Source organism: Catenuloplanes japonicus, assembly GCF_000717135.1.
In the GTDB taxonomy this organism is placed as follows: Bacteria; Actinomycetota; Actinomycetes; order Mycobacteriales; family Micromonosporaceae; genus Catenuloplanes; species Catenuloplanes japonicus.
This window is the reverse complement of the sequence record NZ_JNXY01000005.1, coordinates 1-228,858: the sequence shown is the minus strand read 5'-3', so window position 1 is coordinate 228,858 and position 228,858 is coordinate 1. Positions and strand designations below refer to the sequence as shown.

General features: G+C 71.4%; 198 protein-coding genes, 2 tRNA genes, 8 pseudogenes and 2 riboswitches (1 of these 210 only partly in view). Of the genes and pseudogenes, 128 read left to right on the top strand and 80 right to left on the bottom strand.

Translation table 11 applies throughout. The features are described from left to right. On the bottom strand, window positions 1-785 hold the beginning of the coding sequence (locus OP04_RS56420) for a C40 family peptidase (RefSeq protein WP_033339269.1). The gene continues 787 nt to the left of window position 1, outside the view; the window shows 785 of its 1,572 coding nt (coding positions 1-785); its start codon is at window positions 783-785; its stop codon lies off the left edge, out of view. A 241-nt stretch (window positions 786-1,026) separates the two neighbouring features. Between OP04_RS56420 and OP04_RS55505 the strand changes: the two are divergent. The 6 genes and pseudogenes from OP04_RS55505 to OP04_RS10080 form a co-directional block, all read left to right on the top strand. Further along, a pseudogene (locus tag OP04_RS55505) lies at window positions 1,027-1,209 on the top strand (aminofutalosine synthase MqnE); the annotation flags it as partial. A gap of 593 nt (window positions 1,210-1,802) precedes the next feature. Continuing rightward, window positions 1,803-2,114 carry a DUF4229 domain-containing protein gene (locus tag OP04_RS10100; RefSeq protein WP_051797390.1) on the top strand — a complete coding sequence of 104 codons (312 nt, stop codon included), beginning with the start codon at window positions 1,803-1,805 and terminating at the stop codon, window positions 2,112-2,114. A gap of 162 nt (window positions 2,115-2,276) precedes the next feature. Next, a pseudogene (locus OP04_RS10095) lies at window positions 2,277-3,530 on the top strand (M14 family metallopeptidase); the annotation flags it as partial. Between the two features lie 260 nt (window positions 3,531-3,790). Next, window positions 3,791-4,681: an ABC transporter substrate-binding protein gene (locus OP04_RS10090; RefSeq protein ID WP_051797389.1), complete on the top strand. Its 891-nt coding sequence runs from the start codon at window positions 3,791-3,793 to the stop codon at window positions 4,679-4,681. After that, window positions 4,678-5,691, top strand: a complete 1,014-nt coding sequence (locus OP04_RS10085) for a FecCD family ABC transporter permease (RefSeq protein ID WP_051797386.1) — start codon at window positions 4,678-4,680, stop codon at window positions 5,689-5,691. The genes OP04_RS10090 and OP04_RS10085 overlap by 4 nt, the downstream gene beginning before the upstream one ends. Next, the gene (locus OP04_RS10080; protein WP_051797485.1) at window positions 5,691-6,449 is read left to right on the top strand and encodes an ABC transporter ATP-binding protein; all 759 of its coding nucleotides are present in this window, start codon (window positions 5,691-5,693) and stop codon (window positions 6,447-6,449) included. Before OP04_RS10085 ends, OP04_RS10080 begins: the two co-directional genes overlap by 1 nt. A 4-nt stretch (window positions 6,450-6,453) precedes the next feature. On the opposite strand, the gene OP04_RS10075 is transcribed toward OP04_RS10080, so the two are convergent. Both OP04_RS10075 and OP04_RS10070 read right to left on the bottom strand, forming a co-directional pair. Next, on the bottom strand, window positions 6,454-7,161 hold the full coding sequence (locus OP04_RS10075) for a VOC family protein (protein WP_033339265.1): 708 nt from the start codon (window positions 7,159-7,161) through the stop codon (window positions 6,454-6,456). A gap of 46 nt (window positions 7,162-7,207) precedes the next feature. Further along, window positions 7,208-8,464 carry a hypothetical protein gene (locus tag OP04_RS10070; RefSeq protein ID WP_033339264.1) on the bottom strand — a complete coding sequence of 419 codons (1,257 nt, stop codon included), beginning with the start codon at window positions 8,462-8,464 and terminating at the stop codon, window positions 7,208-7,210. 86 nt (window positions 8,465-8,550) lie between these two features. On the opposite strand from OP04_RS10070, the gene OP04_RS10065 reads away from it, so the two are divergent. Next, window positions 8,551-9,729: an NAD(P)/FAD-dependent oxidoreductase gene (locus tag OP04_RS10065; RefSeq protein ID WP_033339263.1), complete on the top strand. Its 1,179-nt coding sequence runs from the start codon at window positions 8,551-8,553 to the stop codon at window positions 9,727-9,729. Between the two features lie 48 nt (window positions 9,730-9,777). Here OP04_RS10065 and OP04_RS10060 read toward each other — a convergent pair whose 3' ends face one another. The 3 genes from OP04_RS10060 to OP04_RS10050 all read right to left on the bottom strand — a co-directional run bounded on the left by OP04_RS10060 (window position 9,778) and on the right by OP04_RS10050 (window position 14,543). Continuing rightward, window positions 9,778-10,614: a CPBP family intramembrane glutamic endopeptidase gene (locus OP04_RS10060; protein WP_063746573.1), complete on the bottom strand. Its 837-nt coding sequence runs from the start codon at window positions 10,612-10,614 to the stop codon at window positions 9,778-9,780. A 112-nt stretch (window positions 10,615-10,726) separates the two neighbouring features. Continuing rightward, complete coding sequence (locus OP04_RS10055; protein ID WP_033339262.1) at window positions 10,727-12,523, bottom strand: glycoside hydrolase family 15 protein; 1,797 nt, start codon at window positions 12,521-12,523, stop codon at window positions 10,727-10,729. A 40-nt stretch (window positions 12,524-12,563) separates the two neighbouring features. Further along, window positions 12,564-14,543: a HelD family protein gene (locus OP04_RS10050; RefSeq protein WP_033339261.1), complete on the bottom strand. Its 1,980-nt coding sequence runs from the start codon at window positions 14,541-14,543 to the stop codon at window positions 12,564-12,566. 272 nt (window positions 14,544-14,815) lie between these two features. On the opposite strand from OP04_RS10050, the pseudogene OP04_RS56775 reads away from it, so the two are divergent. Together OP04_RS56775 and OP04_RS10040 are read left to right on the top strand one after the other, a co-directional pair. After that, a pseudogene (locus OP04_RS56775) lies at window positions 14,816-15,182 on the top strand (type II toxin-antitoxin system RelE/ParE family toxin). After that, the gene (locus OP04_RS10040; protein WP_033339260.1) at window positions 15,169-15,489 is read left to right on the top strand and encodes a helix-turn-helix domain-containing protein; all 321 of its coding nucleotides are present in this window, start codon (window positions 15,169-15,171) and stop codon (window positions 15,487-15,489) included. The pseudogene OP04_RS56775 and the gene OP04_RS10040 overlap by 14 nt, the downstream one beginning before the upstream one ends. Before the next feature lie 121 nt (window positions 15,490-15,610). On the opposite strand, the gene OP04_RS10035 is transcribed toward OP04_RS10040, so the two are convergent. Further along, the gene (locus OP04_RS10035; protein WP_033339259.1) at window positions 15,611-16,729 is read right to left on the bottom strand and encodes a glycosyltransferase; all 1,119 of its coding nucleotides are present in this window, start codon (window positions 16,727-16,729) and stop codon (window positions 15,611-15,613) included. A 71-nt stretch (window positions 16,730-16,800) separates the two neighbouring features. Here OP04_RS10035 and OP04_RS10030 point away from each other — a divergent pair, with 71 nt between their 5' ends. Both OP04_RS10030 and OP04_RS10025 read left to right on the top strand, forming a co-directional pair. Beyond that, window positions 16,801-17,451: a TetR/AcrR family transcriptional regulator gene (locus OP04_RS10030; protein WP_051797383.1), complete on the top strand. Its 651-nt coding sequence runs from the start codon at window positions 16,801-16,803 to the stop codon at window positions 17,449-17,451. Between the two features lie 27 nt (window positions 17,452-17,478). Next, complete coding sequence (locus tag OP04_RS10025; RefSeq protein WP_033339428.1) at window positions 17,479-18,072, top strand: ArsR/SmtB family transcription factor; 594 nt, start codon at window positions 17,479-17,481, stop codon at window positions 18,070-18,072. Between the two features lie 15 nt (window positions 18,073-18,087). On the opposite strand, the pseudogene OP04_RS53165 reads toward OP04_RS10025, so the two are convergent. Further along, window positions 18,088-18,222, bottom strand: a pseudogene (locus OP04_RS53165) (helix-turn-helix domain-containing protein); the annotation flags it as partial. Between the two features lie 57 nt (window positions 18,223-18,279). Between OP04_RS53165 and OP04_RS10015 the strand changes: the two are divergent. From OP04_RS10015 to OP04_RS10005, 3 genes are all read left to right on the top strand, one after another. Then, complete coding sequence (locus tag OP04_RS10015) at window positions 18,280-19,506, top strand: MFS transporter (RefSeq protein WP_033339258.1); 1,227 nt, start codon at window positions 18,280-18,282, stop codon at window positions 19,504-19,506. 109 nt (window positions 19,507-19,615) lie between these two features. Next, on the top strand, window positions 19,616-20,689 hold the full coding sequence (locus OP04_RS49445; RefSeq protein WP_051797381.1) for a hypothetical protein: 1,074 nt from the start codon (window positions 19,616-19,618) through the stop codon (window positions 20,687-20,689). Between the two features lie 114 nt (window positions 20,690-20,803). Beyond that, window positions 20,804-21,262: a GNAT family N-acetyltransferase gene (locus tag OP04_RS10005; protein ID WP_051797482.1), complete on the top strand. Its 459-nt coding sequence runs from the start codon at window positions 20,804-20,806 to the stop codon at window positions 21,260-21,262. A gap of 1 nt (window position 21,263) precedes the next feature. Here the strand turns inward: OP04_RS10005 and OP04_RS10000 are convergent, their stop codons facing one another. Both OP04_RS10000 and OP04_RS09995 read right to left on the bottom strand, forming a co-directional pair. After that, window positions 21,264-22,112 (bottom strand): menaquinone biosynthetic enzyme MqnA/MqnD family protein, encoded by an 849-nt coding sequence (locus OP04_RS10000; RefSeq protein ID WP_033339256.1) that lies wholly within the window; start codon window positions 22,110-22,112, stop codon window positions 21,264-21,266. 74 nt (window positions 22,113-22,186) lie between these two features. Next, window positions 22,187-23,092: a hypothetical protein gene (locus tag OP04_RS09995; protein WP_033339255.1), complete on the bottom strand. Its 906-nt coding sequence runs from the start codon at window positions 23,090-23,092 to the stop codon at window positions 22,187-22,189. Between the two features lie 112 nt (window positions 23,093-23,204). On the opposite strand from OP04_RS09995, the gene paaA reads away from it, so the two are divergent. The 5 genes from paaA (at window position 23,205) to OP04_RS09970 (ending at window position 27,166) form a co-directional block, all read left to right on the top strand. Then, window positions 23,205-24,161 carry a 1,2-phenylacetyl-CoA epoxidase subunit PaaA gene (paaA, locus tag OP04_RS09990; RefSeq protein ID WP_051797379.1) on the top strand — a complete coding sequence of 319 codons (957 nt, stop codon included), beginning with the start codon at window positions 23,205-23,207 and terminating at the stop codon, window positions 24,159-24,161. A 142-nt stretch (window positions 24,162-24,303) separates the two neighbouring features. Next, on the top strand, window positions 24,304-24,576 hold the full coding sequence (paaB, locus tag OP04_RS09985; RefSeq protein ID WP_033339254.1) for a 1,2-phenylacetyl-CoA epoxidase subunit PaaB: 273 nt from the start codon (window positions 24,304-24,306) through the stop codon (window positions 24,574-24,576). Beyond that, window positions 24,573-25,304, top strand: coding sequence for a 1,2-phenylacetyl-CoA epoxidase subunit PaaC (gene paaC, locus OP04_RS09980; RefSeq protein WP_085066345.1), 732 nt, complete (start codon window positions 24,573-24,575; stop codon window positions 25,302-25,304). The genes paaB and paaC overlap by 4 nt, the downstream gene beginning before the upstream one ends. Before the next feature lie 89 nt (window positions 25,305-25,393). Beyond that, window positions 25,394-25,855 carry a 1,2-phenylacetyl-CoA epoxidase subunit PaaD gene (paaD, locus tag OP04_RS53160; protein ID WP_033339423.1) on the top strand — a complete coding sequence of 154 codons (462 nt, stop codon included), beginning with the start codon at window positions 25,394-25,396 and terminating at the stop codon, window positions 25,853-25,855. Between the two features lie 3 nt (window positions 25,856-25,858). Further along, complete coding sequence (locus tag OP04_RS09970) at window positions 25,859-27,166, top strand: 2Fe-2S iron-sulfur cluster-binding protein (protein WP_033339253.1); 1,308 nt, start codon at window positions 25,859-25,861, stop codon at window positions 27,164-27,166. Here the strand turns inward: OP04_RS09970 and OP04_RS09965 are convergent. Genes OP04_RS09965 through OP04_RS09955 form a run of 3 tightly spaced genes read right to left on the bottom strand, consistent with a single transcriptional unit; the run spans window position 27,163 to window position 31,916 of the window. Continuing rightward, window positions 27,163-28,104, bottom strand: a complete 942-nt coding sequence (locus tag OP04_RS09965) for an aldo/keto reductase (RefSeq protein WP_033339422.1) — start codon at window positions 28,102-28,104, stop codon at window positions 27,163-27,165. The two genes, OP04_RS09970 and OP04_RS09965, sit on opposite strands and share 4 nt — an antisense overlap. A 24-nt stretch (window positions 28,105-28,128) precedes the next feature. Further along, window positions 28,129-28,965 carry an SWIM zinc finger family protein gene (locus OP04_RS09960; protein ID WP_033339252.1) on the bottom strand — a complete coding sequence of 279 codons (837 nt, stop codon included), beginning with the start codon at window positions 28,963-28,965 and terminating at the stop codon, window positions 28,129-28,131. Further along, a complete protein-coding gene (locus OP04_RS09955; RefSeq protein WP_033339251.1) occupies window positions 28,965-31,916 on the bottom strand; it encodes a DEAD/DEAH box helicase in 2,952 nt (983 codons plus the stop codon). The genes OP04_RS09960 and OP04_RS09955 overlap by 1 nt, the downstream gene beginning before the upstream one ends. A 97-nt stretch (window positions 31,917-32,013) precedes the next feature. Here OP04_RS09955 and mqnC point away from each other — a divergent pair, with 97 nt between their 5' ends. From mqnC to lysS, 20 genes are all read left to right on the top strand, one after another. Then, window positions 32,014-33,204: a cyclic dehypoxanthinyl futalosine synthase gene (mqnC, locus tag OP04_RS09950; RefSeq protein WP_033339250.1), complete on the top strand. Its 1,191-nt coding sequence runs from the start codon at window positions 32,014-32,016 to the stop codon at window positions 33,202-33,204. A gap of 708 nt (window positions 33,205-33,912) precedes the next feature. Beyond that, complete coding sequence (locus tag OP04_RS54565) at window positions 33,913-35,001, top strand: hypothetical protein (protein ID WP_033339249.1); 1,089 nt, start codon at window positions 33,913-33,915, stop codon at window positions 34,999-35,001. Window positions 35,002-35,350: 349 nt separating this feature from the next. After that, complete coding sequence (locus OP04_RS09940) at window positions 35,351-36,043, top strand: demethylmenaquinone methyltransferase (RefSeq protein ID WP_269746675.1); 693 nt, start codon at window positions 35,351-35,353, stop codon at window positions 36,041-36,043. Window positions 36,044-36,521: 478 nt separating this feature from the next. After that, window positions 36,522-37,802, top strand: a complete 1,281-nt coding sequence (locus OP04_RS09935) for a geranylgeranyl reductase family protein (RefSeq protein WP_033339421.1) — start codon at window positions 36,522-36,524, stop codon at window positions 37,800-37,802. Between the two features lie 111 nt (window positions 37,803-37,913). Then, window positions 37,914-38,279, top strand: a complete 366-nt coding sequence (locus tag OP04_RS09930; RefSeq protein ID WP_033339247.1) for an NADH-quinone oxidoreductase subunit A — start codon at window positions 37,914-37,916, stop codon at window positions 38,277-38,279. Window positions 38,280-38,348: 69 nt separating this feature from the next. Next, window positions 38,349-39,020: a NuoB/complex I 20 kDa subunit family protein gene (locus tag OP04_RS09925; RefSeq protein ID WP_033339420.1), complete on the top strand. Its 672-nt coding sequence runs from the start codon at window positions 38,349-38,351 to the stop codon at window positions 39,018-39,020. Beyond that, a complete protein-coding gene (locus tag OP04_RS09920; RefSeq protein WP_033339246.1) occupies window positions 39,017-39,721 on the top strand; it encodes an NADH-quinone oxidoreductase subunit C in 705 nt (234 codons plus the stop codon). The genes OP04_RS09925 and OP04_RS09920 overlap by 4 nt, the downstream gene beginning before the upstream one ends. Then, a complete protein-coding gene (locus OP04_RS09915; protein WP_033339245.1) occupies window positions 39,718-41,040 on the top strand; it encodes an NADH-quinone oxidoreductase subunit D in 1,323 nt (440 codons plus the stop codon). Before OP04_RS09920 ends, OP04_RS09915 begins: the two co-directional genes overlap by 4 nt. Further along, window positions 41,041-41,841 carry an NADH-quinone oxidoreductase subunit NuoE gene (gene nuoE, locus OP04_RS09910; RefSeq protein ID WP_033339244.1) on the top strand — a complete coding sequence of 267 codons (801 nt, stop codon included), beginning with the start codon at window positions 41,041-41,043 and terminating at the stop codon, window positions 41,839-41,841. A gap of 22 nt (window positions 41,842-41,863) precedes the next feature. Then, the gene (gene nuoF / locus OP04_RS09905; protein ID WP_033339419.1) at window positions 41,864-43,180 is read left to right on the top strand and encodes an NADH-quinone oxidoreductase subunit NuoF; all 1,317 of its coding nucleotides are present in this window, start codon (window positions 41,864-41,866) and stop codon (window positions 43,178-43,180) included. A gap of 97 nt (window positions 43,181-43,277) precedes the next feature. Further along, entirely contained in the window at window positions 43,278-45,761 is a 2,484-nt protein-coding gene (locus tag OP04_RS09900) for an NADH-quinone oxidoreductase subunit G (RefSeq protein ID WP_033339243.1), read from the top strand. Then, window positions 45,761-47,095, top strand: coding sequence for an NADH-quinone oxidoreductase subunit NuoH (nuoH, locus tag OP04_RS09895; RefSeq protein WP_033339242.1), 1,335 nt, complete (start codon window positions 45,761-45,763; stop codon window positions 47,093-47,095). Before OP04_RS09900 ends, nuoH begins: the two co-directional genes overlap by 1 nt. Window positions 47,096-47,105: 10 nt before the next feature. Next, window positions 47,106-47,666 carry an NADH-quinone oxidoreductase subunit NuoI gene (nuoI, locus tag OP04_RS48430; RefSeq protein WP_157239590.1) on the top strand — a complete coding sequence of 187 codons (561 nt, stop codon included), beginning with the start codon at window positions 47,106-47,108 and terminating at the stop codon, window positions 47,664-47,666. Between the two features lie 40 nt (window positions 47,667-47,706). Then, window positions 47,707-48,474 carry an NADH-quinone oxidoreductase subunit J gene (locus tag OP04_RS09885; protein WP_033339241.1) on the top strand — a complete coding sequence of 256 codons (768 nt, stop codon included), beginning with the start codon at window positions 47,707-47,709 and terminating at the stop codon, window positions 48,472-48,474. Continuing rightward, window positions 48,475-48,774: an NADH-quinone oxidoreductase subunit NuoK gene (gene nuoK / locus OP04_RS09880; RefSeq protein WP_033339240.1), complete on the top strand. Its 300-nt coding sequence runs from the start codon at window positions 48,475-48,477 to the stop codon at window positions 48,772-48,774. Between the two features lie 10 nt (window positions 48,775-48,784). Continuing rightward, a complete protein-coding gene (gene nuoL, locus OP04_RS09875) occupies window positions 48,785-50,707 on the top strand; it encodes an NADH-quinone oxidoreductase subunit L (RefSeq protein ID WP_033339239.1) in 1,923 nt (640 codons plus the stop codon). Further along, complete coding sequence (locus OP04_RS09870; protein WP_033339238.1) at window positions 50,704-52,230, top strand: NADH-quinone oxidoreductase subunit M; 1,527 nt, start codon at window positions 50,704-50,706, stop codon at window positions 52,228-52,230. Before nuoL ends, OP04_RS09870 begins: the two co-directional genes overlap by 4 nt. A 2-nt stretch (window positions 52,231-52,232) precedes the next feature. Beyond that, on the top strand, window positions 52,233-53,765 hold the full coding sequence (nuoN, locus tag OP04_RS09865) for an NADH-quinone oxidoreductase subunit NuoN (RefSeq protein ID WP_033339237.1): 1,533 nt from the start codon (window positions 52,233-52,235) through the stop codon (window positions 53,763-53,765). Between the two features lie 91 nt (window positions 53,766-53,856). Continuing rightward, window positions 53,857-54,837, top strand: coding sequence for a polyprenyl synthetase family protein (locus OP04_RS09860; protein WP_232323540.1), 981 nt, complete (start codon window positions 53,857-53,859; stop codon window positions 54,835-54,837). A gap of 223 nt (window positions 54,838-55,060) precedes the next feature. Further along, window positions 55,061-56,797 (top strand): lysine--tRNA ligase, encoded by a 1,737-nt coding sequence (lysS, locus tag OP04_RS09855; protein WP_033339235.1) that lies wholly within the window; start codon window positions 55,061-55,063, stop codon window positions 56,795-56,797. Between the two features lie 144 nt (window positions 56,798-56,941). Here lysS and OP04_RS09850 read toward each other — a convergent pair whose 3' ends face one another. Further along, a complete protein-coding gene (locus OP04_RS09850; RefSeq protein WP_033339234.1) occupies window positions 56,942-58,093 on the bottom strand; it encodes an MFS transporter in 1,152 nt (383 codons plus the stop codon). 152 nt (window positions 58,094-58,245) lie between these two features. On the opposite strand from OP04_RS09850, the gene OP04_RS09845 reads away from it, so the two are divergent. Together OP04_RS09845 and OP04_RS09840 are read left to right on the top strand one after the other, a co-directional pair. Then, window positions 58,246-59,043: an IclR family transcriptional regulator gene (locus OP04_RS09845; protein ID WP_033339418.1), complete on the top strand. Its 798-nt coding sequence runs from the start codon at window positions 58,246-58,248 to the stop codon at window positions 59,041-59,043. Window positions 59,044-59,118: 75 nt separating this feature from the next. After that, complete coding sequence (locus tag OP04_RS09840) at window positions 59,119-60,423, top strand: alpha/beta hydrolase (protein ID WP_063746577.1); 1,305 nt, start codon at window positions 59,119-59,121, stop codon at window positions 60,421-60,423. A 54-nt stretch (window positions 60,424-60,477) separates the two neighbouring features. On the opposite strand, the gene OP04_RS09835 is transcribed toward OP04_RS09840, so the two are convergent. Next, the gene (locus OP04_RS09835; protein ID WP_033339233.1) at window positions 60,478-62,583 is read right to left on the bottom strand and encodes a PhoX family protein; all 2,106 of its coding nucleotides are present in this window, start codon (window positions 62,581-62,583) and stop codon (window positions 60,478-60,480) included. A gap of 196 nt (window positions 62,584-62,779) precedes the next feature. Between OP04_RS09835 and OP04_RS09830 the strand changes: the two genes are divergently transcribed. Both OP04_RS09830 and OP04_RS09825 read left to right on the top strand, forming a co-directional pair. Then, window positions 62,780-63,274: a sigma-70 family RNA polymerase sigma factor gene (locus tag OP04_RS09830; RefSeq protein WP_033339416.1), complete on the top strand. Its 495-nt coding sequence runs from the start codon at window positions 62,780-62,782 to the stop codon at window positions 63,272-63,274. Further along, window positions 63,271-63,999 carry an anti-sigma factor family protein gene (locus OP04_RS09825; protein WP_033339232.1) on the top strand — a complete coding sequence of 243 codons (729 nt, stop codon included), beginning with the start codon at window positions 63,271-63,273 and terminating at the stop codon, window positions 63,997-63,999. Before OP04_RS09830 ends, OP04_RS09825 begins: the two co-directional genes overlap by 4 nt. Here OP04_RS09825 and rarD read toward each other — a convergent pair. From rarD to OP04_RS09810, 3 genes are read right to left on the bottom strand one after another with little or no spacing between them, the layout of a single operon-like run. Next, window positions 63,996-64,895, bottom strand: a complete 900-nt coding sequence (gene rarD / locus OP04_RS09820) for an EamA family transporter RarD (RefSeq protein ID WP_033339231.1) — start codon at window positions 64,893-64,895, stop codon at window positions 63,996-63,998. The genes OP04_RS09825 and rarD overlap by 4 nt on opposite strands. Window positions 64,896-64,951: 56 nt before the next feature. After that, window positions 64,952-65,332 carry a phage holin family protein gene (locus OP04_RS09815; protein ID WP_033339230.1) on the bottom strand — a complete coding sequence of 127 codons (381 nt, stop codon included), beginning with the start codon at window positions 65,330-65,332 and terminating at the stop codon, window positions 64,952-64,954. 30 nt (window positions 65,333-65,362) lie between these two features. Next, on the bottom strand, window positions 65,363-66,841 hold the full coding sequence (locus OP04_RS09810; RefSeq protein ID WP_033339229.1) for a hypothetical protein: 1,479 nt from the start codon (window positions 66,839-66,841) through the stop codon (window positions 65,363-65,365). Window positions 66,842-66,927: 86 nt separating this feature from the next. Here OP04_RS09810 and eccB point away from each other — a divergent pair, with 86 nt between their 5' ends. The 3 genes from eccB to OP04_RS09795 all read left to right on the top strand — a co-directional run bounded on the left by eccB (window position 66,928) and on the right by OP04_RS09795 (window position 69,257). Further along, a complete protein-coding gene (gene eccB, locus OP04_RS09805; RefSeq protein WP_033339228.1) occupies window positions 66,928-68,226 on the top strand; it encodes a type VII secretion protein EccB in 1,299 nt (432 codons plus the stop codon). Between the two features lie 429 nt (window positions 68,227-68,655). Further along, window positions 68,656-68,970: a WXG100 family type VII secretion target gene (locus tag OP04_RS09800; RefSeq protein WP_198153782.1), complete on the top strand. Its 315-nt coding sequence runs from the start codon at window positions 68,656-68,658 to the stop codon at window positions 68,968-68,970. 5 nt (window positions 68,971-68,975) lie between these two features. Then, window positions 68,976-69,257: a WXG100 family type VII secretion target gene (locus tag OP04_RS09795; protein ID WP_033339414.1), complete on the top strand. Its 282-nt coding sequence runs from the start codon at window positions 68,976-68,978 to the stop codon at window positions 69,255-69,257. Between the two features lie 178 nt (window positions 69,258-69,435). Here the strand turns inward: OP04_RS09795 and mycP are convergent, their stop codons facing one another. Further along, on the bottom strand, window positions 69,436-70,680 hold the full coding sequence (mycP, locus tag OP04_RS09790) for a type VII secretion-associated serine protease mycosin (protein ID WP_033339227.1): 1,245 nt from the start codon (window positions 70,678-70,680) through the stop codon (window positions 69,436-69,438). Between the two features lie 214 nt (window positions 70,681-70,894). On the opposite strand from mycP, the gene OP04_RS09785 reads away from it, so the two are divergent. Beyond that, window positions 70,895-74,200 carry an SseB family protein gene (locus OP04_RS09785; protein ID WP_033339413.1) on the top strand — a complete coding sequence of 1,102 codons (3,306 nt, stop codon included), beginning with the start codon at window positions 70,895-70,897 and terminating at the stop codon, window positions 74,198-74,200. Further along, window positions 74,197-74,562 carry a hypothetical protein gene (locus OP04_RS09780; protein WP_033339412.1) on the top strand — a complete coding sequence of 122 codons (366 nt, stop codon included), beginning with the start codon at window positions 74,197-74,199 and terminating at the stop codon, window positions 74,560-74,562. Before OP04_RS09785 ends, OP04_RS09780 begins: the two co-directional genes overlap by 4 nt. A 3-nt stretch (window positions 74,563-74,565) precedes the next feature. Here OP04_RS09780 and OP04_RS09775 read toward each other — a convergent pair whose 3' ends face one another. Both OP04_RS09775 and acs read right to left on the bottom strand, forming a co-directional pair. Beyond that, window positions 74,566-75,474: an alpha/beta fold hydrolase gene (locus OP04_RS09775; RefSeq protein WP_033339226.1), complete on the bottom strand. Its 909-nt coding sequence runs from the start codon at window positions 75,472-75,474 to the stop codon at window positions 74,566-74,568. Between the two features lie 179 nt (window positions 75,475-75,653). Further along, window positions 75,654-77,615, bottom strand: coding sequence for an acetate--CoA ligase (gene acs / locus OP04_RS09770; RefSeq protein WP_033339225.1), 1,962 nt, complete (start codon window positions 77,613-77,615; stop codon window positions 75,654-75,656). Window positions 77,616-77,863: 248 nt separating this feature from the next. On the opposite strand from acs, the gene OP04_RS09765 reads away from it, so the two are divergent. Further along, a complete protein-coding gene (locus tag OP04_RS09765) occupies window positions 77,864-78,583 on the top strand; it encodes a Fic family protein (protein WP_033339224.1) in 720 nt (239 codons plus the stop codon). Between the two features lie 137 nt (window positions 78,584-78,720). Here OP04_RS09765 and OP04_RS09760 read toward each other — a convergent pair whose 3' ends face one another. From OP04_RS09760 to OP04_RS09750, 3 genes are all read right to left on the bottom strand, one after another. Then, entirely contained in the window at window positions 78,721-79,206 is a 486-nt protein-coding gene (locus OP04_RS09760) for a hypothetical protein (RefSeq protein ID WP_033339223.1), read from the bottom strand. A 326-nt stretch (window positions 79,207-79,532) separates the two neighbouring features. Then, window positions 79,533-80,333, bottom strand: coding sequence for an HAD family hydrolase (locus OP04_RS09755; RefSeq protein ID WP_033339222.1), 801 nt, complete (start codon window positions 80,331-80,333; stop codon window positions 79,533-79,535). 294 nt (window positions 80,334-80,627) lie between these two features. After that, a complete protein-coding gene (locus tag OP04_RS09750; protein WP_232323527.1) occupies window positions 80,628-81,140 on the bottom strand; it encodes an STAS domain-containing protein in 513 nt (170 codons plus the stop codon). Between the two features lie 82 nt (window positions 81,141-81,222). Here OP04_RS09750 and OP04_RS09745 point away from each other — a divergent pair, with 82 nt between their 5' ends. The 8 genes and pseudogenes from OP04_RS09745 to OP04_RS53150 form a co-directional block, all read left to right on the top strand. Beyond that, a complete protein-coding gene (locus OP04_RS09745) occupies window positions 81,223-82,230 on the top strand; it encodes a P-loop NTPase (protein WP_033339221.1) in 1,008 nt (335 codons plus the stop codon). After that, on the top strand, window positions 82,227-83,459 hold the full coding sequence (locus OP04_RS09740; protein WP_051797370.1) for a TadA family conjugal transfer-associated ATPase: 1,233 nt from the start codon (window positions 82,227-82,229) through the stop codon (window positions 83,457-83,459). Before OP04_RS09745 ends, OP04_RS09740 begins: the two co-directional genes overlap by 4 nt. Further along, entirely contained in the window at window positions 83,456-84,037 is a 582-nt protein-coding gene (locus tag OP04_RS09735) for a type II secretion system F family protein (RefSeq protein WP_085066341.1), read from the top strand. Before OP04_RS09740 ends, OP04_RS09735 begins: the two co-directional genes overlap by 4 nt. Next, a complete protein-coding gene (locus tag OP04_RS09730) occupies window positions 84,034-84,237 on the top strand; it encodes a hypothetical protein (protein WP_033339220.1) in 204 nt (67 codons plus the stop codon). Before OP04_RS09735 ends, OP04_RS09730 begins: the two co-directional genes overlap by 4 nt. A gap of 365 nt (window positions 84,238-84,602) precedes the next feature. Then, on the top strand, window positions 84,603-85,277 hold the full coding sequence (locus OP04_RS09725) for a type II secretion system F family protein (protein ID WP_408606739.1): 675 nt from the start codon (window positions 84,603-84,605) through the stop codon (window positions 85,275-85,277). Window positions 85,278-85,320: 43 nt separating this feature from the next. Beyond that, window positions 85,321-85,512, top strand: coding sequence for a DUF4244 domain-containing protein (locus tag OP04_RS09720; protein ID WP_033339407.1), 192 nt, complete (start codon window positions 85,321-85,323; stop codon window positions 85,510-85,512). Further along, window positions 85,509-86,429, top strand: coding sequence for a TadE family type IV pilus minor pilin (locus OP04_RS55500; RefSeq protein ID WP_232323526.1), 921 nt, complete (start codon window positions 85,509-85,511; stop codon window positions 86,427-86,429). The genes OP04_RS09720 and OP04_RS55500 overlap by 4 nt, the downstream gene beginning before the upstream one ends. Continuing rightward, window positions 86,426-87,055: pseudogene (locus tag OP04_RS53150) on the top strand (Rv3654c family TadE-like protein); the annotation flags it as partial. The gene OP04_RS55500 and the pseudogene OP04_RS53150, both read left to right, overlap by 4 nt. A gap of 441 nt (window positions 87,056-87,496) precedes the next feature. Here the strand turns inward: OP04_RS53150 and OP04_RS09705 are convergent. Together OP04_RS09705 and OP04_RS09700 are read right to left on the bottom strand one after the other, a co-directional pair. Next, the gene (locus OP04_RS09705; protein WP_033339218.1) at window positions 87,497-87,715 is read right to left on the bottom strand and encodes a hypothetical protein; all 219 of its coding nucleotides are present in this window, start codon (window positions 87,713-87,715) and stop codon (window positions 87,497-87,499) included. 150 nt (window positions 87,716-87,865) lie between these two features. Further along, window positions 87,866-90,505 (bottom strand): DEAD/DEAH box helicase, encoded by a 2,640-nt coding sequence (locus OP04_RS09700; RefSeq protein ID WP_456297619.1) that lies wholly within the window; start codon window positions 90,503-90,505, stop codon window positions 87,866-87,868. Between the two features lie 107 nt (window positions 90,506-90,612). Between OP04_RS09700 and OP04_RS09695 the strand changes: the two genes are divergently transcribed. From OP04_RS09695 to OP04_RS09660, 8 genes are all read left to right on the top strand, one after another. Then, on the top strand, window positions 90,613-90,984 hold the full coding sequence (locus tag OP04_RS09695) for an STAS domain-containing protein (protein ID WP_033339217.1): 372 nt from the start codon (window positions 90,613-90,615) through the stop codon (window positions 90,982-90,984). Next, the gene (locus tag OP04_RS09690; RefSeq protein WP_033339216.1) at window positions 90,981-91,421 is read left to right on the top strand and encodes an ATP-binding protein; all 441 of its coding nucleotides are present in this window, start codon (window positions 90,981-90,983) and stop codon (window positions 91,419-91,421) included. Before OP04_RS09695 ends, OP04_RS09690 begins: the two co-directional genes overlap by 4 nt. A gap of 724 nt (window positions 91,422-92,145) precedes the next feature. Then, window positions 92,146-94,503, top strand: a complete 2,358-nt coding sequence (locus OP04_RS09685; RefSeq protein ID WP_033339215.1) for a sodium-translocating pyrophosphatase — start codon at window positions 92,146-92,148, stop codon at window positions 94,501-94,503. 82 nt (window positions 94,504-94,585) lie between these two features. Next, window positions 94,586-95,119 carry a hypothetical protein gene (locus OP04_RS09680; protein ID WP_033339214.1) on the top strand — a complete coding sequence of 178 codons (534 nt, stop codon included), beginning with the start codon at window positions 94,586-94,588 and terminating at the stop codon, window positions 95,117-95,119. Window positions 95,120-95,284: 165 nt separating this feature from the next. Beyond that, window positions 95,285-95,818 (top strand): hypothetical protein, encoded by a 534-nt coding sequence (locus tag OP04_RS09675; protein ID WP_232323525.1) that lies wholly within the window; start codon window positions 95,285-95,287, stop codon window positions 95,816-95,818. A 356-nt stretch (window positions 95,819-96,174) separates the two neighbouring features. Next, a complete protein-coding gene (gene topA / locus OP04_RS09670) occupies window positions 96,175-99,033 on the top strand; it encodes a type I DNA topoisomerase (RefSeq protein WP_033339212.1) in 2,859 nt (952 codons plus the stop codon). A gap of 47 nt (window positions 99,034-99,080) precedes the next feature. Further along, complete coding sequence (locus OP04_RS09665) at window positions 99,081-99,464, top strand: hypothetical protein (protein WP_051797365.1); 384 nt, start codon at window positions 99,081-99,083, stop codon at window positions 99,462-99,464. Further along, entirely contained in the window at window positions 99,461-100,123 is a 663-nt protein-coding gene (locus OP04_RS09660; RefSeq protein WP_033339211.1) for a nucleotidyl transferase AbiEii/AbiGii toxin family protein, read from the top strand. The genes OP04_RS09665 and OP04_RS09660 overlap by 4 nt, the downstream gene beginning before the upstream one ends. A 6-nt stretch (window positions 100,124-100,129) precedes the next feature. On the opposite strand, the gene OP04_RS09655 is transcribed toward OP04_RS09660, so the two are convergent. Then, window positions 100,130-101,449 (bottom strand): D-arabinono-1,4-lactone oxidase, encoded by a 1,320-nt coding sequence (locus tag OP04_RS09655; RefSeq protein ID WP_033339210.1) that lies wholly within the window; start codon window positions 101,447-101,449, stop codon window positions 100,130-100,132. Between the two features lie 136 nt (window positions 101,450-101,585). Here OP04_RS09655 and OP04_RS09650 point away from each other — a divergent pair, with 136 nt between their 5' ends. Next, window positions 101,586-102,215: a TetR/AcrR family transcriptional regulator gene (locus tag OP04_RS09650; RefSeq protein ID WP_198153781.1), complete on the top strand. Its 630-nt coding sequence runs from the start codon at window positions 101,586-101,588 to the stop codon at window positions 102,213-102,215. A gap of 61 nt (window positions 102,216-102,276) precedes the next feature. Here OP04_RS09650 and OP04_RS09645 read toward each other — a convergent pair whose 3' ends face one another. Next, window positions 102,277-103,491: an amino acid deaminase/aldolase gene (locus tag OP04_RS09645; RefSeq protein WP_033339208.1), complete on the bottom strand. Its 1,215-nt coding sequence runs from the start codon at window positions 103,489-103,491 to the stop codon at window positions 102,277-102,279. Between the two features lie 206 nt (window positions 103,492-103,697). Between OP04_RS09645 and tmk the strand changes: the two genes are divergently transcribed. The 7 genes from tmk to OP04_RS09610 all read left to right on the top strand — a co-directional run bounded on the left by tmk (window position 103,698) and on the right by OP04_RS09610 (window position 110,874). Then, window positions 103,698-105,734, top strand: coding sequence for a dTMP kinase (gene tmk, locus OP04_RS09640; RefSeq protein ID WP_085066337.1), 2,037 nt, complete (start codon window positions 103,698-103,700; stop codon window positions 105,732-105,734). Then, window positions 105,731-106,954: a DNA polymerase III subunit delta' gene (locus OP04_RS09635; RefSeq protein ID WP_033339207.1), complete on the top strand. Its 1,224-nt coding sequence runs from the start codon at window positions 105,731-105,733 to the stop codon at window positions 106,952-106,954. The genes tmk and OP04_RS09635 overlap by 4 nt, the downstream gene beginning before the upstream one ends. Window positions 106,955-107,089: 135 nt before the next feature. After that, window positions 107,090-107,413 (top strand): YbaB/EbfC family nucleoid-associated protein, encoded by a 324-nt coding sequence (locus tag OP04_RS09630; RefSeq protein ID WP_033339206.1) that lies wholly within the window; start codon window positions 107,090-107,092, stop codon window positions 107,411-107,413. A 10-nt stretch (window positions 107,414-107,423) separates the two neighbouring features. Beyond that, window positions 107,424-107,723 (top strand): hypothetical protein, encoded by a 300-nt coding sequence (locus tag OP04_RS09625; RefSeq protein WP_033339205.1) that lies wholly within the window; start codon window positions 107,424-107,426, stop codon window positions 107,721-107,723. A 1-nt stretch (window position 107,724) separates the two neighbouring features. Further along, window positions 107,725-108,393, top strand: coding sequence for a hypothetical protein (locus OP04_RS09620; RefSeq protein ID WP_051797359.1), 669 nt, complete (start codon window positions 107,725-107,727; stop codon window positions 108,391-108,393). A 50-nt stretch (window positions 108,394-108,443) separates the two neighbouring features. Continuing rightward, window positions 108,444-108,869, top strand: a complete 426-nt coding sequence (locus OP04_RS09615; RefSeq protein ID WP_033339204.1) for a DUF1801 domain-containing protein — start codon at window positions 108,444-108,446, stop codon at window positions 108,867-108,869. Window positions 108,870-110,028: 1,159 nt separating this feature from the next. After that, window positions 110,029-110,874 carry a PSP1 domain-containing protein gene (locus OP04_RS09610; RefSeq protein WP_033339203.1) on the top strand — a complete coding sequence of 282 codons (846 nt, stop codon included), beginning with the start codon at window positions 110,029-110,031 and terminating at the stop codon, window positions 110,872-110,874. Here the strand turns inward: OP04_RS09610 and OP04_RS09605 are convergent. The 4 genes from OP04_RS09605 to OP04_RS09590 all read right to left on the bottom strand — a co-directional run bounded on the left by OP04_RS09605 (window position 110,871) and on the right by OP04_RS09590 (window position 114,776). Next, on the bottom strand, window positions 110,871-112,592 hold the full coding sequence (locus tag OP04_RS09605) for a metallophosphoesterase family protein (protein ID WP_033339202.1): 1,722 nt from the start codon (window positions 112,590-112,592) through the stop codon (window positions 110,871-110,873). The genes OP04_RS09610 and OP04_RS09605 overlap by 4 nt on opposite strands. A 55-nt stretch (window positions 112,593-112,647) precedes the next feature. Next, complete coding sequence (locus OP04_RS09600) at window positions 112,648-113,154, bottom strand: DUF2231 domain-containing protein (protein WP_051797357.1); 507 nt, start codon at window positions 113,152-113,154, stop codon at window positions 112,648-112,650. A 339-nt stretch (window positions 113,155-113,493) separates the two neighbouring features. Continuing rightward, complete coding sequence (locus OP04_RS09595) at window positions 113,494-114,045, bottom strand: GNAT family N-acetyltransferase (protein WP_033339201.1); 552 nt, start codon at window positions 114,043-114,045, stop codon at window positions 113,494-113,496. Then, complete coding sequence (locus tag OP04_RS09590) at window positions 114,042-114,776, bottom strand: GntR family transcriptional regulator (protein WP_033339200.1); 735 nt, start codon at window positions 114,774-114,776, stop codon at window positions 114,042-114,044. Before OP04_RS09590 ends, OP04_RS09595 begins: the two co-directional genes overlap by 4 nt. Before the next feature lie 277 nt (window positions 114,777-115,053). Here OP04_RS09590 and OP04_RS09585 point away from each other — a divergent pair, with 277 nt between their 5' ends. Next, window positions 115,054-115,839, top strand: a complete 786-nt coding sequence (locus OP04_RS09585; protein WP_033339199.1) for a phosphotransferase — start codon at window positions 115,054-115,056, stop codon at window positions 115,837-115,839. A 52-nt stretch (window positions 115,840-115,891) separates the two neighbouring features. Here the strand turns inward: OP04_RS09585 and OP04_RS09580 are convergent. Beyond that, window positions 115,892-115,964 (bottom strand) — tRNA-Thr (locus OP04_RS09580). A gap of 157 nt (window positions 115,965-116,121) precedes the next feature. On the opposite strand from OP04_RS09580, the gene OP04_RS09575 reads away from it, so the two are divergent. Beyond that, window positions 116,122-116,685: a type 1 glutamine amidotransferase domain-containing protein gene (locus OP04_RS09575; RefSeq protein WP_033339198.1), complete on the top strand. Its 564-nt coding sequence runs from the start codon at window positions 116,122-116,124 to the stop codon at window positions 116,683-116,685. Here OP04_RS09575 and OP04_RS09570 read toward each other — a convergent pair. Beyond that, window positions 116,682-118,310, bottom strand: coding sequence for a fatty acid--CoA ligase (locus tag OP04_RS09570; RefSeq protein ID WP_033339197.1), 1,629 nt, complete (start codon window positions 118,308-118,310; stop codon window positions 116,682-116,684). The two genes, OP04_RS09575 and OP04_RS09570, sit on opposite strands and share 4 nt — an antisense overlap. A 66-nt stretch (window positions 118,311-118,376) precedes the next feature. Between OP04_RS09570 and OP04_RS09565 the strand changes: the two genes are divergently transcribed. The 3 genes from OP04_RS09565 to OP04_RS09555 all read left to right on the top strand — a co-directional run bounded on the left by OP04_RS09565 (window position 118,377) and on the right by OP04_RS09555 (window position 121,652). Then, entirely contained in the window at window positions 118,377-118,871 is a 495-nt protein-coding gene (locus OP04_RS09565) for an NUDIX domain-containing protein (RefSeq protein WP_033339196.1), read from the top strand. A 42-nt stretch (window positions 118,872-118,913) separates the two neighbouring features. Next, the gene (locus tag OP04_RS09560; protein WP_051797355.1) at window positions 118,914-120,173 is read left to right on the top strand and encodes an MFS transporter; all 1,260 of its coding nucleotides are present in this window, start codon (window positions 118,914-118,916) and stop codon (window positions 120,171-120,173) included. Between the two features lie 237 nt (window positions 120,174-120,410). Further along, window positions 120,411-121,652 (top strand): GAF domain-containing sensor histidine kinase, encoded by a 1,242-nt coding sequence (locus tag OP04_RS09555; protein WP_033339195.1) that lies wholly within the window; start codon window positions 120,411-120,413, stop codon window positions 121,650-121,652. A 30-nt stretch (window positions 121,653-121,682) separates the two neighbouring features. On the opposite strand, the gene ku is transcribed toward OP04_RS09555, so the two are convergent. Beyond that, window positions 121,683-122,738, bottom strand: a complete 1,056-nt coding sequence (gene ku / locus OP04_RS09550) for a non-homologous end joining protein Ku (RefSeq protein WP_033339194.1) — start codon at window positions 122,736-122,738, stop codon at window positions 121,683-121,685. Window positions 122,739-122,879: 141 nt separating this feature from the next. On the opposite strand from ku, the gene ligD (OP04_RS09545) reads away from it, so the two are divergent. After that, window positions 122,880-123,812, top strand: a complete 933-nt coding sequence (gene ligD, locus OP04_RS09545) for a non-homologous end-joining DNA ligase (protein WP_033339193.1) — start codon at window positions 122,880-122,882, stop codon at window positions 123,810-123,812. After that, window positions 123,805-124,710: a non-homologous end-joining DNA ligase gene (ligD, locus tag OP04_RS09540; RefSeq protein ID WP_033339192.1), complete on the top strand. Its 906-nt coding sequence runs from the start codon at window positions 123,805-123,807 to the stop codon at window positions 124,708-124,710. Before ligD (OP04_RS09545) ends, ligD (OP04_RS09540) begins: the two co-directional genes overlap by 8 nt. Here ligD (OP04_RS09540) and OP04_RS09535 read toward each other — a convergent pair. After that, window positions 124,707-126,365 (bottom strand): DNA repair helicase XPB, encoded by a 1,659-nt coding sequence (locus tag OP04_RS09535; RefSeq protein ID WP_033339191.1) that lies wholly within the window; start codon window positions 126,363-126,365, stop codon window positions 124,707-124,709. The two genes, ligD (OP04_RS09540) and OP04_RS09535, sit on opposite strands and share 4 nt — an antisense overlap. 131 nt (window positions 126,366-126,496) lie before the next feature. Here OP04_RS09535 and OP04_RS09530 point away from each other — a divergent pair, with 131 nt between their 5' ends. Then, entirely contained in the window at window positions 126,497-126,700 is a 204-nt protein-coding gene (locus OP04_RS09530) for a hypothetical protein (RefSeq protein ID WP_033339190.1), read from the top strand. A gap of 3 nt (window positions 126,701-126,703) precedes the next feature. Here OP04_RS09530 and OP04_RS09525 read toward each other — a convergent pair whose 3' ends face one another. Further along, window positions 126,704-129,157 carry a helicase-associated domain-containing protein gene (locus OP04_RS09525; protein ID WP_033339189.1) on the bottom strand — a complete coding sequence of 818 codons (2,454 nt, stop codon included), beginning with the start codon at window positions 129,155-129,157 and terminating at the stop codon, window positions 126,704-126,706. 118 nt (window positions 129,158-129,275) lie between these two features. Between OP04_RS09525 and OP04_RS09520 the strand changes: the two genes are divergently transcribed. From OP04_RS09520 to OP04_RS09510, 3 genes are all read left to right on the top strand, one after another. Next, the gene (locus tag OP04_RS09520) at window positions 129,276-129,464 is read left to right on the top strand and encodes a hypothetical protein (RefSeq protein WP_033339188.1); all 189 of its coding nucleotides are present in this window, start codon (window positions 129,276-129,278) and stop codon (window positions 129,462-129,464) included. A gap of 1 nt (window position 129,465) precedes the next feature. Next, a complete protein-coding gene (locus OP04_RS09515; protein WP_269746673.1) occupies window positions 129,466-130,068 on the top strand; it encodes an HAD family hydrolase in 603 nt (200 codons plus the stop codon). Between the two features lie 114 nt (window positions 130,069-130,182). Further along, a complete protein-coding gene (locus OP04_RS09510; RefSeq protein ID WP_033339187.1) occupies window positions 130,183-130,569 on the top strand; it encodes a cold-shock protein in 387 nt (128 codons plus the stop codon). A gap of 43 nt (window positions 130,570-130,612) precedes the next feature. Here OP04_RS09510 and OP04_RS09505 read toward each other — a convergent pair whose 3' ends face one another. The 3 genes and pseudogenes from OP04_RS09505 to OP04_RS53145 all read right to left on the bottom strand — a co-directional run. Continuing rightward, the gene (locus tag OP04_RS09505; RefSeq protein WP_033339186.1) at window positions 130,613-131,440 is read right to left on the bottom strand and encodes a 1,4-dihydroxy-6-naphthoate synthase; all 828 of its coding nucleotides are present in this window, start codon (window positions 131,438-131,440) and stop codon (window positions 130,613-130,615) included. 379 nt (window positions 131,441-131,819) lie between these two features. Beyond that, entirely contained in the window at window positions 131,820-132,539 is a 720-nt protein-coding gene (locus OP04_RS51535; RefSeq protein WP_408606738.1) for a futalosine hydrolase, read from the bottom strand. A 902-nt stretch (window positions 132,540-133,441) separates the two neighbouring features. Next, window positions 133,442-135,030 (bottom strand): annotated as a pseudogene (locus tag OP04_RS53145) (MFS transporter); the annotation flags it as partial. A 92-nt stretch (window positions 135,031-135,122) separates the two neighbouring features. Between OP04_RS53145 and OP04_RS09490 the strand changes: the two are divergent. After that, entirely contained in the window at window positions 135,123-135,938 is an 816-nt protein-coding gene (locus tag OP04_RS09490; protein ID WP_033339185.1) for a DUF3027 domain-containing protein, read from the top strand. 11 nt (window positions 135,939-135,949) lie between these two features. On the opposite strand, the gene OP04_RS09485 is transcribed toward OP04_RS09490, so the two are convergent. Further along, a complete protein-coding gene (locus tag OP04_RS09485; protein WP_033339184.1) occupies window positions 135,950-136,222 on the bottom strand; it encodes a DUF2530 domain-containing protein in 273 nt (90 codons plus the stop codon). 169 nt (window positions 136,223-136,391) lie between these two features. Here OP04_RS09485 and OP04_RS09480 point away from each other — a divergent pair, with 169 nt between their 5' ends. The 5 genes from OP04_RS09480 to thpR all read left to right on the top strand — a co-directional run bounded on the left by OP04_RS09480 (window position 136,392) and on the right by thpR (window position 140,946). Continuing rightward, the gene (locus tag OP04_RS09480) at window positions 136,392-137,837 is read left to right on the top strand and encodes an NCS2 family permease (protein ID WP_051797350.1); all 1,446 of its coding nucleotides are present in this window, start codon (window positions 136,392-136,394) and stop codon (window positions 137,835-137,837) included. Between the two features lie 138 nt (window positions 137,838-137,975). Beyond that, window positions 137,976-138,410, top strand: coding sequence for a MarR family winged helix-turn-helix transcriptional regulator (locus OP04_RS09475; protein ID WP_033339182.1), 435 nt, complete (start codon window positions 137,976-137,978; stop codon window positions 138,408-138,410). Between the two features lie 63 nt (window positions 138,411-138,473). Further along, the gene (locus OP04_RS09470) at window positions 138,474-139,772 is read left to right on the top strand and encodes an MFS transporter (RefSeq protein ID WP_033339181.1); all 1,299 of its coding nucleotides are present in this window, start codon (window positions 138,474-138,476) and stop codon (window positions 139,770-139,772) included. A gap of 137 nt (window positions 139,773-139,909) precedes the next feature. Further along, window positions 139,910-140,377: a hypothetical protein gene (locus OP04_RS53140; RefSeq protein ID WP_157239587.1), complete on the top strand. Its 468-nt coding sequence runs from the start codon at window positions 139,910-139,912 to the stop codon at window positions 140,375-140,377. An 8-nt stretch (window positions 140,378-140,385) separates the two neighbouring features. Continuing rightward, window positions 140,386-140,946, top strand: a complete 561-nt coding sequence (gene thpR, locus OP04_RS09460; RefSeq protein WP_033339180.1) for an RNA 2',3'-cyclic phosphodiesterase — start codon at window positions 140,386-140,388, stop codon at window positions 140,944-140,946. A gap of 756 nt (window positions 140,947-141,702) precedes the next feature. Here thpR and sepH read toward each other — a convergent pair. Next, complete coding sequence (gene sepH / locus OP04_RS09455) at window positions 141,703-142,788, bottom strand: septation protein SepH (protein ID WP_033339395.1); 1,086 nt, start codon at window positions 142,786-142,788, stop codon at window positions 141,703-141,705. 203 nt (window positions 142,789-142,991) lie between these two features. Beyond that, window positions 142,992-144,119: a phosphoserine transaminase gene (serC, locus tag OP04_RS09450; RefSeq protein ID WP_033339394.1), complete on the bottom strand. Its 1,128-nt coding sequence runs from the start codon at window positions 144,117-144,119 to the stop codon at window positions 142,992-142,994. Between the two features lie 101 nt (window positions 144,120-144,220). On the opposite strand from serC, the gene pdxH reads away from it, so the two are divergent. From pdxH to OP04_RS09430, 4 genes are all read left to right on the top strand, one after another. After that, window positions 144,221-144,865 carry a pyridoxamine 5'-phosphate oxidase gene (gene pdxH, locus OP04_RS09445; RefSeq protein ID WP_033339393.1) on the top strand — a complete coding sequence of 215 codons (645 nt, stop codon included), beginning with the start codon at window positions 144,221-144,223 and terminating at the stop codon, window positions 144,863-144,865. Between the two features lie 35 nt (window positions 144,866-144,900). Further along, on the top strand, window positions 144,901-145,848 hold the full coding sequence (locus tag OP04_RS09440) for an aldose 1-epimerase family protein (RefSeq protein ID WP_033339179.1): 948 nt from the start codon (window positions 144,901-144,903) through the stop codon (window positions 145,846-145,848). Window positions 145,849-145,857: 9 nt separating this feature from the next. Beyond that, window positions 145,858-146,463, top strand: coding sequence for a nitroreductase family protein (locus tag OP04_RS09435; protein ID WP_033339178.1), 606 nt, complete (start codon window positions 145,858-145,860; stop codon window positions 146,461-146,463). Between the two features lie 112 nt (window positions 146,464-146,575). Continuing rightward, entirely contained in the window at window positions 146,576-146,893 is a 318-nt protein-coding gene (locus tag OP04_RS09430; protein ID WP_033339392.1) for a type II toxin-antitoxin system VapB family antitoxin, read from the top strand. Window positions 146,894-146,908: 15 nt separating this feature from the next. Here the strand turns inward: OP04_RS09430 and OP04_RS09425 are convergent, their stop codons facing one another. After that, window positions 146,909-147,790, bottom strand: coding sequence for a CDP-alcohol phosphatidyltransferase family protein (locus OP04_RS09425; protein WP_033339177.1), 882 nt, complete (start codon window positions 147,788-147,790; stop codon window positions 146,909-146,911). Between the two features lie 215 nt (window positions 147,791-148,005). Between OP04_RS09425 and OP04_RS09420 the strand changes: the two genes are divergently transcribed. Beyond that, window positions 148,006-148,674 (top strand): DUF4230 domain-containing protein, encoded by a 669-nt coding sequence (locus OP04_RS09420; RefSeq protein WP_033339176.1) that lies wholly within the window; start codon window positions 148,006-148,008, stop codon window positions 148,672-148,674. Window positions 148,675-148,724: 50 nt separating this feature from the next. Here OP04_RS09420 and OP04_RS09415 read toward each other — a convergent pair whose 3' ends face one another. Beyond that, window positions 148,725-148,937, bottom strand: coding sequence for a PspC domain-containing protein (locus tag OP04_RS09415; protein WP_033339175.1), 213 nt, complete (start codon window positions 148,935-148,937; stop codon window positions 148,725-148,727). Between the two features lie 154 nt (window positions 148,938-149,091). Between OP04_RS09415 and OP04_RS09410 the strand changes: the two genes are divergently transcribed. The 7 genes from OP04_RS09410 to OP04_RS49440 all read left to right on the top strand — a co-directional run bounded on the left by OP04_RS09410 (window position 149,092) and on the right by OP04_RS49440 (window position 159,800). Then, on the top strand, window positions 149,092-150,933 hold the full coding sequence (locus tag OP04_RS09410; protein ID WP_051797348.1) for a CDP-alcohol phosphatidyltransferase family protein: 1,842 nt from the start codon (window positions 149,092-149,094) through the stop codon (window positions 150,931-150,933). 11 nt (window positions 150,934-150,944) lie between these two features. Continuing rightward, window positions 150,945-152,120, top strand: a complete 1,176-nt coding sequence (locus tag OP04_RS09405) for a glycosyltransferase family 2 protein (RefSeq protein ID WP_232323524.1) — start codon at window positions 150,945-150,947, stop codon at window positions 152,118-152,120. Window positions 152,121-152,279: 159 nt separating this feature from the next. Then, window positions 152,280-153,587: an ABC transporter ATP-binding protein gene (locus OP04_RS09400; protein ID WP_033339390.1), complete on the top strand. Its 1,308-nt coding sequence runs from the start codon at window positions 152,280-152,282 to the stop codon at window positions 153,585-153,587. A 220-nt stretch (window positions 153,588-153,807) separates the two neighbouring features. After that, window positions 153,808-154,563, top strand: coding sequence for an HAD family hydrolase (locus OP04_RS09395; RefSeq protein ID WP_033339173.1), 756 nt, complete (start codon window positions 153,808-153,810; stop codon window positions 154,561-154,563). A 57-nt stretch (window positions 154,564-154,620) separates the two neighbouring features. Further along, on the top strand, window positions 154,621-156,987 hold the full coding sequence (locus OP04_RS09390) for a glycoside hydrolase family 65 protein (protein ID WP_033339172.1): 2,367 nt from the start codon (window positions 154,621-154,623) through the stop codon (window positions 156,985-156,987). A 219-nt stretch (window positions 156,988-157,206) separates the two neighbouring features. After that, window positions 157,207-157,338: riboswitch (cyclic di-AMP (ydaO/yuaA leader) on the top strand. Continuing rightward, window positions 157,338-158,339: a coiled-coil domain-containing protein gene (locus OP04_RS09385; protein WP_232323523.1), complete on the top strand. Its 1,002-nt coding sequence runs from the start codon at window positions 157,338-157,340 to the stop codon at window positions 158,337-158,339. It overlaps the preceding riboswitch by 1 nt. A gap of 213 nt (window positions 158,340-158,552) precedes the next feature. Then, window positions 158,553-159,800: a hypothetical protein gene (locus OP04_RS49440; protein WP_051797347.1), complete on the top strand. Its 1,248-nt coding sequence runs from the start codon at window positions 158,553-158,555 to the stop codon at window positions 159,798-159,800. Window positions 159,801-159,849: 49 nt separating this feature from the next. Here the strand turns inward: OP04_RS49440 and OP04_RS09375 are convergent, their stop codons facing one another. Continuing rightward, the gene (locus tag OP04_RS09375) at window positions 159,850-162,747 is read right to left on the bottom strand and encodes a glycosyl hydrolase (RefSeq protein ID WP_033339171.1); all 2,898 of its coding nucleotides are present in this window, start codon (window positions 162,745-162,747) and stop codon (window positions 159,850-159,852) included. A gap of 124 nt (window positions 162,748-162,871) precedes the next feature. Between OP04_RS09375 and OP04_RS09370 the strand changes: the two genes are divergently transcribed. After that, the gene (locus OP04_RS09370) at window positions 162,872-163,552 is read left to right on the top strand and encodes an HAD family hydrolase (RefSeq protein WP_033339170.1); all 681 of its coding nucleotides are present in this window, start codon (window positions 162,872-162,874) and stop codon (window positions 163,550-163,552) included. Here the strand turns inward: OP04_RS09370 and rpmJ are convergent. Next, complete coding sequence (rpmJ, locus tag OP04_RS09365) at window positions 163,549-163,671, bottom strand: 50S ribosomal protein L36 (RefSeq protein WP_033339169.1); 123 nt, start codon at window positions 163,669-163,671, stop codon at window positions 163,549-163,551. The genes OP04_RS09370 and rpmJ overlap by 4 nt on opposite strands. Before the next feature lie 59 nt (window positions 163,672-163,730). Between rpmJ and OP04_RS09360 the strand changes: the two genes are divergently transcribed. Further along, window positions 163,731-164,510 carry an SDR family NAD(P)-dependent oxidoreductase gene (locus OP04_RS09360; RefSeq protein WP_033339168.1) on the top strand — a complete coding sequence of 260 codons (780 nt, stop codon included), beginning with the start codon at window positions 163,731-163,733 and terminating at the stop codon, window positions 164,508-164,510. A gap of 15 nt (window positions 164,511-164,525) precedes the next feature. Here OP04_RS09360 and OP04_RS09355 read toward each other — a convergent pair whose 3' ends face one another. From OP04_RS09355 to OP04_RS09345, 3 genes are all read right to left on the bottom strand, one after another. Then, window positions 164,526-166,325 carry an immune inhibitor A domain-containing protein gene (locus tag OP04_RS09355; protein ID WP_198153780.1) on the bottom strand — a complete coding sequence of 600 codons (1,800 nt, stop codon included), beginning with the start codon at window positions 166,323-166,325 and terminating at the stop codon, window positions 164,526-164,528. A 101-nt stretch (window positions 166,326-166,426) separates the two neighbouring features. Continuing rightward, window positions 166,427-167,992, bottom strand: coding sequence for a sulfatase-like hydrolase/transferase (locus OP04_RS09350; protein WP_232323522.1), 1,566 nt, complete (start codon window positions 167,990-167,992; stop codon window positions 166,427-166,429). 141 nt (window positions 167,993-168,133) lie between these two features. Further along, window positions 168,134-168,796, bottom strand: coding sequence for an RlpA-like double-psi beta-barrel domain-containing protein (locus OP04_RS09345; RefSeq protein ID WP_033339385.1), 663 nt, complete (start codon window positions 168,794-168,796; stop codon window positions 168,134-168,136). A 447-nt stretch (window positions 168,797-169,243) separates the two neighbouring features. On the opposite strand from OP04_RS09345, the gene OP04_RS49435 reads away from it, so the two are divergent. The 10 genes from OP04_RS49435 to OP04_RS09295 all read left to right on the top strand — a co-directional run bounded on the left by OP04_RS49435 (window position 169,244) and on the right by OP04_RS09295 (window position 182,501). Then, window positions 169,244-171,028: a protein kinase domain-containing protein gene (locus OP04_RS49435; protein ID WP_051797342.1), complete on the top strand. Its 1,785-nt coding sequence runs from the start codon at window positions 169,244-169,246 to the stop codon at window positions 171,026-171,028. 202 nt (window positions 171,029-171,230) lie between these two features. Then, window positions 171,231-172,517: a hypothetical protein gene (locus OP04_RS49430; RefSeq protein WP_051797340.1), complete on the top strand. Its 1,287-nt coding sequence runs from the start codon at window positions 171,231-171,233 to the stop codon at window positions 172,515-172,517. Between the two features lie 64 nt (window positions 172,518-172,581). Beyond that, window positions 172,582-174,234 carry an O-antigen ligase family protein gene (locus tag OP04_RS09330; protein ID WP_033339167.1) on the top strand — a complete coding sequence of 551 codons (1,653 nt, stop codon included), beginning with the start codon at window positions 172,582-172,584 and terminating at the stop codon, window positions 174,232-174,234. After that, a complete protein-coding gene (locus OP04_RS09325) occupies window positions 174,218-175,642 on the top strand; it encodes a lipopolysaccharide biosynthesis protein (RefSeq protein ID WP_033339166.1) in 1,425 nt (474 codons plus the stop codon). Before OP04_RS09330 ends, OP04_RS09325 begins: the two co-directional genes overlap by 17 nt. A 22-nt stretch (window positions 175,643-175,664) precedes the next feature. Then, on the top strand, window positions 175,665-176,783 hold the full coding sequence (locus OP04_RS09320) for a polysaccharide pyruvyl transferase family protein (protein ID WP_033339165.1): 1,119 nt from the start codon (window positions 175,665-175,667) through the stop codon (window positions 176,781-176,783). After that, the gene (locus OP04_RS49425) at window positions 176,780-177,925 is read left to right on the top strand and encodes a glycosyltransferase (RefSeq protein ID WP_051797337.1); all 1,146 of its coding nucleotides are present in this window, start codon (window positions 176,780-176,782) and stop codon (window positions 177,923-177,925) included. The genes OP04_RS09320 and OP04_RS49425 overlap by 4 nt, the downstream gene beginning before the upstream one ends. Continuing rightward, entirely contained in the window at window positions 177,922-178,752 is an 831-nt protein-coding gene (locus OP04_RS09310; protein ID WP_051797335.1) for a glycosyltransferase family 2 protein, read from the top strand. Before OP04_RS49425 ends, OP04_RS09310 begins: the two co-directional genes overlap by 4 nt. Continuing rightward, window positions 178,749-179,891 carry a glycosyltransferase family 4 protein gene (locus tag OP04_RS09305; RefSeq protein ID WP_033339164.1) on the top strand — a complete coding sequence of 381 codons (1,143 nt, stop codon included), beginning with the start codon at window positions 178,749-178,751 and terminating at the stop codon, window positions 179,889-179,891. The genes OP04_RS09310 and OP04_RS09305 overlap by 4 nt, the downstream gene beginning before the upstream one ends. Window positions 179,892-179,943: 52 nt before the next feature. Continuing rightward, on the top strand, window positions 179,944-181,215 hold the full coding sequence (locus tag OP04_RS09300) for a DUF1800 domain-containing protein (protein WP_033339163.1): 1,272 nt from the start codon (window positions 179,944-179,946) through the stop codon (window positions 181,213-181,215). After that, window positions 181,215-182,501 carry a DUF1501 domain-containing protein gene (locus tag OP04_RS09295; protein WP_051797334.1) on the top strand — a complete coding sequence of 429 codons (1,287 nt, stop codon included), beginning with the start codon at window positions 181,215-181,217 and terminating at the stop codon, window positions 182,499-182,501. Before OP04_RS09300 ends, OP04_RS09295 begins: the two co-directional genes overlap by 1 nt. Here OP04_RS09295 and OP04_RS09290 read toward each other — a convergent pair. The 5 genes from OP04_RS09290 to OP04_RS09270 form a co-directional block, all read right to left on the bottom strand. Beyond that, window positions 182,481-183,986, bottom strand: a complete 1,506-nt coding sequence (locus OP04_RS09290) for a sugar transferase (protein ID WP_232323521.1) — start codon at window positions 183,984-183,986, stop codon at window positions 182,481-182,483. The genes OP04_RS09295 and OP04_RS09290 overlap by 21 nt on opposite strands. A gap of 53 nt (window positions 183,987-184,039) precedes the next feature. Then, complete coding sequence (locus OP04_RS09285) at window positions 184,040-185,113, bottom strand: LCP family protein (protein WP_085066332.1); 1,074 nt, start codon at window positions 185,111-185,113, stop codon at window positions 184,040-184,042. A gap of 377 nt (window positions 185,114-185,490) precedes the next feature. After that, window positions 185,491-187,167, bottom strand: a complete 1,677-nt coding sequence (locus tag OP04_RS09280; protein WP_033339162.1) for an ABC transporter ATP-binding protein — start codon at window positions 187,165-187,167, stop codon at window positions 185,491-185,493. Further along, window positions 187,164-188,777 carry an ABC transporter transmembrane domain-containing protein gene (locus OP04_RS09275; RefSeq protein WP_033339161.1) on the bottom strand — a complete coding sequence of 538 codons (1,614 nt, stop codon included), beginning with the start codon at window positions 188,775-188,777 and terminating at the stop codon, window positions 187,164-187,166. Before OP04_RS09275 ends, OP04_RS09280 begins: the two co-directional genes overlap by 4 nt. 11 nt (window positions 188,778-188,788) lie before the next feature. Beyond that, on the bottom strand, window positions 188,789-189,841 hold the full coding sequence (locus OP04_RS09270; protein ID WP_157239583.1) for a helix-turn-helix domain-containing protein: 1,053 nt from the start codon (window positions 189,839-189,841) through the stop codon (window positions 188,789-188,791). A gap of 174 nt (window positions 189,842-190,015) precedes the next feature. Here OP04_RS09270 and OP04_RS09265 point away from each other — a divergent pair, with 174 nt between their 5' ends. After that, window positions 190,016-192,166, top strand: a complete 2,151-nt coding sequence (locus OP04_RS09265) for a S8 family serine peptidase (RefSeq protein ID WP_232323520.1) — start codon at window positions 190,016-190,018, stop codon at window positions 192,164-192,166. 43 nt (window positions 192,167-192,209) lie between these two features. Here OP04_RS09265 and OP04_RS09260 read toward each other — a convergent pair whose 3' ends face one another. From OP04_RS09260 to OP04_RS09185, 16 genes are all read right to left on the bottom strand, one after another. After that, window positions 192,210-193,649, bottom strand: coding sequence for a glycosyltransferase family 39 protein (locus tag OP04_RS09260; RefSeq protein WP_198153779.1), 1,440 nt, complete (start codon window positions 193,647-193,649; stop codon window positions 192,210-192,212). Between the two features lie 670 nt (window positions 193,650-194,319). Continuing rightward, a complete protein-coding gene (locus OP04_RS09255) occupies window positions 194,320-194,715 on the bottom strand; it encodes a hypothetical protein (protein ID WP_033339160.1) in 396 nt (131 codons plus the stop codon). 454 nt (window positions 194,716-195,169) lie between these two features. Next, window positions 195,170-196,750, bottom strand: coding sequence for a YfjI family protein (locus OP04_RS09250; protein WP_033339159.1), 1,581 nt, complete (start codon window positions 196,748-196,750; stop codon window positions 195,170-195,172). Then, the gene (locus tag OP04_RS09245; RefSeq protein WP_033339158.1) at window positions 196,747-197,631 is read right to left on the bottom strand and encodes a bifunctional DNA primase/polymerase; all 885 of its coding nucleotides are present in this window, start codon (window positions 197,629-197,631) and stop codon (window positions 196,747-196,749) included. The genes OP04_RS09250 and OP04_RS09245 overlap by 4 nt, the downstream gene beginning before the upstream one ends. A gap of 29 nt (window positions 197,632-197,660) precedes the next feature. Next, window positions 197,661-198,020, bottom strand: a complete 360-nt coding sequence (locus tag OP04_RS09240; RefSeq protein WP_033339157.1) for an RRQRL motif-containing zinc-binding protein — start codon at window positions 198,018-198,020, stop codon at window positions 197,661-197,663. After that, window positions 198,020-198,301: a hypothetical protein gene (locus OP04_RS09235; RefSeq protein WP_051797326.1), complete on the bottom strand. Its 282-nt coding sequence runs from the start codon at window positions 198,299-198,301 to the stop codon at window positions 198,020-198,022. Before OP04_RS09235 ends, OP04_RS09240 begins: the two co-directional genes overlap by 1 nt. 13 nt (window positions 198,302-198,314) lie before the next feature. Further along, on the bottom strand, window positions 198,315-198,989 hold the full coding sequence (locus OP04_RS09230) for a hypothetical protein (RefSeq protein ID WP_033339156.1): 675 nt from the start codon (window positions 198,987-198,989) through the stop codon (window positions 198,315-198,317). A gap of 16 nt (window positions 198,990-199,005) precedes the next feature. Continuing rightward, window positions 199,006-199,353 (bottom strand): hypothetical protein, encoded by a 348-nt coding sequence (locus OP04_RS09225; protein WP_033339155.1) that lies wholly within the window; start codon window positions 199,351-199,353, stop codon window positions 199,006-199,008. Window positions 199,354-199,512: 159 nt separating this feature from the next. Beyond that, a complete protein-coding gene (locus OP04_RS09220; protein WP_085066330.1) occupies window positions 199,513-201,501 on the bottom strand; it encodes a P-loop NTPase family protein in 1,989 nt (662 codons plus the stop codon). Between the two features lie 14 nt (window positions 201,502-201,515). Further along, complete coding sequence (locus OP04_RS09215) at window positions 201,516-201,884, bottom strand: hypothetical protein (protein WP_232323519.1); 369 nt, start codon at window positions 201,882-201,884, stop codon at window positions 201,516-201,518. A gap of 22 nt (window positions 201,885-201,906) precedes the next feature. Next, complete coding sequence (locus OP04_RS09210) at window positions 201,907-202,488, bottom strand: hypothetical protein (protein ID WP_033339152.1); 582 nt, start codon at window positions 202,486-202,488, stop codon at window positions 201,907-201,909. Further along, window positions 202,481-202,789 carry a hypothetical protein gene (locus OP04_RS09205; protein WP_157239581.1) on the bottom strand — a complete coding sequence of 103 codons (309 nt, stop codon included), beginning with the start codon at window positions 202,787-202,789 and terminating at the stop codon, window positions 202,481-202,483. The genes OP04_RS09210 and OP04_RS09205 overlap by 8 nt, the downstream gene beginning before the upstream one ends. Before the next feature lie 139 nt (window positions 202,790-202,928). Beyond that, on the bottom strand, window positions 202,929-204,035 hold the full coding sequence (locus OP04_RS56770; protein WP_408606718.1) for an ABC transporter permease: 1,107 nt from the start codon (window positions 204,033-204,035) through the stop codon (window positions 202,929-202,931). After that, a complete protein-coding gene (locus tag OP04_RS09195; RefSeq protein ID WP_157239579.1) occupies window positions 204,032-204,385 on the bottom strand; it encodes a hypothetical protein in 354 nt (117 codons plus the stop codon). The genes OP04_RS56770 and OP04_RS09195 overlap by 4 nt, the downstream gene beginning before the upstream one ends. Further along, a complete protein-coding gene (locus tag OP04_RS09190; protein ID WP_157239578.1) occupies window positions 204,385-204,801 on the bottom strand; it encodes a hypothetical protein in 417 nt (138 codons plus the stop codon). The genes OP04_RS09195 and OP04_RS09190 overlap by 1 nt, the downstream gene beginning before the upstream one ends. Further along, the gene (locus OP04_RS09185; RefSeq protein WP_033339148.1) at window positions 204,801-205,016 is read right to left on the bottom strand and encodes a helix-turn-helix domain-containing protein; all 216 of its coding nucleotides are present in this window, start codon (window positions 205,014-205,016) and stop codon (window positions 204,801-204,803) included. Before OP04_RS09185 ends, OP04_RS09190 begins: the two co-directional genes overlap by 1 nt. Window positions 205,017-205,198: 182 nt before the next feature. Between OP04_RS09185 and OP04_RS09180 the strand changes: the two genes are divergently transcribed. Both OP04_RS09180 and OP04_RS09175 read left to right on the top strand, forming a co-directional pair. Then, the gene (locus tag OP04_RS09180) at window positions 205,199-205,519 is read left to right on the top strand and encodes a putative quinol monooxygenase (protein WP_033339147.1); all 321 of its coding nucleotides are present in this window, start codon (window positions 205,199-205,201) and stop codon (window positions 205,517-205,519) included. Further along, entirely contained in the window at window positions 205,516-206,760 is a 1,245-nt protein-coding gene (locus OP04_RS09175; RefSeq protein ID WP_157239575.1) for a helix-turn-helix domain-containing protein, read from the top strand. The genes OP04_RS09180 and OP04_RS09175 overlap by 4 nt, the downstream gene beginning before the upstream one ends. Here OP04_RS09175 and OP04_RS09170 read toward each other — a convergent pair. From OP04_RS09170 to OP04_RS09160, 3 genes are all read right to left on the bottom strand, one after another. Beyond that, window positions 206,751-208,259: a tyrosine-type recombinase/integrase gene (locus OP04_RS09170; RefSeq protein ID WP_051797467.1), complete on the bottom strand. Its 1,509-nt coding sequence runs from the start codon at window positions 208,257-208,259 to the stop codon at window positions 206,751-206,753. The genes OP04_RS09175 and OP04_RS09170 overlap by 10 nt on opposite strands. A gap of 80 nt (window positions 208,260-208,339) precedes the next feature. Beyond that, window positions 208,340-208,412 (bottom strand) — tRNA-Arg (locus OP04_RS09165). Window positions 208,413-208,468: 56 nt separating this feature from the next. Further along, complete coding sequence (locus OP04_RS09160) at window positions 208,469-208,729, bottom strand: hypothetical protein (RefSeq protein ID WP_033339144.1); 261 nt, start codon at window positions 208,727-208,729, stop codon at window positions 208,469-208,471. Window positions 208,730-208,761: 32 nt separating this feature from the next. Here OP04_RS09160 and OP04_RS09155 point away from each other — a divergent pair, with 32 nt between their 5' ends. Beyond that, on the top strand, window positions 208,762-209,871 hold the full coding sequence (locus OP04_RS09155; RefSeq protein ID WP_033339143.1) for a serine hydrolase domain-containing protein: 1,110 nt from the start codon (window positions 208,762-208,764) through the stop codon (window positions 209,869-209,871). Here the strand turns inward: OP04_RS09155 and OP04_RS09150 are convergent. Then, window positions 209,854-210,063, bottom strand: coding sequence for an RNA-binding S4 domain-containing protein (locus OP04_RS09150; RefSeq protein WP_033339142.1), 210 nt, complete (start codon window positions 210,061-210,063; stop codon window positions 209,854-209,856). The genes OP04_RS09155 and OP04_RS09150 overlap by 18 nt on opposite strands. A gap of 50 nt (window positions 210,064-210,113) precedes the next feature. Beyond that, a riboswitch (ZMP/ZTP riboswitch) is annotated at window positions 210,114-210,206 on the top strand. 20 nt (window positions 210,207-210,226) lie between these two features. Here OP04_RS09150 and OP04_RS09145 point away from each other — a divergent pair. Continuing rightward, window positions 210,227-211,648 (top strand): glycine hydroxymethyltransferase, encoded by a 1,422-nt coding sequence (locus tag OP04_RS09145; protein ID WP_033339141.1) that lies wholly within the window; start codon window positions 210,227-210,229, stop codon window positions 211,646-211,648. Window positions 211,649-212,332: 684 nt separating this feature from the next. On the opposite strand, the gene OP04_RS09140 is transcribed toward OP04_RS09145, so the two are convergent. Continuing rightward, window positions 212,333-213,133, bottom strand: coding sequence for a class I SAM-dependent methyltransferase (locus OP04_RS09140; RefSeq protein WP_033339140.1), 801 nt, complete (start codon window positions 213,131-213,133; stop codon window positions 212,333-212,335). A gap of 64 nt (window positions 213,134-213,197) precedes the next feature. On the opposite strand from OP04_RS09140, the gene OP04_RS09135 reads away from it, so the two are divergent. The 3 genes from OP04_RS09135 (at window position 213,198) to OP04_RS09125 (ending at window position 215,631) form a co-directional block, all read left to right on the top strand. Further along, a complete protein-coding gene (locus OP04_RS09135) occupies window positions 213,198-214,331 on the top strand; it encodes a glycosyltransferase (RefSeq protein WP_033339139.1) in 1,134 nt (377 codons plus the stop codon). Between the two features lie 378 nt (window positions 214,332-214,709). Next, window positions 214,710-215,177: a YdeI/OmpD-associated family protein gene (locus OP04_RS09130; RefSeq protein WP_051797322.1), complete on the top strand. Its 468-nt coding sequence runs from the start codon at window positions 214,710-214,712 to the stop codon at window positions 215,175-215,177. A 115-nt stretch (window positions 215,178-215,292) separates the two neighbouring features. Beyond that, a complete protein-coding gene (locus OP04_RS09125; protein WP_033339138.1) occupies window positions 215,293-215,631 on the top strand; it encodes a hypothetical protein in 339 nt (112 codons plus the stop codon). Between the two features lie 64 nt (window positions 215,632-215,695). On the opposite strand, the gene OP04_RS48425 is transcribed toward OP04_RS09125, so the two are convergent. Beyond that, window positions 215,696-216,007, bottom strand: coding sequence for a hypothetical protein (locus tag OP04_RS48425; protein WP_051797320.1), 312 nt, complete (start codon window positions 216,005-216,007; stop codon window positions 215,696-215,698). 428 nt (window positions 216,008-216,435) lie between these two features. Here OP04_RS48425 and OP04_RS09115 point away from each other — a divergent pair, with 428 nt between their 5' ends. From OP04_RS09115 to OP04_RS09105, 3 genes are read left to right on the top strand one after another with little or no spacing between them, the layout of a single operon-like run. Next, window positions 216,436-219,504, top strand: a complete 3,069-nt coding sequence (locus OP04_RS09115) for a putative bifunctional diguanylate cyclase/phosphodiesterase (RefSeq protein WP_051797318.1) — start codon at window positions 216,436-216,438, stop codon at window positions 219,502-219,504. 55 nt (window positions 219,505-219,559) lie between these two features. Then, window positions 219,560-221,947 carry an AMP-binding protein gene (locus OP04_RS49420; protein WP_051797316.1) on the top strand — a complete coding sequence of 796 codons (2,388 nt, stop codon included), beginning with the start codon at window positions 219,560-219,562 and terminating at the stop codon, window positions 221,945-221,947. Continuing rightward, a complete protein-coding gene (locus OP04_RS09105; RefSeq protein WP_033339137.1) occupies window positions 221,944-224,019 on the top strand; it encodes a YhgE/Pip domain-containing protein in 2,076 nt (691 codons plus the stop codon). Before OP04_RS49420 ends, OP04_RS09105 begins: the two co-directional genes overlap by 4 nt. Before the next feature lie 593 nt (window positions 224,020-224,612). Here OP04_RS09105 and OP04_RS54560 read toward each other — a convergent pair. After that, window positions 224,613-224,864, bottom strand: a pseudogene (locus OP04_RS54560) (AAA family ATPase); the annotation flags it as partial. Between the two features lie 2 nt (window positions 224,865-224,866). On the opposite strand from OP04_RS54560, the gene OP04_RS09095 reads away from it, so the two are divergent. From OP04_RS09095 to OP04_RS48420, 3 genes are read left to right on the top strand one after another with little or no spacing between them, the layout of a single operon-like run. Then, entirely contained in the window at window positions 224,867-225,211 is a 345-nt protein-coding gene (locus tag OP04_RS09095; RefSeq protein ID WP_051797312.1) for a hypothetical protein, read from the top strand. A 15-nt stretch (window positions 225,212-225,226) separates the two neighbouring features. After that, window positions 225,227-225,811 (top strand): TetR/AcrR family transcriptional regulator, encoded by a 585-nt coding sequence (locus OP04_RS49415; RefSeq protein WP_051797310.1) that lies wholly within the window; start codon window positions 225,227-225,229, stop codon window positions 225,809-225,811. A gap of 50 nt (window positions 225,812-225,861) precedes the next feature. Then, complete coding sequence (locus tag OP04_RS48420) at window positions 225,862-227,424, top strand: MDR family MFS transporter (protein WP_051797308.1); 1,563 nt, start codon at window positions 225,862-225,864, stop codon at window positions 227,422-227,424. A 240-nt stretch (window positions 227,425-227,664) separates the two neighbouring features. Here OP04_RS48420 and OP04_RS09075 read toward each other — a convergent pair whose 3' ends face one another. Next, window positions 227,665-228,468, bottom strand: coding sequence for an ABC transporter permease (locus tag OP04_RS09075; RefSeq protein WP_232323518.1), 804 nt, complete (start codon window positions 228,466-228,468; stop codon window positions 227,665-227,667). Next, window positions 228,465-228,858: pseudogene (locus tag OP04_RS54555) on the bottom strand (ABC transporter ATP-binding protein); the annotation flags it as partial. The pseudogene OP04_RS54555 and the gene OP04_RS09075, both read right to left, overlap by 4 nt.

Below are 228,858 nucleotides of genomic sequence, written 5' to 3'. Positions count from 1 at the left end.
TTGTCGACGTAGTCCGCACCGAGCGCGGCCTCGGCCGCGTCCTGCTGGGCCGCGATCGCGGTCAGCTCGTCCTCGTGCGTCTCGCGGAGCTTGAGCAACTGCTGCTCCAACGCCTTCATGGCGTCCTGCAGCGTGGTGAACTGCGTGCGGATCTGCGTCTCGGTGGCCACGGCGGTGTCGCGCGCGGTCATCGCGGCGAGCGAGGCCTCCTGGGCGCGGGCCAGCTCGCGTGCGGTGCGCTCCGCGTCGTTGTCCGAGTCGCGCGGCACGCGCCAGAGCGAACCGATCTTGTAAAGGTCGGAGTCGAACGTGCCGGGTGGGAGCGCCGCCTCCTCCTTCAGCGTCTTGGCGGCCGCGCTGTCCGTCGCGGCCTGCGCGGTGGCGAGCGCGGTGCTGGTGGCGGTGACCTGCTGCTCCGCGACGACGACGGCGGCCGCGGCCTGGTTGACCTGCTCCTCCAGCGCCAGGAGCCGCTGACCGGCCTGGGCGACCTCGGTCTGCTTGGCCTCCAGCTCGGCCGCTATCGGGTTGCCGGTGACCGACGTGTTCTGCGTGACGCCGCCGTTGCCGCCGGGCGTGGTGCCCGCGGCGCCGGGGAGGGCGAGCGCGCCGGTCGCGGCCGGCCGGGAGCCGGCGTCCGGGATGCCGGGGATCGGCGGCGCCGCATACGCCGGAGAGCTGATCACCGCGGCCAGCGTCGCGCTGACCACGGCGGTGAAGATCACCGGTCGCAGCAGCGGAGACGGTGCGGCCCGATGGCGTCCCACATGAGCGTTCTGACCCATACCATTCCCCACGTGCTCGCCGGTCGACCTACCGTGGATCATCCCGGCTCGTCCCGTTCCCCCTAAGGGTGTACCTCACACTGCCACAGGGTGTCGATCGGTCTATGGCGATAGGTCGCTGTGAAGTAGCTGAAATTCGCGCGTTTTGCGGGGATAAATCGGAAACTTCGTCGCGTTTGGACGACGTGAGATCCACTGCGGCCGCCTGATCGTTCAGCTTCCGGCCACGTAGGCTCTGAGCATGGATTCCGGGTTGAAGCACGCGCTCGAGCAGAAGGTCTACGCCGGGGGGCGGCTCACGCGAGATGACGGAATTGTCCTCTTCGGTACGGATGAGCTGGCCTGGTTGGGCAGGTTGGCACACCACCGCCGGACCGAGTCCTACAACGATCGGGTGACGTTCGCCGTCGCGCGGCCCATCGACTCCCGTGAGATCGTTTACGGCGGCGCCGAGGACCCGGCCGCGCACCTGGTGGACTCGGTGCTAAACCTTCGTGAACTCTCCGGCGGCGTCACCGCCGTGCTGGTCAAGGAGGAGGCAGCGCCGGCCGACGCGTTGCGCACGTTCGCCGTGGCCCGCCTGCTGCTCGACCCGGCCGCACACCTCACCGCGGACTACGCCTCGCACGGCCCCGCGCTCACCCAGCTGCTGCTCAACTACGGCGCCGACGACCTGAGCGACATCCCCGCCGAAGCGGCGGAGTCTGCGGAGACAGGGGAAGCGGGGGAAACAGCGGAGGAAGCGGGAACGGACGCGGGGACCTCGCGCTGGCGCAACGCGGACAAGAACGCGGTCGCGCTCGACGCCACCCGCGAACTCCTGGAGATGATCTGGGACGCCGGCCTGCGCCCGGTCGCCCGGGACGCCGCGTTTACCGTGATCCACGAGCACGATGCCCCGGTCCCACTGGCCGCCCGCCGCGCCGAACCGCAGCGCATCTGGGCCTGAGCGTCCCGGCGCGGCTCCACGACGTACCCTCTGATGGTTGTGTTTTCGGTGGAACGAGGTGACGCGCTGTGGCCGCGATCAAGTACACGGCCGGCCGGATCGTTCTCTTCGCGGCGTTCTTCGCGGCGTTGTGGTTCGTCGACCTGGACATCTTTCTCAAGCTGATCGTGGCGGTGCTGCTCTCCGCCGTGGCGTCCTTCTTCCTGCTCGGCCGCTGGCGTGACGACATGGCGGTCGCGCTGGCCGACCGCGCGGACAAGCGCAGGGCCGAGCGCCAGCGCCTCCGCGCCGCCCTGGCCGGCGAGGACGAGCCGGACCGGCAGGACCAGCAGGACGAGGTCGTGACGGAGAAGGCGGAGAAGGCGGACAAGGCCGGCTAGAAAAGACCCATGTCACCGGCGGGATGATCGCTTTGGGATATCGAAGCATATTGAGACGATCACGGTACGGGTGGTGAAGTACCCGGAAGCACCTCCACACCCCCAGGAGGCTCATCCGTGTCCACATCCCGTTTCCGCCTCGCCGTGGCCGCCGCAGCCGCCCTGGCGCTGGTGGTCACCGCGACCGGCCCCGCGTCGGCGGAGCAGGCGACCGCCGCCGCGGAGCAAGAGACCACGCAGTACACCGTGAGCGGCGTCCGCACCGCCGATGCCCGGAACGCGGTCGCCCGCACCGGCGCCGCGATCGACGCGGTCCAGGAGCACGGCGTGCTCACCGTCTCCGCCAGCACCGCGGAGCTGCGGTCGATCCGCGCGCTCGGGTTCACGGTCACGGCCGTGGCCGCGCCGGGCACCGGCGACATCGGCACGCTGGACTTCCCGTCCGCCGACTCGAACTACCACAACTACGCCGAGCTGATCGCGGTCGTGAACCAGGTGGTCTCCGATCACCCGTCGATCGCGCGGAAGACCAGCATCGGCACGTCGTACGAGGGCCGCGACCTGCCGATCATCAAGATCTCGGACAACGTGGCGACGGACGAGTCCGAGCCGGAGATCCTGTTCAACTCGCAGCAGCACGCGCGTGAGCACCTGACCGTCGAGATGGCGATCTACCTGCTGAACCTGTTCACCGACAACTACGGCTCGGACACGCAGATCACCAACCTGGTCAACTCGCGGGAGATCTGGATCGTGCCGACCGTCAACCCGGACGGCAGCGAGTACGACATCGCCACCGGCTCCTACCGGTCGTGGCGCAAGAACCGGCAGCCGAACAGCGGCTCGTCGAACGTGGGCACCGACCTCAACCGCAACTGGGCCTACAACTGGGGCTGCTGCGGTGGCTCGTCCGGCACGACGTCGTCCGCGACCTACCGCGGCCCGTCCGCGTTCTCCGCGCCGGAGACGGCAGCGCTGCGCAACTTCGTCAACGGGCGCGTGGTCGGCGGCGTGCAGCAGATCAAGGCGAACATCGACTTCCACACGTACTCGAAGCTGGTGCTCTGGCCGTACGGATACACCACGGCGAACACCGCGACCGGCATGAACGCGGACCAGTACAACACGTTCGCGACGCTGGGCACGCAGATGGCGAACCTGAACGGGTACACGCCGGAGCAGTCCAGCGACCTCTACATCACGGACGGGGACAGCCTCGACTGGCTGTGGGGCGTGCACAAGATCTTCGCCTACACGTTCGAGATGTACCCGGGGTCCAGCGGCAGCGGCGGCGGTTTCTACCCGCCCGACGAGGTGATCCCGGCGCAGACCGCGGTCAACCGGTCCGCGGTGCTGCTGCTCACCGAGTACGCGGACTGCCCGTACCGGGTGATCGGCAAGCAGTCCACCTACTGCTAGATCGACAGCGCTATGACGCAGGTCCCGGTCACCACGGCCGGGGCCTGCACTAGCGTCTGGGGCAAGGACCGTCTCCACAGCGAAGTCCGGTGCGAATCCGGCGCTGTCCCGCAACTGTGAAAGCCAGGTCGCCTGCGGAGCACGGTTGCGATCATCGCCCTCGCGGATCCGGGGCGCATCGCACGATGCGTGCCTGCTCCGCCGTCGAACCGGAGGTGGCTGTGGCGCGCGGACGTCGTACCCTCGCAGCGTTTTTGATGGTTTTCGCCCTGGCCGGGTGTGCCGATGACGGGCGGACCAGCCCGGCCGAGCCCGGACCATCATATTTCGGGACTTATCCCGTTACAGTCGGCGGCGTCACGCTGGACAAGCGGCCGGAGCGGATCGTCTCGCTGTCGCCGACCGCCACCGAGGTGCTGTTCGCGATCGGCGCGGGCCCGCAGGTGACCGCCGTCGACGACCAGTCCGACTTCCCGGCGGGCGTGCCGGTCACGGACCTGTCCGGCTTCCAGCCGAACGCGGAGGCGATCGCCGCGAGGACGCCGGACCTGGTGGTGATCTCGAACGACATCAACGGCGTCGTGAAGGCGCTGACCTCGCTGGCCATCCCGGTCTACCTGGCCCCGGCCGCCACGTCGCTTCCGGACGCGTTCCGCCAGTGGCGGGAGCTGGGCGCGCTGACCGGCCGCCCGGCCGACGCGGAGAGCCTGGCCGACGGCGTCGGCACGGAGATCGACAAGCTGGTCGCGGGCCTGCCGCAGCGCGCGACGCCGCTGAGCTACTACTACGAGCTCGGCCCGGAGCTGTACTCCGCGACCTCGGCCACGTTCGCCGGCGCGCTGCTCGGCCGCGCCGGACTGACCAATGTGGCCGATCCGGCCGACGCGAACAACGCCGCGGGCGGCTATCCGCAGCTCAATCAGGAGTTCCTGGTCAAGGCGAACCCGGACCTGATCTTCCTGGCCGACGTCACCTGCTGTGCGCAGAGCGCGGACACGGTCGCGGCGCGGCCCGGCTGGAACACGATGACCGCGGTGCGGAAGAAGCAGGTCGTGGCGTTGGACGACGACATCGCGTCCCGCTGGGGCCCGCGCGTGGCCGACCTGGTCCGCGCCGTCACGGACGCGGTGGCCAAGGTCCCGGCGTGAGCCGGTTGCGGCCGCTCCGGTGGGTGGCCGGCTCGCTCGCCGTGGTGGGTGCGGGCGTGGCCGGGCTCGCGTTCGGTCCGGTGCCGCTGCCGCCCGTCGCTGTCGCGACGGAGATCATCAACCTCGTTCCGGGGGTACGCCTGGAGAGCGGCCTGGATCCGCGCGAGTCCGCCGTGCTCCTGCAGCTGCGGCTTCCGCGCGTGGTGCTCGGCCTGCTCGTCGGCGCGATGCTGTCGCTGGCCGGCGCCGCCTACCAGGGCGTCTTCCGGAACCCGCTGGCCGATCCGTACCTGCTGGGCGTCGCGGCCGGCGCCGGACTCTCCGCCACCGCGGTGATCGCGCTGGACGGCCCGCGCACGCTGCTGCCGGCGGCCGCGTTCGCCGGCGCGCTGGCCGCGCTCGGGCTGACCTACCTGCTCGGCGCGTCCGGCGGCGACCGGTCACCGGCCGCGCTGATCCTGTCCGGCGTCGCGGTCGCCGCGTTCCTGCAGGCCGGACAGGTGTGGCTGATGCAGCGGCACGTGGAGGACCTGCGCGAGATCTACTCCTGGCTGCTCGGGCGGCTGGCCACCGGCGGCTGGGGCGACGTGCGCCTGCTGCTGCCGTACGTGCTGGTCACCGCCGTCGTGGTGCTGGCGCACCGGCGGGAGCTGGACGTGCTGACCGTCGGCGACGAGGAGGCGGCCGGGCTCGGCCTGCACCCGCGGCACTCCCGGCTGATCCTGGTGGTGGCCGCGTCGCTCGGCACCGCGGCCGCGGTCTCCGTCTCCGGCCTGATCGGCTTCGTCGGCGTGATCGTGCCGCACGCGGTCCGGCTGCTGGCGGGCGCGTCGTACCGCGTGATCCTGCCGCTGTCGATGCTGTTCGGCGCCGCGTTCCTGACGCTGGCCGACCTGATCGCGCGCACGGCCGCGGCCCCTGCCGAGGTGCCGATCGGCGTGGTGACCGCGCTGTGCGGCGCGCCGTTCTTCGCGCTGGTGCTGCGCACGAACCGGCGGGTGTCGCTGTGATCGCGGCGCGGGGCCTGCGGGTGCGTCTCGGCGCTGCGATCGTGCTGGACGGCGTCGATCTGGACGTCGCGCCCGGCGAGTGGGTCACGGTGATCGGGCCGAACGGCGCCGGCAAGTCCACGCTGCTGCGCGCGCTGAGCGGGCTCGTGTCGTTTTCCGGCACCGTCCACATAGGCGAGACCCCGATCGCGGCGCTACGGCCGCGTGAGCGGGCGCGGCGGGTGGCCACGGTGGCGCAGGCCCCCACGGTCCCGCCCGGCATGACGGTCCGGGAATACGTGCTGCTCGGCCGCACCCCCTACGTGCCGCCGCTCGGCCGGGAGTCCGCGGCCGACCATGCCGCCGCCGCGCAGGAGATCGCCGCGCTGGACCTGGTCGCGCTCGCGGACCGGACGCTGACCACGCTCTCCGGCGGCGAGCGGCAGCGCGCGTTCCTGGCCCGCGCGCTCGCCCAGCGCGCACCGCTGCTGCTGCTCGACGAGCCGACCAGCGCGCTCGACATCGGCCATCAGCAGGACGTGCTGGACCTGGTCGACCGGCTGCGCCGGGACCGCGGCCTGACCGTGGTCGCCACCATGCACGACCTGTCGATCGCGGGCGGGTACGCGGACCGGATGGTGCTGCTCGCCGCCGGCCGGGTCGCGGCCGCGGGCGCCCCGGCCGAGGTGCTCACCGAGGAGCTGCTGGCCACGCACTACCGCGCCCGCGTCCGCGTGCTGCCGGGCGAGCACGGCCCGCTGGTCGTCCCGGTGCGCTGACGGTTCAGTCCTGGAAGAGCGAGAAGGGCGCGCCCTGCGGGTCCGTGAGGGTGGCGAACCGGCCCCAGGGGATGTCCGTCGCCGGCGCGGTGACGGTCGCACCCAGACCGGTGGCCTTCGCCACGGCGGCATCAGCGTCCGCGACGCCGACGTAGACCGTCCAGCGCGCCTCCGCGGACTTCTCCATGCTGCCGATCGGCCGCCCGCCCGACTGCCAGACCGTGGTGCCGTTGTCCTCCGCCGCGGTCCAGCCGAACACGTCGCCGTAGAACCGCTGCGCGAGCACCGGATCGGGCGTGGCCAGCTCGTTCCACGCCAGCGCGCCGGGAACGTTGAAGGCGCCCGCACCGGTCATCCCCCGCGGCTCCCAGACGGCGAACTCGGCGCCGCACGGGTCGAGGAAGATCGCGGCCCGTCCCCGCTCCGGCACGTCGTACGGCGCCTTGCGCACGGACCCGCCGGCCGTGGCCACCAGGCGCGCGGTCTCGTCCGCGTCGTCGGTGAGCAGGTACGTGTACCAGCCCTTGAAGTCGCCGCCCGCCGCCCAGACGCCCGCGACCGGCGCGCCGTCCAGCAGGAACGTCGTGTAGTCGCTGCCGGGCGCCGCCGGCGCGGTCCAGCCGAAGAGCTCGCCGTAGAAGTGGACGGCCGCCCCGACGTCGGGACTGCCCAGGTCGATCCAGACGGGAGTGCCCGCTCCGAAATCAGTCATTCCCCCATGATGCGACGAAGGCCCCCAGCTCCGGGGGCCTTCTGCCTCAGTTCAGCAGGTGCGCGTAGCGGTCCGGCGGGCCGCTCCAGGCGACGTCCGGCTCGAGCAGGACGGCCCAGTCCGGGCGCCACTGCGGCGAGCGGCGGGTCATCTCCGCGTTCAGCTGGTCGAGCCACGGGCCGGTGATGCCGTCGTACTCCCACCAGTCCGGCCAGGAGTCCCAGCGCCGCTCCGCGTGGTAGCGGTCCGCGGTCGTCTCCACGCGCAGGAACAGCCAGCGACCCCGGCCGCCCTCGTCCTCGGCCGACCACAGCGCGCGGGCCAGGTCGCTGGCCTCGCGGAACAGCCGGAACGAGTCCTCGCCCGGCCGGGTCGCGGGCGCGTGCTCGCCGGGCTGCTCGCTGGCGCCGTCGATCTCCAGCTGGAACATGACGGAACAGCGCCCGTCGCCGGCCGGGGCGCGTCCGCGGGCCCACTCGACCAGGTCGGTCAGCTGCTGCGGCGGCGGGTAGATCGGCTCCTCCGGCCGGTGCAGCTCGCCGGACTGCCGCATCGCGGTCCAGACCAGCTCCTGGTGCTGCTCGTCGCTGAGCCGGCGCACCCGGCGGCGGGCCGGACGGGCGGGCGCGGCGGGCGCGAACGGCGCGGCGCTACCCGGCGTCCCGCCGCCCTGTGCGGCCGCGTGCACGCCGGCCTGCGGGTCCGGGCGAATCGCGGTGACGCGGCCGAGCAGGTCGGCCAGCAGCTCCGCGTGCACGGACCGCTGGTACGCGGCAGCCAGCAGCCGATCCGCGGCGGAGTCCACCTCGACGCGCTCCCGGACCGGGTCCGCCGGGGTGTGCCGGCCCCAGCTGAACACGATCTCGCGCAGCGCCAGCAGCGCCTGCTCGTCGTCGATCACCTCACGGGTGGTGGCGAGCAGGCCGTCGTCGCCGAGATCCTGCGGGTAGGCGACGCGGTGCCAGGCCTTCTCGTACCAGTAGGCGTAGCCGAGCTGGTTGATGTTCGCGGCCCGGGTCAGCTCCGCCCAGGGCAGCCACTCGGGCGCGCCGGCCAGCAGGTCGATCGGCGGGCTGTGGTCCACGGTGCGGCTGTACTCGTGGTCGTACCCGAAGAGCACCGCCCGGTCGCCGTCGATCAGCACCAGCCGGGACCAGTTGCCACCGTGATCGTCGTGGTGCGCGCCCGCGCCGTCGATCCAGTACACGTCCCGATATCCGATCGTGGCAAGCGCGGCCGCCTGCGCGACCCACCGCGCCCACAGCTGTGGGGGCGCGTCGAGGTCAACAGTGGTGATCTCCATGTATACAAAGGTGCCACGGAACATCGGCCGAACGGACACCCGCCCACCTCGTTGACGCACCGGACGGAGTCGACCACGGTGGGATCATGTATGACGCGATCGTCGTGGGCGCGCGCACCGCAGGCTCGCCTACCGCCATGTTGCTGGCCCGCCAGGGGCACAGCGTTCTCCTGCTGGACAAAGCGACATTTCCCAGCGACACCCTGTCGACGCACCTCATGCACATCCCCGCCATGGTCGCGCTCAAGCGGTGGGGCCTCTACGACGCCGTGGTGGCGACCGGTGCGCCGCCGCACGCCACGTTCACCATGGACTTCGGGCCGTTCGCGATCACCGGCCCGCCACCGCCGGTCGACGGCGTCACGTCCCCCTACTGCGTGCGGCGCACCAGGCTGGACGAGATCCTGGTCGACGCCGCCCGGGACGCCGGCGCGGAGGTCAGGACCGGCGCGATCGCAGACGAGATCCTGATCGAGGACGGCACGGTCACCGGCGTCCGGACCAGGGACGGCGCGGTCGAGCACGCCCGCATCGTGATCGGGGCGGACGGCCTGCACTCCACGGTGGCCACGGCGGTCGGCGCGAAGGTCTACGCGGACACGCCGGCGCTCACCGCGGGTTACTACGCCTACTACACCGGGGTCTCACGCGAGGGCGCGGAGATCTACAACCTCGGCGACCGTACCGTGGTGATCTTTCCGACCAACGACGCTGCCTGCGTCTTCGTCGCCTGTCCGATAAAAGACTTTCACGACTTCCGGGCGGACGTGGAGGGCAATTATCTGGCCGCGATCGCACGTGTGCCGGACGTGGCGGCCCGGGTCGCGGCCGGCGAGCGGACCGAGCGGATCCGGGGCACGGCGGACCTGCCGAACTTCCTGCGCGAGGCCCACGGCGACGGGTGGGCGCTGGTCGGCGACGCCGGCTACCACAAGGACCCGTGCATGGCGGCCGGGATCATGGACGCGTTCCTGTCCGCGGAGTGGCTGGCCGAGGCCGTGCACGCGGGGCTGACCGGGGAGCGGCCGATGGCGGACGCGCTCGCGGAGTACCAGGCCACGCGGGACGCGCGCTTCCTGCCGTACCTCCGGATGACCGTGGGTCTTGCCTCTATGGAGCCGCCGGGTCCGGAGCAGGCCGCGCTGTTCGCGAAGATCGCCGCCGACCGGGCGGAGAGCACGCGCTTCTTCGGCGCGCTGCAGGGCAGCACGCCGATCGACGAGTACCTGTCACCGGCGAATGTCGGCCGGATCATGAGTTCCTGATACGCCGGAACGCCGGCCGAATGATCGGCCGGCGTTTCCGAGGCGGGCTCACTTCGAGGCGAAGGCGGCCTTCGCGGACCGGAACTCGCCGGCCCGTCGCACCCGGCGGAGCAGGATGAAGGCCGGGACCGTGCAGACCAGCATCGCGATCAGACTGGCCTCCGGGCCGAAAACACCGCCGGTCAGCAGCGGCGTCGTGGTGTCCAGCGTCAGGTGCAGCAGGCCGGTGCCGCCCTCGGTGCCGGAGGTCGCGTTGCCGAAGAAGCCCAGCTCGACGAAGTTCCAGGCGAAGTGCAGGCCGATCGGCAGCCACAGCGAGCGGGTCAGCATGAAGCAGGCCGCGGTCAGCGTGCCGCCCTCCAGCCCGATCGCGATCGCTCCCCAGACCGTGGCGTTCTCGTTGACCAGGTGCGTCAGGCCGAAGAAGAGCGACGACGCGGCGATCGCGACGATGCTGCCGGCGCGCTCCTCCAGGATGCGGAACACCACGCCGCGGAACAGCAGCTCCTCGTTGACGGCGACGCTCGCGGTCGCGCCCATCGTGATCAGGCATGCGCTGAGGGAATTCCATTCCAGGCCCTCCCAGCCGCCGAACATGCCGATTGCCAGAATGGTGATGCTGAAGAGCAGCGTGCCGAGAAGAAGGCCGCGCCGGAGGCCGGCCCACATGTTCTTCAACGACACCTCGTCCGCTTCCCGGCCCTCGACCCTGCGAGTCAGCCAGAGGTAGGCGGCGACCGCAGCCGCGCTGGTGGCGGCCCCGACAGCCAGCGCGGCCAGCGGGTTGAACGAGGCGAGCACATTGATGCCCCGGGTCGCCGCCAGCACCGCCAGCATCGCGACGACAAGAATCGGAAAACGGAATCGCTTGAGTTGAGTGACCATCGGCCCGATCCTTTTCGGTCGTTCATTCCTGCGGACATGAACGACTTTATGGATCGGGCCGGGCCGTCCCATCCCCGTGCGGGGAGCAATCCGGGGTCCCCCGCGTGGGGGACTACTTGTCGAGCGCCGCGTCCAGGTTGACCGCCGCGGAGATCAGCGCCAGGTGCGTGAACGCCTGCGGGAAGTTGCCCAGCTGTTCGCCGGACGGCCCGATCTCCTCCGCGAACAGGCCGACGTGGTTCGCGTAGGTCAGCATCTTCTCGAAGATCATCCTGGCCTCGCGGACCCGTCCGGCCCTGGTCAGCGCCTCGACGTACCAGAAGGAGCAGAGGTTGAACGTGCCCTCCTGGCCGGCGAGCCCGTCGTGGCCGGTGTGCGCGTACCGGTGGACCAGGCTGTCCGACGCCAGTTCCGTGGAGATCCGGTCCAGCGTGGACAGGAACCGCGGATCGGTCGGGCCGGAGAACTTGACCAGCGGCATGACCAGCAGCGACGCGTCCAGCAGCTTGCTGCCGGGGTGCATCACGTAGGCGCCGATCTCCCGGTCCCAGCAGGAGTTCTGCACGAACCGGTACGCCTGGTTGCCGATCTTGCGCCACCGCTCGATCGGCGCCGGCAGTCCACGGTCCCGGGCCAGCCGGCAGGCCCGGTCGTAGGCGACCCAGGTCATCAGCGCGGAGTAGGTGAACCGCTGCCGCGGCCCGCGGATCTCCCAGATGCCCTCGTCCGGCTCCTCCCAGTTGCGGGCCAGCCAGGCCAGTCGCTTGGAGAGGTGCGTCCACAGGTCGTACGAGATCGGCACCTCGCGGTTGTAGAGGTAGACCGAGTCCATCAGCTCGCCGTAGACGTCGATCTGCCGCTGGTTGACCGCGTTGTTGCCGATCCGGACCGGCGCGGAGCCGCGGTATCCCTCCAGGTGATCGAGGGAGAACTCCGGGATCTCCGGGCTGCCGTCCACCGAGTACATGATCATCAAATCGCGATCGCGGTCCGCCTCCTCGCACCGCTTCTGCACCCAGTCCATGAACGACGCGGCCTCCTCCAGGAAGCCGAGCCGCATCAGCGCGTAGATGGTGAACGCGGCGTCGCGCAGCCACGCGTACCGGTAGTCCCAGTTCCGGATGCCGCCCAGCTCCTCCGGCAGCGACGTGGTCGGCGCCGCCACCAGCGCGCCGGTCGGGTGGTAGACCAGCAGCTTCAGCGTCAGCGCGGACCGTTGCACGGTCTCCCGCCAGCGCCCGCGGTACTTGCACTGGCTCAGCCACCGCTGCCAGAAGTCCGAGGTGCGCACGAAGAGATCCTCGTTCTCGCCCTCGATCAGCGGGCGCACCTCGCCCTTCCACTCCAGCTGGATCTCCACGGACTCGCCCTCGTCCAGCGTGAACGTGGCGCCGACGCCGTTCTCCTCGATCTTCAGCGGCACGCTGGTGCGCAGCACGAACCGCCCGGCCGCGGACGTGAACACCGCGCCGACGTTGTCGACCAGTTCGACCGTGTGCGACACCCGGCCGTAGTCGAACGCCGGGTGGCAGGCCAGCTCGAACGTGGCCCGGCCGCGGACCGCGCGCGCCCTGCGTACCAGCAGGTCACGCGCGGCCGCGGTCTCGGACGTCTCCGGGACCATGAAGTCGACCACCTCGCCGACCGCTTCCGCGCCGACGAAGCGGGTGACCAGGATGTTCGTCTCCGGCAGGTAGAGCTGTTTCGGGCGGGCCGAGGCCCGGCTGTGGATCGAGAAGAAGCCGCCCTTCCGGGAATCGAGCAGGGAGGCGAAGAGCGACGGCGCGTCGAACCGGGCCGGGCAGTACCAGTCGATGGTCCCGTCGGTGCCGACCAGCGCGACGGTGCGCAGGTCGCCGACGATGCCGTGCTCCTCGATCGGGAGGTAGCCGTTGCGGGGGAGTGGCATGTTCAGTCCTCTCGCTGGGGCTCGCTCCCTAAACCATCGCTCAGGTCAGCGCCTCCGGCAGCGGAACCGCGTGAATGACCGTGAGCCGACTGACCGCTCGCGTGAGCACGACATAGAGCCTGTTCAATCCACGTGGCTCCGCGGCAACGATGTCAGCAGGCTCGACGACGATCACGTGGTCGTACTCGAGTCCCTTCACGATCGACGCCGGCACGATCTCGACGCGGGGGTTCTCTGTGAGCGTTCTGCGGAGCTTCTCCACCGCGCCGTCGGCTGCGATCACCGCCACCGACCCCTCGTGCTCCAGCGCCTTCCCGACCTCGCGTGCAAGATCAAATTCAAGGTCATCCGTCGCGTGTACGTCGAGCGCGCCATCACGCCGCATCGACTCCGCCGGCGGGACGTTGACGTGCAGGGACGGCAGCAACCGGTTCGCCAGCGCGATCACCGTGGCCGGCACCCGGAAGCCCACGGTCAGCGGCACCACCGGCGCGCCGGGCTTGCCCAGGTGCTCAAGCGACACCGCCCAGTCCGCGGACGCCCACGGCGCGGTGCCCTGCGCCAGGTCGCCGAGCAGCGTGATCGAGCCGTGCTCGCTGCGCCGCGCGACCGCCCGGCACTGCATCGGCGAGAGATCCTGCGCCTCGTCCAGCACCACGTGCCCGAAGCTCGGCATCCGGTCCAGCAGGCCGGCGATCTCGTCCAGCAGCACCATGTCCGCGCTGGTCCATCTAGTGCTCTTTGCGGTCTTCGCGGGCTTGGTTTGTGTGATCAACTCCTGCTCCTCGTCCGTGAGCAGATCCTGAGCGGCCGCCTTCAGCGTCTCCCGGTCGGTGAGCAACTGGAACAACAGGCCCTCCGGCGTCAGCGCCGGCCAGACCGCGTCCAGGAACTCGGTCACCGGCTTCGCCTTCGCCATCCGCCGCTGCCACGCCTCGGACGGCGAATCGCCCCGGCGCGCCTCGGACTGACGCAGCAGCAGCGACACCACCCGGGCCCGGACCCGCTCCCGCCCCACCGCGTAGGGCAGGCCCTCCCGGCGCGCCTCGTCCACCACCCGGCGCAGCGGCTCCTCACCCACCCGCCAGCGGTACGACGAGTCCGGCACCGTCATCGGCCCGGCCGGCTTGCCGATGTGCGACCAGACCGCGCGCCGCAGCACCTCCGCCATTCGCACGTCGTGCTTCACCACCGCGACCTCGACCGCGTCCTCGGCCCTGACGTCGGCCCGCCTGATCAGGTCCTCGACCGTGCTCTGCGCGACCTCCACCTCGCCCAGCGCGGGCAGCACCGCCGCGATGTAGCCGAGGAACGCCTGGTTCGGCCCCACGATCAGCACGCCGGACCGGCGCAACCGCTCGCGGTGCAGGTAGAGCAGGTAGGCGGCCCGGTGCAGGCCCACCGCGGTCTTTCCGGTGCCGGGCGCGCCCTGCACACAGAGCGAGTGCCCGAGATCCGCGCGGACCAGCTCGTCCTGCTCCGGCTGGATCGTCGCCACGATGTCCCGCATCGGGCCCACGCGCGGACGCTCGATCTCCTGGGTCAGGATCTTCGACGTGGTGCCGAGCTCCTCACCGCGGTCCAGGTGCTCGTCCTCGAACGAGGTGATCGCGCCGTCCACGAAGCCGAACCGCCGTCGTACCGCCACGCCCTGCGGTTCCTTGACGCTGGCCCGGTAGAACGATCGCGAGATCGGCGCGCGCCAGTCCAGCACCAGCGGCTCGCCCGCCTCGTCCGTGACGTGCCGGCGCCCCACGTGGTACTCGTTCCCCGCATGGTCGCCGCTGCCGAAGTCCAGCCGCCCGAAGAACAGCGGCGTGGACGGGTCGTCCGCCAGCTCCACCACCCGCCGGGCCATGTGCCGTCCCAGCTGCTCCGCCGTGTACGAGTCGCCGGCCACCTTGTCGCCGGTCGCGAACAACGCCTGCGCATGCTCCCGCATCCGCCGCAACGCCGCGCGCGACGCGTCCAGGTGGTGTCGTTCGGTGTGAAGCTCAAGCTCCAGATCTTCTGCGGGCACGCTGCATCCTCACGCAATAAAGCCGCTGCTCGCTCGCGTATCCGGGACCCGGCTCCAGCCGGCCCGGCGCGTGGGACGTCCGCTCCGGTGCCATCCCACCGCGGCCGTCAAGCGGCCATCGATCCTACGCCCCCACTCACCCCCACTCCACCGATTTACCGGGGCCGTCGGTTGCCTGCGGGTCCGGTGGCGGATCAGCGGGCTGCGCCTGGCCGAGGTTAAGGATATTCTTAACCTCGGAGGTGACGGCGTACGTGGAGTGGGAAATTCTGATGACCTCGCAGGTCGGAGAATTTTCTGGACCGCCTTTACGAGGCGGACAGGGAGTCGCATCAGCTTGTGAACGAGGCGATCCTCGTGCTCGAACGAAACGGCCCGGCCGAGGGGTGACCGCTTGTCGACACGATCACCGCTTCCGTGATCAGCAACATGAAGGAGCTGCGCCCGCCGTCGGCGGGTCGCACCGAGATCAGGATCCTGTTCGTCTTCGACCCGTGGCGATCCGCGATCCTGCTGGTCGCGGGCGATAAATCGGGGCAGTGGAAGCGCTGGTACCGGGACGCGATCCCCGAAGCGGAGCACCTTTACGCCTCATACTTGAAAGAGCGCGAGGAGGAGATCGACGATGAGCGGCGTTAAGCGGTGGCGGGACACCAATCACCTGGATCGAGCGATCGAGACCGCCGGCGGCGTGGAAGTGTTCGAGGCGGACGTCTCCGCGATGCTCGACGAGGCTCGCGGCTGGCGTCTGGCGGAGCTGCGCCGGCGGCGAGACATGACGCAAGAGCAGGTCGCGACCCGGATGGGGATCTCGGTGGCCCGCGTGTCACAGATCGAGTCGGGCGACGTCTCCACCCAGGAGGTCCTCGGGCGTTACATCGCCGCGCTCGGCGGCACGCTCAAACTCATCGCCGATTTCGGCGACGAGCAGCTGAAAGTCGCCTGACCCCCTCCCGCGGCGCGGCGATGTGCTTCTCACCGTCTGAAGCGCGGCCGCCGTGCGCTCACGTATCGGAACCCGTCCCACCGAATCCCGGCCCGTATCCGGGGCCGGGTCCGGAAGCGGGTCAGGAGATGCGGGAGCGGAGGGTGGACCAGGCGGTGGCGGGGGAGGGGCGCTGGTCCAGCCGGGTGCGGGCCTCGGCGGCGGCCTCGCGCAGGGACGGTGTGCCGAGCAGCGTGGGTACGGCGCCGGCGAGGGAGTCGGGAGTGATGCCGGCGCCGAGCGCGGTGACGGCGGCCGCGACCTGGGGCTGGTTGGCGATGCGCGGGACGAAGGCGATCGGCAGGCCACGGGACAGTGTGGCGAGCGTGGTGCCGGACCCGCCGGCGGCTATCACGGCCTGCACCCGGTCCAGCAGCTGAGCGATCGGGGCGAAGCTGACCGCGCGTACCCGTGCGGGGTCTGCCTCCAGATCCGCCGGTGTCGCCGTGAAGCCGGTGGTGACCAGCGCGTTCGCGCCGGCGTCGAGGACCGCGCGGACGGCGGACCGCAGCAGCTCCAGATCGTCCACCACCGTGCCGAGCGTGACCAGCACGACCGGCCGGTCGTCGTCGAACGCGGGAATGTCGATCCGGGCCGCGGTGTCGTACGCGTCGCTGCTGATCGCGATCGTCTCCGAGCCGCCGGAGCGTGGCAGCGTTTCCAGCCAGTCCGGCCACAGCTGGATCGTGGCCAGCGGTGCGGGCTCCACCAGATCGCGTCGCGCGCCCGCGTCGGCGGCACCGGCCGCGAGGACCGCGTCGACCACGGTCGCCGGGCTGTGGACGAAGGTGACCCACGGGATGCCGAGCCGCTGCGCTACCAGCGGAGTCACGAAGTCCCACATCTCGGCCAGGATCACGTCCGGGCGCTCGTCCGTCGCGATCTTCAGCATCTCGTCGAAGGCCAGGTCGGCATAGGTCGTGGTGAAGAGCGCGACCGTGGCCGCGAGCAGGTCGGGCGCCTCGTCGGACCGGTCGTTGCGATAGCCCAGCACGTCCTGCCCGGAGCGGGCGTCGTTCTCCGCCATCAGCGCGGGCAGCGACGGGCCGAACTCGCGCGTGGGCAGGCCGTCCGCGGCGCCGTGCAGGTCACCGTGCGTGGCGATGACCACGTCGTCACCGGCTGCGGCGGCCGCACGGGCCAGCGGGAGCATCGGCAGCAGGTGGCCGTACGCCGGGAAGGTCGTGAAGAGCGCTTTCATGATGCCTCCTAATAGGCCGACATATTCGTCAGAGTCGACTCTGACGAACTGTAGCAAGTACCCTCACCGGTGTGTCGAAGCCTGCTCAGACCGGCCGCCGCGCCGAGTACGCCCTGCACACCCGCCAGGCGATCGTGGATGCGGCCGGTGTGCTCTTCGTCGAGAAGGGCTACTTCGGCACGAAGGTCGAGGAGATCGCCCGGCGGGCGCGGGTGGCGCCCGCGACCGTCTACGCGGTGGGCGGCGGCAAACATGGGCTGTTGCGCACGCTGATCGAGTCCGGCACGAACGCGGACGAGATATCGGTCGTCCTGAGCCGGATCACGGAGAGTGCCGATCCGGCCGAACTGGTCCGATTCATCGTGCGCGCCACCCGCCAGCAGTTCGAGAAGTGGTCCGGCCTCATGCGGCAGGTCGTCGCCGCGGCCCCGCAGGAGCCGACCGTGCGGGAGATCCAGCAGATCGCGCACGCCAGCATGCGTCACGGATTCGTGCTGACCGCGCGGCGTCTCGACCGGCTGGGCGCGCTCCGCGCCGACGTGGACGAGGCCCGCGCCACCGATCTGCTCTGGCTGCACCTGTGCAACGCGGCCTACTTCGTGCGTACCGATGATCTCGGTTGGTCGCTCGACGAATCGGAGGTCTGGCTCAACGAGGCCCTCCCGGCCGCGTTGCTCGCCCGCGACCCCGAGCGATCGGCCGGCCACGTGCGGCTGGGATGATCGGGGTGGTTGAGGGGAGGGGTGCTGATGACCGACGCGGAGCGGCGTGGGGCGCAGCGGGTGACGATCTCGGACCCGCGGGTCATGCGGGCGCTGGCGCACCCCGCGCGGCTGGCCATCATGGAGCACCTCGGCTCGACCGGCGAATCCGTGACCGCGACCTCGTGCGCCGAGGTCGCCGGGCTGTCGCCGAGCGCGACCAGTTACCACCTTCGTGCGCTGGCCAAGGCCGGCATGGTCGAGGAGGCGCCGAGCCGGGGCGACGGGCGCGAGCGGCTGTGGCGGGCGTCCGCCCCGTCGTTCAGCATCGAGGCCGGGCGGGACGCGTCGGACGACACACGGGCGGCGGAGATCGCGCTGATCGACACGTACCTGCAGCGTGACTTCGAGCGGATCCAGGCGTACGCGCGCAACGCGCACCTGGTGCCGCCGGAGTGGTACAACGTCGCGCAGCTCAGCAGCATCGTGTGCGCGATGACGCCGGAGGAGCTCGCCGAGATCAACCAGGCGTTCTCCGACCTGATCGAGCCCTACCGCCGCCGCCGTCGCACCGACCCGCCCGAGACGGCCCGCACCGTCGTCTTCCACTACGCCGCCACGCCCCAGCTCCCCGCGGACTGACCCCGCCGGGACGGCTCAGGCGATCGCCGCGATGTCCCCGTTCTCGAAGTAGATCGCCTGGTGCGGCCGCCCGCCGAGCGCGGCCGCGTATCGCGCCAGCACCTCCTGCCCGGACACCTTCCCCTGCTCGATCTGCGACACCCGCCCCTTCTTCAGCTATCGCTGAACCTCCTTGCGTACCCACATCTGAAGCCTTATTTTCGAAGTATGTCTTTCACATCTCGGGTGGGTTGGCGGGACGCTTATCTGGCGGCCGGGGCGCGTGGGCTCTCCGTGACCGGGGATTTTCTGGCGGCGACCGCGCTGGTGCTGGCGTTTCAGAGCGCCGGTGCCGGTGGTTACGCCGTGTCGGGGCTGCTGCTGGCCAGCGTGCTGCCGCTGGTGGTGCTGGCGCCGGTGACCGGGCGGATCGCGGACCGGGTGGACAGCCGGCGGCTGCTGGTCGGCGTCGGGCTGGCGCAGGCCGCGGTCTGCGTGCTGCTCGCCTACACCGAGACGCCGATCCTCGCGATCGCGCTGGTCGGGCTGCTCTCCTGCGGGCTGGCGCTCACCCAGCCGACGCTGGCCGCGCTGCTGCCGGCCATGGTCAGCCGCGAGGACCTGCCGCGGGCCAGCGCGCTCAACCAGACCGCGAGCTCGATCGGTGCGCTGGCCGCGCCCGTGCTCGCGGGCGTGCTGGTCGGCCAGTTCGGCGCGCGCGTCCCGCTGCTGATCGACGCGGCCACCTACCTGGCGCTGGCAGCGGCCGGCCTGCTGATCCACGCGCGCAGGGCCACCAAGACCACCGGGAAAGCGACCACGACGAACTTCCACTACTGGCGTGACCCGATCCTGGCCTGCCTCACGGTCGCGATCGCCGGCGTCGTGCTCGGGGTCGGCGCGATCAACGTGGTCGCGGTCTTCTTCCTGCGCGAGACGCTGCACGCGTCCACCACCGCGTACGGCCTGGTCGAGGCGCTCTGGGCGGTCGGGCTGCTGGGCGGCTCCTGGCTGGTGGCCCGGCTGGTGCGCCGCATGCGGGACGACGGCGCGCTGGTCCACGGCCTGCTGCTCGCGCTGGCCGGCACCTGCCTGGCGATCCTGCTGATGGGTCCCGCGCCCGCGCTGCTCTGGGTGGTGCCGTTCTACCTGATCGGCGGCGCGTTCAACGGCGCGCTGAACGTGCTGCAGAACGTGCTGGTCGCCCGCCGCGTCCCGGCCGAGGCGCACGGTCGCGCGTTCGCGATCCTGGTCGGCTGGGTGCAGGGCGCGGGCATGGCCGGGTACGCGATGGCCGGCCTCCAACTGGAGCTCTTCGACCCGCGCACGCTGGTCTTCGCGCTGGGCGGTGCCGGCCTGGCCGTCTGCGCGCTGCTGGCGATCCCGATCGTCCGGGCGGTCCGCCGGGACCGGGCGAAAGGCACGCGAACGACGCTGACCCTGGCCGTGGCCTGACACCCGTACCCAATTGTCGTGATTCTCGGGTCCTGAAACGGTGGTCGTCCGGCCCGGCGATCAGCGGAGACGATCAGGTGTCCGGCCGACGATCGAAACGGGTGACGTGATGACCGCCAGACTGCGCACCACCGCACAGGAAGACCTGGTCACCACGGTGCTGGCACTTATGATCGTGGCCGGCGCCACCATGGACGGCTGGGCGCACTCCAACCTCGCGTCCACGCTCGAGACGTTCTTCACGCCCTGGCACGGCATCATGTACGCCGGCCTGGCCGGCACCGCGGCCTGGACGTTCTGGCTCGCCTACGCCCGTCGCGCCACCGCCCCGCGCTGGTGGCGCGATGCCTGGCCGGCCGGTTACCGCGTCGGCGCGCTCGGTGCGATCATCGTCGCGGCCGGCGGTCTCGGCGACATGATCTGGCACGAGACCATCGGCATCGAGGTCGGGCTGAACACCCAGTTCAGCCCCAGCCACCTGCTGCTGGTCATCGGCGGCGTCCTGATGGTCAGCAGCCCGATGCGCGCCTGGTGGGCCTCGGGGGAGGGCGGTCTGCGCACGGTCACCGGCGTCATCTCGCTCGCGATGGCCCCCGCGGTCACCACGATCCTGCTCAGCCACTCCAGCGCGTTCCTCACGGACGCGCCCACGCGACCGTTCGACCCCGGCGCCGCGCCGAACGGCGGGCTCGACTCGTCCGGCGGGATGCTCGCGCTCATCGGCGTCGACGCGTTCGTCTTCACCACGCCGGTCATCGCGATCCCGTTCCTGCTGGCCCACCGCCGCCGGCCCACGCTCGGCGCCGGCACCGCGATCGTCGCGGGCATCGTGCTCTTCGGCCTGTTCATGTTCGAGTTCCCCGCGCCGGTGAGCGCCGCGTGCGTGGTCGCCGTGCTCGCGGCGCTGCTGGCGGACGTGCTCGTGGTCTGGCTCGACGTGGTGCGCGGCCCGCGCGCGGGACTGCGGCTGCCGCTGGCCGGCGCGGTCTACGTCGCCATGGTCTGGTCCGGCCTGCTGCTCGGGCTGCACCTGGGGGCCGGACTCCAGTGGCCGATCGAGATGGTCACCGGGATCGTCGTGGTCACGGCCGTGCTCGCGTCGCTGCTGGGCGGCCTGGCCGCCTCCCCGGAGGCACAACGTTCCCTCCCGCTCCGCGAAGAAGCCACAAGCGCGAACCTCTAATTCATTTCCCGCTTCCAGCGTGGTCCGGCAGCGTTGCTCCCGCGGGCACCGGTCGCGTCGTGGCCAGGCAACCCCCGCGGACGGCGTGTGGCGCGGGCTGGCACCATGCGCGGCATGTCAACAATGGCCGTGGAGCTTGTCGCGATCGACTCGGGGAACTGGCGGGACGTGGCGGAGTTGTCCGTCGCCGCGCACCAGCGCGAGTGGGTGGCGCCGCCGACCTACTACCTGGCGCTCTGCACCTACGGCGAGGCCGGATGGCGGCCGCTGGCGGTCCGGGTGGACGGCGTGGTCGCCGGCTTCCTGATGTGGACCGTCGACCCGGAGGACGGCGCCGCCTGGATCGGTGGCGTGGTCATCGACCAGGCGAAACAGGGCCGCGGGGTGGGCCGGGCCGCGGTCGGCGCGCTGACCGCGCTGATCGCCAGCGAGGAGCCGGCCGTGACCGGTTTCGCGCTGTCCTACGAACCGGCGAACCAGGCCGCCCGTCAGTGCTACGCCGGCCTGGGCTTCGTGGAGACGGGCGAGACCGAGGACACCGAGGTCGTCGCCCGCCTCTCACGGGAGGGCTGACTCAGCGGACGAAGAACTCCGGCCCGGCCTCGGGCAGGGCCGGAGCCTCGCCCGCGAGCGTGGCCCGGCGCGCGAACTCGCGCAGGCCCTCCACCTGCCGCGCGCCGAGCGAGAAGTCGAGCGCCCGGAAGTACGTCGCCAGCGTGGCCGCGTCGAACGGCTCCCAGCGTGCCGCCGCCTCGGCCACGTCGTCCAGCTCGGCCAGGCACAGGTCGCGGGAGCGCAGGAACGCCTCGTGCACGTCCTTGACCACGCCGGGGTGCTGCGCGGCGAAGTCGCGGCGGGCGGCCCAGACCGCGAAGACCATCGGCAGCCCGGTCCACTCGCGCCAGGCCTGGCCCAGGTCGGTGACGTGCAGGCCGAGGCGCGGGGCCTCGTACATGGCCCGCAGCGCCACGTCGCCGATGACCACGGCCGCGTCCGCCTCCAGCAGCATGGCGGTCAGGTCCGGCGGGCAGGTGTAGTACGACGGGTTCACGCCCCAGCGCTCGGCCAGCAGCATGCGGGCGAGCAGCACGCTGGTCCGGGACGCGGAGCCGAGCGCGATCCGGGCGCCGTCCAGCTCCGCCACCGGCTTCTTGGACACGAGGTTCACCGAGAGCACCGGCCCGTCGCTGCCGACCGCTATGTCCGGCAGGACCAGCAGCTTGTCGGCGTTGCGCACGTACTCGACGAGCGAGATCGGCCCGATGTCCAGATCGCCGCGGACCAGCGCGTCGTTCAGCGCGTCCGGGCTGTCCTTGTGCAGGTCGACGTCGAGGAGCGCGCCGGAGCGCATCAGACCCCAGTAGATCGGGAGACAGTTGAGGAACTGGATGTGGCCGACCCGGGGGCGCTGTGCGACGCTCATGGCCGCCAGGTTATCCACCGCCCGGCGGACCGCGCCCGGCCGGTGAGGCTCAATGTTCCGGAGAACACAAACGCTCAGGAACGGAGTTGCCGCCCGACCTTCCGGCAGAGCTCCGCGCCGTAATCGACGCCGCGCGACGCCGGATACCTGGTCAGGACGCCGATGCTCCAGCCGTCGCCGATCGCCAGGCAGCTCACGTGCCACTCGCCGAGCGCCTCGCGGACGATCCAGCCGTTCTTGATCGCGATGGTCGGCGCGACCTCGTCCGGGAACGCCTCGCGGATGCCGAAGTCGCCGGCGCCGCGTACCGCCCGCATCTCGCGCAGCAGCCACGGCGTCCAGGCCGTGCCCGCGGCGCGCCCGTCCGCGAGGCACCGGCCGAGCAGCACCACGTCGCGGGCGGACAGGCGGGTGTTGCTCCACATCTGCCGGTGCGGCCCGCCGTCCATCAGCTGGCAGACGCGCTGCAGTCGCCGGATCGACTCGGCCCGGCCGACCGCGGCCCAGAGCGACTCCGCGGCGTCGTTGTCGCTGTCCCGCAGCATGATCCGCAGCTGGTGCAGCCGCCCCCGGCTCGGGTGGCGACCGGCCTCGTCCGCGCGGCGCAGGTAGTCCGCGCCGATCCACGCCTTGATCAGTGACGCGGAGGTGGTGGTCTCGCCGAGGTTGGGTGAGCCGGACACGATGCCGGTCCAATGGTCGAGCAGCGCCCAGGACCACCAGGCATCGCCGTCGATGTGCACCGCGGCGGGGCGGACCTCGTCCGGCCGGCGCTCCTCCAGCACGCGCGCGGAGGTCGGCGGGACCGCGGCCTTCTCCAGCACGCGGGGCACGGGCGAGGCGGGCGTGTGCCAGATCGCGGGCGCGGCCTGTGCGTCGTCCGGGACCAGGCGCATCGCGCCGATCGTGCCGGCGGCGCCCGCGAGCGCGACCAGGACGGCGGCGGGCGCGATCAGCCCGCGCAGTCGTCGCCGTGGCACCGCTCGTCGCTTACCCGCGCGGATGATTCTATGCCCGTAAAGTGGAAAATGTCGGTATCGCCGCGTGTGACAGTCTATTGCTTGAAGCATGGGGTGGTGTAACACTCGGGTGATGGATGGCATCGATGAGCCGGCCCGCGAGGAACGCTTCGACGCCCTGGTCGCGGCCGAGGAGAAGGTCGAGCCGGCCGACTGGATGCCGGAGGCGTACCGGAAAGGGCTGATCCGTCAGATCGCCCAGCACGCCCACTCCGAGATCATCGGCATGCAGCCGGAGGGCTCCTGGATCACCCGGGCCCCCAGCCTCGAGCGCAAGGCGATCCTGCTGGCCAAGGTGCAGGACGAGGCCGGTCACGGCCTCTACCTCTACGCCGCCGCGGAAACGCTCGGCGTCTCACGCGACGAGCTGGTCACGCACCTGCTGGAGAAGCGGCAGAAGTACAGTTCGATCTTCAACTACCCCACGCTGAGCTGGGCGGACATCGGCGCGATCGGCTGGCTGGTGGACGGCGCCGCGATCGTCAACCAGGTGCCGCTCTGCCGCTGCTCCTACGGTCCCTATGCGCGCGCCATGGTCCGCATCTGCAAGGAGGAGTCGTTCCACCAGCGCCAGGGCTACGAGCTGCTGCACACGCTCGCGCACGGCACCGAGGCGCAGCACGCGATGGCGCAGGACGCGCTGGACCGCTGGTGGTTCCCGTCGCTGGCCATGTTCGGCCCGCCGGACGCGGACTCGACCCACTCCGCCCGCTCGATCACCTGGAAGATCAAGCGCTTCCCCAACGACGAGCTGCGACAGCGCTTCGTCGACATGTGCGTGCCCCAGGCCGCGGTCCTGGGCCTGCGCATCCCGGACGACGCGCTGCGCTGGAACCCGTCACGTGACGCCCACGACTTCACCCCGCCCGACTACGACGAGCTGAAGCGCGTGATCAGCGGCGACGGCCCCTGCAACGACGAGCGCCTGGCCCACCGCCGCGCCGCCCACGACGACGGTGCCTGGGTCCGCGAGGCCGCCGCCGCATACGCGGCCAAAAAGCAGAAGAGCGCCACGGGGGTACGGGTATGAGCGCGCTCGCGGCACCACGAGCCCCGCGCCCGCGCGTCTGCGGCAGGAGCCCGGCACCAGCGCGTCCGCGGCGTCACGGGGCGCTGGGCATGAGCGCGCTCGCGCGGGCAGCTCAGCGCCGCGATGTCACGGGGATCCCGGCATGAGCGCCGAGTGGCCGCTCTGGGAGGTCTTCGTGCGACCGCGCCGCGGGCTCTCGCACACACACGCCGGCAGCCTGCACGCGCCGGACGCGGCCATGGCGCTGCGCAACGCCCGCGACCTCTACACCCGCCGGCAGGAGGGCGTCTCGGTCTGGGTCGTGCCGTCCACCGCGATCGTCACCTCGGACGACCCGGCCGTCACCCCGGCGCCGGACAAGCCGTACCGGCACCCCACGCACTACCGGGTCCCGGACGGGGCACCGCACCTGTGAGCGCGGACCTGGCCGCATATGTGCTCGGCATCGGCGACGACGCGCTGGTCGCGGCGCAGCGGCTCGGCGAGCTCTACGCGTCCTCCCCGGAGATGGAGGAGGACGTCGCGCTGGCGAACATCGCGCTCGACCAGCTCGGCGCCGCCCGGCTGCTGCTGGAATACGCGGCGGAGCTGACCGGCGACGGCGACGAGGACACGCTCGCGTTCCTGCGCGGCCCGGACGGATTCCGCAACCACACGCTGGTCGAGCTGCCCAACGGCGATTTCGCGGTCACCATCGCCAAGCTGCTGTTCCTCGCGGCCTGGCAGCGCCCGCTCTACGCCCGTCTGGCCGCATTCCCGGACGAGCGGCTGGCCGGGATCGCGGCCACGGCCGGGCTCGAGTCCGCCTACCACCTCGACCATGCGGCACAGTGGACGATCAGGCTCGGCGACGGCACGGCGGAGTCGCATCGGCGCATGCAGGACGCGATCGACACGCTCTGGCCGTACGCCCGCGAGCTTTTCACCCTTGATCCGGTCGCGGAGCGGATCGGGGTGACGCCGCCGCGCGCGGAATGGGACGAGATGATCGGCGCGACGCTGGCCGAGGCCACGCTGCACGTGCCGGCCCCGGCCGACGTGCCGGACCTGGACGGCCGCGCCGGCCGGCACACCCCGCACCTCGGCCCGCTGCTCGACGAGATGCAGTCGCTGCACCGCGCGCACCCGGGGGCACGGTGGTGACCGCGGGCTCGGCGGCGACGGCGCGCACCGGCGGCACGGCGGTGGCCGCGGACTCGGAGAGCGCAGCGGCGGCCGCGCACACCGACGGCCTGACCGCGCTGGCTGCCGCGTCCGCGGTGGTGGACCCGGAGCTGCCGTTCGTGACCATCGCGGAGCTGGGCATCCTGCGTGCGGTCGACGAGTTGGACGGCGGCCGGGTCGCGGTGACGATCACGCCGACCTACACCGGCTGCCCGGCTGTGTCCGTGATCAGGGAGGACGTGCGGGTCGCGCTGGCGGACGCCGGCTTTCCGGACGTGGAGGTGCGGACCCGGCTGAGCCCGCCGTGGAGCACGGAGTGGATCAGCGAGGACGGGCGCCGCAAGCTGGCCGACGCGGGTGTCGCACCGCCCGCGCCGACCCGGACCACGCTGCTGACGATCACGGTGCGCTGCCCGCAGTGCGGCTCGCCGGACACCGAGGAGCTGAGCCGGTTCGGCTCGACCGCGTGCACCGCGCTGTGGCGCTGCCGCGCCTGCACGGAACCCTTCCCGCGGGTCAAGGAGCGATGAGCGATGACCACGGTGGTACGGAAGGCCGCGCGCCCACGTCCGGTCTGGCATCCGCTGCCGGTGGCGGACGTCGCGCGGCTCACCGCGGAGGCGGTGACGATCACGTTCGCGGTGCCGCCGGAGCTGCGCGCGGCCTACGCGTTCCTTCCCGGCCAGCATCTGACCGTCCGTTACGCGCCCGACGTCCGCCGCTCGTACTCGATCTGCTCGACCCCCGCAGATCTCGATAAAACCGGAAAAATCCGGATCGGCGTGAAGGAGGTGCCGGGCGGCGCGTTCAGCAGCCACGGCGTCCGCGCGCTGCTGGCCGGCCTGTCGGCGACCGGCGCGTCGGTGGCCGATGTGCCGCCGGTGGCCGATGTGCCGGGGGCCGGCGTGGTGACGGCCGGTGCCGTGCTGGAGGTGCTGCCGCCGCTCGGCACGTTCACCACCGCGCTCGACCCGGCCCGGACCCGGCGCTACGGCGCGATCGTGGCAGGTTCCGGTGTCACGCCGGTGCTGAGCCTGATCGCCACCGCGCTCGCCACGGAGCCGGCCAGCACGTTCACGCTGGTCTACGGCAACCGGGCGACCGCGAGCGTGATGTTCGCGGACGAGCTCGGCGCGCTGAAGGACCGCTACCCGGCCCGGCTGCAGATCCTGCACGTGCTCTCCCGCGAGCCCGGCCTGTCGCCCGTGCTCTCCGGCCGCCTGGACCGCCCGCGCCTGGAACTGCTGCTCGGCGGCCTGGTCCCGCGGGACATCGAGGAGTGGTTCCTGTGCGGCCCGGTCGGCCTGGTCGAGACGGCCCGCGAGCTGCTGAAACCAGACGCGCCGACCGCAGACGCTCTGGCCGCAGACGCTCTGACCGCGGACCCGCCGACCGCAGACGCGCCGACTGCGATCGCGCCGACCGCGAACCTGCTGGATACGAGCCTGCCGACCGCCGACGCGCCGGACACGGGCGTGCGGAGCGGACCGGTCGTACACACGGAGCTGTTCTACGCCGGCGAGCCGCCCGCCGTCGTCCCCACCGGCGCCAGCGGTGCCACCGGCCAGGTCGCGCTCACCTTCCGCCTGGACGGCCGCGAGTCCAGCACCACCATGTCCCGCGACACCCGCGTGCTCGATGCCGCGCTCGCGGTCCGCGCCGAGCTGCCCTACGCCTGCAAGGGCGGCGTCTGCGCCACCTGCCGGGCCCGGCTCACCGAGGGCGAGGTGGCGATGGCCCGCAACTACGCGCTGGAGCCGGACGACGTGGCCGCCGGCTACATCCTGACCTGCCAGTCAGTTCCGCTAACCGGCTCGCTAACGGTGGACTACGACGCCTAACGGATCGCGTCCAGCTTGACCAGGTCGTCAGCGCTGAGGCGCCAGGAGCCCGCGGCTGCGTTCGCCCGGACCTGGTCGGGGCTGGTCGCGCCCGCTATCACGCTGGAGACGCCGCGGCGCGAGGTCAGGCCCGCGATCGCCACGTCCAGCAGCGTCTTGCCGCGGACCTGGGCGAAGCTCTCGATGGTCTCGATGACGTCCCACGGCGCGTCGGCCAGCAGCGCGGCGTAACGCTCGTCGGAGAGACGCCCGCCGGCCGGCGGCGGTGACTCGCGCCGGTACTTCCCGCTGAGCAGCCCGCTGTCCAGCGGGAAGAACGGCAGCAGGCCCAGGCCGAAGCGCTGGCACGCGGGCAGCAGCTCGGCCTCGGGGTCGCGGTGCAGCAGGCTGTATCTGTTCTGCGCGCTGATGAACGGCGTCCGGTGCGTGGTCCTGGCCGTCCAGGCCGCGTCCACGATCTCCCACGCGGCGAAGTTCGAACAGCCCAGGTAGCGGATCTTGCCGGCCCGGACCAGGTCGTCGAGCGCGGACAGCGTCTCCTCTATCGGCGTGGCCGGGTCGGGGCGATGCAGCTGGTAGAGGTCGATGTAGTCGGTCTCCAGCCGGCGCAGCGAAGCCTCGACCGCGCGCGTGACGTAGCGCCGGGACGCGCGGGCGCCGAAGTCCTGCCCGTTGCTGCCGGCCATGTCCATGCCGAACTTGGTGGCGATCACGACGTCGTCCCGCCGGCCCTTGAGCGCGGCGCCGAGGTACTGCTCGGAGGTGCCGCGCGGCTCGCCGTACACGTCCGCGGTGTCGAAGAAGTTGATGCCCGCGTCGATCGCGGCGTCGACCACGGCACGGCTGGCGTCCGCGTCGAGACGGCGTCCGAAGCTGCTGCAGCCGAGGCCGATCGCGGAGACCGTCAAACCTGAGTCGCCCAGTCGCCGATAACTCATCTCGCCCTGCCCCACCTGCGCAGCCTAAGTCCCCGTTTCTTCTGGCACGTCGCCACCATCAAGCGAACGGTAGGCCGCGCGCAGCAGATCCACCAACGGAATATGGCGAACGCGCACGTCCGGCGGGTCCAGCGCGCGAAGTAGCAGGTCAGGCGGGGCCGTGACGCGATTCACGCCGTGCTCGCGGAGCTTGGCCGGGGAGGCGCCGGGCGCCCAGAAATCGTCCAGCGTCTCGGCCAGCGGCACGTGCTCCACGGCCAGCGCGTCATAGGCCACCGGTGCGGTCCCCAGCGACCCCAGCAACTCCTCACGGGTACGCCCCCGCCACGCCAGCACCAGGAACGGGTCCTCGTCGAACGCCTCCGCCAGCAGGTAGAGCGCGGCGGACAGGTGCTTGCACGGCAGCCCCCAGTCCGGGCAGCTGCACTCCATGGAGAGCGACGACGGGAACAGCGGTGCCCCGAGCGCGTCGAACACGTCCACGATCTCGGTGGGCATCTCGCCGGCGAGCAGCTTCGCGCGGTACAGAGCCTGTGAGGCCAGCGACTCCTCGATCGCGGTCCAGCGGCTCTCGTCGTACCGCTGGATGGTGATCGTGGCCTGATAGGGCTTCGGCCGGGAACCCTGCACGAGCGCGGTGACGGTCCCCGGCGCCACCGAGAGGCTGAGCACCTGGCCCTTGCGGGCGTAGGCGCGACCGCGCGCGAGCCGCCCGGCGTCGCAGATGTCCTCCAGGATCCCGGTGAAGTGCCGCGACCACCACTGCTCGCCTATCGCGCCGCGCTGCGACCGGGCCCGCAGGCCGCCGTCGACGGCGATGGGTCGTGCGGCCTCGAACCAGCCGTCCCGTCCGACCGGCATCAGGCCACCCCCGCCGGGTCGAGCGCGAACAGGTCGCGCAGCGCGTCCGTGGACAGATCCGTGATCCACTCCTCGCCGGTGCCGACCACGGACTCGGCGAGCGACTTCTTCCGCTCGATCATCTCGTCGATCCGCTCCTCCAGGGTGCCGGTGCAGATGAACTTGCGGACCTGCACGTTCTTCCGCTGGCCGATGCGGTAGGCGCGGTCCGTGGCCTGGTCCTCGACGGCCGGGTTCCACCACCGGTCGACGTGCACGACGTGGTTGGCCGCGGTCAGGTTGAGGCCGGTGCCGGCCGCCTTCAGCGAGAGCAGGAAGATCGTCGGCTCGTCACCGGTCTGGAACGTCTCGACCAGCTCGTCGCGCCGCGCCTTGGTGAGCCCGCCGTGCAGCCAGAGCACCGGGCGGCCGAGGCGGGCCTGGAGGTAGGGCTGGAGCAGCGCGCCGAACTCCGCGTACTGCGTGAAGACCAGGCCCTTCTCCCCGTCCGCCACGATCTCCTCGCACAGCGACTCCAGCCGGTCCAGCTTGCCGGAGCGGCCGGGCAGCGCGGAACCGTCCTTGAGCAGGTGCGCCGGGTGGTTGCAGACCTGCTTGAGCCGGGTCATCGCGGCCAGCACGTTGCCGCGCCGCTCGATGCCGGTGGTGGACGCGATGGTCGCCATCATCTCCTCGACGACCGCGGCGTAGAGCGTGGCCTGCTCCGGCGTGAGCGTGCACCACACCTTCACCTCCAGCTTCTCCGGCAGGTCCGTGATGATCGACCTGTCGGTCTTGAGGCGGCGCAGCACGAACGGTCCGGTGGCGCGCTTGAGCGCGGCGGCCGCGTACTCGTCCTGCCGCGCCTCGATCGGCTCCTGGTAGCGCGACCGGAAGTGCTTGGCGGTGCCGAGCATCCCCGGGTTGCAGAACTCGAGCAGCGACCACAGCTCGGCCAGGTGGTTCTCCACCGGCGTGCCGGACAGCGCCAGCCGGGTCCGCGCCGGGATCGCGCGCGCGGCCTGGGCCTGCCGGGTGCCGCTGTTCTTCAGCGCCTGCGCCTCGTCGCAGACCACGCGCTCCCACTGCTGTTCCCTGAGCAGTTCCAGGTCGCGCAGCGCGGTGCCGTAGGTGGTGATCACCAGGTCGTGCTTGGCCAGCGCGGCCGGGTCGCGGCCGGCGCCGTGGTGGACGTGCACGGTGAGGCCGGGCGCGAACCGCTCCGCCTCCTTGCGCCAGTTCGACACCAGCGACATCGGGCAGATCAGCAGCGTGGGGCCGGTATCGTCGGACTTCTCGGACACCAGCAGGCTGAGCGTCTGCGCGGTCTTGCCGAGGCCCATGTCGTCCGCCAGGATGCCGCCGAGCCCGAGCCGGGACAGGAACGACAACCAGGACAGACCCCGCTCCTGGTACGGCCGGAGCGTGCCGGCGAACCCGTCCGGCGTGGCGATCGGCGTCAGCCGGTCCGCCGCCTGGCCGGAGAGCAGGTCGCCGAGCGGGCCGTCCACGTCCACGTCGACGATCGGCAGGTCCGGCTCGCCGCCGTCGACCACCAGCGCCAGCACGTCCGCCGCGGTCAGCTCGCCCTCGCGCCGGCGGCCCACGGCCTTGAGCGCGGCCTTCAGCTGCCGGTCGTCCAGCTCGACCCAGCGGCCGCGGACCCGGATCAGCGGCACCTTGAGCAGCGCCAGCCGTTCCAGCTCGGCCGCGTCGATCGCCTCGTCGCCGACCATCAGGTCCAGCCGGTAGTCGACCAGCTCGGACATGCCGAAGCCCTGCGCCGCCACCGCCTTCGGGCCGGACTTCGTCTTCTTGCTCTTCGCGGTCAGTTTCAGGCCGAGGCCGCGTTTGCCGGCCCAGGACGGCAGTTGCACGCCGTAGCCCGCGGCCTGCAGCAACGGCGCGGCGGCGCTGAGGAAGTTGAACGCGCCGGCCGTGTCCAGCTCCAGGCCGTCCGGGCGGGCCTTGCGCAACGACTCGTAGAGCGCGGGGAACAGCCGCACCGCGCGACCCAGGCCGGCCAGCAGCGTCTCGTCCGCGCGCGGCCACGGCGCCGCGCCCTCGAACACGTCCTCCGCGGCCACGGAGTGCGCCGGGTCCTCCGTGGACTGCAGCGCGAACTCCAGCCACCACTCGTCCGCGCCCTGCACCGGCTCGTCCAGCCGGAAACTCACGCGCGCCGGGCCGTTCGCCGCCTGCGCCGCGTCGAACCAGCCGGTCAGCGCGGTCCGCAGCGCCTCGGCCTCGGTCCTTCTCGCGCCTGGCAGCGCGGGATCGTCGCCGGCGAGCGCCACCATCCAGCGGTCGGCCAGCGGCGCGCGGCTCCCGGGCCGGTGCCCGAGCAGCAACCGCTCCGGGAACGCGACCCGGGCGGCGGCATCAACCAGAAGATCAAGAGCCTGCCGGAGTACGTCATCAGCGCGTTTCTCGGTCTCGCCGAGCGCACGGCAGGAGGGCGGCATGGCCTGCGCGAACATCCGGAACGCGGCCGCGTCCGCGCCGGTCAGCACGGCGCGCCAGCGGGCCTCGTCGCCCACCAGCTGCGGCAGCATGCGTCCGCGCCGGACCAGGTCCTCGGCCAGCTCCGCGACCGCGCCCAGGTAGCGCAGCGACTCGGCCGGGGCCCAGGTGCCGTCCGTCTCCGCGCGCAGGAACGGCAGCGCGTCGGCCGGTGTGACGAGCAGTGCGGGGACGGACCAGCGGGTGAGCCGGGGCGTGCGCGCGGTGAGCGGGATGCCGCTCTCCGGCGAGGGCAGCGGGTGTCGCGTGGAGCTGGGGAGCGCGATCGGGAGCGTGGTCTCCTCGCCTGCGGCAGGCAGGGCATTGGCCAGATCGTGCGCCTCCGCGGCGTACCGATGAGGCTTGATTTTGATCTTGATCTGCTTTTGGTCGTCGGCCGTGGCACGTCCGGTGTCCTCGGCCCAGAGCACCAGGCGGCCGTCGTGCCAGCCACCGTGCACCACCAGCATGCGCGCCGCCTCATTCCTCCGCGTGGACCGCCCGACGATACCGGCATCGTGACCTGCGACGCGGCATGCCTCGACCGAATGGACGTAGGCTCGGGGGGTGACGGTGAACAGGGAGATCGACGACATCCTGCAGCGTGGCGCGGACGGCGGGCGGATCACGCCCGAGGAGGCGCTGCTCATCTACACCGACGCCCCGCTGCACGAGATGGGCGAGGCCGCCGATGCCGTGCGCCGGCGGCGATACCCGGACGGGATCGTCACCTACCTGATCGACCGCAACATCAACTACACGAACGTCTGCGTGACCGCCTGCAAGTTCTGCGCGTTCTTCCGCGCGCCGAAGCACAAGGAGGGCTGGTCGCACCCGATGGAGGAGATCCTCCGCCGGTGCGGCGAGGCCGTCGACCTGGGCGCGACCCAGGTGATGCTGCAGGGCGGCCACCACCCGGATTACGGCACCTCCTACTACGAGAACCTGTTCTCCTCGGTCAAGGCGGCCTATCCGCAGCTCGCGATCCACTCGATCGGCCCGTCCGAGATCCTGCACATGGCGAAGGTCGACGGCATCTCGATCGAGGACGCGATCCTCCGGATCAAGGCCGCCGGGCTGGACTCGATCGCCGGCGCCGGCGCGGAGATGCTGCCGGAGCGGCCGCGGAAGGCGATCGCGCCGCTCAAGGAGTCCGGTGCGCGCTGGCTCGAGGTGATGGAGACCGCGCACGGGCACGGCATCGAGTCGACCGCGACCATGATGATGGGCACCGGCGAGACGCACGCGGAGCGCGTCGAGCACATCGCGATGATCCGCGACGTGCAGGACCGCACCGGCGGCTTCCGCGCGTTCATCCCGTGGACCTACCAGCCGGAGAACAACCACCTGAAGGGCCGCACCCAGGCCACCACGCTGGAATATCTCCGGTTCATCGCGATGTCCCGGCTCTTCCTTCACAACGTGGACCACCTGCAGGCGTCCTGGCTGACCACGGGCAAGGAGGTCGGCCAGCTGTCGCTGCACATGGGCGTGGACGATCTCGGCTCGATCATGCTGGAGGAGAACGTGATCTCCTCCGCCGGCGCGAAGCACCGGTCGAACCTGCACGACCTGATCTGGATGATCCGGTCGGCCGGCCGCATCCCGGCGCAGCGCGACACGCTCTACCGGCACCTGGCCGTGCACCACACGCCGGCGGACGATCCCACGGACGACCGCGTGACGTCGCACTTCTCGTCGATCGCCATTCCCGGCGGTGGCGTGGGACGGTCGCTGCCGTTGGTCGACGCGCACTGAGTCGTTCGTTTTCGGCGCGGTCCCCGATGTGCGGGGGCCGCGCTTTTCCGTGTCTCCCTCCACCGATCGGCCCATTCCGGCGTCGCCTTTTCGGTCGGGTGCGCCGCGCCTAAGGGTTGCTTAAGGCCGTTTTAAGCATTCGTGCGCCCCGATTGTGCATTTACGGGCGGATCCGGGTTTGCGGGCACCGGTTAGCGTCCGGGGCCCTGCCCGTCCTCGCCGAGAGGGGAGTCGCCCATGCCGGCCGCCGTTCGTCGCGCCGCCGTCGTTGTCGCCGTCGTTTCCGGGTCGCGCTCGTCGCCGTGATGGTGCCGAGTGGCGACAGGTGGTGACTGCGCGTTACCGGCGGGGGTTCAGGAAAAGCAATGTAGTTGAACGGTCTACATTGCTCGGTCGTTCTGCCGGACGTCCCGGGCTTTTGTCACCGTAAATGCGTGGAGTGACCGGGCGGATGCTCAGAGCGCATATTCGGAAGGCGCTCGATCCCCCGTTCGGCCGATGATTGTGCTGCTTTCCGGAGAATTTTTGCGGTCCACAGGCGGGCCAAAGGTCCACTTAAGCCCGTTTTAAGTCTTCACAAATCCGGACATATGCGGACCTGCGAGGTATAGCTCACAGCGGACTGTCCGATTTGTGCAGTAGACGAATTGATATGTCTTCGTTAACGTCCCAGCGTCCCGACCGTCCTCGTACCCGAGGAGCCAAATAATGTCGTTCCGCACGCGGAACTTCGCCCGTCTCTGTGCCGCCACTGCGCTGGCTGCGGGCGCCACCGGGTTCTTTGCAGCCCCGGCTTTCGCCGCTGTCTCCGACAGCGCCGATTTCAGCATTGTCACCGACGACATCACCGGCGCGAACGGTGCGCCGCTGTCCCCCGGCAGCGACGCCACGGTGAACACCACCATCACGAACGCCAGCTCGGTTGTCATCACCGGTTTCGAGCTGAGCGTCACGCTGCCGGACGGCGTCACCTTCAAGGGCGCCGACGCGGACGGCTGGAAGACCTGTGATTACGCGGGTCAGACCGTCACCTGTGACCTCTCCGAGGGCTGGAGCCTGGTTCCGGTCGGCGAGGAGTCCGAGGAGGACGAGGTCTTCTCCGCCTGGTCCGTGCCGTTCAAGGTGACCATCGCCGCGGACGCCAAGGGCCCGAAGCTCACCGGTGGCAAGTCCACCGGCAAGATCACCGAGGCCGCCGAGTTCGAGACCGGCGCCGAGGCCGAGATCGCCGCCGCGGCCGCCGAGTTCAAGCCGGCGTCCTTCACCGGTACGAACTCGGGCGTGCAGCTGGCGTCGTTCAAGACGACCGGCGGCAAGCACGGCGGTGGCAACGGTGGCAAGGGCTGGGGCCACGGCGGTGGCTGGGGCCACGGCGGTGGCAACTGCGGTCAGCCGCCGAAGCCGCCGACCTCCCCGTCGCCGTCCCCGTCGGTCTCCACGCCGAACTCGCCGTCTCCTTCGCCGTCGAACCCGGAGTCGCCTTCTCCGTCGCCGTCGAACCCCGAGTCGCCGTCGCCGTCCCCGTCGGTCTCCACGCCGAACTCGCCCTCCCCGTCCCCCTCCACCCCGAAGCCGCCGGCGGTCGTGCACAGCGCTGAGTTTGCCGCGCTCGTGGCCGTGCCGGGTGGCAACGGTGGCGGCGGCGAGGAGCCCCCGCTGCCGAACACCGGTGTGCAGGTCGGCGTGATCGGTGGCCTCGGTGCCGCGGTCGTCGTGGCCGGTGCCGCGATGTTCATGATGGCCCGCCGTCGCCGGGTCGTCACGGTCGCTCCGGGTGACGAGAACTCGTCGCTCTGATCCAGCGATAAGGTGGCTACGAGTCACCATCAAAGCAACACAAAGACAACGCCGCGGGCCACAGGCTCGCGGCGTTGTCGCTTTCCGGACCGGCGATTCCGGCAAGGTGTCGCAAGTGGGCGTATTGCGACGCGGCCTGTGTCATTCGTTGCGCGAGTGTCATGAATTCGCGGTCCCGCCGAGTCCGCATCGTTACCGGCGGGCCCGAAGATAATCCCGACCCGCCAATAGGCGTTGATATAGAGATGCAGTGCCGCGGACCATGGTGCAAGCCAGGTCCGCGGTTTTTTTATGTCCTGACGGAAGTGCCCGCGTCGGCTCTCGGGGACGCTCTGGCAGAGTGGACGGTGTGAGCCGCGCAGACTTGGACAAACAGCCACACGAGGTCGCGTCGATGTTCGACGGCGTGGCGCGCAACTACGACCTGACCAACACGGTCCTCTCGTTCGGCCAGGACCGCGGCTGGCGCCGGGCCACCCGGGCGGCGTTGCAGCTCAAGCTCGGTCAGCGCGTGCTGGACGTCGGCGCGGGCACCGGGGTCTCCACGCTCGAGCTGGGCCGCTCCGGGGCGTTCGCCGTGGGTCTGGACCTGTCGCAGGGCATGTTGCGCGCGGGCCGCCAGGTGCGGCCGGACGTGCCGCTGCTGGCCGGCGACGCGCTGCGGCTGCCGTTCAGGGACGAGACGTTCGACGCGGTCACCATCTCCTTCGCGCTCCGCAACGTGGTGGACGTGGACGGCGCGCTGGCCGAGCTGGCCCGCGTCGTGCGTCCGGGCGGGCGGCTGGTCGTCTGCGAGTTCAGCCACCCGGTCAACGGGGCGTTCCGCGGCGTCTACATGTCGTACCTGATGCGCTCGCTCCCGGCGGTGGCCCGCACGGTCTCCAGCAACCCGGACGCCTACGTGTATCTGGCCGAGTCCATCCGCGCGTGGCCGAACCAGGAGCAGCTGGCCGGTCGCATCGGGGCGGCGGGCTGGTCCGCGGTGGCCTGGCGCAACCTGAGCGGCGGCATCGTCGCGCTGCACCGCGCCGTCAAGCCCTGACCTCCTCGCCGGCCGGCGCGCTGTCCGCGCACCGCTCGCCCGGCGTCGCTCTCTGCACGATCGGGGGCGTCCCGATCGTCTGGAAGGGCCGGCCCGGCGAGGCCGCGTCGCCGGGCCGCGCGGTGGCTCGACGCACGCGGGCACCGACCGGAAGGGGCGCTCGGCCCGACAGGTGGAGGCTTCCGGCGTACCATCGTGATGATCTTGATTTTGGGCTTCGAGGGGCCTCCGGAAGGGCTTGGGGCATCCGTCAAGCAGCGACCCGCGGCGCGTTCGTGGGCGACAAAAGCCGTCAAAGCGGGCGTCCGTCGCCCTTTAAGGGATGTTTTGTCACCCATATGGGTGATCTATCTAGAACTCTTTAACGGATCGGAAACAATTAGGGTGGCCTAAGACACACAAAGATCCGCAGCGGGCCTACACTGCTCTCGCACATGCTTGTGAAGTTCTTCACTAGCACATGCGAGGAGGTGTGGCCGTGACGCACGTTGAGGCCGGACAGGCCGACGTGATCGTGGTGGGCGCGGGCCCAGGGGGCTCTGCGACCGCATATCACCTTGCCGGTCACGGGGTCAGGGTCCTGCTGCTCGAGAAGACCGAGTTCCCCCGGGAAAAGGTCTGCGGCGACGGGCTCACCCCGCGCGCGGTCAAGCAGTTGATCAAGATGGGTGTCGACACCTCGGAAGAGGCCGGCTGGCTGCGCAACAAGGGTCTGCGGGTGATCGGCGGCGGTGTCCGCCTGGAGCTGGACTGGCCGGAGCTGGCCACCTTCCCGAACTACGGCGTGACCCGCACCCGGCTCGACTTCGACCAGATGCTGGCGACACGCGCGGTCGGCGCCGGCGCGGTCATGCACAGCAGCACGAACGTGGTCGGTCCGGTGCTCGACGACGACGGCCGGGTGGTCGGCGTCCGGGCCGAGTCCGGTCCCGGCAAGGAGCCGGTCGAGTTCCGCGCGCCGCTGGTGGTCGCCGCGGACGGCGTCTCCGGCCGGCTGCCGATCGCGCTCGGCATCACGAAGCGCGACGACCGGCCGATGGGCGTGGCGGTCCGCCGCTACTACACCTCGCCGGTCAAGCACGACGACGACTACCTGGAGTCCTGGCTGGAGCTTCGCTCCCGGGAAAATCCGGACAAACTTCTCCCCGGGTACGGGTGGATCTTCGGCATGGGCGACGGCCGCGTCAACGTCGGCCTCGGCGTGCTCAACTCCTCCGCCGGCTACGGCAAGACCAACTACCGGCACATGCTGCTGGACTGGCTGGCCACCACGCCGGGCGAGTGGGGCACCAACGACGAGGCGAACGCGGACGGCCCGATCCTCGGCGCCGCGCTGCCGATGGGCTTCAACCGCGTGCCGCACTACACCCGCGGCACGCTGCTGGTCGGCGACTCGGGCGGCATGGTGAATCCGTTCAACGGCGAGGGCATCGCCTATGCGATGGAGTCCGGCGAGCTGGCCGCGGAGATCATCGTGCAGGCGCTCGCGCGTGCCGAGGGCCCGGAGCGGGAGCGCGCGCTGCGGGCCTACGCGGCGGAGCTGAAGACGCGCTACGGCGGCTACTACCGGCTCGGCGGCATCTTCGTGAAGCTGATCGGCCGCCCCGAGATCATGAAGATGGCCACGCGGTATGGCATGCCGCAGCCGCTGCTGATGCGATTCGTGCTGAAGCTGCTGGCCAACCTCACGGACCCGCGCGGCGGTGACGCCATGGACAGGGTCATCAATGCCATGACCAAGGTGGCCCCCGCCGTTTAACCACCCCCGGTAGCAAGTCGGTTTCAGAGCGCTAATAGTGTCAGTGTCACAGAGATCACATAGGTAACAGAACGCACCATCCCCCACCCCCGTCCGGAGCCAGGAGACGACATGTCGTTCTCGCCGTACGTACCCATCGTCGCGTTGTTCGTCCTCGGCGCGCTCTTCGCGTTGTTCTCCGTCTCGATCGCGCCGATCGTGGGGCCGAAGCGGTACAACCGGGCCAAGCTCGACGCCTATGAGTGCGGCATCGAGCCGACGCCTCAGCCGGTCGGGGGTGGGCGGTTCCCGGTCAAGTTCTATCTGACCGCGATGCTCTTCATCGTCTTCGACATCGAGACGATCTTCCTCTACCCGTGGGCCGTGTCCTTCGACGCGCTGGGCCTGTTCGGGCTGGTGGAGATGGTCCTGTTCATCGGCACCGTCTTCATCGCCTACGCCTACGTCTGGCGCCGCGGCGGCCTCAACTGGGACTGAGTCCCGAGGCTTATTGCACAACCCCTGCACAACCCGCACATGGACAAGATCGGGAAGGAGGGCCGGGCAATGGGTATCGAGGAGAAGCTGCCGAGCGGGATCCTGCTGACCAGCGTGGAGAAGCTGTCCAACTGGGCACGCAAGTCGTCGTTCTGGGGCGCGACCTTTGGCCTGGCATGCTGCGCCATCGAGATGATGGCGGCCGGCGGACCCCACTATGACCTGGGTCGATGGGGGATGGAGGTGTTCCGCGCCTCGCCCCGGCAAGCCGACCTGATGATCGTCGCGGGCCGGGTGAGCCAGAAGATGGCACCGGTCGTCCGGCAGATCTACGACCAGATGCCCGAGCCGCGCTCGGTCATCTCGATGGGCGTCTGCGCCTCGTCCGGCGGCATGTTCAACAACTACGCGATCGTCCAGGGCGTCGACCACATCATCCCGGTCGACGTCTACCTGCCCGGCTGCCCGCCGCGGCCGGAGATGCTCATCGACGCGATCCTCAAGATGCGCGAGAAGGTGATGATCGCGCCACTCGGTCCGAACGGGCGGAAGATGCTCGACCAGCGCAAGGCCGACGGCAAGATGCCGCTGGTCGCGGCCGGTGCGATGCCGTCGTCCTACCGGGCCGACCCGGCGCGTCGCGCGCAGTGGGAGCAGGCCGTGCGCGAGGGCCGCGAGGAGCAGCTCCGCATCGAGAACTGGATGAAGGCACAGAACCACCTGCGGGACGGTGGGGCATGACCGACGTGAACCCGGTCCCGGCCGGCGCCTCCACGGGGGCACCGGCGGAGTACCCGCCGTCCACGCGCGCGGGCAAGGGGCTCTTCGGCGTCGCCGGCACCGGTGACACCTCCGGCTTCGGCGGTCTGGTGCGGCAGCGACCGCCGGTCGTCACGCCGCCGCGGCCGTTCGGCGGCTACCTGGACGAGGTCTACGACGCGCTGGAAGAGGCGTACCCGCAGTTCGGGGACGCGATCGAGCGGGTCGACGTGCACCGCGGCGAGCTGACGCTGCACATCGCGCCGGAGCGGATCGCCGAGGTGTGCCGCGTGATGCGCGACGACCCGGCGCTGCGGTTCGAGCTGTGCTCGTCCGTCTCCGGCGTGGACTACCTGGGCTCGGACGAGCGGCGGCTGCACGTGGCGTACCAGCTGACGTCCATGACGTTCCGCCGCCGCGTGCGGCTGGAGGTCGGCGTCACGCCGGACGCGCCCGAGGTGCCGAGCGTGACCAGCATCTACCCGACCGCCGACTGGCAGGAGCGGGAGACGTACGACATGTTCGGCGTGATCTTCGTGGGCCACCCCAACCTGACCCGGATCCTGATGCCGGACGACTGGGAGGGCCACCCGCAACGCAAGGACTACCCGCTCGGCGGGGTCCCGGTGGAGTACAAGGGCGCCGAGATTCCGCCGCCGGACGCGCGGAGGACCTACCAATGACACAGTCTTATGCCGCCTCACGCGACACGACCGAGGGCAAGGTCTTCACCGTCACCGGTGGCGACTGGGACCAGGTGACCTCCGGCATCGACCCGCTCACCGACGAGCGGATCGTGGTCAACATGGGTCCGCAGCACCCGTCCACCCACGGCGTGCTGCGCCTGGTGCTGGAGCTGGAGGGCGAGACGGTCACCGAGGCGCGGCCGGTCATCGGTTACCTGCACACCGGCATCGAGAAGAGCATCGAGTACCGGAACTGGGTGCAGGGCTCGACGTTCGTGACGCGCATGGACTACCTGGCGCCGATGCACAACGAGCTCGGGTACGCGCTGGCCGTGGAGAAGCTGCTCGGCATCGAGGAGCAGATCACCGAGCGCGCCACCACGATCCGCGTGCTGATGACGGAGCTGAACCGGATCAGTTCGCACCTGGTCTGGCTGGCGACGACCGGCATGGAGCTGGGCGCGATCTCGATGATGCTCTACGGCTTCCGCGAGCGTGAGTACATCCTGGACATCTTCGAGGAGGCCTCCGGGCTGCGGATGAACCACGCGTACATCCGGCCGGGCGGTCTCGCGCAGGACATCCCGGACTCCGTGGTCAGGAAGACGCGGGAGTTCCTGACGTACCTGCCGAAGAAGCTCAAAGAGTACGAGGACATGCTCAGCGGTCAGCCCATCTGGCACGAGCGGACCAAGGGCGTCGCGGTGCTGGACGTGACCGGGTGCCTGGCACTCGGCATCACCGGCCCGGTCCTGCGCGCGGCCGGCCTCGGCTGGGACCTGCGCAAGACCATGCCGTACCTGGGCTACGAGACCTACGACTTCGAGGTCCCGACCGCGACCACGGCCGACGTGTGGGGCCGGTACGAGGTCCGGCTGGCCGAGATCCGCGAGTCCATGAAGATCGTGGAGCAGGCGCTGGACCGGCTCAAGCCCGGCCCGGTGGTGATCGCGGACAAGAAGATCGCCTGGCCCGCGCAGCTCGCGATCGGCGTGGACGGCATGGGCAACTCGCTGGAGCACGTCGCCAAGATCATGGGTCAGTCGATGGAGTCGCTGATCCATCACTTCAAGCTGGTCACCGAGGGCTTCCGGGTCCCGGCCGGCCAGGTGTACGTGTCGATCGAGGCGCCCCGCGGCGAGCTCGGCGTGCACGCGGTCTCGGATGGAGGCACACGGCCCTACCGCGTGCACTATCGCGAGCCCAGTTTCGTCAATCTCCAGGCCATTCCCGCGATGGCCGAGGGTGCGCTGCTGGCCGACGTCATCGCCGGTGGCGCCTCGCTGGATCCGGTCATGGGCGGATGTGATCGATAGATGACGACCACGGTCTTCACGGAAACGGTGTACGAGCGGGCGAGGGTGATCCTGGCCCGCTACCCCGAGGGGCGCGAGCGGTCGGCGCTGCTCCCGCTGCTGCACCTGGTGCAGAGCGAGGAGGGCTACGTCAGCCCGGCCGGTGTCGCGTTCTGCGCCGAGGTGCTCGGCATCAACAAGGCGCAGGTCGGCGCCGTCGCCACGTTCTACACGATGTATAAGCGCAGGCCGACCGGTGACTGGCTGGTCAGCGTCTGCACGAACACCATGTGCAACGTGCTCGGCGGCCAGGAGGTCTACGACACGCTCTCCGAGACGCTCGGTGTCGGGCACGACGAGACCACGGCCGACGGAAAGATCACGCTGGAGCACGCGGAGTGCCTCGCGGCCTGCGATTACGGCCCGGTGCTGACCGTCAACTACGACTTCTTCGACAACGTCACGCCGGACTCGGCGGTCGAGGTGGTCGAGGCGCTCAAGGCCGGCAACCCGCCGACGCCCAGCCGGGCGCCGCGGCTCTGCACGCTCAAGGAGATGGCGGTGCAGCTCGCCGGCTTCTCCGACCCGCGCGAGCGCGCGGTGGGTGAGGGTGTCGCCGGTGCGCCCACGCTGCGTGGCGTCACGCTCGCCCAGGAGCACGGCATCTCGGTGCCCGGGTTCAACCTGGACACCCCCATCCCCCGGAAGGATGCCGGCGGCTCGCCGGTCGCTCCCCCCAAGACCAGCGCGCCTGCCTCGGACCGCAAGCCGGCCGGCGACAACGCCGACGCGCAGACCAAGAACCTGAAGGACGCGAAATGAGGGCGGAACGGTGAACTCTCCCCTGGTCTCGCCGAGGCGTGAGGTGCTGGAGAAGCTGACTCCGGTGCTGACCAAGCGCTGGCTCTCGCCGGACGCGTGGGACATCGACGTCTATGAGCGGCTGGACGGTTACGCGGCCCTGCGCAAGGCGCTCGCCGTACACCCAGATGATCTTATCCAATTGATCAAGGACTCGGGACTGCGGGGACGCGGTGGAGCGGGCTTCCCGACCGGCCTGAAGTGGGGCTTCATCCCGCAGGGCGACGGCAAGCCGCACTACCTGGTGATCAACGCCGATGAGGGCGAGCCGGGGACCTGCAAGGACCTGCCGCTGATGACGCACGACCCGCACTCGCTGATCGAGGGCGCGATCATCGCCTCCTACGCGATCCGCGCGGAGCGCGCCTACATCTACATCAGAGGTGAGGCAGTTCACGCCGCGCGGCGCCTGCGCAACGCGGTCGACCAGGCCTACGCGAAGGGCTACCTGGGGAAGAACATCCTCGGATCCGGGCTCAACCTCGACCTGGTGATCCACAGCGGTGCGGGTGCGTACATCTGCGGTGAGGAGACCGCGCTGCTCGACTCGCTGGAGGGGTTCCGCGGCCAGCCCCGGCTGCGGCCGCCGTTCCCGGCCACGCACGGGCTCTACGCCAGCCCGACCGTGGTGAACAACGTCGGGACGATCTCCAGCGTGCCGTACATCGTGCTGGGCGGTGCCGCCTGGTGGAAGAGCATGGGCACGGAGAAGTCGGCCGGCCCGATGATCTACTCGCTCTCCGGCCGCGTGGTGAACCCGGGCCAGTACGAGTGCGGCCTCGGCATCACGCTGCGCGAGCTGATCGAGCTGGCCGGCGGCATGCTGCCCGGCCACGAGCTGAAGTTCTGGACGCCGGGCGGCTCGTCCACGCCGCTGCTGGCCGCGGAGCACATCGACACGCCGATGGACTTCGAGGGCGTGGCCGCGGCCGGGTCGATCCTCGGCACCACGGCGACCCAGATCTTCAGCGATCAGGACTGCCCGGTGTACGCGACGTACCGCTGGCTGGAGTTCTACCACCACGAGTCGTGCGGCAAGTGCACCCCGTGCCGCGAGGGCAACTACTGGATGGTCCGGGTGTTCCGCCGGATCCTGTCCGGCGAGGGCACCCACGCGGACCTGGACACCCTGCTGGACACCTGCGACAACGTGCTCGGCCGCTCGTTCTGCGGCCTCGGCGACGGCGCGACCAGCTCGGTGACGTCCTCGCTGAACTACTTCAAGCAGGACTACCTGGACTACATCGAGGGCCGCAAGGCTCCTCGGCTCTCCGCGAAGCAGCTGGTGGGGGCGCACTGATGGGCGCGAGGAGTGCAGCGAAGCGAACGGCGCCGCAGCTGTTCGACGGGCCGCGACTGCGTAGCGGAGCCCCGCAGTCGCCCATCCGGGAGGCACAGTGACCGACGTAGCGAAGAAGGCCGACACCGTCACGCTGACCATCGACGGTATCGAGGTCACGGCGCCGAAGGGCGCGCTGCTGATCCGGGTCGCGGAGCAGCTCGGGATCGCCATCCCGCGCTTCTGCGACCACCCGCTGCTCGCCCCGGCCGGCGCCTGCCGCCAGTGCCTGGTCGAGGTGGAGGGCCAGCGCAAGCCGGTCGCCTCGTGCACCCAGACGGTCGCGGAGGGCATGGTCGTCAAGACGCAGCTCACCTCGCCGGTCGCCAAGAAGGCGCAGGGCGGCGTGATGGAGCTGCTGCTCATCAACCACCCGCTCGACTGCCCGATGTGTGACAAGGGCGGCGAGTGCCCGCTGCAGAACCAGGCCATGTCGACCGGCCGCACGGAGTCGCGCTTCGTCGAGCACAAGCGCGAGTACGAGAAGCCGATCAACATCTCCAGCCAGGTGCTGCTGGACCGCGAGCGGTGTGTGCTCTGCCAGCGGTGCACGCGGTTCTCCGAGGAGATCGCCGGCGACAAGTTCATCGACCTGATGGACCGGTCGTCCGGGGAGCAGATCAACACGTACCGGGACGACTTCTTCGGCGGCACCAAGACCGGCGACGTCGCGTCCGAGGGCGACGTGCTGTTCAACTCCTACTTCTCCGGCAACACCGTGCAGATCTGCCCGGTCGGCGCGCTCACCGGTGCGCAGTACCGGTTCCGCGCCCGCCCGTTCGACCTGGTCTCCACGCCGAGCGTGTGCGAGCACTGCTCCGCCGGGTGTTCCCAGCGCACGGACTGGCGTCGCAGCAAGGTGATGCGGCGGCTGGCCGGCGAGGACCCCGCGGTCAACGAGGAGTGGAACTGCGACAAGGGCCGGTGGGGCTTCCGGTACGCGACCGCGTCCGGCCGCCTCTCCACGCCGCTGGTCCGGGAGAACGGCGAGCTGCGCGAGGCCTCCTGGAGCGAGGCGCTCGCGGTGGCGGCCGAGGGGCTGCGCGCGGCGCGGGACGGTGAGCAGGGCGTCGGCGTGCTGACCGGCGGCCGGCTCACGGTGGAGGACGCGTACGCGTACGCCAAGTTCGCCCGGATCGCGCTGCGCTCCAACGACATCGACTTCCGGGCCCGCCCGGTCTCCGCGGAGGAGGCCGACTTCCTGGCGTCCTCGGTGACCGGCCGGACGGACGTGACCTACGCGGACGTGGACACCGCGCCCGCGGTGGTCTTCGCCGGGCTGGACCCGGAGGAGGAGTGCCCGATCCTCTTCCTGCGCGTGCGCAAGGCGTTCACCAAGCGCCGGCTGCCGGTGCTGACCGTGGCGTCCTGGCGCAGCCGCGGCTTCGAGAAGCTGGACGCGGTGCTGGTCGGCGCCGTGCCGGGTGACGAGGCGCGGCTGCTCGGCGAGGACGCGTCGGTCGCGTCCGCGCTGTCCCAGCCGGGCGCGATCCTGTTCGTCGGCGAGCGTCTGGCCACCGTGCCGGGCGCGCTGTCCGCGGCCGCGGCGCTGGCGTCGCGTACCGGTGCGAAGCTGGCCTGGGTTCCCCGCCGGGCCGGTGACCGGGGCGCGGTCGACGCCGGCTGCCTGCCCAACCTGCTGCCCGGCGGCCGGCTGGTGTCGGACGCGAGCGCCCGCGCGGAGCTCACCAACGCGTGGGGCCTGGAGCCCGGCGTGATCTCCTCGATCCCCGGCCGGGACACGGACGGGATCATCGCGGCCGCCGCCACCGGACGGCTCGGCGCGCTGGTCGTGGCCGGTGTCGACCCGGCCGATCTGGCCGACCCCCGGCAGGCCGAGGCCGCGCTGGACGCGGTGCCGTTCCTGGTCAGCCTGGAGCAGCGGGCCGGCGCGGTCACCCGCCGCGCGGACGTGGTCTTCCCGGTCGCGCCCGTGGTCGAGAAGGCCGGCTCGTTCGTGGACTGGGAGGGGCGGCTGCGCACCTTCGAGGCCGTGCTGAAGACGACCGCGATGACGGACGCCCGCGTGCTCGACGCGCTCGCCGACCTGCTCGGCACCGCGCTGCACACCGGCGACGTCAACGGGGTCCGCCGCGAGCTCGGTAGCCTGCCGGCCACCCGCTCGACGCGTCCGTCGGCTCCGGCCGTGGCCGCGACCGCGCCGGCCCGGCCCGGTGAGCACGAGGCCGTGCTCGCCAGCTGGCACCACCTGATCGACCTGGGCTCGCTCACCGACGGCGACGAGCACCTGAACGGTACGGCCCGGCCGCCGGTGGCCCGGTTGTCCAAGGCGACCGCGACCGCGCTCGGCGTCGGCAACGGCGAGCCGGTGACGGTCGGTGCGGAGCGGGGCGCGATCACGCTGCCCGCGCTGATCACCGACATCGCGGACGGCGTGGTCTGGCTGCCGACGAACTCGCCCGGGTCCACGGTCCGGCGCGCGCTCGGCACGGCCGGATCGATCGTGCGGCTCTCCGTGGCCGCGTCACCGAACGGGTCCGGCCCCCTGCCGGCCCCGCGCGCGGCGGGAGGTGAGTCGTAGTGGATCCGACGTTGCAGACGTTCGAGAACGACGTCTGGTGGATCGCGCTGATCAAGGTGCTGGGCGTGTTCGTCCTGCTCCTGCTGCTGACGCTGTTCACCATCAACTATGAGCGCAAGGTCGTGGCCCGGATGGCGGTCCGGCCCGGACCGAACCAGGTCGGGCCGAAGGGCTGGCTGCAGAGCCTCACGGACGGCCTGAAGCTGCCGTTCAAGGAGGAGATCATCCCGCGTACGGCGGACAAGGTGATCTACTTCATCGCCCCGGTCATCTCCGCGACCTGCGCGTTCACCGCGTTCGCGGTCATCCCGTTCGGCCCGGTGGTGTCGATCTTCGGGCAGCAGACCGCGCTCCAGGTCACGGACGTGCCGGTCTCGGTGCTGGTGGTGCTGGCCTGCTCCTCGCTGGGCATCTACGGCGTGGTGCTGGCCGGCTGGGCGTCCGGGTCGACGTACCCGCTGCTCGGCGGCCTGCGCTCCAGCGCCCAGATGATCTCCTACGAGGTCGCGATGGGGCTGTCGATCGTGGCGGTCTTCATGATGTCCGGCTCCATGTCGACGTCGGAGATCGTGGCGGCGCAGGGCGACGGCCGCGAGGTCTCGCTCTTCGGCCTCGACTTCACCGCACCCGGCTGGTACGCGGTGCTGCTCGCCCCGAGCTTCGTCATCTACGCGATCTCCGCGGTCGGTGAGACGAACCGGGCGCCGTTCGACCTGCCCGAGGCGGAGTCCGAGCTGGTCGGCGGCTTCCACACGGAGTACTCGTCGTTCAAGTTCGCACTGTTCTTCCTGGCCGAGTACATCAACATGATCACCGTCTCGGCGCTGTGCACCACGCTCTTCCTGGGCGGCTGGCACGCGACCTGGCCGATCACGCTCTGGTCCGGGGCGAACACCGGCTGGTGGCCGATGCTCTGGTTCCTGGCCAAGGTGCTGCTCTGCCTGTTCGTCTTCATCTGGCTGCGGGCCACGCTTCCCCGGATGCGCTACGACCAGTTCATGCGCTTCGGCTGGAAGGTGCTGATCCCGGTCAACCTGGTGTGGATCCTGCTGCTCGCCACCGTGCGCGTGCTGCAGACCTCCGACCTGGAGGCCCAGACCCGGTTCACGCTGATCGGTGCCGCCGTCCTCGTGGTGGTGCTGGTCGCGGTGCTGTGGCCGTCAGGCAAGAAGGCCGCGCCCGCGCCGAGCCTGGCCGAGCAGATCGCGGCCCGTCCGCAGGGCAGCTTCCCGCTGCCGCCGCTCGACCTGCAGGTTCCCCCGAGCCCTCGCGTCGCGCGTCAGGTCGCCGAGCGGCAGCCGGCCGACGTCTCTTCAGACAGAAGTGAGGTGTGACGTGGGCGTGATGGATCCCTTCAAGGGCTTCGGAGTGACCTTCTCCCACATGTTCCGGAAGGTCATCACCACCGACTACCCCTTCAAGCCTCCGGTGTCCGCGCCGCGCTACCACGGCCGGCACATCCTCAACCGGCACCCGGACGGCCTGGAGAAGTGCATCGGCTGCGAGCTGTGCGCCTGGGCCTGCCCGGCCGACGCGATCTTCGTCGAGGGCGGCGACAACACCGACGAGGAGCGCTTCTCGCCCGGTGAGCGGTACGCGAAGAACTACCAGATCAACTACGCGCGCTGCATCTTCTGCGGGCTCTGCATCGAGGCCTGCCCGACCCGTTCGCTCACCATGTCGAACGAGTACGAGCTGGCCCGCGACAACCGGCAGGATCTCATCTTCACCAAGGAGCAGCTGCTCGCGCCGCTGCTGGAGGGGATGAGCAAGCCGCCGCACGCGATGTTCCTGGGCGAGACCGAGAAGGACTACTACCTCGGCGCGCTGGAGAACCCGGGCACGTCCGCCGGGGCGGAGCGGGCACCGCTTTCGGACGTCGACGTGCTGGGGAGCCCGGCATGAGCGAGCTTGCGAGCGAATCATTGGCTCGGCGCCTGAACTCATGCCGACGGGGGAGCGAAGCGGAGGAGGCGGCATGAGCGGTGGAGAGGCGACGCTGTTCTGGATCCTGGCGCCGCTCGCGGTGATCGGCGCGCTCGGCATGGTGCTGGCCCGCAACGCGGTGCACTCCGCGCTCTGGCTGGTCTGCACCATGCTCAGCCTCGGCGTCTTCTATGTCGCGCAGGCCGGGCCGTTCATCGGCATGGCGCAGATCATCGTCTACACCGGCGCGATCATGATGCTGTTCCTGTTCGTGCTGATGCTGGTCGGCCGCGACGCGTCCGACTCGCTGATCGAGACGCTGCGCGGCCAGCGCGTCGCCGCGATCGTGCTCGGTGTCGGGTTCGCCGGCATCGTCGGCGCCGGGCTGTCCCGCGCGCTGGCCGGCACCGGCGCGATCGGGCTCGACGCCGCGAACGAGAACGGCAACCTGCAGGGCATCGCGCAGCTGCTGTTCACGAAGTACGTGTTCGCGTTCGAGGTCACGTCCGCGCTGCTGATCAGCGCCGCGGTCGGCGCGATGATCCTGGCGCACGTGGAGCGCGCCAAGGGTGAGAAGCCGACGCAGGTGGACCGTATGAAGGCCCGCTTCGCGCCCGGCAGTTACCCGGGACCGAAGGCCGGCCCCGGCATCTTCGCGACGTCCGACTCGGTCGCCACGCCGGCACGCCTGCCGGACGGCACGTTCGCCGAGCGCAGCATCTCGAAGATCCTCCCGGTCCGGGAGCTGACCTCCGAGGAATCGGCGCTCAAGGGGACGGAGAAGTAGATGACCCCCACCGCCTACATCGTGTTGTCCGCGATCCTGTTCACGATCGGCGCCTCGGGCGTGCTGATCCGCCGCAACGCGATCGTCCTCTTCATGTGCATCGAGCTCATGCTCAACGCCGCGAACCTCGCATTGGTCACCTTCAGCCGGATCAACGGCAACCTCGACGGTCAGATCATGGCGTTCTTCGTCATGGTCGTCGCCGCCGCGGAGGTCGTGGTCGGCCTGGCGATCATCATGTCGATCTTCCGCACCCGGCGTTCCGCGAGCGTCGACGACGCCAACCTCCTGAAGTACTAAGGGGCCGACAGTGGAACAACACACGGTGGAGTACGCCCAGGCCACGGGGCTGCTGGGGAACGTGTGGCTGCTGGTGGCGATCCCGCTCGCCAGCGCCGCGCTCCTGCTGCTGCTCGGCCGCCGCGCCGATCGATGGGGGCACTGGCTCGGCGTGCTGGCCCCGGCCGCGTCATTCGTCCTCGGGCTCGTCCTCTTCGCGCAGCTGAGCGGCCTGGAGAACAAGTCGGTCGAGCTGTCCCTCTGGGACTTCATCGACGTCTTCTCCTTCAAGGTCGACTTCGGGCTGCTCTACGACCCGCTCTCCGCGATCTTCGTCCTGCTGATCACCGGCGTCGGATCGCTGATCCACGTCTACGCGGTGGAGTACATGCGCCACGACGAGGGGCGTCGCCGGTTCTTCGGCTACTTCAACCTCTTCGTCGCGGCCATGCTGCTGCTGGTGCTCGGCAACAACTACGTGATGCTCTACGTCGGCTGGGAGGGCGTGGGTCTCGCGTCGTACCTGCTGATCTCGTTCTGGTACACCAGGCCGGCCGCCGCGACCGCGGGCAAGAAGGCGTTCCTGATGAACCGGGTCGGCGACGCCGGCTTCGCCATCGCGATCTTCGCCATGTTCGCCGCGCTCGGCACCACCCAGTACGACGAGGTCTTCAACGGTGTCGGAGCGCTCAGCTCCGGCCTGGTGCTCGCCATCGGGCTGTTGCTGCTGCTCGGCGCGTGCGGCAAGTCCGGTCAGTTCCCGCTGCAGGCCTGGCTGCCGGACGCGATGGAGGGCCCGACGCCGGTCTCCGCGCTCATCCACGCGGCGACCATGGTCACCGCGGGCGTCTACCTGATCGCCCGCTCCAACCCGGTCTTCTCCGCGAACGAGACGCTGCAGACCGTGGTCGTCTCGATCGGCGCGCTCACGCTGGTGATCGGCTGCATCATCGGCTGTGCCAAGGACGACATCAAGCGCGTGCTGGCCTGGTCGACGGTCTCGCAGATCGGCTACATGTTCCTCGGCGTCGGGCTCGGCGGCGGCGCGTACGCGCTGGCGATCGTGCACCTGCTGGCGCACGGCTTCTTCAAGGCCGGGCTGTTCCTCGGCGCCGGCTCGGTCATGCACGGCATGCACGACCAGACGGACATCCGGCGGTTCGGCGGGCTGGCGAAGCACATGCGGATCACCTGGGCGACGTTCGGCCTGGGCTGGCTCGCGATCATCGGCATGTTCCCGTTCTCCGGCTTCTTCTCCAAGGAGCCGATCATCGCGGCGGCGTTCGAGCGCGAGGGCTGGACGGCCTGGCTGTTCGGCGGCGCGGCGCTGCTGGGCGCGGCCCTGACCGCGTTCTACATGACGCGGCTGTTCGTGCTGACGTTCCACGGGAAACCCCGGTGGACGGAGGACATCAAGCATCCGCACGAGTCGCCCGCACTGATGACGATCCCGCTGATCCTGCTGGCGGTCGGTTCGGTCGGGGCCGGTTTCCTGCTCTCCACGAGCGTGCCGGACTGGCTGACGCCGGTGCTGCCGGAGCACGGCGAGGAGGCGCACGGCGTGCTCTCGCACACCGTGATCACCATCCTGTCGCTGCTGGTCACCGTGCTGGGAGCGGGCGGCGCGTGGCTGCTGTTCCGCAACGGCACGCAGGAGCAGGAGCAGCCCGCGGGCGTGCTGGTCACCGCGGCCCGCCGGAACCTCTACGCGGACTCGTTCAACGAGTGGGTCTTCGAGCGTCCCGGCATCTACCTGACCCGCGCGCTCGTCTTCCTCGACAACAGGGGCATCGACGGACTGGTCAACGGGCTGGCGGCCGCGGTCGGCGGCGGGTCCAGCCGGTTGCGGCGCACGCAGACCGGCTTCGTCCGCTCCTATGCCATGTCGATCCTCACCGGCGCGCTGGTGGTCACGGCGGCGTTCGTCGCGCTGCAGTTGGGGTGGTTGGTGTGAGCTCCTTTCCGTACCTGTCGGTGCTGACCGTGGCGCCACTGGTCGGCGCGCTGGTCGTGGCGTTCCTGCCGCGCAGCCGCCCCCAGCTGGCGAAGGTGGTCACGCTCGTCTGGTCGCTCGGCATCCTGGCGGTGACCGTGGCGCTGTGGATCGCGTTCGAGGCCGGTGGCGAGCGGTTGCAGCTGCGCGAGTCGTACCCCTGGATCCCGGACTGGGGGGTGAACTTCACGTTCGCCGTGGACGGCATCGCGCTGGTCATGCTGATGCTGATCGCGGTGCTGGTGCCGATCGTCATCCTGGCCGCGTGGCACGAGGCGGACGACAGCGGCCGGTCCGTGCCGGTCTACTTCGCGCTGCTGCTGGCGCTGGAGTCGACGATGCTCGGCGTCTTCGCGGCCGCCGACGTCTTCCTCTTCTACGTGTTCTTCGAGGTCATGCTGGTGCCGATGTACTTCCTCATCGGTTCCTACGGCGGCGCCCGGCGGCAGTACGCGGCCGTGAAGTTCTTCCTCTACTCCCTGGTCGGCGGCCTGTTCATGCTGGCGGCCGTGGTCGGGCTGTGGGTGGTCGGCGGCAACACGTTCGACTGGCAGGCGCTCACCCAGATCGACATGTCGACCGGGACCGAGCGCTGGCTGTTCCTCGGCTTCTTCCTCGCGTTCGCGATCAAGGCGCCGTTCTTCCCGTTCCACACCTGGCTGCCGGACGCCGGTGGCACCGCGCCGGTCGGCGCCGGCGCGCTGCTGGTCGGCATACTGGACAAGGTCGGCACGTTCGGCATCCTGCGCTACTGCCTGCCGATCTTCCCGAACGCGTCGAAGTACTTCGCGCCGCTCGCGCTGGTGCTCGGCGTCATCGGGATCATCTACGCGGCGCTGCTCGCGGTCGGGCAGAACGACATCAAGCGGCTCGTCTCGTACACGTCGATCGCGCACTTCGGCTTCATCGGCGTCGGGATCTTCGCGTTCACCACGCAGGCCGGCACCGGCGCGGTGCTCTACATGGTCAACCACGGTCTCGCCACCGGCCTGCTGTTCCTGGTCGTCGGCATGCTCGTGGCCCGCCGTGGCTCCGCGCTGATCACCGACTTCGGCGGCGCCGGGAAGACGCTGCCGGTCCTGGCCGGCGTGCTGTTCTTCGCCGGTCTGGCCTCGCTGGCCATGCCGGGCACCGCGCCGTTCGTCTCCGAGTTCCTGGTGCTGATCGGCACGTTCACGGTCAACAAGCCGATCGCGATCATCGCCACGCTCGGGATCGTGCTCGCGGCCGCCTACGTGCTCTGGATGGTCCAGCGCACCGTGCAGGGCACGCCGAACCCGGCGCTGGCCGAGGTCGAGGGCATGCGGCACGACATCACGCTGCGCGAGAAGGTCGTGGTCGCGCCGCTGATCGCCCTGATCATCCTGTTCGGCTTCTACCCGAAGCCGATCACCGACGTCATCAACCCCGCCGTGCAGGCCACCATGCAGGACATCGGCGCGACGGACCCCGTACCGACGGCGATCACCGAGGCGGCGAAGTAACCATGGAAGATCTCAAGGCACCGTCCATCGACTACGCGGCCGTCGCGCCGATCCTGATCCTGTTCGGCGCGGCCTGCCTCGGCGTGGTCGTGGAGGCGTTCGTGCCGCGCCGGGCCCGGCACGCCGTGCAGCTCACGCTGGCGCTGCTGGCCACGCTGGCCGGGCTGGTCGTGGTGATCACCCAGGCGTCGACGCGGGTCACCACCGCGGTCGGCGCGCTCGCCATCGACGGACCTGCGGTGTTCCTGCAGGGCGCGATCCTGGTGCTCGCACTGGTCTCGCTGCTGCTGATGGGCGAGCGGAAGCTGGAGCCGGGCGGCGCGTTCGTGCCGCAGGCCGCGATCACGGTCGGCTCCGAGGCGGACGAGCGGCAGGCCGCCCGCGCGCCCGGCCTCACCGAGGTCTACCCGATCTCGCTGTTCGCCATCGCCGGCATGCTGCTCTTCGTCGCCGCGAACGACCTGCTCACCATGTTCATCGCGCTCGAGGTCTTCTCGCTGCCGCTCTACCTGCTCTGCGCGCTCGCCCGTCGCCGGCGGCTGCTCAGCCAGGAGGCCGCGCTGAAGTACTTCCTGCTCGGGTCGTACGCGTCCGCGTTCTTCCTGTTCGGCGTGGCGCTCGTCTACGGCTTCGTCGGCGCGGTCGACCTGGCCTCGATCCACACCGCGGCCGCGGAGTCCGACCGGGACCCGCTGCTGCTCTACGCCGGCCTGGCGCTGCTCTCCATCGGCCTGCTGTTCAAGACCGCGGCCGTGCCGTTCCACGTCTGGACGCCGGACGTCTACCAGGGCGCGCCGACGCCGGTCACCGCGTTCATGGCCGCGTGCACCAAGGTCGCCGCGTTCGGTGCGCTGCTCCGGGTGCTCTACGTCGGCTTCAACGGCCTGAGCTGGGACTTCACGCCGATCCTGGGTGTCGTGGCGGTGCTCACCATGATCATCGGTGCGGTGCTGGCCGTGACGCAGACCGACATCAAGCGGCTCCTGGCGTACTCGTCCATCGCGAACGCCGGATACCTGCTGGTCGGCGTGCTGGCCAGCGGTGAGCGCGGGCTCGCCAGCACCATGTTCTACCTGGTCGCCTACGGCTTCTCGGTGCTCGCCGCGTTCGCCGTGGTGACGCTGGTCCGGGACGCGGACGGCGAGGCCGGGCACCTGTCCCGGTGGGCCGGGCTGGGCCGCCGGTCGCCGCTGATCGCCGGTCTCTTCACGTTCATCCTGCTCGCGTTCGCCGGCATCCCGCTGACCAGCGGTTTCATCAGCAAGTTCGCGGTGTTCGCCGCCGCGATGGAGGGCGGGCAGACCTGGCTCGTCATCGCGGGCGTGATCAGCAGCATCGTGCTGGCGTTCCCGTACCTCCGGGTGGTCGTGATGATGTGGCTCTCCGACCCGAGCGATGCGACGCCAACCGTGTCGGTGCCGGGCGTGCTCACCACGGCCGCGCTCGCCATCGGCGTGGCCATGACGCTGCTGCTCGGAGTCGCTCCGTCCCTGCTCCTGGACCTGACCACCGGCGCCGCCGAGTTCGTCCAATAGCGGCGTGTTCCCCCACAGGGTCGGCCTGCCACGCATATGGCATCGTAGAACCGTGGCAGGCCTTACCCCAGGTGCAGAGCACGCGAGCGGGATCGACTTCGTCGACCCCGCCATCGAGGCGTCGGTGTCGACGATCCTCGAGGAGGTCGAGGCCAGTCTCCGGGACAGCGTCGACACCGCCGATCCGCTGGTCCGCGAGGCGTCTATGCACCTCGTCGCGGCCGGCGGCAAACGATTCCGGCCGTTGCTGGTCGCGGTCGGCGCCCACCTCGGCGACCCGACGAGAGACCGGGTGACCCAGGCCGCGGTCGTCATGGAGATGACGCACCTGGCGACGCTCTACCACGACGACGTGATGGACGAGGCCTCGGTCCGGCGCGGCGCCCCCAGCGCCAACAGCCGCTGGACCAACTCGGTCGCGATCCTGGTCGGCGACTACCTGTTCGCCCGCGCCGCGGACATCTCCGCCGATCTCGGCACCGAGGCGGTCCGGCTGCAGGCGCGCACGTTCTCCCAGCTGGTCCAGGGCCAGCTGGCGGAGACGGTCGGCCCGCGTGACGGCGACCCGATCGCGCACCACCTCAAGGTCATCGAGGACAAGACCGCCTCACTGATCGCCACGTCCGCGCGCTTCGGCGGCCTGTTCTCCGGCGCGCCGGCGGAGCAGGTCGAGGCGCTGGCCGGTTACGGCATCTCGATGGGCATCGCGTTCCAGCTCTCCGACGACCTGCTGGACATCGCGTCCGAGTCCATCCAGTCCGGCAAGACGCCCGGCACGGACCTGCGCGAGGGCGTGCCCACGCTGCCGGTCCTCTACGCGCTCGCCTCCGACGACGCGGACGCCAGCTCGGTCCGGCTCCGCGAGCTGCTCTCCATGGGCCCGCTGGTCGACGACGCGCTGCACGCGGAGGCGCTCGGCCTGCTGCGCGAGTCCCCCGCGATGAAGCGCGCCCGCGAGACCGTCCGCACCTATGCGGACGAGGCCCGCGCGCGCATAGCGGTCCTGCCCGAGGGGCCGACGCGGAGCACGCTGGAAGGTCTCTGCGACTTCATCTCCGACCGGACCTCTTAGATCAAAAACCTTTAAAAGCGGATTTTCCCGCTTTCGTCGTGGTCCGGCCCGTTCGCTCCCGCGGGCCGGCGGTTCCGTCGCCGGTCACCGAAAACCCTGGCCCTCACACCCGCCCGCCGTGCCCCTGCGCGGCCGGCGGGAAATGGTGTTGCCCGCACGCGGGGCGCCGCGTGTGATCGGGGAGAATGGGTCTGTTGGTTTCGTCGGGAGGGTGTAACAGGTCGTGGCTGCTGGCAGCGATGTTGACTGGGTCAATCGGTTCGCGGACGAGGTGATCGCTGAGGCGGAGCGTCGTGCTCCGGGTAAGCCGATCGTCTGTGCGTCGGGGCTGAGTCCGTCGGGGCCGGTGCACCTCGGCAACCTGCGTGAGGTGATGACGCCGCACCTGGTGGTGGACGAGATTCGCCGCCGCGGGCACGAGGTCGTGCACATCATCTCGTGGGACGACTTCGACCGGTACCGGAAGGTGCCGAAGGGCATCGACGGCATCGACCCCGAGGACCCCGCCTGGCTGGACCAGATCGGCCGCCCGCTGAGCCGCGTCCCGGCGCCGCCCGGCAGTGAGTACTCGACCTGGGCCGCGCACTTCAAGGCCGCGATGATCGAGTCGCTGGCCGAGCTCGGCGTGGAGTACCGCGGGATCAGCCAGACGGAGATGTATACCTCCGGGGCGTACCGTGACGAGGTGCTGAAGGCCATGCGCGAGCGCGGCCGGATCGACGAGATCCTGGGCCGCTACCGGACCAAGAAGGCCGGCGGCCCGAAGCAGAACCAGAAGCTGGACGAGGCGGACGCGGCCGCCGCTGCCGAGGCCGCCGAGGGATCCGGCGCGGCCGCCGAGGACGACGGCGCGACCGCGGCCGGCTACTACCCGTTCAAGCCGTTCTGCGCGGACTGCGGCAAGGACTTCACCACCGTCATCGCCTACGACGACGACAGCACGGAGCTGACCTACACCTGCACCTGCGGGCACACCGCGACCGTGCTGCTGAGCGAGTTCACCGACGGCAAGCTGGTCTGGAAGGTCGACTGGCCGATGCGGTGGGCGCGCGAGGGCGTGGTCTTCGAGCCCTCCGGCGTGGACCACCAGTCGCCGGGCAGTTCGTTCGTGGTCGGCGGCCAGATCGTCACCGAGATCTTCGGCGGCGAGCAGCCGATCGGGCCGATGTACGCGTTCGTCGGCATCTCCGGCCAGGCCAAGATGTCCAGCTCCAAGGGCGGCGTGCCGACGCCGGCCGACGCGCTCCAGATCATGGAGGCGCCGCTGCTGCGCTGGCTCTACGCCCGCCGCCGGCCGAACCAGAGCTTCAAGGTCGCGTTCGACCAGGAGATCCAGCGGCTCTACGACGAGTGGGACGCGCTGGAGAAGCGGATCGCCGCCGGTGAGGCGAACGAGGTGGACACGGCCGTGCACGCGCGCGCCGCGAGCACCGCGGCCGGTCCGCTGCCGATGACGCCGCGCCCGGTGCCGTACCGGACGCTGGCCAGCGTCGCGGACATCACCACCGGCGACGAGGCGCAGATCCTGCGCATCCTGCACGACCTGGACCCGGCGCAGCCGGTGACCACGCTGACCGAGGTGCGCCCGCGCCTGGACCGCGCCGCCACCTGGGTCGCCACCCAGGTGCCCGCGGAGCAGCGCACCCGCGTGCGGGACGAGCCGGACCTCGACCTGCTCAAGAGCCTGGACGACGCCCAGCGCGAGTCGCTGCGGCTGCTGGTGGCAGGGCTGGACGAGCACTGGTCGCTGGAGGGCCTGACCACGCTGGTCTACGGCGTGCCGAAGGCACTGGCCGGACTGCCCGCGGACACCAAGCCCACGCCGGAGCTGAAGGTGGCGCAGCGCCAGTTCTTCGCGCTGCTCTACCACCTGCTGGTCGGTCGCGACACCGGCCCGCGCCTGCCCACGCTGCTGCTGGCCGCCGGCGCCGACCGCGTCCGCCACCTGCTGAGCGCCTGACCGCAGCGCGCCCGGCCACACGGGCCAAGGGGTTTCGTCACGCACGCTTCCTGGCGATCAGGGCGTCCCTCGTGTCCTTCTGACGACACGAGGGACGCCCTCGTCACTGGAGGGGCCGCGACGCCGAGGGCGCGGCGCTTGGGGTCACGGGCGAGCGCGGCGCAGGAGGGACGCGCCGAGCGCCATGCACAGCGCGGCCGTCAGCATGGCGCTGGCGGCCGTCAGCCACATGGTGGTGTATCCGAAGTGGGTCGCCACGAATCCGAGCGTCAGTGGCCCCAGGCAGCCGCCCGCATAGACGCCGGTCTGCGTGACCGAGGTGGCGGCGGCCGGTGATTGCGGGTGCAGGCGTACCACCGCGAAGTTCATCAGGCCGGGCCAGGCCCAGCCGAGCCCGAAGCCGAGCACCACGCCGGCGATCAGGACCGCGTTGCCGCCCATCGTGAGCAGCGCCAGCCCGCCCGCGCCGACGACCAGCTGCCCGGAGATGACCGCGAGCTGGCGGTCCGGAAGCCGGTCGGCCAGATATCCGCCGAGCACGCGGGCGACCACGCAGACCGCGCCGCCGAGCGTGAGCGCGAGCCCGGCCGGTCCGGGGTCGACGCCGCGGGCCACGGTCGCGTCCACCAGGAACGTGCCGAGCGCGTTCGCGGACCCGGCCGCGAGCGTGGCGGAGACCGCCACCACGAACAGCCCGGCCGTGGCGCGTCCGGACGCGGCGCCGCGCGGTGTCGCCAGCGCGGGCGCGGACGGTGCGAACGGGAGCGCGCTCAACGCCAGCAGTGCCGCCAGGACGAACGCCCACCGCCAGCCGAGGGTCAGCGCCACCGCCGGGACCGCCGCGCCCGCCAGGAGCGTGGAGAGCGGGATCGCGGCCTGTTTCGTGCCGAAGGAGAGACCCTGCCGTCCGGGCGGCACGTGGCGGGCGAGCGCGACGTTGCCGGCGATCTGGCCGAGCGCGTTGGCACCGGCGCCGGCCGCGAGCAGCAGCGTGAGCGTGAGCGCGGAGCGGGACAGCAGGCCGACCGCGAGCAGCGAGGCGGCGGAGAGCAGGATGGCCGCGCGGGCGGCCGGGCCGGAGCCGTACCGTTCGACCAGGCGTCCGGCCGGGACGGATGCGAGCGCGCTCACACCGAAGTAGACGGAGATCGCGATCCCGAGCTGGGCCGGGGAGAGCGGGAACGACTGGCCGATCTGGACCGCGAGCCCGCCGACGAGGAAGCCGGGGAGCACGACCGCGATGGTGGTGGCGAGCACGCCGGCGACCGGAGCGGGGTGGAATCGGCTCTTGATCACGTCGGCAAATGCTAACCGATCCGGGCGTACCTACCCAAAGTGTCCAGACGATCACCCAAGGTCGCAAGATATCTGGCTCTCTCAATCCATTCGGGCATTCCCTCATCGAAGCCTTTTTCATATGGTGTAAGTCCATGGCTACGGAGGTGGGTGTGCGCGACCCCTTAGCGGAGCCGTCCGACCTGATCCGTAGCGTCTCGCGTGCGCTACGTGTTCTGGAATCGGTCGGACGGGCACCGCGTGGACTGACGGTGAAGCAGATCGCACGGCGGTGCGAGCTGACGGTGGCGACGACCTATCACCTGGTCAGGACCCTCGCTTACGAGGGTTATGTGATCAGGCGGGAAGACGGCACCTACATCGTGGGCCTCGAGGTCGCCGATCGGTACCGGGAGCTCGTCGCCGCGTTCCGCGGTCCCCCCGCGGTCGGCGAGGCGTTACGGCGGGCGGCGTCCGACAGCGGCTACAGCCACTACCTGGGCCGATTCGTCGGCAACAAGGTGGCGATCACCGCGGTGGCGGAGGGCGCGCGATCGCCCTATGTGGAGGATCTGGTCCCCGGCTTCGACGAGGGCGCGCACGCGACCGCGCTCGGCAAGGCGCTGCTGGCCACGCTCACACCCGACCAGCGCGCGCGATATCTGCGGGATTTCGGCATGCGGCAGTTCACGGCGCAGACGCTGATCACGACGGAGCAGCTGGAGAACGATCTGGCCGCCGGCGACCGGCGCGGCATGCAGATCGAGATGGGCCAGTTCCGGCAGGGCGTCGCGTGCGCCGGCCTGATCGTGACGCCGGACCGGGACCTGGAGCGGCGCGTGGTGATCGCCTGCGCGCTCCCGGCGGCCGAGCTGATGACGTCCGCCCGGGTGCTGCGCACCAGGCTGCAGGCCACCGCGCGGGCGGTCGCGGACGCGCTGGCCGCGGGGGAGCCGAACGGCGCGAGTTGAGCGTCGCTTCAGGTTCCTGTCAGGTTCCGATGTGGATCCCGGTCCCGGGCACGACGGTCGTGTCTGATGGGCGGCATGACACGTCGAATACGGACCGGGGCGGTGGCGGCGGCGCTGCTGGCGTCGTTGCTCGTCCCGTCCGCCGCAGAGGCGGCCAAGACCGGCGATCCGGGTGCTCCGGGCCCCTACCGGGTGGCGTCGCTGGACTACACGCTCGGGGACCGGGTTCTCCAGGTGCCGGGCTTCCACGTCGACCCCGAGGACGAGGCGCTCGCCGACCTTGAGGTGACCGGCAACGTGCACTACCCGACGTCCGGCCGGGGACCGTTCCCACTGGTGGTGCTCTCGCACGGCTACTGGGCCACGTGCGCCGACCGGGAGGCGGTCGCGATCAAGGAAGGCCGCGAGGCGGTGCTCTCCGACGAGGAGATCTACGACGACCCGGCGTGGCTGGCCGCGATCGGCCGGCTGTGGCAGTGGCCGTGCGTGCCCGGCGTGGCGCCGCTGCCCAGCTACCGCGGCTACGACTACCTGGCGGAGCGGCTGGCCGGTCACGGCATGGTGGTCGTCTCGGTCAGCGCGAACGGCGTCAATGCCGGCCAGCTCGGCGAGGCCGCCGACGAGGCGCGGGCCGCAGTGATCAACAAGCACCTGGAGCTGTGGAGCGAGCTGACCCGGACCGGGAAGGGCGCGCTCGCCGGGAAGTTCCGGCAGAACTTCAAGGGCATGATCGACCTGACGCGGGTCGGCACGCTCGGCCACTCCCGCGGCGGTCGCGGCGTGGCCTGGCACGCGGCCGACGTGCACAAGGGCGCGCTGCCGAAGGGCGTGCAGATCAAGGGCGTGATCGCGCTGGCCGCGGCCGGTGCCGGGACCGCGACGAACGAGGGCTCGCCGGACGCGCCGCTCTACCGCGTCACGACCGCGCCGCTCGCGGTCTGGCTCGGCGGCTGCGACATGGACCAGGGCGAGGACTACCTGACGCTGGCCAAGGGCCACACGCGCTTCCCGAACTACCGCTGGACCGTCGGCGGCGCGAACCACAACTTCCTGAACACGCAGTGGTCGCCGGCGAGCGGGCAGGTCGAGGCCGAGGACGACGGCGTGGGGCCGGAGCCGGGCACCTGCGGTGACCAGGTCTGGGACTACCCGGACGGCTGGGACCCGGAGGACCCGTCGTCGCCGCAGCCGACGATGCACTGGGAGAACGTGGTCCACAAGCTGACCGAGGACGAGGAGCACCGGGTCCTGACCGGTTACGCCACCGCGTTCTTCCTGGAGACGCTGCGCGGGGACCGGCGCCACGCGGCCGTGCTCGACGGCAGCTCACGGCCCTACCAGGCGTTCACGACCGTCGTCGCGGACAGGATCACACCCTGAGAGCACTCCGGGGGTACGACGATGCGCCGTCGTACCCCCGGAAGCCTTTCGGGGTCAGGCGCCGATGTGGCCGCCGTCGCGACGCCAGGTCACCACGACGCCGGGCTTGGCGATGTCGCCGTCCGGCCAGTTCGAGGCCGGGTTCTCCACCGAGGCGCCGGTGATCTCGCCCGGGTGCTGCACCGCCACGAAGACCGAGCGGTCGTCGCCGGTGACGAACGGGCCGCAGGTCTCCGCGCCACGCGGCACGGTGAGGAACTGCTTCAGGTGGCCCTTCTCCGGACCCTCGATCGGCGTGGCGAAGAGGCCGTCGTTGCTGCCCAGCGCATTGCCGTCGGTGGAGATCCAGAGGTTGCCGGTCGAGTCGAACGCGACGTTGTCCGGGCAGGAGATCGGCGAGACCTTGGTCTTGTCGTAGCCTGCGAAGAACGTCGCCGGGTCCGCCGGGTCGCCGCACACGATCGGGATCGCCCAGGTGAACGTCTCGCCGGTGTGGTCGCCCCTGTCCTCGGTGATCTCGAAGATGTGGCCGTGCTTGTTGGCGTTGCGCGGGTTCGCCTCGTCGGCGGCCGCGTTCGTACCCACGCCGCGGTTGGTGTTGTTCGTCAGCGCCGCGTAGATCTTGCCGCTGACCAGGCTCGGCTGCACGTCCTCGGGACGGTCCATCTTGGTGGCGCCGACCTTGTCGCCGGCGAGGCGCGTGAAGACCAGCACGTCGGCCGCGGTCATCCCGTCGACGAACGACTTGTTGCCGCTGACCAGCTTGATCCACTTGCCGGCGCCGTTGAACGCGCCGTCGCCCGGGAGCGTGCCGGAGCCGTCGATCTCGGCGGCGGAGGTGTAGCCGAGCTTCGCCACGTAGAGCGTGCCGGACTCCAGCAGCGACAGGTTGTTCTTCCGCGCGTAGGCCGAGTCGCCCTCGATGTACTTGCGGTCCGAGACGAACTTGTAGAGGTAGTCGAACCGCTCGTCGTCGCCCATGTACGCCACGACCCTGCCGTTCTTCGCCACGATGACGTTCGCGCCCTCGTGCTTGAACCGGCCCATCGCGGTGTGCTTGCGCGGCTTCGACTCCGGGTCGAACGGGTCGACCTCGACGATCCAGCCGAAGCGGTGCCCCTCGTGCGGGTGTTTGGCCAGGTCGAAGCGCTCCTGCACCCGGTCCCACTTGCGGCTGTCGGCCGGGTAGCGGGCCGTGGTGGAGATCCCGTAGCGGCCGTACTTCGTCTTCAGGTCCGCGGAGAGCGCGTCGCCGCCCACGAAGTACTGGTTGAAGTTCTCCTCGCCGGACAGCACGGTGCCCCACGGCGTGACGCCGCCGGCGCAGTTGTTCAGCGTGCCGATCGGCGTGGTGCCGCGCGGGTCCGCCGCGGTCTTCAGCCACGCGGAGCCGGCGGCCGGGCCGGTGAACTGGAACTGCGTCCCGGACGCGGTGATCCGGCGGTTGTAGACGCGCCGGCCGTTGCCGACCACCACCCACTCGCCGGAGTCGCCCGCGCGCTCGATCTCCACGACCGACAGGCCGTGCGCGGCCATCGCGACCTTGATCTGCTCCGCGCTCAGCGCGTCCAGCGTGGTGAAGCCGGGGAACATCAGGTTCTCGTTGGTGTACTCGTGGTTGACCACGAGCAGCGCCTTGTTGCCGCGCTTGTCCAGCGGGATCACGCCGACGAAGTCGTTGTTGTAGCCGAACTGCTTCGACTGCGACGTGCCGGTCTGCTTGGCCAGGTCGAAGCCGGGCGCGCCGGGGACGACCTCGTCGCCCCACTTGATCACGACGGCGTGGTCGTAGCCGTTCGGCACCACGAAGCTGTCCAGCGTGTTCGGCGGGATCGCCTTGAAGCCGAGCTTGCCCTTCGTACCCCCGTTGCCGGGTTTCGTCGGGGTTTTCGTCTCCGGCAGCGGCGCGGCCATCGCGGGGGTGGCAGCGGCAGCGGCGGCACCGCCGAAGCCGAGCACCACGGCGCCGATCGCGCCGGCGCGCATCACGCCGCGGCGGGAGACCTCACCGGAGACCAGGTCACCGAAGTACTCGTTACCGGACTCGTTCGGCACCGGGTGGTCGCAGGCGTTGCCACAGCGGTACATGCACGTCATCGCGCTGCGTGCGGTGTGACCGGACTGGCCGATCAGCGGCAGCAGGCGGGGGCGTTCGGACATGAGGTCAGGCCTCCTCATCGGGGAATGTGCCGCACGCTGCCAGAACGTCGTGAGCCATACAGCCCACCGACGGTGACGACGGAATGAACCCAAGGTGAATTGCCGCACTTGAGCTGCGCTTTGAACCGATCGCGCCCCGCGCCGCGTACCTAGAACCAGGAAAGGGGGGTGGCGCTTGACGGACGAGGGCACCGCGCTGCTGCGGGTTTTACACGATGAGCACGGAGACGCGTTGTTCGCCCACGCACTCCGGCTCGCCGGAGGAGACCGTCAGCGCGCCGAGGATCTGTGTCAGGAGACGTTGCTTCGTGCCTGGCGTCATCCCGAGGCCTTGGACCCGCAACGGGGTTCGGTCCGGGCATGGCTGTTCACGACCGCACGGAACCTGGCCATCGACGCGTGGCGACGGCGATCCGCACGACCCGGAGAAGTGATCACCGACGTGCTGCCGGAACCACCACCAACGGAAGACGAGGCTGACCGCGCAGTGGAGGCGTGGACCGTGGCCGAGGCTCTGTCCCGGCTCTCCCCGGCACACCGCGAGGTTCTGGTGGAGTGCTTCTACCAGGGGCGATCGGTAACGGAGGCGTCACAACGGCTGGGCATCCCGCCCGGCACGGTCAAGTCCAGGACCCACTACGCGTTGCGAGCTCTGCGCATGGCGCTGGAAGAAATGGGGGTGATGCGATGAGGTGCGACTACGCGTACGACGACGGCGCCTACGTCCTCGGCGCACTGTCCCCGGGAGAACGTGCCGCCTATGAGCGGCACCTGGCCACCTGTTCGTTCTGCCGGGAGGCGGTCGCGGAGATCGCGGTCCTGCCCGGCCTGCTCGGACGGCTCGACCCGGCGGACTTTGCCGATCTCGCCGTCCCCGCCGCGGAGAACTCACGACTGCCCCGGGTCATCACGGCGGCCACCACGGAACGTCGCCGGAGCCGGCGCACGAACCGCTGGCGGTACGCCGGAACGCTCGCCGCCGCGGCCGCGCTCGCGCTCGTGGTGGGCTTCGGCTCCCAGGTGTTCCGCGACACCGGTGCGGACGGCGCGCCGCCGATCGCGGGCGGGTCACCGTCCACCACGTCGGAGCCGCCGCCCGCGCTGTCGGAGATGAAGCCGGTCGCGGAGTCCGTGCCGATCGCCGCCTCGGTGGGGCTGACGACGCGCGACTACGGGACCTCGGTCTTCATGGAGTGCGCCTACGAGGCACCGGGCGGGAAGGAAGGCAAGAAGCTGCTGTTCCGCCTGATCGCCAAGGGGACCGACGGCACGGACGAGCAGCTCGGATCATGGTGGGCCGGCCCGGGGGACAAGCTCGACTTCACCGGATTGACGCATTACACGGGGGATGAACTGGACCGGCTGGAGCTGATCCGGTCCGACAACACGCAGTTGCTGACGTTCACCGTCGACTAGACGGCGACGGGCTCCGGAATCGCCGCACGGCTCGACCTGATGCCGTCCACGGTGAAGATGATCAACGCGATCCAGACCAGCGCGAAGCCGGCCAGGCGGGCCGCGGGCATCGGCTCGTGGAAGACGAACAGGCCGACCGCGAGCTGCAGGATCGGCGCCACATATTGCAGAATTCCGACCGCGGTCAGCGGCAGGCGGTTCGCCGCGCCCGCGAACAGGATCAGCGGAATCGCCGTCGCGGCGCCGGACACCACCATCAGCACCAGGTGGCCGGCGCCCTCGGTGAGGAACGTGGAGTCACCGGTCGCGGTCAGCCAGGCGAGATAGGCCACCGCGGGCAGCACCAGCACGGACGACTCCAGGAACAGGCCGCCGGACGGCGACAGCGCCAGGTTCTTCTTCACCAGGCTGTACGTCCCGAAGCTCGCGGCCAGCGTCAGCGCGATGTACGGCAGCCGCCCGTAGTCGACCGTCAGCACCACCACGGCCAGGCCGCCGACGCCGAGCGCGATCCACTGCGCCCGCCGCAGCCGTTCGCGCAGCGCCACCACGCCGAGCAGCACCACGACCAGCGGCGTGATGAAGTAGCCGAGCGCGGCCTCGACCACCCGCTCCGAGTTGACGCCGTAGATGTAGGCGCCCCAGTTGATGCCGATCAGCACCGCGGCCAGCGCGACGCCGGCCATCCGTCTCGGCTGACCGCGCAGCGTGCGCAGGAACGACCAGCCGCGCACGACCGTGAGCAGCGCGGCGATGAAGACGACGGACCAGATCACGCGGTGCGCGAGGATCTCCACCGCGCCGGCCGGACGCAGCAGCCGGAAGTAGAGCGGGAAGAAACCCCACATGACGTACGCGGTCAGGCCGTACGCGAGTCCGCGGCGTGTCTCGTCCATGAGGCTCACCGTAAGGCGTCCGGACGATTCCGGTCCTTGCATATGAGCGAGCTAACTCAGTCGTCGCCGCGATCCGGGACGAAGAGGTTCAGAGCCCAGCTGACCACCGCGACCAGCAGCGCGCCGAACACGGCCGCCCAGAACCCGTCCACCGTGAACGGCAGGTCGAGCTCGCCCGCGATCCAGCCGGTCAGCATGAACAGCAGACCGTTCACCACCAGCGCGATCAGGCCGAGCGTCAGCAGGTAGAAGCCGAAGCCGATCAGCTTGATCAGTGGTCGCAGCACGGCGTTGACCACGCCGAAGATGGCGGCAACGGCCAGCAGCGTGCCGATCGCGCCCGGCAGCGACTCCGTGCTGAGCGTGATGCCGGGGACGATGAGCGTGGCGATCCAGAGCGCCAGTGCGCTGATGCCGAGACGGATGACGATGCCCACACACCGATCTTGCCACAGCGCCGCCAGCGGTCAGGTCAGCGCGTGATCAAGAAAGCGCAGCTCGTCGCGGGTGGGGGTCGGGTCGGCCCAGCGCAGCGCCCGGTCCGCGACGACGGCGAACATGCCGGGGCGGATCCTCGTGAGCCAGCCGGCGGCGCGGCCCAGGCCGAGGTGGCGCTCGGCGACGGCGGCGTTCCCGGCGGGGAGCTGTTGCAGGAGCAGGAGGTCGGCGCGGGCGGCCTGCGCGGCGGTCTCGGGCGTCAGCTCGTCCAGGACCAGCAGCGTGGCGTGGCTCCGCGGCGTCGTGGCGGGGCCGGCGCGATCCAGCACCTCCAGCACGGGACCGCCGGCGCGGAGGTGCGGGGTGGCGACCGCGCCCGCGTGGAACAGCGGTGTCCAGGCGTGCGGGCGATCGGTACGGATCACCACGGCGGTGCCGGCGGCCAGCGCGCGCAGGGACAGCAGATGGGCGCCGCGCAGGTCGCCGACCAGCGCGATCGTGGTGGGGGCGGAAGGGCGGAACAGGCGGATCGACACCGGGTCGCCGTCGCGGTCGAGGCCGAGGAACAGGCCGTCGCGGGGGAGAGAGATCGGCCGGCGGTCGGTGCGCGGGTCGGTGTGCGGGTCGCGGGCCAGGGGGAGTGTGGCGGTCAGGGCGCTGAGATGCTCGCCGTCCAGGCGTCGCAGGCCCTTCAGGACGATCTCGTGTGACGCCGCGACCCGGACCAGCGTGTCGGACGCGGAGATCGCGAGCGTGACGCGGTCCGCGCCCGTCCCGGCCAGATCCTCGATCGGCGGGCGGGGGCCGGAGATCCGGAAGGCCGTCTGGACGCGTCCGGGTGTGTGCAGGTGGCGCCAGGTCTGGCGAGGAGCGCTCGTCGTACCCGCGAGATATCTCAGGGTCTGGTGAACCTCGGGCGCGGCGAGCGGGCGGTGCGGGAGGTCGCCGAGCGCGGCGTGGACCGTGCGGAGCGCGCCGGTCAGATCACGGCCGGTGTCCCGGCCGGGGCGGTGCGGCATCCGGACCGCCAGGAACGCCCGCACCTGCGCCGGGTCGATCGCCAGCACCAGCTGCACGTGCGCGGCCGTGCCCAGCTGGGACGGGTGCGGCAGCGTGCGCGGTTCCGGTGCGATGAGCGCCTCCGGGGCACCGAGTTCCAGCAGCACGGTGAGGCCGTGTGCATCGTCGATCGCGGTCTTGTGCGGCGGCCCGCTTTCGTGCGGTGCTTCGCCTTCGTGCGGAAGCCGTGCCGGCGGAGGTGGGAGCAGAGTCGTCCGGAGCGGCCCGGTCAGCACGTCCGGCGGCCGGGCGCGGCGGTGGCGGAGCGCGACCCCGAGCCATTCGTCCGGATGGCGGCCGCGCGGACGGGCCCAGACGGCCACGGCGACGCCGGCGGCCAGCACCGCCGCGGCGGCACCCGCGATCAGCCCGGACGCGGCGGCGACCAGGACACCGGCGGCGGCCAGCTCGGTGGCCACGATCCGGGCGGTCCGCGCATTGACGGTCACCGCGCTAATCTCCCCGTCTGTAACCGGCTGTGTACCCAGGATGATCGATGGGAGCGTAGCCGACCCGAGACACCCTGGAGGGTACGGTGCCGTCCCGGCAGGACCAGCTCCACTCGCACCAGTTCGCGGTCCGCCGGGTGGTGGCCGCGCTGGTCATGCGCGAGACCGACCCGTCCCGCGCGCCGTTCGCCCGGTCCGGCGGGGCCGTGCTCGCCGGCCTGCTCGTCGCCGCGATCGGGGCCGGCGCGGTGCTGCTCCACGACCTGTTCACCGGCGGCGGCGCGACGAACTGGCGGAACCCGTCCGTCGTCGTGGTCGAGAAGGAGACCGGCGCGCGGTACGTCTACCGCGAGCCCCGCCTGCACCCGGTCGCCAACTACGCGTCGGCGCTGCTGCTGGCCGGGTCGACGGAGACGGTGCAGGTATCGCGGCGGTCGATCGAGGACGCACCGCGCGGGGCACCGCTCGGGATCGCCGGCGCGCCGGACTCGCTGCCGCCGGCCGGCCGCCTGGCGGGGCCGCCGTGGACGCTGTGTTCCGACGCGTCGTCGGCGGTGCTGCTGGCCGGCGCCGCGCCCGCCGGTGGCACGCCGCTGGACGCGTCGGGTGCGCTGGTCGCGTCCGGGCGGGACACGTTCCTGATCTGGCGTGAGCGGCGGCATCCGGTGCCGTCGCCCCTCGTGCTCTCGGCGCTGGGCTGGGGTGCGGTGCGGCCCGCGCACGTGGACGCGGCGCTGCTCAACAGCGTGCCGCCGGGCGCCGCGCTCGAGTCGCCGCCGGTGCCGGGGTTCGGCGGCCCGTCGCGTGCGACGCCGGGCGCGATCATCGGGCGGGTCCACGTGGTGACCACCCAGAGCGGGGCACGCGAGTTCGCGGTGATGCTGGCCGGCGGCCTGGCCACGATCACCCAGGTGCAGGCGGACATCCTGCTCGGCGATCCGCGGACCGGCCAGTCCGGGCCCGCGGAGCTCTCCCAGGCGGACTACGCGTCCGCGCCCCGCGCCGGTGATCTCCGGCCGGCGGACGGCCCCGCGACCACGCCCGCGCTGATGCCGGTGGAGGGCGCGCTGTGCGGTGCCGCCTCCGACGCCGGGCTCGGTGATCTGCGGGTGGGCGTGCGGTTGCCGCCCGCGGATTCCCCGTCGTGGGTGCGGCTCGCGCCCGGTCGCGCCGCGCTGGTCGAGGCCGTGCCCGCGCCCGGCGCCACCGGTGGGACGGTCAGCCTGGTCACCGACGCGGGCCGCCGTCACGCTCTCGCCACCCCCGAGGTCAAAACCATGCTGGGGTACGACTCCGCGACGCCGATCCGGCTGCCGGCCGCGCTGGTCGCGCTGATGCCGGAGGGACCCGCGCTGGACCCGGTCGCGGCGGCGCTCCCGTCGTGACGGGGTGGCTCGGCGGCGGTGCTCTCGTTGTGACGGGGTGGCCCGGTGGCAACGCGACGCGGCCCACAGCGGCAGACCTGACGCGACCGTCGTCTGCGGCGGGCGCGCCCCTCGATCGACCGGGAGGCCGCGCCGGCCCGGACGTACCCGGAGGGCTCGGCGTGCTCCTGCGGCGGGGGCCCTCGTTGACCGGGAGGCCGTGCCGGCTCGGGCGTATCCGTTGGGCTCGGCGTGACCTTTTACGGCTCGGGTGACCCTTTCTGCAGCGCCCGCATCGCGGTCGGCCGCAGGTCAGGGGCTCGGTTTTGCCGGGAAACGCCCAGGCGCGCCCGGCATGCCGCTCTTGCCCGGCGGGCTCGCGGAGGACCGGCGTCGCTGACTACCTTCCACACCGCCGGGCGACCTCGGGAGGTGCGGCGAATGACGAAGATGACCACAGTGGATACCACGGCGCTGGTGAGCGCGGCGGTGCGATGCGAGGAGACGGCCGCCCGGTTGCGGACGCTGCTGGACGGGCTGCGGACGCACATCACACCGGTCTGGCGGGGCGGCGGCGGAGACGCGTTCGCACAGACGCGGCAGGCCTGGGCCGACGATCAGGAGGCGCTGGCCGGCACGCTGGCCGAGACCGGCGCCATGCTGCGGGCCACGGCGGCCCGCTACGCGGCGGCGGATCAGGACGCGGCCTGGCGGATCGCGGCGGCGGCCCGGCCCGACCCGTCTCCCGCGGAGAACGGGGCGTGACGGCGATGCTGGTCGTCGATGTGGCCGCGCTGCAACGGGCCGGCACCGAGATCGCGGAGGCACGCAACCTCCTGCGTTCCACACTGGACGACCTCGACGCGGACGTGCGACCGCTGACGGAGACCTGGGGTGGCGAGGCCCAACGCGCCTACGCGGCCCGGCGGGACGCGTGGCGTCGCGCGGCCGAGGAGCTGACCGCGGTGCTCGGCGAGATCGGCCGCGCGGTCGACGACTCGGCCTCCGACTACCTGACGACCGAGACCCGGAACCGTGCGCTCTTCGACTGACCCAGGCGCTGTCCGGGCGCGCGTCGCCTGGCGGACCGTCCACGAACGTTCGCCGGATTCCGCACCTCCGGTGATCGGGGCGTCCCCGATGCTGCTGGAACGACATGGGGGACGTCCCGATCACCGGCGAACAATTGTCGCGCAACGCGAGCCGGAGGCCGAGGCTTCGGCCCGCGGCTCAAGGATTGTCGTCGACCGGGGTGGGCGGGGAGCGCCACCGGCGGCGACGGGCGCGGGGGAGGACGACCGCGAGCGTGACCGTGAGGACCACGGCGGCGAGGCCGGTGGCGGCGAGCGTGAGCGCGCGCGGGACGGCGCCGGCCCGAGCCGCGGCCGCGGCGGCCTGGGCGGCCGGGATGGCGGGTACGGCGGGCGGGCCGGGACGGGCGGATCGCGGCGCGGCGACGGTGTCGGAGACCGCGCGGAACGGGTTGAGGACGCCGTAGCCGTACGCGTCGCTGGTCGGTCCGCCCGGTGCGGGATCGGTGGTGGCGATGATCCGTTCGATGACCTCGCGCGCGCTCAGCTCGGGCCGGCGCTGCCGGACCAGTGCGGCGGTCGCGGCACCGAACGGCGTGGCGTAACTGGTGCCGTCCGCGTAGGCGTGCCCGCCGCCCGGCACCGCGGTCAGCACGTGGCCGCCGGGCGCGACCAGGTCGACGTACGTGCCCGCCTGGGAGTAGTCGGCGGCCTGCCCGGCCTCGGTGATCGCGCCGATGCCGAGGACCCCGGCGTACGCGGCCGGGTACGGCACCGGGTCCTGCGTGCGCGGCCGGGCCGGGTCGGGCTCGCCGTGCTGGTTACCGGCGGCCGCGACCACGACCACGTCCTTCGCCGAGGCGTAGCTGATCGCGGCGCGTACCGCGGGATCGTCGCCGTAGAGGACCACGGAGAGGTTGAGGACGTCCGCGCCGTTGTCCACCGCCCAGCGGACCGCGGCGGCCAGCCGGTCCGGCGTCACGGTGCGCCCGGTCTGCGCGCCGTCGACGATCTGCTGCTCGCTCACGCGTACCGGCAGAATTCTTGATCCTGGTGCGAGACCATGGAATGCGATGCCGTCCGCGGGCGCGGCCGAGATCAGGCTGGCGACGGCGGTGCCGTGCCCGACGCAGTCGTGCGCGCCCGTGCCGCCGGGGTCGAGGAAGTCGGCGCCGGGGAGTATGTGTCCGGCCAGCTGGGGATGGGTCGGGTCGACGCCGGAGTCGATCACCGCGACCGTGATGCCGGTGCCGTCCGCGACCGGGGTGAGGCGGTCGGTGCCGTACCGCCGCTGGGCCCACGGCTCCTCCCGGACGACCTCGGAGGCCGGGAGGGCGGTTTCGCACGACGGAGCGGTGGCCGAGTGTGCCCTAAGGGGTACTGGCGCGAAAGCGGAGAGTTGTGTTCTGATGCCCGCCAGGTGCGTCACGGTTTTCTGTGGCATGGTGGGTTCTGAGGGGATAAATCCCGTCAAAGTCCACAGCACGGTGACTGCGGCGAGGCCTGCTCGGCGACGCATCCCGCCTCCTTCGCTGCGGCGAATGGTATCCGGGAGAACCTGACTCTGTGACCCTGTCCGGCCGCGCGTTGTGATCTTGGATCTACCTTGTAGGTTGTACGCGAATGCGTCTGGCCTGATGGGTTGAAGGGAGGTGGCCGTGACGGATTGGGAGCCGGCCACCGAGGCCGAAGAGGCCATGCGGGAGGCCCTCCGTAAGGAGGACCAGGAGGCCTATTTCCAGGTCCTCGCGCGTACGGAACTGCTGCTGCCCGTCTCCGGTGACACCCCGGCTGCCGGCGGGCCGCTGAGCTGGGGCACCTGGACCACGGGCGGGCGCACCCACGTGCTGGCGTTCACCTCGGCCGCGTCACTGCAGGCCTGCCTCGCCCAGCACGCCGGATCGACCCGCCACGTGCCGTACTCGGAGCTCGCCTCCGGCTGGCCCAACCCCGACTGGTGGCTCGCGGTCAACCCCGGCCTGCCGATCGAGGGATACCTGCCGGCCTGGTTCGTGTCGCAGCTCGCGCGCGGGGACGTGCGCCTGCCCGGACGGACCATGGGCGCCCGCGCCCGCCTGATCAAGGCCGACAACGCGAACCGCGCCCGCGCCACCGCGTCCGTGCCCGGCATGACGCCGCCGAGCGAGGACGAGGTCGCGGCCGCGATCGCCGCGCCCGGCATCGCGCAGTCGCCCGGCACGCTCGACGGCGCCGGGCTGGTCACCAGCAACGAGCCGTCCGCGGGCATCCCTTCCGCGGACGCCGGTCCCCGCCGATGGGCGGCCTCGCCCGGCGGCCCGGCGTCCAACGGGGACTTCCCGGGTGCGCCGTCGTTCCCGTCGCGGCCCGCAGCGTCGGATCTGCCGGCGCGGCCACGTGAGACGGTGCCGTCCAACGGCGACACCACCCCGCCGCGGTACGGCGAGGCGTTCCCGGCCGCGCCACCACGGTACGGCGCGAACGTCGCGGAGACGTCGTCGTCCGCGACCGAGAACGGGCTGCCACGACGGCCCGTGACCGAGCCGGCGGCGGACACCCGGCCGCCCGGCTTCAGCCCGCTGCCCCCGTTCGGCGCGAACGCGCCGGCGGCGGATCTGCCGCCGTTCGGTTCCAGCGCGCCGGCGGCGGATCTGCCGCCGTTCGGTTCCAGCGCACCGGCCTCCGGCCTGCCGCGGTTCGGTTCCAGCGCGCCGGCGACCGATCTGCCGCCGTTCGGCTCCAATGCCCCGGCCGTGGACCTGCCGAAGTTCGGCTCCAGTGCGCCTGCGGCGGACCTGCCGAAGTTCGGCTCCAACGCGCCTGTGGCGGATCTGCCGAAGTTCGGGTCGAGTGCGCCGGCGGCCGATGCGCTGCCGAAGCGGCCTCCGGGTGGCGAGTCGCTGCCGAAGCGGCCCGGTGGTGCCGGTGAGGCGTCGCCGCGGGCGGACTTCAGCCCCAACCGCCCCGATTTCGGTTCGCCCGCGCCGTTCCGGCCCGCGTCGGACCCGCTGGCCGCACGGCCCGCGACCGAGGCGTCGCCGCAGCGTCCGGACGCCAACGGCTTCTCGTCGAGCGGCCTTCCGCCCCGCCCGGAGAACGAGGCTCCTGCGGGCAACAGCTTCATGCCGCGTCCGGACAGCAGCGGGTTCCCGCAGCGTGCGGCGAGCGGCGGTCTGCCACCGCGTCCGGAGGGCGATGTTCCGGCGGGCAACGGGTTCATGCCGCGCCCGGACTCCAGCGGTTTCTCGCCGAAGGCGCCCGAGTCCGCGGCGGAGACGCTGCCGAAGCGGCCTCCGGGTGGCGAGTCGATGCCCAAGCGGCCCTCGGCGGCGGACGCGTTCCAGTCGCGTCCGGCCGCGGATGCGCTGCCTGCCAAGCCCGCCGCCGACGCGTTCCCGGCCCGGCCCGGCACCGACGCGTTCCCGTCGAGGCCCGCGTCCGAGACCGTGCCGTCGCGGTCGGCCGCCGACGCGTTCACCCCGCGTCCGGCCGATCCGCTGCCGCCACGTCCCGGACCGGACCCGCTCACCCGCCCCGGCGCGGAGTCCCTGACCCCGCTGGGCCGCCCCGGTGCAAACCCGCTGCCGGCCCGTCCGGCCTCGGCCGGCACCGCCGCACCGACCTCTCCGGCCGCCCCCACGTCCCCGGCCGCGCCCGCAGGCGCCGACGAGGGCCCCGCGGTCGGTCCCGGTGGCCTGCCGCGACGGCAGGCCAGTGCCACGCCGACCGTCTACGGCGGCGCCGTGCCGGTCGACTCGGCCAACGACTACCTGCGCGGGGCCGGCTACCAGCCGGAGCCCGAGCCCGCGGCCCCGGAGCGCGGGCCGCACGTCTGGGCCGCGCCCGGCGAGGCGCCCGCCTACGGCGCCGGTTCGCCGTCGTACACCACGCGGCAGCCGGACGCCGGGTCGTACGCGCCGGATCCGGATCGTCCGTTCTCGCCCGCGCCGACGCCCGCCTACCGGCCGGAGTCGCAGACCGTGACCCCGCCGGAGCTGGCCGGGTTCGTCGCGGCGAACGAGGTCGAGGAGGACCTGCTCTCCGCCGCGGGTGACGGCAGCACCGACTCGTTCCTGTCCACGCTGCTGCTGGCACGCGTGCTGCTGCCGCTCAAGCCGGGCAGCGGTGGCGCCGGCTCGCGCCCCGGTGACCCGGACTTCGCGTGGCGCACCGACATGATCGACGACGAGCGGTACGTGGTGGTCTTCACGTCCCCGGAGCGTCTCGGCGAGCACCTGGTCGGCGGCGACGCGGTCGAGACCGTCGGGGTGAAGTTCGCGCAGCTGATCCGCCACTGGCCGGACCCGGGCCTGTCGTTCGCGGTCAACCCGGGCAGCCCGGTCGGCGCGACGCTGCCGGGCAGCCAGATCGTGGCGCTGGCCAGCTGGGCCAAGGAGGTCGGCCTCGGCGAGGACGGCGAGCCGGAGGAGCCGCAGGTCACGGCCGCGCCGGTGCGGGTGGCGGAGACGCCCGCGCCCGCGACCCGCCCGCCGGACCCGAACGCGCCCACGGTCATGCAGAAGACGGTCGGGCCGGAGCAGGTCGACTACTTCCTGAGCCGCGGGTACGACCGGGTCTCCGGCTTCGTGCACCGGGCGAACGAGGTCGAGCACCTCAGCACGCCGGGTCAGCTGCTGACCGCGTTGGGCCTGATCTACCAGGGCTCGGTGTACCAGCCCGACGCCGAGACCGTGTACGTGCTGCGCTGGCCGGCGTACCGCCCGTCGCTGTACCGGATTCCCTACGGCGGCCAGAACGACGGCGCCATGCGTGCGATGGAGGGCTGGGTGATCGAGCGCCCGCCGTTCCGCGGCAACGGGTTCGCGCCCGGCGACAACTCCGACGTGATCGCCGAGTTCAAGGTGGACAGCGTCCGGCTGCCGCACGGCTCCGAGCTGTGGCGGATGGACCGTTCCGGTCGGCAGACGCTGCTGGCGCTGCTGGACACGGACGCGATGACCTGGCGGAAGGTCGGCGAGAACTGATGCGTGACGGTTACGTGGTCCGCTACCAGGGCCGCGAGTACGAGGCCAGCCCGGACGGCGACAACGTGCGCATCTACCAGCCGCAGTCCGGCGACGGCTTCAGTGAGGTGCGTCCCGGCCGGTTCGTGCGCGTGCTGCACACCGGTGACGTGGACGACCTGACGTACGTGCGGACGACCTGCACCTGGCAGGGCGAGCCGTTCATCGTGCTCGGTGAGGCCGACGGCTGGCTGCGGGTGGAGTACACCGGGGGTAAGGCCCCGACCGCGAAGGCGCTCGGCCTGGAGGAGTTCGACTTCGGCGTCTACCAGGGCTGGGCCCCGCTCTCCGCCGTCACCGACCTCCGCGAGAACAGGGTCTGACCGCTACTTGGCCCAGCGCAGGATCTCCGAGGTGACGAGCCCCGGGGCCTCCCGGTGCGGGAAGTGGCCGATGCCGACCAGCGGCAGCCACTCGTAGGAGGACCGGACGTACCGGCTGGAGCCCTGGGCGGTGCGGGGCAGGATCGCCGAGTCCTGGGTGCCGTGCATCTGCAGCGTCGGCGTGATCAGCGGCCGCTGCATGAGCTTCACGAACCGGTAGCCGTGCAGCCGCATCACGGACCGGAACGCCCAGCGGTAGCCCTCCATCGCGCAGAACGCGGCCTGCGGGATGGTGATCGCCTCCCGGCACTTCGCCTCGTAGTCGGCGAACCCGGGGCTGTTCACCCACTCCCGGCCGCCCCAGCGGCGCAGCATGTTGCCGACCTCGGCGCCGTTGTCCCGGGCGAGCGTGTGCTCGTAGCGCGGGAGCTGGTACTTCAGCGTGTGGGTGGTGGCCGCGATCTGGCCGCGCGGGTCGGTGAACAGCGCGTTGCGCAGCCGCAGCGGGTGGGCCGCGCCCATCACGATCAGCCGGCTGACCATCTGCGGGTGGAACGCGGCCGTGGTCCAGCCGATCATGCCGCCGGCGCCCGCGCCGACCACGATCGCGGACCGCTCGCCGAGCGCGCGGATCAGGCCGGCGACGTCGGCCGCGAGCGTGTAGCCGTCGTAGCCGCGCGGGGGCTTGTCGCTGGCCCCGTACCCCCGGAGGTCCATCGCGACCGCGCGGTAGCCGGCGTCGGCGACCTGGGGGAGGATCTCGTTCCACGCCCACCAGAACTCGGGAAATCCGTGCAGGAACAGCACCAGCGGGCCCGTTCCCGCCTCCACGACGTGAAACCTGCTGCCGTTGGCGCCGACGAACCGGTGTGTCCACGGCCCTTCGATCAGCACGCTGGCGTCGTCAGTCATGGGCTAAGAGTAGGGCTGCTACACGAATTCGCATCCGGGGTGCCCAGTAGGGAAATTCCGAGAGACATTCGGGGGTACGGATGAGAGGCGCTCCTCCATCCGTACTCTCTGCAATTCAGCCAGAACCCGGACGACGGACGGACGCTGCCAAAACCGGGCAGCGGCCGTCCGTCTCTTTGTTAATCGTCCGACTTGCTGTCCTTCATGCCGTTCGCGATCAGGTCCATCACGGTCGAGTCCTGGAGCGTGGTGACGTCGCCGAGCGAGCGGTGTTCCGCCACGTCACGCAGCAGCCGGCGCATGATCTTGCCGGAGCGGGTCTTCGGCAGCTCCGCGACCAGCATGATCTGGCGCGGCTTGGCGATCGGCCCGAGCGTCTTCGCCACGTGGTTGCGCAGCTCCTGGATGAGCGCCTCGCCCGCGTCACCTGCGGTGTCGACGTTGCCGCGCGGGATGGTGAACGCGACGATCGCCTGCCCGGTGGTCGGGTCGGTGGCGCCGACGACCGCGGCCTCGGCCACCGACGGGTGCGAGACCAGGGCGGACTCGACCTCGGTGGTGGAGATGTTGTGGCCGGAGACGAGCATGACGTCGTCGACGCGGCCGAGCAGCCAGATGTGCCCGTCGTCGTCCTTCTTGGCGCCGTCACCCGCGAAGTACATGCCGTCGAACCGGGACCAGTACGTCTCCACGAACCGGTTGTCGTCGCCCCAGATCGTGCGCAGCATCGACGGCCACGGCTCACGCAGCACCAGGTAACCGCCGCCGCCGTCCGGCACGGACTTGCCCTGGTCGTCGACCACGTCCGCGACGATGCCGGGCAGCGGCGTCATGGCGGAGCCGGGCTTGGCCGCGGTCACGCCCGGCAACGGGGAGATCATGATGGCGCCGGTCTCGGTCTGCCACCAGGTGTCCACCACCGGCGTGTTGTTGTGGCCGATCGTCTCCCGGTACCACATCCAGGCCTCGGGGTTGATCGGTTCGCCGACGCTGCCCAGGATGCGCAGCGAGGACAGGTCGAAGCCGGCCGGGATGTCCGCGCCCCACTTCATCATCGTGCGGATCAGCGTGGGCGCGGTGTAGAGGATGCTGACCTTGTACCGGTCGACGATCTCCCAGAACCGGGACTTGCTCGGCGTGTCCGGCGTCCCCTCGTACATCACCTGGGTCGCGCCGTTGGCCAGCGGGCCGTACACGATGTAGGAGTGGCCGGTCACCCAGCCGATGTCCGCCGTGCACCAGTAGACGTCCGTCTCCGGCTTCAGGTCGAAGACCGCATGGTGCGTGTACGCGGCCTGCGTCAGGTATCCGCCGCTGGTGTGCAGGATGCCCTTCGGCTTCGCCGTGGTGCCGGACGTGTAGAGGATGAACAGCGGGTGCTCCGCGTCGAACGCCTGCGCCTCGTGCTCGGTGGAGGCCTGCTCCACCGTCTCGTGCCACCAGAGATCCTTCTCGCCCCAGGCGACGTCCTGCCCGGTGCGGCGCACGACCAGCACGTGCTCGACGCTGGGCGTGCTCTGCAGCGCCTCGTCCACGATCGACTTGAGCCCGGACGGCTTGCCGCGCCGGTACCCGCCGTCCGCGGTGATGACGACCTTGGCGGTGGCGTCGTTGATCCGGTTGCTCAGCGAGTCGGCGGAGAAGCCACCGAAGACGACGCTGTGCGTGGCGCCGAGACGCGCGCAGGCCAGCATCGCGACCGCGGCCTCCGGGATCATCGGCAGGTAGATCGCGACCCGGTCGCCGGCGACCACGCCGAGCCCGGTCAGGTAGTTCGCCGCCTGCGAGACGGACTTCAGCAGGTCGTCGTAGGTGATGGTGCGCGTGTCCCCGGGCTCGCCCTCCCAGTGGATCGCGACCTTGCCGCCGTTCCCGGCGGCCACGTGCCGGTCCAGACAGTTCCACGCCACGTTCAGCTCGCCGCCGACGAACCACTTCGCGAACGGCGGGTTGGACCAGTCGAGCACCTGGTCCCACGGCTTCGTCCACTCGAGGCGGCGGGCCTGCGTCTCCCAGAACGCGAGCCGGTCGTCGGCCGCCTCCTGGTAGGCCGCGTCGGTCACGTTGGCCGCCGCGGCGATCGCGGCCGGCGGCGGGAACGTCCGGGTCTCCTTGAGAAGATTCGCCAAGGTCTCACTCATCGATGAACTCCTCGTCAGACGTCCGTGTGATCCAGGTCTCGCCCCGAGACTATCGTCGGACCTGGTGAGCGGCGAGGCGTGGTCACCGTACGCGCCGAATGGCGCACGGTGAGCGCCCACTGGTTGATCTTTGCATCGCGCTGTTCCGCCGTGAAGGGACTGTTACGAGTCGATTTCCCCTAAGTCTTCCCTAACCGCCCGCGACCAGGACGGTAGCGTTGCCTCCCGTGGATCCCCTCGCACCCCTGATGGAGCTGGCCGGCGTCGCCGCGGGCATCGCCACCGCACGTGATCACGCGGACGCCGCGATGCGGCACCGGGCGCTGCGCCGCAAGGGCGGCCAGGTCGCCGCGGAGGTCGGACTGCGTGCCGCGGTCGCCAGCGCCGCCCTGGAGGGCGCACACCACGATCTCGAGGTGGTACGCCAGGGCGCCGTCACCGACCCGGTCATGCAGGGCGCGCTGCGCGTGGTGGGTGCGCTGGACGGCCTGGCCCCGCGCTGGCAGACCGCGCCCCGCCAGGTCCTGGCCCGGCTGCACGTGCTCGCCGCGAGCGGCCTGGTCGCCGACGACGCGCTCGGCCGCCCGGTCGCCGACCCGGTGGTCGCCACGCGGCTGGACACGCTGATGGGCCTGGTCGCGGGCGGCACCCGGGTCCCGCCGCTGCTGCTGGCCGCCATCGTGCACGGCGAACTGCTCAACCTGCGTCCGTTCGAGGGCCCGTCCGGCGTGGTGGCCCGCGCCGCCGCCCGCCTGACGCTGCTCTCCACCGGCTTCGACCCACGCGGCCTGATCGCGGTCGAGGTCGGCCACCTGTCCCGCGAGCCCGAGTACGTCGGCTCCGCCTCCGCCTTCGCCACCGGCACCCCGGACGGCCTGCGCTCCTGGCTGCGGCACTACACCGCCGCGGTCGAGGCCGGCGCCGCCGAGATCGCCCCCATCGGTGACGCGCTCCTGGCCGCCGCCTGAGCGAGGGCTCGCTTCTGCGGCCGGCTCGACCGCAACAACGCCGGTCGGGCGCCTCGCCGCCCGCTCTGCTTGCCTGGGGGCGAGCCCCAGACCCCACGATCAGGATCTTCCCGCTGCCGGACCACGCCGGAAGCGCTTTATGCGCTCTGGGTGGCGGCCTGGAGGATGTGGCGTTCGCGAAGGTCGTGGAAGACCTGGCGGAACAGGCCGGGGCGGGAGTGGAAGTCGACGCCCTGCGCCCACAGCTCGGTCTTGATCTCGGTGCCGTCGTGGCGGTCGATCAGCACGGTCAGACCGCTCGGGATGCGGAACGCGCCGACCCGGTACGTCACGTCCTGCATGCGGAACCGGTCGATCGCGGCCCAGCGGACCGTGCGGGTCCAGAACAGGCCGCGGACCTGGACGCCGAGGTCGCTGACGTAGACGCCCATCCGCGCGATGCGGAACGCGCCGACCGCCCAGGCCACGGCCAGGATGATCGAGAAGATGACGGTGGCCCGCGTGTCGAAGCCGAAGAGCCGGTCGCTGGTCCAGCCGAGGCCGGTGATGCTCGCGGCCTCCCAGGCGATCACGAGCCACCGGCCGCCGCCCGGTGGGTACGGACGGGTCCAGTGTGTCTTCATTTGCGCAAGTATGCCTCGGGTGTTGACGTGCCGCCTGGGCCGTTGTGCCGGTGCCGAATCGGTCAAATGGGTGACTCCGGTACGTGGACGGCGCCTCGATCACGAGGCGCCGTCACCACGTCCGGTCCGGGTTATCAAGCGTGTCCGTATGTCGTCTGCACCGGTCCCGGAGGAGCCGATGCCACGTGCCTATGCGGCAGGCCGCGCGTGGGTGCCCGGTGGCCGTGAGCGGTAATCCCGCTCCCTTTTTCTACGCCGTCGTGAGCTTGATCGCCAGGCTCTTGGCGGATCGTGTTACGGGAGTGCCTGGATTTCGTTTCTCCAGCTCAGGCCGTTGCGGCGCGGGCCTTGCGCAAACGTCCGTACCAGGCGATGCCGATGGCGACGCCGAGCCCGACGCTGATCGCCGCGGCCGTGATCGGGACCGCCGGCTGGGTGCGCAGGCGCCGGCCGATCGCGATCGGGTGGCGGAACTCCAGGATCGGCCAGCCGTGCTCGACCGCGGTCCGCCGTAGCGTGCGGGACGGGTTGACCGCGCTCGGGTGGCCGACGCACTCCAGGAGCGGCAGGTCACTGCTGGAATCCGAGTAGGCATAACACTCGGACAGGTTGTAACCGCGCTCCGCGACCAGCCGGTTCACGCCCTCGACCTTGGCCGGGCCGGCGGCGTAGAACTCCACCTGGCCGCTGTAGCGCCCGTCGACGATCTCCATCCGGGTGGCGATCACGTCGGTGACGCCGAGCAGCTCGCCGATCGGGCGGACCATCTCCTCGCCGGACGCGGAGACCAGCACCACGTCCCGCCCGGCGGCCTGGTGTTCGGCGATCAAGGCGGTGGCCTCGGCATACACGTACGGATGGATGAGCTCGTGCAGGGTCTCGGTGACGATCTGACTGACCTGCTCGACGGACCAGCCCTTGCACAGCTGCGCCAGGTAGTCGCGGGTGCGGGCCATGGTCTGCTCGTCCGTGCCGCCGAGGCGGAACATGAGCTGGGCATACGCCGACTTCACGACGTCCCGCCTCGTGATCAGCCCATCGCGATAGAACGGACGACCGAACGCCAAGGCGCTTGACTTGGCGATGACCGTCTTGTCGAGATCGAAAAACGCGGCGCTTCGGCCCACGGCAGCAGAGTTTAACGTGAGCCCGCCAACGCGCCGGAGCGGTGCCGCAGTTTCTTCGGATTCGGCGGTGATCCCGGGCATGACGCGGCGTGTCGTGAGTCATAAAGCGTTCGCCACTCGACGTGCACGGTTGACTTCAGGCATCCTTAGGATTGCGACGCCGATTCATGTCCTCTCCAGGTGTCGCCCGAAGGCCCTCGGCGGTTGCACCCCCCGTGACTGCCGAGTGGGTTCGGCTCGACCCCCCCGGAGTCGGACCCCCGGACGGCCCCCGTCACCCCCCGACGGGGGTCGTCACCTTTCCGGGGTCCTCTGTGGCTCGGTCGGCTCCTCCTCCGCCGGCACGCCGAACAGGTCGCTCAGGCCGGTGATGGTGAGGACGCGGCGGAACGCCGGGGTGGGCGACGTGACCGTGAAGGCGCAGCTCGCATCCGCCGCCGCGCGGTAGCCCGCGATCAGCGCGCCGAGCCCGGTCGAGTCGATGAACGTCGCCGCCGAGAGATTGACCTCGATCAGTGCGGGTGCGTGCCGGGCCAGCACGTCCCAGATCTCGCCGGCCATCTCGTCGGAATTGGTGTAATCGATCTCGCCCTCGATCGTGACGACGACAACGGGTCCGTGCGCGGCCGAATCCGGGGACAGCTCGCTCGTGATCTCCATGGGCACCACTCCAACGCCGTACTGGCGACCAACATACCCAACATCATTCACATTCGCGCGGCGGGTGTTTTGGCTGGTGCCCCGGTTGTGCCATATCAGATCGACAGGCGGCGCCGCGCTTTGTCCACAGGCGTGAAAGTCATCCACAGGCCAACCCCGTCCACGGGTACGCCCCGCGAGTCTTCCTCCGATGTCTTCCGGCACTTCCCCGGACTTCGGAGGGACTCTGATGGCCCGCACCGGTTCCCGGCCGCTCGTCGTCACCGCCGACGCGGCGCTCCTCGACGATCTGCTGCGCCTCGCCGCCACGGCCGGCACCGAGCTCGAGGTCGCCACCGACCCGGCCGCGGCCCGCCCGCACTACGAGCGCGCACCCGTGGTCCTGGTCGGCCCCGATCAGACCGCGCCGCTGGTCCGCGCCCGCCTCCGCCGCCGCGCGGTCGTGCTCGTCGGGCACACCGGCGCGGCCGATCCGCCACCGGGCCTGATCGCGCGGCTCGGCATCGCGCACATCGCCACGCTCCCGGCCGCGGAGGACTGGCTCGTCGCACAGCTCGGCACGCCGCCGCCCGCACCACCGGGGCGGGTGATCGCGCTGCTCGGCGGCAGGGGCGGTGCCGGCGTCAGCACGTTCGCGGTCACGCTCGCCGTCACCGCGGCCCACACCGGCCGGCGCGTCCTGCTCCTCGACGCCGACCCGCTCGGCGGGCGGCTGGACCTGATGGTCGGGGTGAAACAGTTCGCCCGGCCGGGACCGGGCGCGCTGACCATGCTCAACCTGGACACGATCGAGGCCGATGGGGTTCCCGGGCAGGCGGTCGCCGGCACGCTCGACACCGGCCGGGGCCGGCACGACCTGATCGTGGTCGACGTGGCCCGGCACCTCGACCGGGCCGGCCAGGCCGTGCTGCAGGCGGCCGACCAGGCCTACCTCGTCGTCCCCGCGGAGCTGCGCGCGTCCCTCTCGGCGGGCAGGGTCGCCGCGCTCGCCCGCCCGCACAGCCGTCACCTCGCGATGATCGTCCGGGACGCGTCCGCCGACACGCTCCCGGTGGACGACGTCGCCCGCACCGTGCGCCTCACCGTCGCGGGGACGTATCGGAGCGACCCAGCGCTCCGCACGATCCTGGCCCGCGGCGAGGTGCCGTCCGCCGGCGGGCCCGGCCCGCTGGTGGACCTCTGCCGCCGCCTCCTCACGGCTTCCCCGGGCCGTGACACGGGGGAGGCGGCGGCATGAGGGCCTCACTCTCCGCCCGGGTGCGGGACCGGTTCACGGTGGACGGCGCGGATGCGACCGAGGCCGCCGTGGTCGCCGCCGTCCGCACCGACCCCGGCGCCGCCGACCTCGGCGGGCGTGCGGTGCTGCGCCTCGCCGAGCGGGTCCGCGGCGACCTGGTCGGTGCCGGACCGCTGACCCCGCTGCTGTCCGACGAGACGGTCACCGACATCCTCGTCAACTCCACCGAGGTGTGGGTGGACCGCGGCAACGGCCTGGTCCGCGCACCGGTGCGCATGGGCGGGCCGGATGATGTGCGCCGTCTCGCCCAGCGCCTCGCCGCCGGCTGCGGACGCCGCCTCGACGACGGGCAGCCGTTCGTCGACGCCCGGCTCCCGGACGGCACGCGCGTGCACGCGGTGCTGCCGCCGGTCGCGACCACGGGGCCGTACCTGTCGTTGCGCACGTTCCGGCAGCGCCCCTACCGCCTCGCAGACCTCGTGCTCGCGGGCACCGTTCCCGGGCCGGTCGCGGAGATCCTCCTCGCCGTGGTCTCCGCCCGGCTCGCCTACCTCGTGGTCGGCGGCACCGGCTCCGGCAAGACCACCATGCTGAACACGCTGCTCGGCCTGGTGCCGCCGACCGAGCGCATCGTGATCGTCGAGGACGCCGCCGAGCTGCGCCCCCGGCATCCGCACGTCGTGACGCTGCAGGCCCGCGTCTCCAACGTCGAGGGCGTCGGCGCGGTCGACCTGCGCACGCTGGTCCGGCAGGCCCTGCGGATGCGGCCCGACCGGCTGATCGTCGGCGAGTGCCGTGGCGCGGAGGTCGTCGACCTGCTGGCCGCGCTCAACACCGGCCACGACGGCGGCGCGGGCACGCTCCACGCGAACAATCCGGCCGACGTGCCGGCCCGGCTGGAGGCGCTCGGCATCGTCGGCGGCCTGCCCCGCGCCGCACTGCACGCGCAGGTCGCGGCCGCACTGCAGGTCGTGGTGCATCTGCGGCGCACCACACGCGGCCGTGTCCTCGACTCGATCTCGCTGCTCGCGCCGGAGGGCCCCGAGCGGCTGCTGACCACGCGGACCGTGTGGCAGCGCGGGCACGGTCCCGGCCCGGCCGCGGCCGAGCTGGCCCGGCTGCTCACCGACCGGCACGTGCCGGTGCCGCACCTGCTGTGCGCGCCGGTCGCGTCGCCGGTCGTCCCCCTGCGACGACGCCCGCACGCGCGCGGCGGAGACGCGTCATGAGGGCGCGCGTGCTGGTCGGGAGCGTCACGGCGGTCTCCGCGCTGGGCGGGCTGCTGGTGGCCGGGCCGGTCGGCATGCTGGCGGCGGTCTACTGCCGGCTCGCCGCGCGCGGAGTGCTGCGCGGGGCCGCCACCCGTGCCGAGACGCGGGCCCGCACCCAGACGCTGGACGCGCTCTGCACGCTCGCGGCCGACCTGCGCGCCGGGCTTCCGCACACCGACCCGCCCGTGCTGCCGGACCCGCGCATCGGGCGGCTCACCACGGCGGCGTGGCGGCTCGCGGAGCGTACCGGCGCGCCCCTGGCCGATCTGGTCGAACGCATCGAGTCCGACGCCCGCGCGCTCGCCCGGGGCCAGGCCGCCGCGGCCGCCGAGGCCGCGGGCGCGCGTGCCACCGCCTGGCTCCTCGCCGGGCTGCCCGCGGGCGGCCTGATCCTCGGCCTGTTCATGGGCGTCGACCCGCTGCACGTCCTGCTCCACACCCCGGTCGGCGCGGCCTGCGCGACCGGCGCGGTGCTCCTCCAGTCCGCCGGCCTCGCCTGGGCCAACCGTCTCGCCACGCCGGGAGCCACCCCATGACCATCACACTTCCGTCTCCGAGCACCTGTGTCCTTCTGCCGGCCCGCGGTGTCCCCGGCTGCGACACCGCCTTTCCCGAGTGGCTGCCGCCGCGGTGGCGCCGGTGCAGCCCGTCCGCGTTCTTCCCGCCGGTCTGGCACGGGTGCGGCGTCTTCCGGCCCGGCCTGACGGCCCCGCGGGCTGCGACGGTGACCGCGTGAGCGGCGTCGTGACCCGGCTCGCCGCGCTGGCGGGCACGGCGCCCCTGACCGGCACCCGGATACCGGCTCTACTGCGAACTTTCCGTGCCCCGCGCGGCGTCGGCACACCCGACGCCGCCGAGTACGCCGGCGGCCAGGGTGTCTCCTTGGCGGCCCCGCGCGGGGCCGCGGGCCGGACGAATGATCGTCCAGCGCCCGCTCCTCGGGCCGTGGCGGCAATGCCGGGCGGTGGACGTGGCGGTCCGCTGCCCCGGCCGCGGGTCACCGGCACCGCCGGCGGCGAGATCCCTGGCCAGGGACCACCGGATGCCCGCGATCACCCGCAGCTCAGACAGCGGTCCGCCGATCCGGCTGGTCGCGCCCGCCTGCGGCTCGGGCGGCGTTCCCCCGACGCGGTCAACGGCGGCGCGACGCGCTCCGGAAGGCCGGATGGCCGTGACCGCCCGAGGCTCGGACTGCTGATCGCGGGCGCGGCGGGCGGCGGGGTGGCGGTGGCGCTGCTGGTCGGCGGATGGGCCGGCTACGGGCTCGGCGCCGCTGCGGCGGTGGTGGCGTTCCTCGTGCTGCGCAGGCTCGAGCCGGCCGCGACCCGGACGCTGCGGCTACGGGCCGTCGCCGACCTGCCGCTGGCCGCGGACCTGCTCGCCGCCACGCTCCGCGCGGGCGCGCCCGTCGATCGGGCCGCCGCCGCGGTCGCGGAGGCGCTCGGCGGGCCGCTCGCCGTCCACCTCGGACGCGTGGCCCGGTCGCTGCGGCTCGGCGCGCCGCCGGACGAGGCGTGGAGCTACCTGACCCCCGTGCCCGGCACCGAACGCCTGGTGGCGGCCGCGATCCGGTCCAGCGCGAGCGGGGCGGCACTGGCCGGCGCGCTGACCAGGCTCGCCGACGACCTCCGGGCCGACCGCGCCATCGCCGCCCAGGTGGCCGCCCACCGCGCCGGCGTGCTCGTGGTGCTGCCGCTCGGCCTGTGCTTCCTGCCCGCATTCGTCCTCGCCGGCCTCGTGCCGGTGATCATCGCCGTCCTCAGCGACCTGCTGTGACCACCCCTTCTTCGGGAAGAGAGGAAACCCCATGCTCAGATCGATGCTCGGCCGTCTCGGCGCCCTGTTCCGCCCGCTCACCCGCCGTCTGCACGGCGATGCCGGGATGAACACGGCCGAGTACGCGGTCGGCACGCTCGCGGCCGTCGCCTTCGCCGCGATCCTGCTCAAGGTGCTGACCAGCCCGAACATTCAGAAGGCCCTGACCGAGGTGATCGAGAAGGCGCTCAAATGATCAGCCTGGGCTATCGGGGCCGCCACCACCGCACCGGCTTTTTCAGGCGCACGCTCGGCATCGTTGCCGCGCGTCTTCACTCCGCCGGGCGTTGCCGCCCGGCCGTGGCGCTTCGGTCTGTCGCCGGGGTTCTCGCGGGCTTTCCGCTGGTTGGGAGCTTCCGGCCGGTCGCGATGCGGGCTGAGCCGGTCCGCTCTGTGCAGCCGGCCCGCCCTGTGCAGCCGGTCGTTCCGGGCGCGGGCGGCGTGATGCCGCCGGTGGCGTGCGGCCGATGGGGTCTCGTCCCGTTCGTCATGACGCGGGATCCGGCAGGTGCGGTGTTGCCCGGCGGCGGCACGGATTCACGGTCTGCAGACGGCAATCGTGTCGACGACAGGGAGTTCGGCCGGGCGTCTGATCAGGCAGATGCCGCGATGTCCGGCGGCGGTGCGGCCTCGCGGGCCGCTGGCGACGGTGTGGCCCAGATGGCTGCCGGAGGTGGTGCGATCCAGAGGGCTGCCGGAGGCGGTGCGATGTCGTGGGCCGGGATTCCGTGGGCCGCCGGTGGCGGTGGGAACTCGCGGGCCGCCGGCGGTGATCGAGGTGCGTTCACCGTGGAGTTCGCGGCCGCGCTTCCGGCGTTGATGCTGCTGCTCACGGTAGGGCTCACGGCGGTGTCGGCCGCGTCGGACCGGGGCCGGTGCTACGACGCCGCCCGGGACGCGGCGCTGGCCGCCGCGCGCGGTGAGTCGGGCGTGGAGGTCGGGGAGGCTGCGGCCCCGCCAGGCGCCACGGTCACGCTGCTGGTCGAGGACGACCTGGTCAGGGCCGTGGTGTCGGTTCCGATCCGGACGTTCGGGCGGAGCATCCCCGACCTCCGCGCCATCGGCGAGGCGGTCGCCGCCATCGAGCCCGGCGTCACGGTGCTAACCGAATGACGGCCGATCTCGCCTCTGCCGACGCCGGGGTGGTGCGTGCGTCAGCACCGACGCACGCACCACCCCGGTGGAGACCAGGCGTCGCCGGGCTTGCGGTCCACGACCTGCTTCTGCGTTTGCGCGCGGGGCCGGTCGCGAGAGGCGCGGGCGCGAGGCTGGGGGCCAGGCGGTCACGCGTGGGGTCGGATCTGAGGCGCTTACGCGCGGCGCTGGACCTGCGTGCGGGATCGGACGGGAGGCGTCTGCGTGCAGGGCCGGACGGGAGGCGTCTGCGTGCAGGGCCGGACAAGGGGCGCTCGCGTGTGGGGCCGGACCGGGGTGGGGCATCACTCTGGGTGCTGGCCGCGGGGCTGTTGCTGGTCCTCGCCGGGCTGGCCGGTGCGGCGGTGATCGGCGCCGGGACCGTGCACCGGAAGGTGCGGATCGCGGCGGATCTCGGCGCGCTGGCGGGTGCGCCGCTCGTTCCGCGCGGCGAGTCGGTGGCCTGTCAGCAGGCCACACGCGTGATCGCGGCGAACGGCGCCCGCCCGGTGTACTGCGCGACGGACGGCCTCACCCTGACCGTGGGTGCCGAGCTGGACGTCGAGCCGTGGCCCGGCCTGCACGCGACCACCCACGCGGAGGCCCGCGCAGGGCCGGTCACGGTGCCTGCCGGCACGGTGCCTGCCGCCCGAACGATCACCGCCGCGGCACAGCACGGAGCAGGCGCTGGTCTGGCCGAGACCGGACCGTCCATCGATCCGGCCGAATCGGCCGACGCTCCAGCACGATGCTGCCGCACACGGCGGTCAGACCGCAGGCGGCGGACCGCACGAGGCGCCGCACGGCTCGGGCCAGGCCGCACGTTTCGGGCCAGTTCATACGCCGCGGGTCAGGCAGCGCGCCGTGGGCCGGGCCGCACACCCTGGCGGCCGCACGCCGAGGCGCCGGGCCAGATACGCGGGCCGGGCCAGATACGCGGGCCGGACCACATACGCCGGCTGGGCCACATGCGCGGCCGGGCCACATGCGCGGCCGGGCCACATGCGCGGCCGGGCCACATGCGCGGCCGGGCCGCACGCTGCGGGTCAGGCCGCGTGGGAGTTGGGGGAGGGAGCGGGGATGCGGACGTTGATGGCGATCAGGAGCTGGTGGATCTTGTCGAGGCGCTGGTAGATCCAGTCGAGGCGTTCGGCCTGGGCCAGGGCGGCGTAGGCCTGGGCGAGCGCGATCTGCTGGTCGACGGTGAGCGTGTCGGGGTCGATGCTGTAGACGAGCTCGACGGTGTCGGACATGGTGTTCGCCACGGTGATGCTCCCTTGAGGTCGTACGTGCGGCCTGGCGTGGGGAAGCGTGATGTCGAAAGAGGCATGGTAGCGCTCCCATGCATAGATGAGCATCGCGAAGTGCGGCGCGTGGCGGATTCTGCGATTACCCGAAGGATCGGCGGGTCGCGGCTACGGGGAGGGCGGGAGCGCGGCGAGGACCGCGTCCAGGACCTGGACGGCGGCATCCTTGGCCAGCGGATTGTTGCCGTTGCCGCACTTCGGGGACTGGACGCACGCGGGACAGCCGGTCTCGCAGGCGCAGGAGCTGATGGCCTCGCGGGTGGCACGAAGCCATTCGGCGGCGACCGCGTGGGCGCGCTCCGCGAACCCGGCGCCGCCCGGGTGGCCGTCGTAGACGAAGACGGTAGGGAAGCCCGTGTCGGGATGCGCGGCGGTGGAGATGCCGCCGATGTCCCAGCGGTCACAGGTGGCTACCAGGGGAAGGAGGCCGATCGCGGCATGTTCGGCGGCGTGCAGCGCGCCGGGGAAGTCGACGGGCTCGACGCCCGCGGCCTCCAGCGCGTCCGGAGTGATCGTGAACCAGACCGCGACCGTGTGCAGCTCGCGTACCGGCAGATCGAGCGGCCGGGTGTCGATGACCTCGCCGGAGCCGACGCGCCGGCGCTGGTAGGAGACGACCTGGCTGTGCACGTCGACCTCGCCGAGGAAGAGCCCGACCGGGCCGGCGTCGACGTACTCGCGGACGGACGTCACCGCCAGCGACGTGACGTCCCGGGCGTGGGTGGTCCAGTCCGGTTCCTCCGCGCGGACCAGCGCGACCGCGTCGTCGAGGTGCAGCTCCTCGACCACGAAGGAGCTGCCCTGGTGCAGGTAGACGGCGCCGGGGTGGACCATCATGTGCGACGACGCGGGATCGACGGTGCCGAGCAGACGGCCGGTGGCGGACTCGACCACGTTGATCGGCGCGCCTCCGCCGCCGCGCAGGTCAACGTCGGGGCGGGTGCGGTGCGTCCAGAAGAGCCCGGCCGGACGTCGCCGCAGCGAGCCGGCCCGGACCAGCGCCTCGGCCACGGCGACGGCAGGGGTGCCGCCGAAGAGCTCCAGATCCTCCGCGGTCAGCGGCGCCTCGTTGGCGGCGCAGCAGAGCTGGGGGCCGAGCACGTACGGGTTGGCCGGGTCCAGGACCGTGGCCTCCACCGGGCGGCCGAACAGCGCGTCCGGGTGGTGCACCAGGTACGTGTCCAGTGGATCGTCGCGGGCCACCAGGACGGCCAGTGCCTCGCCGCCGGATCTGCCCGCGCGACCGGCCTGCTGCCACAGCGAGGCCCGGGTGCCGGGGTACCCGCAGATGATCACCGCGTCCAGGCCGACCAGGTCGACGCCGAGCTCCAGCGCGTTCGTCGAGGCCATGCCGAGCAGCCGGCCGGTGAGCAGCGCGTGTTCCAGCGCGCGTCGTTCCTCGCGCAGATATCCGGCACGGTAGGCGGCGACGCGCGCGCCCAGGCCGGGCACGGCCTCGTCCAGCGAGCGGCGGGCGATGGACGCGACCACCTCGGCGCCGCGCCGGGACCGGACGAACGCCAGCGTCCGCACGCCGTGGACGACCGCGTCGGTGAGCAGGTCCGCGGTCTCCCGCAGTGCGGACCGCCGCACGGACGGGACGGCGAGCAGATCCTCGTCGTCCGGGTCCGGCTCGGCGAGCGCGGCGCTGAGCCCGGCCGGCAGCAGCGGCGGCTCCCACAGGGCGAACGTGACGCCGCCCCGTGGCGACCCGTCCGTGGCGACCGCGGTCACCGGCAGCCCGGTCAGCCGGGACGCGGCCGCGGCCGGATCTCCCGAGGTCGCGGACGCCAGCAGAAACACCGCCCGGCTGCGTCGCGGGGCCCGCCCTCGCCCGCCCGCCGCTCCCGGCCCCGCACCCACTGCGTTCTGCATCGGAACTATCGCGAGGCCGGCATCCGGTGCTGAGGCAGGCCGCGGCGCCGAGCCGTCCCTTGCGGCGAGTCCGTCGCCATCACGTTCTGCGGTGCTCGGCGCGGGCGCCGCCGCGCGCTCTCGACCGCGGCCGGAGACGCTGCCCTGTGCCGGCACGCCGGAGCGGGAAGCCCGGTCGGCCGCCGCCGCGCCGAACGTCACCGGCGCGTACCGGTCCGCGACGCGGCGGAGGCGGCGCAGCACGTGGGCCACGTGGGAGCCGAACAGCCCCCGGTACACGTGGCACTCGTCGATGATCACGTACGACAGGTTGCGCAGGAAGGAGGACCAGATGCCGTGATTCGGGAGGATGCTGTGGTGGAGCATGTCCGGGTTCGTGAGGATGAAGCGCGAGTTCGCCCGGATCCACTCCCGCTCCTCCTGCGGTGTGTCGCCGTCGTAACACGCCGGGCGTACCCCCGGGGCAAGGTTGCGCACGGCCCGGAGCTGGTCGGCTGCGAGCGCCTTCGTGGGTGCGACGTAGAGCACCGTCGCCTTCGGGTCGGCGGCGAGCGCGGACAGGGCGGGCAGCAGGTACGCCAGGGACTTTCCCGACGCGGTCCCGGTGGCCACCACCACGTGACGGCCGGACCAGGCGAGCGAGGCGGCCTCGGCCTGGTGCCGCCACGGCTGTGTGATGCCGCGCGCGGCCAGCGCGTCCTGCAGGTCCTCGGGCACCCAGGACGGCCAGCGGACCGGGTCTCCGGCGGCGGGCGGCACCCGTTCCACGTGGGTCACGGAGGGCGAGGTGTGAAGGCGCCGCAGCAGCTCGGCCGGGGGGACCGCGGTGTTCGACACGTCCTGCACTCTCGCACTGGTGTGCGGAAAACCCAAACGAGAACGCCGAAGCACGGGGCCGCACGATGCGACCCGGCCCACCCGATGGTTAGATTCGACTGGGCGTAGCCGCAATTTTTGCGCCGATAAGCCGAGGAGGACTGATGGAGCTGCAGTTGGCGACCCGCACCGTCGCCGGGCACACGGTCCTGGAGGTGGGTGGCGAGGTCGACGTCTACACCGCGCCGAGGCTGAGGGAACGGCTGGTCGAGCTGATCGACGGCGGCGTGCGCGGCGTGATCGTGGACCTGGGCGGCGTCGAGTTCCTCGACTCGACCGGGCTCGGCGTGCTGGTCGGGGCGCTGAAGCGTCTGCGCCCGGTCGGCGGCACGTTCGGCCTGGTGTGCGCGAAGGAGCCGTTGCTCAAGATCTTCCGGATCACCGCGCTGGACCAGGTCTTCCCGATCTACCCGTCGGTCGACGCGGCCGTCCAGGCCGCGGGCGGGGCGGGCGCGGACTCCGGCCCGACCGCGTGATGGCGACTGTCCGACTGGCGTTCTCGCCGGCGCCTGTGCACGTGCGCACCGCTCGTCTCGTGGGCGTGGCCGTGGCCCGCCGCGCCGGCGTGGCCGAGGAGTTGCTGGACGAGGTCCGGCTGGCGATCGGCGAGGCCTGCGCCCGCGCGGTCGCGCTGCACCGGCAGTACGGCGTGTTCGCCCCGGTGCAGGTGGAGATGTCCGACGAGAGCTCGTACACCGTCCGGGTGATCGACCGCGCGCCGATCGAGGCCGGTCTGGGCATCCCGTCGATCCCGCCGGACGAGCTGGCCAACGAGTCGCTCTCCGACGACGAACTGACCACCGGTGTCGGATTTGCCCTTTTGGCCGGATTTGTGGATGATCTCCAGGTGCGCCCGGTGGAAGAGGGTGTGGGCACCGAGGTCCGCATGGCCTGGCCGACCCACGCCGCCTGACACCCACAAGATCAAAAGCTTTCCACGGTACGGCCCGGACTCCCGCGCCCGGCTCCGTGGCCATCCGGCACGCCGTCACGCCCGCCTGTGACCCACGTCCGCTCCGCCTCGCGCGGAGGGGTCATGGTGCGGGCGCGAACGGTGGCCGAGATGTCCGTGCGGGGCCGGTACGGACGACCGCGGTGACCCCGCACGAGATCGATGATCGAGCGCGAGGCTGACGGGCGGCCCCCATGGCCGGGTGTGACCGGACGGCCGCGTCGGCCGGCCGCGAGATCGGGCGTTCGCGATGATCGAGACGCAGATCACACCCCGTGATTGCGTACGCCCGAGAATGCCGCACCCCGCCGGTCATCCCCATAAAGGCCGCTAAAACCCGATAAACGCCGGTAGATGCCCCTCCCGAGCTCCCGGCCACAAACCCCCAGGTCACGATCTGATCTTGCGCCGACCAGTTGCGCACACCGACCTGATGACCTTGACTGTGCCTACAGACAAGCCCCGATGGATCCCCGCGGTTAACACAGTTGCCAACATCATCACGACACGATGGCTCCGGCTGTGACCCTCAACACGGGTGACCGCTACAGTACGCGGGTCATTACGTACTGTTTCCGGCCCCGCTGTCCGGTGAGGGCCGGACGCTGCCACGGCCGCGTGGCTGCGGCCACCCGGTTCGTCCGCCGGCTGGTGCGCGCTCGGTAGGAACTTGAGGAGGACATTGATGTCCAAACACGGCTTCGTCGCCGCCGGCGACGGACTGTCCCTTACCGGTACGAATCTCTCGTACGTCGTCGTCGCCGCGGTCATCGCGCTGGTGGCGCTGGGCTTCGCACTCGCGCTCGTCCGCGGTGTGCTCGCAGCCGGTAAGGGAACGACCAACATGCAGGAGATCGCCGGCGCCGTGCAGGAGGGCGCGTCGGCCTATCTCTTCCGCCAGTTCAAGACGCTCGCCGTCTTCGTGGTGATCGCCCTCGTCCTGCTCTTCCTGCTTCCGGTGCACGAGACCGACGGCAACGAGACGCTGGTCAAGATCGGCCGTTCCGCGTTCTTCGTGGTCGGCGCCGTCTTCTCCGCGTTCATCGGTGGCGCCGGCATGGCGCTGGCGACGCGGGCGAACCTGCGCGTGGCCGCCGCGGCCGGTGAGAAGCAGGGCGGTCGCGAGAAGGCGATGCAGATCGCGTTCCGCACCGGCGGCGTCGTCGGCTTCCTCACGGTCGGCCTCGGCCTGGTCGGCGCCTCGCTGGTGGTGCTGCTCTACAAGGGCGACGCGCCCACCGTGCTGGAGGGCTTCGGCTTCGGCGCCGCGCTGCTGGCCATGTTCATGCGGGTCGGCGGCGGCATCTTCACCAAGGCCGCGGACGTCGGCGCCGACCTGGTCGGCAAGGTCGAGCAGGGCATCCCGGAGGACGACCCGCGCAACCCGGCGACCATCGCGGACAACGTGGGCGACAACGTCGGCGACTGCGCCGGCATGGCCGCTGACCTCTTCGAGTCCTACGCGGTGACGCTGGTCGCCGCGCTGATCCTGGGCCGGGCCGCGTTCGGCGAGGACGGCCTGGTCTACCCGCTGATCGTCTCCGCGGTCGGCGTGCTGATCGCGATCGTCGGCGTGTTCATCACCCGGCTGCGCCCGTCCGACCGCAACGGCCTGACCGCGATCAACCGCGCGTTCTACATCTCGGCCGCGCTGTCCGCCGCGCTGGTCGCCGTGGTCACGTTCCTCTACCTGCCGAACTCGTTCCCCGGGTTCGAGGACCCGGCCGTGAGCGCGGAGTTCACCGGCAACCCGCAGGTGCTGGCGATCGGCGCGGTCGTGATCGGCATCGTGCTGGCCGCCGCGATCCAGGCGCTGACCGGCTACTTCACCGAGACCGCGAAGCGCCCGGTGCAGGACATCGGCAAGTCGTCGCTGACCGGCGCCGCGACCGTCATCCTGGCCGGCATCAGCGTCGGCCTGGAGTCCGCGGTCTACTCCGCGCTGGTGATCGGTGCCGGCGTGTTCGGGGCGTACCTGCTGGGCGGCGGCTCGATCATCCTGTCGCTGTTCGCGGTCGCGATGGCCGGCATCGGCCTGCTGACCACGGTCGGCGTGATCGTGGCGATGGACACGTTCGGCCCGATCTCGGACAACGCGCAGGGCATCGCGGAGATGTCCGGCGACGTGGACGAGGCCGGCGCGCAGACGCTCACCGAGCTGGACGCGGTCGGCAACACCACGAAGGCGATCACCAAGGGCATCGCGATCGCGACCGCGGTGCTGGCCGCGACCGCGCTCTTCGGGTCGTACCGGGACACGATCACCACCGCGCTGCGTGACGCGGGCGAGACGCTGTCGATCGACGCGCTGCTCAACGTGTCGGACCCGCGCAACCTGGTCGGCCTGCTGGCCGGCGCCGCGGTGGTCTTCCTCTTCTCCGGTCTGGCGATCAACGCGGTCTCCCGGTCGGCCGGCGCGGTCGTGGTCGAGGTCCGTCGTCAGTTCCGCGAGTTCCCCGGGATCATGGAGGGCACCCAGCGTCCGGAGTACGGCCGCGTGGTCGACATCTGCACCCGGGACGCGCAGCGCGAGCTGCTCACGCCCGGTCTGCTGGCGATCCTGGCGCCGATCGCGGTCGGTTTCGGCCTCGGTCCGGGCGCGCTCGCGTCCTACCTGGCCGGCGCGATCGGCACCGGCACGCTGATGGCCGTGTTCCTGTCCAACTCCGGCGGCGCGTGGGACAACGCGAAGAAGCTGGTCGAGGACGGCGCGCACGGCGGCAAGGGCTCGGAGGCGCACGCCGCGACCGTCATCGGCGACACCGTGGGCGACCCGTTCAAGGACACCGCGGGCCCGGCCATCAACCCGCTGCTCAAGGTGATGAACCTGGTCAGCCTGCTGATCGCGCCCGGTGTGGTGACGCTCACCTACGGCGCGGACGCGAACCTGCCGGTCCGGATCGGGCTGGCCGCGGTGGCGACGCTGATCATCGTGGCGGCCGTGGTGTGGATCAAGCGGAAGCCGATCTCGATGGGCGACGAGCCGCCGGCGCCGACCGCGGGCACCCCGGTGCCGCCGAAGCAGGAGATCGTGAGCGCCTGATCGGCCGAGGATGCCGCCGGGGAGATCGCATGCTTCCCGGCGGCATCGCGCGGTGATGACCCTCAGTCGTACGCTGCTCTCCATGCGCACCCCCCGCATGGTGTCCTGCACCGCGGTCCTCACCTCCCTCGTCCTGTTCCTCGCCGCGTGCGGCGGTGGCGCCACGCCGCAAGTCTGGGCCTCCGAGGTCTGCCAGGCGCTGGGTCCGTGGCGCACCGAGATAAGCACGCTCACCGCCCGCGCCCAGCAGCAGATGAGCGCCGAGACCACGCCCACCGCGGCCAAGGAGAACCTGGCCCGGCTGTTCGAGGGCGCCAAGGACGCGAGCGAGACCGCGCGTGCCGGCGTCGAGGCGGCCGGCGTGCCCGACGTGGACGACGGCGAGAAGGTCGCGCAGGGTTTCCTGATCTCGCTGAGCGGCGTCCGGGACGCCTACGACAAGGCGCTGCAGGGCATCCAGGCGCTGGACACGTCGCAGGCCGGCGCCTTCTACTCCGGCGTCGAGCAGGTGGTCACCACGCTCGACTCGGAGTACGACAAGACCGCGCTCGACACGTCGTCGCTGCAGTCGGAGGAGCTGCGGGAGGCGTTCGACCAGGTGCCGGAGTGTCGTTGAGTGTCGGTCAACCCGCCGATTCCGGGCCTCCCGGACGTACCCCCGCGAGATTTTGATCTTGAAAAGGGCCCACGGCGGAAAAGACACGAGCCACATCAAGATCAAGAGCGCGCCACGGTACGCCCGCAGCCTTCACTTTTCGGGGTGGAGGCCCACGATCCCGGCGTGGCCGATCTGGCCGGACTGCTCGCCGGGCCCGGCGAGATCGTCCGGATGGGAGGCACCGCCCGGGTGTCGCTGACCGTCACGGAGCCCTGGCGCGTGCATGTGCTGGTCCCGGAGATCCTCCGTCGTGGACTGCAGACGACCTGGTCGCATACAGAGGACGAGCGGCTGGAGGTGCGCACCGCCTACGCGACCACGCTGATGCCGCTCGCCCGCGCCTGGCTGCGCGAGCAGGGTGCCCCCAAGCGGCCGCCACGCGCGTTCTTCCTCAACGGCTTCCGGCTCCGGCTCTGGGTCGCGGCGGCCGGAATGCCCGACCCGTCCGGATATGTGCTTCGGCTCGGCGCGGCGGACGAGCCGATCTGGGAGACGGTCCGCGCGGCACTGCACGCGGTCGGACTGCCCAGCCGCCTCACCACGCCGCGTGACGAAGGCCCCGGGCTGCGCATCTCCGGGCGCCGTCGCATCGCCCGTCTCGCGGACCTGGTCGGGACGCGTCCGGACGCCGCGCCCGAGTCAGCGTGGCCACGCTGACCCCCGGTGTACTGTCTAATCTCCGACAGTTACGGTGACTGGATGACCGAGACATAGACCGGCACGATGGTGCAGGTCCGTGCCGAGCGTCTCCGGGCAGCGGACACCGTTGGGGGGAACAGAGGTCGCTCGACCGGCGTTGTCGATCCACGACGCCGGCGGCCCGGTAGCGTGGGGTCGCCGAAAGGTCCCGCGCGACCCTCCGGCCGCAGACCGCGTTACCGTGGATCGGTTGGCGCAGCGGCGCGCATGATCAGCCGTGGCCGATCCGAGACTCGCGCGCTGTCCAGGGCTTCCAGAGCTGAATAGACAGGCGATCCACCAACCGCAGGGGATCCATCGAGGTCAGGAGTAACGTGCCGAGCAACGCCAAGAGCACCCGTCTGGTCATCGTCGAGTCACCGGCGAAGGCTAAGACGATCTCGGGCTACCTTGGCCCGGGTTACGTCGTCGAGGCCAGCTTCGGGCACGTCCGCGACCTGCCCCGCAACGCCGCCGAGGTCCCGGCCGGGTACGAGGACAAGCCGTGGGCACGGCTCGGCGTCGACGTGGACAACGGCTTCACCGCCCTCTACGTCGTCTCGCCGGACCGCAAGAAGCAGGTCACGAAGCTCCGAGCCCTGGTCAAGGACGTCGACGAGGTCCTGCTCGCGACAGATGAGGACCGCGAGGGCGAGGCCATCGCCTGGCACCTGATCGAGACGCTGAAGCCCAAGGTCCCGATCCGGCGGATGGTCTTCCACGAGATCACCAAGCCGGCCATCCAGGCCGCCGTGGCGAACCCGCGCGAGCTCGACCGCGACCTGGTCGACGCGCAGGAGGCCCGCCGCATCCTCGACCGTCTCTACGGCTACGAGGTCTCCCCGGTGCTGTGGAAGAAGGTGCGCACCGGCCTTTCCGCAGGCCGGGTGCAGTCCGTCGCCACCCGCATCGTGGTCGAGCGCGAGCGCCAGCGCATGGCGTTCCGCACCGCCGAGTACTGGGACATTCTGGCCCGCCTCGCCGTCGGCGGCCAGGTCGAGGGCCCGCGCACGTTCAGCGCCTCGCTCATCGCGATCAACGGCGACCGCGTCGCCAGCGGCAAGGACTTCGAGCCGACCACCGGGCAGGTGAAGCCCGGCTCCGGCGTGATCCACCTCGACGGTGACGGCGCCCGTGGCCTGGCCGCCCGCCTGGAGAACCGTCCGTTCCAGGTCATCCGCGTCGAGGAGAAGCCGTACCGGCGGCGGCCGTACGCGCCGTTCATCACGTCCACGCTCCAGCAGGAGGCGGCCCGCAAGCTGCGCTCCAGCTCGCAGCAGACGATGCGCACGGCCCAGCGGCTGTACGAGAACGGCTACATCACCTACATGCGAACCGACTCGGTGAACCTCTCCGAGTCCGCGATCACGGCCGCACGCAGCCAGATCGCCGAGCTCTACGGCGCGTCGAACGTGCCTCCGCAGCCGCGCCGCTACACCGGCAAGGTGAAGAACGCGCAGGAGGCGCACGAGGCGATCCGCCCGGCCGGCGACACGTTCCGCACGCCCGGCGAGGTGGCGAACGAGCTGTCCGGCGAGGAGTTCAAGCTCTACGAGCTGATCTGGCGGCGCACCATCGCGTCCCAGATGACCGACGCGGTCGGCTCGTCCGTCTCGGTGCGCATCCGCGCGATCTCCACCGCCGGGGAGGAGGCCGACTTCGGCGCCACCGGCAAGACGATCACCGACCCCGGCTTCCTGCGCGCCTACGTCGAGTCCTCCGACGACGAGAACGCGGAGGCCGAGGACGCCGAGCGTCGCCTGCCGACCCTGGTCAAGGACCAGCCGCTGACCCCCGAGCAGCTGGACGCGATCGGCCACTCCACCCAGCCGCCGTCCCGCTACACCGAGGCGTCGCTGGTCAAGGCGATGGAGGAGATGGGCATCGGCCGCCCCTCCACCTACGCGTCGATCATGCAGACCATCCAGGACCGCGGCTACGTGACCAAGCGCGGCCAGGCGATGATCCCGTCGTTCCTGGCGTTCGCCGTGGTCGGCCTGCTGGAGCGGCACTACCCCGGCCTGGTCGACTACAACTTCACCGCCTCGATGGAGAACCAGCTCGACGAGATCGCCGGCGGCGACGCCCGGTCCGCCGACTTCCTCACCGCGTTCTACTTCGGCAGCGGTGCCGGCGCGGAGGCGTCCATCGCCAAGGCCGGCGGCCTGAAGAAGCTGGTCACGGAGAACATCGCGGAGATCGACGCGCGCAGTGTCAACTCCATCCCGCTGTTCCGGGACGCGGAGGACCGCGACGTCGTGGTCCGCGTCGGCCGCTACGGGCCGTACCTGCAGCGCACCCACCACACCGACGACCCGTCCGCCGAGCCGGACGAGGCCGACCGCGCGTCGTTCCCCGAGGCGCTCGCGCCGGACGAGCTGACGCCGGAGAAGGTCGACGAGCTGTTCCTCGGCGGCGCCGGCAGCGAGCGCAAGCTCGGCGAGCACCCGGAGACCGGCGAGCCCGTGCTGCTCAAGGCCGGCCGCTTCGGGCCGTACGTGTCCAGCGGCGACAAGAACTCCTCGCTGCTCAGCAGCCAGAAGCCGGACGAGCTGACGCTTGCGGACGCGCTCCGCCTGCTCTCGCTGCCGCGCCTGGTCGGCGTGGCCCCGGACGGCGCGGAGGTGTTCGCGCTCTCCGGCCGCTACGGGCCGTACGTGAAGAAGGGCGACGACTCCCGCTCGCTCGACAACGAGGAGCAGATCTTCACGGTCACGCTGGACGACGCGCTGGCCCGCCTGGCCGCGCCGAAGACGCGTGGTGCCCGCCGTGCCGCCGCCCCGCCGCTGCGCGAGATGGGCAACGACCCCGCGACCGAGAAGCCGCTGGTCATCAAGGACGGCCGGTTCGGCCCCTACGTGACGGACGGCGAGTTCAACGCGTCGCTGCGCCGCAGCCAGACCGTCGAGGCACTGTCGCTGCAGGAGGCCAGCGAGATGCTGGCCGAGAAGCGCGCCAAGGGCCCGGCGAAGAAGCGTGCGGTGAAGAAGGCCCCGGCCAAGAAGGCGGCGGACGGCGCCCCGGTCAAGAAGGCCACCGCGGCGAAGAAGACGGCGGCGAAGAAGACCACGACGGCCGCGAAGAAGACGACCGCGGCGAAGAAGGCCACCGCGACCAAGACGACGACGGCGGCCGCGAAGAAGGCGCCGGCGAAGAAGGCCGCACCCGCGAAGGCGACCACCGACGCCTCCTGAGAGTGACGGCCCCTCATGATCTAGGGGTACAGACGTACGATGGCCGGGTGACCCGTTGGACAGGAACCCGGCCCGGCAAGGCGGTCGTGGTCATCAAAGACCTGGCCGCACTGCACGGCCCGACCACCGGCACCGTGACGCTGCCCCACCACCTGATGTGGCAGGCGGACCGTACGTTCGACCTTGATGATCCAGGCACGCTGCAGTGGCTGTACGAGATAGTTCTGCGCGAGGCCCGAGGTTCTGCCGATCTCGTCGAGTGGCTTGACAGCCGGATGTTGCACGCATGCTGGCCGTCGCTCTACCTGCCCCATGGCATCCGTCATGTCTGGGAGATGTCGCACCCTTCCCTGAGCAATGCGCGCGAGGCTTCGCCGGTCCAGGCGAATCCGACCTATGTGCGATGGCTTGCCCAGCAGCAGGCTGCATGACCGACGATCGTTTCGCGTTACGTATCGAACTGGCTCGGCGCGCCTTGGAAGTGATCGACGATCAAGGCTTCGCGCTCGGTGGAGGTCAAGCGCTCGTCGCTCACGGACTGGTTCAGCGCCCCACCGAAGACATCGACCTTTTCACCGATCGAGAGGGCGGCGTACGCGAGGCGGCTCCAGCGATCAGTGATGCGCTGGCTGCTTGCGGGTTCGAGGTGGCCCACATCGGCGATGACGCCGATCCCATGGATGCCTTCTACGGCATGGACGATGCCTTCGAAGAGTTCGAAGTGAGGGCGGGTGAGGCCACGGTGCATATATCGCTGGCCTGCATGCCGCGCCAGCGGTTGCCGGTGCAGATGGAGGTCGGTCCTGTCGTCCACCTCGATGATCTGCTCGGATCGAAGTTCTGCGCGCTGGCGGGCCGCAGCGAGCCTCGCGATTTCATCGATGTGGCCGCCGCGCTCGACCGGGGATTCCGGCGTGACCGGATACTGGAGCTGGCGCACGAGCACGAGCCGATATTGGCCGAAGATGAGATTGCGGCTGCGATGCGGCGTTTGGACGGACTCCCGGACGCGAGATTCGCGCGTTACGGCTTGGACCAGGCGGCGATAGCCCGAATGCGCGCGGCTTTCGCGGACTGGCCACGCGACTGACGCTCGTCAGTCGCCGAGCACCCGGGTCGTGTATTCGTTCGTGAAGACGCGGCCTGGATCCAGCCGGTCCCGGACCGCCAGGAAGTCGTCGAAGCGCGGGTAGGCCTCCCGCAGGGACGCCGCGTCCCGATAGTGCAGCTTGCCCCAGTGCGGGCGCCCGCCCAGTGACGCCGCCACCTTCTCGAACGCCCGGAAGTACGGCTCGTACGGCGCCCCCACGTACTGGTGGATGGCCAGGTAGGCCGACTCCCGCCCGTATCCGTGCGAGAGCCAGATGTCGTCCGGTGCCGTGAACCGGATCTCGACCGGGAACTGCACCTTGAACGGCATGGACGCCACGATGTGCTGCAACGCGGCCAGCGCCTCCGGCAGTGCGGCGCGCGGCACCCCGTACTCCATCTCGGTGAACCTGACCCGCCGCGGCGTGCAGAACACCCGGTCGGAGCGGGCCGTGTAGGTGCGCTCGGTGAGCGCCCGCGCCGAGACGGCCTGCACGGTCGGCACCACGGCCGGAACGAGGCGACCCAGCCGGCACGCCCCCGCGTACACCGTGTTGGACAGGAACTCGTCGTCCAGCCAGGCGCGGAACCGGCTCAGCGGCGCGTCGTCCAGCGCGACCCTGTTGTTCGTCTTGGCCTGCACCCGATCGGTGTACGGGTACCAGTAGAACTCGAAGTGATCGTTCGCGGCGATCCGCTCGTCCAGGTCGCCCAGCACGTCCGTGAGCAGCGCCGGTGCCTCGTGCGCCCGCAGCACGAACGCGTCCACGCAGCGCAGCGTCACCTCGGTGATGACCCCCAGCGCCCCGATTCCGACCCGGGCCGCACGGAACAGATCAGCGTTGGACGACGCGGAGCACCGCACCACCTCACCCGACCCCGTGACCAGCGTCAACGCCTCCACGAACGTGGAGAGGCAGCCGTATCCGGCGCCGGTCCCGTGCGTACCCGTGGAGATGGCTCCGGCAATGGTCTGGACGTTGATGTCGCCGAGGTTCGGCATCGCGAGACCGTGCCCGGCCAGCTCCTCGTTGAGCAGGCAGAGGTCGGTGCCGGCGTGCACGGTGACCAGCCGCGCCTCCCGGTCGACCGAGATCAGGCCGCTCATCCGGCGGAGGTCGACCTGGATGTCATCCGCGAGTGCGGCGGCGGTGAACGAATGACCGGTGCCGACGGGCTTGACGCGGCGCCCTTCCGTGGCGGCATTCTGGACCAGGGCGACGATCTCGTCGGTGCTGACCGGTGTCACTGACAGGGCGGGCGTGACCTGCTGGTTACCGGCCCAGTTGGACCAGGGCCGGGTGGGTGTCGGTGCTGTGCGGGTCAAGTCAGCCCCCCAGTGTCACGCCTAACGTGAGTTGAATTCATATCAGCACGAGGACGGAGAGTAAACACCTTGCGGCTTCTCGCTCGTTAAGCCGAGTAACCTTTGTTTTCTCTCTGCCGAAAGGGAGTTGCGACGCGTGTCGACAACAGCTGTCACCGCCGGACCCCTACGTCGCGTGCCCGTTCAGGGACGCAGCGTAGCGCGGGTCCAGCGCATGCTCGACGCCTGTGCCGAGCTTGTCGACGAGGTCGGCTACGAGGGACTGACCACGACGCTGCTCGCTGAGCGCGCCGAGGTGGCCATTGGCTCGGTCTACCAGTTCTTCCCCGACAAGCGGGCCATCGTGCAGGCACTCGCCCTGCGCAACATGGAGGCCTACCTCGATCGCCTGTCCACCCGGTTCGCCGCCGGGAACCTCGCCCAGTGGTGGGACGGGGTGGATGCCGCCATAGACGAGTTCATCGGCATGCACCGCACCGTCGCCGGGTTCCGCACGCTGCACTTCGGCGACGTCGTCGACGTGCATCTGCTGGACGAGGAGCGCGACAACAACGTGGTCATCGCCAACCGGATCGCCGAGGTGCTGCACGAGCAGTTCGCGGTCGCGGACACGCCCAAGCTGCGGTTCGCGCTGGAGATCGCCGTGACCACGGCCGACTCCCTGATCAAGCTCGCGTTCCGGCGCGACGCGGACGGCGATCCGCAGATCATCCAGGAGTCCAAGACGCTGATCCGGGACTACCTCCAGTCCCACGTCGGCATCTGATCAACAAAAACTGAAAATCAGGCGGGGGTACGACCACAGCCGCGCCCCCGCCGGTAAAGACCTATCCCAGGAACGCGTGCCCCTCACCGCGATAGGTCGGCACGGTCGCGGTCACCGCGTCGCCCTCCACCAGGTGCAGCTCGTTGACGTGCTCACACAGCTCACCGGCCTTGGCGTGGCGGAACCAGACGCGGTCGCCGGGCTGCAGCGAGTCCGCCGCCGCGCCGGTCAACGGCGTCTGCACCTCGCCCGGCCCCTCCGTCCCGATGTAGCTCAGACCCTCCGGCAGCCACGGCCGCGGCAACCGGCTCTTCTCGGCAGGTCCGGACGCCACCCAGCCACCGCCGAGCACGGTCGCGATGCCCTCGGCGGGCCGCCGGACCACCGGCAGCCCGAAAAACGCGGCCGGCTCGGGCTGCCACGCGCGGTACGCGTCGAACAGCGTCGGACCGTACAGCCCGGACCCGGCGGTCACCTCCGTGACGGACGGGTCCTGCGAGGTCGCGGCCACGCTGCCGGTGCCGCCGCCGTTGACGTACTCCAGGTCGGTCAGCGCGCGCACGGCCGACACCGCGGCCACGCGCCGGGGCAGCAGCTCCGCGCCGGAGCGCTTCTGCATGGCCCGGATGATCGCGCCCCGGGCCGCCTGCCGGGGCGGCGCGTCGCCGAGGCCGGCGATCTGTGCCTCGTAGGCCATCAGCCCGACCAGCCGGAAGCCCTTGCGCCGCGCTACGTGCTCGGCGAACCGGCCGGCCTGCGTGGCCGAGTGCACCGGTGAGCGCCGCACGCCCACGTGCACCCGCCCGCCGAGCGGCCGCCAGGACGCGTCCAGGTCCAGGCAGAGGCGGATTTCCTCGCGCTGGTCCGGCGCGGCGACCGCGTCCATCAGGTCCAGCTGGGCCGGGCTGTCGGCCATGATCGAGATCGCGGCCGCCAGCTTCGGATCGGCGCCGAGTTCCGCGATCGCGGGCCGGCTGACCGTCGGATAGGCGACCAGCACGTCGTCGCTCACACCGGAGCGGACCAGCCAGATCGCCTCCGGCAGCGTGTACGCCATCACGCCCGCCCACCCGGGCCGGGCCAGCACCCGGTCCAGGAGCGTGCGGCAGCGTACCGATTTTGCGGCGACCCTGATCGGTTTTCCACCGGCGCGCGCGGTCAGCGCGTCCGCGTTGGCGTCGAAGGCGGCCAGGTCGACCACGCCGATCGGCGGGTCCAGGTGTGCGGTGGCGCGGTCGAGTCGCGTGCGCAGCGCTTCACGGTCCGAGGGAGACACGTGCGTACGGTATCGAGGTCCGCCGGACAATGCGAGTCTCCTTCACGTATGACTGACACCCGTCAGGGTGCGATCAGGGGAAACTGGGGGCCGGAGGCGACCCGGGCCGCGACTAGAGTGTTCTGCCGGGGGCGCCCAGCGAGGGGCCGGCACGCGGAGGTACGGCCATCGAGAATCAAGCTGGCGGACAGGTCGACCTGTCCGGGATGAAAGCGCTCCGCTCGGTCATGCGCATCCGGCCGTTCCGGCGGCTGTGGATCGTGCTCGCCTTCGCCTCCCTCGGCGACTGGCTCGGCCTGCTGGCCACCGCCATCTTCGCATCCGCGCAGGTCACCGGCTCGGCCGCGAAGGGCCTGGTGTTCGGCTCCACGATCGCGGTGCGGCTGCTCCCGGCGCTGGTGCTCGGCCCGGTGGCCGGCGTGCTGGCCGACCGTTTCGACCGCCGCCTCACCATGGTGGTCTGCGACATCCTCCGCTTCCTGCTCTTCCTCTCCATCCCGGTCACCGCGCTGATCGTGGACAACGCCGGCGTGATCGTCACCTGGGCCGCGATCGCCACGTTCCTGATCGAGTCGATCACGCTGATCTGGATCCCGGCGAAGGAAGCCGCGGTGCCGAACCTGATTCCCCGCGCCCGCCTGGAGATCTCCAACCAGCTGTCACTGATCACCACCTACGGGATCACCCCGGTGATCGCCGCGCTCAGCCTCTCCGGGCTGGACGCGTTCGTCCGCTCCGGCATCGTCCCGCCGCCGCCGTCGTGGGGCGAGCCGGCCCAGGTGGCGCTCTACTTCAACGCGTTCACCCGGCTCGCCATCGCGATCGTGGTCTTCTTCGGCATCAAGGAGATCAGCGGCCGCGCCGACCGCCGCGAGGGGGTCCGCGAGCAGGGAATGTTCGGCCAGTTCGTGGACGGCTGGAAGTACGTCGGCAAGACCCCGATGGTCCGCGGCCTGGTGCTCGGCATCCTCGGCGCGTTCGGCGGCGGCGGAATCGTGATCGGCACCGCCCGGTTCTTCACCGCCTCGCTCGGCGCCGGCGACGCCGCGTTCTACCTGCTCTTCGGCACGCTCTTCATCGGCCTCGGCGCGGGCATCGGCCTCGGCCCGGTGATCATCCGCGACCTGTCCCGGCGCCGCTGGTTCGGCATGAGCATCGTGCTGGCCGCCGGGTCCGTGATGTTCCTGGCGTTCGCCATCCACCTGGCCATGGCCATTCTCGGCGCGCTCATGGTCGGCGCGGGCGCGGGCATGGCGTTCCTGGCCGGCACCACGCTGCTCGGCGGCGAGATCGGCGACGACGTGCGCGGCCGCGTCTTCGCCGTGGTCAACACCGGCACCCGCATGATCCTGATGCTGGCGATCGCGCTCTCCGGCGTGATCGTGGGCGCGGGCGGCTCCCGCCGGGTGGACATCGCGGGCGTCAGCGTCTCGTTCTCCTCCACCCGCGCGCTGCTGCTGATCGCGGGCGCGGTCGGCATCGTGGCCGGGATCAGCGCGTTCCGGCAGATGGACGACAAGCGCGGCGTACCCGTGCTGGCGGACCTGTGGGGCTCGATGCGCGGGCGCCCGCTCTCCGCCTCCGAGCCGCGCGACGCGGCCGGGCTCTTCGTGGTCTTCGAGGGCGGCGAGGGCGCGGGCAAGTCCACCCAGGTCAAGCAGCTCGCCGAGGCGTTGCGCGGGCACGGGCGGACCGTGGTGGTCACGCGCGAGCCCGGCGCCACCGAGATCGGCGCGGAGATCCGCAACCTGGTGCTGCACAGTTCGCCGCCGTCCCCGCGCGCGGAGGCGCTGCTCTACGCGGCCGACCGCGCCCACCACGTCGCCACCGTGGTCCGGCCGGCGCTGCGCCGCGGTGAGGTGGTGATCAGCGACCGCTACATCGACTCGTCGCTGGCGTACCAGGGCGCCGGCCGTACCCTCCCGGTCGAGGAGATCTCCTGGTTGTCCTCCTGGGCGACCGGCGGCCTCAAGCCGGACCTGGTGGTGCTGCTCGACGTGGACCCGGCCGTCGGCCTGGCCCGTGCGGTCGGCCGCGGCGAGGGCGCGGACCGGCTGGAGAGCGAGGCGATGGCGTTCCACGAGCGCGTGCGGTACGCCTTTCTCGACCTCGCCGCCGCCGACCCGCGCCGCTACCTGGTGCTGGACGCGTCCCGCACGCCGGACGAGCTCGCCGGCGACGTCGCGGCCCGGGTGCTGAGCCTGACCCACGAATCCGACGATCTGGAGAGGACGGCGGCCTGATGGACGTCTTCGCGGCGCTGGTCGGCCAGGAGGCGGCCACCGTGACGTTCCGGCGCGCGGCCGCGGAGGCGGACGCGCTGGTCAAGGCCGGCCGGGGCCTGGGCACGGAGGAGAACGCGCAGTCCGGTGCCCGTACCGGCGCGATGACCCACGCCTGGATCGTCACCGGCCCGCCCGGCTCCGGCCGACTGGAGGCCGCACGCGCGTTCGCGGCCGCGCTGCAGTGCCGCACCGGCACCGGCTGCGGCGAGTGTCCCGGCTGCCACACCACGCTGACCGGCAGCAACGCGGACGTGCGGATGGTCGTGCCGGAGGGCCTCTCCATCGCGGTCGCGGACATGCGGGCGCTGGTGATGCGCGCCGGCACGGCCCCGTCCGGCGGCCGGTGGCAGGTGGTCGTGGTCTCGGACGCGGACCGGCTCACCGAGGGCGCCGGAAACGCGCTGCTCAAGGCGATCGAGGAGCCCTCCCCACGCACGGTCTTCCTGCTCTGCACGCCGTCCACCCACCCGGACGACATCTCGGTGACCATCCGCTCCCGCTGCCGCGTCGTGCCGCTGGTCCAGGCCCGGCCGGAGGCGCTGGCCGCCGCGCTCGCCGAGGGCCAAGGCGTCGCGCCGGACGTGGCCGCCTGGGCCGCCGCGGCCGCGCAGGGCGACGTGGAGCTGGCCCGGCGGCTGGCCGGCGACCCGGAGGTGCGCAAACGCCGCGAGGCCGTGCTCACCGTGCCGCGCAAGCTGACCAGCGTGGGTGCCTGCTTCGACGCCGCGTCCGCGCTGATCGAGTCCGCGGAGGCGGAGGCGGCCGCGCTGGTCGCGGAGATGGACAGCGGCGAGCGCGCCGACCTGGAGCGCGCGCTCGGCGCCGGTGGCACCGGCCGGGGCGCGGCCGGGGCGATGCGCGGCGCGGCCGGCCAGCTCAAGGACCTGGAGAAACGGCAGAAGTCCCGGGCCACCCGCGCGCAGCGCGACGCGCTGGACCGCGCGCTGGTCGACCTGGCCGGCTTCTACCGCGACGTGCTGGCCGTGCAGTTCGGCGCACCGGTCCGGCCGGTGCACGGCGACACCGCGGCGAACGCGAAGGCCGCGGCCGGGAAGTGGACCGCGGAGAGCACGCTGCGCCGGCTGGAGGCGGTGCTCGGCTGCCGCGAGGCCATCACGCTGAACGTCAAACCGAGGATCGCGGTCGAGGCGATGATGCTGTCCCTCTGGCGCGGTTGAGCCATGTATGGTTTTCGATGCGATGGGATTTTCAGTCTGCGCTAGTCCAGGAGGGATGGGGATTACATCGGCGGCCGTTCGGCGGTAGTGTGCTCACCCGTAACGGAGGGCACACAGACGGTGAGGGAGCCGTGAATGCCCCGCGAAATCGACGAGGCATGGGTTGACGAGGCCATCGCGCGCTATCGGCGGATCCAGACCGCGCAGGCCGACTTTGACCGGGCCGCACAGGCGGTCGCGGTGACCGTCCGCTCCTCGGACGGCACGGTGGAGGTCGACGTCACCGCCGCCGGCGCCATCACGGACGTGCGGGTGCTCGGCGCACTGCACGGCCGCACCAACCGGGACCTGTCCGCGGCGCTCACCGACGCGGTCACCGGCGCGAGCGAGGCCGCGCGCTGGGCCCGGGAGAAGCTCCGCGCCGAGGTCTTCGCGGACTACCCGTCCCTGACCGACTGAGGAGCCAACGATGGAGAGCATGCACGAGGCCGCGGACCGGCTCGACGACGCCGCCTCGACCCTCGACTCGGCGTACCGCAAGCTCGTCGACCTGGAGACCGCCACCTGGATCGGCCAGAACGCCCCCGGCCGCCTCGGCGAGCTGCACCGCTCGCTGAGCACCCAGTGGACCCGCGTGGTGGAGGGCCACGCCCGTGAGGCCGCGTCCACCGCCGCCCGCCTCGCCGGCGCCGCCGAATCACTGCGCATCGCCGCATCCGCCTACGCCGAGGCCGACCACTTCCCGTCGATGTCCCGAGGCGTTTCCTGACATGGACCAACTGGACGCCCTGTCCGAACCCGCCGCGGACCTGCTGCAACGCGTCGACGACGCCCTCCACACGCACGGCGCCCCCACCGAGCACCGCCTCTGGCCGCTCCTGCGCCGCCTCGGCGCGCTCACGCTCCCGTCCGTCGAGGCGATCACCGCGCTGCGCCCCGCCCCACTGCTCGCCGCCGGCGCGTCCCTGCGCCAGATCAGCCGGGAGTACGCGGACGCCCGCACCGCCATCGGCACACCCCGCGACTGGGAGGGCGCGGGCGCGCAAGCCTACGAGCGCTACCGGGCCGGCCTCGCCGACCACCTGGCCGGCAGCGCCGCCAGCATGGCCGGCCACCTCCAGGCCACCGCGGACTACACGGCCGCGCTCGACGCCTGGATCGCCACGTCCCGTACCGCGCTCGCCTCGGTCCTCGCCGCGTCCCTCGCCTCCGCCGAGGCCGTCACGCTGGTCGCCCCGTCACCCGACGGCGAGCTCGAGGTGGCCACCGCCGCCGCGGAGATCGCCGCCCGCGTGCTGTCCGTGATCGCGGACATCCTGGACGCCGGCGACTCACTGCACGCGGCGTGGAACACCAGGCTCGCCGGCATCGGCTACCACGACCCCGGCGACGAGCCCCCGTCCATGCCGGACAGCGGCGTGCTGCGCACCCGATACTGAGTTCGCGCGTCCGTGCGACAGACCACCCTCCCGCGGCCTAGCGTGGTCCCATGCCGAAGACCGTGCAGAACCAGGCGAGCGTGCCCGACTTCCTGGCCTCCGTCACCGACGCCCGCCGCCGCGAGGACGCGGAGACCGCCTGCGCGCTGATGGCCGACGTCACCGGCGCCGACCCGGCCATGTGGGGCGCCAGCATCGTCGGCTTCGGCGCCTACCGCTACGAATACGCCTCCGGCCGCAGCGGCGACTGGCCCGCCGTCGCCTTCTCGCCCCGCCGCGCCGCGCTCACGTTCTACCTGATGCCCGGCTTCCCCGGCTACGACACCCTCCTGGCCCGCCTCGGCCCCCACTCCCTCGGCAAGTCCTGCCTCTACATCAAGCGTCTGGCCGACGTGGACAGCGAGACCCTCCGCGACCTCATCGCCGCCGCCTTCACCCACGTCAACGGCCAGACCCTCACCTCCGAACCCTCCTGACCCCCCACCTTCGGCCCTCGATCGCCCGCGCCGGGTCCGAGAAGACCCAAGATCCAGATCCCGATCTTCCCGCTCTGCGGGTGTCGCTGCGCATGCCGCGTCTCGCGCCTTCGGTCCTGCCGTGGTTCCGGAATCCCTACGCGGTCCCCGTCGCTGCGCATGCCGCGTCTCGCGCCTCCGGTCCCGCGCCGGTATTACTGACCTTTCGGCGTCGAGGTCCGGACCCGCCACGATCAAGCGGGCGCTCCGCGCCCGAAATTTCACACTAAGGCGCCCACACGCAGAGCGTGACCTTCGTTGATCATGGCCGTATGTACGTTTTCCACGCTTCACGTGCCTGAGACCGTGGAAAACGTACATACGCCCACGATCAGGGGCGGTGATTGCCGCCATGTCGCGCCGCAAGAGCCACAAAACGGGCGTTCATCGTGCCCGGTCCGCATACGGATGGTGAATCCCGAGACCTCGGCATCTCGGCGGAGGCACTGCCATCGACGAAAGTATTTATATGTCGATATTTCGGGCATCGGGCGGCCAGTCCTTGTGCCAGGCATGACAAGACATGGGGCAACGGGACCGTGTGGATCTCGACCTCGGCGAGCGTGGGAATTTTGACCCTGAGGTGTCGACCGTACTGCGGAGGTCGGTCGAGGCTCTCAGCCTTGACAGGTCACCGCGCCCGTCCTCACGTCGATCATGACGAATGCGCCCTGCGTGCCGGGCGGAAGCGGCATCGGGGTCTCACAGGACCACGGCGTTGCCGGCGAGGGCTGCACGGCGGGGAGGTGGCCGGCCAAAAGTGCGAGCGCGATCAGCAACGTGAGCCGCGGACCCCCGCGAGACGCCGCGGCACGGTGAGGCGCGGGAGGTCTGTCGAGGTCGATGTCCGGCACGGGACAAATGCTAGAGGGAGGCGACGGTGTCGCGGGGCGGGGTGGCTGGTGCCAGCGGCCGCTCCGGCCGCGACACCGCCGCCGTTTCCTGCACCCCCCGCAGGTCCTGTGAACGTCTGTTCAACTCCGCGGCGGCAGAGTGGTCACGGGCACCAGCACTGTCCTGGCTGGACGGACGCCGAACGATGGCCGAACGTATCGACTGGGACAAATCGACGCGAGATTGGGCACTGCCCGATGGTCGGCTCACGACGTAGGGTGAGGGGATGGGGATGCTGTGCGCGGTAAGTTTCAACCGTTATGGGCGCCTGTATTACCTGGATCCGGGCGATTTGCGGCCCGTCGTGGGCGATAAGGTGCTGGTGCCCACGGACGATGGGCCGGAGGTTGCCGAGTGCGTCTGGGCCGCTCAATGGGTGACCGAGGAGACGGACGGCTTCCCCCGTCTGGCCGGCCTGGCCACCGCGCAGGATCTTGAGCGCGACGAGAATCAGCGGCGACGCAAGGCCGAGGCCAAGGTCGCGGCGAAGCGGCTGATCCGCGAGCACAACCTGCCGATGAAGGTCGTGGCGATCGACCACGTGCTCGAGTCGACCGGCGGGAACGGTGGCGCGCGGACCACGATCTACTTCACGGCGCCGCACCGCGTCGACTTCCGCTCGCTGGTGCGTGACCTCGGCGCCACGCTGCACTGCCGCGTCGAGCTGCGGCAACTGTCGGCCCGAGACTCCGCGCGCGTGCAGGGCGGCATCGGCTCGTGCGGGCGTGACCTGTGCTGCGCCACGTTCCTGACCGACTTCGAGCCGGTGACCATCCGGATGGCGAAGGACCAGGAGCTGCCACTCAACCCGCTGCGCATCTCCGGCGCGTGCGGCCGCCTGATGTGCTGCCTCAAGTACGAACATCCGCTGTACCAGAAGTTTCAGGCCAGCGCGCCCGCGGTCGGCTCCCGCGTCACCACCGACCAGGGCGACGGCAAGGTCGTCGGCCACAGCGTCCCCCGGGACGAGGTCGTCGTCCGGCTGGACTCGGACGGCTCGCGCTGCTCCTGCTCACGTGCCTCCGTGTGCGGGCCGCGTCAGGCGCACGACGCGACGTACCCCCAGGGTTAGATCGTGATCGGCGACTCCTCGGCCAGGTGGGGGCGCAGCGGGGTGCCGGGCTCGATCCAGGGCGAGTCCTCGGGCGCGTCCGGCGCCGCCGACCAGCGGCGGTTCACCTTGCGCAGCGCGATGGGATAGACGGTCAGCGTGCCGTCGCGGCCGATGTGCAGGCGGAGGAAGGACTTCGAGTCGTCGATGCTCTGGCCGGCGAAGAGCTCGTTCACGTTGACCGTGAAGAAGCCGGCGATGACCAGGTAGAGCGCCAGCAGCTCGGTGCCCAGGAAGCCGGCGACCGGTCCGTAGATGACGGCAGCGGTGACGACCTGCCACTCCCAGCCGGAGAGCGGGCTGGCCAGCCAGGCCCAGGTGCCGAGCGCGCCCAGCGCCACGTGCGCCAGGCCGTGCGCTATGCCGATCAGCCAGTGCTTCGCGTACCCCCTCAGGCCGATCTTGGGGGGTTTCGAGAACGCGATCGTGGCGCCGAGGATGAAGACGAGCATCAGGCCGAGCGGGAGCGTCAGGAGCTGTGGCGACTGCTCCTCACCGCGCACGGCGCCGCTCATGGTCAGCATGAGCATGGTGTGGATGATGCCGATGAACGTGGCGAAGCCCGGATTGCGGTGCGGCAGACGCCAGAAGATGCTCCAGGTATACGCCCGGGACTCCTTCACCGTCGGGAAACGCCCCTTGATCGCATAGTCGCGGGGCTTGCTCGCGTGCCGGACCAGCGTGTCGCGCGGCGGCACCGTGATCGTCTCCGGCAGCCGGTGCGTGGCGACCAGGTAGGCGCCGCCGCCACCGCACGTGATCAGCTCGCGGTCCTCGCCGGAGTAGCGCGCGTAGTGGTGCAGGTCGCCGCTGAGCATCAGGCGCACCTGCGCGCCGGTCGGCGCCAGCACCTTGCGGACGAAGTAGTCGACGGAGTCGTAGGCGCCGGGCCGGTCGGCGGCCTTCACCCAGGTCGGCGCCGGCACCGCCAGGATGATCCGATCGTCCGGGTGGATGCGCGTCGCGATCTCCTGGAAGTATTCGAGCTGCGGATCGTCGATGTAGGAGCCGGCCTGCTCGTCCAGCCCCAGCAGCCACCAGCCGTGCGGCAGCTTGACAGCGAAGTAGGAGCGGCGCTGCTCCGTCCGCCACCCGCCGAACTCCGCGTTCCGCTTCCGCGCGAAGAGCCGCAGGAACGCGGTGAGCCCGTCATACCAGTCATGATTGCCCGGCACCGCGAACAGCGTCGGCTGCGGACCCTCGCGCGGCGCGACCGGCATCGCGGCCTCGTACGGGCCCTTCGACCGGTTCTCATACGCCTCGCCGCTGGCCGTCGGGTAGACCTGATCGCCGCCCATCACCAGCAGTTGCCCGCGCGGCAGCGGCCGATCCACCCCATCCGGCTGCAACTGCGGCTGGGCCAGCAGGTAGGCGATCGAATAGGTCGAATCGAACCCGTCACCCAGGTCGGCCACATAATCCAGCCACAACTCGTCGCCGGCGCTGTGGTCGTGATCAGGCACCGGGCCGAGCGCGATCTGCAGCTCGCGCTTGTCCAGATAGGCCCCGAAGAGGAACGCCAGCAGGGTGCGCAAACCCGCGTTGATCAGCAGCAACGGCGCAAGCCACGGCACCGGCGGCTGCGGCGTGAAACCGAGCTCACGCGGATCGAGGGACGCGGGACGTGGCCGGATGCGAGGCTGCGCCTCCGCCGGCACCTCAGTGGGATCGACGCTCACGTATCAGAACCTATCCGGCCCGGAGAGCATCGAACACCGGCCGATGTTCAATCGGTCACCGAACACTCACCAGCGCACCGAGCGCCCGCACCGTGCGGCCGCGCAACGTCACCGGCTGTGCCTCGCCCTCGGCCGGCACGCCGTCCACCAGCTCACCCGCCAGCCACGCCGCGAGCCCGCCGAGCACCAGCGCCAGCACCTCGAAGATCAGCACACCCGGCCCCGCCGCCCGTGCCGGATCACCGACGCGCACCAGCCAGATCACCGCGAACATCGCCAGCACGCCGCCGTTGATCAGCCCGTGCGCGATGGCGAACCGCCGCGCCCGCGTGCCCGCCTGCAGGAACAGCAGATCGAGAATTCCGGCCAGCCCCGCGATTCCCGCGCCGAACAACCCGCCGACCACCTGCCAGTACCCGGCCATCGCCAGCAGCGCCGGACCGCCCATCAGGTGGAACAGATCGAAGATGACCGCGGTCACGAACAGCCCCATCGGCAGCATGAAGAGCATCAGGTGGACCGGGTTCCCCGAGACTTTCAACCGGCTTTCCACGATCGTCACCCACTCCCGAATCGGTCAACGCGTCGTCGCCCGGGTGCTACCCGCCCCTCAATACACCAAAACGCCGGTCTCGGTGTGACACGCCACGCATACGCCTGCGCTTTCCTGGGGACGACCCCAGACCCGATTTTCCCGCTTCCAGCGTGGTGGCGATCCGCATGCTCCCGCGGGCCAACCTCCGGTGACCGGAAGACTCCGCTGGCGCTCCGCTTCCGACCCCCGATCGGAGCCGGTCCCGCCGTACTCCCGAAACCCCACCGCCGCCCCGGTCCCGCGGCGAGGCGCGGCTTCCGGCCGCCGTGAAATCCTTCAGCTACCTGTGATCCGTCGAGGCTTCGGCTATCCGCCATCGGTCTTGAGCCGACCGTCATACGGCTGGGCGGCGCGCTGGAAGCAGGCACCACTGATCCGCGACTCCACGGTCCGGACGTGCCGGAAGCCGAGCTGCCGGTAGTAGTCGTGGAGCTTCTCGTTCGTCGTCCAGGCGTCCAAACGGAGCCATGTGAGTCCGGCTGCGTACGCACGGCCGCCGGCCCAGTCGAGCAACTCGCCCCCGAGTCCGTCGCCAGAGTGCACCAGCGGGATCATCTTCGCCGCGTAGAGCGCGTCCGCCGGATCGTCCCCTGGATGCCAGAGCGCGTCTGGCGCGTCGTGCGCCGGCTTCCAGAGCCCGTCGGCGTCGGTGGCTGCGGCCAGGGTGATCGTGCCTGTCGCCACGTGGTCGTCCCAGACCATCCAGGTCTGCCCGGCCGACACTGTGGCCGCCACGGCGGAGCGAGGGAGCGGGATGGACCACTGGTCCTCGCCGCGGGTGGCGAGCCATGCGGTGCGCTCCCGGCGCCACGACATGATCGTGTCGACGTCCGAGAGCGCCGCGCGCGTGATGATCACCGCTCCTCCCGGTGCCGAGCGATGACGGCCGGATCTCCGAGCGTGTAGACCACGCGGTTGAGGTGGCCGGCGAAGATCGTGACCGAGACTCGAACCGGTCTGTCCGGCGAGAAGCCGGTCCTGGTGAACGCCAGGACGGGCGTGCCGACCGCGAGGCCGAGCAGCTGTACGTGCTCAGGCGTGGGCATCATCGCGACCAGGTCGTCCTCGACGGCCGGCTGAGGAAAGCCACGGTCAGCGAGAAGCCGGGTCGTGCCCTGCGGGACGTCCCGCGGCGACAGGAGTTCGGGCACCTGCTCACAGAGGTCCATCGGGTACCAGGTGTCCTGCAGCGAGCTGGGCTTGCCGTTGACGAGGCGGATGCATCGCCGGAGCCCGGCCGGTGAATCCGCCTCGACGCCGAGGCGCTCCGCCAGCTCGGCCGGCAGCTCGGCGATTCGCATCTCGAAGCGCTGCGACGGTTCGTAGCCCTGTGCCTGAACCTCGCCGAACCATGCATCCGACTCGGGCCAGAAGCCGGGCTCCATCTCCGCGCGGGAGGCGTGGTAGGTGAGCATGAGCGCCGCGCGCACCACCATGCCGCCTGACCGGCCGGGCACGCTCTCGACCAGGCCCTCGTTGACGAGTAGACCGGTGGCGAGGCGCACGGTGTTGCGGGAGACGGAGTACTCGTTCATCAGCTGCGGCTCGGTGGGCAGGCGGGCGGCGTTCTGGGGCTTCACGATCTTCATCACGACGACACACCGTGCCGGCCAGCGATGCCATGACCGATGCCCTGGCGATGAGACGTGCTTCTCTCGTACAGCGCGCCGGGGAGTGGGCGCAACTGGCAGCCCAGATCGTCATCGACTCGCATGCCGCAGGCGACTCGTGCGGCTCAGGGTGCGGTGGCGACGATGACTGCACACGTCTGGACGAGGCCTTGACCCTGCTCGTTGCAGAAGGTGAGTTGCACTTTCTGCTGTGGACGGGCCGTGGGCGCGTACCGCCTGACCGAGGAGTGAGCACGTGCGCAGTGACTGGGACGTTCTGCCTGAAGCCGTCACCGCGAAGATCGCCGAACTGATGGCCGGCCGCTACGGCGTGGCACCTGCTCCGGACGGAGATCATGCGGAGATCGCAGCGACCGTGACGGGGCCGGACGGGAAGGTTTTCGTCAAGGCGGCCTCCTCGGACCCGGGCGTCCGATCGCTGCGCTACGAGCTGGCGGCGAACGAGGCGGTCGCGAAGGTCCTTCGCTACCCGCCCGCGATCAGATGGTCTTACGAGGCGGACGGCTGGTTGGTGGTGGGGACGGAGCACCTGGACGGCGCCCACCCCGACCTGTCGCCCGGCAGCCCCGACCTCGGCCTGCTCGCGCAGGCGCTGCACGAGCTCCAGGGGACGCCCGCGCCGGACGGCTCCTGGTACGGCGCCAACGGCAGGCTCGGGTTCTTCCACCCCGCGATGGACGGCGAGACGCTCGTCCACTCTGATCTCAACCCGGCCAATCTGCTGGTGACCGCGGACGGCCTGCGGATCGTCGACTGGGCGTACACGACCAGGGCGGCACCCTGGGTGGAGCTGGCCCTGCTGGTCCAGTGGCTCATCGGTGGCGGCCACACGGCCGCGCAGGCGGAGAGCTGGCTGGCACAGTTCCCCACGTGGCCTGCCGACCGGGAGGCGTTGGACGAGTTCGCGTCGAGGAACGCCGCGAAGTGGGCGGGGAAGGCCCGGCAGCGCACCGAGCGATGGGTGCACGACCTCGGAACCTGGACCGGCGCCTGGGCGGTCTACCGCCGCAGAGTCAGCTGACGAAACGACGAAGCCCCTGCTCACCGAGGTGAGCAGGGGCTTTACGTTACCGAGCCGCCTGACGGAATCGAACCGTCGACCTTGTTATTACGAGTAACACGCTCTACCGACTGAGCTAAGGCGGCAACGCCCACACAATATACGTCACGCGCCGGACGGCCCTCCACCCGAATCCCCCTCGGCGCGTTGCGGCAGGTCACGAGGGTGCCGGGTTTCGGCGCGGGCGGGTCGGGAACCGGGGTGGAGGGAAGAACGGAACACCGGGAAGGAAGCGAACGGGACATGGGTGCGGTGCTGGAGGGGAAGCGGGTCGCGTTTCTGGCGGCCGACGGGTTCGAAGAGGTCGAGTACACCCAGCCGAGGCAGGCGGTGATCGACGCGGGCGGGACGGTGGAGCTGGTGTCGATCAGGGCGGGTGAGGTCCAGGCGATGGAGCACATGGACAGGTCCGAGACGTACCCGGTGGACAAGGTGGTGGCGGAGGTCAGCGAGCGCGAGTACGACGCGCTGGTGCTGCCCGGCGGCGTCGCGAACCCGGACTTCCTGCGGACGGATCCGGACGCGGTCCGGTTCGTGCGGTCGTTCTTCGACGCGCACAAGCCGGTGGCCGCGATCTGTCACGGGCCGTGGACGCTGGTCGAGGCCGGCGTGGTGGACGGGCGCACGCTGACGTCCTGGCCGAGCCTGCGCACCGATCTGGCGAACGCGGGCGCGACCTGGGTCGACGAGGAGGTCTTCGTCGACAACGGGCTGGTGACCAGCCGGAAGCCGGACGACCTCCCGGCCTTCTGCGAGAAGATGGTCGAGGCGATCGCGGACGGCCCGCACGTGCGACAGCACGCCTAGGACAGTTCAAGAACAGAAAGATCCCCCGCCGCGTACGACGAGCGCACCTGCTTCTTGTCGAACTTGCCGACCGAGGTCTTCGGCACCGCAGGGATGAACGCCCACCGCTCCGGCAGCTGCCACTTCGCCACCCGCTCGGACAGGAAGTCCCGCAGCTCCGCGGCGGAGACGGACACGCCCTCGCGCAGCACCACCGTCGCGAACGGCCGCTCTCCCCAGCGGTCGTCCGGTACGCCCACCACGCACGCCTCCAGGACCGCGGGGTGGGCCATGAGCAGGTTCTCCAGCTCGACGGAGGAGATCCACTCACCGCCGGACTTGATCACGTCCTTGGCGCGGTCGGTGAGCGTGAGGAAGCCGTCCGCGGAGAGCGTGCCGACGTCGCCGGTGCGCAGCCAGCCGTCCCGGAACTTCTCCGGGTCGGTCTCGTCGTCGCTGAAGTAGCCGGCGGTGACCCACGGGCCGCGCACCTCCAGCTCGCCGACCGCGGCGCCGTCGGCCGGCATGACCTCGCCGAGCGGCCCGACGATCCGGGCCGCGACGCCGGCCGGCACCCTGCCCTGCGAGTACCGGTACGCCCACTCGTCGTCGCCGGTGGCGCTGGCCGGCGGGCGGGACACGGAGCCGAGCGGTGACATCTCGGTCATGCCCCAGGCGTGCACGATCGCGATGCCGTACCGCTCCTGGAACGCGTGCATGAGCGCGGGCGGGCAGGCGGAGCCGCCCACGATCACCTCGGTCAGCGAGGAGGTGTCCGACGGGTGAGCGTCCAGGTGGGTGAGCAGGCCGGTCCAGATCGTGGGCACGGCCGCGGCCTTGGTCGGCCGTTCCACCTCGATCATCGACGCGATCGCGGCGCCGGCCATGAACCGGTCCGGCATGATCAGCGACGCGCCGGACATGAACGCCGCGTACGGCAGCCCCCAGGACATGGCGTGGAACATCGGCACGATCGCGAGGTACCGGTCCCGTGAGGTGAGGCCGAAGCCCTCCGGCGTGCAGACCTGCATGGAGTGCAGCCAGATGGACCGGTGCGAGTAGGCCACGCCCTTCGGGTTGCCGGTGGTCCCGGACGTGTAGCAGAGCGCGGCCGCGTCATGCTCGTCCGGCGAAGGCCACTCGTAGGAGGAAGGCCGCCCCTCCAGGAGCGAAGACCAGGAGTGCACCTGATACGGCCCGGCCGGCACCCCGTCGGCCGACCCGTTGACGACCACGTGCTCGACCGTCGTCAGCGACGGCAGCACGCGCGCCAGCAGCGGCACCAGCGTCTCGTCGACCAGGATCACCCGGTCCTCGGCGTGGTTGATGATGTACGTCAACTGCTCCGGGAAGAGCCGCAGGTTGAGTGTGTGCAGGACCGCGCCCATGCTCGGGACCGCAAAATACGCCACCAGGTGCTCCGCGTTGTTCCACATGAACGTGCCCACGCGCTGGTCGCCGGTGACGCCGAGCTCGTCGCGCAGCGCGTGGGCCAGGCGGGCGGCCTCCGTACCCACCTGGGCGTAGGTCATCCGGCGTGAGCCGGCGCCGGTCCAGGTGGCGACGTCGGCGGTCCCGTGCACGGTGCTGCCGTGCTCGAGGAGGCGGGAGACGAGCAACGGGGCGTCCATCATCGTGCTACGCATACGTAACAAACTATGTGGCCGGGGTCACAGTGCGAAAGGTTTCGGCGGCTGTGAAAAACTGCGGTCATGGTCAGCATTCCGTGGGCGGACTCGTACATGGGCCAGATTCGTGAGCTGGCCGGCGACCGGGTCCTGATGTTCATCGCCGCGCGTGCGGTGCTGCGCGACGATCAGGGCCGGGTGCTGCTGATCCAGCGGTCGGACAACGGGCACTGGGCGCTGCCGGCCGGCGCGATGGAGCTGGGCGAGTCGATCGAGCAGTGCGCGATTCGTGAGGTGCAGGAGGAGACCGGGCTCGACGCGCGCGTGGTCACGCCGTACGCGTTGTACTCCGGCCCGGACTACACGTTCACGAACATGTGGGGGCACACGTACCAGCACATGGTCGCCGGCTTCCGGGTGGACGAGTGGGACGGGGAACTGCAGCGCGTGACGGACGAGAGCCTGGACGCGGCGTGGGTGGACCTCGCCGACCCGCCGTTCCCGATCCCCGGCACCGTTACCCGTACCGTCGATGACCTGGTCGAGTTCGAGAGCACCGGGCGGTTCGTCCTGAAATAGAGGTGCCGCGCCGGCCAGGTTCCGGCATGATGCCGGAACGTGATGGACCTGTCCCCGCTGCGGATCTCGCGTGACTTCCGGCTGATCTTCACCGGCGCCACGGTGTCCGGCTTCGGGTCGTTCATCAGCTTCGTCACGATCCCGTGGCAGGTCGCGCAGATCACGAACGATCCGCTGCTGGTCGGGCTGCTCGGCCTCTGCGAGCTGGTGCCGCTGATCGTGATGTCGTTCGTCGGCGGCGCGCTCGCCGACTACGTCGACCGGCGCAAACTGGTGCTGATCGGCGAGGTCGCGCTCTCCGCGCTGGCGTTGCTGCTGCTGGCCAACTCGCTGCGGGCCGAGGCGCACCTGTGGGTGCTCTTCCTGGTCGCGGGCCTGACCGCGGCGTTCGAGGGCATCCAGCGGCCGGCCATGGAGGGTCTGATCCCGCGCGTGGTGCCGCTGGAGAAGATCGCCGCGGCCACCGCGCTGAACTCGCTCAGCGCCCAGGTGCGCCAGCTCGCCGGCCCCGGCCTGGCCGGCGTCCTGATCGCGACCGTGGACCTGCACTGGGTGTACGCGTTCGACCTGGCCACGTTCGTGGTCTCGCTGGTCTGCCTGTGGCTGGTCAAGGCCGTGCCCCCGCCGCCGGCCGCGGACCGCCCGTCGATCAGGTCCGTGGTCGACGGCCTGCGCTACGCGCGCAGCCGCCCGGAGTTGCTCGGCACGTACCTGGTCGACATCAACGCGATGTTCTTCGGCATGCCGTCCGCGCTCTACCCGTTCATCGCGAACGACCTCGGCGGCCCGGAGGTGCTCGGCCTGCTCTACGCCGCACCCGCGATCGGCTCGATGATCGCCACGCTCACCTCCGCCTGGGTGGGCAGGGTGCACCGGCACGGCCTGATGGTGGTGCTCGCGGCCGGCGGCTGGGGCCTCGGCATCATCGGCGCCGGCCTGGCGAACTCACTCTGGCTGGTGGTGGCGTGCCTGGCGTTCGCGGGCGCGGCCGACATGATCTCCGGCCTGTTCCGGGCCACGATCTGGAACCAGACCATCCCCGACCACCTGCGCGGACGCCTGGCCGGGATCGAGATGATCTCCTACTCGGTCGGTCCGCTGCTCGGCGGCACCCGTGCCGGCCTGGTCGCGAAGTTCACCGGCGTCGGCGGCTCGATCGTCTCCGGCGGCGTCCTGTGCGTGCTCGGCACGATCGCGCTGGCCGCCGCGCTCCCCACGTTCCTCCGCTACGACGGCCGTGACGGCCTCGAACGCAAACGCACCGCCGACGAGGACTGGGCCAAAGCCGCAGAAAACCGATAAAACCCTTCGAACAAAAGATCGTTTTCCCACTTCGCGGTGGTCCGGCAGCGTTGCTCCCGCGGGCACCGGTCGTCGCTGGCGCTCCTCCCTGCCGGTGCCGTGGGTGGTGGCGTCCAGAGCCAACCCGCCCGTTCGCTCAACCGTCCGGCCGGGCAGCCGATGGGACAGGTCGACAGGGCGCCCGGACGGAACCGCGGCGCTGCCGGCTACCTACCCACGGACGGGACCCACCTTCAGATGCAGGCTGCCTCCCCGACGAAGAGCGCGACGAAGACCGCCGCGGCCGATGACGCGCGCGTGCGTACCCTGCGGGATCTGGGTGTGCTCGATGCGCCTGCCGAGCCGGAGCTGGACGATCTGGTGCGCGTCGCCGCGCACGTCTGCGGTGTGCCGATGAGCTCGCTGATGCTGGTCGACGCGGACCGCGAGTGGTGCATGGCCGCGTTCGGCCTGCCGCGCGGCGCGAACCTGCCCCGGACCGCCTCGGTCTGCGACCACGTGATCGCCTCGCACGCGCCCGTCGTCGTGCCGGACGCCACCCGTGACCCGCGCTTCGCCGCGCACCCGCTGGTCGTGGGCGGCCCGCACCTGCGCTTCTACGCCGGCGTGCCGCTGACCGTGGGCGGGCAGGTGCTCGGCGCGCTGTGCGTGCTGGACGACCAGCCACGCATGCTCGGCGACGATCAGCTGGAGATGCTGGAGGCGCTGGCCCGGCAGGCGTCCCGCCACCTCGCCCTGCGCCGGGAACTGCGCGAGCTGGAGGAGGCCCGGGTACGCCTGGAGCTGGCCGACAGGATGAAGGACGACTTCGTGGCGCTGATGACGCACGAGGTCCGCACGCCGCTCTCCTCGGTCCGCGGCTACCTGGAGGTGCTGATCGACAGCGACGACCTGTCGAGGCACCAGATGGACCGCTTCCTGAGCGCGATCGACCGTAACTCGCGGCGGCTGCTGCGCATGGTCGACGACGTGATGCTGCTGTCCCAGGTCGGCGGCGTCGGCGGAACCGCGCTGGACCTGCGGCGCGGCGAGGTGGAGCTGGCGTCGGTGGCCACGGCCGCGGTCGCCTCCGCGGTGCCGGCCGCGGCCGCGAAGGGCATCACGGTGCGGACCGCGCGGCTGGACGAGGTGCGGGTCAGCGCGGACGGCGCACGGCTCGGCGAGGCGCTGGGCCACCTGCTCTCGAACGCGGTCAAGTTCACGCCGGCCGGGGGAGAGGTGACGGTCGAGGTCTGCGACGGCGACGTGCCCGAGTTGCGGATCCGGGACACCGGCATCGGCATTCCGGTGCACGAGCAGCCGATGCTGTTCGAGCGGTTCTTCCGGGGCGAGGCGGCGCGCGACAGCGAGTCGGCCGGCGCGGGCCTGGGCCTCTCCGTCACCAAGGTCATCCTCGACGCCCACGCGGCGAAGATCTCCCTGGAGAGCGAGTCCGGCAAGGGCACCGACATCCGGATCACGTTCCCGCAGCCCGCCTAGAAGATCACAGACCCTTCGCCGGTACGGCCGTCAGGACGCCTTCTTCGCCGTGCTCTTCGCAGCGGCCGTGCTCTTCGTGCCCGTGGCCTTCTTGGCCGCCGCAGTGCTCTTCGCCGCCGTGGTCTTCTTCGCGGTGGTGGTGGCGGCTGCCTTCTTCGCGGGCGCGGCCGCCTTCTTCGCCGGCGCCCGCTTGGCGGGGGCGTCGTCGGTCTTCCCGGCCGCCGCCTTCTTCGCCGAGCCGGGTGCATGCGTCGTCGCGTCGGGGGACTCTTTCGTACCGTCGCCGGATTTGTGGGGTGGTTCTTCTCCGCGGGCGGCGCGGGCGCGCTCGACCGAGGCGCGCAGGGCCGCCATCAGGTCCGTGGCGGCGGGCGCGGCCTCCTCTTCCTCCTCCGGCGCGACCACCTCGCGGCCCTCGACCTTGGCGTTGATGACCTCCTGCAACGCCGCCCGGTAGTTGTCGCTGTAGGCCTTAGGGTCGAAGTCCGCGGCCATCGAGTCGATCAGCGAGGAGGCCATGGCCAGCTCGGCGGGACGGACCTCGATGTCGTCGTCCAGGAAGCCGAAGCCGGGTTTGCGCACCTCGTCGGGCCAGAGCATGGTGTTGAGCAGCAGCACGTCGTCGTGGACGCGCAGCGTGGCCAGCTGTTCCCGCTGGCGCAGCGCGACCTTGACGATCGCCACCCGGTCCGCGTCGCCAAGCGCTTCGCGGAGCAGCACGTAGGGCTTGGTGGCGGTGCCGTCCGGCTCCAGGTAGTACGACTTGTTGTAGAGGATCGCGTCGACCTGGTCGGCCGGCACGAACTCCAGCACCTCGATCGCGCGCGACGTGGAGAGCGGCAGGTCCGCGAAGTCGTCGTCGGTCAGGATGACCATCTCGCCGCCGCCGATGTCGTAGCCCTTGGCGATGTCGTCGAACTGGACCTCTTCGCCGTCCACGGAGCAGACGCGCTTGTACTTGATCCGCCCGCCGTCGTCCCGGTGCACCTGATGGAACCGGATGTCCTTTTCCTCGGTGGCCGAGAAGAGCCGCACCGCGATCGACACCAGGCCGAACGAGACGGCACCCTTCCAGATTGCCCGCATGGTCCGCTCCCTACCCGCGCGAGGCGCCTCGAACCGCCTCTACCAGCCGGAACCCCCGCCCGACCTTTGGCCCGGTATCTACGAGGATCGCACTGATGCGAACATCGCGCGAGGTTTTGGAAACCGTTCTAGGCTGACTGAATGCCGGCCGGGCCTCGTCCGATGCTGGCCACGTCGGGCGAACTGCCCCTCGGAGCCGGCTGGGCGTACGAGTTCAAGTGGGACGGCGTCCGCGCGCTCGCCGACGCCGCCGGCGGTGCACTGCGTCTGGCCGCGCGGTCCGGCGCGGACATCACGGTCGCCTACCCGGAGCTGACCCCGCTCGGCGGACTGCTGGACGACGCGCTGCTGGACGGCGAGATCGTGGTGCTGCACGGGGGCCGGCCGTCGTTCGCGCTGCTCGCGGAGCGCATGCACGTGCGCAACAAGGCCCGCGCGGCCCAGCTGGCGGTGACCCGCCCGGTGACCTACCTGGTCTTCGACCTGCTGCGGCTGGACGGCGTGGATCTGATGCAGAAGCCCTACGCGGACCGCCGTGCGCTGCTGGAGTCGGTCCTCACGGACGGCCCGCGCTGGAATCTGTCGCCGATGTTCCTGGACGGTCCCGGCACGCAGCGGGCCGCGGAGGAGAACAGCCTGGAGGGCGTGGTCGCGAAGCGGCTGGACTCCGCCTACCGGCCGGGCGTGCGCTCGCCGGACTGGATCAAGATCAAGATGGACCTGACCGGGGACTTCGTGATCGGCGGGTGGCGTCCGGGCGTGCGCCGGATCGGCGGTCTGCTGGTCGGGGTGCCGCAGCCGGACGGCGCGCTGCGGTACTGCGGGCGGGTCGGCGGCGGGATCAGCGCGTCGACGGAGAACACGCTGCTCTCCCTGCTCGCGCCGCACGTGACGGACAGATCGCCGTTCGCGTTGCTGCCCCGCGAGGATGCCCGCGGCGCGATCTGGGTGGACCCGGTGCACGTGGTCGAGGTCAAGTACGGCCAGCGCACGCCCGAAGGCCGCCTGCGTTTCCCACGATATTTGCGTTTACGTCCGGATAAATCGCCCGGAGAGGTGGCCGACGATGCCTAGTCGCATGACGGTCGAGGTGGAGGGGCGCGAGGTGGAGCTCTCCAACCTCGACAAGGTGCTCTACCCGTCCGCCGGCTTTACCAAGGCCGAGGTGATCGACTACTACACGCGGGTGGCGCCGGCGATGCTCCCGCACCTGCGCGGCCGCCCGCTCACCCGGATCCGCTACCCGAACGGCGTCGACGGCCAGTTCTTCTTCGAGAAGAACAAGCCCGGGGGTACGCCGTCGTGGGTGCACACCGAGACGCTGCCGGTGCCGGGCTCCACGCTGAACCGGGAGAACATCGACTTCGTGATCGTGGACGACCTGCCCACGCTGGTCTGGGTCGCCAACATCGCCTCGCTCGAACTGCACACGCCGCAGTGGCGGCTCGGCGCCGACCCGGACCTGCTCGTCGTCGACCTGGACCCGGGCGCGCCGGCCGGCCTGCGCGAGTGCTGCGCGGTCGCGGTCCTGATGCGCGACCGCCTCGCGGACGACGGGCTCGCCTGCTACCCGAAGACGTCCGGGAAGAAGGGCATGCAGCTGTGCTGCCCGGTCGCGGGCAGTCAGGACGCCGAGATCATCAGTGGGTACGCGAAGCGCGTCGCCGAAGAGCTCGCACGCCTGGTCCCGGGCGGGATCACGGCCAGAATGGCGAAGCAGCTGCGCCCCGGCAAGGTCTTCATCGACTGGAGTCAGAACGCGGCGTTCAAGACCACGGTCGCGCCGTACTCGCTGCGCGCGCTGGCCTCGCCCACCGCCTCGGCGCCGCTGACCTGGGACGAGGTGGAGGCGATCGGCACGGGGTTGTCCGACCCGCGCCAGCTGTCCCCGTCGGAGGTGCTGGCGCGCCTCAAGTCCGACGGGGACCTGCTGTCTCCGCTGTTGTCCGGCGGCCCGGCGGTGCCGGTCTAGAACTCCGGCAGCTTCGGCCCGAGGATGTCGTCCGCGTCCGTGATCGTGTAGGCGTAGCCCTGCTCGGCCAGGAAGCGCTGCCGGTGAGCCGCGTACTCCGTGTCGATCGTGTCCCGGGACACCACCGTGTAGAAGTGCGCCTGCCGCCCGTCCGCCTTCGGCCGCAGCACCCGGCCCAGCCGCTGCGCCTCCTCCTGCCGCGACCCGAACGTGCCGGACACCTGGATCGCCACCGCCGCCTCCGGCAGGTCGATCGAGAAATTGCCGACCTTCGAGATCACCAGCGTGGAGATCTCGCCGGCCCGGAACGCGTCGAACAGCCGCTCGCGCTCCTTGTTCGTCGTGGACCCCTGCACGATCGGCGCGTCCAGGAACTCGCCGAGCTGGTGCAGCTGGTCGATGTAGCCGCCGATCACCAGCTTCTGATCGTCCGGGTGCCGGTCCAGCAGCGCCTTCACCACCGGCAGCTTGGTCCGCGCGGTCGCGGCCATCCGGTAGCGCTCCTCCGACTCCGCGGTCGCGTAGCTCATCCGCTCCGCGTCGGTCAGCGTCACGCGCACCTCGACGCACTCGGCCGGCGCGATCCAGCCCTGCGCCTCGATGTCCTTCCACGGCGCGTCGTACCGCTTCGGGCCGATCAGCGAGAACACGTCACCCTCGCGGCCGTCCTCGCGCACCAGCGTGGCGGTCAGGCCGAGGCGGCGGCGCGCCTGCAGGTCCGCGGTGAACCGGAAGATCGGCGCCGGGAGCAGGTGCACCTCGTCGTAGACGACCAGGCCCCAGTCCCGCGCGGAGAACAGGTCCAGGTGGGTGAACGCGCCGTTTCGCCGGGACGTGAGCACCTGGTACGTCGCGATGGTGACCGGGCGGATCTCCTTGCGCTCGCCGCTGTACTCCCCGATCTCCTCCTCGGTCAGCGACGTGCGCGCGATCAGCTCCCGCTTCCACTGCCGGCCCGCGACCGTGTTCGTCACCAGGATCAGCGTGGTCGCCTTCGCCTCCGCCATCGCGGCGGCGCCGACCAGCGTCTTCCCGGCGCCACAGGGCAGCACCACCACGCCGGAGCCACCGGCCCAGAACGTGTCGACGGCCTCCCGCTGGTACGACCGCAGCGTCCAGCCGTCCTGCGCGAGGTCGATCTGGTGCGCCTCGCCGTCCACGTAACCCGCGAGATCCTCGGCCGGCCAGCCCAGCTTGAGCAGTGCCTGCTTCAGCCGCCCGCGCTCGGACGGGTGCACCGAGATCGTGTCCTCGTCGACGCGGGCGCCGAGCATGCCGGCCATCTTCTTCGACTTCGCGACCTCGACCAGCACCATCCGGTCCAGCGCGTGCAGCACCAGGCCGTGCTGCGGGTGGTTCATCAGCTGGAGCCGGCCGTACCGGTCCATGGTCTCGGCCACGTCCACCAGCAGCGCGTGCGGCACCGGGTAGCGGGAGAAGCGGATCAGCGCGTCCACCACCGCCTCGGCGTCGTGCCCGGCCGCCCGCGCGTTCCACAGGCCCAGCGGCGTCAGCCGGTACGTGTGCACGTGCTCGGGTGACCGCTCCAGCTCGGCGAACGGCGCGATCGCGATGCGGCACGCCTGCGCGTCCTTGTGGTCGACCTCCAGCAGCAAGGTCTTGTCCGATTGCACGATGAGTGGTCCGTCAGGCACGTCCGTGACTCCCTCCAGGCGACCATCCAGTCTGTCACGCGATCAGCGCATGCGGGCAATTCACCGTGTCCCGTACGTCACGTAGATGTCACCCTCGATACGGGTGCTCACCTATGCGGGCGGGGGTAGGCATGCGTCCTTCCGACGACGAATCCCAGGTGTCACGGGCCACCGTGGCCGGTTACACGGTGCTCGGCCTGGTGCTGATCGGCTGGTTCCTGTACGGGCTCTTCATCGAGCGCCAGGGCCTGGTCGACTCCATGGGCGAGTCGCTCGGCTCCGCGGTCACCGCGCTGCTGATCCTCTCGATCATCGGCTCCATCAGGGGCGGGTGAGCCTCACGTCGGCAGGACCGCGGCCGTGATCCGGTGCAGCGCCATCGTGTGCAGCATCTCGGTCCGCTCGTCCTCCGCGCGCAGATAACCCGCGCCGATCGACACCGGGCGCACCAGCCGGGTGGCCGTGGCGCCGTGCGCGTCCACGTACCCCACCCAGACCAGCGCCTTGTCCCGGACGGCCTGCTGCAGCACGGCCAGCGCCAGCGTGTGTGCCTGCCCGTCGCTCTCCCGCACGGTCGACGGCGCCCGCCGGGCCGCGCGGGCCGCCGCGTCACCGCGCCGGATCTGCTCGACGATGCCGGACAGCCGCGGCCGGGTCAGCCGGGACGCGATCAGCGAGTCCGACGCCTGCGCGCTGCCCAGCGGGATACGGGCCGCCGCGCGCTTCGACTTCGGGCGGGCCAGCACGGTCGCGCCGGACGCGTCCTCCGGCACCGGCGCGTACCCGGCCTCACGCAGCGCGGGCAGCAGACGGCCGGGCGCGTACGGACTGCACAGCACGGTCGGGGCCAGCCGCCGCAGCGCCAGCTGGGCCAGCCGCTTGTCCGCCAGCGCCTCGGCCAGCAGCGACTCGTCGTCACTGCGCAGGTAGGCCCCGGCCGTCCCGACCCGGAGCCCGCCGTGCTTGCGCGCCACGTCGTCCACCAGGTACGTCAACGCCTGCGGCACCGGGGTCCGGGACCGCACCTTGAACAGCGTGTGCAGCTCGTCCGCGGAGTAGCCCGCGTCCAGCGCCCGCCGCACGCTCGCCGTGGTCAGCCGGTAGACGCTCGCGCCGCCCGCCGACTCCTGGTCCGCCACCGCCTCCAGCTCCGCGGCCATCGACGGCTCCGGCGGGCCCGGCACCACCACGGACAGGTCCGCCTGGATCAGCACGTGGTCGACCGGCGCGGGCAGCAGCCCGTCCAGCGCGCGGACCGCCTCCGGGTCGCCCGGCGCCCGATCCGCCTCCGCACGCCGGCCCAGTGGATCGTCCGCCATCGCGGCGTCCCGGGCCGTCGCGGCCGACTCCTCCTCGACCAGCAGCCGGCCGAACGAGGTCAGCGCGCCCAGCCCGGTCACGCCCAGCGCCGCGGCCTCGGCCAGTGCCAGGTGCGCCGCGCCCTCCCAGCCCCGGGTGCGGCGCGGCGAGCGCCACACCATGACGGACAGGATCTCGTCGCCGGTCGGCGCCGCACCCGGCGACAGCCCGGCCAGCACCTCCATCACGACGCGCCGGTTCGTCGGCGCGCCCGGCCGCTCGCCGTCCGCCGACAGCGCGTTGAGCGGCTTGTCCCGGTCGTCGCGCTGGCCCGGCTGGACCACCTGGCGGGGCATGGCCAGCCAGGAACCGGCCAGCGAGGCCCAGCGCTGCGCCAGCGACATGGCCCGCCACAGGTCGTACGTCACGGTCGGCAGCCAGATCTGCTCACCGGCCGGGCCACCCACCCGGCGGCTCTTCGCGGTGGCGGCCTCGGAGTCGCCGAGCAGGCCGGCCGCGTACGCCACCTCCAGCAGCAGGATCGACGTGCCCTCCTCCACACCGGCGGTCTTCGCCAGCCGGCGGATCTCCCGCACGCCCAGGCCGCCGGCGCGCAGCACGGCCGGGGGCTCGGCCGCCACGGCCTCCAGCAGCGCCTCGACCCGGCGTACCGTCTCCATCGCCTGGCCCGCGCCCGCGGAGTCCGCCGCCTTCGGGTCACGGCCGACCGGGGTGATCGCCGGTGGCCGCGCCCGCAGCACGCCGAGCGGGCCGGTGTCGCGCCGCAGCAGCAGGCCGATCTCCCGCGGCAGCTCCACGGTCTCCGCGGAGACCGGCACCAGCAGGCCCTGCTCGACCAGCCGGCGCACCGGGCCACCGGGCTCGTCCGCGCCGTCGTCGCCCGCGTCCGCGTCCGCGGCGCCGATCGCGGAGCCGGGCGTCACCCCGGCCAGTGCGGCGGCGGACACGGTGCCCACCGGCGGGCCCTCGGCCAGCCGGTCCAGCACCGCGCGGGCGGCCGGCGACGCGGCCAGCACGGCCCGCCGCAGCCTCGCCGGGTCCGCGCACAGCGCCTCGGTGCGCGGGTTCAGGTCCGCGGCCGGATGGCCCAGGCCCGCCGGGTAGGGCGAGGACACGTCGTCCAGCGACGGCGACAGCTCCAGCGCGTTGTCCGGCCCGTAGAGCAGGAACAACGCGCGCAGCTCGGCCAGCGCGTCCCGCGCCTCGGCGACGCTGGGCGCCATCGCCAGGATCGCGGTGACGGAGGTGTGGCCGTCCGCGTCGCGGGTCAACCGCGCCGCGTCCAGGATCAGCAGCGTGAACTGGGTGAGGCCCTCCAGCGCCCGCGCCGTGGACACGCGCGACTGCGCGCGGGCGGCGAGCGCGGACACGTCGACGGGAACGGGCACGGTCAGATCCGGCCGGCGGCGCAGCAGGTCGCTCAGCTCATCGTCCGTACGGGAGCGCAGGTGGTCCGCGAGTGAGGTGGTCATCGTCCTACAACGCTATCCGGCCGCGCCCGGCGCGGGAGATCCATGGGACGATGATCCCTGGACGAGGCCCCCGGCGGGAACATCTTCGCGGGCCATATCGACAGGCGAGGAGCAGCACATGGCACAGCGGCCGGCGACCACCCAGCCTCAGGAGAAGGTGCGGTCCAAGGCGGTGAAGCCCGGTCACCTCGCGGTGTCCGAGTTCGCCTCCGACCGTCCCGGCGCCAACTCCCCGTTCGGTGACGACCAGACGCTCCCGCTCCCGGTCGAGCGCCTGACCTACCACCGCAGCGACTCCGGGCACTGACGTGATAACGGTCGGCTTCGACCTGGACATGACGCTGATCGACTCCCGGCCCGGCATCGCCGCCAACTACCGGGAGCTCACCGCGCGCACCGGTGTCCCGGTCGACGCCGACCTCGCGGTCAGCCGGCTCGGACCGCCGCTGCGCACCGAGCTGGCGAACTGGTTCCCGCCGGACGCGATCGAGGACGCGGTCGCCACGTTCCGCGCGCTCTACCCGGACCATGCGGTCACGCCCAGCCTGCCGATGCCCGGCGCGCTGGACGCGCTCCGGGCCGTACGCGCGCGGGGTGGCCGTGTGGTGGTGGTCACATCCAAGCTCGGCCGCCTGGCCCGGCTGCACGTCGACCACCTCGGCCTGCCCGTCGACGAGATCGCCGGCGACCTGTTCGCCGAGGGCAAGGCCTCCGCGCTGACCGCGCACGACGTGCGCGTCTACGTGGGCGACCACACCGCCGACATGGTGGCCGCGGCCACGGCCGGCGTGCCCGGTGTGGCCGTCGCCACCGGACCCTGCTCGCCGGACGAGCTGGCCGCGGCCGGAGCGGCCACCGTGCTCACCGGACTCGCGGAATTCCCCGGCTGGTTGGCCGATCATCTCGACTGATTCGGCCGCTTCTCCCCGCCAGGATTGCGGTTGGTCGGAATCGAAGCGGTCAGTAGCCTTGTGACCACTGGGCGGCGCAAGGTCGCCCGTTGTCCAACGGAGTTGAGGTCCGCGGTGCCTACGGGTCGAGTGAAGTGGTACGACGCGCAGAAGGGCTACGGTTTCGTCACCAGCGATGAAGGCGGCGACGTGTTCCTGCCCAAGGGTGCGCTCCCCGCTGGTGTCACGGAGCTCAAGGGCGGGCAGAAGATCGAGTTCGGCGTCGTCGACAGCCGTAAGGGCGCCCAGGCCATGGGCGTCAAGCTGCTCGAAGCCCCGCCGTCCGTCGCCGAGCTGCGCCGTCGTCCCGCCGAGGAGCTCCACGGCCTGATCGAAGACATGATCAAGGTGCTGGAGGCGAAGATCCAGCCCGACCTGCGCCGCGGCCGTTTCCCGGACAAGCGCAGCGCGCAGAAGGTCGCCCAGGTCGTGCACGCGGTCGCCCGCGAGCTGGAGATCTGATCCGGTCCTGTTGCGGAAAGGGCCCCTTTTCAGGGGCCCTTTCTCATGCCTGCGGTGCCGTCAGCGCCGGCACGCTCGGCGTGTAGCCGGCCGCCGCCGCCCGCGAGAGCAGCGCGTTGATCGCCCGGTAGCCCTCGTCACCCAGATCCGCCGTGAACTCGTTCACGTACAGCGCGATGTGCTGCTCCGCCACCGCCGGATCCATCTCCTGCGCGTGCGCCGCCACGTACTCCCGGCCGGCCGCCGGATCCGCCCACGCCTGCCGCACCGACTCCCGGATCCACGCGGTCGCCGCCGCCGGATCCACGGTCCCGCGCCGCGCCAGGATCGCGCCGAGCGGGATCGGCAGCCCGGTGTCCGACTCCCACCACTCGCCGAGATCCACCAGCGACCGCAGGCCGTGGTTCTGATACGTGAACCGGGCCTCGTGGATCACCAGCCCCGCGTCCCACCGCCCGGCCGCGACTCCCGGCATGATCTCGTGGAACGGCACGACCTCGACCTTCGCCGGCTGCTTCTCCCCGGCCCACAGCCGGAACAGCAGGTAGGCCGTGGTCCGGTCACCCGGCACCGCCACGGTCGCGCCGGTCAGGTCCGTGCGGTCGTCGTTCACCAGCAGCAGCGGCCCGCACCCACGCCCGAGCGCGCCGCCGCACGGCAGCAGCTCGTACGTGTCCAGCAACCACGGCAGCGCCGCGTACGACACCTTGACCAGGTCGAAGTCGCCCTGCTCGGCCGCGGTGTTCGTCACGTCCACGTCCGCGAACGTCACCTCCACCGGCGGCGCACCCGGCACCAGCCCGTGGGCCAGCGCATGAAAGACGAACGTGTCATTCGGACACGGCGAATACGCCACAGACAGCGAGCTCATCCTGCCACCGTAACCAGCCGCACCCTCGGCCACGCTGTGGCCTTCATCCTGCTTTTCCCACTCCCGCCGTGGTCCGGCCCGCATGCTCCCGCGGGCCGGCGGTTCGCGGTGGTCCAGCCGAAACCAGACCGCGCTGTTCCGCCCCGGCTTCGCGCGCCGAGACGCGCCGCCGGTCTTGGGTCCTCCGGTCTTGGGTCCTCCCGGTCCCGAACGTTCTGCGCGGCAAGGCCGTGGCCGCTGTCCGCGTGCGGCCGGGCGCGTCCCGCGCCCGACATTTCGCCATTCAGCGCCCGTTGGACGGCAGAGCCGCACCCGGATCGTCGCGGCGCTGCTGGACCGGCAGAGCCACGCCCGGATCGTCGCGGCGTCTGCTGCGGGCCTACGCGGACTGAGGCCCGCTGTCCGGGCCGGAGGTCAGCGCCGCGAACGCGGCCGTGAGCGCGGTGAACGCGGCAGGGAGGTTCCAGGCGGCGCGGTCACGCGGGCCGACCGGGTTGGAGATCGTGCGCAGCTCGGCGAACGCGACCCCGGCGGCACGGGCCGCGACCGCCACGCCGTAGCCCTCCATCGCCTCCGCGATCGCGGACGGGTGGCGGCCGGCCAGCGCATCGGCCCGGTCCGCGGTGCCGGTGACGGTGTTCACGGTGAGCACGTCACCGGCGAGCGCGTCCGGCAGCGAGTCCCGGAGCAGCGTGGTCAGGCCGTCGTCGGTAATCACGACGCTGCTGCCGAACCCGAGCTCCTCGATCGGCAGATACCCGTCCGGCGAATCCGCCCCGAGATCCGCCGCGACGCTGCGGGTCCCGATCACGGTGTCCCCGATCGCGGCCCGCCCGGCGAGCCCGCCGCCGATCCCCGCGGAGATCACCGAGGCGTAGGGCCGGCCCGCGGCCTCGGCCAGTGCCAGCAGCCGCGCGGTCCCGGCCGCGGCCTCCGCCGGCCCGACCCCGACCGCGGCCACCACGATCTGCGTGTCCACGCCGTCTTCCAGATGCCCGTCGGTCACGGTCGAACTCTCGTCCGCGTCCACGCCGTCCTTCAGGTGCCCGGCGGTGACGGCCGGCCTCTCGCCCGGGTCCACGGCAAACCCGGTTTTCACGGCGTCCGTGCGGACGGCTGCGGCATCGTCGGCCTCGGCCGGTCCCTCGCCGTGGGCGGTGGCCTTCCCGGCTCCTGCCGCGTCCTCACGGGCGGATGCGGTGCTTCCGGCCACGAGCGGAGCGCCGGCACGTGTGCCGGCAGCCCCGGTGGCGCTGCCCGTGCGATCGCCTGCGGCACGCCGGGCCTCCGCGGACCTCCCGGCCGGTCCGGGATCGGTGGCCAGGCCCCGGCGGACGGCCGCGGCCTCGGGCTCGACGGCGGTCACGACGAGCAGCGGGCCGAGCAGCGGAAGTGGCATCGCGTCATCATCCCTTGTCCCGGTCGTCCGGGTCCTGAGCGCGGCTCTGCCCGGACGGGCGATACACGTGGAAGCCGGGCGGCGGCTCCCGCCGGTCGTCGACGCGGGTCGGTGGGTTGTCGATCCGGGTGCGCGGCAGATCGGGGTCCAGCGACCAGTCCAGATCCAGATCGAGGTCCTGCTCCGGGTCCAGGTCACGCGGCCGGTTCGTGTCGCGGGGTCGGTCGAGGTCGCGGGAGAACTGTGGATCGCGAGGTGGCTGCAGGTCACGCGGCAGTTCCGGCCCCCGCGACGGTGCCGCCCCCGCGGAGGCGTCCGGCCCGGCGGCATCCTGGCCGCGCTTGCGCCGCTGCCACCACCGGGTCTTGCCCGCGCCGCCACCAGCCGCACCCGCAGCGCCGCCACCGGCGCCCGCAGCACCGCCGGAGCCCGAAGCCCCGCCGGCGATGCCTGCAGCGCCGCCGGAGCCCGCAGCGCCGCCCGTGCCGGAACCTGCGCCACCGGCGCCGGAACCCGCGGCACCGCCCGCGCCGGGAGCAGCCGGAACACCCGGCTGACGGGAGCCGCCGGTGCGGATGCCGCCCGGCTGGTCGACGCGCGTGTCCGCGCTGCCGCTCCGGTAGGGCGACGGCCGGCGCGCCGGCGGCGCCCACGGGTCGGACGGCGTCAGATCCTCCGGCGGACGGGGCGGGAGCGACCGCTCCGACTCCGGCGCCCGGCGTGGACCGGGCTGGGGCGAGGTCGGCGGCCGAGGCGCCGATGACGAGCCGGCGCTGTCGGCAACGCTCTCCGGCGTACCCTCGAAGGGTTTTGAGGAAAGCTCCGGGGTGCCGAGGGGCGCTGCGGGAACGCCGGTCAGACGTTCGCCACGGAGACGGGTGACGGACCAGGCGGCGCGGCCCGCGGAGAGCACCGCGAACAGCGCCGGGACGGCCAGGCCGGGGCGCAGGCCGAGCGGGATGAGCGCGATCGCGCCGCCGCCGACCCAGGCGAGCATCAGGATGGTCTCGGAGTGGGCGAAGGCGCTGGCCCGCATGCGCTCGGAGATCCGCTCCTGGATGGTGGCGTCGACCGCGAGCTTGGCGATGCCGGACATCGCGGCCGTGACCAGCGCGAGCAGCGCCAGCAGGCCGAGCGTGGGCCGGATGACGACCAGCACGGCGAGCCCGGCCACGATGACCAGGCCGGTGGACTGCAGCCAGAGCGGCCGGTGGATGCGCAGCCGGGTGCCGGCGGCGGTGGCCAGGAACGCGCCGATGCCGAGCGCGGCGCCGACGAGCGCGAGCGCGGCCTGGTCGGTGAGGCCGCGGCCGAACAGTTCGGGGACCAGATCGTCGCCCTTGATCGCGAACGCGGAGAAGAGCAGCAGGAAGCCGTAGACCGCGCGCAGCGACGCGGCGCCGACCAGGGCGGTGGTGACGAGCGTGCCCTCCAGCGCGCGCGGGCCGCCGCGGCGCAGGCCGAACAGCGTGGTGATCGGGCGCGGCACGGACTCCGGCGGCTCCGAGTCGGCCCGGGGCGGCAGCCGCAACGCGATGATCATGCCGATCACGAAGATCACGGCGGCGACGCGCAGCGGCCACTGCGGGCCGACCCAGACCGCGGCCAGGCCGAGCGGCAGCACGACCGTGCCGGCGATGGTGCCGTAGATGCTGGCTCGCGCGCCGGCTTGGGAGAGCCCGAGCCCGGCCGGGAGCAGGCGGGGTACGGCGGCGGAGCGCGCCACCCCGTACGCCCGGGAGAGCGCCAGCACCCCGAACGCGGCCGGGTAGAGCGCGATCCCGTCGAGGTTGTCGGAGATCATCCAGGCCAGGAACGCGCGGCCGAGCATGGTGGTGGCCAGCGCGTACCGCCGGCCGTGGCGGAAGTGGTCGAGCAGCGGGCCGACCACCGGCGCGAGCAGCGCGAAGGGCACCATGGTGATCAGCAGGTAGAGCGCGACCTTGCCGCGGGCCTCACCGAGCGGCACCGCGAAGAAGATGGTGCCGGCCAGCCCGATCGTGATGAGCGTGTCGCCGGCACAGGACGCGGCGTGCAGGTCCATCAGGCGCATCATGCCGGTCTCGCCGCCGGCGCCCTTGGCCCGGACCACGCCGGCATGACGGCCCGCCCACCGGGTGCTGGTGAGCGCGCCGTGGAAGAAGAGCCGGACAGCCCGGATCATCAACCCCAGGAATTGCATACCTCCCATCCTTGCCCATCCGGGCCAACTCCGCGCTGCACGGCAGGGGCTGAAACGGGGTCAAGTGGGAGGGATGCCGATGGGTAGGCAACAATGGACGGGTGAGCAGGATCGCCGCCCGGGCCGCAAAACTCGACCAGGTCTGTGCCGAGGCCATCGACATCGCGCGCGACGCGATCACGGACGTGGATGCGTCCGAGGTCGGCGAGCACCTGGAGGTGATCGCCGAAGGAGACCGGCTCGTCACCCATCTCTTTGACTGCCATCTGCCCGGTTACCGTGGCTGGCGCTGGGCGGTCACCGTGACGCGCGTCTCGCGCAGCAAGCACGTGACCGTCTGCGAGACCGTGCTGCTGCCGGGTCCGGACGCGTTGATGGCCCCCGGCTGGCTGCCGTGGAACGAGCGTCTCCAGCCCGGCGACCTCGGCGTGGGTGACCTGCTGCCGACCGCGCCGGACGACGACCGGCTGGCCCCGGGCTACCTGGAGTCGGACGATCCCGCCGTCGAGGACACCAGCTGGGAGCTGGGCCTCGGCCGGACACGGGTGATGTCCCGGTTCGGCCGGCAGGACACGGCCCAGCGGTGGTACGAGGGCGACCAGGGCCCGGAGGCGCCGATCTCCGTGGCGGCCCCGCGTGCGGCCCGGTGCGGCTCGTGCGGGTTCTACCTGCCGCTGGCCGGCGCGCTGCGTCAGGCGTTCGGCGTGTGCGGCAACCTGTACGCGCCGGACGACGGCCGTGCGGTGAGCATCGACCACGGCTGCGGCGCGCACTCGGAGACGCTTCAGGAGCCGGATGCGCACGTGGAGGAGCTGCCGACGATCTACGACGACAGCGAGGTCGAGGCCGTGGCGGTCAGCCGCGCACCGGGCTCGGTCGAGGGCGACGAGCCCGCCGAGCCGTACGGTCACGGCTGAGTCCTACGCGCTCAGCCTTCCTGTCGCCGCCGGCGGCGGTGGGCATCGTGCCGCATCATCGTGGCCGTGCCCGGGAAGCCGAGCAGGAACCCGGTCAGGCAGATCCACAGCCAGTCGCCGCGACCGGTGGCGTCCAGCCAGTCGCGGAAGAAGAGCAGCAGGACCAGGCCGGCGACGGCCCAGGCGATGGTGCCGCCGAGCGCGAACGGGACCATGGGCGGGTCGAGCGGTCGGGGGCGGGGGCGTCGCTCCGCCTCGCCGGGAACCCCATCACCCGGCGTCATATCGGACGTCGGCAGCGGAACTGGGGATCGGGCCACTCTTCAAGGGTACGTCCAGCGTGATCGTCGCCAGGTCAGCGGTACGTATCAGAAACATTTGTGACCTTTTGCGGACGCACTGTGTTTGGGACCATGACGCCCTCATGTCCTGATCAATCCCAGTGAGGTGCCCATGGCCGGTTCACCGGCGGAGGCAAAGACGCCCACGAACGGCTTCGACCGCTTCTTCGAGATCTCCGCGCGCGGCTCGACGCTGAGCCGCGAGATTCGCGGTGGTTTCGCCACCTTCTTCACGATGGCCTACATCGTGGTGCTCAATCCCCTGATCCTGGGCGCGGCCGTCGACGGCGACGGCAAGTCCCTGGCCATTCCGGCGATCGCGGCCGCGACCGCGCTGGTCGCCGGCCTGATGACGATCCTGATGGGTGTGGTGGCGCGCTTCCCCCTCGCGCTGGCCGCCGGTCTGGGTGTCAACGCGCTGGTCGCCTACGAGATCGCCCCGCAGATGACCTGGGCCGACGCGATGGGCCTGGTCGTCATCGAGGGCGTGATCATCGCGATTCTGGTGCTCACCGGCTTCCGGCAGGCGGTGTTCCGCGCGGTGCCGACCGAGCTGAAGACCGCGATCGGCGTCGGCATCGGCCTGTTCCTGGCGCTGATCGGCTTCGTGGACGCGGGCTTCGCCCGGGGCTCGGCCGGCTCGCCGCCGCTGCTGCTCGGCATCGGCGGGCAGCTGATCACCTGGCCGGTGCTGGTCTTCGTGATCGGCCTGCTGCTCACGCTGGTGCTGATGGTGCGCAAGGTCAAGGGCGCGATCCTGATCGGCATCCTCGGCGCGACCGTGCTGGCGCTGATCGTGGAGGCGGTGGCGAAGGTCGGCCCGGCCGGCGGGCCGAACGCGAACCCGCACGGCTGGTCGCTGAACGTGCCGAGCCTGGACAAGGACTGGTCGATCGCGCCGGACCTGTCGCTGCTCGGCCAGTTCAACGTGTTCGACTCGTGGGGCCGGGCCGGCGTGCTGGTCTGCCTGATGTTCGTCTTCACGCTGCTGCTGACGGACTTCTTCGACACGATGGGCACCATGGTCGCGGTCGGTCAGGAGGGTGGCCTGCTCGACAAGGACGGCAACCCGCCGCGTACCCGTGAGATCCTGCTCGTCGACTCGATCGCGGCCGCCGCCGGTGGTGCCGCGAGCACGTCCAGCAACACGTCCTACATCGAGAGCGCGGCCGGTGTGGGCGAGGGCGCCCGGACCGGTGTGGCGAACCTGGTGACCGGCGCGTTGTTCCTGGTGGCGGTGCTGGTGTCGCCGCTGGTGCAGATCGTGCCGTTCGAGGCGGCGTCCGCAGCGCTGGTCGTGGTCGGCTTTCTGATGATGACCGCGGTCCGCACGATCGACTGGACCGACTGGGAGATCGCGATCCCGGCGTTCCTCACGATCGTGCTGATGCCGTTCACGTACTCGATCTCGAACGGCATCGGCGCCGGCGTGATCACGTACGTGCTGCTCAAGGCCGTGTCCGGAAAAGCAAGGGCAGTGCACCCGCTGCTGTACGGCGTGGCCGTGCTCTTCGTCCTGTACTTCCTCCGCGGTCCGATCGAGGCCGCAATCCTCTGAGGATGGCCCGCCGGAGGGTACGGTTCTCCGAACCCTCCGGCGTTCACTCATCTCGTGAGCGCGGTGAGGGCGATCATATTCGTGGTAGTTAGCCAGGCTTATTAGCTAGGCTAAGGAACGTGACGGAGCGGGACTGTGATGGTGGAGCGCACGACAGCGCTGCAACAGGCCCTGGGGCTGCGCGAAGCGATCACCCGGCTCAACCGGCGACTGCGCCAGGCGCGGCCCGTCGGGGACCTGACCATGGCGCAACTGTCCGCGCTGACCAGCCTGGAGCTGGCCGGGGCGCTCAGTCCGCGCGAGCTCGCGGATGTCGAGCGGGTGCAGCCACCGACGATGACCAAGATCATCGCGAAGCTGGAGGAGCGGGGCATGGTGCGCCGCGACCCTCATCCGACCGACGGCCGGCAGGTCATCCTGCGTACGACCGAACCCGGTCGGCTCGCCTACGAGCAGGTGCAACGCGCCCACAACGAGTGGCTCGCTGACCATCTCGCGGACCTGTCCGCGGAGGATCTGGAGACCCTGCACAGGGCCGCCGAGATCATGAAGAAGGTTGCGCGCGCCGCCTGAGGAAGCCGCCTCGTCACACCGGCAGCACCACCACGCCGCGAGACGAGGGAGGCGCACGAACCCGTGCGGGCAACTCTGAACACCACATTCCGGTCCCTGGCCGTTCGTAACTACCGGCTGTTCGCCACCGGGCAGCTGGTGAAGCTGGTCGGCGTCTGGATGATGTTCACGGCCCAGGACTGGCTGGTCCTGGACCTCTCCGGCAACTCCGGCTCCGCGCTCGGCATCGTCACCGCGCTGCAGTTCCTGCCGGTGCTGCTGCTCACGCTCTACGCGGGCAAGCTGGCCGACCGGTACGACAAGCGCCGCATCCTCATCGGCGCGAACGCCGCCTACGCGGTCCTGGCCGTGGTCTTCGCGATCCTGGTCGCGTCCGGCACGGTCGAGCTGTGGCACGTGTTCGTCTTCGCCGGGCTGCTCGGCACCGCCAACGCGATCGAGACGCCGGTCCGCCAGTCGTTCGTCTCCGAGCTGGTCGGCATGTCGCTGCTGCCGAACGCGCTCTCGCTCTCCGCCGCCACGTTCAACATCGCCCGGGTGAGCGGCCCCGCGCTGGCCGGCCTGGCGATCGCGACGCTCGGCATCGGGCCGGTCTTCCTGATCAGCACCGCACTCGCGATCTCACCGGTCTTCTCGTACCTGCGGATGAACGTCGGCGCGCTCGTCCGCGCCGGGCTCACCACCGGGAAGAACGCGAAGAGCAGCGTGCTGGACGGCCTCCGGTACGTGTGGACACGCGGCGACCTGCTGCTGGTCATCGTGGTGATGGCCGTGGTCGCCATGATCGGCTTCAACTTCCCGGTGACGCTGGCGGTACTGGCCAAGGTGTCGTTCGGCGCCGGCGCGGCCTCGTTCGGCCTGCTCACCACCGCGCTCGCGCTCGGGGCGCTGGGCGGCGCGCTGGCCGGAAGCGCGCGCACCGGACGGCCGTCGATCTACTCCGTCCTGCTGCCGGGCGTGGCGTTCGCGGTCTTCGAGGTGCTGGTCGGGTTCGCGCCGGCGTTCTGGGTTGCCGCGCTCCTGCTCGTACCCACCGGATTCTTCATGATCTTCTTCGCCCAGGCCGCGAACCAGCGCGTGCAGCTCGGCACGGACGCCGCCTTCCGAGGCCGGGTGATGGCGCTCTACGTGCTGGTCTTCCTCGGCACCACCCCGATCGGCGCACCCCTCGCCGGCTGGTGGTCGGAGCTGTTCGGACCGGCCGTCAGCATCGCGCTCAGCGGCACGATCTCCCTGGTCGCGGCGCTGGCCGCGCTCGTCTGGCAGCTGCGCCGGTCCGGTGAGCGGATGCGCGTCACACTGCGGCCCAGGCCGCGCTTCTCGATCACCGCGCCGCCCGCGCCCGACGCGACAGTTGCATGAATGCCGCTTCCAAAAATGCAGGCTTGCATTCATCCATCACCCGATCGGAAGAATCGCAGTCAGCCAGGTGGCTACTTTTTGTCGGAAACCCCCAAATATATAGTGATCATCGCCACTGTCCGCATACCGTCTGCATCGTGAGCGACAAGCACATGGTGGTGCTGGCACTGCTGCTCATAGCGATGTTGTGCCTGCCCGTCATCCTGGCCATCCACGCCAACGGCACCCAGCTCCGGGGCCGCTGGCGCCCCGCCGCGCGAGCCACCCGCCGCACCCTGCGACGCATGACCGTGCGTGACTGCGTCACGCTGCAGCGGCTCAACCGTGACTGGGGCGCCGTCCCGCCCCGCCCGGCCCCCGCGCTGGAGAACCTCGAGGCCGACCTGCGCCGCCTCTACCGCGACCGCGTCGGCATCGCGACCCAGTCGCTGGTCTGGCACATCGCGGTCCTCCGGGCGTACGACGCCCGGCTCCGCCTCGCCAGCCAGTGCCTCGGCCTGCCCGAGCACCTCGACGGCCTCGACGGCATGGACCTGGAGATCGAGCGCCTCCGCATCGAGCACGAGCTGGAGGCCGCCGGCCTGGTGCTGCGCCCGGCGCGTTAACGTCGGGCGTGCGCCTCTTCGCCGGCATCTACCCTCCGGATGAGGCGTGTGCCCACCTGGCCGCGCGCGTCGGCACGCTCCACGTCAGCGCGGCCGGTGCGGACACGCGCCTCGCCCCTCGCGCCCAGTGGCACGTCACGCTCGTCTTCATCGGCGAGGTCCCCGACGATCGTCTGTCCGAGGTCGACACGGCCCTCACCACCGCCACCCACGCCGCCGGTACGAAACCGGCCCGCCTCCGCATCGCCGGGGGCGGACGCTTCGGGCGCGGGCGGCTCACCATCCTCTGGGCCGGGCTGTCCGGCGACGTGGGCCGCCTGACCCAGCTCGGCGACACGACCCGCCACACGCTGGCCCGCGCCGGCCTCCCGTTCGACCCGCGCCCGTTCCGCCCGCACCTGACGCTGGCCCGGCCCGGTGATCGGGTGGACCGGCTCCAGGTCGACGCCGACCGGGCCGCTCTCGACAGCTACGAGGGTCCGGAGTGGCCCGCGACCCCGCTGCGCCTGATGCGCAGTCAGCTCGGCCCCGTCCCGGTCTACACCGAGCTCTCCCGCTACGACCTCTGACGGCTCCGACCAGTATTCCCCTCTCTTCGGCGGCGGTTTTCGGTATTTATCATCCCGAAGCACTGACCGGCTTCGTGCGCGGCGGATCTGACCCTGTTCGGCTCTGCGCCTGGCCCGGCAGCTCGCTGGTTGGGTTGACCTTGTTTCGCTCGCCCCTTGCCCCTCGCGGCTCGCCGCTCGCCCCTCGCTGGCCCCGGGCGCTGGCCCTGGGCGCCCTGTATCCGAAATTTCACTATAAAAGCAAGCGCAGTCGGTCGTTGTCGTGAGACTGAAGTCGCCACGGGCGATCGCTGAAACTGGAAAGGATCATTGACGTCGACAAAAGTGCGGTCTGCAACGCGTTTTAGCCGCACTTTTGTCGACGTCAATGATCCTTTCCGGCTTTGAAAGGCCGGCACCGCCCGGCACCGCCCGGCACCGCCCGGCACCGCCCGGCACCGCCCGGCACCGCCCGGCACCGCCCGGCACCGCCCGGCACCGCCCGGCACTGCGCGGCGCGGCGCGGTCCGGGACGGTCCGGCACGGCACGGTTCCGGGACGGGTCCGGGACGGGTCCGGGGCGCGAGCTTCTGCGGTGGAAGCCTTCGGACGCGAGCCCTCCGACGCAAGCCACCGTCGGTAGGCACGCCCCTCGGACACGATCCCTCCGGGATGCGGACTCCACCGGGACGAGCGCTCCACCGGGACGCACCCCTCCGGGATGCAGAACGGCGACGCGGAAGAGGATCCGCGTCGCCGTCTGGGGAAGCCGAAGGACTAGCTGGTCTCGCGAGCCGCGGCGGGGCCGCCGCCGAAGAGAACGTCGTCCCAGCTGGGGAGGCGCTTGCGGGGCTTGCCGGAGGCGTCGGTGGGGTCGGCGGTGCCCTGGCCGGTGGTGGTGCGGCGGGGGCGCAGGACGGCCAGGGACGGGACGGCCGGGACCTCCTTGGGGAGGTCGGCGTCGTCGTCGAAGGCGGAGCCGGCGCCGCCGCCGAGCAGCGCGGCAGCGCCGCCCACGGTGGGGGCGGAGCGGGGGCGGACCGACTCGGTCAGGGCGGCGGGGTCGAGGGAGCGTCCGGAGCTCTGGCCGAGTGGGCGGTCGAGGGAGGCGAGCAGGGCGTCGCGGCCGGCGCGGATCGGGTCGCGGGCGGTGAGCTCGCGGGTCGGGCGCTTCTCCTGGGAGGTGCCGGGGAGGCCGTGGCCGCCGCGGCCGGGCTCGGAGCGGCCGGGCATGGGGAGGCCGTGGCCGCCGCGCTCGGGGGCGGGCTCCTGGCCGAGGATCGGGGTGGGGCGCTCGGCGCACAGGTATTGCGCCATGTCGTCGTGGGGGGCGACGACCTGGCGGGACTTGTCGAGGTCCCACGAGGCCTGGGCGGTGGCCTTGCCGGACGGCCAGGTGGCGACGATGCGCCAGGTGCCGTCCTCGCGCCGGTACGCATCCCAGGAGATCTTCTCGGTGTCGATGCCGTGCTGGGCGAGCCGGCCGTCGACGACCTCGGCCAGCGGCGCGCCGCGCTCGGAGGTCTTCAGGCGGGTGCGGCGCGCGTGCTGGGCGAGCATGGCCCGCTCCTGCAGCACCGGGCCGGCGTAGCGCAGCACGCGGTCGACCGGGACGCCGGCGACGCGCGCGACGTCGTCGGCGGACTCGCCGGCGCGGATGCGGGCCTGGATGTCCCGCGGGGCCAGCGTGGCCCTGATCTCGGTGGCGGTGCCGGCCACGGCGAGGGCGACCCCGCCGGGCTCGGCGTGCAGCGCACCGGAGATGCGCTCGTCGATGGGGAGTGCCAGGAGTCGTCCGACCTCGTCGGCGAGTACCAGGGCCTGGCCGTCCTCGGAGAGGGCGACGAAGCGAACCGGCCGCATCGTGGTGCCTCCGTCCCGTCCCGTGTCCTGGGCCATCTGCGCTGGGCTGGCCTTGCCCCTAGCACACGATGAACTCGGAGCCTTCCCGGACACGGTACGCCGAAAGGCCGCCTGATGGGAGTTAGCCACGCGGTGTGTCGTTTGACCAGCCTGAATTGATCCCGCTAAGCGCCCTGAATTACGCTAAAGGCGGACAAAGCTACCTAAAGTCGCTCCATCACGTGGTCGATGCACTGCGTCAGGCGCTCCACGTCCGACGGGTCCACGGCCGGGAACAGCGCCACCCGCAGCTGGTTGCGGCCCAGCTTGCGGTACGAGTCCGTGTCCACGATGCCGTTCGCCCGGAGCACGGCGTTGACCGCGTCCGCGGACACCTCGGGGGCGAGGTCGATGGTGGCCACCACGTTCGACCGGATGGCCGGGTCCGTCACGAACGGGGTCGCCACCGAGGACCGCTCGGCCCAGCCGTAGATGATCGCGGCGCTCTCCGCCGTGCGCTTCACGGCCCAGTCCAGGCCGCCCTGCGCCAGCATCCACTCGGTCTGCTCCGCGGCCAGGAAGATCGTGGAGAGCGCGGGCGTGTTGTACGTCTGCTCCAGCCGGGACTGGTCGATCGCGGTGACCAGGTCCAGGAACGCCGGGATGTAGCGGCCGGACGCCTTGACCGACCGGGCCCGCTCGATCGCGGCCGGGGAGAACAGGCCGAGCCAGATGCCGCCGTCCGACCCGAAGCACTTCTGCGGCGCGAAGTAGTAGACGTCGCTCTCGGCCACGTCCACGTCCAGGCCGCCGGCGCCGGAGGTGGCGTCGATCAGCAGCAGCGCGTCCGCGTCGGCGCCGGCCACGCGGCGGACCGGCACGGACACGCCGGTCGAGGTCTCGTTGTGCGGGATGCCGTAGACGTCCACGCCGGCCTCGGCGACCAGGGTGGCGGCGGTGCCGGGGGCCGCGGAGACGACGGTCGGTTCGCCGAGGAACGGCGCACTCCGTACCGCGGCGGCGAATTTTGCACTGAACTCGCCGTGCGTGGCGAGCTGGGCCCGGTCGCGGATCAGGCCGAACACGGCGGTGTCCCAGAACGCGGTGGCGCCGCCGTTGGACAGGATGACCTCGTAGCCCTCGGGAAGCGAGAAGAACTCGGCCATGCTCCGGCGCAGGCGTGCGACCTCGTCCTTCACCGTCTTCTGCCGGTGGGAGGTGCCCAGGTACGACCGGGACACGCGGGACAGCGCCTCCACCGCCTCGGGCCGGACCTTGGACGGGCCGCAGCCGAACCGGCCGTCCTCGGGCAGCAGCGAGTCAGGGATGCGAATCGGCGACGTGTCAGCCACGGTGATCGAGCTTCCTTCCACGGGGTCTTTCCTGCGGACAGAACGATCCCACATCGCCGGAGCGGACGAAAAGCAGAAACCCGGCGACTACCGTGGCCGTCATGTCCGAGCTCGCCGGCATGCGCCGCGAATACCACCCCGACCACGGCCTGCGCCGCGACGACCTGGCTCCCGACTGGACCGCGCAGTTCGCCCGCTGGTTCGCCGACGCCAGGGCGTTCCCGCTGCCGGAGCCGAACGCGATGGTCTTCTCCACCGCGGACGCCGAGGGGCGCCCGAGCAGCCGTACGGTGCTGCTCAAGGACGTCGACGCGCGCGGCTTCACGCTCTTCACGAACTACGGATCGCGCAAGGGTACGGAGGCGGCCGCGAACCCCCACGCCGCGCTGCTCTTCCCGTGGCACCCGATGCACCGTCAGATTCTCGTCAGAGGGACGGTGGCGCCGGTCGACCGCGCGGAGACCGAGGCCTATTTCGCGACCCGGCCGCGCGGCTCGCAGCTCGGCGCCTGGGCCAGCCCGCAGTCCACGGTCCTGACCGGCCGGGACGAGCTGGACGCCGCGTTCGCGCAAGTCGTGGCGCGGTTCGGCCCGGAGGCGGAGATCCCGGCGCCGCCGCACTGGGGCGGGCTGCGCGTGACACCCGAGAGCGTGGAGTTCTGGCAGGGCCGGCCGAGCCGATTGCACGACCGGTTTCGTTACCGGCGCGTAGGGGATGAGTGGGTGATCGAACGGCTGGCTCCCTGAGCCCGCGTTAACCCCTAGCTGGCTAAAGTTCGTCCATGACTTCTGTCGCGCACCAGTCGGGGACCGCTGCCGAGCCGCTCTCCGGTACACAGTGGACCATCGCCGCGGACGGCCACGAGGCCGTCGTCGTCGAGGTGGGCGGAGGCCTGCGGTCCTACCGGGTGAACGGCGTGGACTACGTGTCGGGCTACGCCGACGACGAGCTCGCGGCCGGTTGCGCGGGCCAGATCCTCGCGCCCTGGCCCAACCGCATCCGGGACGGGAAGTACTCCTTCCAGGGCACCGACCACCAGCTGTTCCTCACCGAGCCGACGCGGGCCAACGCGCTCCACGGCCTGGTCAACTACTCCCGCTGGCACGCGGTGGAGCAGTCGGCCGACGCGGTGACCCTGGAATACCTGATGCCCGCCCAGCCCGGTTACCCGTGGCCGCTGCGCCTGCGCACCACCTGGCAGGTGAGCGCCGCCGGCCTGAAGGCGACGCACGAGGTGACGAACCTCGCGGTCCAGCAGGTCCCGTTCGGCTTCAGCGTCCACCCGTACCTGCAGATCCCCGGCCTGCGGGTGGACGACCTGACGCTCACGCTGCCCGCGCGCAACCGGGTGATGGTCGACTCGCGGCTGCTGCCGGTCGGCGCCGCGAAGGTGGCCGGCACCGAGTTCGACTACACCGAGGGCCGCAAGATCGGCGCCGCGGTGCTGGACACCGCGTTCGGTGACGTGGTCCACGCGGAGGACGGCACGTCCACGGTCGTGCTGGCCGGCGACGGCGCCGAGGTGCGCATCTGGGCGGACGAGGAGTTCGGCTGGTGGCAGGTCTTCACGTCGGACACGCTCGGCGGTGACCGGCTGCGCAAGGCGGTCGCGATCGAGCCGATGACCTGCCCGCCGGACGCGTTCCGGTCCGGTCGCGGCGTGATCGTGATCGACCCGGGCGACACCTGGCGTGGCGTCTGGGGCGTCACTCCGGTCCCGGCCTCCTGAGTCGCCGCCATGGAGTTCGCCGAGGTGGTACGCAAGCGCCGGATGGTCCGCAACTACGACCCGGACCGCCCGGTCCCGCCCGAGGTGGTGGACCGGCTGCTGGAGCACGCGGTACGCGCCCCCTCGGCGGGCTTCTCCCAGGGCTGGGGCTTCCTGGTGCTGGAGGACCCGGCCGACCGGGAGCGGTTCTGGACCGTGACCGGCCCGGACGGCGGCGCGATGACGAACTGGCTGGCCGGCATGAGCCGGGCGCCGCTGATCGTGGTCCCGCACTCGAACCGCGCCGCCTACCTGGACCGCTACGCGGAGCCGGACAAGGGCTGGACGGACCGGGACGAGAAGCGCTGGCCGGTGCCGTACTGGGACGTCGACGCCGGCATGGCCTCGCTGATGATGCTGCTGAGCGCCGTGGACGCCGGCCTGGGCGCGTGTTTCTTCGGCATCCCGCCGGAGCGGACGGGCGCGTACCGGGAGTCGTTCGGCGTGCCCGCGGAGTTCGTGCCGGTCGGCGCGCTGACGATCGGATACCGTGCACCGGATCGTCGCTCGCCGTCGCTGAAGCGGGGACGCCGGCCGCAGACCGAGGTCATTCACCGCGGTCGTTGGGGTGGGTGATTCACATCCCGGTCGGACCACGGCTAACGGGGACGAATCATCCACGGGTACGGGTCGCTAGGCTGACTACCGCCAGGCCGGGAACGGCGTCATGGGAGGGGAGCGTGCCGTCGTGATCTTCAAGGGGGTTCGGGACGGTCGGCCCTATCCGGAGCACGGGCTCACGCTGAAGCAGTGGGCGGAGATCCCGCCGAGGCCCATTCGGCTGGATCAGCTGATCACCACCAAGCGCGAGCTGGCACTGGACAAGCTGCTGGCGGAGGACTCGACGTTCTACGGGGACCTGTTCCCGCACGTCGTCCAGTGGAACGGCGGGATGTACCTGGAGGACGGCCTGCACCGGGCGCTACGCGCGGCCCTGCAGCAGCGCAACCAGATCCACGCCCGGGTGTTTTTGTTCAGCGAGTTCAGCGAGGTTCCGGCGGGCTGATCGTCGCGGCGTCCGTCACCCTGCGGTGGCGGACGCCCGCAGCCCGGCCATCTGCCGCTCGAACGAGCGGGTGGAGAGCCACAGCTTGTAGATCAGCCCGGCCTCGAAGAGCAGCAGCAGCGCGCCGGTGGCCACGGTCACGATCGCGGCCTGGCCGGTCAGCGGTCCCACGATGAACACGAACATCTGGAACTCGATGCCGCTGACCAGGTGCGGGCGGATCCGGTACCGGCGCAGCGCGTTCCGCAGGCCGATGAACCGGCCGTACCGCGCACGGAAGTCGCCGTTGATGTCCGCCACCGAGGTGTCGTCCGTCGCGCCGGCCGGGATGACGTCGGTCGACTCCTCCAGCCAGCGCAGCTCGCCGCCGTCGTCCAGCCCGGCCGCACGCCGCGCCGTGACCATCTTTGCCCGCATGTCCTCGCGGACCCGGGTCATCTGCGCGCCGTTGAGGTACCGGAACATGTTGATGAACAGCACCAGTGCGCCCAGGCCGAGCCAGTAGTCGTCGCCGGTCACCGCCCACTGCCCGCCGAACAGGCCGGCGGTGCAGGTCAGGTCCTTGATCCGGTCGCAGATGAAGTCGAGCCAGGCGCCGAACGCGGACCCGTCGCCGCGCAGCCGCGCGACCTTGCCGTCCATGCAGTCGAACATGAAGCTCAGGTGGAAAAGCAGCGCGCCGAGCGCGAGCCAGGGCCGGGTCGCCTGCCAGAACGAGAGCGCGGCGCCGGTGCCGAGCAGGAACGCGGCCAGCGTGAGCCGGTTGGGGGTGATCCAGCCGAAGCGTGCCACGCGCCGGACGATCGGCGTCGCGATCGGGTCGACCAGTAGCACGGTCCACCAGGCGTCCCGGTCCTTCAGCGTGGCGCGGACCTGACCGGCGGTGAACGTACTCAAAGATTCGGACCCTTCGGGATGGTTAACAACAGAAGACCCAAAACCGACTATAAGGGTACGCGGCAGTCTCGATTCGCGACTGTCGTACCCCACCCGTACCGTTTGAGGTAGGTAGCAACAGCGCTGAAAAGGGCGGGTGAGCCGCGATGGGCGGCAACAGGGGTGTTGAGCAGCGGACCAGCGAAATCCCAGTTCACGGGGGTGACGATGACGCGGTGCAGAGCCAGGAGGTGGCGCCGGAGCGCAGCCGCCGGGGCGTCTTCTGGGTGGTGGCCATCCTGCTCGTGGCGCTGGTCGCCGGCCTGATCGGCGTGCGCGTCACGGGCCTGCTGCCCCAGCTGACAAACCCGTTCGCGGAGCAGGAGACCGATCGCAGCCAGCCCCCGCTGCTGCAGTCGATCCAGGACCTCAGCCGGTACGTGGCGGCCGAGGGCAACTTCCAGGTCGTGGTGGACACCCAGCGCAACCGGGAGCACGTCCCCGACTTCCTGCTCAACGAGCGCACGCTGTTCGTGGCGGCCGGCTCCGTCGAGGCCTACGTCGACTTCAGCACGATCTCCGAGGACGCGATCGTGGTCTCGGAGGACGGCAAGTCCGCCACGATCACGCTCCCGGCCCCGCAGCTCGGCGAGACCAACCTCGACCAGGAGCGCAGCTACGTCTTCTCCGAGGAGAAGGGCTTGCTGAACCGGGTCGGCGACATGTTCGGCCAGGATCCGAACAAGCAGCAGGCCGTCTACATCCTCTCCGAGGAGCGCATCGAGGCGGCCGCGCGCGAGAGCGAGCTGCCCCAGCGCGCCCAGGAGAACACCACGAAGATGCTGGAGGGCCTGCTCCGGTCGCTCGGCTACGAGAAGGTGACCGTCACCTACACCGCGCCGTAATCATGGCGAAGGCCGCCGGGTTGCCCCGGCGGCCTTCGTGCGTCCGCGGATCAGTAGGCGGCGGAGTGGCGGTCCTCGTTCGGCACGAGGATCCACAGCGCGATGTAGATGATGAACTGCGGGCCGGGCAGCAGGCAGGACAGCACGAAGAGCAGCCGGGTCATGCCTGCGCCGAGCCCGAACCGGCGGCCGAGGCCGGAACAGACGCCGGCGATCCAGCGGTTGTCGCGCGGCCGGGTGAGACGGCGAGGCGACGAAGCCATGGTGCTCAACTCCTCAGTTCGTGGCACGAGGTGATGTGCCGATGACTCAACGGTACGGACCGGGGTCCAGTCCGCCGTCCGTCTTCAAGGGGATCTCTCCCCCTCATTCCCGTAGGGAGTCGCCACTAAGCGGCCGATAACGGGTTGATCCGGCGTGACCCTCGCACTGTTGATCGGCCCGGCCGCGGACTCCGCCCGCCAGGCCCGGCTCACGGACCAGCTGCGCCGGGCCGGCGCCACCGCGTTCGCGGCCCCGGACACGGCCGCGGAGCTGGCCGCGCTGCTCCGGGACGGCGACGGGCCGGTGCTGGTCGTGGCCGCGGACCTGGTCGCCCACGACGCGGTCCTCCGGCTGCTGGCCACAGAGCCGGGGGAGCGGTCGGTGGCGCTCACCGGCGACGGCGACGGGCTTCGCGTGCTCCCGGCGCGCGGGATGGTGGTCAGGGCCGGGGAAGGACCGGTGGCCTTCCTCGGGGCGCTGCGGGTGGCCGGCAGCGATCGGGCCGCCTGCGCCGCAGCCACGGCCGCACACGCCGCGACGGCAGACCGGGCCGCGCAGGCCGCGACGGCAGACCGGGCCGCACACGCCGCGACGGCAGACCGGGCCGCGCAGGCCGCGACGGGTGCCCCGGCCGGGCGCACGGCACCGGACGGCCGCCCCGGAACCGTCGTCGCGACGGATCGCGCCGGGGACGACCTCATCGACGCGCTGGTCAGCGCATTCGTGCCGGCCGGGCGCCTCCACGCGTACCCCCTGAGGCTCGTGAAAGCCCGGCGCTGCGCGAGCGGCGCCGCGGCAGCCGAGGCAGAGGCGGAGATCGCCGGGGTCGACGAGGGGCGGGCGCTGTTGCGGCTCGCCGTGAAGGAGCGCGACGACTTCGTCGCGACGGTGCTGGTCAGCTCGTGGTCGCCGGTGCTCACCCGCGCCTGCGCCCGGCTGGGGCTGTCGCCGAGTGCCGTGACCGCGATCTCCGTGCTCTGCGCGCTCGGCGCCGCGCTCGGCTTCGCGCAGGCGTCCCGGACCGCCATGATCGCCGGCGCGGTGCTGCTCTACCTCGGCTTCGTGCTGGACTGCGTGGACGGACAGGTGGCGCGGTTCACCCGGCGGTTCACGCCGCTCGGTGGCTGGCTGGACACGATGGCGGACCGCGCCAAGGAATACCTGGTCTACGCCGGTCTCGCGGCCGGCGCGGTGCGACTCGGCCACGACGAGGGCTGGTGGCTCGCGATCGCGGCGATGGCGCTGCAGACCGTGCGGCACGCCACCGACCATTGGTACGGCGTGCTGCACGACGTCGCGGCACCGCTGGCCCGGCCCGGTGGCGCGCTCGGCCGGCTCTCCGACCGGGTGATCGCGGAGGGGCGCTCGCCGGTCTACTGGCTGAAGCGGATCGTGGTCTTCCCGATCGGCGAGCGGTGGGCCCTGATCGCGGTGACGGCCGCGCTCGCCGGCGGACGGGCGGCGCTGCTGGCCGTGCTCGGCTGGGGCGCGGCCGCGATGGTCTACACGCTGGCGCTGCGCGGGCTGCGGTCGTACGGCATGCGGGTGAGCGTGCCGGTCACGTCCCGGCAGCGCGACGACGGCTGGCTGGCGCGACGTCTGCCGAGCCCCGCCGGGCGGCTGGACTGGCTGCTGCCGGCCGTGCTGCGGCTGGCCGAGTACGCGGCCGTGATCGGCGCGGCCGTGCTGCACCGGGTGCCGCCGCCGCTGGTGTTCCTGCTGCTCCTCGCGGTGGCGATGCACCACTACGACCTGGCCGCGCGTCCGGGCTCCCGGTGGTCGCCGCGATGCGAGCCGGGCTGGGACGGGCGTGCGCTCGTCGTGCTGGCGTGCGGCAGCGTGGCCTTCCCCGTCCTCGCGGCCTGGACGCTGGGCGTGCTCGGCCGGCGGGTCGCCGCATCCACCACCCGTACGCGCCAGGCCCGCCTGCCCGTCCAGGCGCCGGCCGCGGGGGATGCTGAGCGCGATCTCGCTGCAGGAAGGCAGGCCCGCTGAAGATGGGGTCCGTGATCAGTGTCGTCGTGCCGGTCTACAACGTGGCGCCCTACCTGGTGGAGTGCCTGGAGTCGATCGCGGCACAGACGTACGAGGATCTCGACGTGGTGCTGGTCGACGACGGGTCCACGGACGACAGTGGCCGGCTCGCGGCCGCGTTCGCCGCGCGCGACGCCCGGTTCCGGCTGGTCACCCAGGAGAACGCCGGGCTCGGCGCGGCGCGGAACACCGGCGTGCGGCACGCGGGCGGTGAGCTGCTGCAGTTCGTGGACAGCGACGACGTGCTCCCGCGGTACGCGCTGGAGGTGCTGGCCGCCGCGCTTGAGCGGACCGGTTCCGACTTCGCCACCGGGAACACGCTGCGGCTGGACTCGCAGGGCACGCACCCGTCCCGCATGCACCGGCGGATCTTCACGCACACGCGGCTGCGCACGCACGTCAGCCGCGACCGTGAGCTGCTCGGCGACCGTACCGCGTGGAACAAGCTGTTCCGCCGGGACTTCCTCGACCGGCACGGGCTCGCGTTCCCGGAGGGCGTGCTCTACGAGGACACGCCGGTGATGGTGCCGGCGCACGTGCTGGCCCGGTCCGTGGACGTGGTGGACGTCCCGGTCTACCACTGGCGGCGCCGGGAGGCCGGCGACCGGTCGATCACGCAGCGCCGCGAGGAACTGCGCAACTTCGTGGACCGCGCCGACGGCGTGGACCGGGTGAGCCGCTTCCTGGCTGACTTCCCAGAACTGCGGCGGGTGTACGACGCGTCCGTGCTCCGGTCCGACCTGGCGCACTACCTGCGCGTGCTGCCCGAGGTCGACACCACCTATATCCAGATATTTCTGGATCGGTGCAACGAGTTCCTCGACCGGGTGCCGGCGCGGGACCTGGCCGCGTTGCCGGCCGCCACGCGGGTGCAGTGGCATCTGGTCCGCCAACGGCGCGTGCCGGAGCTGCTGGAGGTGGTACGGGCGAGCCGGGCCGGCGGCGTGCCGATCGTGCGACGCGGCCTGCGGCGGTACCGCGCGCTGCCCTGTCTGGATGACGGGCTGCCGCGGCGCCTCTACCGGCCCGGCCCGTCCCGGCTGCGGCGCTTGATCTCCCGTCTCACCACCGTTTCGCCGCGTGTCCGCCCGGCCGAGGCGCGAATCTTCGTCGATATCGTCGCCGCTGCGAGAGATTCGTCCCGATAAATTCAGGGTTAATTACCGCAAATCGACATTGTGTGCGATTTCTGTAGTTGGGTAATTACTCCCCGAACATGGCACGTTTACCCGATGGGCTAATAACGATGACCATCGTCACAGTGGACGAAGCTGGGGGCCGGCTAACGAAGCTGCGGGGAGGTGGCGGTGACAACCGTCGCGCTCAAGGACGTCACAAAGGTGTTCCCCGATGGAACCGTGGCGGTCGACAGGGTCAACCTCGACGTCGAGGACGGCGAGTTCATGGTCTTGCTGGGGCCCTCGGGCTGCGGCAAGTCCACCGTGCTGCGCATGGTGGCGGGACTGGAGGATCCGAGCAGCGGCGTCGTGCTGCTCAACGGCGAGGTGGTCAACGACATCCCGCCCCGGGATCGACGCATCGCGATGGTCTTCCAGGACTTCGCGCTCTATCCGCACATGACTGTGAACGAGAACATCTCGTTCCCGCTGCGGCTGTCCGGCGTCGAGCCGGGACCGCGCGCGGAGCGGGTGGCGGACGTGGCCGGCGCGCTCGGCATCGGCGAGCTGCTCGGCCGGCGACCGGGCCAGCTCTCCGGCGGTCAGCGCCAGCGCGTGGCGATGGGCCGCGCGATCGTGCGGCGCCCCGGCCTGTTCCTGATGGACGAGCCGCTCTCGAACCTGGACAGCGGCCTCCGCGCGGAGCTGCGCGCCGAGATCTCCGGCCTGGTCCGCGAGCTCGGCGTCAGCACCATGTACGTCACGCACGACCAGGCCGAGGCGCTGACCATGGCGGACCGCGTCGCGATCATGCGCAAGGGCGTGCTGCAGGACGTCGGCACGCCCACCGAGGTCTACGGCCGCCCGGCCACGCTCTACGTGGCCGCGTTCCTGGGCAGCCCGCGGATGAACCTGATCGAGGCGTCCGTCTACGTGCACCTGGACCGCTACGTCGCGCTGAACCTCGGCGAGCAGGCGCTCTACCTGCCGTGGGACGACATCCGGGCGCGGACGGTCGCGCACTTCCACGGCGAGCGGATCGTGATCGGCCTGCGCGCGGAGGCGCTGACCCCGGTCGCGCCGGACACGCCGGGCGACGTGCTGCAGGGCCGCATCCGCTACCTGGAGCACCACGGGCACGAGTCGCTGGCGTTCGTCGACGTGGGCGCCACCGCGGTGCTGGTGGACGAGCTGGGCGGCGCCGCGGTCGAGGTGGACGAGCAGGGGGCCGGTCCGATGCGGCGGCTCGGGCAGGCCGTGCAGCGGATCGCCGGCCGGTTCGGCGACCGTGGCGAGCCGGAGCAGCCGTCCGGCGGTGGCCGGACCAGCGTGCTCAGCGACCCGGGGCGGCACCACCGCCGCCCGGCCGAGCTGGCGGTACGGCTCGCGCCGTACCCCGCGATCAGGCCCGGCAGCCCGCTGGCGATCGGCGTGCGGATGGACGCGCTGCACTTCTTCGACGAGCGCGGCGACCGGATCGACGTGGGGTGGCGATAGAAGCCTGAAGATCAACTCATGGGGCCGAACGGCCGGGGCCGACGGACCCTTTGTGCGATCGTTTGTGTCGTCCGGGCGACATGAAAGGTTCAACGTTTTCCCGCGCGAGCGTGCTGACCGGCGATAACCTGCCAAACGGGCCACCATACGTGCCGCCGCGCCCGGGGTTTGACACCGCCGAAATCCGGTTAAGTTTCCATTTCACAGTTAAATTGAGCGGGTGCTTGGTCTTCCACCTCATGTGACCACCTGCCTGTTCGATCTGGACGGTGTCCTCACCCAGACCGCGCTGGTTCACAACGCGGCCTGGAAGGAGACGTTCGACGAGTACCTGCGCAGACGCGCCGATGCCGACGGGACCTCCTTCGTCCCCTTCGACTCGGGTTCCGACTATCTGAAGTACGTGGACGGACGGCAGCGCGCCGACGGCGTGCGCACGTTCCTGGCGTCCCGGGGCATCGAGCTTCCCGAGGGCACGCCGGAGGACGGCGTCGACGCCGAGACCATCAACGGAATCGGTAATCGCAAGAACGTTCTGGTGTTGAAGAACATCGCCGAGGGCAAGGTGAAGGTGTACGACGGTTCCGTCACCTACCTGCACGCGGTGCGGGACGCGGGGATGCGGACCGCGGTCGTGTCCGCGAGCGCGAACTGCCGCGACGTCCTGCGCGCGGCCGGCATCGAGGAACTGCTGGAGGAGCGGGTCGACGGTGTGGTCGCCCGTGCGGAGGGACTGCCCGGGAAGCCCGCGCCGGACACGTTCCTCGCGGCCGCGAAGAGGCTCGGCGTCGATCCTCAGAACGCGGCCGTGTTCGAGGACGCGCTGGCGGGCGTCGAAGCCGGCAAGGCCGGCGGCTTCGGATTTGTGGTCGGAGTGGACCGGGTCGGGCACGCGGATGATCTCCGGGCCCACGGCGCCGACATCGTCGTATCGGACCTCGCCGAACTCCTGGACGGCGGCGAGTCCTCCCGGTAGGACGCAACCCGCCGGTGGTTCACCGACGGGCTCAGATCAACACTGAAAGGGATCGCTGTGATCCGAGAGCGGGCTTATCCGGTCGAGCCCTGGCATGTCCGCGAGACACGGCTCGACCTCGACGTCCTGGCGCAGTCGGAGTCCGTGTTCGCGCTCTCCAACGGCCATATCGGTCTCCGGGCCAACCTGGACGAGGGCGAGCCGCACGGTCTGCCGGGCACCTACCTGAACAGCTTCTACGAGCTGCGGCCGCTGCCGTACGCCGAGGCCGGTTACGGCTTCCCGGAGTCCGGCCAGACGATCGTGAACGTCACGAACGGCAAGCCGATCCGGCTGCTGGTCGACGACGAGCCGTTCGACGTCCGCTACGGCGACCTGGTCTCGCACGAGCGGGTGCTGGACATGCGGGCCGGCACGCTGGAGCGCGAGGTCGAGTGGGTCTCGCCGGCCGGCCGGTCGGTGCGGGTGCGCTCGACCCGGCTGGTGTCGTTCACCCAGCGCGCGATCGCCGCGATCATGTACGAGGTCGAGCCGGTCAACGGCCCGGCCCGGGTGATCGTCCAGTCCGAGCTGGTGTCGAACGAGCAACTGCCGCCGACCAAGCGTGACCCCCGGGTCGCGGCGCTGCTGGAGTCCCCGCTCGAGGCCGAGGAGCACCTGGTCCAGGACCTGGGCGGGCTGCTGATCCACAGCACGAAGAACAGCCAGCTCCGCATGGCCGCCGCGATGGAACACGTCGTGGAGACCGAGGGCCGCCACATGGTCAAGACCGAGGGCAACCCGGACTGGCTGCGGACCACGGTCGCCTGCATGCTCGAGCCGGGGCAGAAGCTGCGGATCGTCAAGTTCATCGCGTACGGCTGGTCCAGCCGCCGCTCCGTGCCCGCGCTGCGCGACCAGGTCGGCGCCGCGCTGGCCAGCGCCCGGCTCACCGGCTGGGACGGGCTGGTCACGGCGCAGCGCGAGTACCTGGACGCGTTCTGGGACCACTCGGACGTCAAGGTCGAGGGCGATCCGGAGGTGCAGCAGGCGGTGCGCTTCGCGCTCTTCCACGTGCTGCAGGCCGGCGCCCGCGCGGAGATGCGGCCGATCGCGTCGAAGGGGCTCACCGGCCCCGGGTACGACGGCCACACGTTCTGGGACTCCGAGACGTTCGTGCTGCCGGTGCTGACCTACACGCAGCCGGACGCGGCCAAGGACGTGCTCCGATGGCGGCACGCCACGCTCGACCTCGCGAAGGAGCGGGCGGAGACGCTGGGCCTGCGCGGCGCCGCGTTCCCGTGGCGGACCATCCGCGGGCACGAGACGTCGGCGTACTGGCCGGCCGGCACCGCGGCGTTCCACATCGCGGCGGACATCGCGGACGCGGCCCGGCGGTACGTGGTCGCGACCGGGGACGAGGACTTCGAGCGCGACTACGGCTTCGATCTGCTGATCGAGACCGCGCGGCTGTGGCGCTCGCTCGGCCACCACGACCGGCACGGCCGTTTCCACATCGACGGCGTGACCGGTCCGGACGAGTACACGGCCGTGGTGGACGACAACATCTACACCAACCTGATGGCGCAGCAGAATCTCTACGCCGCGGCGGACGTGGCGCTGAAGTACCCGGAGAAGGCCGCGGCCGCGGGTATCGACGACGAGGAGATCGCGGGCTGGCGGGACGCGGGCGCCGCCGTGCACCTGCCGTACGACCACGAGCTCGGCGTCCACCAGCAGTCCGAGGGCTTCACCCGGCTCCAGGAGTGGGACTTCGAGGGCACGCCGCAGGAGAACTACCCGCTGCTGCTCAACTACCCGTACTTCGACCTCTACCGCAAGCAGGTCGTGAAGCAGGCGGACCTGGTGCTCGCGATGCTGTGGCGCGGCGACGCGTTCAGCGACGAGGAGAAGCAGCGCAACTTCGCCTACTACGAGGCCCGCACGGTACGGGACTCGTCGCTCTCCGCGTGCACGCAGGCGGTGCTGGCGGCGGAGACCGGGCACCTGGAGCTCGCCCACGACTACCTGGGCGAGGCCGCGCTGATGGACCTCCACGACCTGCACAACAACGCGCGTGAGGGTCTGCACGTGGCGTCGCTGGGCGGCTCGTGGATCTCGCTGGTGATGGGTCTGGGCGGCATGCGGGACCACGGCAGCCGGCTGACGTTCCACCCGCGGCTGCCGGAGCGCATCACCCGGATGGAGTTCGCGCTGCTCTGGCGCGGGCTGCGGCTGCGGGTGGACGTGCGCAGCAACGAGGTCACCTACTCGCTGCGTAACGGCACCGGTGAGAAAAGCATCACACTCGAGCACCACGGTGAGCTGGTCACGGTGTCCGCGGACAAGCCGGTGACGATGGCGATCCCGGAGCGGACGGACGTCCCGGCCGAGCCGCACCAGCCGGCCGGACGCGCACCGGCACGGAGGGCAAGCTCTCTGTAATCGCTTTGTCGACGATTCGTCGACGAATGGCCGCTCCGGTTCCCCGGGGCGGCCATTTCCCGTACCGTGTCGATGTGTGTCTATGATTTAGGGTCATTGAGCGGGCACTTTCTGTGACTATAGGGTTTTCTTAAGTTTCGTGATCTTGAGCGCTCGTGTTTGTCGCGCGTGGGTAATGTTGCCGCCGGTTGTCATCAGCGGGCGCCGCACCGGTGCCAGTGACAACCACCGCCAAATCGCACAGCGAGTCGGGGAACCACGTTTGTGGGGTGAATCCGCGTAAAGCGGTAGGGGTGTCGTTCCCATCCCGAACCCGTCAGCTAACCCGGCCGGCGGTCCGAGAGAGGGACATGATGCGCCTACGGCGAATAGCGGTGCTTGCCGTGCTGCTGGCGAGCGGTGCCACTGCCGCGCTCGCGACGCCTGCCTACGCGATCGACGAAGGCGGCTCCGATCAGCTCAGAGAACAACTCGACGCGGCCAGCAAGGGCTTCGTCGAGGCCAAGAACAAGCTCGCCGCCTCGGAGAAGCGCCAGAAGGAGCTGACCGAGGAGCTCAAGACCATCGAGGAAGACCTCGTGGTCAGGGAGAAGACGGTCGGCGAGCTGGCCGGCCGCACCTACCGCAACGGGCGGCTGACCCCGCTGGTCGCGGTGCTGAACGCGTCCAACGGTGACGGCTTCATGGACCGCGCCACGTTCGTCGAGACCCTGACGATCAACCAGGAGAAGCAGGTACGCAACCTGGTCGAGGCGAAGGACGAGGCCTCCCGGGCGAAAACTGCCATCGATTCCGAGATCGGTGAGCAGAAGAAGCAGGTCGAGAACATGGAGAAGCGGAAGAAGCAGGCGGAGAGCGCGCTGAAGGCCGCCGGTGGCGGCGCCGCGCAGAACGTCGAGTCCGGCTCCGGTTCCGCCGCGGTCGCGGTCGCGGTCGAACGCAACCCGGACGGGTCGTTCCCGTCCGAGGGCTGCACGGTGAACGACCCCACCCCGACCGGCGGCTGCATCACGCCCCGCCTGCTGCACGCCTACAAGCAGACGAAGTCGGCCGGGTTCAACCACTTCGTGTCCTGCTACCGCAGCGCGGAGGACGGCGGTGAGCACCCGCGCGGCCGGGCCTGTGACTGGTCCGCCCAGGCGAGCGGCTTCGGCGGCGTCGCGAGCGGCTCGGACAAGGTCTACGGCGACAACCTGGCGAACTTCTACATCAAGAACGCGGACCGGCTCGGCGTGCTCTACGTGATCTGGTTCCGGCGGATCTGGCTGCCGTCCAGCGGCTGGCAGTCGTACTCGGGTGGTGGCAGCCCCTCGGGTGACCATACGAACCACGTACACCTGTCAATAATTTGATCTGACTCACGTTTCATACGAGAACCCGCGGGATAAGGGCATCCTGCGGGTTCTCGCTTTTTGTCACGGCGAACGGGTTTGCTGATTTCCACCTATGGATAAATCAACCGACCGGGCGACCCTCACTTGACGGGACGCCGATAACGCGGAACCGTTCAGAAGATCACGCGGAAACGTCTTTACGGGCGTGCGAAGGGAGAATTGGCGGGTGCGATGACAGACTCCGTTGACGAAAGCTACTTCTTCCAGGGGCGATGCACGGGTGGCCCACTGGACGGCCGGACGTATGCCGTCCGGAAGTCCGGGGGGTTCGTCCTCGCGGACAAGGTCACCGCGACGGGCTGGTACTACGACCGTGCCGGCGCCGGCTTCCAGCTGCGCGGCGGCCAGCCGGTCCGGCTCCGTCAGCCCGACGCGGTCGCGATCGCGGCGGGCGACGACTACGACGTGATCGCCCCGCCGGAGGACCCGACCGGCGAGCCGCCGCTGGTCCTGGGCGCGGCGAACCCCAACCCGGGGCAGATCACGAACGAGATCTGGCGCTTCTGGGGCCAGTTCGACGCGCTGGAGCCGTCCGCGCAGCTCGGCGGCGTCTACGCGGCCAAGCCGGGCTACCACAACTACCGCAACGCGCTCGCGACCAGCGACTACTCGCGCGCCGACGTGGCCAACGACCGGCTGGGACCGGGCGACAAGGCCGCGGCCATCGACCTGACCATGTCCGACACGGCCATGCGGAAGTACACCTCCCGGATGGACGCGGCCGCGCGAGCGCGCGACGAGCGCCTGTTCATCGGCGGTGCGCCGATCATCCGGGAGTTCATCGGCACCAAGGACAGCCGGACGGTCTACTGCTACGTGCTCACCGGGGGCCGTGCGCTGGGCGTCGGTGCGGACTCCGGGCCGGACCCGGGCCGCGACGAGACGCACCTCTGGCACCTGCACCTGTCGATCATCCGCCGCTTCGTCGCGACCCAGGACGCGATGGACCGGCTCATGTCCGTCCTGCGCGGCGAGTCGCTCGAGACCTGGAAGTCGCGCGGGCAAGCTCCGGAAGTAGAGGAAGAAGACGAGATGTCACAGCAGGTCATCCCGCTGCCGACCGGGTTCGCCTACGACGAGAACCAGTCGCTGATCGGTCGCCAGTACGCGATCTCGGTGCCGGTCGAGCCGGCCGGGCTCGCCTCCAACCCGGTCTTCGGCAGCAAGCGCCTGTACCTGTCGTTCGCGTCCGACCACACCGGCAACGACCCGGTGCGCGTCCGGGTGGCGATCCACAACGGCGAGGGCTGGGCCGTGTCGCTGATCGATGTCCCGGCCGGCGGGCGGGTGGCGGCCGCGGTGCCGGCGGCGAAGAACGGCCTCGCATTCAACATCACGATCGGTCGTATCAAGAAGACCGCGTCGTCCAGCTCCAGCGAGTCCGGAATTCCGCTCTCCGTGCTGGTCACCGTCGCTTAGCAATAGCAATTGTGCGGGCGCTCCGACAATCGGAGCGCCCGCATTCTTTTCAGATTCGCGATTCACCGTACGGAATGAGCGTCACCGGCCCGGTCAGCCCGTAGGACTGGCGGGAAGCGACGCCGTACACGGCCGGATCCGCGACCCGCAGCCGGTTGTTCAGCGTGGTCGCCACCTCGACCTCGATCGTGTTCCGCCCCCGGCGCAGCAGCGGTCCGACGTCCGCCACCGGGTGCAGCGGGCTCACCGTCACCGGACGGCCGTTCACGGTCACCCGGCACGTGTCGAAGACCTCGCCCAGGCTCAGGTACGCGCCCGCGCAGGCCGGCACGTCGGCCTCGGTGGTGTACCGTCCGACGCCGGACACGTCCGCCAGCTCCGGGATCTCCGGCCAGGGCTTCAGCGCGTCCAGCGTCAGCGCGTGCGTCACGGTCAGCGTCTCGGTCGCGCTGGACCCGGGCTGCCAGTCCGCCACCCGCAGCGTCCACCGGGTCAGCGGGATCGGCGCCGGCACCGCGCCGATCGTCCGGGTCACCGTGCGGCCGTCGTCCAGCGTCGCCGTGTAGCTGCCCGCGGCCGCCGCGCGCAGGACCAGGTCCCGGTCGCGCGCCACCACCCGGTCCGCCGTCGTCGCGGTCACGTGCCTCGCCGACGGCCCCGGGGCGAGCACCACGATCGACGACTCGCCCGGCTGCAGCGCCACCCGGATCGTCACCCGGTCGCCGTCCGCGGTGAAGTGCGCGATCGGCTCCCGTACGCCGGTCCACGGGTCGATCCGGTACGGCACCGCGCGCCGGCTCGCCCGCTGCAGCGTCACGTCGTGGTCGATCGCGGCCACGGCCGGTTTGACCGTCTCCGCGTGCTTGCCGTTGACCAGGTAGTAGTAGTCGGCATCTCCGAGAACCCGGTGACCGTGCAGCAGCGTGGAGGCCTGCGCGTACGACACGGCCGGCGTCAGGCCCAGGCTCGCCAGCGCGGCGCCCACGTCGGTCCGCACGGCCACGGTCCGCACCTTGGGCAGCGCGGTCAGCTCGGCCAGCAGCGCGCGCAGCACGGTGTCCTCGTCGCCGGTCGCCCGGCCCGGCGTGGTCGCGGCCGACCAGTCGCCGAGCAGCACCACCGGCAGGCCCTTGCGCGCCAGCGCCAGGATGCGCCGGGCGGACGGCAGGTCCAGCGTCGCCACGTTGCCGGAGAACAGGTCCGTCTCCACCAGCAGCACCCGGTAGGCCGGGCCGTCCGGGGCCAGCCGGCCGTCGCGGACGGTCGCGCTCGGCAGCGCCAGCAGCGGCGCGCTGATCATCTGGTGCGTCCAGCCGGACGGGATGCCGTCCGAGGTGAACCAGGACGCGCCGATGCCGGTCTTCGTGTAGCCCTTCTGCCGGAACACGGCCGCGTCGATCCGGTTCACGCCGATCCGGCCGGCCAGGTGCACGCGGCCGAGGTAGGCGGCCACGTCCGGCACGTGCCGCCAGGACGGCTGCCGGGGACCCCAGGACTCCGCGTAGCCGATCGCGCCGGAGTAGGGCGTGAACGCGGCGTAGCCGGGCCAGCCCGCGCCGGGCGCGCTCGCGTAGGAGAAGCCGTGGAAGACGGTCTGGTTGAGGCCGGCCGCGTACGCGCCGCCCATCGTGCGCAGCAGCTTCTTCCACGTGGTGTTGTAGGCGCCGCCCTGGTACGCGCCCGCCTCGCAGGAGAGCAGCGCGCGACCGCCCATGTCCCGCCCGCCGGCCAGGCAGCGGTAGTCGTCCAGGTTCTTGAACCCGAGCGACTCGCCCTCCGGGACGTCGATCACGGCGGCCACCGAGATGGCGTCGGTCTCCAGGCCGTACGGCTGCGCCCGGAACGTCAGCCCGAGCGAGTGCGCCCAGCGGGTCAGCGGCGTGAAGTGGTGCGCGGTGAACAGGTCGGAGAGCGTCTGCCAGTAGTCGGCGCGCACCCGGCGGCTGGTCGCCGCGTCGAAGGCGTAGACCGTGGACTCCTTCACGCGCACGACCGCGGCGAGGAAGGGGCGCAGGTCGTACCCCCGGCGGCTCTGGAATTGTGCGAGCAGCGCGGGCGTCCAGTTGAGCGCGGCTGTCTCCAGCTCGATCGAGTCCTCGAAGAGCGAGCCGCCGGAGCGTCGCAGCAGCGCCCGCACGCGCGGGGTCAGCAGTCGCGCCTCCCAGAAGTCGATCACGGCCTGGGTGCCGGCGGCGCTGAAGTGGTCGACCACGAACGCGTCCGGGCTGGTGTGCGGCCCGGACTCGGGCTCCTGGCCGGAGCCGCGCTGCCAGTAGGCGAGCAGCAGGTGTTCGCCGTCGGCCGGCGCGGTCCAGGCGAGCCGCCCGCCGGTCACGTGCGCGGTGAGGTCGGTGACGGAGTCCGCGGCCAGGCCGGTCTCCTTGCGCGTGCTGTTGGCCGGGTCCACCCTGACCGCCTGCACCGCGATCAGCGTCTGCTTCCACGGCGAGGCCGAGGCCGGGACCGGGCCGTCGAACGTGCCGCCCGCGGCCACGGTGACCGCCGCGTGCGCCAGCTCCTGGACCGCGGCCGGGCTGTCCGGCGTGATCGTCGGGACCGCGGCCGGCCAGGACGGGCCGATCGTCAGGTCGATGGTGATGCCGCGCGTGGCGGCCTGGTCCAGCGCGGCCTCGACGCCGCGGGTCCACGCCGCGGAGCCCCAGCCGTGGTGCGCGGTGTCCAGCACGGACTTGTCCCGGATGCTGTGGTGCACGGCCGCGATCTCGGCGCCGCCGAACCCGGCCGCCGCGATCTGGTCCACCTCGCGCCGGATCTCCGCGGGGTCGACCAGTCCGTCCGGCCACCACCAGCGGAAATATGGCCGGTGCCGGGTCTCGGGGTCGGCGAAGTCGTTGCGCTGCGTCGCCTGTGCGGGCGCCGCTCCCCAGCCGGCCGCGAGCGTGCCGGCGCCCAGTGCGAGCACGGTGCGGCGCTTCAGTCCACTCATGTTCCGCCTTTATGAATCGTTTCAACAACCTGCGTTGATACGACCATAGGTAAGAGGAACGGCTGTGGTCAATGCCTCAGGAAACTCGGACGACACACAACCCGTCGCGTGATCGGATGCAGGCATGAGCACGCTGGTCTTCGACGCCGACGACACGCTGTGGGAGAACAACATCCTGTTCATCCGCGTGGTCGACGATTTTCTCGCCTGGCTCGCGCACCCCACGCTGGACCATGCCGCGATCCGCGCCGTCCTCAACGACATCGAGCGGGCCAACGTCAAGGTCCACGGGTACGGCAGCCGCGTCTTCCTGCGCAACCTGGGCGACTGCTTCGAGAAGCTGAACGAGCGGCCCGCCACCGAGGCCGAGCGCCGCGAGATCGAGCAGCTGGCCGCCGCGCTGGTGTTCGACAGGGTCGAGCTGATGCCGGAGGTGGCGGAGACGCTGGCCGACCTCGGCACCCGGCACGAGCTGGCGCTGCTCACCAAGGGGGAGGATGCGGAGCAGCGGCGCAAGCTGGCCGCGTCCGGGCTGGCCGGACACTTCGGCAGCGTGCACGTGGTGCGGGAGAAGAACCTCGCCACCTACCGCGGGCTGACCGAGGCGATGGCGCTCGACCCGGGCGCCACCTGGATGATCGGCAACTCCCCGAAGTCGGACATCATCCCGGCCCGCCAGGCCGGGTGGAACGCGGTCTTCATCCCGCACCCGCACACGTGGGAGCTGGAGCACGCCGCGCTCGACCCGGCCGACACCGGCGTGCTCGAGCTGCCGTCCTTCACCGCGCTGCGCGGCCGGTTCTAGCCCTGCCGGCCGTTCCAGCGCGGGTTCTTGTGGTTGACCACCATCACGCGGCCCCGGCGGCGGACCACCTGGGAGCCGGGCTTGCGGGCCAGGGACCTGAGCGAACTGCGTACCTTCATGTTTATGACAATGATTTTCAAGTCTTTGATATTCCGTGTAAACGGGTAGGCAGGGGTCCATGGGACGAGTCGTAGTGGTCAGCGGTGGCGGAACCGGCATCGGGCAGGCGGTGGCGGCGCGGTTCGCCCGGGACGCGGCCGAGATCGTGATCGTCGGCCGCCGCGCCGACGTGCTGGACCGGGCCGTGTCCGGCATCGAGGGCCAGGGCGCCGGATCGGTGCACACCATCACGGCCGACCTGGCGGACGCGGAACAGGCGCTGCGGGTACGCGACGAGGTCGTCGAGCGGCACGGCAAGGTCGACGTGGTGGTGGCGAACGCGGGCGGCAACGTCACGCGCAAGCAGGCGCCGACCGAGTTCGGCGTGGCCCGCGTCGAGCTGGAGCGGCTGCTCAAGGTGCGCGAGCACTGGCAGGGCAACTTCGAGTCCAACGTGCTCACGTCCGTGCTGCTGGTCGAGGCGCTGGCGGACGTGCTGGCGGACAGCGGGCGGGTCGTGCTGCTCAGCTCGATCGCGGCGTACCGGGGGTCGGGTAACGGCTCCTACGGCGCGGCCAAGGCGGCGCTGCACCCGTACGCGTTCGACCTGTCGTCCGCGCTCGGCTCCCGCGGCGTCACGGTGAACGTGGTCGCGCCCGGCTATATCGAGGAGACCGAGTTCTTCGGCGACACGATGACCCCGGAGTGGCACGAGCGGAACGTCAAGCAGGCGCACAACGGCCGGGCCGGCACCCCGGTCGACATCGCGGAGACCGTGCACTGGCTGGCCTCGCCGGGTGCGAGCCACGTCACCGCCCAGATCGTCCAGGTCAACGGCGGGGCGTTGCCGGGACGGTGACGTGGCTCTTCCGGATCACGTCGCCGGCGGGGTCACCTTCAGCGTCATCAGCGGAAGCAGGCCGGGGATCTGCGACTTGACCTCGATCCTCACGCCGGCGCCGGCCACCTTGACCGAGCTCTGCGGGTTCGCCGCGTTCCAGTAGCGCAGCGGGTCGGAGTCGTCGAAGATCGGGACGGCCGCCTGGCGGGGCACCGAGACCGGCACGCCGTTGCGGTGGAACGTCACCGGGTCCGTCGACTGCGTGCCGAACGAGGCGTCGAACGGCTGGCGGCGGTTGCTGAGCAGCGTGCCGTCCGGGAACGTGATCGGGGCCGGGTGCGCGTCCACCGGCAGCGTGAGGCCGGTGCCGGGGTGGACGCTGGTGTTGTTGTCGCCGGCGGCCGGGTTTACGTACCAGACGATCAGGCCGTCCTGGTAGGGGAAACGCTCGGCCCAGTCCGGCTTGGAGTCCGCCCAGCCCCAGTTGTACGGGCCGAGCTTGAGCGTCTCGTCGTAGCCGGTGTACGACCGGTACTCGGCCGCGTAGTACGAACCGTCCGGGAGCGGGATGACCACCGCCTCGGGCAGAATCCCGTCGCCGTAGGCCGCGCTGCCCAGCGTCACGTACCGCGATTTACCCGGATTTATCGTGATGAAGTCGGACCAACCGAGGTAGATCTTCTCCCACGCTCCCATGAAGCCGGGCGTCGAACCGATCGTCGGGTTGCCCCGGCCCAGCCACGATCCGGAGGACATGACGGTCCAGAAGCCGGTGCCGTTCTCGCCGCCGGCCGTGTCGTACAGGTCGGGCAGGCCCAGGTCGTGGCCGTACTCGTGGACGAAGACGCCGAGGCCGCCGTTCTCCGGCTCCGTCGTGTAGTCGCCGATCCACAGGCCGGTGTCGCCGATCTGCACGCCACCGGACCTGTTGCCGGCCGGGCCGGTGGTGCTGCCGGGGAACGCGTACCAGCGGTGGGCCCAGATCGCGTCCGTGCCCTCGGCGCCGCCGCCCGCCTCCTCGCCCGCGCCCGCGTGGATGGCCTGGAAGTGGTCGACGTACCCGTCCGGCTCGTTGAAGTCGCCGTCACCGTCGAAGTCGTCACGGTCCCACACGTCGAACGTCGCCAGGTATGCCTTCACCTGCTCCGGCGTCTGCCCGGCGGCGAGCTGCGCGGCGTACCAGGAGGTGGCGCTGTCCTTGATGAAGTTCCAGTAGCCGTCGCGCTGGGGGACGCTGTTGCTGCCGTACCGGGCCTCGTTGTACGGCACGGTCACCCAGTCGGAGACGTCGCCGCCGACCGTGTACCGCCCGCCGGACTGCTGGTAGTAGAAGTGCGCCATCGACTCCTTGTTCTTCGCGAACAGCAGCTCCTCGTAGTGTGCCGCGTCGAAGTCCGCGTCCCAGATCGTGGTGTTGTCGTCGGTGGCGCCGCCGTCCCACACGCGGTCCGGCTCCGGGATGGCGTTGTGCAGCGGGCCCGGGGTGCCGCCCGCGGCCGGGTAGACCGCGTTGCCGAACTCCACCAGGAACGTCAGCACCGGATCGGTCTTGGTCTGCTTCTTCCGGTACTCGACGAACCGGTCGCCGCCGAGCCGGATGACCTCGGAGCCGTTGCGCTGCTCCGGCGCGGTCCGGCCCGCGATCAGGTTGCCGATCGCCTCGGTGCGCTCCGCCTCACGCTGCTCGGCCAGCGGGTGCGGCAGGTTGTCCTCGCCGAGCGAGGCGGTGGGTTCCAGGTCGGCCGCGCGGGTGCCGGGCGCGGCCTGGGCGGGCGTCGCGACCAGGGCGGCGACCAGCGCGCCTGCCATGATCACACTGAGTTGCCTCTTCACAGCTGTCCCTCCAGGTGGCTCTGGAGGGACAGCTTCGAGATCTCATGTATCTCTATCTAGCGATGTTCTATTTCGACTTGGTGTCGCTTTTCTCACGAGTGTCAGGAACCGCTGCCGGTCGCGAACGCGGAGAGGAAGTGGTCGCGGAACGACTCCATCGGCCAGACCGGCGCGTCCGGCGCGGGCTTGAGGCCGGTCGACCAGTTCCAGGACGCGATCCGGTCGAGCACCGCGGGATCCTTGGCGACGATGGTGATCGGCACGTCGTGGCTGGCATTCGGCCCGGTGACGGTCGGCGCCGGCTGGTGATCGCCGAGGTAGATCACGACCGTGTTCTCGTTGCCGTGCAGCTCCAGGTAGTCGAAGACCGCGGTCAGCGAGTACTCGATCGAGGTGCGGTAGGCGTCGCGCTGCGAGGACGGGATGCCCGGCGCGAGCCGCTCCGGCATGCCGGCGAACGCGGCGCCGTCGCCGACCGCGTTCCAGTCGATCATCTCGGGGATCGAGTCCCACGGGAAGTGGCTGGAGAGCAGGTCCAGCTCGGCCATCATCGGGCCGCGGTCGGTCCGGCCGTGCTCCAGCTTCTCGAACGCGGTCAGCGTGTACTGGTCCGGCATCGTGGTCCAGCCGAACTTCGGGCCGGCGTAACCGAGGTTGCGCGAGTCGTAGACCTTGTCGAAGCCGTACCAGTCGCCCTCCGGCCAGGCGTAGGTGTTCGCCGGCGCGACGCCGACCGTGGCCCAGCCGGCCCGCCGGAACGACTCGGTCAGCGTGAGCCGGTCGCTGGAGACGATCGTGCGGTACCGCTGCTGGTTGTCGACGCGCAGCCCGGACTGGAACGTGGAGTGCGCCAGCCAGCTGTAGCCGCCGAACGTCGGCGAGGTCAGCCAGCCGCTGCGGGCCGCGAAGCCGGACGCGGTCAATCGCCGCTCACCGTCCGCGAGCACGGCCCCGACCTGCGCGGACATCGCCGGATCCTCGACCGCGCTGCGCCCGTAGCTCTCCACGAACGTCAGCAGCACGTCCTTGCCGCGCAGGCCGGTCAGCAGCTGACTCGGCGGCACGCTGCCGAACGCGTCCACCGCGGCCGCGGCCGCGAACGCCTCGCGATCGTGCAGCGCGTCGTTGACCATGCCGGTGCGCGCGGTCAGGAACGTCGACGCGCCGCGGTCCGCGACCGGGTTGCCGACCAGCGCCAGCACCAGCCACACCGTGGTCAGCAGCGCGATCCCGCGCGTGGTCGCGGTCTGGTGCCGCGCGAACGCCCGTCCGAGCCGGAGCAGAGCAAAGATCATCAGCAGGGGTACGGCGAGCAGCAGCGCGACCGCGAGCACGACCGCGGCTATCGCGCCGGCCCGGCCGATGGAGCCGGTCAGGAACGTGATGCCGTCGTCCGCCAGGCTCCAGTCCAGCACCAGATCCATCTGGCGGGCGTAGACCGAGAAGAAGCCCAGGTCGGCGAGCTTGACCAGCAGCAGCAGGCCGACGACCAGGCCCGCGATGATCGCGCCGGCGGTGCGGGCCCGGCCCGGCAGGACCAGCAGCAGCACCGCGACGATCAGCGCCTCGACCGGGATGCGCAGGAACGCGCCCGCGGTGAGGCCGATCGGCTGGTTCGGCAGCAGCAGCGCCACCACCACCAGGAGACCGGCCATCACCGTGATCACCGGGCCGGCAAATCGTGACGCCCTGGCCGGCGTGGGGACCGGCGCTTGATCCGCCGTCGCATCCGGCGCTTCATCCTGCGTCACGTCTGACACACCAAACCCCTCATGTCGAGCAACAGGTCTGGTGCCAATACGGAAGGACTAGCCGACCAGTTCGATGACCGCGCGTCGGATCAGGAACTTGCCGGGCTCGCGCACCTCTTCGAACGCGGCGTTGTTCAGCAGCGCGCAGCTGCCGGAAACGCTGGTCACCTCGACCGTGATGCTCTTGTTGTTGTCCAGGTTCGTCACCCGCAGACGGGAACCGACCGGGAACTGGTTGCTCGACGCGGCGGGCGCGCCGCCCTCACCGGAGAGGGTAACCGTCGAGCCGTTGCAGACGACCTGGCCGTCACCGGCCCCACCACCGGCGTCCGCGTCGTCACCCTCGGTGTCGTTCTCGTCCGGCGCGTCCGCGACCGGCGGTGCCTCGTCGGCCGGGGCGTCCTCGGCCGGCGGGTCGGCGATCACGTCGTCGCCGCCCTGGCCCGGCGCGCAGCCGGCCTGCTTCAGCTGGAGGTCGATCACGGCGATGACGTCCTGCCGGTTCTTGATCCGGGCGTCGGAGAGCGCGTCCGGGTTGGCCCGCTGGTCCGCGATGAAGTCGAGGTTCCGCTGCCGGGCCTCCTCGATGCCCGCGCACGGGCCCTCGGCCGCGCCGCTGACGCCGGTCCCGATCGCGAAGGCGCCGCCCGCGAGTGCGAGCGCGGTCGCCCCGATGACGATCTTCCGGTTACGTCCGATGAGGAGGTGGCGCCAGTTCATGATCTTCTCCATCCGTTCGCCCTGCATCGTTGCGGCATCGGTTCCTACGCAGCGGGGCGTTCCGGGAGATCAAAATGTGAACCCTAAATGTTTACTAAGAGTCACCGAGGTGCTTCCGGGCGGGTGTGTGCAGCCCGGCGACGTGCGGTTTCATGGGAGCGCTCACAACCGTCAGTCGATGGCGGTGGTGACGCATGTAAATAGCGAAGTTTATTACCTGTAAGTATGGTGGGAGCCGTCCGGAGTTGTTGCAGGCCAGCGGATGTTTGCTGCGTGCAGACAGATATGACGCGGGGTCCTTTGTGACTTAGGCGACTGTGGCCGATTGCCGACCACGTCGATATCATCCCGCGATATTTCACCCGGTACGGTGCTGACGTGCCCGAAACCTCGCAACGATCGCTGGCCGGTCGTTACACCCTCGTTAGTGCGCTCGGGCAGGGCGCCATGGGGCGGGTCTGGCTGGCCCGTGACGAGATGCTGCGACGCGACGTCGCGGTCAAGGAGCTCGTGCCGCCACCCGGCCTCAGCGAGGCGGAGACCGCGCAACTCCGGGAGCGTTCGCTGCGTGAGGCCCGCGCGATCGCACAACTCAACCACTCCAACGCGGTGCGCATCTTCGACGTCCTGATCGACGGCGGCGACCCGTGGATCGTCATGGAGTTCATCCCGTCGCAACCGCTGCACAGCGTGCTGCGCGCCGAGGGGCCGCTGTCCCCGGCCGCGGCGGCCCGCATCGGCCTCGCCGTGCTGGGCGCGCTCAGCGCCGCCCACCGCGTCGGCGTGCTGCACCGCGACGTCAAGCCGGCGAACGTGCTGCTCGGCACGGACGGCCGGATCATGCTCACCGACTTCGGGCTGGCCACGGTCGAGGACGACCCGACCATGACCCGCACCGGCATCGTGCTCGGTTCGCCGGCCTATCTCGCGCCGGAGCGGGCCATCGGCGAGCCGGCCGGGCCCGCGTCCGACCTGTGGTCGCTCGGCGCCACGCTCTACGCGGCCGTGGAGGGGCGCTCGCCATATGCGCGGTCGTCCTCCATCGCCACGCTGGCCGCGCTCGCGACCGAGCTGCCCGCGCCGCCGCAGCGAGCCGGCACGCTGTTCCCGGTGCTGGAGGGCCTGCTGCGCAAGGACCCGGCGCGCCGGATCAACGCGGCCGAGGCGGAGAAGCTGCTCCAGCAGGCCGCCGGCTCGGGGGAGGAGGCGTCCGCCCCGGTCCCGCAGACCGCCGCGCCGCTCCCGCCCGCCGTGCCCCGGCCGCGGCGGAACGAGCGCGCGGAGGCGACCAGTGCGGCCGCGTCCGGGAGCCCGCCCGACTCCGGCGGCGGCACGCTGGACGCGCGCTACGGCTACCGGGGGGCGGAGGCCAGCGCGTCCGTCCCGATCGCGAAGCAGAAGTCCTCGCCCATCCCGGGCGTGGAGGGCAGTTTCGGATATTCGGGGTCCGGCGTGCCGGGCACGCCCACGGCCAGACGCCCGTCCAGCCCGTCGCGGACCGCCAGCGAGCTGGTGGACCAGTTCCTCGGCACGAGCACGCGGCCGGTCCGGCTGGCCGTCATGATCCTGGTGCCGCTGCTGGTGCTGCTGGTCGTGCTGCTGCTGGTCATCCCGATGCTGGGCGACGACGACTCCGGCAGGGCCCAGGACCCGGCGGCCGCCGCCGGGGGCCGGACGGACCGGGACGGATCCGGCGTGATCGACGGCACACCCTCGGCGCCGCCGACCGCGAACGGTGCCGGTGCCGGTCTGCCCCGTCCCGGCGCCACGCCGACCGCGCCCAGCGCGGGGGAGACGTCCGCCACTCGTCCGGCGACCAGCGTGACCGGCACCCCCGCTCCTACGCCGGCCTTCGCCGGCCGGCCGATCGTCAGCTACGGCAGCGGACAGTGCATCGACGTGCCGGACAGTGACGCCTCCACCCAGCGCCCGATCCAGATGTGGGAGTGCAACGGGAAGCCGGGGCAGTCGTTCGAGCTGACCTCGGACGGGCAGTTGCGCGCGCTGGGCCGCTGCCTGGAGGTGACCGGCGGTGGCGACGGCGCCACCATGCGCCTCGCCGCCTGCGACGGTGCCTGGGACCAGGTCTTCTCGCTCAACTCGGAAGGTGACCTGGTCAACACGCGCGTCGACCGGTGTGTGGACGTGATGGACAGCAATACCGGCAACGGCGCGCTGATCCAGATCTGGGAGTGCAACGGCGGGTCACACCAGAAGTGGTACGTCGGCTGAGCCACCGGACCGCCCGCTTGATCACGTTCGGTGATCGGCGCGCGGAGGGATGCGCGTGGATGGCACGGTCTGTCCGGCGAGCGCCGATAGGAAGGCATCGCGACCTTTGTCCGGGCCGCTCGCTACCCCTTGGTAGCCGGGCCGGTGGATTTGGCGATTCCCGCTAGAATCCGCTGGCAGTGCGTCATGGGGAGGCAGGTCAATGCAGCCGGAGATTCCGTACCGGGTGGTCGGGAAGCTGGGCTCGTGCGACGTCGGCACCGTCTGGTCGGCGATCGACGAGGCCAGGGGCCTGCCGGTCACCGTGGCGGTGCTGGACGCCCGTGCGGCGGCCGACCAGCGCTGGCGGGACGCGTTCGCGGGCCACGCCGGCGCCATCAACGGTGCGGCGCGGACCTGGGTCGGCGCCGACTTCGCCGCCCCGGCACCGTGGGTCGCGTTCAACGGCACCGAGCAGCCGGGCGCGGAGCGCGTCTTCATCTCGCTCGGCCGCCCCTACACCCCGTTCTCCCCGCCGCCCGGCGAAGCGCCGCCCAACCGGCCGGTGTCGAGCATGCCCGTCTCGGCGATGCCGGTGTCCGGCATGCCCGTCTCCAGCCTGCCGGTCTCGGGCACGCCGATCTCGGGTCTCCCTGTCTCCGGCACCCCGGTGTCCGGCACCCCCGTCTCGGGCACGCCGGTCTCCGGTTCCCCGGTCTCGGGCGGCCCGGTCTCCGGCTCGCCGGCCAACAACATGGGGCTGGACGGCTCGCCCCGGCGTCCGTATTTCGGCGAGGGCGCCCAGGACCCCTACGGCGCGTCCGTCGGTGGTGCCAAGCGTGACAACAGCAGGCTGCTGATCGGCATCGCGGCCGTGGTGGCGGTCCTGGTGGTCGGCGGCGCCGTGATCCTGGCCGTGACCCAGCTCGGCGGCGGCGACAAGCCCGAGGTGCTCGGCCCGACGCCGAGTGCGAGTGCGAGCGCCTCCCCGTCCCCGACCGCCACGCCGGTCCGGCCGGGCTTGGAGCCGCCGCGCCCCGGCGACTGGCCGAACTGGCCGAAGTACGCCGAGGGCGCCCCGGTCCGCCCGTTCGCGCTGCAGGGCATCGGTTTCGAGGTGACGCTGCCGCTGAACTGGGAGTGCACCGCCAACCCGAATGCGGTGCAGTACACCTGCGGCATCCGCAAGGACGGCGCGTTCGAGGCGGGCGGCGAGATCACCATGCGTGAGTGCGCCGCGCCGTGTGACGAGAGTCGCCGCACCGATCTGCGACTGGTCGAGGACGCGTTCGGCGCGCAGTGGCGCTTCGCGGGCGAGAACACGACGATCGCGGAAAACCCGAAGCTCGACGGCGTGACCGGCTACGGTCTGGTGACTATCACGTACTTCCGCAGCACCGAGCTCGGGCCGTTCGACCGTCAGATGGTGTTGCACCTGACCGGCGCGAACAGCTGGGCGGACGAGTTCCGGAAGATCGCCTACGGCATCCACGACACCGTCGGGTCCTGACACCCGATACTGTGGCGGCCATCGGCGTCTCCGATCCGCGGAAGAACGGAAATACGTAAAAACCATGGCCACGGTACGCCTGCGGGCGCTGACCGATTGGGTGGTCGACCGCCCGTCCACGGTGGTGCTCGGCGCGGTGGTTGTCACTCTCGGTATCGGTCCGATGGCGTTGCTGCCGACCGAGAGTCCCACCTACTCCGGCATGGCGAACCTCGGTCCCACGCTGTTCACGTACACCGTCGCGCTCGTCGCCGCGTTCGCGGTGATGGCGGTGCGCATGCCGCGCCGCCTGGCCTACGGCTCGCTGACCTGGATCCCGCTGGCGATCTGGGTGGCGCTGGGGCTGATCTTCTGGGACCACGCGCCGCGCACGTTCTCCGGCGCGATCCAGCTCGCGCTGGCCGGGATGGCGTTCGCCACCGGCTGGGCCGCCGCCCAGGTGCGGCTGACGCGCCTGGAGGACGAGCCCGGCGACCGGTGGCCGCCCGCGCTCGGCTGGGCGTTCGCACTGGTCGCCTGGGTGCAGCTGCTCGCGGTCGGGCTGGCCGCGGTCGGGCTGCCGCTCCGCCGGATCGAGGGCGTGCAGGCGCTGGACATCCTCGGCCGCGCGACCGGGCTCACCGCGCACCCGGGTGAGCTGGCGAAGCTGCTGTTCTTCTGCGGCATGTGCGCGCTCGCGCTGCCGCAGCGCACCGACCGGCAGCGGTGGCTGGCCTGGGCGACGCTCGCCGCGGTGTTCCTCGGCGTCTGGCTGACCCAGAGCCGCACCGTGCTGGTCGCGGTGGTCGGCATGGTCGGCCTGTTCCTGCTGCTGGAGCTGACCGCGGGCCGCTGGCAGCGCCGCGACCTGGCGATCCTCGGCTTGACCGCGGCACTCGGCCTGGCCTCGCTGCCGTGGCTGATCTCCCGGTTCCTGGCCGACCCGGGCGGCGGCGCGCGCGGCCACGTGGCCGGCGTCGCGTTCGAGGCGATCGCGGCCCATCCGCTGCTGGGTGTGGGGGCGAACGGTTACGTGGCCGTGGTCGGCCGGACCGACGAGCTGACCGCGAGCGGCGTGCCCGTGCACAACATGTTCCTGCTCAGCGCCGCCGAGCTCGGCGTGACCGGCGCGCTGCTGCTCTGGGCGCCACTGCTGCTGGTGCTGGCCGCGGCCGTGCGCCGGACCTGGGTGACCCGAGGTGCGGACCTGCCGGCCCGGCTCGTGGTGAGCGCGGCGCCCGGCGTGCTGCTGATCGGGATGACCGGCTGGGGGCTGATGCAGGGGCCGTACCTGCTGATGTTCATGCTGCTGTTCGGCTACTTCGGCGCGCGCATCGACATCGCGGCACCGCACCCGGCGTCGCTGGTGGTCCACGCGGGCGTCGTGCCGCAGGCCCCTGAGCCGGAGGAGCCCGCCGTCGTGCCCGCGACGGAGGCGGACACGGCGGATGAGGCCGGACCGGCCGATGTGGACGAGACGAACGTCACAGTGGAGCCCGGCCCGGCCGAGGTCGAGGCCGCATCAGGGCTGGACACGGGCGCGGCGGCGGCCGGAGACGGGGCGGAGACGGGCGCGGAGGTGGACCCGGTTGGGCATACTGACGCGCAGTCCGGTCCCGAGGCCACGCCTGAGCCCGGGGACGCGCCCGGGAAGGACCGGCCGGACGTGACCGCCGAGGCGGACACGACACCGGCCGGTGAGAGCGGGAAGGCAGGTAACCATGGTCGCCGCCGGTGAGGCGCCGGCTCCTCCGCGCCGCCGCGCCTCCCTGACCGTCTCCTCCGGCCTGCTCGGTCTGGCCGCGATCTCGAACCGCCTCACCATCCTGGTCCTGATGGCGCTGCTGACCCGCGGCGCCGGCGCCGCCACGGTCGGCTTCTACGGCATCGCCACGCTCAGCGCCTCGTTCACCGCGGCCGCGCTCTCGTTCGGTCTGGCCACGTTCCTGACCCGGGAGTACGCGGCCGGCGGCGTGAAGCCCGCCGAGGTGGCCCGGCTGCACGCGTCCCGCCTGCCGTTGCTGGCCGCGGCCGTCGTGGTGGCCTGGCCGCTGACCGGCTTCGCCGTACCCGCGGATCTGCGTCTGGCTTTTGTCCTTGTCTTTGTGGCCAGCCTGCTGGAGCAGTGGAACGAGACCGCGTGGGTGCTGGTGCGCGGGACCGCCCGGGGCTGGATGGAGGCGGCGACGAACGGTGCCTGCGGCGCGCTGCTGATCGCGCTGTGCGGGGCCGAGTTCTGGCGCACCGGCGCGCTCGACTTCGAGCGTGCCGGGATGTATCTGCTGGGCGTGGCCGCGCTGCGGTCGCTCGGCGCGGTGCTCTTCACCGGGCTGTTGCGGGAGCTGCCGGCCGGACTGCGCGGTCCGCGGACCACCGCGACCCGGATCAGGCAGGCCTCGCCGTACTTCGCGGCGGATCTGCTCGGGCTGGCGTACTTCCGCAGCGACACGTTCGTGCTGGCGTTCTTCGTGTCCACGGCCGTGGTCGGCGCCTACGTCTCCGCCGCCGCGCTGGTCGGACCGGCCGTGCAGGTGGCGGCCGCGATGGGCGTGGGCGCGCTGGCGTTCGCGGCCGGCCGGAAGCCGGACGGCAACCCGGCGGCGGACGACCCGGGCCTGGTGTTCCGCTTCTTCCGGATCGCCGGCCTCGGCGCGAGCGGTGTGCTCTACCTCGGGCTGCCGCTGGCGCTGGTGATCCTGTTCGGCGACGGGGAGAGCGAGACGATCGGCGGCCTGACGCTGGTCCTCGGCCTGTTCCTGGCGCTGCGCTTCGCGAACTACGGGCTCTCCGCGGTGCTGCTGGCCGGCGGCGGCGCGGGCGGGCGCCTGCTGGTGCTGGTCTTCAGCCTCTCCGCGAACCTGTTGCTGAACCTCACGCTGGACGGCCCGTTCGGCGCGTACGGCGCGGCCTGGGCCACGGTGGCGACCGAACTGGTGGTCGCCGGCTCGATGCTCTACTTCATCCGCTCCCGGTCCCTGATCCGCCCGGTGCTGACCGGCGTGGCGACGGTGGCCGGGGTCGGGGCTGTCCTGATCGGGGCAGCGCACGTCGGCGGCGTCACGGTAGCTTCCCTCGGTGCAGGCGTGCTGCTGCTCGTTCTGGCCGGCGCACAGCTGCTCCGGGAGCGCCGCCGCACAACCGGTTGATGTCATGTCACGGGGGACTTTGGTGAGAATAGGTATCGCCGGCTGGTTCGGCTCGGACAACCTCGGCGACGAGCTGCTGCTGCACAGCCTGATGACGAACGTGCGCGCCGCCGACCCGGCCGCGTCGTTCGTGGTGCTCTGCCCGGTGCCGGAGCGGGTCGCGGAGCTGCACGGCGTGGACGCGATTCACATGCCGACGCTGCGGGCCGCCGGCTCCGCCGGGCGCAACGTGGCGGTCCAGCGCGCGCTGCGCGACTGTGACCTGCTGCTGCTCGGCCCCGGCACGGTGTTCCAGGAGCGCTCGCCGAACCTGCCCTGGCCGGGCACGCTGCCGATGTTCGCGCGGATCGTGGCGATGGCCCGGACCGCGGGCACGCCGGTCGCGATCACCGGCGCGGGCGTCCGCGAGGGCGCGACGCCGGCCGGGCGCGCGGTGCTGCGCGGGATCGGCGCGGCCTGCCGGGCCGTGGGCGTGCGGGACCAGCGCAGCGCGGACCACTTCGGCAAATCGGCGCGGGCGATCGGCGACATGGCGTACGCGCTGCCGCTGCCCACCGTGCCCGCGCCGGACAAGAACCGGCTCGCGGTCTCGATGCGCCCGCTCGCGCCCGAGATGGAGGCCGCGGTGCTGGCCGCGCTGACCGAGACCGTGCGCCGGTTCACGGCGGACGGCTGGACCGGCGCGTTCCTGCCGATGGCGTACGGCCGCGACACCCAGGGCGAGGACGACGCCACCATCTACGACGCCGCGTTCCGCGACGAGCTGGACCTGGTGGCGAACCCGCTGGCCGCGCCGTTCAGCGAGGACAACCGGTTCGGCGTCGTCCTGGACGAGTGGATGACGCGGCTGGCCGGGCACCGGCTGGTGATCGGCGCACGGCTGCACGCGGTGCTGCTCGCGGTCACGCTCGGCGTGCCCACGGTCGCGATCGCCTACGAGCGCAAGGTGCTGGACGCGTTCACCGACCTCGGCCTGGCCGAGTTCGTGCTGCTGCCGGACGCGGACGCGGACACGCTGCACCGCGCCGCGCTGCGGGCGGCCGCGTCACCGGAGGAGTTCCGCGCCGCGGCCGGCCGGGTCGCCGCGCAGGGCGGGATCGCCCGCGACTTCGTCGCCTCCGTGGTGAAGGGCCTGGCATGACCCGCACGCTGCTGCTCACCCCGTTCGCCCCGGACCGTGCGCATGACCACGCGGCCGCGGACACGCTGGTCCGGCTGGTGCCGCTGCTGGCCGAGCGCACCGAGCTGTTCGTCTTCTCGCCGCAGGTCTCGGAGGACCGTGCGGCGGACGGTTACGCGCTGCTCGGCGCCGGGGAGCAGGCTGCGCCCGGCCTCTCGCACCGGTTCGGGGTCCGGCCCGCCTGGCTACGGCAGGCCTGGTCGCGCCGCACCGCGGAGCTGGCCGCGGCCGCGATCGCCCGGGTCAAGCCGGACGTGGTGCACGTGGAGTACCTGCAGGGTGCGGAGGCGCTGGCGCACGCGCGGCACACCGTGCTCGGGCTGCACGACATCACCGAGGCGGTGGCGGCGGAGTCGTACCGGGTCTCGCACGGCCCGGCCCGCGCCTACCGCCTCGCGGAGCTGGTGCGGACCCGTCGCTTCGAGCGGGACGCGATCCGCCGGGCCGGCGCGGTGATCACGCTGTCCGAGGCGGACCGGGCGGCCGCGGGCGCGCTCAACCCGAACGTGGTGCTGGCCCGCATCGGCGTCGACCTGCCGGACGTGCCCTGGACGAGCCCGGCCGAGGGACCGCCGACGCTGGTCTTCACCGGCGCGCTGTGGCGGCGGGCGAACGAGCTGGTCGCGCTGCACCTCGCGGAGAACGTGCTGCCGCTGGTGTGGCGCAGCCATCCGGACGCGCGCCTGCGCCTGGCCGGCGCCCGGCCCGGACCCCGGCTGAGCGCGCTGGCCGCGGCGGACGAGCGGATCGTGGTCACCGGCGCGGTGCCGGACCTGCGCGACGAGATGCGGGCAGCGCACGCGATCCTGGCTCCGTCGATCATCGGCGGCGGCGTGCTGCTGAAGGTGCTGCACGCGATGTCGCTCGGCGCTCCGGTGATCACCTCACCGGGCCCGGCGGAGTCGGCCGGCGCGGACGACTCGATGGTCTACGTCGGGGACAGCGCGGAGGAGCTGGCGGACGCGGTCCGTGCCGTGCTGGCGGACCCGGCCGCGGCGGCGAAGCGGGGCGCGCTGGCCCGGCAGCACATCGGCACGCGCTTCCGCTGGTCGGACACGGTCGATTCGTACCTGGAGGCCTACGCGATGGCGGGTGCCCGATGAAGATCACCACGGTGGTGGTGGCGTACAACTCCGCCGCCGACCTGCCGGAGAGCCTGGGCGGGCTGAGCGCGCTGCCGCTGGAACGGATCGTGGTCGCGGACAACGCCTCGCCGGACGACAGCGCGGAGGTGGCGCGCGCGTTTACGCCGCACGTGCTGAGCCGGGGGAACGACGGGTTCGGCGCGGCGAACAACGACGCGGTGGCCGCGTTCCCGGACTCGGACGCGTACCTGCTGTTCAACCCGGACGCGCACATCTCGCCGGAGGACTTCGCGCAGCTGGCGGCCGCGCTGGAGGCGGACCCGAAGCTGGGCGTGGTGGCGCCGCTGATGCGGTACCCGGACGGCACGTTCGGCGTCTCGTCCGGCTCGGTGCCGAGCATGGCCAAGGAGTGGCTGGCCGCGCTGCGGGTGGACGAGCTGGTGCCGTCCGGCGCGAAGAAGAGGATGGCCGCGTCGGCCACGCTGCGCAAGCTGATCCCGATGCTGTCCTACCTGGACGTGGAGCCCGCACCGCGTACCCGCGAGGTGGATTGGGTTTCCGGTTTCTGCATGCTCGTCCGGGCCGAGGCTTTTCACGCGATCGGCGGTTTCGACACCGGATACTTCCTCTACTTCGAGGACGTCGACCTCTGCGTGCGGCTGCGCGAGGCCGGCTGGGGCGTCGCCTCGGTCGGCACCAGCGTGGCGCAGCACCGGGAGAGCACCAGCACGGCCACGGTCGGCAAGCGGCGGCTCTACCGCGACGGCATGACCGAGTACTTCAACCGGCACGGCGGGCGTGCGCAGCGCGTGGCCGCCCAGGCGCTGCGGAGGCTGCCGCTGTGAGAATCCTGTTCGTCGCGCCCTGGATACCCTCGGCCGAGCGGCCGCGCAGCCTGATCCTGCTGCGCATGCTGGCGGAGGAGCACGAGGTCCGGTTCCTCGGCCTGGTCAAGAACGACGCGGAGCGCGCGCTGGCGGCACAACTGCCGGTCGCCGACCCGGTCCTGGTGGCGAACCCGGCCTCCGGCTCGATGGTCCGCAGCCTCGGCGCGCTGGTCGCGGGCGAGTCGCTGCAGACCGGTTATGCGAACCCGTCCGCGCTGATCCCCGCGCTGCAACGGGAGATCGAGTCGTGGAAGCCGGATGTGGTGCACCTCAACGTGTTCCGCTCCGCGCACCTGGTCGAGGCCGCCGCGCCGATCCCGGTCATCATCGACCTGGACGAGTTCCGCAGCGAGTACTACCACCAGCTCGCCCGATCCGGCGCGAACCCGGCGTGGCGCGTGCTCGGCCGCATCGAGGGCCCGCGGATGGCCGCGCGCGAGCAGCAGATGGTGAGGGCCGGCGTGCGGATCATTCTGTCCGGCCCGGAGGTACCGGGCCCACCGACGCCGGGCACCGCGGTGGTGCGCAGCCCCTGCGACTTCCCGCTCCGCCGGCCAGGCAGGGTCACCGCGCCGGTCGTGCTGTTCGTCGGCCGGCTCAGCTACGAGGCGAACGTGGTCGGTCTGCGCTGGTTCGTCGACAACTGCTGGGCCGCGCTCAAGGCCGCGGTACCGGGCGTGACGCTGCGCGTGGTCGGCGCGGACCCGCCGCCGGTCGTGCGCGCGATGGCCGGCGACGGCATCGAGCTGCACGCGAACGTGCCGGAGGTCACGCCGTACTACGCGGAGGCCACCGTGGCGATCGCGCCGATCTTCCGCGGGACCGGCATCCAGCTGAAGCTGATCCAGTCGCTGGCCGCCGGTGTGCCCACGGTCACAAGCTCCACGGTCGCCGAGCGCGCGGGTGTCCGGGACCACGTGCACGTGCGCGTGGCGGACGAGCCGCAGCAGTGGGTGGCCGCGCTGCGTGACCTGCTCACCGACCCCCGCTCGGCCGAGGCGATGTCCGCCGCGGGCCGGGAATGGGCCGTCGCCGAACACGGCACGGAAGCGGTGAAACGGCAGCTCGCGGCCGCTTACGAGGGGATGGGGCTGTGATCATCGCTTGCCCTGCTTACCGTCCGCTGTCGTTGTCGCATACATTTGCGTGATGTCCGACGGGGTGGCGCTGGTGATGCGGCGCGCCGGTTTCGGCCCGACCGCCACCGAACTGGCGGCGGCGCGGCAGGCCGGCTTAGAGGCGACGGTGGCCTCGCTGACCGCGCCGGTCGGTGAGGATCAGGGCGCGGCGCAGACGCCCGGACCCAACCTGGGCGCGGATCCGTTCACCGGCCTGGTGAATCCGAGCCTGGACCAGGCCGCCATCGCGGCCCAGGCGCGCGAGATGCAGACGCTCGAGCTGACGCGCTGGTGGATGGACCGGATGACGGCCGCGAACCATCAGGGCATCGAGAAGCTGGTCTTCTTCTGGCACGGCCACTGGGCCACCTCGATCCGCAAGGTGATCCGGCCGTCGCTGATGCAGATCCAGCTGCGGACGCTGCGTGCCTCCGGCCACGACGTGCGGGACATGGCGCACCGGATGGTCCGCGACCCGGCGCTGATCTACTGGCTGGACAACCAGCTCAACAACCGCCAGTCCGCGAACGAGAACCTCGCCCGCGAGCTGATGGAGCTGTTCCTGCTCGGCATCGGGAAGTACAGCGAGGAAGACGTCAAGGAGGCCGGTCGCGCGCTGACCGGCTGGCGGATCGACTACAACGCCGGGACGGCCTACGTGGCGCCGCAGTCGTACGACGACGGCACCAAGTCCATCCTCGGCCGGACCGCGGTCTTCGACGCGGACAAGCTCGTCGACTACCTGCTCGAGCGGCCCGAGTGCCCGCGGTTCATCGCGACCCGGCTCTGGTACCGGTACGCGTCCTCGGAGACGCCGATCCCGGACTCCACCCGCGAGGCGATGGCCGCGCAGTTCCCCGACCCGTTCAAGATGCTCGGCGTGCTCCTGCGCGACGAGGCGTTCCTCGGCACCGAGGGCCAGCAGGTCAAGCAGCCGGTCGAGTGGCTGATCGGCGCGGCCCGGCAGCTCGGCGTCCGCCCCGGCAGCTGGGACGAGGACACGCTGCGCAAGGTGCTGCTCAGCCTGGAACGGCTCGGTCAGGTGCCGCTGGCGCCGCCGAGCGTCGGTGGCTGGCCGGCCGGCGGCAACTGGCTCACGCCCGGCACCGCGCAGGTCCGGCTGGCGCTGGCCAACCGCCTGGTGAGCACCGTGCAGATCCCTTCGCTCGACCCGGAGTCGCTGGCAGACCTGCTCGCGGTCGACACCTGGAGCGACCGGACGTACGCGGGGCTGCGCGGCGTCACCGACCCAAACCGGCTGTTGATCCTCGGATTGATCAGCCCCGAGTACGTGGTGACGTGATGGAGAACCTGACCCGACGCCGTTTCCTGATCGCCTCCGGTGTGACCGGAGCCGCCGCCATCGCCGCCGGTGCGGCCGGGCTGAGCCTCTACGAGCTGCTCCGCAGCGCCGACCCGAGCCAGGTGGAGGAGAACCGGAAGAAGCCGAAGCTGGTCATCGTCACGCTCTACGGCGGCAACGACGGCCTGAACACGCTGATCCCGTACGCGGACCCGGAGTACTACAAGGTCCGGCCCGAGCTTGCGTACCCGCAGGAGAAGGTGCTGCACCTCGACGAACAGCTCGGCCTCAACCCGGTGATGGGCGGCCTGGCCGGGCTGTGGAAGACGCAGCAGCTCGCGATCGTGCGCGGCGTCGGCTACCCCCGGCCGGACCGCAGCCACTTCCGCTCGATGGACATCTGGCAGACCGCACAGCCGAAGGTCCCGATCCGGACCGGCTGGGTCGGCCGCTGGCTGGACGCCACGCAGGCGCCGGTGGAGGCCGCGGTCAGCTTCGAGTCGGTGCTACCGCCGCTGCTGGTCGGCGAGACCCGCTCCGGCGCGTGCATCAGCGTCGGCGGCCTGGCACTGCCGGACGGCATCACCACGGAGATGGTGTCCGCGTTCGGCCGGCACCAGGACGGCGAGAGCGCGCTGCAGGCCCGCGTCGCCACCTCGTACAGCGACCTGATCAAGATGGACTCGCTGGTCGCCGAGGCGCAGAAGGTCACCACGCCGTCCGCCGGGACCGAGGGGCACCTGCCCGGTACCGGCACCGGCGGCGCCAGCTCGCTCTCCGCGCAACTCGGCCTGGTGGCGCAGTGCGTCGAGGCCGGCGTGCCCACCACGGTCTACTCGGTCAGCCTGGGCGGCTTCGACACCCACGCGGAGGAGATAGCCGGGCACGAGCAGCTGCTCACGGAGCTGGACCAGGCGCTGACCGAGTTCGCCACCCGGATGGCCGGCACGGAGGCGGGCCGGCGCACGACCGTGCTGGTCTACAGCGAGTTCGGCCGGCGGGTACGGGCCAACGCCTCGGACGGCACCGACCACGGCACGGCCGGGCCGGTCTTCGTGCTCGGGCCGCGCGTCAACGGCGGCTTCTACGGCGAGCAGCCCAGCCTCACCGACCTGGACGCCGGCGACCTCAAGGCGACCGTGGACTTCCGGGACGTGCTCGGGACCGCGCTCCACGACGTGATGGGCGCGGACCCGAACCAGTACCTGTACGACTACACCCCGGCGTTGCTGTCGCTGATCAGGCCGGACGTGGATCCGTCCGCGTCAGCGACCCCCGCCTCGTAGCACCTCGGAGAAGGTCCGGATGACGACCTTCACGTCGAGCCAGAGCGACCAGTTCTCGATGTAGTAGTTGTCGAACCGCGTGCGGTCCGAGATCGGCGTGTCGCCGCGCAGGCCGCTGACCTGCGCCAGCCCGGTCAGGCCGACCGGCACCCGGTGACGCATCGCGTACTCCGGGTGCTCCGCGGAGAACTGCTCCACGAAGTGCGGGCGCTCCGGGCGCGGTCCCACCACGGTCATGTCACCGCGCAGGATGTTCCACAACTGGGGCAGCTCGTCCAGCGAGGTCCGGCGGATGAACCTGCCGACCGGGCCGACGCGCTTGTCGTTCGCGATCGACCACTGGGTCTGCGACTCCTTCTCGTTCACCGGGCGCATCGAGCGGAACTTGTAGACCTCGAAGAGTCGCCCGTTCAGGCCCACGCGCTCCTGCCGGAAGAAGACGCCGTGCCGGAAGCCGCTCTCCGCCCACACCGCGAACGCGGTCAGCAGCATGATCGGCGAGACCAGCACCAGGCAGGCCACCGCGAAGACGATGTCCGTGGTCCGCTTGATCCACCAGCGCGGGCCGGAGAACGCGGCGTGCCGCAGCTGCACCAGCGGGATCGCGCCGATGTGGTCGGTCAGCCCGCCCTGCGAGCGGGAACCCCACAGCCGCGGCACCACCCACAGGTCGAGCGTGCGGGTGTCCGGGCGGCGCAGCACCTCCCACAGCGCCGGCTCCGGCGCATCCGGGTCGGCGAGGATCAGCACGTCCGCCTCGGACATGCTGACCGCGGCGGAGAGGTTGTCGAGCGTGCCGAGCAGCGGCGGCGCGCCGCGCCGGGGCGCCTCGTCCACGTAGCCGGCGAAGCGCAGGCCGTACCGCGGGTAGCGGCGCACGAGGCGGGCCAGCTCGACCGCGATCGGGCCGGAGCCGATGATCACCGCGTTGTGCTCCACCCAGCGGCGCTGGCGCGCGAACAGGTTGATCGAGCGGGTCACGAACCTGCCCGCCAGCACCAGACCGGCGGAGATCGCGACGGCCTGGATGAAACCGGCCACGTACGGCACCGACTCGTGGCGCAGCGTGGCCGCGATCGCCACCACGGCCATGGCGATCAGCAGGCGGCCGATCAGCGCGGGCAGCTCGTCCAGGATGCTGATGTGCCGGCGCGCCCGGTAGAGCCCGCCGGCGGCGAAGATGAGGATGGTCAGGCACGCCATCGCCAGCGTGCCCTTCCAGTACTGGATCGTCCAGACCAGCGGCGCGAGCAGCGCCAGCGCGTCCGCCGGCGCGGTGATCATCCAGGCGCGCAGCGGCCGCGTGCGCTTGGACGTCACGGAGACCGGGTACGGCAGCACGTCCGTGGACGCGCTCGCCCGCATCTCCGGCTTCGGCTTGTCCTGGAACCAGGCGTTGTCTGAAACAGGTGATCTCTGCGCCGGAACGGCCGGCGGGCCGGGTATCGCGTCCTGCTCGGAGCGCGAGGTTGCCTCCATCGTCATTTACATCCCCGTTGACGTGGAACGGTTGGCGCGGCCTTCCTGGCCGCCGGTGTTCACTTCTTCGCGGACGCGAGGATGTCCGGAACAGAGTCCTTGCGTACCGCCTCGTACAGTGCCTTCGCCTTCTCGTCGTCGGCGAGAACCACGCTCTGGTCGCCGATCGTCCCGGTGCCGGTGGTCGGCGTGGTGAGGAACGTCAGGTTGCCGCCGCGCACGTTCCGCATCTGCGTCGCGAGGTCCACGATAGACAGTGTCTTGTCGACCGACACCGAGCTGGCCGTGGCCTTCACGAAGTCGTTGACGCTCGCCGGGCTGGAGAGCATGCCGCCGGACGCGGCCTTGTCCAGGATCGCCTTGATGACCTGCTGCTGGTGCCGGATGCGGGCGAAGTCGCCGTCCGCGAACTGGTACCGCTGGCGTGCGTAGTCCAGCGCGGTGGCGCCGTCCATGTGCGCGGTGCCCTTGGTGAACGTGCGGAACGGCTCGTGGATCGACTTGAAGTCCTGCTCCACGTCGATGTCGATGCCGCCGAGCGCGTCCACGATCTGCTGGAAACCGCCGAAGTCGATGAGCACCACGTGGTCGATGCGGACCTGGGTGAAATCCTCCACGGTCTGCACCATGAGCGGGATGCCGCCCCACGCGTACGCCGCGTTGATCTTCGCGTCCGCGTCACCGTTCTTGCCGTCCGCGGACCGGGGCACGTGGACCCAGGTGTCGCGCGGGATCGAGATCAGCTGTGCGCCGGACCGGTCGGCCGGCAGGTGCGCCACGATGATCGTGTCGCTGCGGGAACCGGTCGTGTTCTCCGGGTCGCGCGAGTCGCTGCCGAGGAGCAGCAGGTTCAGCGCGTTGGCGGCGGCGGCCTCCTTCTCCGGCCGTGACTCCTCCGGCACCTCGGTGAACGCGTCGACCTTGTCGATGCTCTTCTCCACCGAGCGCACGTAGAGCGCGGTTGCGGCCGTCGCGCCGCCGACGATGACCAGCAGTGCGACGAGCGTGATGATCAGGACGCGCTTCCACCGCCGCTTCCGCTTGTGTGCGCCGCCCTTGGGCGGCCCATCTGCGGTTACGGCTGCGATGACCTCGGTCGAGTCATCGGTGACTAGGTCGCCCCGACGTTCCATGCCGAGGATCGTACTGATTGACGACCAGGCATACAGCTGTCGTTTTGTCGCCAGAAGTGCCGTGCAACCAGCAATTTTGGCTGGACATGTCCGGAAAATACCGGTGGAAATACCCGCCCGCTGTGAGGGCTCCGGAGTTGCCCACCGGGCAACTGTGACAAATCTGCGACCAAGATTGTTTGTCCACGAAACGTGCGCGACTCATGCGACGCCGGGACTGTTCCTTTCGCCACAGCGAATCCGGCAGGAAGCCCGCTGCCGCCCCGGCCACCCACCCCTGATCGGGGTGAACGCTCTGCCTGTGCGGCCGACCGGTGCCCGCGGGAGCAACGCTGCCGGGCCACGCCGGAAGCGGGAAAAGAATTATGTTCCTGAATTTAGGCCCAGGCTTTCCAGAGCCGGGCATACGCGCCGCCCGCCGCGATCAGCTCGTCGTGCGTGCCGATCTCGGCGATCCGGCCGTCGTCGACCACGGCGATCCGGTCGCAGGCGCGCGCCTGACTCAGCCGGTGCGCGACCACGATCGCGGTGCGGCCCCGGACGACGGCCGCGGCGGCGCGGTCGAGCTCCCGGGCGCCCGCGCTGCCCGCCTCCGCGGTCGCCTCGTCCAGGATGATCACCGGCGGATCGCGGAGCAGTACCCTGGCCAGCGCGAGCTGCTGCGCCTCCGCGGGCGTGAGCGTCGCGAGCGCGCCGAGCCCGCGAGTCCAGCCCACGGTGGCCAGCGCGGCGGTGAGCCGGGTGTCGTCCGCGCCCGGGGCGGCGAGCCGGAGGTCGTCGCGGATCTCCCCGGCGAACGCGTGCGTCTCCTGCGACACCAGGCAGACCCAGTCGCGCAGCACGGACGCGTCCAGGTCGGTGACCCGCACGCCACCGGCCCGATCGGTCAGCGTGACCAGGCCCGCGGTGGGCGGGAAGACCGCGGCCACGATCCCGGCCAGCGTGGTCTTGCCCGCGCCACTGGCCCCGACCAGCGCGAGCGACGTCCCCGCCTCGACGACCAGATCAAGACCTTTCAAGACCTCGCGGGTGTACGCGTGCCGCACGCCGGACGCCTCGACCCGGACCCCGCCGTCGGGCCGCCGGGTGATCCCGGCCGGCGCGGCCGGCACCAGCAGCACGCCGATCGTCCTGGCCAGCGCGGCCCCGGCCCGCTGCACCTCGTCGAACGACAGCAGCAGCGTGCCGAGCGGCGTGAACAGCCGGTGGAAGAGCAGCGCGGCCGCGGTCGCGGCGCCGACCGTGACCGTGCCGGCGTGCACCAGCCAGTAGCCGGTGAGCAGGATCGCGGACAGGCCGACCGCCTCCGCCGCGTTCATCGACTTGCTGAACCACACGTAGAGGCGCAGCGCCCGCACGCCGACGGCCAGCGCCTCCTCGGACGCGACCTCGGTGCGACGGGTCTGCAGCACGGACATGCCGAACGCGGCGACGGTCTCGCGCCCGCGCAACGACTCGATCAGGATGCGTCCGCGCTCCGCGGCCAGGCCACGTTCCCGCGCGTAGAGCTTCGCCGCGTGCGGGAGGTAGAGGCGCAGGCTCACCGCGTAGATCGGGAAGACACAGGCGAACGCGAGCGTGAGCCGCCAGTCCAGCGTCAGGAACCCGGGCGCCGCGACCACCACCGTGATCACGGAGATGAAGACCTGGGTGATCAGCGGCACCGCGGTCGCGAAGTTCTCCACGTCCTCGGTGACCCGGGAGGAGACGTCGCCGCTGCCCGCACGCTCCAGCACGGGCGCGGGCAGGCCGAGCGTCGCGCCGAGCACGGACTCCCGCAGCCGCGCCGCGACCCGCGCGCCGAGCTGCTCGGTGGCGCGCCGCGCCATCGCCGTGCCGGCGGCACCGACCAGCGCCGCGGCCGCGACCAGCACGAACAGCGCCGGCCGGAACGAGTCGATCAGGCGGCCGAGCAGCAGCGGCGTGGCCACGGTGCCGAGCGCGGCGAGCAGGGTCCAGCCGAGCGCACGCCACGCGGCCACGGGCTCGGCGCGGACCGCACGGGCCAGACCGGCGAGCGTCTGCCGCGCGGTGGCGACCGGCAGCGCGCTCATCGCAGCACCGCCGCGGCGTAACCGGGGTGGGCGCCGAGCACGGCCGCGGTGGACAGCACGGCCGGGCCGGCCTCGGGCAGGAACAGCACGCGGTCGCAGTGCGCCAGCAGCGCCGGTGACGTGGTCACCACCACCGTGGCGCCGCCGCTCTCCCGGCGGAACGCGGCCAGGCCGGCCGCGGCCTCCTGCTCGGTGACGGCGTCGACCGCGGTCAGCGGATCACGAAGAACGAGCACCGGGGGTACGGCCGCGAGCGCCCGCGCCAGGGCCACCCGCTGCCGCTGGCCGCCGGAGAGGTTCGCGCTCGCGTCCAGCAGATCCTCCGCGAGGTCGGCGGCCTGGGCGGCGGCGAGCGCGGCGCGCCCGTCGGTTCCCCGGCCGGTGTCCAGCGCCTCGGTGAGCGTGCGGCCGAAGAGCGAGACGGCGTGCGGCGCGGCCAGGACATGGTGGCGCAGGGCGGGGTGGCCGGGCGTCAGCTGCCCGAACGTCACCTCGCCGCGGTCCGGGGCACGCGTGCCGGCGAAGACGTCGGCGGCGGCGTCCGCGAGCGCGCGGTCGGCCGTGACGACGCCGAGCAGCTCGCCGTCGTGCAGCGTGAGGTCGATGCCGGTGACCGGGCCGATCGCGGCGTCGCTCAGCGTAGGCGGTCCCGCCTCGTCTGTATTTATCGGTTCATCCGGTGTTGTGCCGGGGCGCAGCGCCGTGATCCGGTCCGCGCTCGCACGGGCCGCGAAGAGCTGCTGGAGGCCGCGTGCCACCCGCTGCACCGGGTCGCCGACGAATGAGACCATGGTGACCGCGGTGACGAACCCGCCGATCGTGATCCTGCCGGACGACACCATGGCCGCGGCCGCCGCGACCGTGCCCAGCAGCGCGATCGCGGACGCGAGCAGGCCCGCGCCCTCGACCAGGGACACCGCGGTCGCGCTGCGCAGCGCCGCGTCCCGGGACTCGCCGACCGTGACCCGGTAGCGGCGCAACGCCTCCGGCCCGCCGCCGAAACCGCGCAGCGTGCGCAGCGACGTGACGTACTCAGCCGCGAGCGCGGCGGCCCGGCCCACGGTCTTCTGCCGCGCGCTCACCCGGCGTTCCAGCCACGGGCCGAGCCGCCGCACGACCCAGGTCATGGCCGGGACCATCAGCAGGATGCCGAGCCCGAGCAGCGGATCCACCCGCAGCAGCACCGCGACCGTGACGATCAGGCCCGCGACGCCGGACACGATGCCCACCAGCCCGCGCAGGAACTCGGCCGTGGCCGTGGCGTCCACGGTCAGCACGCTGACCAGGCCACCGGTCCGGCGGTCCGCGCCGAGCGCCGGATCGGCCAGCAGCGCCGCGGTCGTCCGCACGCGCAGCCGGTGCGCCTCGGCCAGCACCGCGCCGTTGAGCCGGTAGTAGGCCATCCCGGCCGCCGCGCCCAGCACCACGAAGAGCAGCAGGATCGTGGCCACGGCCAGCAGGATCGCGTCCGGCGGGCCGCCGTCGACCGCGTGATCGACGGTCAGGCCGATCGCCAGCGGGACCAGCGCCTCACAGATCTGGTGGATGCCGGAGCCGGTGCAGCAGAGCGCCACGGTACGGGCATGACGGCGGACCATGTCGTGCAACATGGACCCGGACGTTAGGCGTGCCGGCCCGGCTCTTCCAACGCTTCGGCCGGAACCGAATCCTGGTCCATCAGCGCGAGCAGCGACGCTCCGAGGGGCTCCAGGCGGTAGAACACCTGCCGGTCGGCGCGGGACCGGGACACCAGCCCGGCCTCCTGCAGGCCGGTGAGCTGCTCGGAGATCGTGCTGGGCGCGCGTCCCAGCACCGCGGCCAGCCCGCTGGTGGTGGCCGGCGTGGTCAGCGCGCGCAGGACCGCGGCCCGGCCCGCGCCGATCAGCAGCGCCAGCCGGTCCCGCTCCCGGTGCGGCGCCGCCCTGCGGGAGAGCACCGCGGCCCCGCGCGCCTGATAGGTAACCATGAGCGTGACCGGGTCGTCCGTGCTCACCGACGGCCGGCCCTGCGCCAGCACCACCGGGACCAGCAGCAGCCGCCGGTCGCCGCCGGTCAGCGCGGACTCCCGGCGCTTGGGCAGGGACAGCACCGGCGCGTCCCAGCTCGCCGGCCCGCTCAGGCTGCCGAGCACGGCCTCCGGGCCCTGCTCCGCGAGCACGCGTGCCCGCAGCACGATCTCCTCCTCCAGTACCGCGCGCATCGCCGGCCAGTGCGGCGCGACCGCACGCTCCCAGAACACCTCCACCGCGTCCGCCAGCAGCCCGAACGCCCGTGCACCGTCCGTCAGGTAGGGCAGCAGGAAGTCCGGCGCGCCCTCCGGGTAGTGCTTGGCGCACTGGGCCGCGATGATCTCGGGCGGCGTGGCGCGTAGGACGGCCAGCTCGTCCGCGAGCGAGGGACGGGACGACGGCGGCGCGGGCTGGAACGCGTCCGGCGTCGGGCGGCCGTGGTCCACGCCGTACAGCTGCGCATAGACGCGCAACGGACCGGTCCCGGGATCCGTGCGCAGCACCGAGGCGGCGTGCGCGGCCCACTCCGCGTACGGCCAGCCCGCATCGCGTCCCTGCCGGGTGCGGTGCACCAGTTCGACGCCGCTGATCACCTCACGGAGCGGGCTGATCGCGAGCCGGGTCCGCTCCAGCGTGTGCTCGTCCAGGTGGATCCGGATCACCACGATCGGCAGCATAGGCGGCGGTCGGTCCGGATGCGGGCGTTTGGTTCCCAGAGAAGCCTGTAAAATCCATCACTGCCTATATTGACGGTTTCTTCCTAGCATGACGGCGTTGCCTACATCGGGAGGAACGCCTTGATATCGGTAGGAAATCGCAGAGCCACGGCAATAGCCGCGGTGACGCTCCTGGGCCTCGGGCTCGCCGCGCCCGCCTCGGCCGCACCCGTCGCCGACGAGGGCACCGTGCTGGCCGCCGGCGGCCCGACCGCGATCGAGGACTCGTACATCGTGGTGCTCAAGGACGTGGCCGTGGATGCCGTCCCCGCCACGGCCCGGTCGCTGGCCGCGCGGCAGAGCGGGGGAGTCGTCCGCACGTACCAGCATGCGGTCACGGGCTTCGAGGCACACCTCACCGCGCGTGCGGCCCGGCGGCTGGCCGCGGACCCGGCGGTCGCCTCCGTGACACAGAACCACACCGTGACCGCCTCCGACGTGCAGTCACCCACGCCCTCCTGGGGCCTGGACCGCATCGACCAGCGCGCCCGCCCGGTCGACGACAGCTACACCTACCCGGACGGCGCGCCGGTCGTGACCGCGTACATCATCGACGGCGGCATCAACCTCGCCCACACGGACTTCGCCGGCCGGATCCGGCCCGGTCAGGACTTCGTCGACGGCGGTGACCCCGAGGACTGCCGCGGGCACGGCACGCACGTCGCCGGCACGGTCGGCGGCACCACCTACGGCGTCGCCAAGAACGTGGAGATCGTCCCGGTACGCGTGCTGAACTGCGAGGGCAGCGGCTCGGTCGCCACCGTCATGGCAGGCATCGACTGGATCACCGCGGACCACCGGCCAGGCGCGCCCGCGGTCGCCAACATGAGCATCAACGGCACCAGCCGGTACACGCCGGAGGAGGACGCGGTCCGGCGGTCGATCGCGGACGGCATCACCTTCGTGGTCTCGGCCGGCAACCACGACGGCACGAACGCCTGCAACAACACGCCCGCCGCCGTGCCCGAGGTGATCACCGTGGGCGCGGTCGGACCGGACGACACGCGCCCGTCGTTCTCCAACATCGGCCCGTGCGTCGACCTGTTCGCCCCCGGCGTCGACATCGTCTCCGCGAACATCGGCGGCGACACCGCCAGCCGCAGCTGGAGCGGCACCTCGATGTCCGCGCCGCACGTCACCGGCGCGGCCGCGCTGATCCTGGCCGACCACCCCACCTGGACGCCCGCGCAGGTCGCCGCGGAACTGGTCGCGGACGCCACCCCCGACGTGATCACGGACGCCGGCGCCGGCTCACCGAACCGGCTGCTCTACATCGACGGGTCCCGGCCCGCCGACGACTTCTCGCTGACCGCCACGCCCGCGGCCGCCACCGTCACGGCCGGCTCCTCGGTCTCCACCGCGATCGCGGTGCAGGGCACGCCCCAGCAGGTCACGCTGAGCGCCGGTGGACTGCCGACGGGCGCGACCGCCTCGTTCGGCTCCTCGACGCTCACCGTCTCCACGACCGCGGCGACCGCGCCCGGGACGTACCGTGTGCTGGTCGTCGGCGTCGGCACCAGTGCGACCCGTCCGGTGCGGTTCACGCTCACCGTGACCGCGGCGTCCGGCTGTGTCGGCGGCAACGACGCGGACACCTCGCTGAGCGGCTCCAACCCGGTCGAGCTGCCGGTGACCATCACCGGCTGCGGCGGCACCGGCGCCGTGAACAGCACCGTCGAGGTGCACGTCGACCACACCTACATCGACGACCTCGAAGTGGACCTGGTCGCGCCGAGCGGCACCCGCTACAACCTGCTCAACCGCACCGGCGACGACACCGACGACATCGACTACACGTTCACCCACGACCTGTCCGCCGAGCCCGCGGACGGCGTCTGGAAGCTCAGGGTCCACGACAACGCGCCCGGCGGCACCGGCAACTTCGACTCCTGGACGCTCAACCTCGCCGGTCAGGATCTTCCGGTCCCGGCCTGCGGCGGCGTCGCCACCGGCGACTTCCCGTTCGAGGACATGACGTCCAACGAGAGCCCGCTGCTGGTCACCGGCTGTGGCCGGGCCGCGTCGGCCGCCGCCTACGTCGAGGTCCGCATCGTCCACCCGAACGAACGCGACCTCGGCGTCCACCTCATCGCCCCCGACGGGCAGCGCATCACGCTCCAGCTGATGCACGCCTACTACAAGCCCGACATCTTCCGCACGTACGTCGTGAACCTGTCCGGCAAGCAGGCCGACGGCGAATGGAAGCTCATGGCCGAAGATCTGTCCTGGGGCAGCGACCCCGGCTACATCGACAGCTGGAAACTGACGCTCTGACACCGAGGGCTCGGCCGGACCCCCGGCCGAGCCCGCACACCGGTCAGGCCGGCTGCACCGCGTCCTTCCGGACCAGCAGCGCCGCCCGCCCGGTCGAGAACGTGAACGAGTCCTCGACCCGGTACTTGCCCGCGATGTACTTGATCTTCCAGATCTTCTGCGCCTCCGGGGCCAGCGGATCCACCGGCGCGCCGTAGACGCCGCCGGCCGGCCCGATCAGCCAGATCCGCTCCGCCTTCGACAGCCAGCCCTCGACGTCGTTGACCTCCAGCACCTCCAGCGTGCCGTTCTGCCCCGCGGTCAGCTTCATCAGCGCGTCCCGCGGCTGCGGCCGCTCCTCCGTCCACTCCAGCTCGCCCAGGTAGTGCGTCAGCGTCGGCCGCATCGTCCACGCGTAGTCCGTGTAGACGAGCACGTCACCGGGCCGCGCCTGCTCATGGATGGCCTCGGCCATCGCCCGGGTGTCCGGCGCCTTGTGCGTCTCCCGCACGTCGAACTGCGCCGGCAGCGCCAGGAACGCCAGCGCCGCCACCAGCACCACGATCCGGGCCAGGCGCGGCACCGCCACCGCGCGTACGTGCTCCGAGGTGATGGTCGCGGCCGCGAGCACGGCCAGCGGGGAGAACAGGAAGACGCCGTACCGCGGCACCCACACCGGCGCGATCAGCGACACCGTCAGGATCACCGCCACCGGCACCACCAGCAGCAGCACCAGCTCGACGTACCGCCGGGCGGGCAGCGCCGCGTACGCCGCCACGGCCAGGCCCATCAGCAGATATCCCAGCGCCGGGCTGGCCGCGATGTCGCCCGGCAGCGTGACGAGCGTCTCCCAGGTCGGCGTGGCCACCCAGTGCAGCTGCGACTGGTGCTGCCCGCGCCCCAGCCAGACCAGCGGCAGCAGCCCCAGCAGCGCCACCCCCACCATCGGCACCGACCGGAAGAGCCGCCGGTCCCGGTCCTTCACGAACGCCAGCACCAGGATCACCACGTGCGCCGCCAGGATCGACAGCGTCACCAGATGAAAAACGCCGGTCAGCGCCACGGCCAGCCCGTACGCCGCCCACCGCCACCACCCCGGGTTCCGCACCGCGATGAACAACAGCAACGACGACAACGACGCGAAGCAGAACGCCAGCCCGTACGGCCGCGCCGTCGTCGCCAGCAACACCACGCTCGGCACGATCGCGCACACCACGCCCGCCGTGATCCCCGCGGCCTGCCCCGCCACCCGCCGCGCCAGCTCCGCCGTCACCCCCGCCCCGACCGCCATCGCCAGCAGCGACGGCAGTCGCAGCACCACATCCGATTCCCCGAACACCCTGGTCAACACGAACAACACCAGGTAGTACGGCGTGATCACCGCATCCTTGTGCTGCGCGAGCGTGAACAGCTCCCCCAGCGACCGGGTGGCCGCCGACAGCGTCGCCCCTTCATCCCAGTCCAACGGCACACTGGTCAGCGAGACCCCCGCCACCCCCAGCATCACCACAACCCCAGTACCAAACGGCACAAAAGCAGCAGTCTTCGCTCTCATCAGGACTCCCGTTCCCCCACGCACAGCACGGGGACGTTAGCCGATCCCCCAATCCCCACGGTTCCGGGCCGGTCCTCGATTTCTGGGCCGGTGGGATTTCTGGGCCGGTGGGTCTGGGCGCCGGCGGCCGACCACGCAGCCACCCCTCGCACCGTGCGGTCTTGCTGTTGGGGTACCGGCGGCCGACCACGCAGCCACCCCTCGCACCGTGCGGTCTTGCTGTTGGGGTACCGGCAGCAAACCACGCAGCCACCCCTCGCACCGTGCGGTCTTGCTGTTGGGGTACCGGCAGCAAACCACGCAGCCGACTCTCGCACCGTGGGGTTTCCGGGGCTCGGCCCCGGAGAATACGACGAGCGCCCCAGGTCCGCGCTCTCCAGCGGACATGGGGCACCCAAAGCTCGTGCCCCCGGCAGGATTCGAACCTGCGACACACGGTTTAGGAAAGGCTCGGTGGCTTTGTCCCGGAGTGTCACCGCAGGTCACGGTAGTCACATATCTGTCATGGCGGTCACGGGTGGCTGCGGTGAGCCACGGTTCGCGCCACGAACCGCACCACGGCTAGCACGCGAGATCGACAGAAAACGACGGTATCAGTAGTCACCCTGAGTGCGGGCGACTACTTAAAGACCCCGATGAGGCCGGTGACGGTGCCGATGACCCCGCTGACCGTTGCCAGCTTCGCTGAGGCGCCCGTCCAGAGACCTCTCGTCTTCTCGCGCCAGCTGAGCGACCACCACTCGTTGCCGAACTTCTGCCACTTGTGCTGCCTCAGGTGGCAGCCAAGGATCAGGCCCGTCGAGTTGTTGCGACAGAACTCGACACCGCTCGCCCGAACCCGGTTCACGGCGCCGCAGTAGACCGGCGCCTGGAAGAGGACGTAGAGGATCAGCAAACCTACGAGCGCGAGGTAGATGCCGGGGCCGAAGGCGTTGCTGCCCAGCGAGAGCAGAAGTACGGCGAGCACGCCATAGCCCCAGTACCGCCACAGGTTGGACTTTCTGCGAGATGCCACGAATGCGAAGAGTATCGATCAGTGCGCGGAGGGTGAAGACGTCTTAAATCGATCATCGTGATGAACGGCGTGGTCCTTGTCCCGTTGACACGTCGAGGCGTCCGAGGCAGATCGCGCGCGGCGCAACTTGGCGCCTGCGGGGTGAACGAGCATCAAGGCGGAGTGAGAAAGGATGCCGCGAGGTAGGCAGTAGCGGCCCGGAGGGCGGCCCTTTGAGAGCGCCGTAGAGCCAAGATCTGTCGATGCCGGGTATGGCGGCATGCATCGAACTGTCTTGGGGCTCTGAGCGGGGTTATTTCCGTAGAGCCGCTGACACCGTTGACACGATGACAAGTCGGGCTTCAATCGGCGTCTCCGCAGTTCAGCACCGGTTCTACGGTGTCAACCGGGCCGTTGACACCCCGATGACAGCCGTTGACACCTGCAGGTCGGTGTCAACGGTGTCAACCAGGTGTCAACGGGCATGGTTGACACCCTCCCGGATAGCCTGACCTGCGGTAAAGGCGCTATCGAGGTCGTCTGTCAACGTGTCAACCGCTTCGAGCAGTTCGGCGGCGCGAGGGTGTGTCTCCCAGCGCCCGTCGCGCTGACGAACCCAGCCGAGTTGCGCGAGGGTGTCGAGCGCGGCAACGACCTCTGCGGCGCGGGGCAGCTGCTTGTAGACGCTGCGCTGGAGCTGGCGGACAGTGAATACGTCCCAGCCCTTGTCGACCAGGCGGCCGATCACGTACCGAGCCGGGACGGTGGCCTTGTCCGCGACGATCGTCTGCCGGGCCGCGGTGTAGTGCGCGACGAAGAACTCGGCCAGCTTCACCGCGTCGGCCATCGTGCCGGCCTCAACCGGCCGCCGCCACGCGTCGGCGGGGTGGTGCGCAACGTGCAGGAGGCCAGCAAGCCGGATCGTGGTGCCGGCGAGCTTGTTCGCCCACTCGCGCATGTCCCGCAGCGTCCCGCCCGGCCGGAGTCGGCGCTCGATTTCGGCCGCGGCGGTCGCCCGGATCCGTGCCGCGTCATCGGTGAGCGTGACGACCGCGGGACCGGTCCACTCGGCCAGCACCGCGGCGAGATCATGGACCTGGGTGGTGTACCGGGCGCGCACGTCTTCGGGGATCGGGTCGGGTTCGGTCTCGCGCCAGCCGGCCAGCGACGCCGGCAGCACGAACAGGAACCGGGCGACCAGGCCGCGGCCGGCGAGGTCGTCGTTCCCGCCGAACTTCCGCAGCACCGAGGGCTGGATCATGACGCCCACGGTGAGCGCCGGGCGCGGGATGAACTCGCCCTCGCGGTTGTGCCGGTCGACGCGGATCGGCCTGCCGACGTGACCCTTCAGGTACGGGTCGAGGTTCGGCGTGCTGGAGTACCGGCCGGCGAGCATGTCGAAGACCCCGCCCTCATCGGAGATGACCGCCATCCGGCCGCCGTTGTCGGCCATGAGCGAGACCAGCTTTTCCGGGGTGGCGTCGTCGGCGAACAGGCGCGGGAGCGTGGGCACGGTGATGGCCTCGGCCGCGAGCGCCGCGGCGAGGGCTTCGGCGGTGGCGTCGTCACGCTTGTCCGAGGTGGCTTTCGCGGCGACGTTCTTGGCGTGCTCGGCCTGCCGTGCCGCGATGTCTTTCAGCGCCGCCGCTTCGGCGACCGCGGCGCGGGTCCGGTCGCCGAGGGTCGCCTCGGCCGTTTCGAGCGGGTCGGTCAGCGCGCCGTGGACGGGGCTCTTGCGCTCGCCGGGCTCGGCGACGACCGCGAGGAACAGGTTCACCGGCTCCCGCCAGCCCGGCCTGGCCTCCACGTCGAGCCGGCCACCGGCGCATGCCGATAGCACCGCGAGCGCGACCCCGCCAGCCATCGCGACGTCGGTCTGGGTGAACCGGGCCGTGGCCCTGACCATGTCGCCGAGCCAGCTGGGGAGCACGTCGACCGGGAACGGCGGCGGCGCCGTGGTCGTGGTCAGCGGTACGGGCAGGTCCCAGCCTCCGGTACCCGGGCCGGGCTGGTCGGCGGGTGCCGGAACGATCTGGAGCCGGGCCGGGGTGGTCACAGCGCCACGCCCTCAGCGCGGAACCCGCCAGCGATCGCGGCCCGGATCTCCCGCTCACTCTGCCCGGCCTCACGACCCGCACCGGTGAGCACGGCTTCCGCGTCCGTGGAGGTGAGGCATCCGGCAGCAACCATTTTGGCGACGCCGCGGGCAACGCCGTAGAGGGTGGTGCGGCGGCGGCCCTCCCCAGCGGTGCGCACGCGGTGCAGGAGCGCGTCCAGGAGCCGATCGGGGTAGGAGATGCCCCCCGCGCTGGCGAGGGTCACCGGATCGGTTGCTGCTCCGGACGGCGCGGGAGTCGGCTCCGGAGCGCACGCGGTGACAAGTGCGGGGGGCATCTCCTCCACCGGCCACCCGCCGGGCGCCCACCGGTACGGGCATCCGGTGCCCTGGTGGATCGAGGGCGGGAGCACCGCGTACCCACCGTCACCGCGGACATCGATACCCGGCCCGAGCATGGATTGGCTGCACGGAATCGGCTGGCCGGGGTGGGCGTAGTACAGGTGCAGGCCACCGGACCCGGTCAGTACCCGCGCGGTCGGTGGCAGCATCCCGGTCTGGATCAGCGTGAACAGCGTGCGGGTGCCGCCGTGGGCCGGGTCGACGTCCACCACGACCAGCCCGGACGGTGCTCCGGTGCGGACCGCGAGCTGACCGCGCGGGACCGCGGCGACGATCGCGGCGATGCGCTGCGGGTCGCGGGTCGCGGCGTAGAAGCCGTGGCAGGCCAGGCAGGGGCAGGCTTCCCGGTCGTGTGTCGGGTCGACCTCGGCTTTCGGGCAGGCCGGGCAGTTCGCGACCGGGCGCTTGGAGCGGCCGAGCACGAAGACCGGCCAGCCGTGGTCGGCCGCGTTGAGCGCGGCTTGTAGCAGTGCAGGCATGGGAGACCTCCGATCTAGAAGCGGGGTAGTCAGACGTTCGCGCAGGTCAGGCACTCGCCGAGCGACCGTGGTATGTAGTAGGCGCGGACCTTCGTGCAGGTAGGGCAGGTCCGGCGGGCACGCAGCGCGGCCCGGATCGCGCGCTGCTGCGCCGGCGTCGCGGTGCGCTTGGGGCGGGCGAGGTCGATCCGGTAGAGGTACGCCACCCGCGTCCCGCCGATTCCGGCCCACATCACCTGCGCCGCAACGGGCTGTCCGCCGGGTCGCAGGCCGCGGGCGCGTAGCTGGCGGGTGGTGGCGTAGCCGTCCGGGGCGCCGCGCCACCAGAAGGTCGGGATGCCGTGCCGGACGCCGTCCGGGTCGTGGAAGGTGGCGCGGATGCGGGCCATTACGCGCCCCGCTTCTGCCGTGCCGTGTCCAGGTCGACCAGCGTCGCGCCCGCGGCTGGCGTTGGCTGTTTGTGGCGCGTGCTGGTCGACGCGGCGACCGCGATGCTGACCCGCACGTAGAGGCGGAATCGGCCGGTGTCGCCGGCGCCGTCGAGCTGCCGGAGTGGGGAGCGGTAGATCAGCCGGCCGATGTGCTGCCACGCAGCGAGCGCTGCGTCCAGCTCGGTGGTGGTGCCGATCAGCCAGACCTCCAGGCCGACCGGCACCTCTCCGTTCGACATGATCGACGCCCGGCTAGTCGCGCAACGGCCCGAACGGGCCGTCGAGCGGACTGGTCAGTGACCAATGGTTGTCGAAACTCGCGTAGTGGCTGAACCCGTGCCCCGCCGGCTTGCGGCACTGAGCCCCGAACCGGCGCGCCTGACAGCGCGGCTGGCCATCACCCGTCAACGGCTCCAACTGCACATCGGCTGAAGTCGTTGCGTGCGTGGATGCCGGGTCCGGAACCTCGGGAACGTCCAGGATGTTGTAGCCGCCGCGCTCTCGGTTGTGGCGCAGCAGCGGACCGTGCTCCGGCCGGCACAGCTCATGAAGAACCGTGTAGATCAACCGCGGGCCGAACCTGTCCGGGCCGATGGCCTCAACGACGGACGCGAACTCCCTGGCGAACGTCGTCGGCCTGACGTGCCGGACGCCGTCCGCCCGAGCATCCTCGATCGCCTGCCGGAAAATCGCTCGAACCTGATCCGTGCTGAGCTGGGGTCCAGTCCGGCTGTCCGGCGCGCTGGTCGAGTCGGTGCTACCGACAACCGGCATGCGCATCTGGACATAGGCGGAAGGGCCGCCGTCGCGGCGGGTGCGCTGCCGCAGGTCGAGGCGCGGATCTATCCCGCGCAGAACGGTGATCAGCCGGTTGATCGTGCTCGCGTCCCCGAAGATGCGGACGTTCAGGTCGGGTGAGTCAGTCATGTCTGTGTCCTTCCGTTCAGCGAAGCCAGAACAGGGCACCGGCGCCTGCGGTCAGCAGCGCGAGCGCGACCGGGATCGCCGTATGCGGTGCGGGCCGCCACCTCAGCCGGTGGTGGATGACGGCGCCGATGTAGAACGCCCACGCGACAGCGGTGAACGTGGCCGCGGCGAGCGCGAGGCTCGCGAGACGCGGGAGCCACCACACGGACCAGCGGATCGCGATCCCCGTGGCGATGGCGAGCGCGGCGAGCATGAGGAGCGGTAAGACCGCGCGACGGACGATCGCGGCGGCGAGGAACCAGCGCCACATGCGTCGCCCGAACTCGTCGGCGGCGCCTCGGCGGGCCTGCCGGATCCAGTTCATGGGGTGCTCACTCTCCGGTGATGTTCACGGATTGCACGGACTTCACGTTTCATGGACTTCACGGACCTCGCGCGTACGCGCACGCGCGCGTTGGGGGCCGCTGGCGGGTCCGCGCGTGAAACGCGTGAAGTGCGTGAAACACGCGCGGACCCAGTTGCGCTACGTAGCCGAACCCGCCAGTGCGGGCTCGCGGTCGGGGTCGTCGAGGATCTCGTACACCCCGCGGTCGGCGGCGCGGCGCAGCAGCGGCCCGCGCTCCGGCCGGCAGAACTCGCCGAGAATCTTGGTGATCGTGGAGGGCGCGAGCCCGTTCTCGCCGACCACGTCGAGGATCGGGGAGAACGACGACGGCTTGACGAACCGGGTGCCTTCGTCGCGGGCCTGGAGGATGGCCTGCCGGAAGATCTCGCGGGCCTGGTGCGGAGAGAACGTCTGCCCCGCGGACGGCTCCAGCGACAGGTCGATCCGCGGCCGGTCCGGCACCGTGATCGGGGTCCGCGGGTCAGGGTCGGGCTCGCAGCCCGGGTCGATCTCCAGCGGCGGGCACTCCGGATCGTCCACCTCATCGGCGCCCGGGTCGTCGACCGGCTCGCCGGGCTCGCCCGCCGGCACCGGCAGCGCCGCCGGCTCCGGGCCGGGGTCGCCGGGGGTGGCCTCGCCGATCGAGGTCAGGTAGGCGACCAGCTCGGCGAGCACGCCGTCCCGGTCCGGCTTGTACGTGCGGGCTGGCAACGACCAGTCGTCGCGGCCGGTGCCGGGCAGCTCGGCGTAGAGCGCGCCGGGCTTCTCGTTCTTCCACGACGGGTCCGCGCCCGCGGCGATCGTCTCGTCCGAGAGCACGTAGCTGGCCTCTCCGACGTTCTTGACGCCCATGCAGGCCGCGCCGCCGATCGTGGAGCGGACCGAGGTCGGGATCCGGTCACCGGTGGCGCGCTGCAATCCGAGCAGCATGAAGATCCCGACCGACCGCACCGACTCCGCCAGCTCGACCAGCGTTTCCTCGCTGGTCTCGACGAACTTCGACGCCTCATCCACGATGATGACCAGGAACTTCGGGCAGTCCGGACACCCGGCCGTCCACTGCTCACAGCCGTGCTCGCCCATCTGCGCCGCCCGGCGCGCGACCTCGGGCACCACGCCGTCGAGGTAGCTCTCGGCCTCGGCCGGCTGGTGGATGAACGTGTGCACGTTCGCCCGCAGCGCCTTCGGCAGCTGCAGACCCTTCCGGGCGTCGATGTAGGTCACCAGCGCGTCCCGGCGTGAGCGCGCTTCGGCGGCGAGGTCGATCTGGAAGTCGGTCTTCCCGGATCCGGACTGGCCGAGCAGGAACATCACGCCGATCGCGTTCCGGTCGGCCTTCGGGTCACCGGGCAGGTACAGGGGCACCTGCTTGCCGGTCTGGTAGACCGCGAGCCGGATCGGCTGCGCGATCGACCCACCCGGGGCGGACAGGCCCGGCCATGCCGGCGGGTTTTCCAGCATGTCCACCGGGGAGACCTCCATGCGGCCGGTCCGCACGTTGTCGCGGTCGCTGATCATCCGGACGCCTCCCGCCGGGACGTTGAGCGCGGATGCGACCGCACGGCGGACCTCGGGCTTGGCGAGGGTGTCGAAGTCCCCGCCGGCGACCATCCCGATCGGGGTCACTACCCGGCCGTCGACCACCTTCGACTTGCCGGTCGCGCCGATGTCCTGCAACTCCCGGACCCGCTCACCCAGCTCACCGAACACACCCGGCCGGGCGTCGGTGCCGTCACCGCGCAGCAGCCGGGTCAGCGCGAGCAGCACGGATGCGCAGCCCATGACGATCAGGTAGACCATCACGGAGTCGCGCGTCCAGCCGCGGAACGTCAGCACGAACAGGCCCACGCACGACCCGCTCGACATCAGCAGCGATGCGAACCGCAGCTCGGGCTTACGCGCCCTACCGACCGCCCACGTCGTCGCCACGATCGCGGCCGCGCAGACCAGGATCAGGCCGGAGCGCCATGCGGTCTGCCACGTGTCGGCGTCGGCGTAGGCGCCCCAGACCAGCGACAGGATCCCCGAGAGGATCAGGTTCGCGATCGCGGCGACCGGCGGGACGATGTACGGCGCCGGGTTGCCCTGGACTTCGTAGGCGGCCCCGCGGGCGAGGTCCGCGCTCAACTGCCGGCCCCGCATCAGGCGGCCCGCCGCGGGCTCGGACGCCGGCGCTGGGTGACCTCGAAGTCCGACCGGCCCGCGTCCTGCTCGTCGAGCGCGACCACGAACGCCTCGAACCGGTTCTTGCACACCTTCGCGTACCCGGCCACCGCCAGCATCGCGTCCGCCGACCGGCCGATCGGCAGCGCCACCGTGCGCGCCCACATCTTCGACTTCCACGCCCCGAGCCCGTTCCGGCGCCCGTACCGCTCGATCTTCATCCGGATCAGCCCGGCCAGCTCATCGAGTTCGTCGTGACCGGCGATCCCCAGTTTGCGGATGTGCTCCAACAGTTCGATCAGGTCCTCATCGGTACGGAGGTCCTTGTCCGGCATCAAGCGAGCCATAGTCAGTTCTCCTTTTCGCAGGTCAGAGGATGTGGTGGGAGAACACGCCGTTGCGGCGGACCGTGATGACGCCCTCGCGCAGGTACCAGTGCGCCTTCGGGCCGAGCCTCAGCGGCAGCTGTGCCGGGAGCTTGCGGAATGCGGCCAGCGGGATCGACTCCGTGTCGGCGGTGATGAGGTCGCACTCGGCCATCTCGATCAGCGTCTTGTCGTTGACGCCGGCGATCTGCTTGACCTTCCGGGCCTGCGCGAGCGTGCTGCTCCGGCGTCCGTGCTCGTGGAGGAGCCGCAGCACCTTGTTCCAGGGCTCGGTCACCCGCGTCATGCCGGCCGGGGTCATGTGGATGACCCCGAAACTCGTGACCCGGACCGGTGCCCGGTGGATCAGGTCGGACCACAGGAACGGCATGTCACCGGCGGCGGTCGGCAGCCAGTACCGCACCCAGCCCCGGTCCTCCAGCGCCGCGAGGTCGTCGAAGTCGAGCGGCTGGCACTCGTTGAGGATCGTGACGACCCGGCAGTGTTGCCCGGCGAGGTCCATGTCGCGCATCCAGTTCAGCGCCCGCCACAGCTGGCGCGGCGTCGCGAAGAAGCTCTCAGCCATCGGTACGACTCCAGTTCTGGGTCAGGCGCTGCATCTCGGACAGGGTCAGGACCCGGCGACGCCAGTGCAGGAAAAACCTGCTCCGGACCCGGATCGCGGGGTGCCGGTCGAGGTGGGCGCCGATCGCGGCGGCCGGGATGAGCCGGCGGCAGTGCAGGCAGAGCCGCTGCTCCGGCTGGTCCGGGTGGACGTCGGCGGTCCGGCCGACCAGCGGCCGTGCCCGGCGGGGCAGCAGCGGGAGCGGGAGCCGGCGGGAGCGGGGGATGGTGGCGATGCGTGGCGCCACGTGGGTGGATGTCACGATGTGGGTCTCCTCGAATCGGCCGTTTCGGCGGGATCGGATCGGGAGGGCCGGAGCGTGGCCGTTCGAGGTGCCAGCCAGGGAAGGCCACGCTCCGGGACCATGCGGTGCGCGAGCGGCGACGGTGCCGCCCACCGGGTCAGTGCTCATCGGTGCTGTGGAGCAGGTGCGCGAGCGCGGCGCCCATGCCGAGCACCGCGACGGGCAGGCACGCCACTGCGGCGGTGATCGGCCACGGCGCGGTCGTCCAGCCCCACGAACTCATCAGGTGGTAGGCGACCTGGCCGAGCGCGCCGACCGCGAGCGACGCCAGCGCCGACCACTTCGCGAACCGGCGCGCCGCCGCGGTGCCGGCGATGCCGGAGAGCCAGGCCCACAGCGCGTACGCCGCGTAGGTCTCCACGCCGATCGGGAGCGTGATCGCGGTGTTCAGGTGGAAGTCGTCCACGATCCCCGGCAGCGGCTGCACCACCCCGAACCCGGACATCTGCCCGAGCTCCACCCACCCGGACCAGATCGCGACGAACGCCGGCAGGCACAGGATCAGCACCGGCCATACCGGCTTACGCCGTGCTGAACTCGCCGGTGCCGGGCTGTCAGGCGCGGTGTCAGGCGATGGGGCCGCCTGGTCGACGACAGGGGCGGCTGACTCACTCATGCCGGGCGGATCGGTCGGCACGACGCTCCCGGATGTGGCTGTGTCCGTCTCGGCGCTCGGCGTGATCTCGCCCGGTGCGGGCGGCATCGTGACCTCGGCCGCGTCCACGCTCGCGTCGACCGATCCGCCCGGCATGGGAGGGTCAGCCGTCTCGGCGTCGGCACGGGCGGGCACAGCCGCCTGGTCAGGCTGACCAGGCGTGGTGATGCTCTCGTCCGCAGCGTCGCTGGTCTCCGCGTCGGCGAGATCCGGGACGGCCGTGAGGCGGCGCGGGGACGGCGCGGCGGGCAGCTCGACCGGGCCGGCGGACTCGCCGCTTGCCATCCTCAGCAGCGAGGCACGCAACGCCTCCCGGTGTTCCGGCGCCAGGTCGCCGCCGGTGAACATGCTGCCCACCAGGTCCCAGTTGATCCGCGCGAGCGCGGTACGGATCTCGCCGGCGCGGTCGGAACCGATGTGGAGTGTGTTCTTCAAGAGGTCTCGCGGCGGCAGCGCGCCCAGCTCGATCGCCACATCCAGCGCCGCGGGCAGCAGCGGCAGCACCTTGGCCGAAACGCCGGCCTCTTCCAGCACGGCAGGACTGCTCATGCCGCCACCTCCGGCGAAACGAGCAGGTGAAGCCGCTCCGTGGTCGCCTGGTCGAGCGCGGTATCGATGCTGACCGGCTCACTGGCGTTGAGGTGCAACTGCCAGCCGCCCCAGGTGATCCAGCTCGCCTTGAGATAGCGGACGCCGTCCGTGACCTCGGAACCTGCCTGACCACCGAGATATGCCGACCACGCCTGACCGTCAGCGATCCGGTCGAACGTCAGCGCCAGCACCCCAGAGCCGATGTCACCGTGAAAGCGAATCGATCGAGGCATCGGCAGTTCCGCCATCAGTGAGATCCTCGCGAGCATCACCCGCGGGTCAGAACGCTTGCCGGTGTCGACCGTCATCACGCCACCGCCCGCAGCTGCGAAGTCGGCCGCACGATCGCGCTGAGCGTGGCCCGGACCGAATCGTCGTTCGTGTGGAGCACGCGGGCGATCTGGCTGGGGCTGAGACGGCGCGTGTGCAGCAGCTCGATGGCGGCCCGGCGCTCGGCTCGGGTGAGGTTGACGCGCTCGCCGCGGCAGGCCCGCTCGACCGCGATCTCGTCCACGTAGAACCGGTCGGTCTCGACCTCACGGGGCAGCTCGAACTCCACCACCACGCGCTCGTCGTTCCTGATCGTGAGTTCCCAGCACGTGATGCACGGGTCCGCGCCGGGCTTGCGGTGCTGGCAGAGGCGCGTGGCGACCGGCAGCAGCGGGTGGTTGGCGGGGAACAGCCGGCGCACGCAGCGCACGGACACTCGATGGCGGTTCGTCATCAGGCCGCGCTCCCGAGCTGGTCGGTCGGGTCGTCGTCCTGCGGGTCCGTGAGGGCGTCCGTCTCCAGCTGGTCGATGGCCTTCGCCGGCACGACGTAGCGACCACGGACCTTGATCGACGGGAACTCGCCCGTCCGGATCGCGCGGTAGAGCGTCGGCTCGGAGAGCCGGAGCAGGGCCGCCGTCTCGGCGACGGTGTAGAAGCGCTTGTCCATCCTCGGTCCTCCCGTATCTGGGCAGGTCACGAGCGTCCACAGGCTGCATCTCTGTCAGCAGTGGCATGACTCGCAGTGCTTCTACGAACGTAAGCGCAGTTTTTCTGCGAGTCAAGAAAATCTGCGAATGACAGTGAACCTGCGAGTCTGGGAAGCTGGTTGCGAACGCCTAGGGAGGCAGCATGAGCAGGGGTTTTGGGCTGGTCGTCCGGTTCGAACTGCGCGACCAGGACGCAGCGGACGGCTTCGACGCGCTGGTGGCTCGCACCACGCCGGAGATCGAGCGCTTGGAGCCGGACACGCTCGCGTACGTGGTCCACACGGTCGCGGACGAGCCGCTGGTCCGCGTCTTCTACGAGCTGTACGCGGATCGCGCCGGCTTCGACTTCCACGAGCAGCAGCCGCACACGACGCATTTCCTGAAGGAGCGCGAGCAGTTCCTCAGCGGACTCAGCGTCACGTTTCTTGACGCCCAGAGCGGAAAGGGGCCGATGCGCCCGTGATTCCGGAAGAGCGCCGCGAATTCGGCGCACAGGTCGCCGGATTGCGAAAGCAACGCGGAATGACGCAAGAGGAACTCGCCGCCGCAATCGGCCGCACCTCAAGCTGGCTTTCCCAGGTCGAGCGCGGCGTTCAGCCGGTCAACCGGCTTGACGTGCTGCGCAGGCTCGCGGACGGGCTGGGCGTCTCCCTGCAGTCGCTCCGGCCGGATGCCCCGTCGCTGGAACTCGTCAGCGAGCGCGGCGAGGTCGACGATGCCGCGAACGACCTTGACCAGGCCCGATTGGTCATCTCCGGCCACCCGGCGCCGGACGTACTGCTCGCGCCACCGCAGGATGCCGTGCCCGTCAGTCTCGACGACCTGCGGTCCGCGGTCGACAACATCTGGGAGCTGACGCACGCAAGCCGATACGCGGATTTGAGCACGCTGATCGGTCCTCTTGTCCCACGGCTGGAACGGTCGGCGCGGACCGCGCCGGCGAGCGACCAGAGCGAAGTGTGGCTCCTACTCAGCCGCACCTATCAGGCTCTATCCGCAGCCTTCGTGCGCCAGGACGAGCCGGACGCGGCGTGGCTTTCCGCTGATCGCGCAATCAGCGCCGCAGAAAGGTCCGGAGAAGCGCTGCACGTCTTCGCCAGCATCTTCCGGCTGGTGCAGGCGTTCGTCCGGCTGAAGCACCTCGACCAGGGTGAGCACGCCGCCGCGACCGCGGTCAGCGCGCTCCGGCAGCACATCAGCGACGCCACCGCGCGCCCGGAGGCGCTGTCCATACTCGGCTCGATGCACCTCGCGCTGGCGCTGGTCTACGCGCGCTCGGGCAACCGCACCGGCGCCCGCGAAGAGATCACGAACGCACGGCAGGTCGCTGCGCAGCTCGGCGAGGATCGGAACGACTTCAACCTCGAATTCGGACCGACCAACGTCCAGATTCAGGCGGTCTCGATCGCGGTCGAGCTCGGCGACGCCGGCGAGGCGATCGACGTGGGCCAGAGCATTGCCTCGGACGACCTCTCCGTGGAGCGGCGCGCCCGTCTGGCGATGGACCTGGGCCGGGCCTACGCACAGCGCCGGCAGACCGGGGAGGCTCTCGCGCACCTACTCGACGCGGAAAGCCTCGCCCCGGAACTCATCCACACCCACGTCGAGGCCCGGAACGCGATCCGTGAGCTGATATTGATCGCGGGCCGGTCGGCCTCGCCCGAACTGAAGGCCCTGGCAGAGCGGGCAGACGCTCAGCCCTGAGCGCCGGCGACCACCGCGCGCTTGCCGCGCCTGACCACCACCTCGTTGGCGTCGGCCAGCAGTGCCACCGCACGGTGCGCGGTGCTGGCCGCGACGCCGTACCGCGCGGCCAGCTCGGCAACGACGGGCAGCGGGTCGCCCTCCCGGATCGCCCCGCACCGGATCGCGCCGCGCAGGTCGGCCGCGATCCGGTGGTACGGCGCCGAATCCTCAGTGACGGCGCGTTCGAGCGCCGTGAGGTCTTCCTCCACCGAAACGCCTGCGGGCAACTCCGGCATGCGCGCAGCGAGCGCGCCCGACGCCCGCTGGTCCGCCTCCGCAAGCCACGCGCTGTAGACCCGGAGCGTGGTCGTGCCGCCCCCGCTGTGCCCGAGCCGCCCCGCGACGGTCCGCACGTCCACGCCCGCGCCGATCAGCTCCGTCGCCGAGTAGTGGCGCAACTGGTGAAGGTTCTTGTCCATGCCGAGCCGCGCGCACATCCGCACGAACCGCTGTGTCACGGTGCCGGGCTTCAACCACGTGCTGCCGTCCGGCGCGCCGGAGAAGATCCGCGCGCTGGGCAGCAGTTCGGCGCCGATCGTGGCCGCGCGCTCCGTGCACAGCCGCAGGTACGCCCGGAGGAGCGCGAGCGTCTGATCGTCAAGCACGATCCGGCGCTGCTGGTGCGTCTTGGTGTGCTTCTCCCACGTCATCGCGTTGTGCTGCGCGATGCTGCTCCGGATCGTCAGCACGCCGGTGGAGAAGTCGAGCCGGTCCCACGCGAGCGCGCAGAGTTCGCCGCGGCGCGCCCCGGTGACGAACGCCAGCCAGACGAACATGCCCCAGTCCGGATCGGTCCACGCTTCCGTCGTGATCCGCGCGGCCTGGTCCGGCGTCGGCGGTTGAGGGTCGGGCTTCCCGCCCGGCAGACGCTCGGCCTGGTCGATCGGGTTCGTGCCGCGCCAGCCCCAGCGGACCGCGCGGTTGCATGCGCCGCTCAGGATGCCGTTGATCTGTTTGATCGTGGAGTCCGATAGCGGCCGGCAGACGTGCGGTCCACAGCGCCGGTCGCACTCGTGCACGCGATTGGTCCGGTGCTGGACGTACTTGCGTCCACGGCAGTGCGCGCGGCACCTCCGGAGTTCCGCGTAGAACGAGTCGAAGATCTCACCGCCGAGCCGCGCGACCGGAACCGTGCCGAGCAGCGGCCGGATGTGGTTCTTGATGTATCCCTCGTACGTGGGCCGCGTTGTTCCCTCCACCCGCAGCACTTCGAGGTACCGGTCGATCAGCTGATTCACCGTCGCCCGCGTCTTCGGGTTGCGCTGCTCGTCGAGCTGCCCCAGCAGCTTGGTCAACGCCTTCTGTGCCTCACGGTCGGCGCGCGGCCCCGGCGGGATCGTCTCGGTGAGGTCGTACCGGCGCTTGGTGATCGGGTCGATGCCCGCGTACACCTTCACCCTGAGTGAGCCTGACGGCAGCGTCTCGATGCGTCCGCGATCGCGTTTCTGAGCTGGCATGGCGCGGACGTTATGGCGCTCGTGCCACGAACCGCGCCACGCGATGATCCACTCAAAGTGGATCAAGGCTGTGACCTGGGTGCCCCCGGCAGGATTCGAACCTGCGACACACGGTTTAGGAAACCGATGCTCTATCCCCTGAGCTACGAGGGCGCGGCTGCTCATGCTACCCGACCCGTATCCCGGGCCGGGTAGCTGGAGGCGGCGCGCTAGGAGGCGAAAGCGATCCCGGTGAACGTGCCGCCGGCGGACACCTGGACGGAGGCCTCGGTGCCGTCGGGCAGGCGGAGGGTGCCCTCGCCGGTGGTGAGCAGCAGGCCGGTGATCTCGCTGTCGCTGAGGTCGAGCGTGCCGGACCAGGTGACGAGGCCGGTGGCGGCGTCGCGGCGGGTGCGGAGGCTGGCGTGTTTGACGGAGGCTGCGTTGCCGTCGGAGGCGATCAGCGTGGCGCTGCCGAGGTAGGTGCCCATGAAACGAAACTACAGCCACTACGGTCGGAGGTATGAGGGAGCGGATTCGCGCGGCGCTGGCCGCCCGCATGTCGAACGGGGAGCTGCCGGGGTACGTGTCGGTGGTCGCCGGCCCGGATTCGGAGTGGATCGATGCGGTCGGGGTGACCGCGTTCGGCGGCGGCACGCCGATGGAGCGGGATACGCCGTTCCGGATCGCCTCGACCACGAAGCCGCTCATGGCGGCGGTGGCGCTGACGCTGGTCGAGGACGGCACGCTGCGTCTGGACCAGCGGGTGGACGAGTTGTTGCCGGAGTTGGCCGACCGGCGGGTCCTGAGGAATCTGGACGGGCCGCTCGATGACACGGTTCCGGCGTCGCGCCCGATCACGGTCGAGGACGTGCTGACGTACCGCATGGGTCATGGGTTGATCTTCGAGCCTTATGATCCCGACTTCCCGATCGTCAACGAGGGCAAGCGGCTGGGGCTGACGCTGGCCGAGCCGGATCCGCGCACGCCGCACGCGCCGGACGAGTGGATCCGCCGTTTCGGCACGCTGCCGCTGATGACGCAGCCGGGCGAGGCGTGGCAGTACAACACGTCCGGGATCGTGCTCGGCGTGCTGATCTCCCGGGCCACGGGGAAGCCGCTGCCGGACGTGGCCGAGGAGCGCCTGCTGGGGCCGCTGGGCATGCGGAGCACCGGCTTCGACCTGCCGGAGGCGCAGGCGGCCCGGCTGCCGGACCTCTATCTGAGCGGGGAGCCGCGTCCCGGGTCCACGAGCGCGGAGTGGAGCGTCCCGCCGGTGTTCCCGAGCGCGGCCGCCGGTCTGGTCTCGACCGCGGACGACCTGCTGCGGTTCGGGCGGATGATGCTGGCGGGCGGCGTGCCGGTCCTGAGTCCCGGCTCGGTCGCGGCGATGACCACGAACCATCTGACGGACGCGCAGATCACGGCCGGCGGCGCGCTGCTGGACGGCTCCGGCTGGGGTTACGGACTGAGCGTGACCGCGGACGAGTACGGCTGGCCCGGCGGGTACGGCACGTTCTGGTGCAATGTGCCCGCGCGGAACACGGTCGGCATCCTGCTGACCCAGGTCGCGGACGTGTTGTGGAACGGCACGCTTGCCGAGTTCACCGACGCGCTATGCCACGACCAGTGAAATATCGTCACCTACCGTCACGATATCGCCGCGGAAGAGTTGGCGTCCCCGCCGGTTCTCCGGTTCGCCGTTGACCGTGACCCGCTCGGAACCGAGGAGATACTTCACGTCCGAACCGGCCTCGATCACGTCTGCGAGCTTGAGAAACTGCCCGAGCCGGATCATGTCGTCGCTGATGGTGACCTCACGCATGAATTCATCATCGAGCCTGGCCCTCGGCGCCGAAGCAGCGGGTATGCTCCGAGGCGGACCGTGACTGGCGCTGTCAGATGGATCAACCATCGGGGAGCGGTCCCGCCCGCACCGGGCGTCTGCCGCGCGCCTGGGCCTCTTCCACCTGTGATAGGGAGGTCCAATGTCCGAGTTGAACGCTGAGTCGACCGCTTTCCGTGCCGCGCTCGAGGTCATCCGCGCCGTCGAGCCCCGCGTGGCCGATGCGATCGCGTCCGAGCTGACCGACCAGCGCGAGTCGCTGAAGCTGATCGCGTCCGAGAACTACGCCTCCCCGGCCGTGCTGCTGGCGATGGGTAACTGGTTCTCCGACAAGTACGCGGAGGGCACGATCGGCCGCCGCTTCTACGCCGGCTGCCAGAACGTCGACACCGTCGAGTCCGTCGCGGCCGAGCACGCGAAGGCCCTGTTCGGCGCGCCGCACGCCTACGTCCAGCCGCACTCCGGCATCGACGCGAACCTGGTGGCGTACTGGGCGATCCTCGCCGACCGGGTCGAGGCGCCGATGCTGAAGAAGTTCGAGAAGCGCCAGATCAACGACCTGACCGATGCCGAGTGGGCCGAGATGCGCGCCGCGTTCGGTAACCAGCGCCTGATGGGCATGTCGCTGGACGCCGGCGGCCACCTCACCCACGGCTTCCGGCCGAACATCTCCGGCAAGATGTTCGACCAGCGTTCCTACGGTGTCGACCCGGCGACCGGCCAGATCGACTACGACGGCCTCCGCGCCAGCGCGAAGGACTTCAAGCCGGCCGTGATCGTCGGCGGCTACTCGGCGTACCCCCGGAAGGTGAATTTCCGCATCATGCGGGAGATCGCCGACGAGGTCGGCGCCACGTTCATGGTCGACATGGCGCACTTCGCCGGTCTCGTCGCCGGCAAGGTCTTCACCGGCGACTTCGACCCGATCCCGCACGCGCACATCGTCACGACCACCACGCACAAGTCCCTGCGCGGCCCGCGCGGCGGCATGGTCCTCTGCCAGCCCGAGCTCGCCGACCAGGTCGACCGCGGCTGCCCGATGGTCCTCGGCGGCCCGCTCGCCCACGTCATGGGCGCGAAGGCCGTCGCGCTCGCCGAGGCCCGCAAGCCTGAGTTCGCCGACTACGCCCAGCGGATCGTCGACAACTCGCAGGCGCTGGCCGAGGGCCTGATGAAGCGCGGCGCCACCGTCGTCTCCGGCGGCACCGACAACCACCTGGTCCTGATCGACGTGCACGGCTTCGGCCTCACCGGCCGCCAGGCCGAGCAGGCCCTGCTCGACTCCGGCATCGTCACCAACCGCAACAGCATCCCCAACGACCCGAACGGCGCCTGGTACACCTCCGGCATCCGCGTCGGCACCCCCGCGCTCACCACCCGCGGCCTCGGCACCGCCGAGATGGACCAGATCGCCGACCTGATCCACACCGTCCTCACCCAGACGACCCCGGACGCCACCTCCAAGGCCAAGTTCACCCTCGACCCGGCCATCTCCGGCCGCGTGTCGAAGCAGGCCACCGAGCTGCTGGCCCCGTTCCCGCTCTACGGCGCCGTCACGCTCTGACCAGCCACAAAGCGGCCGGCTCTTCCGGAGGAAGAGCCGGCCGCCCCCTTTCCCCAACCCAGAATTCCAGATTTCCCACTCCCGGCGTGCCCCCTTCCCGCGGCTCCCGCGGCCGCGGATCCGTGGCTGGTCACCAAAGACCCGCCCGGTGGTCCACCGCCGGATTTCTTCGTCAGCCCGGCCTGCCGACCGGCGCGGCGATCAGCGTTGCGAGCCGAGCGGCCGGCACCGTGAGGTGGGTGCGCCGCCGGATCCGGCCGGCCGGCTCATGCCGGTGCACGGCGGCATCCCGGCGAGACGCGCGCAGCCGTCGAGGTGAGGCTGGAGTGGCGCCCGTGCGGGGCGGTCGCCGGCTTTCGTTGCGGTGTTGACCTGGGCCCCGTGAGTTTGTGTCATGACAATTCATCGATGCATTGTGGAGAATGGGGCCGGCGGCGGCGGAACCGGCTCCCAGCAGGGTGAATGTCCGCGGGAGTGGCTATTGATTTCCACTTGTGGTGATTGTGGTGTGGGTTTCTGTGGGGCTCTGCCCATTCGGTTCTGATACGCGTACCGGCTGGATTTGAATGCATTTTTGATGGACTATGTTCGACGGAACGCCGTTACAGCTTCTCGCCGGCATCGGGCCCTCCCCGCACCACCTGGCACCGGTGCCGGCGAGAACCGGCAGGTGACCCCGCGTGCTCAGGCGCGGCAGAGGATCTCGCCGTGGAGGATGCTGAACCAGGCGTCGGGGGAGTCCGACCAGGCGCGCCAGCCGGCGGAGAGGCGCTGCAGGTCGGCGGGGGTGGCGGTGCCGGCGGCGAGGATCTGTCGGGCCATGTCGGACTTGACGATCCGGTCCGACCAGAGCGCGCCCCACCAGCGACGATCGTCCTCGGCGGTGTAACACCAGACGGACGCGCCGGGCGTGATGTCGGTGAAGCCGGCGGCGCGGGCCCAGGAGAGCAGACGTCGGCCGGCGTCGGGCTCGCCACCGTTGGCGCGGGCGGTGCTGCGGTAGAGCGCCAGCCACTCGTCGAGCTCGGGGACCGCGGGGAACCAGGCGAAGTGCTCGTAGTCGCTGTCGCGCGCGGCGACGATGCCGCCGGGCCGGCAGACGCGGCGCATCTCGGCGAGCGCGCGGACCGGGTCGGCGACGTGCTGGAGGACCTGGTGGGCGTGGACCACGTCGAACGCGTCGTCCGGGAAGGGCAGCGCGTGCACGTCGGCGGTGGTGAAATCGACCGTGCCCACGCCCCGCGCCGAGGCCTCGGCGCGGGAGAGCGCCAGCGCCTCCTCGCTGATCTCGGTGGCGGTGACGCGGCCCGGGGCGACGAGCGCGGCCAGGTCCATGGTGATGGTGCCGGGGCCGGCGCCGATGTCGAGCAGCGTCTGGCCGGGGCGCAGGTGGGGCAGCAGGTAGGCGGCCGAGTTGTCCGCGGTGCGCCAGCGGTGGGAGCGCAGGACCGACTCGTGATGACCGTGGGTGTAGACGGCTGACATGCCTCGACGATAGACCCGGAATCTCGTTATGCGAGAAGCATCTCTCATATAATAAGATGCCGGGATGCGTATCCTCTTCTCCTTCGCCGGCGGGACGGGACATTTCCTGCCGCTGGTGCCGATCGCGCGCGAGGCCGGGCAGGCCGGGCACACGGTCGCGTTCCACTGTGCTCCGCAGCGGGCGGATGCCGTGCGCCGCGCCGGTTTCGATCTCCTCGGCGATGAGCCGGCGGCCGGTGCCGGGCCCGGCAAGGAAGCCGAGCGGGAGCCGCTGGCCCCGCTCGATCTGGCGCGGGAACGGCGCGTCGTCATCGAACACTTCGTCCGCAAGGCCGTCCGGGAACGCGTCACCTACCTCCCGGACCGCGCCACGGCCTGGCAGCCGGACCTGATCGTCTGCGACGAGGCAGACTTCGGCGCGATGATCACGGCGGAGCGCCTGGGCCTGCCGTACGCGACCGTGATCGTGCTCGCGGCCGGCACGTTCTTCCAGGACGGCTACCTGGCGGACGCGATCGACGAGGTCCGGGCCGAGTCCGGCCTGCCGCCGAGCCACGGCCTGGCCATGCTCGGCCGGCACCTGGTGCTGGAGCCGGTGCCGCCCGGCTTCCGCGACCCGGCGTTCCCGCTGCCGGGGAACGGTCGCGGAATCAGGCCGGCCGGGTCTCTGCCTGAGCTGTCGAAGGCAGATCAAAGGCCTTTGATCTACTTCACCCTGGGTACGGAGTTCAACGTCGAGTCCGGCGACCTGTTCGAGCGCGTGCTGGCCGGCCTGCGTGAGCTGCCGGTGGACCTGGTGATGACCGTGGGCGGGCAGATCGATCCGGCCGTGTTCGGTCCGCAGCCGGCGAATGTGCGCCTTGAGCGGTTCGTGCCGCAGGATGAGGTGCTGCCGCGCTGTGACCTGGTGGTCTCGCACGGCGGTTCCGGGAGCGTGCTCGGCGCGCTGGCGCACGGCCTGCCGATGCTGGTGGCGCCGATGGGTGCGGACCAGCCGGACAATGCGGCCAGGGTTGCTGAGCTCGGGCTCGGCCGGGTGCTGGATGCGGAGAACGTCACGCCGGAGCAGGCCGCGGGGGAGGCTGCCACCGTGCTCGCGGATGCGCGCTATCGCGGTGCTGCGCGGGAGTTCCGCGCCCGCTGGGCGTCGCTGCCCGGTCCGGCTGATGCGGTTCGTTTCCTGGAGGCGCTGGTCTGAGAGCGACTTCGCGCGAGGGTTTGCCGGCTGCGGTGGCTGGTTCTGAGTCTTCAGGCACCTTCGGGTGATGCCTCGTAGGGGGTGAACATCTTTCGGCTTCGGTTTCGTGGTGGGCCTATTTTCCGTCAGCTTTCGGTGCGGGGTCTGGGACCGTCGCGATTACTGAGCTTTCGGCGTCCGCATCCGCTCCGGTTGATCGCGGCGGGGGCGGCTCTCGCCGCAAAAGCTCAATAAATGCAGAAATATCGGGTGTGTGGCACGCTGCCCGCGCTTGAGGATGCGCGCGCCCGGCTTGTGCCTACGGAGGCGCGGCATTGGCGCAGTTCGCTCCGGGGCAAAGGGAGGCGCGTGTGCCGTGGATGGGGCAGACTCCGGTCCATGTCGAGTCGGACGTTCGACGGGATTGTGGAGGCCCTTGACGAGGGGCCGGGTGCGGCGGTGCCGCTGCCGTTCGACGCGCGTGAGGTTTTCGGGCGGTCCCGCGCGCAGGTGGTCGTGACGTTCGAGGGGCGTGAGCCGTTTCATGCGACGGTTGCCCACTACGGCGGCCGGGGCTGGATCGCGTTGCGGACGTCGAGGCTGAACGATCTGGGGCTGGCGCCGGGGGATGCGGTGCAGGTCACGGTGGTGCTGGATGCGTCGCCGCGGGTGGTGGAGGAGCCGGTGGAGCTGGCCGTGGCGCTGGGGGCGGATCCGGAGATGCGGCTCGCCTATGACCGGCTGTCGCACAGCCATCGGCGGGAGTACGCGGAGTGGATCGGCGCGGCGAAAAAGGCGGAGACACGGCAGAAGCGGGCGGAGAAAGCGATGCGCATGATTCGATCCGGCGGTCGGGGGCCGAACTGATCGCTTTCGGTCGCGGACTCTCCGCGTACCCCTGCATGGATTTTCAAGGGGTTTGGTCTGTTTTCTGACGTGGGAATCGGTTGCTGTCAAGGCGTCTTGACGGCACCCTGGAGACATGCCTGCGCCGGATGATCTCGAGTACGAGTACACCCTGCTGACCGCCGTTGCCCGGTACGACATTCTGCGCACAAGGGATGCACTGGCCTCGGCTTCTTCCTATGTGGACCAACCCGGCCTGCTGCCGCTCTCGGACGAGGAGGCGCTGGAGCTGCTGGCGCTCGGTGAGCTGATCGCGCGCAAGGCGACCTGCGGCCGTCAGCTCGACGTGCGCACCGCGCGGAAGGCGGGCGCATCGTGGGCCCAAATCGGACAGTCGCTCGGCTGCACGAAGCAGGCCGCGTGGGAGTCGCACGCGAAGTGGCTGGACGAAGAGGTCTGGACGCAGAAGAAATGACCGGACACGTCACGGTCTGGCGGCAGCCGGCGGGCTGATCGCACCCGGGTCAGGGCGGCGGCGGTCAGCACGGCCGTCGCCGCCACCCCGTGCGGCAGGCCGCGGGCCGAGGTGCCCCGCATCCGCCTGGCCGAGCGCGTAGGCGGCGATCTCCGGGCTGAACCAGAACGGCAGCAGCCGGGCCGATCATCATCTGCAGCGTCACCACCAGCATGAGGATCAACGTGCCCTCCGGCTCGCGGGGCAGCACGGCCGCGGCGGCAAGGCCGAACGGCGCCGCGACCGCGACCGTGAGCACCATGATCACGAGGATCGCGACGTGCCGGACCTCGTGCTGATCCAGCCGCACCAGCAGCAGGCAGGGGATCGTGATCACGGCGCCGGCCAGCCACAGCGCCAGCAGCCGGCCGGCCAGCAGTTCGACCGGCCGGTAGCCGCCCAGCCGGAGCCGGGGCTCCAGGCCACGTGCCGCGTTGCCGGAGAAGAGCGCGGCCGGGTTCCCAGCCCGGCCATGGTCAGGTTGAGCTTCTGCCGGGTGCCGCCGGACAGGTGCCGTGCCTGGGCGCCACGGTCCGGCCGCCGGTCCAGCGCGCCGGCCCGTGCCCGGCCCTCGGCCGGCGCGTCCGCCCGGCGCCGGCCAGCACGAAGTGCTCCTCGGGCAGCAGATAGTCCGCGGTGCCGCCGTCCTGTGGGCAGTATCCGAGCGTGCCGGTGAGGTGCCGATCGAACTAGGTGGATTTTCATCAAGTTTGACCGGATTGCTACCGAAATGGCAATCAGCGGCAATGTCGGAACGGAGAGCTGATGGCCACGCGAGTAGCTCGTGCCTGCTTCGCGGTGTGGATGGTCGCGCTGGCGGCGGCGTACTACGCGTTCCCGGCGTACGGCACCGCGCTCTGGGCGACGCTCGGGCTTTCCGGCGCGACCGCGGTGGTGCTCGGCGTGGTGCTCAACCGGCCGGCGCGCCGGCTGCCGTGGTTTCTGCTCTCCGGCGTGCTGGTCACGTTCGCGGTCGGCGACGCGATCTACAACCTGCTGCCCGGCAATCAGTTTCCGTCGCCGGCGGACGGGTTCTACCTGCTGTCGTACCCCCTGCTGGCCTCTGCGCTCTTGATCTTCATTCGGTTTCGCTCCGGTGCGGACGACCGGGCCGCGCTGCTCGACGCGCTCGTCCCCACCTGCGCGATCGGGCTGCTGGTCTGGATGGTCTGGATCGGACCGTTCGTGCGGGACGTGGACCTGAGCACGGCGGAGAAGCTCGCGTCGATCGGCTACCCGTTCGGCGACATGGTCGCGCTCGCCATGCTGCTACGGCTGCTCAGCGCGCCCGGCACCCGGCACGTCGCGATCGGCGCGCTCACGTTCGGCGTGGCCGGCCTGCTCGCCACCGACCTGATCTACGGGCTCAACCAGCTCAGCCAGGACTGGCACACCGGCGGCCCGGTCGACCTGGGCTGGGTCTACTTCTACTCGATGCTCGGGTACGCAGCGCTGGACCCGTCGATGACCCGGCTCACCGAGCACACCGTGGGCCGGTTCGCGGACCGGGTGGCCGGGCCGCGGCGGCTCGCCATGCTGGTGGCGGCCGCGCTGGTCGCGCCCGCCGTGCTGGTCTTCGAGAACCTGGACGGCGTGGTCTCCGACGCCCCGATCATCGCGGCGTTCTCCGCGCTGATGTTCCTGCTGGTCATCGGCAGGCTGGCCGGGCTGCTCGCGGACCATCGACGGATCAGCGGCCGGGAGCGGGCGCTGCGCGAGGCCGGGACGCGCCTGGTCTCGGCGGCCACGCCGGCGGACGTCGCGGACGCGGTCCGGGCCGCGGTGGCGGAGCTGATGCCGCCGGACGAGCCGTACCTGGTGGAGAGCTTCGGGATCTTCGAGGGGATGACGCGGGAGGAGTTCTTCGCGGAGGGCGTGACGCTGCGGCGGGTGGCCGATCTGCCGGAGGCGCACGACGTACCGCTGGACGGTTTTGAGGTGGTGCTGCGTGCTCCCGGGCCGCTGATGCCGGAGGCCGCGTCGACGAAACCGCAGTTCACCTGGGTCTACCTGGCGGCGAGCGAGCCGGTGCTGTGGCGGCTGCGGCCGTCCTTCGAGGCGCTGGTGGCGCAGGGCACGATGGCGATCGACCGGATCACGCTGAACGCGGAGATCACGCGGCGCAACAGCGAGTCGTACTTCCGCACGCTGATCCAGAACGCCTCCGACGTGATCCTGATCGTCGGCGACGACGACCGCATCCGGTACGCCAGCCCGTCCGCCTCCGACGTCTTCGGCACGCCCGCGCTGGTCACCACGCCGGTCACCGACCTGGTCGTGGGCGAGCAGCACGAACGCCTGCTGGAGTCGCTGCGCCGGCTGCGCGAGGGGCTGGGCCAGGCCGCGTTCGACCTGGTCGGGCTGGGGGCGGACGGCCGGACCGTGCAGGTCGAGTGCACGCTGCAGGACATGCGCAGCGAGCCGACCGTGCGCGGCGCGGTGCTGACCATGCGCGACGTCACGGAACGCCGCCGGCTGGAGAGCGACCTGTCCCACCAGGCGTTCCACGACACGCTGACCGGCCTGGCGAACCGGCTGCTGCTGCAGAACCGGCTGGAGCACGGTCTGACGCTCGCCCAGCGCGACCGGTCCGTGCTCGGCCTGCTGTTCATCGACATCGACGACTTCAAGGTGGTCAACGACACGGCCGGCCTGGTCGTCGGCGACCGGTTGCTGGCCGCGGTCGGGGCCAGGATCGCCGGCGTGGTCGGCCCGCAGGAGACCGTGGCGCGGCTCGGTGGCGACGAGTTCGCGGTGCTGATCGAGCAGTCGCACGGGCCGTCCGAGGCGGACGACGTGGCCGCCCGGATCGTGGAGGCCTGTGAGGAGCCGTTCGAGCTGCGGTACGACACCGGCGGCAGCGCCATGCTCAGCGGCGCGGTCAGCATCGGCGTCACCACGAACGTCGAGGCGCACGACGCGGCCGAGATGCAGCGGCAGGCCGACCTTGCGCTCTACGTGGCCAAGGGCGCGGGCAAGAGCCGCTACCAGCGCTACCGCACGGACCTGCACACCGCGATGGTCGAGCGGCTGGAGATGCGCGCCGCGCTCAGCACCGTGGTCGAGGACCAGCAGCTGGTGCTGCAGTACCAACCGATCGTGGACCTGGCCGGCGAGGAGATCGTCGGCCTGGAGGCGCTGGTCCGCTGGCAGCACCCGACGCGGGGCCTGATCGGGCCCGGCGAGTTCATCGAGGTCGCGGAGGAGAACGGCGCGATCGTGCCGATCGGCGCGTGGGTGCTGCGCGAGGCGCTGCTGGCGATCGCGGACTGGCGGCAGCAGGTGCCGGCCGCACCGCTGCGCTACGTCTCCGTGAACGTCTCGGCCAGGCAGTTCCGCAACCCCGGCTTCGTCGACGACGTGGCCCGCGTGATCACGGAGAGCGGCGTGGCGCCCTGGCGCCTGCTGCTGGAGATCACCGAGAGCCTGCTGCTGCGCGACGACGACTCGGTCTGGCAGGACCTGGCCCGGCTGCGCGACATGGGCGTGCGGGTCGCGATCGACGACTTCGGCACCGGCTACTCCTCGCTCAGCTACCTGCGGCAGATGCCGGTCGACATCCTGAAGATCGACAAGTCGTTCATCGACGACATCCTGAGCAGCAAGCAGCAGCGTGCGCTGGTGGCCGCGATCGTGAGCATCGCGGACAACCTGAGCCTCGGCGTGGTCGCGGAGGGCATCGAGGAGGCCGCCCAGCGGCAGATGCTGCTGGAGATGGGCTGCCCGTTCGGCCAGGGCTATCTCTTCTCCCGGCCGGTCTGGCCGGACGCGGTGGTGGAGTGGCTCACCAACGGCATCCGCCAGCAGATTCCTAGCACACCAATTCCGGCTTAGGCCGGTAAGGCCGATTCAAGCGATATAGGGCTTAAATCAGTCTTACGCTGCCGGGGTGGCGGTGTCGGCGCAACGGTGGCCGGAGCGCGCCCTCCTCTGTGAACGGACCTCCGCCGGCTGGCGTGACCTCACCCCGGCCGAGCTGCAGACCCGGATCAGCAAGCGGGCGGGCGGGCTCCTCGCGGCCGGGCTCGGCGCCGGCGACCGGATCGCGATCCTCGGACCACCCGGCAGCGAGTGGATGATCACCGACCTCGCGGCCTGGTGGATCGGCGCGATCCCGGTCGCGCTCCAGGAAGAGGTGCCCGCCGACCAGCTCGACTGGATGCTGCGCTGCTGCGGCGCCACCGCCTGCGTGGTCACCGGCGACGACCCCGCGCTCGCCGCCCGCGTCGCCGCGGCCGGCCTCGCCCACGCCTGGCAGCCAGGCACGGACGGCCCGCTCACGCCGCTGTCCGCACTGGAGGTGCCCACGCTCGGCGCGATCCCGCCCGCGGCCATGCCGTCCGCCGCGGTCGCCACCATCGTCTACACGTCCGGCGTCGGCGGCCGGCCCGCCGCCTGCCGGCTCACCCACGCGAACCTGGACGCGGCCGCGCAGGCGATCCGCGATGCCATGCCGCAGCTGTTCGAGGGCGAGCCGCGTACCGTGCTCTCCGCGCTGCCGCTGTCCCACGCGTTCGGCCGGATCGTGCAGCTCGCGGCGCTGATCGGCGGCGCCCGGATCGCGCACACCGGCCCGGAGCGGATCCTCGCGGACATCGAGTCGCTGCGGCCGGCCGTGCTCGCCGCACCGCCGCGCTTCTTCGAGCACCTGTGGGGCCGGCACCTCGGCGCGGACGAGGCCGCGGAACGTGCCGCCCTGGCCGCGCCCGGTGGGCTGCGCGGGCGACTGCGCCGGACCCGGCACGACCGGGCCTACGCGGCGCTGCGGACCGCGCTCGGCGGCCGGACGGAGTGCGTGATCACCGGGGGTGCGCCGGTCAGCGCACGCCTGGCCAAGCTCTACCGGGGCGCGGGCGTGCCGCTGCTCGCCGGGTACGGCCTGACCGAGGCCACGGCCGCGGTCACGCTCAACACACCCGCGCGGTACCGCCCCGGCACGGTCGGCACGCCGCTGCCCGGCGTCGAGGTGCGGGTCAGCCCGGACGGCGAGATCTTCGTCCGCGGACCGGGCGTCTTCCACGGCTACGACGGCCCGTCCGAGGCCGACCGCGACCCGGTGATCGACGCGTCCGGCTGGCTGCACACCGGCGACCTCGGCGCGCTCGACGACGACGGCTACCTGCGGATCCTCGGCAACGTCGACGACATGATCACGCTGCACTCCGGGCGTCGCGTGGCCGCGGTCGCGCTGGAGGAGGCGGTCCGCGCGCATCCGCTGGTCGCGCACTGCCTGGTGGTCGGGGAGCGCCGGCCGTACGTCGCCGCACTGGTCGCGCTGGAGGAGAGCGCGGTCCGCCGCACGTTCCCGGACACCGCGGACCCGGCCGGCGACCCGCGCGTGATCGAAGCGGTCCGGATCGCGATCGACGCCGCCAACGCGGGCGCGTCCGCGGCCGAGCAGATCCGCCGGTTCGAGATCCTGTCCGGCGGGCTCTCCCGCCGGGCCGGGCACCTCACGCCCACGCTTCGCCCGCGCCGAGGCCTGCTCACCGCGCTCTTCGCACCCGAGATCGAACGGCTCTACGCGGTCGAGACGCTGCCGCAGGTGGTGCTGGAGGAGCCGGTCACCACGGTCGCCATCGAGGCCCGCGCGGTCGCGGCCACCGGCATGCTGCGCCCCACCAGCATCGGCGTGGTCGCCGGCCGCCGGGTCGCGGTCGCCGGACCGCCCGGCCACGGCCACACCGCGCTCGCGCTGGCGCTCGGCGGCCGGCTCGACCCGGACAGCGGCGAGGTCACGCTGGACGGCGTCCGGGACGGCCGGCGGCTGCGCGCCGCGGTCGCGCTCGTCGACGTGCCCGGCATCAGCGAACCGGACGAGATGCTGCCGCTCGCGGCCGTGGTCGGCGAGGAACTGTCCCTGGCCAGGGCGAAGGCCGGGCGCCGCGCGGTCCGCGAGTGGCTGGACCGGCACGGCGCGCTCGTCTACGCGGAGACCCGCACCGAGCACGTGCCGGGCCCGGTGCGTACCCGCGTGCTCGCCGAACTGGCCGCGCTCCGGCCCGGCGTCAGCGTGCTCGTGCTCACGCTGCCGGACCGGCACACCGGCGGGCCCGGCAGCTGGTGGGACCTGGCCGGCGTGTTCGCGGCCCGCGGATACGGCGTGGTCGTCCAGTGCACGGACACCTCCGCCGACCTGCTCGGCCTGCGGGCGGTGCGGCTCGGCGGCGCGGACCCGGACACGCCGGCGGCCACCGGCGGATTCACCATCGGCACGATCCGCCGCCCGGAGCTGGGCGCGGCCGCGACAGCCCGGAACACCGAGGAGTTGCTGTGAGCGCAGTCCGACTGGCGGTCTCCGAGCTGCGAAGGCTCACCATCGGCCGCATGCCGAAGCTGGTGGTGCTGGCGCTGGCCGCGGTCCCGCTGCTCTACGGCGGGCTCTACCTCTACGCGAACCAGGATCCGTACGGGCGGCTCGGCGGTGTGCCCGCCGCGCTGGTCGTCGACGACGCCGGCGCGATGACGCCGGACGGCACGCTCATGCGGGCCGGCGCGCAGGTCGGCGACGAGCTCGTCTCCGACGGCACGTTCGACTGGAAACGCACCACCGCGGAGGCGGCCGAGGCCGGCGTGCGGGACGGCGAGTTCGACTTCGCGCTGCGCATCCCGGCCGACTTCTCCGCCGCGCTGGTCTCCACCACCGACGCGGTCCAGAGCGGCAGCGCACCCCGCCAGGGCACCATCGTGCTGACCACGAACGACGCCAACAACTATGTGGTCCACACGATCGCGGCGCAGGTCGCCACCCGGATCCAGGAATCGCTCTCCCGCGAGGTCGGCACCCGCGCGGCCGAACGGTTCCTGCTCGGCTTCCAGCACATCTACCAGAGCACGTCGCAGGCCGCGGACGGCGCCGACCAGCTCGCGGTCGGCGCGGACAAGGCCCACTCCGGCGCGGAACACCTGGCCGACAGCAGCGCCGCGCTGGCCGGCGGCGGCAGCGACCTGCTCTCCGCGGCCCGCGACCTGGCCGCGGCCGCGCTGGCCGGCGGCGACAGCGCGCGCACGCTCGCCACCGGCGCGGAGGATCTCTCCGGCGGGCTCAGCACGCTGCGGGCCACCACGACCACGCTGCCCGGCGACACCACCACGCTGGCGGACGGCGCGGCCTCGGTCGCGGCCGGCGCACGCGAGGCGGCCACCGCGGCCGGTGGCATCTCCGCGGCCGGCGAGGCCACGCTGAGCAGCCTGGAATCCCCTGACGCGCTCGCCGGACGGCTGAGCGCGCTCGGCGTGCCGGACGACGAGGCCACCGAGATCGGCGACCGGCTGGAGGCGGCCCGGACCGCGCTCTCCGCCTCGCACGCGACCGTGGCCGCGCTCGCCACCCGGCTCGACTCGCTCGCGCTCGGCGCGGAACAGGTCGGCGCCGGCGCGGCCGCGCTGAAGACCACGCTGCCCGCGCTCACCCAGGGCCTCGACACGGCCGCGGTCAACGCGGCCACGCTCCGGACCGGCGCGTCGCAGGTCGCGGGCGGCAGCACCAAGGTCAGCGACGGCGCGATCGCGCTCCGGGACGGGCTGGCCACGTCCGCCACCGGCGCCGCGAAGATCGCGGACGGCTCCGCCACGCTCGAACAGGGGCTCGGCACGCTGACCACGGACGCGAAGAGCCTGGCGACCGGGCTGCGCACCGGGCTGGCCACGATCCCGAACCTGGACGCGGAGGCCCGTACCGCCGCGGCCGGCGCGATCGCGGACCCGGTCGACGTGCAGACCGTGCGGCAGAACGAGGCCGCGACCTACGGCGCCGGTCTGGCCCCGTTCTTCCTCTCGCTGGCCGCGTGGATCGGCGGATACGTGCTGTTCCTGCTGGTCCGGCCGCTCTCCAACCGCGCGATGGCGGCGAACCAGTCCGGCCTGCGCGTCGCGGTCGGCGGCTGGCTCGCACCCGCGCTGCTCGGCGCCGCGCAGATGGGCCTGCTCTTCGCCGTGGTCATGCTCGCGCTCGGCTTCCGGCCGGCCCACCCGGCCGGGATGGCCGCGTTCATGATGCTGGCGTCCGCGACGTTCATCGCGATCATCCACATGCTCAACGCGTGGCTCGGCGCGGTCGGCCAGTTCCTCGGCCTGGTCCTGATGGTGCTGCAGCTGGTCAGCGCGGGCGGCACGTTCCCGTGGCAGACGATTCCCGCGCCGCTGCACGGTCTGCACCACGTGCTGCCGATGAGCTACTCCGTCGACGGCCTCCGCCACCTGATGTACGGCGGCGACATGATGGCGGTCGGCCGCGCCACGTCGATCCTGGTCGCCTACCTCGCGGTCGCGTTGCTGCTCACTGCGCTCGGCGCCCGGCGGCACCGCGTCTGGACGGTGGCCAGGATCAAACCCGAGGTAATTCTTTAGAAGCAGATGGCCAGGAACGCGTCGTCGATCGAGGCGGTGCCGCCGAGCCGGGCCAGGATGTCCTCCAAGTCCGCGTTGTCGCTCATCTGGTCCGAGGCCGACTTCGCGGCGCCGCCCAGCGCCGCGCCGAACGCGGCATAGCCGGCGGTCCAGCCGATGATCGCGCCACGGTGCAGCCGCCAGGCCAGCGCCAGCGGGGTACGCAGCGAGCGCGCCGCCTCCGCCGGTCCGAGCCGTTCCGGCAGCAGCCCGGCCGCGATGTCCCGCCGTGCGGACAGCGCATAGGTGACCACGGCCAGCACCAGGCCGGCCGCGAACAGCACGGCCACCAGCCACCACCGCTCGTCCGCGAACGGGCGTACCCGCTGCGCCACACCGGTGGGGGAGAGCCAGGACAGCCACTCGAGCCCGTTCCCGGCGCCGCCGGAGTCGCCGGCGGCGCGCAGCAGGTAGGAGACGCCGAGCACGCTCACCGCGATCCACCGCGCGCCGGGCGCGGTCTGGGTGAGCTGCGCCGCGACCGCGCCGACCGCGGCGAAGAACCAGCCGTGCACGGCCAGCGCCACACCGAGCGCGATCGCGCCGGCCCGGTCGCCGGTCTCGACGGTCCGGCCGTTGCGGATGATGCTGACCCGGTCGCACAGCGCCTCGACCTCGGCCAGGATGTGGCTGGAGAGCAGCACGGTGCGGCCGCGCGCCTTCTCCTCCGCCACGCAGTTCTGGAAGACCTCCTCCATCAGTGGGTCCAGGCCGGACGTGGGCTCGTCGAAGAGCAGCAGCTCCACGTCGGAGGAGAGCGCCGCGACCAGCGCCACCTTCTGCCGGTTGCCCTGGGGAACGGCTCGGCGTGAGCCCGGCCGCCATCTCGAATTCGGTGCGGTACCTGGCGAACATCGGCATGGTCGTGCGCGAGCCCGTGCAGGGCTCCCGCGCGGATCGGTACCGGCTGCCGATCGACCACCCGTGGTACGGCGCCACCACCGCGAAGAACGCGCTGCTCAAGCAGCTGTCCGACCTGGCGGCCGATGGCGTGGACGCGGCGGGCGGCGCGGAGACCGGTCCCGGGCGGCGGGTCGCGGAGATGGCCGACTTCTTCGACTTCGCCCAGGCCGAGCTGGCCCAGGTCGTCGGCCGGTGGATGAAGGTCAAGGACGAAAGGCTCGCGGAACGCTTGCGCCCGACGAGTTCGTAAGTAAATATTTACCGCGTGGCTGACAAGAGGGACTCGCGCACCGCGCTGCTCGCCGCCGCGGCCGAGGAGTTCGCGCTCCACGGGCGCCGTGGCACCCGGATCCAGGCGATCACCGCGGCGGCCGGCGTCAACGAGCGCATGATCTACCACCACTTCGGCAGCAAGGACGGGCTCTACACGGCCGTCATCCAGGAGCAGCAGCGCGCGCTCGCGGCCGAGTGGCTGCCCGTGATGGAGAAGGCCGCGGAGCTCCCGCCGTACGAGGGGCTGCGCGCGATCCTCCTCGGCTACTTCCAGATCGTCCGGCTCCGGCCGGTCTTCGTCCGGCTGATGGTGCACGAGGCGCTCGCGCCGGAGCCCGCGGTGCCGCCCGCCTCGCCCGCGGAGCTGCCGGAGACGGCCCGCCTGCTCTGGGAGCGTGGCCAGGCCGAGGGCGTGTTCCGGGCCGACCAGCCGTTCGAGCTGGCCTACGGCACCGCGATGTCCGCGATCATGGCCCGCGTGGTGTTCGCCGCCCGCGATGCCGAGGTGGCCCGCGTGATGGCGCTCCCGGACGAGGCCGTGATCGACCTGCTGCTCGACGGCCTGACCGGGCCGTGAGCTTTTTCGTGCCCATTCCGCGGTAAACGTTTACTGAATCGGAGTCGCCCGTGCAGCCTGTCTACCGGATCGCGTTCACCGTCATGGCCGGCGGTGTCGTCGTCGGCCTGGACGCGACCATGACCAACGTCGCGCTGGAGACCTTCCTGCGCGACCTCCACACCACGCTGCCCACCGCCCAGTGGATCGGGACCGCGTACCTGCTGGCCATGACCGCGGCCATCCCGGCTACCGGCGCCGTGATCGCGCGCTTCGGCGCCCGCCGCATGTGGCTGCTCGCGGTCGCGATCTTCCTGGCCGGATCCGTGCTCTGCGGCCTGGCCTGGAGCGTAGGTGGCCTGATCGCCGGCCGCGTGGTGCAGGGCATCGGCGGCGGCATGATCCTGCCGCTCTCCCAGGCGATCATCGCGCAGGCCGCCGGCCGCGACCGGCTCGGCCGCGTGATGGCCGTGCTCGGCGTACCGGCCATGCTCGGTCCGGTGCTCGGCCCGGTCGCGGGCGGCCTGCTGCTCGACCACGCGGGCTGGCGCTGGATCTTCCTGATCAACATCCCGTTCTGCCTCGCGGCGCTGCTCGCGGCCGTCCGCTTCCTGCCGCAGGACGCGCCCGCGGTGCCGGCCCGGCCTGCGTCGGGTGATGCCGCGCTTGCCGATGCCACGTCCGTGACGGGGCGAGAGCCCGCCACGCACGAGCCGGCCCGGCCCGCACCCGGCGCCGCTGCCCCCGGCGCTGCCGTACCCGGCGAGGCGGCCTTCGCGAAAGGCCGGGAGCGCGAAGCCCTCGCGAAGCGGCGATCCGCGTCCGCCACCAGGCCGGACCTGGTCGGCCTGGCGCTGCTGCCGGCCGGGTGCGCCACCCTGGTCTACGGCCTGGCCGAGGCCGGTCGGGCCGGAGACACGGCGCAGATGCTGATTCCGCTGCTCGCGGGCGTGGCGCTGCTGGCCGGGTTCGTGGTCCACGCGGCGCGGGCGCACGTCGTACCCCTGATCGATCTTCGGCTCTTCCGGCATCGCGGTTTCACCGGGCCGATCGTGGTGATCTTCCTGTCCGGGGTGGCGATGTTCGGCGCGATCGCCTTGATTCCGCTCTACTTCCAACAGGTCCGCGGCGCCACCGCGTTCGAGGCCGGCCTTCTGATCGCGCCGCAGGGGCTCGGTCTGGGCGTGGCGCTGGTGGTCGCGGGCCGGCTCACCGACCGGCTGCCGCCGCGACCGATCGTGCTGACCGGCTTGACGCTGGTGGCGCTCGCGAACCTGTTCTTCACCCGGCTTTCGCCGGACACCGGTCGCCTGCCGATCGCGGCCGCACTGGTGGTCAGCGGCCTCGGCCTCGGCGCCACGCTGGTGCCGGTGATGGCCGCGCCGTTCCGCGTGCTGGCGCCGGCCGAGATTCCCGGCGCGAGCACCGCGATCCGCATCTTCCAGCAGCTCGGCGCGTCCTTCGGCGGCGCGCTCGTGGCGCTGCTGTTGCAGAGCGCGCTGACCGGCGGCGCCGACCGGGCGGCCGCGTTCGGCCTGACCTACCGCTGGCTCACGGCCGCGGCGCTGGTCGCGCTGGCCGCCGCACTCCTGATGCCCGCGACCCGCCCATCGGTCCCCGCCGGGCCGCGATGAGTCCGGCGATCCTCGCGCTGGCTCCTCTGGTCCCGCGCGAACGCGCTGGATCCCGCTGGTCTCGCGCGAACGTGCCGGACCCGCCCGGACCACGACGTGACCGGGCGGTCCCGCGCAGGCGCGGATCAGGGCCTTCCGCGCGGCCGCGACGAGACTGCGGAAAACGCGGCTGCCGGGGCCCGAACCGGACCCCGGCAGCCGTGAGGCGGGCGCCACCCACCCCCGGGCGGCGCCCCGGACTCAGTTCACCTCGCGGCGCGTGATCCGGATGATGCCGCAGACCAGCGGCACCACCACCCAGACCAGCGCGGACACCCCGAACCGGGCCCACTCGCCGGACGTCACGCCCGCCTCGCCGATCGGCATCGAGGTGGCGTTCATGTCCAGCCACTCCGCCGCGTTGTGCAGCCATGTGACCAGCGCGCCGAGCGTGGTCCACAGCGTCGGCACCACGAAGTAGAGGACGATCGCGAGCGGCGAGTTGAGCAGCAGCGCGCCGAACGCGGAACCCATCAGGATGTAGACGATCTCCAGCACGACGAAGCCGAGCAGCGCCTCCGGCTTCAGCGTCCAGGAGCCGTCGCCGTCCACGCCGATCGCGACCAGGTTGGCGATCGCGGACGTGCCGGCCGTGACCGCGGTGGTGATCAGCGCGATGACGACCGCGGCCAGCAGCTTCGCCGCCAGCACCCGCCCCCGCGCCGGCACCAGCGCGAACGTGGTGATCGCGGTCCGCTGGGAGAACTCGCCGGTCATCGCCAGGATGCCCAGCACCGGCAGCAGAATGCTGACCGGAATCTGCGCGAACCCCATCAGCGCCGCGAAGTTCGCCCCGGCGCGCGGCTCGGCCGTGGCGAGCATGGCCACGTGGGTGAGCACGATGCCGAGGCCGATCACGATCAGCAGCCACAGCCCGGCGCGCGTGTCCGCGAGCTTGCGCAGCTCCACGCCGGTCAACGTCAACAGCGAGACCCGCCTGGGGGTACGCTCCGCGCCGTCCGGCACCACGGCCGGCCGCTCGGTCATCTGCAGGGTGGCGGTCATCGTGCGTTCTCCTTCACAGCGACTCCGGCAGCAGAGGCTCCGCTGGTAGCGGTCAGGGTGAGGAACATCTGCTCCAGCCCGGCACCGTCGGCCGGCCGGAGTTCGAGCAGCACCACGTTGTTCTCGGCCGCGGCCCAGCCGATCGCACCCGGCTCCGCGCTGACCAGCGAAGCGCCGTCCTGGGTGCGGGTGTGCTTGAGCCCGGCCCGGTCCAGCGCGGCGGCGAGCCCGGCCGGGTCGACCGCGCGCACCAGCGTCCCGCCACCGGCGAGCAGTTCCGCCTTGTCGCCCTGGGCGACGATGCGTCCGCCGCCGATGACGACGAGCCGGTCCGCGACCGCTTCGACCTCGCGGAGCAGGTGCGAGGAGAGCAGGACGGTGCCGCCGCGG

What these genes read in the sequence shown, in the direction of transcription:
- OP04_RS10090 (WP_051797389.1), top strand. Translation starts at nt 3,791, where the DNA reads ATGGTTTTCGCCCTGGCCGGGTGTGCCGATGACGGGCGGACCAGCCCG.
- OP04_RS10075 (WP_033339265.1), bottom strand. Translation starts at nt 7,161, where the DNA reads ATGACTGATTTCGGAGCGGGCACTCCCGTCTGGATCGACCTGGGCAGT.
- OP04_RS10070 (WP_033339264.1), bottom strand. Translation starts at nt 8,464, where the DNA reads ATGGAGATCACCACTGTTGACCTCGACGCGCCCCCACAGCTGTGGGCG.
- OP04_RS10065 (WP_033339263.1), top strand. Translation starts at nt 8,551, where the DNA reads ATGTATGACGCGATCGTCGTGGGCGCGCGCACCGCAGGCTCGCCTACC.
- OP04_RS10060 (WP_063746573.1), bottom strand. Translation starts at nt 10,614, where the DNA reads ATGGTCACTCAACTCAAGCGATTCCGTTTTCCGATTCTTGTCGTCGCG.
- OP04_RS10055 (WP_033339262.1), bottom strand. Translation starts at nt 12,523, where the DNA reads ATGCCACTCCCCCGCAACGGCTACCTCCCGATCGAGGAGCACGGCATC.
- OP04_RS10040 (WP_033339260.1), top strand. Translation starts at nt 15,169, where the DNA reads ATGAGCGGCGTTAAGCGGTGGCGGGACACCAATCACCTGGATCGAGCG.
- OP04_RS10035 (WP_033339259.1), bottom strand. Translation starts at nt 16,729, where the DNA reads ATGAAAGCGCTCTTCACGACCTTCCCGGCGTACGGCCACCTGCTGCCG.
- OP04_RS10025 (WP_033339428.1), top strand. Translation starts at nt 17,479, where the DNA reads ATGACCGACGCGGAGCGGCGTGGGGCGCAGCGGGTGACGATCTCGGAC.
- OP04_RS10015 (WP_033339258.1), top strand. Translation starts at nt 18,280, where the DNA reads ATGTCTTTCACATCTCGGGTGGGTTGGCGGGACGCTTATCTGGCGGCC.
- OP04_RS49445 (WP_051797381.1), top strand. Translation starts at nt 19,616, where the DNA reads ATGACCGCCAGACTGCGCACCACCGCACAGGAAGACCTGGTCACCACG.
- OP04_RS10005 (WP_051797482.1), top strand. Translation starts at nt 20,804, where the DNA reads ATGTCAACAATGGCCGTGGAGCTTGTCGCGATCGACTCGGGGAACTGG.
- OP04_RS10000 (WP_033339256.1), bottom strand. Translation starts at nt 22,112, where the DNA reads ATGAGCGTCGCACAGCGCCCCCGGGTCGGCCACATCCAGTTCCTCAAC.
- paaA (WP_051797379.1), top strand. Translation starts at nt 23,205, where the DNA reads ATGGATGGCATCGATGAGCCGGCCCGCGAGGAACGCTTCGACGCCCTG.
- paaB (WP_033339254.1), top strand. Translation starts at nt 24,304, where the DNA reads ATGAGCGCCGAGTGGCCGCTCTGGGAGGTCTTCGTGCGACCGCGCCGC.
- OP04_RS09970 (WP_033339253.1), top strand. Translation starts at nt 25,859, where the DNA reads ATGACCACGGTGGTACGGAAGGCCGCGCGCCCACGTCCGGTCTGGCAT.
- OP04_RS09965 (WP_033339422.1), bottom strand. Translation starts at nt 28,104, where the DNA reads ATGAGTTATCGGCGACTGGGCGACTCAGGTTTGACGGTCTCCGCGATC.
- OP04_RS09960 (WP_033339252.1), bottom strand. Translation starts at nt 28,965, where the DNA reads ATGCCGGTCGGACGGGACGGCTGGTTCGAGGCCGCACGACCCATCGCC.
- OP04_RS09955 (WP_033339251.1), bottom strand. Translation starts at nt 31,916, where the DNA reads ATGCTGGTGGTGCACGGTGGCTGGCACGACGGCCGCCTGGTGCTCTGG.
- OP04_RS54565 (WP_033339249.1), top strand. Translation starts at nt 33,913, where the DNA reads ATGTCGTTCCGCACGCGGAACTTCGCCCGTCTCTGTGCCGCCACTGCG.
- OP04_RS09930 (WP_033339247.1), top strand. Translation starts at nt 37,914, where the DNA reads ATGTCGTTCTCGCCGTACGTACCCATCGTCGCGTTGTTCGTCCTCGGC.
- OP04_RS09925 (WP_033339420.1), top strand. Translation starts at nt 38,349, where the DNA reads ATGGGTATCGAGGAGAAGCTGCCGAGCGGGATCCTGCTGACCAGCGTG.
- OP04_RS09920 (WP_033339246.1), top strand. Translation starts at nt 39,017, where the DNA reads ATGACCGACGTGAACCCGGTCCCGGCCGGCGCCTCCACGGGGGCACCG.
- OP04_RS09915 (WP_033339245.1), top strand. Translation starts at nt 39,718, where the DNA reads ATGACACAGTCTTATGCCGCCTCACGCGACACGACCGAGGGCAAGGTC.
- nuoE (WP_033339244.1), top strand. Translation starts at nt 41,041, where the DNA reads ATGACGACCACGGTCTTCACGGAAACGGTGTACGAGCGGGCGAGGGTG.
- nuoI (WP_157239590.1), top strand. Translation starts at nt 47,106, where the DNA reads ATGGATCCCTTCAAGGGCTTCGGAGTGACCTTCTCCCACATGTTCCGG.
- OP04_RS09885 (WP_033339241.1), top strand. Translation starts at nt 47,707, where the DNA reads ATGCCGACGGGGGAGCGAAGCGGAGGAGGCGGCATGAGCGGTGGAGAG.
- nuoK (WP_033339240.1), top strand. Translation starts at nt 48,475, where the DNA reads ATGACCCCCACCGCCTACATCGTGTTGTCCGCGATCCTGTTCACGATC.
- nuoN (WP_033339237.1), top strand. Translation starts at nt 52,233, where the DNA reads ATGGAAGATCTCAAGGCACCGTCCATCGACTACGCGGCCGTCGCGCCG.
- OP04_RS09840 (WP_063746577.1), top strand. Translation starts at nt 59,119, where the DNA reads ATGACACGTCGAATACGGACCGGGGCGGTGGCGGCGGCGCTGCTGGCG.
- OP04_RS09835 (WP_033339233.1), bottom strand. Translation starts at nt 62,583, where the DNA reads ATGTCCGAACGCCCCCGCCTGCTGCCGCTGATCGGCCAGTCCGGTCAC.
- OP04_RS09825 (WP_033339232.1), top strand. Translation starts at nt 63,271, where the DNA reads ATGAGGTGCGACTACGCGTACGACGACGGCGCCTACGTCCTCGGCGCA.
- rarD (WP_033339231.1), bottom strand. Translation starts at nt 64,895, where the DNA reads ATGGACGAGACACGCCGCGGACTCGCGTACGGCCTGACCGCGTACGTC.
- OP04_RS09800 (WP_198153782.1), top strand. Translation starts at nt 68,656, where the DNA reads ATGACCACAGTGGATACCACGGCGCTGGTGAGCGCGGCGGTGCGATGC.
- OP04_RS09795 (WP_033339414.1), top strand. Translation starts at nt 68,976, where the DNA reads ATGCTGGTCGTCGATGTGGCCGCGCTGCAACGGGCCGGCACCGAGATC.
- mycP (WP_033339227.1), bottom strand. Translation starts at nt 70,680, where the DNA reads ATGCCACAGAAAACCGTGACGCACCTGGCGGGCATCAGAACACAACTC.
- OP04_RS09775 (WP_033339226.1), bottom strand. Translation starts at nt 75,474, where the DNA reads ATGACTGACGACGCCAGCGTGCTGATCGAAGGGCCGTGGACACACCGG.
- acs (WP_033339225.1), bottom strand. Translation starts at nt 77,615, where the DNA reads ATGAGTGAGACCTTGGCGAATCTTCTCAAGGAGACCCGGACGTTCCCG.
- OP04_RS09765 (WP_033339224.1), top strand. Translation starts at nt 77,864, where the DNA reads ATGGAGCTGGCCGGCGTCGCCGCGGGCATCGCCACCGCACGTGATCAC.
- OP04_RS09760 (WP_033339223.1), bottom strand. Translation starts at nt 79,206, where the DNA reads ATGAAGACACACTGGACCCGTCCGTACCCACCGGGCGGCGGCCGGTGG.
- OP04_RS09745 (WP_033339221.1), top strand. Translation starts at nt 81,223, where the DNA reads ATGGCCCGCACCGGTTCCCGGCCGCTCGTCGTCACCGCCGACGCGGCG.
- OP04_RS09740 (WP_051797370.1), top strand. Translation starts at nt 82,227, where the DNA reads ATGAGGGCCTCACTCTCCGCCCGGGTGCGGGACCGGTTCACGGTGGAC.
- OP04_RS09735 (WP_085066341.1), top strand. Translation starts at nt 83,456, where the DNA reads ATGAGGGCGCGCGTGCTGGTCGGGAGCGTCACGGCGGTCTCCGCGCTG.
- OP04_RS09730 (WP_033339220.1), top strand. Translation starts at nt 84,034, where the DNA reads ATGACCATCACACTTCCGTCTCCGAGCACCTGTGTCCTTCTGCCGGCC.
- OP04_RS09720 (WP_033339407.1), top strand. Translation starts at nt 85,321, where the DNA reads ATGCTCGGCCGTCTCGGCGCCCTGTTCCGCCCGCTCACCCGCCGTCTG.
- OP04_RS55500 (WP_232323526.1), top strand. Translation starts at nt 85,509, where the DNA reads ATGATCAGCCTGGGCTATCGGGGCCGCCACCACCGCACCGGCTTTTTC.
- OP04_RS09695 (WP_033339217.1), top strand. Translation starts at nt 90,613, where the DNA reads ATGGAGCTGCAGTTGGCGACCCGCACCGTCGCCGGGCACACGGTCCTG.
- OP04_RS09685 (WP_033339215.1), top strand. Translation starts at nt 92,146, where the DNA reads ATGTCCAAACACGGCTTCGTCGCCGCCGGCGACGGACTGTCCCTTACC.
- OP04_RS09680 (WP_033339214.1), top strand. Translation starts at nt 94,586, where the DNA reads ATGCGCACCCCCCGCATGGTGTCCTGCACCGCGGTCCTCACCTCCCTC.
- OP04_RS09660 (WP_033339211.1), top strand. Translation starts at nt 99,461, where the DNA reads ATGACCGACGATCGTTTCGCGTTACGTATCGAACTGGCTCGGCGCGCC.
- tmk (WP_085066337.1), top strand. Translation starts at nt 103,698, where the DNA reads ATGAAAGCGCTCCGCTCGGTCATGCGCATCCGGCCGTTCCGGCGGCTG.
- OP04_RS09630 (WP_033339206.1), top strand. Translation starts at nt 107,090, where the DNA reads ATGCCCCGCGAAATCGACGAGGCATGGGTTGACGAGGCCATCGCGCGC.
- OP04_RS09625 (WP_033339205.1), top strand. Translation starts at nt 107,424, where the DNA reads ATGGAGAGCATGCACGAGGCCGCGGACCGGCTCGACGACGCCGCCTCG.
- OP04_RS09620 (WP_051797359.1), top strand. Translation starts at nt 107,725, where the DNA reads ATGGACCAACTGGACGCCCTGTCCGAACCCGCCGCGGACCTGCTGCAA.
- OP04_RS09615 (WP_033339204.1), top strand. Translation starts at nt 108,444, where the DNA reads ATGCCGAAGACCGTGCAGAACCAGGCGAGCGTGCCCGACTTCCTGGCC.
- OP04_RS09610 (WP_033339203.1), top strand. Translation starts at nt 110,029, where the DNA reads ATGGGGATGCTGTGCGCGGTAAGTTTCAACCGTTATGGGCGCCTGTAT.
- OP04_RS09590 (WP_033339200.1), bottom strand. Translation starts at nt 114,776, where the DNA reads ATGAAGATCGTGAAGCCCCAGAACGCCGCCCGCCTGCCCACCGAGCCG.
- OP04_RS09575 (WP_033339198.1), top strand. Translation starts at nt 116,122, where the DNA reads ATGGGTGCGGTGCTGGAGGGGAAGCGGGTCGCGTTTCTGGCGGCCGAC.
- OP04_RS09570 (WP_033339197.1), bottom strand. Translation starts at nt 118,310, where the DNA reads ATGCGTAGCACGATGATGGACGCCCCGTTGCTCGTCTCCCGCCTCCTC.
- OP04_RS09565 (WP_033339196.1), top strand. Translation starts at nt 118,377, where the DNA reads ATGGTCAGCATTCCGTGGGCGGACTCGTACATGGGCCAGATTCGTGAG.
- OP04_RS09560 (WP_051797355.1), top strand. Translation starts at nt 118,914, where the DNA reads ATGGACCTGTCCCCGCTGCGGATCTCGCGTGACTTCCGGCTGATCTTC.
- OP04_RS09555 (WP_033339195.1), top strand. Translation starts at nt 120,411, where the DNA reads ATGCAGGCTGCCTCCCCGACGAAGAGCGCGACGAAGACCGCCGCGGCC.
- ku (WP_033339194.1), bottom strand. Translation starts at nt 122,738, where the DNA reads ATGCGGGCAATCTGGAAGGGTGCCGTCTCGTTCGGCCTGGTGTCGATC.
- ligD (WP_033339193.1), top strand. Translation starts at nt 122,880, where the DNA reads ATGCCGGCCGGGCCTCGTCCGATGCTGGCCACGTCGGGCGAACTGCCC.
- ligD (WP_033339192.1), top strand. Translation starts at nt 123,805, where the DNA reads ATGCCTAGTCGCATGACGGTCGAGGTGGAGGGGCGCGAGGTGGAGCTC.
- OP04_RS09530 (WP_033339190.1), top strand. Translation starts at nt 126,497, where the DNA reads ATGCGTCCTTCCGACGACGAATCCCAGGTGTCACGGGCCACCGTGGCC.
- OP04_RS09525 (WP_033339189.1), bottom strand. Translation starts at nt 129,157, where the DNA reads ATGACCACCTCACTCGCGGACCACCTGCGCTCCCGTACGGACGATGAG.
- OP04_RS09520 (WP_033339188.1), top strand. Translation starts at nt 129,276, where the DNA reads ATGGCACAGCGGCCGGCGACCACCCAGCCTCAGGAGAAGGTGCGGTCC.
- OP04_RS09505 (WP_033339186.1), bottom strand. Translation starts at nt 131,440, where the DNA reads ATGAGCTCGCTGTCTGTGGCGTATTCGCCGTGTCCGAATGACACGTTC.
- OP04_RS09485 (WP_033339184.1), bottom strand. Translation starts at nt 136,222, where the DNA reads ATGACGCCGGGTGATGGGGTTCCCGGCGAGGCGGAGCGACGCCCCCGC.
- OP04_RS09480 (WP_051797350.1), top strand. Translation starts at nt 136,392, where the DNA reads ATGGCCGGTTCACCGGCGGAGGCAAAGACGCCCACGAACGGCTTCGAC.
- OP04_RS09475 (WP_033339182.1), top strand. Translation starts at nt 137,976, where the DNA reads ATGGTGGAGCGCACGACAGCGCTGCAACAGGCCCTGGGGCTGCGCGAA.
- sepH (WP_033339395.1), bottom strand. Translation starts at nt 142,788, where the DNA reads ATGCGGCCGGTTCGCTTCGTCGCCCTCTCCGAGGACGGCCAGGCCCTG.
- pdxH (WP_033339393.1), top strand. Translation starts at nt 144,221, where the DNA reads ATGTCCGAGCTCGCCGGCATGCGCCGCGAATACCACCCCGACCACGGC.
- OP04_RS09440 (WP_033339179.1), top strand. Translation starts at nt 144,901, where the DNA reads ATGACTTCTGTCGCGCACCAGTCGGGGACCGCTGCCGAGCCGCTCTCC.
- OP04_RS09435 (WP_033339178.1), top strand. Translation starts at nt 145,858, where the DNA reads ATGGAGTTCGCCGAGGTGGTACGCAAGCGCCGGATGGTCCGCAACTAC.
- OP04_RS09415 (WP_033339175.1), bottom strand. Translation starts at nt 148,937, where the DNA reads ATGGCTTCGTCGCCTCGCCGTCTCACCCGGCCGCGCGACAACCGCTGG.
- OP04_RS09385 (WP_232323523.1), top strand. Translation starts at nt 157,338, where the DNA reads ATGATGCGCCTACGGCGAATAGCGGTGCTTGCCGTGCTGCTGGCGAGC.
- OP04_RS49440 (WP_051797347.1), top strand. Translation starts at nt 158,553, where the DNA reads ATGACAGACTCCGTTGACGAAAGCTACTTCTTCCAGGGGCGATGCACG.
- OP04_RS09375 (WP_033339171.1), bottom strand. Translation starts at nt 162,747, where the DNA reads ATGAGTGGACTGAAGCGCCGCACCGTGCTCGCACTGGGCGCCGGCACG.
- OP04_RS09370 (WP_033339170.1), top strand. Translation starts at nt 162,872, where the DNA reads ATGAGCACGCTGGTCTTCGACGCCGACGACACGCTGTGGGAGAACAAC.
- rpmJ (WP_033339169.1), bottom strand. Translation starts at nt 163,671, where the DNA reads ATGAAGGTACGCAGTTCGCTCAGGTCCCTGGCCCGCAAGCCCGGCTCC.
- OP04_RS09360 (WP_033339168.1), top strand. Translation starts at nt 163,731, where the DNA reads ATGGGACGAGTCGTAGTGGTCAGCGGTGGCGGAACCGGCATCGGGCAG.
- OP04_RS09345 (WP_033339385.1), bottom strand. Translation starts at nt 168,796, where the DNA reads ATGAACTGGCGCCACCTCCTCATCGGACGTAACCGGAAGATCGTCATC.
- OP04_RS49435 (WP_051797342.1), top strand. Translation starts at nt 169,244, where the DNA reads ATGGGGCGGGTCTGGCTGGCCCGTGACGAGATGCTGCGACGCGACGTC.
- OP04_RS49430 (WP_051797340.1), top strand. Translation starts at nt 171,231, where the DNA reads ATGCAGCCGGAGATTCCGTACCGGGTGGTCGGGAAGCTGGGCTCGTGC.
- OP04_RS09330 (WP_033339167.1), top strand. Translation starts at nt 172,582, where the DNA reads ATGGCCACGGTACGCCTGCGGGCGCTGACCGATTGGGTGGTCGACCGC.
- OP04_RS09325 (WP_033339166.1), top strand. Translation starts at nt 174,218, where the DNA reads ATGGTCGCCGCCGGTGAGGCGCCGGCTCCTCCGCGCCGCCGCGCCTCC.
- OP04_RS49425 (WP_051797337.1), top strand. Translation starts at nt 176,780, where the DNA reads ATGACCCGCACGCTGCTGCTCACCCCGTTCGCCCCGGACCGTGCGCAT.
- OP04_RS09310 (WP_051797335.1), top strand. Translation starts at nt 177,922, where the DNA reads ATGAAGATCACCACGGTGGTGGTGGCGTACAACTCCGCCGCCGACCTG.
- OP04_RS09300 (WP_033339163.1), top strand. Translation starts at nt 179,944, where the DNA reads ATGTCCGACGGGGTGGCGCTGGTGATGCGGCGCGCCGGTTTCGGCCCG.
- OP04_RS09295 (WP_051797334.1), top strand. Translation starts at nt 181,215, where the DNA reads ATGGAGAACCTGACCCGACGCCGTTTCCTGATCGCCTCCGGTGTGACC.
- OP04_RS09290 (WP_232323521.1), bottom strand. Translation starts at nt 183,986, where the DNA reads ATGACGATGGAGGCAACCTCGCGCTCCGAGCAGGACGCGATACCCGGC.
- OP04_RS09285 (WP_085066332.1), bottom strand. Translation starts at nt 185,113, where the DNA reads ATGGAACGTCGGGGCGACCTAGTCACCGATGACTCGACCGAGGTCATC.
- OP04_RS09280 (WP_033339162.1), bottom strand. Translation starts at nt 187,167, where the DNA reads ATGAGCGCGCTGCCGGTCGCCACCGCGCGGCAGACGCTCGCCGGTCTG.
- OP04_RS09275 (WP_033339161.1), bottom strand. Translation starts at nt 188,777, where the DNA reads ATGTTGCACGACATGGTCCGCCGTCATGCCCGTACCGTGGCGCTCTGC.
- OP04_RS09260 (WP_198153779.1), bottom strand. Translation starts at nt 193,649, where the DNA reads ATGCTGGGGGTGGCGGGGGTCTCGCTGACCAGTGTGCCGTTGGACTGG.
- OP04_RS09245 (WP_033339158.1), bottom strand. Translation starts at nt 197,631, where the DNA reads ATGCCTGCACTGCTACAAGCCGCGCTCAACGCGGCCGACCACGGCTGG.
- OP04_RS09240 (WP_033339157.1), bottom strand. Translation starts at nt 198,020, where the DNA reads ATGGCCCGCATCCGCGCCACCTTCCACGACCCGGACGGCGTCCGGCAC.
- OP04_RS09235 (WP_051797326.1), bottom strand. Translation starts at nt 198,301, where the DNA reads ATGTCGAACGGAGAGGTGCCGGTCGGCCTGGAGGTCTGGCTGATCGGC.
- OP04_RS09230 (WP_033339156.1), bottom strand. Translation starts at nt 198,989, where the DNA reads ATGACTGACTCACCCGACCTGAACGTCCGCATCTTCGGGGACGCGAGC.
- OP04_RS09225 (WP_033339155.1), bottom strand. Translation starts at nt 199,353, where the DNA reads ATGAACTGGATCCGGCAGGCCCGCCGAGGCGCCGCCGACGAGTTCGGG.
- OP04_RS09215 (WP_232323519.1), bottom strand. Translation starts at nt 201,884, where the DNA reads ATGGCTCGCTTGATGCCGGACAAGGACCTCCGTACCGATGAGGACCTG.
- OP04_RS09210 (WP_033339152.1), bottom strand. Translation starts at nt 202,488, where the DNA reads ATGGCTGAGAGCTTCTTCGCGACGCCGCGCCAGCTGTGGCGGGCGCTG.
- OP04_RS56770 (WP_408606718.1), bottom strand. Translation starts at nt 204,035, where the DNA reads ATGAGCAGTCCTGCCGTGCTGGAAGAGGCCGGCGTTTCGGCCAAGGTG.
- OP04_RS09195 (WP_157239579.1), bottom strand. Translation starts at nt 204,385, where the DNA reads ATGACGGTCGACACCGGCAAGCGTTCTGACCCGCGGGTGATGCTCGCG.
- OP04_RS09190 (WP_157239578.1), bottom strand. Translation starts at nt 204,801, where the DNA reads ATGACGAACCGCCATCGAGTGTCCGTGCGCTGCGTGCGCCGGCTGTTC.
- OP04_RS09185 (WP_033339148.1), bottom strand. Translation starts at nt 205,016, where the DNA reads ATGGACAAGCGCTTCTACACCGTCGCCGAGACGGCGGCCCTGCTCCGG.
- OP04_RS09180 (WP_033339147.1), top strand. Translation starts at nt 205,199, where the DNA reads ATGAGCAGGGGTTTTGGGCTGGTCGTCCGGTTCGAACTGCGCGACCAG.
- OP04_RS09170 (WP_051797467.1), bottom strand. Translation starts at nt 208,259, where the DNA reads ATGCCAGCTCAGAAACGCGATCGCGGACGCATCGAGACGCTGCCGTCA.
- OP04_RS09160 (WP_033339144.1), bottom strand. Translation starts at nt 208,729, where the DNA reads ATGGGCACCTACCTCGGCAGCGCCACGCTGATCGCCTCCGACGGCAAC.
- OP04_RS09155 (WP_033339143.1), top strand. Translation starts at nt 208,762, where the DNA reads ATGAGGGAGCGGATTCGCGCGGCGCTGGCCGCCCGCATGTCGAACGGG.
- OP04_RS09150 (WP_033339142.1), bottom strand. Translation starts at nt 210,063, where the DNA reads ATGCGTGAGGTCACCATCAGCGACGACATGATCCGGCTCGGGCAGTTT.
- OP04_RS09145 (WP_033339141.1), top strand. Translation starts at nt 210,227, where the DNA reads ATGTCCGAGTTGAACGCTGAGTCGACCGCTTTCCGTGCCGCGCTCGAG.
- OP04_RS09140 (WP_033339140.1), bottom strand. Translation starts at nt 213,133, where the DNA reads ATGTCAGCCGTCTACACCCACGGTCATCACGAGTCGGTCCTGCGCTCC.
- OP04_RS09135 (WP_033339139.1), top strand. Translation starts at nt 213,198, where the DNA reads ATGCGTATCCTCTTCTCCTTCGCCGGCGGGACGGGACATTTCCTGCCG.
- OP04_RS09130 (WP_051797322.1), top strand. Translation starts at nt 214,710, where the DNA reads ATGTCGAGTCGGACGTTCGACGGGATTGTGGAGGCCCTTGACGAGGGG.
- OP04_RS09125 (WP_033339138.1), top strand. Translation starts at nt 215,293, where the DNA reads ATGCCTGCGCCGGATGATCTCGAGTACGAGTACACCCTGCTGACCGCC.
- OP04_RS09115 (WP_051797318.1), top strand. Translation starts at nt 216,436, where the DNA reads ATGGCCACGCGAGTAGCTCGTGCCTGCTTCGCGGTGTGGATGGTCGCG.
- OP04_RS09075 (WP_232323518.1), bottom strand. Translation starts at nt 228,468, where the DNA reads ATGACCGCCACCCTGCAGATGACCGAGCGGCCGGCCGTGGTGCCGGAC.